This window comes from Agrobacterium tumefaciens (assembly GCA_025560025.1).
Lineage (GTDB): Bacteria > Pseudomonadota > Alphaproteobacteria > Rhizobiales > Rhizobiaceae > Agrobacterium.
Genome location: CP048485.1, coordinates 1,997,760 through 2,227,273 on the forward strand (window position 1 = coordinate 1,997,760; position 229,514 = coordinate 2,227,273).

Sequence of the window (229,514 nt, forward strand, 5' to 3'; positions counted from 1 at the left end):
CCCGATGAAAAAGCTGCAACGTCGCGAAAAGCCGGTGCGGATCGCGGTTGCGACCGATATCGGCGGCGGATCGAGTTATTCCATGCTGCGCACCATGGATGAGGCCTACAAGATCCAGCAATTGCTGGGCGAGCGCCTCAACCCGCTGGAAAGCTGGTATCTGATGACCCGCGGCAATGCCGAAGCGCTTTCCATGGTCGACCGCATCGGCACGCTGGACGCCGGCACGGACGCGGACATCACCGTGCTCAACGCTTCCTCCACCCCCGCCATGGCGCTGAAGATGGAAGTGGTGAACAGCCTGACGGAAGAACTCTTCCTGATGCTGACCATGGGTGATGACCGCACGGTGGTGGAAACCTATGTGGCCGGCAGGGCGATGAAGAGCGTGCTGGCATAGTTCGGCTGGGGCCGAAACATAAAGCTGCGGCCTCATTTATATCGGTCACACATTGGAGTGAGCGGGTGCCGCGTCTTTCTTCTCCCCGCCGGGGAGAAGTCCGCGGCAGCGGGATGAGGGGGCAAGGGTGGTGAGATATGGCAACGTTGCCCCCTCATCCGACCCTTCGGGCCACCTTCTCCCCGGCGGGGAGAAGGAATCCGCCGCACCCACTCGCGTCCTATGATTGCCTGACACCAGTCGGCAAAAACGCGAATGACCTCTGGAGTGCGCCCTTGCCGGATTTAGACACAACCACAATGCTCATGGTCTTCACGACCTTCACCGTCGCGGGCATCGTCAAGGGCGTGACCGGCATGGGACTGCCCACCGTCGCCATGGGTGTGCTCGGCCTGTTCATGCCGCCCGTCCTTGCCGCAGGGCTGCTGATCCTGCCCTCCTTCGTTACCAATATCTGGCAATTGCTGGCCGGGCCGGATTTCAGGGCCATCGTCGCGCGGCTGTGGCCGATGATGATCGCCATCGCCGCCGGCACTCTCATCGGCATCCGGCTGATGACGGCTGGCACCGGCATCTGGACCACCTCGGCACTCGGATTATGCCTTGCTGCTTATGCGGCCTACAGCCTCTTCGCCAAACCCCTCTCCGTTCCGGCACGGCTGGAATCCAGCCTCTCGCCGGCCATAGGGCTGACAACCGGCCTGCTGACCGGCGGCACCGGAATTTTCGTCGTGCCCGCCGTGCCCTATATTCAGTCGCTCGGTTTCAACCGCGACGATCTCGTGCAGGCGCTCGGCCTTTCCTTCACGGTTTCGACCATTGCGCTTGCCGCAGGCCTTACCTCTCAGAACGCCTTCCGCGTCGAGCACCTGTCGGTTTCCGCACTCGCCGTGCTGCCCGCGCTTCTCGGCATGTGGCTCGGCCAGAAGATCCGTAACATCGTCAGCCCGGCCACATTCCGGCGCTGGTTCCTCATCTGCCTGCTTTTATTGGGAGCCGAGCTGTTTTTGCGGGCTTTCTGGTGATCCACCCCGTCGATTTTGATGTTGCAGCCGTCCCATTCATGTTATGTGAAGCCATCATTCAAATGTGAAGGCTTTATCCATGGGCAAAATCCTGACCATAGCGGACCTGAAGCAACAGGCTCAGCGCCGTGTGCCAAAAATGTTTTTCGACTATGCCGATAGCGGCGCGTGGACGGAAAGCACCTACCGCGCCAATGAGGATGATTTTTCCAAGATAAAGCTGCGCCAGCGCGTGCTGGTGGACATGACCGACCGGTCGCTAGCCACCGAAATGATCGGCCAGAAGGTTTCGATGCCGGTGGCGCTCTCCCCCACCGGGCTGACGGGCATGCAGCATGCCGATGGCGAAATGCTGGCCGCCAAAGCAGCCGAAGAATTCGGCGTGCCTTTCACGCTTTCCACCATGAGCATCTGCTCCATCGAGGATGTCGCCTCCGTTACCTCGAAACCCTTCTGGTTCCAGCTCTACGTGATGAAAGACCGGGACTTCGTCAATAACCTGATCGACCGCGCCAAGGCCGCCGGCTGCTCGGCGCTGGTGCTGACGCTCGACCTGCAAATTCTCGGCCAGCGGCACAAGGACCTTCGCAACGGCCTCTCCGCACCGCCGAAATTCACCCCGAAACATATCTGGCAGATGGCGACCCGGCCGAAATGGTGCATGGACATGGCTCGCACCAAGCGCCGCAGCTTCGGCAATATCGTCGGCCACGCCAAAAATGTCTCCGACCTTTCCTCGCTCTCCTCCTGGACGGCGGAGCAGTTCGATCCGCGCCTGTCGTGGAAGGATGTCGAATGGATCAAGGAACGCTGGGGCGGCAAGCTGATCCTCAAGGGCATCCTTGACGAGGAAGACGCCCGCGCCTCGCTCGATACCGGCGCCGACGCCATCATCGTCTCCAACCATGGCGGCCGCCAGCTCGACGGCGCGCACTCCTCCATCGCCATGCTGCCGAAGATCGTCGATGCCGTCGGCGATAAAGTCGAGGTGCACATGGATGGCGGCATTCGCTCCGGTCAGGACGTGCTGAAGGCCGTGGCGCTCGGCGCCAAAGGCACCTATATCGGCCGCCCCTTCCTTTATGGCCTCGGCGCCGATGGAAAGCAGGGCGTGACGACGGCGCTCGAGATCATCCGCAAGGAAATGGATGTCAGCATGGCGCTTTGCGGCAAAAGGCTGATCACGGATGTGGATCGCAGCATTCTGGCTTGATGCTGACGAGGCAGAAGGTGCTCCGGAGGTGCATCGGAGGCCGCTCCATTCTCTGCCGTCATGCCGGACTAGATCCGGCATCCAGCCACGGCGCATCTGCGCCGTGAAAGAGTCTCCTGCGATCAAAGACTTGATCGCGCTGGACCCCGGTATCCAAGTCCGGGGTGACGGCGTGCGGATGTTGTCCTCGCGAACGACCTTAGCAGCCAGTCTCAATGCCCCACCGTCTTCGAAAACACATTCACGATCACCACCCCCGTCACGATAAACCCGAGACCAACCACGGCAGCGAAATCCAGCGTCTGGCGGAACACGAAATAGCCGATGCCGGAAATCAGCACGATGCCGAGCCCGCTCCAGATCGCATAGGCAACGCCGACCGGCATGGCCCGCAGCGTGAACGACAGCAGATAAAAGGCCGCGCCATAAAACAGCGCCATCAGTACTGTCGGCAAAAGCCGGGTGAATTGCTGCGACTGCTGCAGGAATGAGGTCGCGATCACCTCGCAGACAATGGCCGCTACAAGCGCTCCATAGGTAAAGACAGCCGCATTCATCGTTCCATTTCCTTTTTCGTCTGGGCGATCATCTGCGTCTTGAGAGCCGCCCTGTCACCACCTGCCCTGCCATCATCGGCCAGAAGATCGGCAAACCAGATGCCGTCAGCCGCAAGCCGCACCAGTTCCAGTACCACCCGGTCATCCGTTTCTTTATGACGGCTCAGGCGCCCCTCGAACCAGCTGGTCCACATGCGCCGAAGCGACGGTTCACCGACCATAGAAACCGACAGCGCGGCCCATTGTCTGCCCGAATCCCGGCCGCGATCGGCAAAAACCGCGTTCACATAGGCCCGCGTGAAGCATCCGTAAGCTTCACAATCCTGTGAGATGAGCGCATCGATTTCCGCATCCAGCGCCGAAATCAGGTCCGCCATCACCGCTTCCAGCAGCACCTGCTTGGAGGCGAAATGGTGGAACAGCCCGCCCTTGGTCACCCCTGCCGCATTGGCCACCGCCTGCACCGAAAGTGCGGCAACACCCTGATCAGCAGCAAGTTTCGCCGCGCAATCCAGAAGATTGCGACGCACGACCTCGGGCTGCTTTTTACGTTCATGTGCATTTGTCATGCCTTAAACATACCGGATGGTTGGTTTCTTTTCAAGGAAATTGTGGAGGCCGCGTGCGGGTTGAAATTCATTCTTAATTAAGCATGAAAGCGATCTCTAAAGTTTTAGCGGTTTTGTTGCCGGAAAGTGTCAGTAAAACTTCGCTCATTGCGGCGATCGAACAAAAGGGGTGGATTATGTCGGGAACGGTCAAACGGGGAATGGCGGGTGCATGGGTCTTCGCACTCACCTTCTTTTGCGCGATCCTCTCATTGCAGGCATCGCCTGCGCAGGCCGGCTACGCCCACTTCATCATGGATGCCAATACCGGCAAGGTTCTGGCAGCTCGCAATGCCGATGTGCTGAACCACCCCGCTTCGCTGACCAAGATGATGACGCTCTACATGACTTTCGAGGCGCTGCATGCCGGCCGGCTTCGCTGGGACCAGAAGATCACCATGTCCAAGAACGGCGCAGCCACCATCCCCTCGAAGCTTTACGTACGCCAGGGTCAGACCTTCACCGTGCGTGAGGCGGTTTATGGCATGATCGTCAAATCCGCCAACGACATGGCGGAAGGCATGGGCGATCACCTCGGCGGCTCCGAGGCAAGGTTTGCCGAAATGATGACCCGCAAGGCCCGCCAGCTGGGCATGACGAAAACGGTGTTCCGCAACGCTTCCGGCCTGCCCAGCAAATCGCAGGTGACGACGGCGCGTGACATGGCCAAGCTCGGCCTTGCGCTGCAGCGCGACTTTCCCAAGGAATATGGCCTCTTCGCCATGGAATCCTTCAGTTTCCGAGGCAAGCGCATCCGTGGCCACAATAATCTGATGTATCGTTATCAGGGCATGGACGGCATCAAGACCGGCTACACCAATGCCTCCGGCTTCAACCTCGTCAGCGCCATCAATCACAATGGTCGCCGCGTTGTCGGCGTCGTGCTGGGCGGCAAGACGGCGCGTAGCCGCGATGCGCAGATGGCCGCCCTTCTCGACAAGACCGTACCGCAGGCATCGAGAAGCCGCAACACCGAACAGCTTGTCGCCAGCGCCAATGTCAGCCGCACCTTCGATGTGCCGCCCGCTGCCGTACCACTGCCGATGTTCGCCGAACGCCGCTCCGACCCGGTCGCCATGCAGATCGCCACGGCCAATAACCAGATGGCGGATATGATCCAGGTCTCGGCCATTCCGAAACCCGCCCCCGCGGCTGCCATCGGCCAGCCCACGGGCCAGAGAAGCCGCTGGGAAGTGCAGATTGCCGCGACCGACAGCGAAGCCGCCGCCCGCTCGCTGCTCGCCAATGCCCGCTCCAACATCGGCAGCTATGCCGGGATCGCCCCCTATACCGAAGCCGTGCAAAGTGGATCGGCGACGCTCTACCGCGCCCGCTTCACCGGCTTTGAAGACCAGTCTTCGGCGGTTTCCGCCTGCAAGGAACTGAAGGCGCAATCCTATGCCTGTGTGGTGATGACCAGCGAGGGGTGACCTCTACCGCTTCAGCCAACCGCTCGCCAGAGCATCGGCCAGATACGGAATCCCGTTGGCCTTCGCCATCTCGGCCATGGCCAGATTGTCGTAGCGGATATTCCGGAAATAGACCTGCCAGCCGCGCGCTGTCTCTTCCAGCACGGCATAAGTCGCGAGCGGATGGCCCGCCTCGACGTGATGATCGAAAGGCATGTCGTCCTTCCAGCCGGGGCAACCGACGCTGCCGGGATTGACGATCAGCCGGCCGTCGGAAAGCTGTACGGCGCGAGGAATATGCGTGTGACCGCAGAGCATCAGGGGCTGGGTGATGCCGTCAGCGATAGCTTCGATCTCCGCCAGCGGCCGCAGTTTCAGCACTCCTTCCGGCGAAAGCGTCTCCAGCCAATATTCCAGATCGCCGCGCGGCGAACCGTGGCAGCAATAAGCGGCATCCTTGAAGACCATGCTGAATGGCAGGGTACGCAGCCAGTCCAGATGGGCGGCGCTCAGCTGCGCATGCGCCGGTCTTTCCCAGCTTCCCATCTCCTCCGGCGCCTGCTCGAGCAGTTCCCGGTCATGATTGCCGCGAATGCTGGGTATCCAGTTGCCGACCAGCACATCACCCGTGAACCCCGCTTCCAGCGGACCGCTGAAACAATCGCCGAGATTAACGATGTCCTTGATGCCAAGCCTGGCGATATCCTCAAGCACGGCTTCGAGAGCGGCGCAGTTTCCGTGAATATCGGCAATGGCGGCAAAGATCATGGCAATCAGCTTCCTCGATAGGTGGAATAGCTATAGGGCGAAAGCAGGAGCGGCACATGGTAATGGCCGCTCTCATCGGCAATGCCGAAACGGATGGGAATAATGTCGAGAAAGGCCGGCTCCGCCAGTTGGACGCCCCTGTCGCGCAGATAATCGCCGGCGTGGAAAACCAGCTCATATTCCCCGGCCTTGAAACTCTCACCCAAAAGCAGCGGCCCGCCATCCACACGGCCGTCACTATTGGTCTTTACCGTCTTCAGCTTCTCGCGGCGATCACCGGAAAGCCGGTAAAGCTCGATCGTCAGCCCTTCGGCGGGCGTGCCATGGGCGGCGTCGAGGACATGGGTAGTCAAACCGGTCATGGCTTGGGCTCCGCGATCATATAGGGCTTATCGAAAAAATACTCTTCCAGATTGTTACCCGGCCCATCGCGGTCGGCAACCAGAAAATCCGAGACCGCCTGCAATGGCATCAACGGATAATGCCAGACATTGCGGCGGTAGTTCACGCCCTGATCGCCACGCGCCAGAAACACCTGCGGCCGCGCGGGCCGGCCTCCGTCATCTTCCGCAACGACGACGAGGAAAGGCCTGCCGGAAAGCGGCGAAAAACTCTGGCTGCCGAGCGGATGCCGCTCCATCATCTCGATTTCATGCGGGAATACCCGCGCCTGTCCGCGAAAAATATTGAGAATGACACGCGCTCCCTCACCCGCCGCCTCCGGGGCTGCGAGCGCATGATGCCGCTCGGTCTGGCCGCCATTGATATGCCGCATGGAAGAGGATGTCGTTTCGATCACATCGCCGAAGGATGCGAAAGCCTCTTTGGTGAGAGGTTTTATGTCAAGAAAATCAGTCAAATGTCATTCACCTTGGGCATGCCAGTTTTGGAGAAGGGAGAGTCTATCGAGAAGATCCGGTATCGCCGTCTGTGTCGTATCCCAGACCGTTTCCAGATTGATGCTCATATAACCATGCGCGATCCTGTTTCGCATGCCGCGCATCTTAACCCAAGGGATATCGGGAAAATCCGCCACGAAAGCGGGGAACTCTTCCATTATCCTCGCGGTCGTTTCGCCGATAATCAGAAGGTTCATCGCGACTGCCCGTTGGCGGACGAGATCAGCCAAAAATTCATCCTTCGTTTTCAGTCGAACGAAGTCGATGGTTTCCGAAGCAACCTGCCTGATATCCTGAAGATAAACGTGCAGCCGCTCGACGCTCATACAGGCTTCGCTTCCCGCAGAACCTTCACACGGACGCGCTCGGGAAAGTCCCCCGGCGTCAACAGATGAATTTCTGTGCCGCGCATGATGGCCGATAGCTCTTCCAGCAAACCGCCGAGATCGAACAAGGTTGCCCCCGGCAGCGCATCCACCAGAATATCGAGATCGCTGTCCGGCCGGTCCTCGCCGCGGGCGACGGAGCCGAACACGCGCGGGTTTGCCGCGTTGAAGCGTTTCGTCGCTTCGCGGATCGCTTCCCTGTTCTTTTCCAGCACCTCGGAAGGTCTCATGGTATCAATCTCCAGACGGCGCGATTCTAGCAGAACGGCCACCACTCGCCAATTCAGCCTTCCGGCAGCATCGCGGAAAGGCGCAGCCAGGCGATCTTCTCCACCTGCGCCGTCGCCGTCTCAAATTCTTCGGCTGCACCGTTGCCGATGCGCGTTTCGAAGGCGGAAAGAATATCGTGCCTGTTCAGCCCCTTAACCGCAATGATGAAGGGAAAACCGAATTTTTGGGTATAAGCGCCGTTTAATTCGGTAAAACGGGCGTGCTCTTTCGGGGTAAGCCGGTCTAGCCCTGCACCGGCCTGTTCATTGCGACTATCGGCGGTCAACTCCCCCGCGATCGCCAGCTTGCCGGCAAGATCGGGATGCGCCCGCAATACACCAAGCCGTTCGGCCTCTGAAGCGGCGCGGAATTGCGCGGTGAGCGCGGCGTGAACCGCCTTTGCGGTCAAGGCAGCATCGATCCCGCCAGCATCATAAGCCCGTTCGGCGATAAAGCGTGAATGTTCGAACACGCCGCCGAAACGGCTGACAAAGTCCTCACGCGTCATCAAAACGTCTCCGGCTTGTGATGTTCATGCCAGTGACGGGCGATCTCGATGCGCTGCGGGATCCACACTTTCTCGTGGCCCAGCACATATTCGATGAAACGGCGAAGAGCCGCCGCGCGGCCGGGACGGCCGACAAGACGGCAATGCAGGCCAATGCTCATCATCTTCGGCGCACCCTCAGCACCTTCCTGATAAAGCACATCGAAAGCATCCTTCAGATAGGTGAAGAACTGGTCGCCGGAATTGAAGCCCTGCGGCGTGGCAAAACGCATATCGTTGGTTTCAAGCGTATAGGGAATGATCAGGAACGGCTCATCTTTCACGCCCTTCACCCAATAGGGCAGATCGTCGGCATAGGAATCCGACGAATAGAAGAAACCGCCTTCTTCCATGACAAGGCGCAGCGTATTGTCCGAAGGCTTGCCCTGATACATGCCATAGGGACGCTCGCCGGTAACCTCCTTATGCAGACGCACGGCTTCGCTTATGTGCTTGCGCTCTTCCTCCTCGGAAAAATCCTTGTATTCCAGCCAGCGATAGCCGTGGCTGGCGATCTCCCAGCCCGCTTCCTTCATCGCCGCAACGGCTTCCGGATTACGGGCCATGGCGGCGGTCACGCCATAAACGGTGGTGGTGACGCCGAGACCGGTGAACATGCGCCACAGCCGCCAGAAACCGGCGCGCGAACCATATTCATAGATCGATTCCATGTTCAGGTTACGCTGGCCGGGCCAGGGCTGAGCACCGACGATTTCCGACAGCAGCGATTCCGACGCCTTGTCATTGTCGAGAATGCAGCTCTCGCCACCCTCCTCGTAATTGATGACGAATTGCACGGCGATGCGCGCGCCGCCCGGCCATTTCGGGTCGGGAACATTGCGGCCGTAGCCCACCAGATTGCGGGAATAGTTCTCGGAAATCATTCAGCCACCCAAAACATCTCTCCCAAAGCGGAAACCGCTCTCGGGAAGCAAACAAGCCTCTGAAGAGCGCGATCCCGGGAACGGGAAAACTCGACACGCTTCAGACATGCGATGCGGCGACGGTAGCATCCGCATCCGGAATGTCGAGATGAATTTTGCCGACATTCCGATGCTTTTTTGTGTACGATTTCCGTACGGCGTTTGTCAGGCGATCTTGCGGGCGGAAACGCGGCCCATGGGATGAAGCGAGTGTACCCGGAAAGGCGCACCAGGTTCATCCTCGATGAACAGCGCGAGGCTGGAAAACGGCAGCGTCCGCGTCAGGAGCGGCTCGAAAACCTTGCGCACGGCGCGCTCGATCCTCTGGCTGCTGGAGGGCTCGACACCACCCGTCAGCGACATCTGAAAGCGGAACTCATCCATCACATGCGGGCTGCCCCAGCGATGCAGATTGGTCAACTGCGAAGCAGAAAGCCGGTCGGGATCCGCCCGCTCTATTTCCGCTTCGGAAAGCGGCGCGCGGTAACGGTCGAATTCCTGCACCACCCGGGCGGCAAAAAAATGTAGCACTTCGCAGGGACGCTCGGGAACGAGGCTGAAAACATTCTCCTGCCTTGCCACCACGAGTTGTGGCAGCACAAAGGGTTCCTGCTTGCCAGAAAAATACATCAGGTCGCGCAGAAGCGCGGCTTCCGAATGGCCTTCGGCAAGCCGGAAAGGCGCCTTTATCGTGCCATGGAAACCATAACGGCGCGGCAGTGCCGTATGGTAAGAAATCTCCTGCATGCCGAGATCGATCATGCCAGGCGGCTCCACCGCCTGACCGGAATAGGCATCGCGCCCCAACCACGCAGCTGCCGCCTGCGTCAGGGGGTCATTGGGGGAAGGCGTGAAATGAATGGCGTATCGCATGCGCTGTCACCTCGACGCAAAACGGCCAAAACGGCCTCGTTGCAGGCCAGCAGATAAGTGATTTGCGTGACAGATTAACGACGTGGCCGGCCTGATCAGGACTTTCTAAAGTCCGCAACGGCAATACTCACGTGTTCTTGAAGACGGAACCCGGAAGGGATGACAGGTGTGTGACCGCACACGGTTTGCAGCGCCGCATCGGCAAGAAAATGGGCAAGGCCGAAGCTGACCTTGAAGCCGCCCGACAGCGCGACAAGCGTCGGATGGCCGGCAACCGACCCAACCATCGGGTCCCTTCCAATCGCCTTGGGCCGCAGACCGGCCCAGCGCTCCAGCACCGGCGCGCGGGCAAGCGAGGGCACCACCCGACAGGCCTCGGCAAGTAGTTTTTCCAGCTTTTCATCGGTGCTGAAAGGCTCGGAAAAACAATCTTCGCTGGTACTGCCAATGGCGACGGTGCCGTCCTCATGCGGCACGATATAAAGCCCGTTCAGAAACACGACAGGCATGGCCGGATCGGCCGCCGCGTCAAGAAGGGCCGCCTGCCCCTTCACCGCCTGACCAAGCCTGACACCGGCTTCGAGACCCAGCGCATCGCGGATCAGGGGAAAAGAACCATGCCCATTCGCAACGATGACATGGCCGAAGAGCACCTCGTCTCCCGACGACAGCATTGCCCGTCCGCTATGCGGATCGAGCGAAACAACACGGCACTGTTCGACAACGCTGACATGCCGGGCCTTGTGCAGGAAAGCCGAGAGAAGGGCGATCATGGCACGCGGGGCAACCCTCGCCGCCAGCGTATCGAGCACGAAGCCCGCCTCTCCCGCCGCATCATCCACCCATCCGGCAACGGAAGGGCTGTCACCGACATGCCAATGGAACGAGCGCTCCCCCGATATCCAGTTTTCCCCGGCATCCCGCTGGTGCCTTTCAGCGATGGTGCGCAGATGCGGTTTCGGCAGGGGAATGATCCTGCCGCACCGCCGATAACCCGCGGAAAGCCCGGTCTCAGCCTCCAGGTCGGCGATCTCCTTTTCGAGCGCGACAAGGGCATCGAACTGGAACTGCTTCTTGTCCGACCAACGGTCGGGCATATGTGGCATCAGCGCGCCCAGAAGCCCGCCGCTCGCGCCGCCGCCAGTCCGGTCCGCTTCCACCAGCAGCGCATCGATACCGAGCCGTTCCGCCTTGATGGCGGCCCAGAGGCCCATGATACCGCCGCCGACGATAAGCAGCGGCACGGAGCCCTGCAATCTTGGCGATTGACCCTGTTCGAAAGCGGGATTATCGGCTTTAGCCATGAAACATTCCAAAGAAACTATCGCAGAGACCGGCCCGGCTACAGGTTCGGCAACCGGAAAAAGCCAGACGGCCCTCGACTGGCGTGAGGGGGATATGCCCTATTCGCTGGCCTTTGACGATCATTTTTATTGCCAGACGGATGGCAGGCTGGAATGCGGCCATGTCTTCCTCTCCGGAAACGGCCTGCCGCAGCGCTGGCTTGAGCGGGAGGGCGTCTTCCGCATCGGCGAACTCGGCTTCGGCACCGGCCTCAATCTCTGCGAAACCTGGCGCCAATGGAAACAGGCCCGGAAAGAAGCACACAACGGCCGTTCCACACTGCATTTCATGTCCTTCGAACTATACCCCATGAAGGCCGACGAGATCGACCGGGCGCTTTCCCGCTGGCCGGAAGTGGATGCCGAACGCAGGGCGCTGGTTGCCCGCTGGCCCGAGGAACCCAAAGGCGAAGTCGAGATCGAGCTGGACGCAGACACGCGCCTGACGGTGGTGTGCGGCGAAGCGCTCGCCGGCATTGCAAGCCGAACCGAAAGCTTCGACGCCTGGTTTCTGGATGGTTTCGCGCCTGCCCGCAATCCGGACATGTGGTCGCTGGAAATCATGCAGACGCTGTTCGGCAAGACAGCACCGGGAGGCACATTCGCCACCTATGCCGCCGCTGGCTTCGTCCGCCGCAATCTCATCGCCGCCGGTTTTGACCTGGAGCGCCGCAAGGGTTTTGCAGGAAAACGGGAAATGCTCTGCGGCACCAAGCGGTCCGGCTAAGTTGCCCGCTTGGCCGGATCATCAGACGCTCGGTGCGTCGCGGCGCGCGCCGCTGTCTCCCAGCCATTGCGCGATCTTGTCCTCAAGGATTTCAGGACTGATGGGCTTCGACAGATAATCATCCATGCCGGCAGCAAGGCAGAGCTCGCGATCCGCGTCCTGCGTATGGGCGGTAACGCCGATGATCGGAACATGCCGGCCGTCGGCGGCGGCCTGTTCGGCGGCCCGGATCGCCAGTGTCGCCTGATGCCCGTTCATGACAGGCATGGAAACGTCCATGAGGATGACGGCCGGGTTATATTCTTCCCAGGCCTGAACAGCCTTCTTGCCATTGCCGACGATTAGGAACCGTAAACCGGCCTGCTGCAAAATCTGGGTGAAGACGATCTGGTTGACGTCATTGTCCTCGGCAACCAGCACATCGACAAGACAGGGCCGACGCCGGCTGGATGCCGCCGCCGGGACAGCCTTCTGCTTCTTTTCGGCAGGGCCGCTTTCCGGTCGGACAGGAGCAGTGCCGCCCTCTGCCCCGCCCGGTGCGGACGGATGCTGACGGGCGCGCTTCAACCGCACATCCCGCACCACATCGAACAGGGTCGAGCGTAAAAGACGCGCCCGTGCCGGTTTCATGAGATGCGCCTGCACGCTGAGATCCGTAAACAGCGTTTCGTCACCAACAACATCCATGGAGGTCAGGAAAACGATTGCGATGTCGTCGAAACGACGATCCGCCCTGATCCTTTCGACCACATCCAGCCCGTTCATAACGGGCATGTGGTAGTCGAGGATGATGGCATCGATGGCAAAATCGAGGGTGGCGGCCTCCTGCAGCACGGCAAGGCCGGAAGGCCCATCCTCAACCGCATGGCCGTCGATACCCCATGTCCTCAGCTGCTCGGTCAATATGCGGCGATTGACATCATTGTCATCGATGACGAGCACCCGGATATCGTCGATCGCCATGACCGGAAGCGGAACATCGCGCCGTCTTTCGATGAGCTGGAAAGGAATATTGACGTCGAAGGTCGATCCTTTGCCGATCTCGCTCACGACATTGATCACGCCGTCGAAAAGACCGACGAGGCCGACGGTGATCGCCAGTCCCAGCCCCGTTCCCTCATGCCGGCGCGTCGCTGAACCGTCCACCTGGCTGAACTTGTCGAAGATCGTTTCCAGCTTGTCGGCCGGAATGCCGATGCCGCTGTCTTCCACCCGCAACGACAGGATCGCCTCGGACGCCTCCGCCGACTGCGCCGAAAGCTCGATCAGCACGTGCCCCGTTTCCGTGAACTTGACGGCGTTTCCAACAAGGTTGGTGACGATCTGGCGGAACCGTCCGGCGTCACCCATGACCTTGCCGAAAGCCGAAGGATCGATCCGGACGACCAGTTCGATGTCCTTTTCCAGCGCCGCCGAAGACAGCAGGGAAACCACGTCCTCCACCGCCTCGGCAGGATCGAAAGGCACGCTGCGCAGCCGCATCTGCCCTGCCTCGATCTTGGAGAAATCGAGAATGTCGTTGATGATCGTCAGAAGCGCATTGCCGGATTTGACGATAATATCGGTGAAGGTCTTCTGGCGCGTATCGAGATTGGACTTGGCCAGCAGCTCCGCCATGCCGAGCACGCCGTTCATGGGCGTGCGGATTTCGTGGCTCATATTGGCCAGGAACTCCGATTTGGCGCGGTCCGCAGCCTCCGCGCGTGAAAGCAGCCGCTGCAATTCTTCCTCACGCATCTTCATGTCGGTTACGTCGGTGACGATGATGAGCCAGTAATTGCCGGAACTGTTTGTCGCCTCCAGATTGAGCCAGGTCTTGCCGGCGACATGAATGAGCCAGGAGAACGGCCTGTTGGCGGCGATATTCTCCCGCCAGGCGGCGAGCGTCCCGGCCGCCGCCTCGTCGCTGCCGAAATCCCCGCGTCCGGCGCAATGGGCAAAGAAACCAGACCAGTTCCTGCCTTTTTCCAGCAAATGGGGCGGCACGTCGAACATTCGCGCCATGGCCTCGTTGGACATGATGATCGTGCCCTGCTCGACAAGCACAAGCCCCTGCGCCATGGCGCGCGTGGCGCCCTGCATATATTCGCCGACACGCTCCAGCTCGGCTTTCGCCTTGCTGATCTCGGCGTCACGCATGCGCACATCCGTCACATCCGCATAGGTGCTGAGGATTTTCCCGCCATCAAGACGGGTTTTCGAAATGACGGTCACCTTGCCGCTTTTGCTGCGAACCTCGCGCGGTGTGAAAACCTCTTCCTTGAGAAGCCGCTCCGCGCGCTGGTTATAAAGCTCCTCGAAGGGCATGTCGCCATAGTCGTAAAGGCCGCTGTCGAAATTCATCTCCATGAATTCCCGATAGCTTTTGCCGACGAGCGACTTCTCGCCGCCGATTTCGCCCCAGACTTCATGGAAGAACGGATTGACATATTCGATGACGAGATCGGCGTTGAGGAGCAGCACGCCGACAGGCAGGGCGTGGAGAACCGCCTCCAGCTGGCGGTGCAGCGCCTCAGCCTGCGCCTGTGCGGCGATCAGCGCCTTTTCCCGTTCATCAAGCAGGCTGACATCGGTGATGGAGCCGACCAGATAATATTCGTCGTCGGGTGTCGCCACCCGGCCAACCCGGGTTATCACGGGAACGGAGCCGCCATCCGGCAGCGGCAGGGTCTCTGCTTTCTCTATCGCTTCGCCGGTTGCAAGAAGCCGCTCGTTTTCGATCCGGAACCGTTCGCTATCATCCGGAAACATCTCGCTTTCGGTCATGCCGATATAGCGGGTGAGATCGCCTCCAAGGAATTGTTCGTAAGCCGTATTGGCAAAGGTCAGGCGACGCTCATCGTCCCGCAGGAAGACCGCCACCGGCAATTGCTCCAGCGCCGCCCGTAGCAGCCAGGTCTCGCGGATCTGTGTGCTGAGAAGCGCCTCGTGCGCCTTGAACTCCGTCACATCGACGCGCAGCCCCACCAGCATGCCGTTTTCCAGCCGCTTGTTGACCATGCGCACCCAGCGGCCGTCGGCAAACTGCTCTACCCTTTCGAGATAGGGCAGGGAAAAATCCCGCAATTGCTCCCGCATCCACCCTTCGAATGCGGAATCGTCTTTTTTCCCGCTGCTGTAGCCGCTCGAAAAATAGACCGCCTCCATCAACGTCTCAAGCCGCACGCCGGGCTTCAGCTCGACGCCGAAGGCGCTGTAGAATTCCGCAAAGCGCGTGTTGCAATAGATCAGCCGGTTGTCACGGTCATAAATCACGATCCCGGCATCGATGAGATCGATGACGCCGCTGCCGAACAACAGGTCAAAGGCACTGCCGCCGCCGCCCGGAAAACCTTCAACGATTGCGGACGGCATTTCCTCGAACACTTCGAACAGGAACAGATTGCCATCGTCGCCGATGAAGCGCTCGCAGCGAAGCCTGTGAGGACCGGAGGATGCCGCGCCATGGCAGCTGATCACCTCGTCCGTGGCAAAGACCAGCGAGCGGCGCTCCCTGTCCTCGCGCTCGGCGTCGTAAATGTCAGCGGAAAGGGAAAAGCTGGTATGGCCCGGAAACGCCGCAGCCGGTCGCCCCATGACCCGGGCATAGGCTGAATTGACCATGAGATAGCGAAGCTCGCTGTCCTTGATGCACGCGGGCAGGTCCAGAGCCGCAACGGCCCTGTAAGCTTTTTCCAGCAACCCGCTGCCTTCGGTCAATCGATACTCCACACCGTGCAGTTCCATCCCTGTCGAATCAAATATTTCCGGACGTCGTTGCAAAAAACGTTATGTGAGAAAATCGCTCTTTGCTATGTACGAGACGGAACCGTTACCCTTTTTTAACCATAATTATTCCACCCGGCCGCACCATTCCGATCGTAAACGACCGACCTTGCGCATGGCTGCCATGCGCCGCCGGGCAGCGGCGTTACAAAACTATTGCTTGACTTTAACCGACAAAACGCCCACATGCCGGTCAAGCTTTCACCTTCGGCAGCCGCGTGAGCTGCAGCGTATGATCAGGAAGACCTGGCCCGCATGAAGGAAAAGCGCAACGAATACAGAAGACGGCATTTGCCGCACTGATGCGCAGAAAGTTATTCCAACCCACAAGTTCCCAATTCACGCGGGGTTCTTGACGCCGAAACCACCGGACAGCAGCCCTGTTCCGGCTGAGTTTGTTTTGGCGCCCCGAAAGGCACTATATTGACCAGTTTTAGCGAACTCGGCCTCTCCGAAAAGATCGTGGCCAGCGTTACCCAGCTTGGCTACAGCACTCCCACCCCCATTCAGGCAAAGGCCATTCCGCTGCTGCTCGAAGGCCGTGACCTGATCGGCCTCGCACAGACCGGTACGGGCAAGACGGCCGCCTTCGGCCTGCCGATCATCGAAATGCTGATGAAGCAGGCCGAGCGTCCGGCAAACCGCACCGCCCGCACCCTCATCCTTGCCCCGACCCGCGAACTGGTGAACCAGATCGGCGACAACCTGCGCTCCTTCGTGAAGAAGACGCCGCTGCGCATCAACCAGGTTGTCGGCGGCGCGTCGATCAACAAGCAGCAGCTTCAGCTCGAAAAAGGCACGGACATTCTGGTGGCGACCCCCGGCCGCCTGCTGGACCTCATTGCCCGCAACGCCATCTCGCTCTCCAAGGTGACCTATCTGGTGCTTGACGAAGCTGACCAGATGCTCGATCTCGGCTTCATCCACGACCTGCGCAAGATTTCCAGAATGGTCCCGGCCAAGCGCCAGACGCTTCTGTTCTCGGCCACCATGCCGAAGGCGATCGCCGATCTCTCGCACAGCTACCTGACCGATCCGGTCAAGGTGGAAGTGACCCCTCCGGGCAAGGCTGCCGACAAGGTTGAGCAGTACGTGCATTTCGTCGCCGGCAAGAACGACAAGACCGATCTCCTGAAGAAGTCGCTGAACGAGAACCCGGATGGCCGCGCCATCGTTTTCCTGCGCACCAAGCATGGCGCGGAAAAGCTCTACAAGCATCTCGAACATATCGGCTTCAAGGTCGCCTCCATCCATGGCAACAAGAGCCAGGGCCAGCGCGAGCGGGCGCTGAAAGGCTTCAAGGATGGTGACATCAAGGTTCTGGTCGCCACCGACGTCGCAGCCCGCGGCATCGACATTCCGGCCGTTACCCACGTCTTCAACTATGACCTGCCGGAAGTGCCTGATGCTTATGTTCACCGCATCGGCCGTACCGCCCGTGCCGGTCGCGACGGCATCGCCATCGCATTTTGTGCGCCGGACGAAACCCGCCTGCTGCACGACATCGAAAAGCTGATGAAGATCGATATTCCGGTCGCCTCTGGCGAGCGCCCGGCCGGTCTCGCCAGCCCGACGCGCCCGAACAACAACCGCGGCCGCAACAATAATGGCGGCCACCAGCAGCGCGGTCCCCGCGAAGGCGGACGCCACAATGGTGAATCCCGTCCTTCCCGCAACCACGCGCCGCGTGATGCCGATAACGATCTGGAAGTCACGTCAGACTTCAAGCGCGTGAAGCAGGCTGAAGGCGACGCAGGCCGTCCCGCCGGCCCCCGCAAGCACCGCCGCCCCGCCCGCAAGCCCGGCGGCAACGGCGCCAACCGCCACGCGCCTGCTGGCGGCAACGGCCAGGAAAAACGCGCTTCCGGCAACGGCAATCGCGGCCGCAACCGCTAACTTGCCCTGCCTGGGTTGAAGACGCTCGGCGTTGCCGCGCGTTTCTTGTCCCTGCCGGGGAGAAGGCGACAAGACGCAATCGCTCGCTCACCAATCGAACCCCGCTGGCCACCGCCAGCGGGGTTTTTCTTTGCCTTCAACCGCCCTGCACGACAAAGGGCGCAAATCTTTCCGGGCTCGGCGTTGTCGCGCGTTTCTTCTCCCCGCCGGGGAGAAGGTGGCCCGAAGGGTCGGATGAGGGTGTGCCCTCTCGGTATATCTCTACTCTTGCCCCCTCACCCGCCCTGCACGACCGGGCGACGCCGCGATGGCAAGGTCATGGCCAGCACACCGGCGATCACGCAGACGAGCCCCACCCACATGGCGGTCGTCGGCACTTCACCCAGAAACACCATGCCGATGGCGACACCCACCGGGACCCTCAAATAGGCCTGCGAGGTGGTGCCGACCGAACCCAGCGTCTGCATCAGCCGGAAATAGATCATGAAGGCAAGGGCGGTTGAAAAGACGCTGAGGCACACAAGCGCGATAAGCGACGCGGATGAAGGCGACAATGTCCAGGGCCGGTCAACGATCAGGCTCACCGGCAATAGCAGGACCGCACCGCAAATCATCGAGCCGGCAGCCGGCATGATCGGATCGAGCCCCTTGAAGTTCTTGCTGAAAATGGCGGCGCAGGCATAGGAAAAGGCCGCTGTCAGCATCGCAAGCTGGCCCCATAGCGCCTCGCCCGCACCACCAAGCGCATCCAGACCGATGATGAGACACACACCCGTCATGCCCGCAATGGTGCCGAACAGCTTTCGCCCGCTGACCTGTTCGTGGCGGATGACGAGTGCCGTGAGAAGAAAGGTGAAGATCGGCGTTGTCGCATTGAGAATGACGGCAAGACCGGCATCGATGCTCTGTTCCGCCCAGGCGATCAGCGTAAAGGGCAACACGCTGTTGATGCAGGCCTGAATGAAGAAAAGCCGCCAGGTCGCAAAGTCCCGCGGCAAACGCAGCCCGCGCAGTCGGATGACCGCCAGCAGCAAAAGCCCGGCGATCAGGGTTCTTGATGCGATGAAGGTGATCGGCGGTATCGTCTCCACCCCGATCTTGATGAAGGTATAGGAGGCCGCCCACAGCGTGGACAGCAGGGCGAGTAACAACAATTCGCGGGCAATGGGATTTTGAGAGGTCACGGATCGATTTTTCCAACAGCGTTCAGGATGAACCGTTCCTACTCCGAAAACAACCATCTATGCTTCGGCGACGGCCGAAGTTTTCACCCTTTGAAAACATGAAACCCCGCATGGCCATCACCATGCGGGGCTTTGGTAAAAGAGACCGGTGAACAATGGTCGCAGATCAGGCCCGGCGTTCATCCGCCGAGAAAGCGCCCGGACCGGCAAAGACCAGATAAAGGAAGACAAAGCAGAACAGGATGGCAGCGTCACCGCCGTTCAGGGCCGGGAAAAAGCTGCTTGGCGCATGCGCCATGAAATAGGCGACAGCCATCTGGCCGGAAAGAATGAAGGCGACCGGACGCGTGAACAGGCCGATCAGCACGAGAATGCCGCCGACGAGTTCCAGAAGCGCCGCCACCAACAGCATTGTCGGCAGCGAACCCTGCATCTGCGATGCCGGGAAGCCGAAGAGCTTCTGTGTTCCGTGCTCGATGAAAAGCAGCGCCGCGATGATGCGCAGCGCCGCAAGGGCGTAAGGTCGGTAGCGGGAGAGATTGTCGAAAGCTGCCATGTTGATGTGTCCCCGTTGAAGTGATGAAGCGCCTGTCAGAGCGCGCTGGCACGTTTATGGATACACGTCCCGAAGAGCGGAAATCACGTTTCCGATATTGCAGGACTACCTAAAATAAGCAAAAGTCGATTTTCAACAAATAGTTGATTTCACCGTATAAAACTCACATCGATCCGGAAAAATCAACTCAGGGCTTCAGACATTTTTTCGTGTGGCAAAGGCGGAAAAATCCGCCTCTCCCTCAAGCCTGCAACACAACCACCTTAGAGCCGACCGGCACACGGCTGTAGAGATCGATGATGTCGTGGTTGAGCATGCGGATGCAGCCGCTCGACATGGCGTGGCCGATGGATTGCGGCTGGTTGGTGCCGTGCAGACGGAACATCGTGTCGTTGCCGCCGCGATAAAGATAAAGGGCACGCGCGCCGAGCGGATTGTTCGGGCCGCCCGCCATGCCGCCGGCAAATTTCAGGTTGCGCGGATCACGACGCATCATGTTCGCGGTCGGCGTCCAGGAGGGCCATTCCGCCTTGCGGCCGATATAGGCATCGCCCTTCAGCGCTAGACCCTGACGACCGACACCCACGCCGTAACGCATGGCCCGGCCATCCCCCAGCACATAATAGAGCCGCCGCGCCGGCGTATCCACAACCACCGTTCCGGCCGGATGCGCAGTGTCATAGGTGACTTCCTGCCGGCGCAGCTCCGGCTTGACCTTGTCCAGATGCATGGCGGGAAGCGGGAATTTCTCCTCCGGCTTCGCCCCATAATTCAGCCTCTGCTGGCCGATGCCGGTATTGGCGCAGCCGGCCAGAAACAGCGGCAATCCGAACAGAACACCACGACGTGAAATAGACATGTAACCCCCGCCAAATCTCTAGATTAACGAGAGGTATAATTTTATGGTTAACAAACCCCTAATATGAGGTTGTGGTAATTAACGTACCGCAACCGCTGCGGCAGGCTTGCGATTGGCGAGGTAAACCCCCGTCACCGCCAGAACCGTGCCGGCAATCATGGCCGGCGTCAGCGTTTCGCCGAAAAGCAGGGCGGCTTCCACGGCCGCAAGCGGCGGCACCAGATAGATCAACGAGGCGGCCCGCGAGACCTGCCCGCGCCGGATCAGGTAAAGAAGCAGCGCCACCGCGCCGATGGAGATAGCTCCGACAGACCAGGCAAGCGTGGCGGCAAGCCCGAGGCTCCAGTCCACATGCCCATCCTCCAGCAGCAGCGCAAAGGGAACCGTCACCAGAAGCGCGCCGACATATTGCAGTGTGGCCACCGCCATGATGTTTCCGCCATGGACGTATTTCTTCTGGTAGAGCGTGCCATAGGTCACCGACGTCATGCCCAGCACATTCACCGCCACCGCGTAAAGCGGCACCGACAGGCCAAGCGCACCCGTCGCCATGACTTTGGGGAGAACCGCGATAGCGATGCCCGCAAAGCCGATAAGCAGGCCAGCCCTCTGCAGCGGCGAGATTTTTTCGCCGATCATGTAACGGGCGGCCACCGCCGTCATCAACGGCTGCAAACCGGCGATGATGCCGCCAATCGCCGCCGGCACGCCCTGCCCTATCGCCCACCAGATCATGCCGAGATAAAGGCCATGCAGGAAAACGCCGGACAGGATCGCCCGGAAAACGTCGGCCCGCCGCTCCGGCCACGGAATGGAGGAGAGCCGGCAGATCCCCCACAGCAGCGCACCGGCCAGGATGTAACGCAGACAGAGGAACGTCAGCGGTCCGGTATAATAGACGGCATATTTGGCGGTGACCCAGCCGGTCGACCACAGAAAGACGAAGATGGCCGGAGCCAGACGGTCGAGCGACATGGGACATCCCCTGTGCCGCATGACATGGTCACCGGACATGGCCCGGACGATAAGACATGCGGAGAATTGATACTTCTGCGGCTTCGGCAAACCGGAAAATGAGCGGGCCGGGTGCCGGGCAAACACCCCGCGGAGAAACCGGAGCCGTCTCTGCAAGGCGATATCTTCACCTCCGCAAAAGGTCAAAGGCCTTTTCGTGATGCCATCTTTCAGATTTTCTGATGCAGCTCCAGCAAGCCATCAACCGAAAGCGAACGAACAAAATTTATGCATTCGCCCATGGCGCGCACAACGCCACCACCCGGTTACGCCCCGCCACGCCGCGCAACCAATTTGCCGATGCCGCATTTATAGGCTGAAACTCAAAAAACGCTTCTTTTTTAAAACTCTAGGGCGCTGAAAAATCTTCACGACGGCCTCCGCATAGTTCTTGCATTGCATTTGGCGTTGTATTCATATGGTAAAAAAGGGGACATCGAAGTTGGCATTTGACGAAATGATAAATGCGGACGAAACGCCGCGAAGCCCATATGAAAACTATAACGAGTGGTACAGCCGGCAGGACAGGGCACACCTGATCCAGAAATCAAAAGACGCGGAAAACATCTTTCGAAAAACCGGCATTACTTTCGCAGTCTATGGCCATGCCGACAGTTCAGAAAAACTGATCCCCTTCGATATCATCCCGCGCATCATTTCCGGCCGTGAGTGGCGCAAACTGGCCCAGGGTATCGAACAGCGGGTTCTCGCTCTCAACGCTTTCCTCGACGATATCTACCACAAGCAGGAAATTATTCGCGCCGGACGCATTCCCCGCGAAATCATCGAGAAAAACGAAGCCTTCCTGCCGGAAATGATCGGCTTCACCCCACCCGGTGGCGTCTACACCCATATTGTCGGCACGGATATTGTCCGCACCGGCGAAGACCAGTTCTATGTTCTGGAAGACAATGCCCGCACACCGTCCGGTGTCAGCTACATGCTGGAAAACCGCGAAACGATGATGCAGATGTTCCCGGAACTCTTCCACGAAAACCGCGTACGGCGGGTGGAGGACTACCCCTATCTGCTGCGCCAGTCGCTCGCCTCGCTCGCCCCGCCCGGCTGTTCCGGCAAGCCGCGCGTCGCGGTATTGACGCCCGGCATCTATAATTCCGCCTATTACGAACATTCCTTCCTCGCCGACATGATGGGCGTGGAACTGGTGGAAGGCTCCGACCTGCGCGTCATGGACGGCAAGGTCAAGATGCGCACCACCCGCGGTTATGAGGCCATCGACGTGCTTTACCGTCGCGTCGACGACGACTTCCTCGATCCGCTGACCTTCCGTCCGGATTCGGCGCTCGGCGTGCCCGGCATCATGGATGTCTACCGCGCCGGCAACATCACCATCGCCAATGCCCCCGGCACCGGCATTTCCGATGACAAGGCGATCTATTCCTACATGCCCGAAATCGTCGAATTCTATACCGGCCGCAAGCCACTCCTGGAAAACGTGCCGACCTGGCGCTGTTCGGAGCCGGACAGCCTGAAATACGTTCTCGACAACCTTGCCGATCTCGTCGTCAAGGAAGTTCACGGTTCAGGCGGTTACGGCATGCTGGTCGGCCCCACCGCGACGAAAAAGGAACGGGCGCTGTTTGCAGACAAGCTGAAAGCCCGCCCCTCCAACTACATTGCGCAGCCGACGCTTTCGCTTTCCACCGTGCCGATCATGGTGAAGAACGGCATCGCGCCGCGCCATGTCGATCTGCGTCCCTATGTGCTGGTTTCAGACAAGGTGAAGATCATTCCCGGCGGACTGACCCGCGTTGCCCTCAAGCAGGGCTCGCTGGTGGTCAATTCCAGCCAGGGCGGCGGCACCAAGGATACCTGGGTACTGGAGGACTAAGCCATGCTGGGCAGAACGGCAAACGGGCTCTACTGGATGTTCCGGTATATCGAGCGCGCTGAAAACATCGCCCGGCTGATCGATGCGGGCCTGCGCGTTTCACTGACGCGCTCAGGCAGCGGCGATGAGGACTGGGACGGCGTGTTACAAAGTGCGGGCGTCCATGAAGCCTTTCTCGAAACGCGCGAGAAGGTAACGGCGGCCAATGCAATCGATTACCTCCTGCGGGACAAGGCTAACCCTTCCAGCGTCATGTCGTGCATCGAGGCGGGTCGAAACAATGCCCGCATGGTGCGCACGGCGCTGACGCGCGAAACGTGGGAAGCCACCAATGAATTCTGGATCGAGCTGAAGAACATTCTCGGCCGCAAGCTCAACCATGCCGAACTGCCGCAGACCATCGATGTCATCAAGCATCGCGCCGGTCTGGTGCGCGGCGCCTTCCATGGTTCGATGCTGCGCAACGATCTCTATAATTTCTCCCGCATCGGCACCTTCATCGAGCGTGCCGACAATACCGCCCGCATTCTGGACGTGAAATATTACGTGCTGCTGCCGGCGGTGGCCCATGTCGGCTCCTCGCTCGACAATGCGCAGTGGGAATCCATCCTGCGGTCAGTCTCGGCCCACCGCTCCTATGGCTGGGTCTATGATGCGGAATACAAACCGGCCAATATTGCCGATTTCCTTATTCTCAACGGCCGCATGCCGCGCTCGCTCGCCTATTGCTACGAAAAGATCGCCAGCAACCTCAATTACATCGCCGAGGATTACGGCGAAAGGCACAAGGCGCATGAGACGGCCGAAAGCATTCGCGACAGTCTGCGCAAAACGACCATCGGCCGTGTCATGGATGAAGGTCTGCACGAGTTTCTGGAGAGATTTGTCAACCGCAACGGTCAGTTGGGCCAGGAAATCGTGGAAGGCTACCGCTTTTATCAGTAAGCGCGTGGACGGGGACATCTTATGCGTCTGAAAATCACCCATACGACGGAATATGTCTATGACGAGCCGATGCCCTATGCATTGCAGCGGCTGCGCCTGACACCGCAGACCGGCCCGTGCCAGACGGTTGAGGACTGGGATGTCTCGGTCGATGGCGCGACCGTGGAAGTGACCTATGACGATCATTTCGGCAACCGGGTTGCCCTGGTGGAAACGGAAGGCCCGCAACGGAAGGTCAAGGTTCTGGCAAGCGGCCTCGTCATCACCGAGGACAAGGCCGGCGTGTTCGGTACCCATACCGGCAATGCGCCGCTGTGGCTCTTCATGCGCGAGACGCCGCTGACCAAGCCGGGAAAACTGGTGCGCGAAATGGCAAAGACCAGCAACGGTGACAGCGAGCTTGCCCGCCTGCATGACCTCATGGAAAATATTCACCGCAAGGTTCAATATGTGCCGGGCTCGACCGACACTGAAACCACGGCGGAAACGGCACTGGAGGCCGGCAAGGGCGTCTGCCAGGACCACGCCCATATCCTGATTTCGGCCGCACGGCTGATCGGCCTGCCCGCCCGTTATGTCTCCGGTTATCTGATGATGGACGAAGTGGCGCAGCAGACGGCCACCCATGCCTGGGCCGAGGTGCATCTTCAGGGACTTGGCTGGGTCGGTTTCGACGCCGCCAACAACATCTGCCCGGATGATCATTATGTCCGCATCGCCTCCGGCCTCTGCTACCGCGATTGCGCGCCGATATCAGGCATGCGCATCGGTCCGGCCGGCGAAACGCTGAGCGTGTCGGTAACGGTGCAGGAAACGCAAAGCCAGAGCCAGTCGCAGAGTTGAGACAATGACCGCCAGAGACGACGATACCATCGGCTTTTACACCGATAATGCCGGCGCCTATACATCAAGGGGACAGGCGCCGGACCGGCCTCATCTGGATCAGTTTCTGTCGCGCCTGCCGGTTGGCGCAAGTATCCTCGAACTGGGATGCGGCGGCGGACAGGACAGCGAATTCATGCTGGCTTCGGGTTTCGACGTCCACCCGACGGATGGAACACCCGATATCGCCAAGGCTGCGGAAGCCCGGCTTGGCATTCCCGTCAAAACATTGCTGTTCGAGGATATTGGCGACAGGGACCGTTATGACGGTATCTGGGCCAATGCCTGCCTGCTGCACGTGCCCCGCCCCGCCCTCCCCGGCATCATCGGCCGCATCCATGCGGCGCTGAAGCAGGGCGGCGTTTTTTACGCCAGCTTCAAGGCGGGAGAAGCGGAAGGCCGCGACACCTTCGGCCGTTATTACAACTATCCTTCGAAAGCCTGGCTGGAAAACCTGTACGGGCAGCTTGGCTGGACAAGCCTGGAGATAGAAGCCCGGCAGGGCAGCGGGTATGACAAGGTCCCGACCGACTGGCTGCATGTCACGGCAACGAAATCCTGATCCTTTTTTCAGGAACTCGCAGGTTGCGAAAGCGCGTCTCGACCGGTTAAATCACGGCATTGATTTACATGGCATGGTCCGGCTTCAGCCCATGGGCGAGAAGACGGCCGGGAGACAATTTTGTACAGGATTTCCGACTATCGGGACTGCCAGTCCCATGCGCCCATCATCGCTGAACGGGTCTGGACGGCATGGTGGCAGGATAGCGGCCTGCATGTCGGCGATGTTGCGGAACATCTGAAGGACATGACCAATCCTCATGCCCTGCCAACCGGCTTCGTCGCCCATGATGACAACGGCTACGTTGGCTCCGCCTTCCTCATCAATTGCGATCTGGAAGAACGTCCGCAATATCTGCCATGGGTCGCCGCCCTCTGGGTGGAGGAAGACCGCCGGCGCTCGGGCGTCGCCCGGGCGCTGATGCAGGCCGCGACGAAAAGGGCGGCCGAACTCGGTCACCACATCAGCTATCTGTGCTGTGAGCGCGATCTCGAAACCTACTATATCAATTGCGGCTGGACCGTCCTTGAACGCGGTGTCGGCAAACACGATCTGACCGTGCTGACCTACAGCACGAAAACTTGAAGCCGTCTGTCCGCGCCGGACAGCCCATGGACGACCGGAGGAAACCATGCGCCCGCCAGCCGCCATTATGGAAACCGCGATCTACGCGGATGATCTCGACGCCGCCGAGGCCTTTTACCGCGATGTCTTCGGGCTGGAGGTGGTGCGCAGGCTAGCGGGGCAGTTCGTATTCTTCAAATGCGGCCGGCAGATGCTGCTGATCTTCGATCCGCAACAATCACGCAAGGCCACGCCGGACAATCCGATCCCGCGCCATGGCGCAGCCGGGCAAGGCCATTTCTGTTTTTATGCGAAAGACAAGGCGGAAGTGGACGGCTGGAAGGCGCGATTGGAAGAGCTAGGCATCGCCATCGAACACTATCACCATTGGCCGAATGACAGCTATTCCGTCTATATCCGAGACCCGGCGGGTAATTCGGTGGAGGTCGGTGAAGGAAAGCTGTGGGGGGTCTGATCTCTACGTGCCGTCAGGCGGTAACGGGACAATGGAGGAGCTTGAAACCCCTCCTCCGTCATCCTCGGGCTTGACCCGAGGATCCATGGTCACGCCGAGTTGTGGATCCTCGGGTCAAGCCCGAGGATGACGCCGAGGGAGAGAGCAAGGCACCTCCTCGACCAACTTCACCCGACCCGCAGATCAGATCTGCCGAACGGCGATCTCTTCTTCCGCCTGCACCGCAAGCGGGTTCTTCAGCGGCAGGCCGAAACCGGCGGCCTCGATCTCGAACACATCGCCCGCTTCCGGCTTGATACCATCGGCAAAGGAGAGTGTGGCCGTGCCGAACATGTGCACATGCACGTCGCCCGGCGCGCGGAACAGGCCGTATTTGAAGTGGTGATATTCGAGATTCGCAAAGGTGTGGGACATGTTGTCCTCACCCGAAACGAAGGGCTTTTCGAAGATGACCTTGTCGCCGCGACGGATGCGCGACGTGCCGCGAATATCCGACGGCGGGGCGCCGACGCGGATTTCCGGGCCGAAGCTTGCCGGGCGCAGCTTGGAATGGGCGAGGTAGAGGTAATTGATCCGCTCGGTGACGTGATCGGAAAATTCGTTGGAGACGGCAAAGCCGATACGCACCGCTTCGCCCTCGTCGGAGATCACGTAGATGCCGGCCATTTCCGGCTCTTCGCCGCCATCGAGCGCAAAGGACGGAGAGGTGAGCGCGGCACCGGGCGCTGCCGCCACGTGGCCGTTGCCCTTGTAGAACCATTCGGGCTGAACGCCCTTTTCGCCAGCCTTCGGCTTGCCGTTTTCGAGACCCATGCGGAACATCTTCATGGAGTCTGTCAGGCTTTCTTCGGCGGCTTCCGTGGTCTTCTTATGCATGCTGTCGCGGGTCGCGGCGGAGCCCAGATGGGTGAGGCCCGTGCCGGTCAGATGCAGATGCGCCGGATCGGGATGGGTGATCGGCGGCAGGAAACGGCCTTCGGCATAGGCCTTTTCGAGATCGACGGCATCGCCGAGACCATGGGCGGAAATGACATCGGCAAGGCTCTTGCCGCCATTGGCGGCTTCCATGGCGAGGGCGTAAACCGACTGGGCACCCTTGACGGCGCGCGCTTCGCCGCCCTCTTCGCGAACGGCCACGACGATCGCGCCGCTAGAATCCTTGATCTGTGAAATGAGCACGGGATTTCCTTCCTCTGGCGCCACGCGCCTTATCTTCTTCGGCGATTGCGCCTGCACCTTATGAAAGTGGCCGGAAACCGGCCACTTTTTTGACTTGCCATGTGGGTTGGGCGATCAGCCCTTGTTCTTGTTGTAGACGTCGAAGAACACGGCGGCGAGCAGCACGAGGCCCTTGACCATCTGCTGGAAGTCGATGCCGAGGCCGACGATCGACATGCCGTTGTTCATGACGCCCATGATGAAGGCGCCGATGACCGCACCAGTGATCTTGCCCACGCCGCCGGATGCCGAAGCGCCGCCGATGAAGCAGGCCGCGATAACGTCAAGCTCGAAGCCCACACCCGCCTTCGGCGTCGCCGAGTTGAGGCGTGTCGCGATGATCATGCCGGCGAGACCGGCCAGCACGCCCATGTTGACGAAGGTGAGGAAGCTCAGGCGTTCGGTGTTGATACCGGAAAGCTTGGTCGCCTTCTCATTGCCGCCCATGGCGTAAACGCGGCGGCCAATGGTCGTGCGGCGCGTTACGAAGCTGTAGAGCGCGATCAGCACCAGCATCACGATCAGCACGTTGGGCAGGCCGCGATAGGTCGACAGCTGGTAACCGAGGAACAGAATGGCAGCGGCGATCAGAATATTCTGGCCGATGAAGAAGCCGAAGGGCTCGACATCGATGCCGTGCTTCACGTTCACGACGCGACGACGCCATGCGAGATAGAACAGCACGACCGTGATCAGCACCGTCAGGATCATCGACGTGGTGTTGAGACCTTCGATACCGCCGATATCGGGCAGGAAGCCGGTGCTGATGATCTGGAAATCGGTCGGGAACGGACCGATGTTCTTGCCGCCGAGCACGAAGAGTGTCAGGCCGCGGAACACCAGCATACCCGCCAGCGTCACGATGAACGAGGGAATGCGGTGGTAAGCGATCCAGTAACCCTGGGCCGCACCGATGATGCCGCCAATGACGAGACAAATCAGCGCCGCCAGAAACGGGTTCATGCCCCATTGCACGGTCAGTATCGCCGCTATCGCGCCAACGAAGGCGACGATGGAACCGACCGAAAGGTCGATATGGCCTGCCACAATGACGAGCAGCATGCCAAGCGCCATGATGACGATGAACGAGTTCTGCAGGATGAGGTTTGTCAGGTTGACCGGACGGAACAGGATGCCGCCAGTATAGAACTGGAAGAAAACCATGATGGCGACGAGCGCGATCAACATGCCATATTCGCGGATATTGGAGCGAATATAGGACGCGACCGAGATGACGTTACTTTCTTCGCTTGTTGTGTTTGCCGAACTCATGAGTTCTTCTCCCCTGAGCGCATGATAGCGCGCATGATGCTTTCCTGGCTCGCCTCTGCCTTCGGCAATTCAGCGACGATACGGCCTTCGTTCATGACGTAGATGCGGTCGCAATTGCCGAGCAGTTCGGGCATTTCCGATGATATCATCAGAACGCCTTTGCCGTCGGCAGCGAGCTGGTTGATGATGGTGTAGATTTCATATTTCGCGCCGACATCGATACCGCGGGTCGGTTCATCGAGGATCAGCACGTCGGGATTGGAGAACAGCCATTTGGAGAGCACGACCTTCTGCTGGTTGCCGCCCGAGAGGTTGACCGTTTCCTGGAAGATGCCCGAGGAGCGGATGCGAAGGCGTGTGCGAAAATCGCTCGCCACCTTCATTTCCTTGATGTCGTCGATGACGCTGGCATTCGACACGCCGGCCAGATTGGCAAGCGTGGTGTTGTGCAGGATGTTGTCGTTGAGCACGAGACCGAGATGTTTGCGGTCTTCCGTCACATAGGCGAGACCGGCATCGATGGCCTTGCGCACGGTGCTGACATCGACCGGCTTGCCGTCGATCAGCACTTCGCCGCTGATCTTGTGGCCATAGGACTTGCCGAACACGCTCATCGCAAATTCGGTGCGCCCTGCGCCCATCAGCCCGGCGATGCCGACGACTTCGCCCTTGCGGACGGTAACGTTGATATCGTGCAGAACCTGACGGTCACGGTGCTGCTGGTGATAGGCGTTCCAGTTCTTCACTTCGAGAATGGTCTCGCCGATCGGCACGTCGCGCGGCGGATAACGATCCTCGAGATCGCGCCCCACCATGTTGCGGATGATGACATCCTCGCTGATTTCTTCCTGATGACAGTCGAGCGTCTTCACCGTCATGCCGTCGCGCAACACGGTGATCTGGTCGGCCACCTTGCGCACTTCATTGAGCTTGTGGGTGATGATGATCGAGGTCATGCCCTGCTTGCGGAATTCGATCAGCAGGTTGAGCAGCGCCTCGGAATCGCTTTCGTTCAGCGAAGCCGTCGGCTCGTCAAGGATGAGCAGCTTCACGCTCTTCGACAGCGCCTTGGCGATTTCCACCAGCTGCTGCTTGCCGACGCCGATATCGGTAATCAGCGTCTCCGGCGATTCCTTCAGGCCCACCTTCTTTAAAAGTTCGCGGGTTCGGTTGAAGGTCTGCTGCCAGCTGATGACGCCGTTCGAGGCGACCTCGTTGCCGAGGAAGATGTTTTCCGCAATCGACAGGAGCGGCACCAATGCCAGTTCCTGGTGAATGATGATGATACCAATATCTTCGCTATCATTGATGGCGCGAAAATTCCGCACTGCGCCTTCATAGTGGATTTCGCCCTCATAGGTGCCGGCGGGATAAACACCGGAAAGGACCTTCATCAAGGTCGACTTTCCCGCGCCGTTCTCACCGACGAGTGCGTGGATCTCACCCTCTTTAACCTTGAGGTTGACGTTCTCAAGCGCTTTCACGCCCGGAAACGTCTTGGTGATGTTCCGCATTTCGAGAATGGTATTGGCCATATCGCAATCCAGCGCCCGATTAATTTCGGCGTTTTTATTTTTATGGAAAAACGGGGATGACGCCAAGTCATCCCCGCATGTGTCTTCAGGCTTATTTCAGCTGGTCTTCTTTGTAATAACCACCGTCAACGAGAACCTGCTTGTAGTTCTCCTTGGTCACGGCAACCGGCTTCAGCAGGTAGGACGGAACGACCTTGACGCCATTTTCATAGGTCTTGGTGTCGTTTACCTCGGGCTCCTTGCCCTGCAGAACGGCGTTGACCATGCCAACAGTGACCTTCGCGAGTTCGCGGGTGTCCTTGAAGATGGTGGAATACTGTTCGCCGGCAATGATCGACTTGACGGAAGGAACTTCAGCGTCCTGACCGGAAACGACCGGCAGCGGCTGGTCCTTCGTGCCATAACCAACGCCCTTCAGCGAGGAGATGATGCCGATGGACAGACCGTCGTAAGGCGACAGGACGGCGTCAACCTTGGCGTCGGTGTAATAGGCCGACAGCAGGTTATCCATACGGGCCTGGGCCGTTGCCGGATCCCAACGCAGCGTACCGACCTTGTCCATGCCGGTCTGGCCGGACTTTACGACCAGCTTGCCGCTGTCGATGTAAGGCTGGAGAACCGACATCGCGCCGTCATAGAAGAAGAAGGCGTTGTTGTCGTCCGGAGAACCACCGAAGAGTTCGATGTTGAACGGACCCTTGCCGTCCTTCAGGCCAAGCTTGTCGACGATCGAAGTCGCCTGCAGAACGCCAACCTGGAAGTTGTCGAAGGTGGCGTAGTAGCTGACGTCGCCGCTGTTGCGGATCAGGCGGTCATAAGCGATGACCTTGATGCCCTGCTGGCCAGCCTGCTTCAGAACGTCCGACAGCGTCGTGCCGTCGATCGACGCGATCACGAGGACCTTGACGCCCTTGGTGACCATGTTTTCGATCTGGGAAAGCTGGTTCGGAATATCGTCGTCGGCATATTGCAGGTCGGTGGTGTAACCGGCTTCCTGCAGCTGCTTGACGATGTTGTTGCCGTCATCAATCCAGCGAGCGGAAGACTTGGTCGGCATGGCGATGCCGACGGAACCCTTGTCCTGCGCAAAAGCCGGCGCTGCGAAGGAAGCAGCACCGATGGCACAAGCCGCCATCAGCGAAATAATGGACTTCATTAACTCTCTCCCTTGAACCCTTCTCTGGTGCCGCTTGCTGCGGTGCACCATGAAATTCATGCCGTCAGAGGAAGAAGCCGCATTTAGCCCGCTCCAATCTCGCAGATGCGAAATGGAACAGATGCCGCTCCTCCCCGGCATTTCGCAAATTGTTCTGAATCCATATAACTGTCAAATAGAATATATCGGCTTACATATATCAATTGTGATATATTAAATCGATACAATAACCGTAGAGGGGTATGAGGTCGCGCATGAACAACCAGAAAGTGTATGAGCAGCCGCAAACAGCGGACGCGCTTTTTGTCTTTGAAGACAACCCGCTTCTGCGTGCCGGATTGAAGATGAGCCATCTTCGCATGCTTGTCATGATCGAGGAGCACGGACAGGTCAGCGCGGCGGCGGCAGCAATGAACATGACGCAGCCGGCGGCGTCGCGCATGCTCTCGGAAATGGAAGCGATCGTCAAAAGCCCGCTCTGTCAAAGAGCCTCGCGCGGCGTGGTGCTGACGAAATTCGGTGAGGCGCTGGCCCGCCGGGCCCGTACCATATTGCTGGAACTGCGCGAGGCGAGCCGCGAACTCAACCAGATGAAATCCGGCAGCGGCGGATCGGTCTATATTGGCTCCGTCACCGCACCGGCCGTCAGCCTCGTTGTTCCCGCCATAAAACGGGCGATGGACACCTATCCCGGCATCGAGATCAACGTGCAGGTGGAAAGCAGCAACGTGCTGGCCCGTGAACTGCTGGTCGCACGGCATGATTTCATCATTGGCCGCATTCCGGATGATTTCGATCCCGGCCTGTTCTCCGTCCATGAAATCGGCATAGAGCGCGCCTGTCTGGTGGTGCGTGAGGGCCACCCCCTGCTTGGCAGCGAACCCGTTACCCTCAATGACCTTTCCGCCTATGACTGGGTGTTCCAGCCGCCCGGCGCGCTCTTGCGCAGAACGATGGAAGACGTGTTTCTCACCCATGGCGTCGCCATGCCGCGCAACATCATCAACACGCCCTCCATGCTCCTGACGCTCGCCCTCATCTGCAACACCGATGCGATAGCGCCGATCGCCCAGGATATGGCCGAGTTCGTGACGGGCCAGCAGGCCGATATCGGCCGCACGCGCATCCTGCCGACGGACTTCGAACTCGTGGTCAAGCCCTATAGCATCATCACCACCAAAGGCCGCGTTTTGCCGCCCAGCGCCCGCCTGCTTTATGATCTGGTTCTGGATGAAAGCCGTAAACTCACTGGAATCTGACGCGGCAAGCCAGACGCCAACTTCATTCTATATAAGGCCGGATTTATTCAGGCTGATGCAGGGAAAAGCCGCATGCTCTTCGGACAATCCGTCTTCCAGTCGGTCGTCGAAAGACTGAAACAGGAAAAAGAAGACGAAAGCGCGGAGCAGCCGCCGCCCGCCGGCCATCGCATCGCCGGTTTCAGTTCGGGTTTCGTCGCCGACACGCATCCTGAGGCGCCGCCACCCGGAAACGGCAATCTCGACGCCTATCTCGCCTTTCTGCCGGATCCCGCTCCGCCACCGGAGCCGGAAAGCGAGCCTGAGCCCGAGCCGATGCCGGCTTATCTCGAAAAGACGTCGCTCGCCGACGTCTCAGTGGAGCTGGCAATCGATGAAACCGATACGGCAGCAACACTTGCGGAAAAACGCCGCGCTTTTGCCCGGCTCAATCATCCCGATGGGGTGAAGCCGGAATTCCGGCACAATGCGACCTTGCGCATGACCGCGGCAAATCTCCTGATCGACCAGGCGATCCGAATGCTGCGGACGCGGGCGCATTTCCGGTAAAAATATCCCGCGTCAGGCCCCGGAAATGTGCAGGCCAGAGATAAGGAGTGTCTCAGCCGGCATCGTTCCTCTCCGCCGGCGCGCTTTCGGCGGCATCATCCGATGCAGCCTTCCCTGCGTCATCCTTGCTGACATCGCTGCTATTCGCTGGTTTGAACTTCACCAACAGCTCATAGGCCGCATAGGCCGCAACGCCGCCGACGATCGTTCCCCAGAAAAACTCGCGATTGACGAATTCGATGACGGCCCATGCCGCACAAAAGCCGACGATCAGCAGCCTGACCCACAGCGGGCGATAAAGCGGATGGCTCGTATCGATATTCAGCATGGCGTCCCCCGTCCGGGCCTTCCCATCACGTTACATTGCATTGCCATCGTGCGGCGCGTCAGGGCGCAGACAGGCTAGTGCGTCTTGGCCGTTTCACAGGCAAATTGCAATGTAAATCAATCCGCAGCCGATCAGGCTGTCGTGAAAGCTGAAGATTGGCCTGGCGCCGAAAGCCGCAACAGGTCAGAAACGGCCCAAAGACGGCACTGTGCGAGGCACACTCCGTGATTGCCAACTGCGTCGCGTGATCGATGTTTTAGTCCCGCAGGCGTCCGAGCAGCGCCAGCAACTGGTCACGGGCTTTCTTGCCGCCAATCCGGTCGATCAGCTTTTCCTCACGGTCCCGCCATGCGTCAGACAGGCGGTCAAGAAGGCGACCGCCTTCATCTGTCATATCGAGAAAATGAACGCGCCTGTCCTCTTCCGATCTGCGGCGGACAAGCAGCTTCTTCTCTTCCATGCTGTCAACAATCGCGACAAAGTTGGCACGCTGGATGCCAAGCGCTTCGGCGACATCGCTCTGCTTGAGCCCCGGATTGCCGCCAACGATGACGAGAACGGAAAAATCGGCCGGCCGCAATCCCAGTTCCGCCAGCACATCGGAGAACCCGTTTGCCACGGCAAGTTGAGAGTGCCGCAAATGATAACCGATCGCAGTCGTCAGCAACCCATAGTCGATTGCCGCAGGATGCGCCGCCTCCGTGCCACCGCTTTCAGCCTTTTCCGCCCGCGGCCCGTTGCTATGTGCCAATCGCAAAGCCATCCGATCCCCCGCCTGATTCGTTCCTTTACCCTGCCGAAATCATAACCGACAATGTTGCGAAACTGTATCCCAAATAAATGTAGATGATACTAATATTGTATAATAATTTGACAGTTAATCCCCGGATAACCGAACTCTGCCAGCAGATCAACATCTCGCGAATAAGAAAAGTATGACTATTTACCCGCCGATTTTAAGGGGCTGAATGCATTTCACCCGCCTTGTTTCAAAGGCATTGCATCAATTCGGCCACCTGCGCACGACCGCGCCGAAAGCGCCGCCGGATTCGGCGATAACATACTACTTAAAAGGGAAAAAAATTTTCCACAAAAAACGCAATACGTCAGACAACACATCGCCACTTTCTAACAACGACCAATGTCGCCACCACAAAACAGGCCCCGCCCTCACCCTGCAGAAAAACAGGCACCCTTTCGCAAATCTTTGATTTTTAGACATTGATGCAAAAAGAAAGCTGGGGTATGAACCAACCGCTGCACGCGATTCAAGCGTGACCGCTGCACCCGTAGCTCAGCTGGATAGAGTGTTGGATTCCGATTCCAAAGGTCACAGGTTCGAATCCTGTCGGGTGCGCCATTTCAGCCCTTCGCAACATGGGACAATCTGCCCATTGACGCGTTCTACGCTCAATGAAGTCGCGAAAGTGGCCTGCAACCGAATCCAAACGGGCTCATGAGGCGGCCGAAGTCACCGGCTGTGTCGCATCGACGCCGCACGCATCGAAACCAGCCAGTTTGGGCTCCGGACCCTTGTTCCCGCCGTCCATCCAGGCGATTTTTGCGCGCGTATAGGCGATCATCGTGTCGAGCCCGTCCCGCTTGGCCTCCAGTTTGCCGAGTTGGCTGGCCATGATCGCGCGCCCGCGCTCGGGCGTTATATCGCCACGATGATATTCGTCGGCAATGCCGCCGATTTCTTTCAACGAGAAGCCGAGGCTCTGCATCAGGCGAATGACGCGTGCGCCATTGACCTGTTCAGCGTCGAATATCTGATAGGGATTGGCGCCCCCCTTCATACCCGTCTGCGGGTGGAGCAGCCCCTGGCGCACATAAAAGCGGACGGTATCGACACTCATTCCCGCCGCGCGCGCAAATTCCGAAATCAGCATGACGAAATTACCTATTGACCATGGACCATACTCCACCCTTATAGAGTGCGGCTCTATTGAATAGGAGTCAAAAATCGACATGAAAACTGCTCTTGTGACCGGCGCATCGTCGGGAATCGGCGAAGCGACGACCCGTCAGCTCGTCAAAGACGGCTACAAGGTATTCGCCGCCGCCCGGCGACTCGACCGGATGAAACCGCTTGAAGCCTTGGGAGTGACACTTGTTCCGCTCGATCTCACTGACGACGCCTCGATCGTCGCTGCGGTGGCGGACGTCGAACGCGCTGCGGGCGGGCGGCTCGACGTGCTCGTCAACAATGCCGGCTATGGTAGCTATGGCGCGCTTGAGGATGTGCCGATGGGAGAGGGCCGCCGCCAGGTCGAAGTGAACTTGATGGGTCTGGCGCGGCTCAGCCAACTCGTCATTCCGCTCATGCGGGCGCAAAAGTCTGGAACGATCGTCAATGTCACTTCGGTCGGCGGCAAACTCGGCGAGCCGTTCGGCAGCTGGTATCACGCCACCAAGTTCGCGGTGGAAGGGCTCTCCGATTGCATGCGGCTCGAACTCAAACCATTTGGCATTCGCGTGATCGTTATCGAACCCGGCGCAATCCGCAGCGAATGGAACGAAATCGCGCGCGACAGCTTGCTTGCGCGATCAGGAGTCACGGCCTACGGCCCCTATGCTCGACGCCATGCCGCGATGCTGAAAAGCGCCGACGCTTCAAGCATGGCCTCTCCGCCTGAAGTCGTTGCGCGGACGATCGGCAAGGTCGTGGCGGCGCGCAATCCGCGCCCGCGCTATGCTACCGGCGGCGGTGCCAAATTGATTATGTTTCTTACCTGGCTGCTTCCCGATCGACTGATCGACAGCATGTTGTGGCGAATGTCGCAGAGTGCCGGCTAACCGGCTATTCGCCATAGTCCCGGAGGCGGAAAGTCGGCGTGGAGAAAGGCGCGTCAACCAGACAGCACACTATCTCCTCGCCCCGGCCTCCGGCTCAGCGGCTTCGCTTATACGCTTCAGATCGGCGAAAACATGGGCATTTCCCGCCCAGATTGGTCCCGGATCCAAAAGGGTTCCGGTAAATTCCGCCTGCCCTCCAGCCTCCCGGATAAGAAGCAGGCCCGCCATGCAGTCCCAACTGAAAAGACGTGGATCATAATAGCCGCACAAGCGGCTGGCCGCGACATAGGCGAGCATCAATGCACCGGAGCCGACACGGAAAATCACGCCACCCTCACGATAAAGCCTGGTCACGAACTCTCCGGCCTGATCGGCGTCCGCGCGTTCCGTCGCGCCGAAGCCAACGGGGATCGTGGCGATCGTCCAGTCGTCCCGCATAAGGAGCTGCCGGCCATTGAGCCAGGCGCCCTGCCCCCGCATCGCATGGTAGATTTCCTTGAGAACCGGCGCAAAAACGACCCCGGCGACAAGCTCGTCTCCCTCCAGGACGGCGATTGAAACCGTCCAGTTGGGTTGGCCCGTCAGAAAGGCCATCGTTCCATCGATCGGATCGATAACCCATTTGAAAGTGGAGCGGCCGTCAGTCGGGGCGTTTTCCTCGCCGATAATCGCATCATCAGGAAAATGGCTGGAAATCTGGTGCCGGAGATAGGCCTCGACCGACCGGTCCGCCTCGCTGACCAGATCCTGCGGCGAGCTTTTGACCTGGGCGGTCAACCGCCTCGGATGGGAGAAAAGGCGCTTTGCCTTGCTACCGGCGCGCCGGGCGATCTTGCGCGCGAATGCCGCACGAACGCCGATCTCATCTGTGGAATTGCGCTTCGGAAGCATCTTTTACCATTCCTCCCCCTACCGCGCTCTGATGCCATATTTTTACGATCGATGCTATTGCAAATTTTAAAATACAAATGTATCGAATAGTGGAAATGTGAAGAATGCATTTTTATAAACAACTGAAATTCATAAACTATCCGTCTTTTGCGGAGGGCGGAGCTTTGCTCCGCATCAGACGAAACCCAACCATCGACTGCTTTTGAACGGTGCTTCCGCAGGATCAACGCCCTGCAAAAAATGCCGCACAGCATCAGGTTGAACTGACAATTACCGGAGAGAAAGCCAGGCCAGCCCGAAAGCAGCCGGCACGAAGGAGGAAAGAAATGAAAGCAAAATTTAGCACCATTGTGAGCGCTCTGGCGATTGCCGTCGCGTCTTCGAGCCTGCCGTCCGTCGCGTCTGCGGCAGACTGGCTGGAAACGGCGGCGGCCCCGCTCAAGGGCACCGAAATCAGCGGCATTTTCCTGGATCGTCCCGGCTACCGCGCCATCATCAAGCTGCTTCCGGAATTCGAAAAGAAGACCGGCATCAAGGTGAACTACGAGATCGTTCCCTATGAGAACACCCGCGAAAAGCAGGTGCTGAACTTCACCTCGCGCGGGGATTTGACCCTTGCGCTGGTCGACCTCGTATGGATTGGCGAATTTGCCGAAAGCGGCTGGATCGTACCGATTGACGATCTGACCAAGGACAAATCCATCACCGACCCGAACCTCAAGCTCGATGGCTTCTTCCCGCTACTGCTCGACGCCTTCGGTTCATGGGGCGGCACCACCTACGGTCTGCCGTTCGATAACTATTCGGGCCTGCTGTTCTATAATTCGTGCAAGCTGAAGGAGGCGGGTTTCGACAAGCCGCCGGCCACATGGCAGGAACTCAAGGACGTCTACGGCCCCAAGCTGACGGACGCTTCCAAGAACCAGTATGCCTATGCGCTTCAGTCCCGTCGCGGCGAAACGCAATCGGCCGACAGCTTTATGCGCTTCCTGTGGCCATTCGGCGGCTCGCTGCTCACCAAGGAGTTCAAGTCCAATCTTCTAAGCAAGGAAAGCCAGACCGGCCTGACCTTCCGTCAGGATCTGGCCAAGTACATGCCGCCGGGCGTCGTGAGCTGGGATCACGCGGAGGCAGTCAACGCGCTTGCGCAGGGCCAGGTATCGATGATCACCGAATGGTCGGCCTTCTACGGTACCTTGGTCGATCCGGCGACATCGAAGCTCGGCGATTGCCTTGCGGTCGCGCCCGAACCCGCCGGCCCGGCCGGTCGCCTGCCTGCGCTTGGCGGCTTCTCTCTCGCCGTCGCCGAACAGGCCTCCGAAGAGCAGAAGAAGGCAAGCTGGCTGTTCATTCAATGGGCAACGTCGGAAGCCATCGCCAAGGACTATGTTGAAGCTGGCGGCGTTTCCGGCCGCAAGGCTGTCTATGACGACCCGGCAATCAAGGCGAAGTATAAGTTCGTCGACCCGATGGTCGCCTCCTGGCAGGCCGGCGTCCCTGAGTTCCGTCCGCGCTTCCCGGCCTGGCCTGCCATTTCCGAAGTCGTCGCCGAATGGGGCTCAAAGATGCAGCTTGGTGAAGTGACCGTGGAGAACGGCGCCAAGGAAATCGGCACACGCACCGAGGAAATCCTTGGCAAGGATGGTTATTACGACGGCAAGAAGAAGCTGCTGCAGTAATCCCGACCTCCCGGAGGACGGCGGGTCTCATCCCCCGCCGTCCTTTCTTCCTTCTTCACAAGAGTTCCGGTTGACCCGTAATGCTAGAACACTCCCGACAGGCCCTTGAAGAAATCGCCGAAAGCCTCGAACGGATAAATCCCGCCGACTTCGACGCCAGCGTCCGCGAAATTGCCGATGCCCGCAGGATCGCGCTTTACGGCGTCGGTCGCGAAGGACTTCAGATCAGGGGGCTGGCCATGCGGCTGTTCCATCTCGGCCTTGCCGCATCCGTCGTTGGCGACATGACGACGCCGAGCCTCGGCAAGGGTGATCTTCTGGTCGCTTCGGCCGGTCCGGGCGACTTCTCGACAGTTTCCGCCCTGATGGGCGTTGCGCATGAGGCGGGTGCACGTGTCCTGCTCGTCACCGCGCAGGCAGACGGCAAGGCCGCGGGCCGGGCCGACACCGTTCTCACGGTTCCGGCGCAAACCATGGCGAACGACCAGGGCTCCGATATTTCGGTGTTGCCCATGGGCTCGCTCTATGAGGGAGCACTTTATGTGCTCTTCGAACTTCTGATCCTTTCGCTTCGTGCACGCCTCGGCATTTCCGCCGACGCCATGCGGGCGAACCACACCAATCTCGAGTGACTTCACCGATGCGGCCGCACCCGGTGCCTGAGAGGACGTTATGATTCAAACCAAACCAAACCGAGGATATGGACGCTGGACGCCGGCATGGTTTCTGGCGCCCGCGGTTATCGCGCTGTTCCTGATCGGCATCTACCCCACGCTCTTTGCGCTCGTCACCTCGTTCCGGCGATACAACATCGCCCGCCCGCGTGAGGGCTTTCCCTTCATCGGTTTTGAAAACTACGCCTCGGTTCTGACGGACAGCACCTTCTGGGCAAGCCTCTTCCTCACCGCCAAATTCTACGTGACGGTGCTGCCGATCCAGATCGCGCTTGGTATGGGGGTGGCCCTGCTGCTCCACAAGACCGGTCTCGGCCTTCTGAAATCGCTGGCCCGCGTTACGCTCGTCGTGCCGCTTGCCACCACCTATGCCGTCGTCGGCCTTATCGGCCGGTTGATCTTCAACCGCGATTTCGGAGTGGCGAACCAGTTTCTCGGCATGTTCGGTTTTGAAAGCTTCGACTGGCTCGGCTCGCCCGGCGGCGCCTTCGCCGCCATCGTCATCATGGATGTATGGCAGTGGACACCGTTCTGCGCCCTCATCTTCCTGGCCGGCCTTTCCATGGTGCCCGGCGAGATCGAGGAAGCGGCGAGACTTGAGACCTCGTCGAAACTCTCGCTGCTGCGCTACGTGCAGCTGCCCTACCTCATGCCCGGGCTCACCGCCGTGATGATCCTTCGCTCGGCCGACGTCCTCAAACTGTTCGACATGGTGTTCGTGATGACACGCGGCGGACCGGGTTCCGCGACCGATCTCGTGTCCATCTACATCCAGCGCGTCGGCTTCCGCATCTTCGACCTTGGCACGGCCTCGGCGCAGGCGATCCTGCTGCTCATCCTCACCGTGCTGATCAGCCGTCTCTATATTCGCGTATTCTACAAGGAGGTTAACTGATGCGTCTCTCATCCGGCACCATCCTGCATGCCATCGGCCTGACCGCAGTTGTCCTCTTCTCGCTTTTCCCATTCCTCTGGATGGTGGCTGCGAGCTTCAAGACGCAATCGGATATTCTCGCCTCGCCGCCAATGTGGTTTTTCACCCCCACTCTGGAAAATTACGAGGCCATCTTCGCCGATTCCAAGGTGCTCGGCGCGGTGGGGCATTCATTGCTGATCGCCTCCGCCACCACCATTCTTGCGGTCATACTCGGTGCGCCGGCCGCCTTCGCGCTGGCCCGTTATGAATTTCGGGGCAAGTCGGACCTGTGGTTCTGGTTCATCTCGAACCGCATGACGAGCCCGATCGTGCTTGCGCTCCCGGTCTATCTGCTGGCGATGCAGGCCAATCTGCTCGATACCCATATCGTGCTGATCCTGATCTATCTGACCTTCAACCTGCCGATCGTCGTATGGATCTGCACCGACCAGTTCAAGTCGATCCCTTCCGACCTGGAGCAGGCGGCGCGACTGGACGGCGCCGATCAGTTCACCATCTTCCGCAAAATCTACCTGCCGCTCGGTGCGCCGGGGATTGCCGTCTCGGCCATCTTCTCCTTCATCTTCTCCTGGAACGAGCTGCTTTACGCGCTGGTGCTGACCCGCCGTAACGTGCAGACCGCGCCGGTGATCGCGACCAGCTTCATGTCCGGTTACGAGTTGCCCTGGGGCAAGATCATGGCCACCGGAACGGTGATCGTGCTGCCGGTCACGATCTTTGCCCTCATCGTATCGCGCCATATGGTGCGCGGCCTGACCATGGGGGCGACCAAGTGACGGATCCTATCGCCTTCGGCCTCAACCTTTCCTTCTGCGTCAAGCGCTGGGTTACGTCCGGACTTTGGGCTCCGTTGGTGCGCGAGCGCATGGGGGTCGATCTCGTGCAGTTTTCGCTGGATCTCGTCGATCCCATGTGGCCATCCGCCGTGCTGGACCGTCATGCCGATACGATCCGCAGGGATGCATCCGTCACCGGCATCACCATCCATAGCGCCTTCATCGGGCTTGCGCATTACACCTTCAACCAGCTGCTTCATCCGGATCCGGATGTACGCGACTATGCCGAAGCGTGGCTCGGTCGTGCCTATGCCTTTGCCGCCAGGGCCGGAATAAAAAGCGTCGGCGGTCCGCTCGGAGCGACGGCCTCGCGGATAGACGGCAGGGAGGCGGATGCGATCTCCGATGCGGACTATGCCGACCTCATCGCCCGCATGATACGTCTTGCGGATCGGGCAAAAACCGAAGGCCTGACCCGTCTTTATGTCGAACCGACCCCCCTGCGCCGCGAATGGCCGTGGACGGTGGCGCAGGCGCGGCGGATGATGGACGATGTTTCGGAAAGCGCCGTAGCCTGGAACTATTGTCTCGACTGGGGCCACGGAACTGTGGAGCCGCTCTATGGCAAAGCCGGCGCAGACATGGAGCCGTGGTTAAGCGGCCTTCGCGATGTCGTCGGCGCGCTGCACGTCCAGCAGACCGATTTCCAGTTCGATCGCCACTGGGATTTCACCACGCAGGGCCGGGTCGATCCGGCGGAGGTGGCGTCGCTCGTCCGCAGAACAGGGCTGGCGGGTGCGCCCGTCTTCCTCGAAGTGTTCTATCCTTTCGAACAGGATGACGCTTCCATCCTTGACGCCGTCGAAAAATCCGCGTCGCTTCTCCGCAACGCTTTTGCATGAGAACGGAACCAGACATGGACGATGGCAACAATAATTTCGACGCAAACACCGGCACCGTGCGGGACATGGAAGCCGAGCAGCTCAAGGCGCGCGTGGCCTGGTTCTATTTCGTCGGCGGTCTGACACAGCAGGAGATCGCCGACCGGGTGGGCGTGACGCGCCTGCGCGTGAACAAGATCCTCGGTCAGGTTCGCTCCGACGGATCGGTCGTGGTGGATATACGTCTTCCGCTGGTCAATTGTGTCAACCTCGAACAGCAGCTCAAGGCCCGCTTCGGGCTGGATCATGTCACGGTCGTGCCCACCCTGCCCGACGCCGGGGAGCAACAGCGGGTGATTGGCGACGCCGCTGGCACTCTGCTCGACAGCCTTCTCGAAAACGGCATGGGCCTCGGCGTCGGCTGGGGCAAGACGCTTGCCGCCGGACTGCGCCGCATGACGCCCCGTTCGCTGCCCGATAGCTGGGTAACCTCGCTGATGGGCGGCGTGACACGCGGCTCCGGCTCCAGCACCTTCGAAGTGGCGACAGGCTATGCGCGGATCATCGCGGCGGATTGCTATTATCTGGTTGCGCCGCTCTACTTCCCGACCGTCGAAAGCCGCGAAATCCTGCTCTCGCATCACGGTATTCGTGAAACCATGCGGCGGGCCAGGGCAGTTGATGTGGCGCTTCTGTCCTGTGGCGACATGACCGAGCGCTCGCTGCTGATCAAAGTCCCGACGGTGGCCGAAAATGTCGACGCTCTGATCGCGGCCGGTGCAGTCGGCGACCTGCTGGGGGTCTTTCTCGATGCGGATGGCAATCCGGTCGATCACCCCCTGAATGAGCGGGTTCTCTCGCTCAGTCTCCTCGAACTCAAGAACGTGCGGCATTCCATCCTCGCCTCGGGTGGACTGCACAAGGTGCCCGTTATCCATGCCATCATCAAGGCCGGCTACATCAGACGGCTCGTGACTGACGAAGAATGTGCGGCAGCGCTGCTGGAGCGCGCGGGCGAAAACCCGCGCCTTCCCGCCGGCGATATGCCGTAACGCCAAGTGATCCGGAGTTTGAAATCCATGACGTTCCTGCAACTCAATAATATTCAGAAAAAGTTCGGAGAAATCTCCGTCATCAAGGGCGTGAGCTTTTCCGCGACGAAAGGTGAATTCGTCGTTTTCGTCGGCCCGTCCGGTTGTGGCAAGTCAACGCTCCTGCGCATGATCGCGGGGCTGGAGGACGTCAGCGACGGCGTTCTGACCATCGACGGCAAGGACGTCACCTATGAGGAACCCGCCAAACGCGAGGTTTCCATGGTGTTCCAGTCCTATGCGCTCTACCCGCATATGAGCGTGTTCGAGAACATGGCTTTCGGCCTGCGGATGGCAAAGCTGCCGGAAAACGAGATCAAGGCCCGCGTTGCCGAAGCAGCCCGCATCCTCCAGCTCGAACAGCTTCTGGAGCGCAAGCCGCGCGCCCTTTCCGGCGGCCAGCGGCAGCGCGTGGCAATCGGCCGGTCCATCGTTCGCAATCCGAAAATCTTCCTGTTCGACGAGCCGCTTTCGAACCTCGATGCTGACCTGCGCACCCAGATGCGCGTCGAAATCGCCAAGCTGCACCGCAATCTCGGCGCAACCATGGTCTATGTCACACACGATCAGGTGGAAGCGATGACGCTTGCCGACCGTATCGTGGTTCTGCGGGCGGGCCTGGTCGAGCAGATCGGTACGCCGACCGAACTCTATGACCGCCCCGCCAACACCTTTGTCGCAGGTTTCATCGGCTCGCCGAAGATGAATTTCATCGCAGCCAGGGTGTCGGCGGTCACGGATGGCACGCTGACGCTTGCCCACACCGCCTTCATCGGCGGCACGCTGACGGTGCAACGCGCCACGCGCGCCAAAGTCGGCGACACCGTAACCGTCGGCCTGCGCCCCGAACATCTGGTGATCAATGGCGACACGGCGATTCTCGCCCTTGAGGCGGATTTTTCCGAAAACCTCGGTGGCGCTACGCAGATCTATGCCAAGGCGCATGACACGCCGATCATCATCGTCGCCCCCGGCCGGCCCGACCTTGCCGTCGGCACCAGCTTCACCGCCGGCATCGATGCGGGCCACATTTATCTTTTCGACGCCGAAGGCAAGGCGCTCTGATCTCCGGAAGAATGGGCGGATACACCATGATTGCTCTTGTACTCGAACGTAAAGGCGAATTGTCGCTCCGGGACATCGATCTGCCGAGCAGGGTCGGCCCGGATGACGTCAAGATCGCCATCCATACAGTGGGCGTCTGCGGCAGCGACGTGCATTATTACACCCATGGCGCCATCGGCTCCTTCGTGGTGCGCGAACCGATGGTGCTCGGCCATGAGGCGGCCGGCACGGTTACGGCCGTTGGCGACCGGGTGAAAGGATTTGCGATCGGCGACCGCGTCTGCATGGAACCGGGCGTACCCAACCTCTCGTCGCGGGCCGCCAAGCTCGGCATCTACAATGTCGATCCCGACGTGCGTTTCTGGGCAACGCCACCGATCCATGGTGTGCTGACGCCGGAGGTGGTCCATCCCGCCGCCTTCACCTACAAGCTGCCGGACAATGTGTCCTTTGCGGAAGGCGCCATGGTCGAGCCCTTTGCCGTTGGCTTGCAGGCGGCGACCCGCGCCCGCATCACCCCCGGCGATGTGGCTGTCGTCATCGGCTGCGGCCCCATCGGCATCATGACGGCGCTGGCGGCGCTGGCGGGCGGCTGCTCGCGCGTTATCATCTCGGACCTTTCCGTTCCGAAGCTGAAAATCGCCGCGCAATATGATGGCATCGAGACGGTGGATATTACGCGGGCTTCGCTGCCCGAGGCCGTAAAGGCGGCAACAGACGGCTGGGGCGCCGATATCGTGTTCGAGGCCAGCGGTAGCCCAAAGGCGTATAGCGGCATCTTCGATCTGCTTCGTCCGGGCGGTGCCGTGGTACTGGTCGGCTTGCCGGTGGAACAGACGGCCTTCGACGTCGCCGGTGCCATCATCAAGGAAGCACGCGTCGAGACCGTGTTCCGCTACGCCAACAATTTCGATCGCGCTGTCAACCTGATCGCATCCGGCAAGGTGGATTTGAAACCGCTGATTACCGACACCTTCGCATTCAAGGACAGCATCGCCGCATTCGAGCGGGCCGCCAAGGGGCTGCCGGAAGATGTGAAGCTGCAGATCCGTTTCTGAGCGGAAACGACCGGGGGGATATCGAGAAATGGCTGAGATCATGAAAGGCAAGGTCGCCGCAATCACCGGCGCGGCTTCGGGCATCGGGCTGGAATGCGCCAGAACGCTGGCGGCGGCAGGGGCAACCGTCGTCCTGATAGACCGCGCCGGCGAGCGGCTGAAAGCGCTTTGCGACGACATCGGGGAACGGGCGGTGCCGCTGGTCGCGGACCTGCTCGACACCGCGCAGTGCTCGGGACTTCTGCCCCGCATTCTCGACCGTACCGGCCGGCTCGACATTTTCCACGCAAATGCCGGCGCTTATGTCGGAGGACCGGTCACGGAGGGCGATCCGGACGCCTGGGACCGGATGCTGAACCTCAACATCAACGCCGCCTTCCGTTCCGTGCACGCGGTTCTGCCTTACATGGTGGAGCAGAAATCAGGTGACATCCTTTTCACCAGTTCGGTGGCGGGGGTGGTCCCTGTCGTCTGGGAGCCTGTCTATACCGCTTCAAAATTCGCGGTGCAGGCCTTTGTTCACACCACGCGCCGACAGGTCGCGCCGCATGGCGTGCGGGTCGGGGCAATATTGCCGGGCCCAGTTGTAACGGCTCTTCTGGACGACTGGCCGAAGGAAAAAATGGCCGAGGCGTTGGCCAATGGCAGCCTGATGCAGCCCGTAGAAGTCGCGGAGGCCGTGCTGTTCATGCTGTCGCGTCCGCGCAATGTCGTCATCCGCGATCTTGTCATCCTGCCCAATAATGTAGATTTATAGACGAAATGGAGGTTTCGGCGGCTGCGTGCCGCCGTCAAGGCAGGGTCGGGCAGGATTATGGTGACAGGAACGACGGGCAGCGCCACCGGCGCCCCCTGCTTTGTCGGTGTGGATGTGGGTACGGGCAGCGCGCGCGCCGGTATTTTCGATACGGCCGGCGTCCTGCTCGGCACGGCGAAGCACGACATTCCCCTCTATCGCGAGGGCAGCCACATCGTCGAACAATCGAGCGCAAAAATCTGGCATGCCGTGTGCCGATCGGTTCAAGGAGCGTTGCAGGCAGCCGGCCTGAGCGCGGATCATATCGGCGGCATCGGTTTCGACGCCACCTGCTCGCTCGTCGTGCTCGATCAGACAGGCAATCCGCTTCCCGTCGGCCCGTCGGAAGACCCGGACCGCGATGTTATCGTTTGGATGGATCATCGCGCCATTCCACAGGCGGCGCATATCAACAGTCTCAAACATCCGGTGCTCGACTATGTCGGCGGCCATATCTCGCCCGAAATGCAGACGCCCAAACTTCTATGGCTGAAGGAAAATCGACCCGAAATTTTCAAGGGCGCCGGTGCGTTTTTCGACCTCACCGACTTCCTGACCTGGCGCGCAACCGGCAACGACGCGCGCTCCGTCTGCACCGTGACCTGCAAATGGACCTATCTGGCCCATGAGAAGCGCTGGGACGCCAGTTATTTCAGGGCCATCGGCCTCGGTGAACTTGCGGACGAGGATTTCAGCCGCATCGGCACAACGATCCTGGACGCCGGCGCTCCGGTCGGCGACGGGCTAAGCGAAAAGGCCGCAGCAGAACTCGGATTGCGGGCCGGCATCCCCGTGGGCGCTGGATTGATCGACGCCCATGCCGGTGGGATTGGCACCGTTGGGGCGGAGGCCGAGGGCGAGGGTCCGGCCCAACGCATGGCCTATGTCTTTGGCACTTCGGCCTGTACCCTCAGCTCCTCCGTCGAGCCCAGTTTCGTTCCGGGTGTCTGGGGCCCCTATGCCTCCGCAATGGTACCGGGCCTCTGGTTGAATGAAGGCGGCCAGTCTGCCGCCGGTGCGGCGATCGCTCACCTCCTGAAAATGCATCCAATGTCAGCCGAAGCGAATGCCGAGGCCCGCACGGCCGGAAAGTCACTGCCAGCCTGGCTGATCGACCGCATCCTGGAAAGGGTCAATAACCTTTCCGAAGCCCCCCTGCTGGCGGGTGAGATCATGGTGGTGCCCGAGTTCCTGGGCAATCGCGCCCCACATGCCGATCCCGATGCACGGGCGATTATTGCCGGTCTTGACCTCAACGACGGTCTTGAGAGCCTGATCGGCCTTTATGTGGCCGGGCTTTGCGGCCTCGGCTACGGCCTTCGCCAGATTCTCAGGGCACAGGCGGAAGCAGGCCTGACAGTCGATACCATCGTCATCAGCGGCGGCGCCGGGGAAAGCGATCTCGTCCGGCAGGTTCTGGCAGATTCCTGCGGCCTGCGCATCCGCGCTGCGGGCACCGCCGAGCCGGTACTGCTGGGGTCCGCCATCCTCGCCGCCGTTGCAAGCGGCCACCAGCCGGATCTCGTTACCGCAATGCGAAGGATGTCGGTGCTCGGCAACGCCTACAATCCTTCCGCGCCATCCGCCGCCTGGCACGACAGACGCTTCGCCATGTTCGAGGGGTTTCAGAACCTTTACCGTTCCAGCGTACCGTGAATGGGGGGGCCAGCGAGAGAGTAGCGGCTTTGGCGATGGCGGGGACTGCCGGACGTTTCACAAAACGATCTGGAGACGTTGCTCGCCACCCGATGCCAATGTCCGCAACGCCCCTCATCACTTAAGCCTATCGCGAAGCGAACCGTCGTTTGTCTGCGAAGAATAATCGAAAGACAAACACCGCCCACTCTCCTATGCTGCGCATGCGGACGACGTGTCCGTCACATGCTCAATCATCGAATAAAACGTTCAAGACATGCTCCGACCGACGAAATCCCAGATTGAAGCCGAGATCATCGACTGTGCTGCCGGACTGTTTGCCAAGCATGGCTTCGCGCATACTTCGGTTCAACAAATCGCGGACACGGTCGGTTATTCCAAGACGGGGTTATTGCACCATTTTCCCAGCAAGCAGGCGATGTATGACGCCGTTGTCAAAGCGCTTCGGGAACATGCGCAGGAAGTCCGTGACAACGTCGAATCCCTGCCGGTCGGCCGGGAACGCGATCTTGCCGTCGTGGAAGCGGCTGTCGATTTTGCCTTTCGCCAACCGGGAGTGTCGGCACTTTCCAACCGCATAGCGCTGGATCCCAACCCGGAAGACGTACAGATGAACGAAATCGGGTTCATGATGTATGAGGCGCTGGGCATCGATATGGGCAATCTCGACATGGAGCGGTTGATCCGGGTCACCAGCGCATTTTCCGGCCTGGGCGTCTGCGCCAACCTAGCGGTCGGCACGAAGCTGACCCAGGAATGGCGCGGGCTGATCGTCACTGCGGCAATGGATGCCTTGGGCCACCGCGCCGCATAAGCCCAGACCTACCGGCCACCCCGCCAGACCACTGACCACTCCCTGTTTGCAGCAGGTTTCCGCGCGGGCGGAACCACACAGCCTTGCTCTGTGCGGCCGACACTATCCGCCTGTCCCACACCGGTTTTGCGGATGGAATGGCGTTGCCCCTTACCGGAAAAATCCCACCAGAAAGAGAAAACCGCGGCTTTCCTCCCGGAAAAAGCGCCAGCGCGCCAGACTTGACGGGCAAAAAAATCCCATATAGACCAAAATGGTCCATTACAGACCGATATAGTCTGTATGGGCCCTATCATATGGTCGTAACGGCCGATCCGGTCTCTCGCTCGAAAATCAATGGAACCTCCAATGGACGTCTTACATGGTCCCGTCGCCGTCATCAGAAAGCACAGGAGAGCTTTTCTCACACTCAATATAGCTTTTTACGGCCTCTTCGCCGTCTCGATGCTGATGACGATGCTGCTGCCTGAGATACAGGCCTATCTAAAAACCGGTATTGATGAGGCTTACCTGCGCCCAGGTGTCTTCAATACCGTCGCCGAAGCCTATGGCGCCCAGAATCTTCCCAAGGCGATGGGCATGACCTTTATCATCAACCTGTTGGTCGCCTTTGTCATGACGACTTTGCCGTCGCTGATCATCCCCTTCATCGGCATATTGGCGACGTTACATCGCGGTATCCTGTGGGGCATCATGTTCGCACCCCTCGGGGGCCATACGGCAATGCTCATACCCCATTCCATAACCCTTCTGATCGAGGGGCAGGCCTATGTGCTGGCCGCTTTCGGCGCCTATGTGCATGGACGCACATTTCTACGGATAAGCGAATATCGGGTCAGCACCCGCTGGGAAGCCTGGAAAGCCGGGCTTGTTCCCCTTGCCAATATATATTGCCTTATCATCCTCGCCCTTGCGGTTGCCGCGATCTACGAGGTCCTGGAAGCAATATACATCATTCCCCGCATCATCTGAGCGGGCGGCCGTCGCGGCCACATTACCCACTGATCATTCCCCCGATGAAAACGAAGTCGCACTCCCGGTGCGCTGCCGATCACCTGCGCCTTCCGCATCGTCATCGACCTGCGGCGGGGGCCTCAGCAACAATCACAACCAAGGATCAAAAACCAAATGGCCAATCTTGAAATGAAGGCGCTTACCCGGACGACACTCGGCCTGCTCGCCCTCACCCTCGCGCTCACCGGATGCATGTCGCCCGAAGAGCAGCGACGGGCAAATCTGTACCAGGACGGAAACACATGCGCCAATTTCGGTTCGCAATATGGTTCGCAGTCTTATACCCAATGCATGCTCCAGCAGCAGCAGCGCCGGGACCAGCAAGGTTTGATCGCCATGGAAACCATGCGCGCCACGTCGGAGACGTCACTCAACAACATGGAAATGATGCGGAGGCTGCGTGAGGGTAATAAGAGGTGACCTGCGAAGACTGCCATGCCGGCAAGCAATTGCATGCAGCGGTCAGGCTTACCGGAAGGCATGAAAACACCAACATGCCGCACAAGAGATCAGGTCTTGTGCGGCATGTTACCGGTTACCGGCCGGATATCAGCTCCGCCGGCGTCTTATGGTCCTGGCAGACGGTCTTAAAATTCCTGCCAGTCGTCCTTTGACGTATCGACCGCGGCACTGCCCGAGAATGCCGAGGCGATCTTGCGGCCAAGGGCGCGCACGGGCGATGCCACATATTTGTCGGTGCCACCGGCACTGCGAACCGGCGCGGGCTGGCTTCTCTGCTGATAGGCGGTATCGGCAAGCCTGAACTGCGAGAGCAGCTGGTTGAGCGAAGCCACCTCCTTGGCCAGATTGTGGCTTGCGGCATTGGTTTCCTCCACCATCGCCGCATTTTTCTGGGTGTCCTGATCCATCTGGTTGACGGCCGTATTGATCTGCTGGAGACCCGAGGATTGCTCCTGTGCGGATTCCACGATCGAGACGACATGGCGGTTGATTTCCTGCACTTCGAGCACGATGGTTTCCAGCGCCTTGCCGGTATCGCCCACCAGCTGAACGCCCTGCTGCACCTGGTCGTTGGAGGTGGTAATTAGCGCCTTGATTTCCTTTGCCGCATTGGCGGAGCGCTGGGCAAGCTCGCGCACTTCCTGGGCGACGACGGCAAAACCCTTGCCGGCCTCACCGGCGCGGGCAGCTTCCACACCGGCATTCAGCGCCAGAAGGTTGGTCTGGAAGGCGATCTCGTCGATCACGCCGATGATGTTGCTGATCTCATTGGCCGATTTGGAGATCTGCTCCATGGCGACCACGGCGCGGCGCACCACTTCGCCCGACTGTTCGGCGCCCGCTTTTGCACGGCTCACGATCTGGCCGGCCTCCTGCGCGCGTTTGGTGGAATCCCTCACCGTCGTGGTGATCTCCTCCAGGGCGGCGGCAGTTTCTTCCACGGCCGCAGCCTGCTGTTCCGTGCGCTTGGCCAGATCGTCGGCGGCCGACTTGATCTCATTGGCGCCAGCACCAATGCCGCCGGCATTCTGCGCAACCTTGGTCAATGCGGCCTGCAGCTTTTCAGCGGACATGTTGAAATCATTGCGAACGGCATCGAGCGTCGCGGTAAACGGCTGGCCGATGCGGTAGGAAACATCGCCTTCCGAAAGCTTCGAGAGACCGGCGGCCAGATTGTCGACGGCAAATTTGACGTCGGCCGCTTCCCTTGCCTTCTGTTGCTCGCGCTCGATGCGCTCTTTTTCCGACAGGCTGCGATTGGCTTCGGTTTCCTGTTCCAGACGAATGCGCTCGATGGCGCTTTCGCGGAATACCTGAACGGCTTTTGCCATCTGGCCAACTTCGTCCTTGCGGCTGGTGCCGTCGATCTCGGCTGACGTCTCGCCGGCGGCAAGCGACACCATTCGTGCGCGCAGGCGGGCGATGGGCGCGGTAATGCCGCGGGATGCCACGAACAGCGCGAGAATGATGCCGATGGAGAAAACAACCCCAATCACTGCCAGTGACGTCAGGATCGTCGAATTGGTCTTGTCCGTCAGATCGTCACTTCCCTTGATGACGCCCTTGGCCAGCTTGTCCAGAAACGCCGCCATATCATTGGCTGTCGGACGAATGGAGGTATCGGCCTTCAGCATCTCCGCCGCCGCTTCCGCATTGCGGTCAGCCACGCCGAATTCCACAGCCTTGTCGGTGACTGCGACGATCTCCTGCGATTTGGCGATGAAACCGTCAATGGTCGCCGCTTCTTTCGGGAAAGCCGCTTTGACATTGTTCAGACGCATCGCCAAAAGCCGCTTGCTTTCGGTGTAGAATTCCCGGGCAACCTTTATATCCGGGCCGCTCGCATCATAGGCCATCACCTGATAGGCGCCATAAGCCACCGCAGCGAGGTTTCGGTTGGCACGCGAAAGCTCCACCAGACCGGCATTATCATTGGCGATGAAGAACGAATAGGCCGTGTCCGCTTCCTTGAAGCGGCTGGACATGAACGCGGTGGCGCCGAGGCCGACAATACAGAGCGGCAGAATGAGCGACAGGATCTTGGTGCGGATGCTGGCATTTTGAAGAAAAGACACGGAAAACCTCACGTCAATGAAAAACCGCTCCTTCCCCGTGCCGGAGGTGTTCGGCAAGACTTACATTGCACGTCGAACACCTCGATCATCAAGGCTTCGGTAAGCCGCTCATCGGCTTTGGTCGCGGCCGCATCAAACATGCGCCGAAGACACCTGCCCCGCCCTCCAAATAATGGCGGACCACTCTCCCCCGGCCGTGCGGCACTATCGCCAGCAAGCTGAAATGCCGAGCCAAGTTTTCAGGGAAAAGAGTGCAGCGACGGGTTTCCACCCACGCTTCAATTCATTGCCCTGCAAAATCATTATGATTAAAAACTTTATAATTCCTTCATGCCCGGGCGGGCGGAAAAAATATAACCCAGCGAAGTGAAAAACGGAGGCTGTTTGCCCCGTCAGGGCAATTCAAGACATTGCGCGTCCATGCCGCCTTTACCGAGATGGACCTGGCTGGCTGACAGCATCGCGGATCGTCACGGCAGCCATTCCGCAAAGGCTGGCGAAGCCGCGCGCAATGTGCAGGCAGCCCGAAATCCAGCCATGGAAATGAAGCACCGGCTTCAGATGCAGCCGCGCCGTCGGAATATCATCTGGGGTGGATGGCCTGGGATGGCTGGTGCCGAATATGTTCGGGCACCATGTCCGCCCCCGCACCTGTCTTGGCTGGCTCCAGTTCCGCCTCATCCTCGACGAGGCTGGCATTCGCCTGCAAACGCAGACCCATCACGGCAACGACGAGGAAAAACCAGACGAAACCCGTACTGAGGAAAAAAATCGTTTCCAGAAAACCGAAGAGCAGCACATAGAGCCACACACCGACATAAAGCCTCGTCAAAGGACTGTTGCGCGTGGCGTCATCCATTTTGCCGAGATAGTGGAGCGGCAGCAGATAAAGCCACATCAGCACCAGCACCAGGCCCGGCACACCGCCCGCAAGCAGAAGGTCGAAATAGCCATTGTGCGAATCCGGCGCCGTCGTTGCCCAGGTATTGTTCTCGGTGAAACTCGTCATCAGCGCGTCGCTTCGCCAGAAGGCCTGGTAGCCATAACCGATGAGCGGGCTTTGGCGGATATAATCGATGGCGACGGTCCAGATATCGGTTCTGCCGGTGAAGGTTGCGTCGATCTTCATTTTCGTCAGCATCTGCGAAAAGACCGGATCGACCGTGGTGCCGACAATAATCACGGCGAAGACGGCGAGAAGCAGGGTCACGACCGCGTAGCGCCAGCGGGGCCAGCGCATGATGAACCAGCCCGTCGCGATGATGATCGGCAACAGGCCGAGCGCCGTCTTGCCGCCCGACTTGACCAGAAAGACCAGCGACAGCAGCAACAGGGCCAGGCCGCCGACAAAGGACCAGCGCTTGCAGAGATAAATCGCAACGATGATCAGCACCGTCATGACGGAGGCGGCCTCGTTCTTGTGCCGGAAAACCCCGCGCCAGTTACCCGCCAGAAGCGGCTCCAGCGCGTCGCTCGCCTGATGGATAGACCTTGAAGGCAGGACGACAACGCCGAAATAGCACAGGAACAGGATGATGATCGTGCAGACGGCAAGCAGCGTGGCGAAGTGGCGCTCCGTGCGCGGCAGCTGTAAAAAGCAGTCGGCGAGCACGCAGATGATCGCGCACATGAACAGCCGCCGCAGCGAAAACATCGGCGCTTCGCCCACCAGCGAGGTGAAGACATACCAGCCGAAAATCGCCACCATCAGCAGACGCGGCGTGAAGATGATGGAGAAAGAGCGTTCCTTTGCCATGAACGCCACGAAACTGAACAGCAGAATGATGGCGGTGAGCTGATTGAGCAGGTTGGATCCGGCCGCCATTGCGGACCCCATATAGGTCGACGAAAGCGAGACATAGGGCAAAAAGCCGACCGTGAAATACAGGAACGTCACATAAAACAGGACGTCCCGCCAGTAGCCACGCCCCTGCTGTTCGTGCGCTGCATCCATAAGGGGTTTTTCTCTTCCTTTTTCCATGCCTGCCCGCATCGTGACCGATGCGTCATTTCGATAATATGAATATCCCGCCAAAATCCTATTTTTTAGTTATACATAATACACGGAAGAATAGTATTTACGCGATCTGTCTCTGCCCCGAAGGAACGGAGCCGAAGACGATACTTGAAAGTAATCATAGGGAAATACATAGAATTTCCATCATGATCCATCTTCATCTTCCAAATTTAAGTTGCTGATTTCCCTATTGTTTGATAAATACAGACCACCGAAAGAGGTCGCCTGCCTCTGTTTAACGGCGACGACATTTTGCTGTATTACGAATATACTAAAGTAATAATCCGAAACTCTGTTTAGCGTATATTAACAACTAACGATATATCTTTGGCTTGTTGATTTCATAAACGCAAAGGGCTGGAAACCTAAGGTGGACGTTCCGATACACACCAATATGGACGATAGCAACAACGATCAGTCAACACAACGCCCGGTTCAGACGGGTGCAACCGGTGTTCGTCCCATGCTCAGGGAGGACGTTCCGGCCGTCGAGGTCGTGCTCGATAGCGCTTTCAAGAAGACCGGACGTGAAGGAAGCTTCGACTTCCGCTCTTACATCGAAACATTGTTTTTTGGCAGTCCCGCCTTTCACCCCGATCACGGCAGCGTCGTCTACGACGCGGGCGAAAACGGGGTCACAAGCGTCATCCTTGCCATACCCATGCGATTTGTCGCAAACGAGAAAACCATAACGGCAAGATTGCTTTGCGCTTTCGCGTCGAAAGGAAAACTCGGGGCGCTTGGAGCCGCGCGCCTGTCCCGCGGCATGCGGGCGACGAAACACGATATGCTGTTTTCGGACACCGCTTCCCCCGTCAGTGCCGATCATTGGATCGCGATCGGCGGCAATATGCTGCCGATGGAAAGCCTGCAATGGCACAAGGCGCTGAAGCCTTTCTGCGCCATCGCGCTGGGCATGCCCCGCCGTTCGCAGCTGGCCAAATCCAAGCCCGCTCTGATGGTGCTCGGCTTTGCCGACCGCATCCTGCGCTCCTGGAAAAAAGGCATCAGACCGCAGGAGGTCGCCGGCACCAAAGTGAGACCGGTGGATTTCGAAACGTTCCGCTGCACGGCGCTGACGATGATCGAGCGCTTTTCCGTTCGCCCGGAATGGTCCCACGGGGAATTCCACTGGCTGATAGAAATGAGCAAAGCCAACGACACGCTCGGCGAATTGAGCAGCGTCGCGATTGAAAACGCCGAAGGCCAGGCCATCGGCGCTGCCCTGTTCTTCGGACAGGCGGGACGGACCGCCTATGTGCTGAACCTTGTCTGCGACGCCGGCCGCGAAAACGACGTGCTCAACGCCCTGTTCCGGCATTTCGACGATCAGGGCTATGCCCATGTCACGGGCATGTCACAGCCCTTTCTCATGAACGCGCTTTACCGCCAGAACCACATGACGTTCCGTCATCGCGGTTATTTCTGCATGGCCACCCGGGACGAAGCGCTCAGGGAAAAGGCGCTTGCCGGCGATATCTATATTGGCGGGCTGAGTTCGGAGAGCTGGAGCAAGCTCATCACCGACTATTGAGGCCTGCGCCTCCGCGCCGATGATGAAGTGCCCGGTTTAGGCCTTGGTAAAACGCTGCACATTCGCCGAGAACAGGTGGCGCAGCGCCTTCGCATAACGTTTGGAGCGCGTCTTGGCGGCAAGCGCGCTCGTCCAGTCCACCATCGATCCGTTGATGTCGAAATCGCCAAGCTGGCCTTCGGGGATATCACCCTTTTCGATACGCTCGACAATGAAGCCCAGCGCCGCGTAAAATTCAGGCGAGCGATAGGGCGGGTGCAGCGAATACATGCCCTTTGTGGTGCCGAGAAAATCCAGCCGGTGAACGCCGACGCGCATCATATTGGTACTCAGCACCTCTTCGGCGGGCATCGAGACCGGTTGCTGGTTATAGGCATAGGAACGGATACGCCGTTTGACATCCGGCCTCAGCAATTCGAGCGAACCGATACGCTTTGCGAAACGGTCCATGTCGATCATGAAAAGACGGGTGGAAACGGTGGCGAAGCGCCATGTGGGAATGCGTGACGGCAGCTTGCGCGGTTCGGGAATGTTCCGCACCCCCGGCATGCCGACATGGCGGGAAACATCGAGATCGCCGCGCACGGTCGGCGGCCCGGAAAAGGGCGTGATGCAGAGCGCGTCCGGATTGGCTTTCTGAAGCGCAATGGCTTCGTCGAACCAGCTCTGGCTGCCGCCGCCGAACATCATGTCGCTGTCCATATGCATCACATAACGGGCATTGGCGCGTTTCAGCCCGTGGAAATAGACATGGAAAGGGCCGCCGTCGAAGGCCTTGGCGGGATAGGGGATCGGCGAGCGCGAAAAGAACGTCTCCGTCACGGCATGGCGCGCAGCATCGCTGTAGTCGACGACATCCACATGGAGATGCGGATAGTTGGTCTGCATTTCCTCCAGCATGTCGAACAGACGTTTGCTCGCCGCCGCAAAGCCATTGCCCTTGTAACGCCCTGCCCCCACCTGGCCGGTATCGACCGTCAGGAGAATGCGGTCCACCTGCCCGCCCCAGACCCGCAGCTGATGCGGAAGGGTAAGGGCCGCATGCGGCGCATCGAAGGGATGAAGATTGATTTGCAGCGCCTTTTGTACGGGAGGAAGCGGCATTTCAGCACTCATAGTCATGCACCACGGTTCCGGAATTCATTGATGACGGCCATCATCGGCTTTTCGTTGAAGCTCCAGTCCAGCGGCAGCGGCCGGTTCACAGTGCCGTCCCGGCGCGGGTAAGCCCAGCGGATCCAGGTATATTGGTCCGAAATGCCCCATGTGGTGATGGAGGAAAGCGGCCCGCCTTCTGAAGCCGCTTCGAGAAAATCACGGACCTGCTGGTTTATCAGCATGTCACGTTCGGCTTCTGGCGCGGGCAGCGTCTGGTCCATCACATCCAGTTCCGTCACCAGAACGGCAAGACCGTAACTGCGCATTTCCTTGGTAAAGGCGGCAAGCTCGTCCTTGGCGATGGGCCAGCCGCCGCGCAGGTGCCCCTGCAGGCCAACGGCGTTGATGGGCGCGCCCTTCTCGAGCAGTTCGAGAATGAGGTTACGGAAGGCTGCCCGCTTGGCCGGCGATTTTTCGACCGAAAATTCCACATCATATTCGTTGAGGACCAGCTGGGCTTTCGGATCGACGGCATGGGCGATCTCGAAGGCCTTTTTGATCGCGTCCGGACCTGCGCCGTAATACCAGGCGTCGCGCCGCGAACGGACATTGCCGGGCACGTCGGGGATCGGCTCATTGACCACATCCCAGCTATGGATCACATCCTTGTAGCGCTCCATCACCTTGACGATGTGGGTTTCCATCAGCTTCTCGACCTTCGCACCGCGGACGCCGGCAAGCCAGGGCGCATTGGAGGCGTACCAGATGAGCGGATGGCCATGCATGGAAAGATTGTGCTGCCGCGCAAAATTGGCGAGCGCATCGGCGGCGGCAAAATCGAACACCTCTTCGGAAGGTCGCATGACCTCCCATTTCATTTCGGTAACGGGGGTGATGCGTGAGCAATATTTGACCACCGCCTCGCCGACGCGGCTATCGGCGGTGAGGTCAGGAAGATAAACGGCCGCACCATAGGGAGCTGTTTTCACCGGCGCTTTCTTCTGCGCGGCAAATCCCTGGCCGGCCATGCCATGCAACAGGCCGGCACATGCCGCACCACCGAGAAAATTCCGTCGCCCGATCCGCATTTACCCGCCTCCGCAACCCCGGCGCATCGGTCGAAAATCGGAATGGATTCTCGACAGGAACGATACGCAGATCAAAAGTTTCAGAGCGTCCTGATACATCCGGAAGGACGAAGGGCGCTCTAATTCTCAAAACATAACATCTCAATCATGCCAAAAGGATATTAAAGATTTGCAAGGTTAACTGACGCTATACCACGTCATAATTGGCGCAAGCCCGCTTAATCGGGTAGTAACTTCGCTGTGCGAATTCTTGGCCCACGCCCCATGGAGTTTAAAGTCTTGGTTTCCGTCTCGATTGTCATTCCCGTTCGCAACGGTGAGCGTTACATCGTGGAAGCGATCGAAAGCGTGTTGTTCCAGGGCGAAACCGTTTGCGAAGTGCTGGTCGTCGATGACGGCTCCACCGACGCAACGGCGCAGAAGGTGCAAGGTTTCTCCGATCCGCGCGTCAAACTGCTGGCCCGACCCCAGGGAAGGCAGGGCGTTTCCGCCGTGCGCAATTTCGGTCTTTCGCAGGCGCGCGGCGAGTGGACGATGTTTCTCGATGCCGACGACCGCCTGAAAGCGGGCGCCATCGCCGCCCTTGGCGCCGGTGTCTCCGGACCGGATGTCGTTGCGGTTTATGGCGACTACGAGCGTATAGACGAAAATGGCGCCAAGATCGGCCGGCGCAATCTCATCCGCCGGCGGGAGAAGCCTGATGGTTTCATCCTGCAGCCGCTTTTGGGCGGAAACTTCATCGTCAATGGCGGCATCATGCTGGTCCGAACCCGCATCTTTCAGGATTTCGGCGGTTTTGACGAGACGTTGCGCTACGCGGAAGACTGGTATGGCTGGTGCAGGCTGGCCGCCGCCGGCCGCTTCGTCTATCTGCCGGGCCAGCATGTTCTCGACTACCGGGTGCACAGGACAAGCGTGATGATGAACCGTCTCCTGACGTTCCGGGATTGTGAACCGGCGATCGAGGCGGTGTTTTCCGACCCTGCCATCGTCGCCGCCATAGCGCCGCAGGAACTGAGGCGGCTGCGTCGCAAATCCGAAAACCACATGAATGCCTATACGGTGGCGCAGGCCTTTCGCGCCCGCCGTTATCGCGAGGCCGTTTCGGCGCTTGCCGATACATTCCTCAATCGCCCGCGCCAAAGCCTCAGGGCCGTCGTTTTTTCCGCCGCAGCGCTTGCCGGTATTTAGGAGTTTCCATGTCCGAAATCATGCCGGAAGCGGTGGTGTGCATTCCCAGTTTCCGCAGGCCCGAAGGCTTGCGGAAGACATTGGCGTCGCTTTTGGCCCAGAAGGTCGATTTTCCCTTCGCCATCGTCGTGGTCGACAATGATGGCGCAGGCCAGGCGGGCCTTGCCGTTGCGCGCTCCTTCTTTGCCGAAAATGAAGTGACAGGTCAGGCCCTGGTGGAGCCGACACAGGGCAATTGTTACGCCATCAACACCGCATTCCGCACCGCCCGGCAGAGTTATCCTTCCGCTGAGTGGTTCCTGATGATCGACGACGACGAGGCAGCCTCCCCGGTCTGGCTCGCCGAGATGGTCTCGGCTGCAAGGTCTTTCGGCGCTGATATCGTCGGCGGTCCGGTCAACCGCGAATTCGACGCACCCGCATCGAAGGCGGTTCTGTCGCATCCGTTATTCGGCTCCATCGAATCCCCGACCGGCCCGGTCGATCAGATTCACGGATCGGGCAATTGCCTGATCTCCAGACGTGTTTTCGAAACGCTGGCAAAACCGGAATTCGACGTGCAATTCAATTTCCTCGGCGGCGGCGACATGGATTTCTTCACCCGCTGCCGCAAGGCCGGTTTCAAATTCGCCTGGAATGCCCAAGCCCTCATCATCGAATATGTGCCGGAAAACCGCATGGCGCCGCGCTGGATCATGGAGCGCTCGCTCAGGACGGGCATCATCAACTACAGCATTGACCGCGCCCGACGCCCCGGCCTGAAGGGCGGGCTGCTGCTAACCGCCAAAAACGCCGTCAGCCTGTGTCTTTCAGTGGTCCGCGCCGTTTCCGCATTCTTTAAAACCGGGTCGCTGCTGCCCGCCACCCATCCGCCGCTCATGTCCATCGGCCGCGTCCTGGCGAGCCTCGGCATTACGCTGACCCCCTACAAGGCGCCGGCGAAAAAGGCCTGAAACGGACGAGTTCCGTCCGCAGCGCCAATCTCGGCTCGCAAGTCTCAGCTCAGGGTTTTTTCCCTGTGCAGCGAGACAGGATTCAAATGCCGTTTCTGGAAGCCGAATGACGAAAACACAGCCGCGAGAATGAGAAGCGGCACCAGAACCGGCCAGAAGAAGCAAAGGATGATACCGGTCACCCGATAAAGGTCCCAATCCCTGTCACGGCGGGCGCCTTCGATATAGGTCATGGCAAGAGAGGTAACGGTACCAATTCCATATATGAAAAGAGAAACGGACGTAATAACCATCGCTGTCCTCAAATATCTCTGATTCGAATAAATTTCTAATATCCGCCTAATGTAGCGCCGTTGCGCGCAGTTGCAACGAATTTCGGCACGGGGACGCATTCATTCAATAAGTTAGAATGGCCTTAAGTAAGGTTCGGGAGGCGGGAGCAGCGTGAGACCTGCCGCGGCAAGACCCTACCGGTTCTGACCGGAAGCGCTATAGCGATGTTTCAGCAGCGAATAAATGGCGATCGGATTGGTCAGCAGATAACGCTTGCCGAGACGTTTCGGCTCGAGCATGGCCCTGTAGAGCCATTCGAGCCCCATATCCTGCATCCATTGCGGCGCCCTGCTGTTCTTGCCAGCGAGAAAGTCGAACAGGCCACCGCAGGTCTTTATCACCGCGATGCCGGAAAGCCCGTCGAGATTGCGCGAAACGAAACGTTGCTCCAGCGGTATGCCGAAGCCAACCCAGAGAATATCCGTCCGTGATGCGGCGATATCGGCGAGGATCGCCTGCTCTTCATCCCGCTTGAAATAACCGTTGCGCCGACCCGAGAAGACCAGACGCGGATAGAGCCTCTGCATTTCCTCAACGGCGGCGCGGTTCACGTCTTCGGAGCCGCCGAGGAAATAAAACCGCGTACCCGTCTCTTCGGCCCGGCGGGCCACGGCATGAACGAGATCCGTGGTCGCGACGCGTTCCCGTAGCGCCGTGGTGCAGAATTTGCGGGAAAAGATCACCAGCGACATGCCATCGGCATGAATCTGGTCCGCCTGCCGCAGCATGGCGTCGAATTCCTTGTCCTGATGGCAGAGCGCGATCACCTGGCCATTCGCCGAGGTCGAATAGAACGGCCTTGAGCCGGCCGCGCGCTCGCCTTCCGCGCGCAGGATGAAATCCTGTGCCGTCTCGTCGATCGTCGCGTCAGTGATGGGCAAAGCCGCAAGCGGAATGACCGGCCAGATTGTGCCAGGTCCTTCCGAATCCGGGATGTCTCTCCCTGTCATATTCTGTCCGGTGTCCAAGATAGGCATCGTTTCATTGTTATATTCACGCAGATGCTAGGCCATAAGGCTTCAAACACTACGAAGAACTATCATTAATATTTTTATAAATCCTGAGCTTGAGGCAAGCAATTTATACGCCTGAAGGTTGAGTGACCCTTGCCATTCCCTCTCCGTCCTATTCCGGTTTTGCTACCGATGGGTTAAGGGACGACGAAACCAGATCAAAGGAAAGGTCCCGGCCATGGAAACCATATCGATCGACAACCGCGGCGATTTCGGCCTTTGGGCGATAGAGCGGGCGAAAGAAATCGTCGCGAACGAAGCGTCCGATCTTGCCGTCTCCGTCCGTGACGGCGACGAGGCTGGCATCCGTGATGCGGGCAATGCCCTGGGCGCTGCCATCGCCGCTGCCCTGCTCGAGGTTTATGACGGCCTGATTTCCGAGGAATAATCGGACCCGGCCGCTCCCACTGGAGCTAGCGCGCCGCGATGTCCGCATGATCCTTGCGGCGCAGATAACCCAGAAGCCCGAGCGCTATGGCAATGCCAAGACCGAGGAACAGACCGCCCACGCCGCCGGCGATCAGGAAGATCAGCTTGCCCGGCGGCCAGCTTCTGGAATTGGGGGCCACCGGCTGCGAAATCACCCGCACATTGGTGGCATCGATCGTCTGCTGCTCGGCGATCTGCCGCGAGCGGTTGAGATAGGTCTCGTAGATCGCCGCGGCCGAATTGGCGTCGCGTTCCAGATCGCGCAGCCGCACCTGCGCCTCGTTGTCGGTAAAGACATTGGCGCGCTCCGCCACGGCTTTCAGCCTGAGAGCGTCGAGCGAGGAACGGGCCTCGGCGACATTGGTCTTGGCCGCCTGCAAAATGCGCCGCGCCTCGTCCGCCATGCCGCGCTCCAGCATGTCGCGTTCCGCCCCCGCCGTCGCCAGACGGGGATGGCGCGCGCCATAGGTCAGCGTCATCGCGCCGATCTGCTGCTGCAGGGTGCTGTATTGTGCGCGGATGGTGTTCATGGTCTGGCTGTCGAAGATGGCGTCGCTCTGCGTGCGGTTCTGCGCAATCGCCGCCTCCATCTGCTTGAGGCGTGACTCCTCCTGAATGACACGCTGCTGCGCCGCCAGCACCTGCGCATTCAACTCACCGGATGCAAGATTGCTGACCAGCTGGCCGTTATTTTCCTGCAGGCCGTTTTCGCGGCGGAAATCCGCGACGCGCTTTTCGGCCACAGTCACGTTCTCACGCATTTCCTCCAGCCTGGTCCTCAGATCATCGACGATGCGCTGGCTGCTGTCGGACGTCGTCTGGAACAGCTCGCTTTCGAAAGCCTTGACGATGGCTTTCGAGACCATGACGGACTTTTCCGCGTCATTGGTCCAGACCGAAAGCGTCACCACGAAGGAACGTGGATCGCGTTCCGCCGCCACCCGGTCTCCGAGCGAACGAAGCGCGCCGACCCTGTTGTCGCCATCCTCCGGTTTCGATGAAAAAATCGCCTTCAACCGCGCAAGCGGCGGCGGCTTGATGAATTCGGCATCCTGGTCAAGCTTCAGCTCATCCACCACCCGCGCCAGCACATTGCGCGAGGTAATGGTGCGCAGCTTGCTCTCCACCTCGAGAATCTGGGTGTCGCGTTGCTGGTTCGGGGAGAACACCCCGTCGCTGACGACGTTGAGGTTGGAGGGGTTGACGACGATATCCGTATAGGCCGTGTAGCGCGGCGGTGTCATATAGGCATAGGAAAGTGACGCGGCGACGCAGAGAATGATCGCAAGCACGATCCACACAATGCCGTTTCGCAGCCAGATGAGCACATCGTCCAGGCCGATCCTGTCGATATATTTCAGACCTGGCAGCGCATTCGCCAGACTGGCGCTCGGCGAGCTCGCCTTGACGGATTGCGCGGCCGGAGCTGGTTCGGCAATGGCGGCCGCCGGCTTCGGCTCGAGATGCTCTTTCAGCACCGTGCGTTCGAAAACCTCGTCCTCATCCGCCAGATCGTCCAGCAGGGAACCATGGGGTCTGGCGGCGGCCGCCGCTTTTTCATCCAGCGGACGTGCCTGCTTATGTCCCGCCTTTTGAAGCCTGTACATCAGCCAATCCAACTCGAACGAACCACAAAAAGGCCGGCAACGGATTGTTTTCACCATCGCCAAGGCCGCTATCAACGGGCAAGTTTAAATATGACGGGTGAATTTTAGGTTACCCGCCTCATGCCCGCCATCATTGCCTATTCGCGACTACCATGAAAGAGACGATTGACTTGAATGGATCGATACGGTTCTTTCAGGCGTTATATTTTTACATTATCCATTTGAACCTCAAAGATTTTATCGAAACGGAGTTTGGCATGAGCCTGAAATTTGGAACGAGTGGCCTTCGCGGCCTCTCTGTCGATCTGAAAGGAAAAGCCTCTGCCGTCTATGCCACGGCATTTGCAAGACACCTTCTTGCGTCGGGCCAGGCAAAGGCGGGAGACCCCATTCTTGTGGCCCGCGATTTTCGCGATTCGAGCCCGGATGTGTCCGCAACCTGCATCGCCGCGCTGAAAAAGGCCGGCCTGACGCCGCTTGATTGCGGCAAGGTACCGACCCCAGCGCTGGCGCTTTACGGGCTTTCCCTCAAGGCCGGAGCCCTGATGATCACCGGCTCGCATATTCCGGCCGACCGCAACGGCATCAAGTTCTATCGTCCCGACGGCGAAATCGACAAACGGGATGAAACGGCGATTGCCGCACTCGCAGCAAAGGTCGAGGCTGAAGGCATCAGTGACGAGACGGAAACGGCAGAGGATCACTCCGCAATCGCCGCCGAACTTTTCTACGAGCGCAATATCGCGTTGCTGCCGGAAAAGGCGCTGTCGGGCCTGAAGATCGGCGTTTACCAGCACAGCACGGTGGCGCGGGATCTCTTCGTCGACGTTCTCGCCCATTATGGCGCAGATGTCGTGCCGCTCGGCCGCTCCGAGACCTTCATTCCCGTCGATACCGAGGCGGTCTCACCGGAAACGCTGGCGCTTCTCAAAGAATGGGCGCCGCAACACGGTCTGGACGCCATCGTTTCCGCCGACGGCGACGGCGACCGTCCCCTGCTCGCCGATGAAAACGGCGTGCCGCTGCGCGGCGACCTGATCGGGCTTATCACGGCCAATTTTCTCGATGCGGGCGTGGTCGTGACCCCCGTCACCTCCAATTCCGGTATTGAAGCAAGCGGTTCGTTCGAAGTTGTCCGCACCAAGGTCGGCTCACCTTTCGTGATCGCCGGCATGGGTGAAGCGCTTGCCGAGGGAAAGAACGGCGTCATGGGCTTCGAGGCCAATGGCGGCCTGTTGACCGCCTCCGCCTTCACCCTCAACGGCAGGCCGCTTTCGCCGCTGCCGACGCGTGACAGCTTCCTGCCTGTCCTTGCCGTGTTGCTTCTGTCCGCCGAACAGAAAAAACCTTTGTCGCAAATCGCAGCCGCTTACAGGCTGCCGGTTGCCGCCGCCGACCGTCTGGAGAACTTCGCGCAGGAAAAGAGCGCCGCCCTAATGGCGCATCTGCGCGCCTCCCGCAGCAATCTCGAAACCTTCCTCGCCCCGGTCGGCGCGGTGAAGGCGCTCAGCGACATAGACGGCCTGCGTGTGGCGCTGACCGACGGCAGCACCATCCATTTCCGCCCCTCCGGCAACGCTCCCGAAATGCGCTGTTATGTCGAGGCCGCCAATCAGGATGAGGCCGAAACGCTTCTGAACAAGGGGCTCGATCTCATCCGTAATTTTGGGTGAGTGGCTGGCGCATGTGGGATGATATAAGCTGAACGCATGCCATTTCCCATGCGATCCGTAACTTCACATTGAAGCGTCACTGGTTGTCTGAAGCTCTCCTCCGTCATCCTCGGGCTTGACCCGAGGATCCACAACCCGCGCTATGGATCCTCGGGTCAAGCCCGAGGATGACGTCGAGTTTGAAAGCACTCGTCAGCAATCCGAATCGTGTCGGCATTCCAACTTTGAGACAAAAGCCGAGGCGTCGTCGCACAGTGTCGCAAATGTCGCACCCCGCCCGTGCCCTGTTGCTCTTACCGCTCCATGGAGCGATAAGGACCGGAGGGCCACAAGAGGCGGATTATGAGCGGCGAGACCATTACCCTTTATGAAGCGATTGGTGGCGATGCGACCGTCAGGGCGCTGACCCGGCGTTTCTATGAATTGATGGATACGTTGCCCGAAGCGGCGCGCTGCCGCGCCATCCATCCGGCCGATCTTTCCGGCAGCGAGGCGAAGTTTTACGATTATCTGACGGGATATCTTGGCGGACCGCCGGTTTATGTCGAGAAACACGGCCATCCGATGCTCCGCCGCCGCCATTTCGTCGCCCCTATCGGCCCCGCCGAGCGGGATGAATGGCTGCTCTGCTTCCGCCGCGCCATGGACGAGACCATCGAAAACCCGAAGCTGCGCGAGATCATCTGGACGCCGGTCGAGCGGCTAGCCTTTCACATGCAGAACCAGGAGGCGGACAGCCAATGACCATGCAGAGCGCGACCATCGCAAGCCTGCCCCGCGAAAGATTGCGGGCCTTTATTCTGTTGCTGGGCGGCCTCACGGGCGCGGCCGGCGTGATGCTCGCAGCAGCCGCCACCCATACCGGCGAAACCTATATGCTCGGCAATGCTTCGGCCATGGCGCTGGCGCATGCGCCGGTGCTTGTGGCGCTTCATATCGGCGCGGATCGCATCAGAACCGCCATTCCCGCAGGCCTGATCCTCGGCCTCGGCACGGCGGTTTTTGTCGGCGATCTCGTCACCCGCCATTTTTCCGGTCACAGCCTGTTTCCCTACGCAGCACCCACGGGTGGCCTCGGCATGATTGCCGGATGGCTGGTGCTTTGCGCGGGAGCATTTCTAAAGCCGAAGGGCTAAGTTTTAGCCCTTACGCCGCGTCCAGCGAAACGACAGGATATTGCGGCCCTCTTCGGCTGCCGCGCCGATTTCGAAGGATGGTGTTTCACCGGGCTGACGGGTGCGCAGATAGGGAAAGGTCACGACATTGCCGCCGCTTCCGGCAAGGCGGTTGCGTCTTTCGCGTTCACCGATGAATTCATAGATGTCCGGCAAAGCCGGATCGGCGGCCTGTTCGGCCATCTTGTGCAGTTCCACACGGCAGGCTTCCGCCGCCGCTGGCACTCCATCCTTAAAATTATTGCGCTCGTCGCTCATCGTTCGAGGTCCGTTCATTCATGGTCTGCAGCGCCCGCTCCAGACTGGATTTGCTGCCGTTGCGCAGCGGAATGAACGTCTTGCCGAATTTCTTGCAACCGGACTTCACCCGCAGACACGCATCGTGGCTGATACAGTCGATCGGGCAGAAAACGCAGTCGACGGAGGGAAGCACGGTATCGATGCGCGAGACGGCCTCACGCAGGCCGCCATCGTGATGAATGAGCTCCGCGCCGAAATTGCTGGCGATCTGGCGAAGATGCGCAACCTGACAGTCACGGCCGCCGACATAAAGAAAGCTTTTCGGACCGGAAAGCTGCTGTTCGGCCACATCCCGCTCAGTCTGGGGAGCGCCCTTGCCCTGCTTGCCGCCGCGTTCGGCCTTCTTCTTTTCCTTGCGTGCCATTCCCTCACCTGCCGGTTGATTTTTCAATGCCCCGAGGTTGGGGATGCCGGCACCATAATAAAGATGAGTTTTGGAGTAAAGTATAAAGATGATAATTTTCCTCATGTTTTGACATAAAGAATCGATCACATATTCGCGAGAACGGTCCCGTTCAGCCGTTTATCCGCAATCCGCCCATGAAAAGCTGCTCCAAATGCCGGGCCGCATCCTCAAAACGCCCTTCACCGCCATTCTTCTCACCCAGCACCGCCCGCACCTGCACATCGAAATCCGCATAATGCTGCGTGGTTGACCAGATCGAGAAAATCAGGTGATAGGGATCGCATTTGGCCATCCGCCCCGCCTTCACCCAGGCGCGGATGACCTCGGCCTTTTCATCCACCAGTTGTTTCAGCGGCCCCTTCAGCTCGTCCTCGATATGCGGCGCGCCCTGCAGGATTTCATTGGCGAACAGGCGGCTTTCGCGCGGGAAATCGCGCGACATTTCCAGCTTGCGACGAATATAGGAGCGGATCTCGCTTTCGGGATTGCCCTTGGCATCGAAGGCGCGCAGCGGGTCAAGCCATGTGTCCAGCACCCGCTCGATCAGCGCGCGATGCATCGCCTCCTTGGTACGGAAATAATAAAGCACATTCGGCTTCGACATGCCGGCCGCCTCGGCAATCTGGTCGATGGTGGAGCCGCGAAAGCCGTTGATGGAGAATACACTGAGCGCAGCCTCGAGAATCGCCTCCTGCTTTTCTTCCTGAATGCGGGTCCGCTTCTGTGTTTTTGCTGCTCGCGGTATGGCCATTCTCAGCTCTCTGTTTCTTTTCGATGCAATTGCCGTTACAGTATGCTTAAAAAATAATCGCCGCGTACAGTTTAGGCAAAATTTGTGCGATTCGTCACGAAAATCCCTTGCTGACGCCATGGCGAATTTGCAATGTTTACCAGCCGGTCAATTTATCCCCCATCGCCATCACAAGGCAATGGCTGTTATCTTAACCGGCAAAAAAGGGAACGGCACAAGCTTTGCTTCGATAAAAACAAAACAGGTGAGGACGACACTTCATGGCGGCGGGTAAGAACTTGACGGTCAATGGCGACCGTCTGTGGGACAGTCTGATGGATATGGCGAAGATCGGCCCCGGCATTGCCGGCGGCAATAATCGCCGCACGCTGACGGATGAGGATGCGGAAGGCCGCAGCCTGTTCCAGCGCTGGTGTGAAGCGGCCGGGCTGACGATGGGCGTCGACCGCATGGGCACCATGTTCGCCACCCGCCCAGGCGAGGACCCGGACGCGCTTCCCGTTTATATCGGCAGCCACCTCGACACCCAGCCGACCGGCGGCAAATTCGATGGCGTGCTCGGCGTGCTGGCCGGACTGGAAGTGGTGCGCAGCCTGAACGACCTCAATATCAAGACCAAACACCCGATCACCGTCACCAACTGGTCAAACGAGGAAGGCGCGCGCTTTGCCCCGGCCATGCTGGCCTCCGGCGTCTTCGCCGGCATTCACGATCTCGATTATGCCTATAGCCGCACTGATACCGACGGCAAGACCTATGGCGAAGAGCTGAAGCGCATCGGCTGGCTGGGCGAGGAAGAGGTGGGCGCGCGCAAAATGCACGCCTATTTCGAATATCACATCGAACAGGGGCCGATCCTGGAAGCGGAAGGCAAACAGATCGGCGTCGTCACCCATTGCCAGGGCCTGTGGTGGCTGGAAGTGACGCTAACCGGCAAGGAAGCCCATACCGGCTCCACCCCGATGGCCATGCGCGTCAATGCCGGCCTTGCCGCCGCCCGCATTCTCGAAAAGGTGCAGGAGGTGGCCATGGCCCACCAGCCGGGCGCCGTTGCCGGCGTCGGCCAGATGATCTTCACACCCAATTCCCGCAACGTGCTGCCCGGCAAGGTGGTCTTCACCATCGACCTCAGAACCCCCTCACAGGCGAAACTCGACAGCATGCGCGCCATCTTCGAACGCGAGGTGCCACAGATTGCCGAAGAACTCGGCGTCGGCTGCTCGATCGAGGCCATCGGCCATTTCGATCCTGTCACCTTCGACCCCGTTCTGGTCGGCCGCGTGCGCTCTGCCGCCGAAAAACTCGGCTACAGCCACATGGACATCATCTCCGGCGCCGGCCACGATGCCTGCTGGACGGCAAGGGTCGCCCCCTCCACCATGATCTTCTGCCCCTGCGTGGACGGGCTTTCCCACAACGAAGCCGAGGAAATTTCGCCGGAATGGGCCGCCGCCGGCTGCGATGTGCTGCTGCATGCGGTGCTTGAGACTGCGGAGATCGTGGAATGACCGCCACCATCATCAAGAACGGCACCATCGTCACCGCCGACCTCACCTATAAGGCCGATGTGAAGATCGAAGGCGGCAGGATCACTGAGATCGGCCCCGATCTGACGGGCGGCACGGTACTCGATGCCACCGGATGTTATGTCATGCCCGGCGGCATCGATCCGCATGTGCATCTGGAAATGCCCTTCATGGGCACCTATTCCGCCGATGACTTCGAGAGCGGCACGCGCGCGGCGCTTGCCGGCGGCACCACCATGGTGGTGGATTTCTGCCTGCCGGAGCCCGGCCAGTCGCTTCTTGATGCCCTGCAGCGATGGGACAACAAGGCGACGCGCGCCAATTGCGATTATTCCTTCCACATGGCCGTCACCTGGTGGGGCGAGCAGGTCTTCAACGAGATGAAGACGGTGGTTCGGGAAAAGGGCATCAACTCCTTCAAGCACTTCATGGCCTATAAGGGCGCCTTGATGGTGAATGACGACGAGATGTTCGCCTCCTTCTCGCGCTGCGCCGAACTGGGCGCCATTCCCTTCGTGCATGCGGAAAACGGCGATATCGTCGCGCAGATGCAGGAAAAACTGATGGCGGAAGGCAATGTCGGGCCGGAGGCGCATGCCTATTCGCGCCCGCCCTCGGTGGAAGGCGAGGCCACCAACCGCGCCATCATCATCGCCGATATGGCGGGTGCGCCGCTTTACGTCGTCCACACCTCCTGCGAACAGGCGCATGAAGCGATCCGCCGCGCCCGGCAAAACGGCATGCGGGTCTATGGCGAACCGCTGATCCAGCACCTGATCCTCGATGAAAGCGAATATGCCAATGCCGATTGGGATCACGCCGCCCGCCGGGTGATGTCGCCGCCCTTCCGCAACCGGCAGCATCAGGATAGCCTCTGGGCAGGCCTCGCCTCCGGCTCGCTGCAATGCGTGGCGACCGACCATTGCGCCTTCACCACCGAGCAGAAACGTTTCGGCCTTGGCGATTTCCGCAGGATTCCGAACGGCACCGGCGGGCTGGAAGATCGCATGCCGCTGCTCTGGACCCATGGCGTGGCGACCGGCCGCCTGACGATGAACGAATTCGTCGCCGTCACCTCCACCAACATCGCCAAGATCCTCAACATCTATCCCAGAAAGGGCGCGATCCTCGTCGGCAGCGATGCCGATATCGTCGTCTGGGATCCGGCGCTGGAAAAGACCATCAGCGCGGCGAGCCAGCAATCGGCCATCGATTACAACGTGTTCGAAGGCCAGAAGGTCAAAGGCCTGCCGCGCTACACCCTGTCGCGCGGTCTCGTCAGCATCGAGGAGGCAACCATCGAAACGCAGCCGGGTCACGGCCAGTTCATCGCCCGCGATCCCTATCCGGCCGTCAGCCGGGCGCTTTCCACCTGGAAGGAACTCGTCGCGCCGCGCAAGGTGGAGCGCAGCGGCATCCCGGCATCGGGTGTATGACCGTGAGCGCCGGGCCGAAACGCGAAATCGTCATCGCCGCAGCCGTTCTTCTCAATGAGCGACGGCAGATGCTGGTCGTGCGCAAGCGCGGCACCACACAATTCATGCAGCCGGGCGGCAAGATCGATCCGGGCGAAACGCCGGAACAGGCGCTTCACCGCGAACTTGCCGAGGAAATCGGCCTGACGCTGCCCGAAAATGCCGCCCGTTATGAAGGCGTCTTTCGCGAGGAGGCCGCCAATGAGACGGGGGCCGACGTCGTCGCCCATACATTCATCGCCAGACTTCAGACAGAGGTCGCCCCGCAGGCGGAAATAGAGGAAGTGCGCTGGCTCGATCTCGACCGCCACCCCGGCGTAACGATCGCAAGGCTTACGGAAACCCAAATGCTGCCGCTGGCGCGCGCGGCCCTGACGGAAAGCGAAACCAAGCCCAGATGAACCAGGCCTCCCCCTATTCCGTCGTTTCCGCCAGAAATCTCGGCCTCACCTTCGAAACGGGTGATGGCCCGGTGCACGCACTCTCCAATGTCGACCTAGAGGTCGGCAAGGGCGATTTCGTCTCCTTCATCGGCCCTTCCGGCTGCGGCAAGACCACCTTTCTGCGGGTCATCGCCGATCTGGAAAAACACACGTCCGGCGACATCACCGTCAACGGCACGACGCCGGAAAACGCCCGCCGGGACCGCTCTTACGGTTACGTTTTCCAGGCCGCCGCCCTTTATCCCTGGCGCAGCATCGAAAAGAACATCGCCCTGCCGCTCGAAATCATGGGCTATACCAAGGCCGAGCAGCGCGAGCGCATCGAGCGCACGCTCGATCTCGTCAACCTCAATGGGTTCGGCAAGAAATATCCATGGCAGCTTTCCGGCGGCATGCAGCAGCGCGCCTCCATCGCCCGCGCACTCGCCTTCGATGCCGACCTGCTGTTGATGGACGAACCCTTCGGCGCGCTGGACGAGATCGTTCGCGATCACCTCAACGAACAGCTGCTGAAACTCTGGGATACGACCGGCAAGACCATCTGCTTCGTCACCCATTCCATTCCCGAAGCGGTCTATCTCTCGACCAAGATCGTCGTCATGTCGCCGCGGCCGGGCCGGGTGACGGATGTGATCACATCCACCCTTCCACGGGAAAGGCCGCTCGAGATTCGCGAGACACCGGAATTTCTGGCGATTGCGCATCGGGTACGTGAGGGGCTGAAGGCGGGGCATAGCTATGAGGGGTGAGGTCATCGCAAGCTTCACCCCCCTCTGCCCTGCCGGGCATCTCCCCCTCAAGGGGGGAGATCGGCAGGAGGCCCTAACATCGCTCCATTCGCAAACGTTGAGATGGGCGAGACCCAACCACGAGTCGATCTCCCCCCTTGAGGGGGAGATGTCCGGCAGGACAGAGGGGGGTAAGCCGCACCCTCGGAGTGAGCGGCGGAGCGAAAACCCATGACCCTCCTCCGCCACCGCATCCTCCCCATCCTCACCGTCCTCCTCGCCATCCTCATCCTCTGGCACCTCGCGGTCGTCTACCTCAACATGCCCTTCGCCCGCGATCAGGCCACCCGCGCCGGTCAAACGCCGGGCTTCTTCGAACTCCTGCCGCAAACCTTCGCGCAGGAGCGGCCGGTTCTCCCCGCCCCGCACCAGATTGCCGCCGAACTGTGGGACACCACGGTCAACAAGGCCATCACCTCCAAGCGCAGCCTCATCTATCACGCCGGCGTCACGCTCTCGGCCACCCTGCTCGGTTTCGCCATCGGTGCTGCGCTCGGCATCCTGCTTGCCGTCGCCATCGTGCATAACCGCGCCATGGACCGCTCCGTCATGCCGTGGATCATCGCCAGCCAGACGATCCCGATCCTCGCCGTCGCACCGATGATCATCGTCGTCCTGAACTCCATCGGCATTTCCGGGCTGCTGCCGAAGGCGCTGATCTCCACCTATCTTTCCTTCTTCCCCATTGTCGTCGGCATGGTGAAGGGTCTCAGAAGCCCGGAGACGATCCAGCTGGACCTGATGCACACCTATAATGCCTCACCCGGCCAGATATTCTGGAAGCTGCGCTGGCCTTCGGCTCTGCCCTATCTCTTCACCTCGCTGAAGATCGCCGTCGCCATCGCATTGGTCGGCGCCATCGTCGGTGAATTGCCGACGGGTGCCGTTGCCGGGCTCGGCGCGCGCCTGCTTTCCGGTTCCTATTACGGCCAGACGGTGCAGATATGGGCGGCGCTGTTCATGGCCGCCGGTGTGGCTGCCCTTCTCGTATCCATCATCGGCATCGCCCATGCCGCCGTCCTCAAGAGAATGGGAGCCCGGCCATGACCCATCCCGGCTGGTTTTTCGGCGCGATCCTGTTCTGGCTTGCCGCCTGGGCCTTCAACGAATGGCTGGTGCGCCGCCACGTCTCCACGCCAGCGGCAAAGCGTATTGGCCGCATCGCCGTGCCTTTTCTCTTCGGACTGGCGATCCTCGCGCTTTGGGAAGGCGTGGTGCGCGGTTTTTCCGTGCCGCCCATCCTGCTGCCGGCCCCAAGCGCCATCCTCGCACGGCTCGCCAGCTCCCTGCCGATCCTCTGGGCGGATTTCCGCCAGACCTTCATCAAATCGGTACTGACGGGTTATGTGCTCGGCTGCGGCCTCGGCTTTGCCGTCGCCATTCTCATCGACCGCTCGCCTTTCCTCCAGCGCGGGCTGCTACCCATCGGCAATTTCGTCTCGGCTCTGCCTGTTGTCGGCATCGCGCCGATCATGGTCATGTGGTTCGGCTTTGACTGGCAGTCGAAAGTCGCCGTCGTCGTCATCATGACCTTCTTCCCCATGCTGGTGAACACGGTGCAGGGGCTTGCCGCTTCCAGCCACATGGAACGCGACCTGATGCGCACCTATGCCGCCGGCTGGTGGCAGACATTGCTGAAACTGCGCCTGCCCGCCGCCTGGCCTTTCATCTTCAACGCGCTGAAGATCAATTCCACGCTGGCGCTGATCGGCGCCATCGTCGCGGAATTCTTCGGCACACCCATCGTCGGCATGGGTTTCCGCATCTCGGCGGAAATGGGCCGCAGCAATGTCGATATGGTCTGGGCCGAAATCGCGGTCGCCGCGCTCGCCGGCTCCGGCTTTTATGGTCTCGTGGCGCTCGCAGAGCGGGCCGTCACTTTCTGGCATCCGTCCGTCCGTGGGGGACGAACGTAATAACGAAAAAGGGAACAGCGATGAAAATGAAACTTGCATCCATGCTTCTTGCCGGCGCGTCACTCCTGACCGCATTCGGAGCGCAGGCCGCCGACAAGATTACCCTTCAACTCAAATGGGTCACCCAGGCGCAGTTCGCCGGATATTACGTCGCCAAGGACAAGGGTTTCTATGAAGCCGAAGGCCTCGATGTCGATATCAAGCCCGGCGGCCCGGACATTGCGCCCGCGCAGGTTCTGGCCGGCGGCGGCGCTGACGTCATCGTCGACTGGATGCCATCCGCACTCGCCACCCGCGAAAAGGGCGTGCCGCTGGTCAATATCGCCCAGCCGTTCAAATCGTCAGGCATGATGCTGACCTGCCTGAAAGAAACCGGCATCACCAAGCCGGAAGATTTCAAGGGCAAGACGCTGGGCGTCTGGTTCTTCGGCAATGAATATCCGTTCCTGTCCTGGATGGCGCATCTGAAAATCCCGACCACCGGCGGCGCCGATGGCGTGACTGTTCTCAAACAGGGCTTCAATGTCGATCCGCTGCTGCAGAAACAGGCCGCCTGCATTTCCACCATGACCTATAATGAATATTGGCAGGTCATCGATGCCGGCATCAAGCCGGAGGAACTCGTCACCTTCAAATACGAGGCGGAAGGCGTGGCGACGCTGGAAGACGGGCTTTACGTTCTGGAAGACAAGCTGAAGGACGCCAAGTTCAAGGAAGACATGGTCAAATTCGTCCGCGCTTCCATGAAGGGCTGGAAATGGGCGGAAGAAAACCCTGATGATGCCGCCGGCATCGTGCTGGAAAACGACGCCTCCGGCGCCCAGACCGAAAAACACCAGAAGCGCATGATGGGCGAAGTGGCAAAACTGACCGCCGGCTCGAAGGGCGCGCTCGACAAGGCGGACTATGACCGTACCGTCAAGACGCTGCTGGGCGGCGGTTCCGATCCGGTCATCACCAAGGAACCCTCCGGCGCCTTCACCACCGAAATTACCGATGCGGCGCTGAAATAGTAAAATCGAACCCGAACGCATGGAACGCGCGGGGCCGTCCGCGCGTTTCTTTTTTTCGCTGGTGACGTATTTGACGAATTACAATATCCCGACCTATACAAAAATGTATATCAAGCATCGCGGCTATGCGGATTGATTTGTACGACAACAACAATTAGAGTCCCGCCCACAAGACTGCCAAATTTGATCTTGTAAGAAAAGCACGACGGCAAAGTGCTGAAGATTCGCGTTGAGGGGCGTTCGAATCGGGAGGATCGAAAAGGAAGTATTGTGATCCCTTGTTTCACATTCGTTTCAGCATGACCTTCTAATATACGCCGAGAGGCTGCAGGACATGCGATCGAATATTGCGCGAGCCAAGACACATGCAGCATAAAGTCACGTTTAACCGCTTTGTATTCCTTCTTCTTTCCGCAACGGCCCTGCCCTTTTCGGCAGCAGCCGAAGGGGAGACGCAGGCACCGGTCAAACAGCAGAACCTCCCCTCGATCATCGTCGCACATGCCGCAAAACGCGATCTTGTGGACCGCATCATCGCCACCGGCACGATCCGCCCCGTGGACGAGATTTACGTCCAGCCGCTGGTTGACGGCCTGTCGATCGACACGCTGAACGCCGATATCGGCGACCGGGTGGAGGCGAATGCCGTTCTGGCCGTGCTGTCCTCCGATAGTCTTGTCCTGCAAAAGAGCCAGCTAGAAGCCAACAAGGCCAAGGCCGAAGCCTCCGTCACCCAGTCCAAGGCGCAGGTGCTGGAAGCGCAGGCCAATCTGGCCGACGCCCTTCGCCAGCGCGACCGCGCCGCAAAGCTCGGCCAGAGCGGTTCGGGTTCCGTCTCCGAGACGGAAAAAACCGAAGCCGCCGCTCAAGTTGCGCAGGCCCGCCTCGATGCGGCCAAGCAGGCCGTTTCCGCCGGCGAAGCCGACATCAAGGTCGTTGACGCGCAGATCGACGACATCGATCTGAAGCTGACGCGGACGGGTGTTAAAACCCCCGTCACCGGCATCGTATCGGCCAAGAACGCCAAGGTTGGCGCCATTGCCAGCGGCGCGGGCAACCCGCTTTTCACCGTCATCAAGGATGGCGCGATCGAACTCGTCGCCGATCTTTCCGAGACGGATATCCTCAAGGTCAAGACCGGTCAGAAAGCCTATTTGACGGTTGCCGGCGGAGCTGAGAAAATAGAGGGCAAGGTGCGCCTCGTTTCACCCACCGTCGATCCGACGACGCGCCTCGGCTCCGTACATGTGGTGCTGCCGGAAAACAGCCCGGCGCGATCAGGCATGTATGCCAGCGCGGAAATAGTCGTCGAGCAGACGAACGCGCTCGCATTGCCGCTATCGGCCGTCACCTCCGGACGCGAAGGCTCGACCACCCGCAAGGTGGAAGGCGACGTCGTCAAGCAGGTGAAGATCGAGACCGGCATAGAGGACGGCGGTTTTATCGAGATTGTCAGCGGGCTTGCCGCTGGTGACAAGGTTGTCGAGAAAGCTGGAGCATTCGTGCGTGATGGCGACCGGATAAGACCGGTTGAAGCCCAGACGGCTGCGTCCAACTGACTGAGGGAATGAGATGAACTTTTCCGCATGGTCAATCCGTAACCCGATTGCGCCGCTGCTTGGCTTCGCGCTTTTGATGGTCCTTGGCATGCAGGCCTTCAACGCCCTGCCAATCACCCGCTTTCCCAATATCGACGTCCCCGTCGTCGCCGTCACCGTGACCCAGAGCGGCGCTTCGCCCTCCGAGCTCGAGATGCAGGTGACGAAGGAGATCGAGGACGCCGTCGCCGCCATCAGTGGCGTCGACGAAATCCAGTCGACCGTCACCGACGGACAATCGCTTACCACCGTCGTCTTCCGCATCGAGAAGCCGACGGAAGAGGCCGTTCAGGACACCAAGGACGCCATCGACAAGATCCGTAGCGATCTGCCCGCCGATATCGAGGTGCCTGTTGTCAGCAAGATCGACGTCGAAGGACAGGCAATCCAGACATTTGCCGTCTCCTCGCCGAACATGACGCTGGAAGAGCTGTCCTGGTTCGTGGATGACACGATCAAGCGCTCGCTCCAGGGCCAGTCCGGCATCGGCAAGGTCGACCGTTACGGCGGCGCGGACCGCGAGGTGCGCGTTTCGCTCAGCCCCGAAAAGCTCGACGCTTACGGCATCACCGCCACCGAGGTGAACAGCCAGCTGCGCGGCACCAACATCGATCTCGGTTCCGGCCGTGGCCAGGTTGGCGGCAACGAGCAGACGATCCGCACGCTCGGCGATACGCGTGACGTGATGCAGCTCGCAAACACCACCATCGCGCTCTCCAACGGCCGCTTCGTGAAGCTCTCCGAGCTTGGCACGGTCAAGGACACCTATGAGGAGCAGAAGTCCTTCTCGCGCTTCAACGGCAACCCCGCCGTCACCTTCGCGGTATTCCGCTCCAAGGGTGCAAGCGAGGTTTCGGTGGCCGAAACCGTGGCGGAAAGCCTGGATCAGGTCCGCAAGGATCATCCCGACGTGTCGATAGAAATGGTCGACGACGCCGTCTATTTCACCTATGGCAACTATAAGGCGGCGCTCGATACGCTGATCGAAGGCGCGATCCTCGCCGTCATCGTGGTCCTGCTCTTCCTCAGGAACTGGCGCGCGACCCTGATCGCCGCCGTCGCCCTGCCGCTCTCCGCGATCCCGACCTTCTGGATCATGGACCTGATGGGGTTCTCGCTCAACCTCGTCAGTTTCCTGGCGCTGACGCTCGCCACGGGTATTCTCGTGGATGACGCCATCGTGGAAATCGAGAACATCGCCCGCCATATCAAGATGGGCAAGACGCCCTATCGGGCGGCACTCGAAGCGGCGGATGAAATCGGCCTCGCCGTCATCGCCACCAGCTTCACCATCATCGCCGTCTTTGTGCCTGTCTCGTTCATGCCCGGCATTCCCGGCCAATACTTCATCCAGTTCGGCCTGACGGTCGCCTTCTCGGTGTTCTTCTCGCTGGCGGTGGCCCGCCTCATCACACCGCTGATGGCGGCCTATCTGATGCGCGCCGAAGACGCGATGGACGACCACGCCGACAATGACGGCTGGCTGATGAAATCCTATACACGCATGGTTTCCGCCACCACCCGCAAGTGGTGGGCGCGATACCTGACGCTCATCGGCGCCATCGGCTTTCTGGTCGCATCCGTCTATCTTCTGAGCCAGGTGCCGGGCAGCTTCCTGCCGCCGGACGATGCTTCCCGCGTAACGCTTTCGGTGGAACTGCCGCCCAATGCGACGCTGGACGAAACCGACCGCACGACGACCGAAATCTTCCATGCCATCCGCGATATTGACGGTGTGGAAAGTGTCTTCATCCTCGGCGGCGCTTCGCCCAAGGGCGATCTGGAGCTTCGCCGCGCCACGGTCAACGTCATCCTTCAGCATATCGATCACTCGCTGCTGAAGACATTGGTCAACAAGGGTCTCGGCTCCCTTCCGCTCATCGGCCAATATCTGCCGAAAGTGGAAGAAAAGGGCCGCCTCCGTCCGCAATGGGATGTGGAGCGAGATATTTTCGCCAAGGTCCGCACCATCCCGGATGTGCGCATCATCAAGCTGAATGACCGCGCGGAGCGTGAACTGAGCTTCAACTTCCTCTCGTCGAACGAAAAGGATCTGAACGACGCCGTCGGTGTGCTCGAAAGCCGCCTGCGCGCTTCGCCGATCCTTGCCAATGTCAGCTCGGAAGGCGCCCTGCCCCGTCCGGAACTGCAGATCCGCCCGCGTAAGGATGAAATCGCCCGCCTCGGCATTACGCCACAGCAGATTTCGCAGACCGTGCGTGTCGCCACCATCGGCGATATCGACGCGCAGCTGACGAAGATTTCGCTGGATGACCGGCAGATCCCGATCCGCGTGCAGGCATCGCTCGATACCCGCCGCGACCTCGCCACCATCCGCGCGCTGAAGATCAAGACCGCCTCCGGGTCGCTGGTGCCGCTCTATAGCGTCGCCGATATCGACTATTCGGAAGGTCCAAGCTCGATCAAGCGCAACGACCGCAACCGCGTCGTCTCCATCGGCTCCGACGTGCCCTTCGGCACGGCGCTCGATACATCGACGGCCGAGTTCAAGCGCATCGTGGCGGAAACCGATCTGCCGGCAAGCGTTCGCCTTGCCGAAAGCGGCGACGCCAAGGTGCAGGGCGAAATGCAGCAGGGCTTCGTCAACGCCATGCTGCTTGGGCTGATGCTGGTGCTGGTGGTGCTCATCCTGCTGTTCAAGGATGTCATCCAGCCCTTCACCATCCTGTTCTCGCTGCCGCTTGCCATCGGCGGCGTGGCAGTCGCGCTCATCATCACACAGAACGCGCTGTCGATGCCCGTTCTCATCGGCATCCTGATGCTGATGGGCATCGTGACGAAGAACGCCATCCTGCTCGTGGACTTCGCCATCGAAATGCGCCGCCACGGCATGGAACGGGTGCATGCCATGGTCGAGGCCGGCCGCAAGCGCGCCCGCCCGATCATCATGACCTCCATCGCCATGTCGGCGGGCATGTTGCCCTCCGCGCTCGGCGTCGGCGAAGGCGGTTCGTTCCGCGCGCCGATGGCGATTGCGGTGATCGGCGGCATCATCGTCTCGACGGTGCTGTCGCTCATCGTGGTGCCCGCCTTCTTCCTGATCATGGACGACTTTTCGCGCCTGCTTGCCCACCTCTTCGGCCGCTTCTTCGGCAAGAAGGAAGAGGAGGAAGAGGCCCTCTCCAACGAGAAACTCTCGGAGATCGCCCGCGAAAACAGCCTGGCGCTCTCCTCGCTCGAGGCCCGGGTCGCCAGCATGGAAAAGGGCACCGGCGACAAGACCGCAGACAAGGGCAGCAACATATTGCGGCTGCCGCCGCTCGCTGCGGAGTGAAGCTTGCAGAATAACGATTGAGACGCCGGGCCCTGTGCCCGGCGTTTTCTTTTGGGGAGTTTAAAGGGCAAAACGTCGCCGCTTGTTTCTTCTCCCCGCCGGGGAGAAGGTGGCCCGAAGGGTCGGATGAGGGGGTTAGCTCTCCGCATATCTCTACCCTCGCCCCCTCATCCCGCTGCCGCGACCTTCTCCCCCTCGGGGAGAAGAAATATGTGGCGCTCACCCGCTCCATATTTTCCCCTGTGCATCGAAGCACGAATAGCCCAGTCATTTCCCCCTTAACGACTGCAAACCCATTTGATCGAAATCAATTCGCTTTTCAGGTGAACTGCTAATCTCCTTCGCATCGGGAGTTGCCGGTCGAAGGATAATGCGATGAGCTCTTTTCAGATAGGCGTGAGGGAAAAGGAACATCCCCGGTTTCGTATCGCTTCGGACAGCCCGGCAAAAGGTTTGAGCGGGAGCCGGATGGACGTGAACAAGACCGTGAAGCTGAGCAACAGGGACAGGAACATTCTGCTGCGCGCCCCCCTGATCGGGATAGCGGATGACGCGGCTGCATTGAAGCTGATGGAGGCGGCCAGCGTCATCAATGTGAACGCCCGCCACGTACTCTTCAAGGAAGGCGAGACGGCGCAATATTTCTACTGCGTTCTATCAGGTTATGTCAGGCTCTACCGGCTGGACCGGCACGGGCGCGAGGCGGATGTGCGTGTCAGCGGCCCGGGCGAAACCTTCAATGAATGCCTGATCTTCGGCAGCGACAGCTATCGTTACAGCGCGCAGGCGGCGGAAAACTGCACCGTGGCGCGTTTCGAACTGACAAGAATCCGCAGCCTGATCGATCAGGAGCCGGCAATCGCCAAGGCCGTCATGCGCTGCCTGTCCAACAGCCTGCTCGGAACCATGGATTGCATCGCCAATGACCGGCTGCAGACAGCGCCGCAGCGTGTCGCCCATTACCTCATCAATCAGGGCCCACGCGACGCGACATCCTTTTCACTGCGGTTGCCGTTTCAGAAAAGCCTGCTCGCCGGCAAGCTCGGCCTTGCGCCGGAAGCCCTCTCGCGCGCCTTCTCGACCTTGAAAAAAGCCGGGGTCACCGTGCGCGGCCGCATCGTCCAGGTCAATGATGTCGCGGCGCTGAAACAGATATGAAGCCAATACCGGGGGAAGGACGAGGACGGGACACCTGCCGGTATCCCGTCCTCGAATTTTCCTGCACCCGGATATCAGATCGGCTGTGGCACGAAGCGAAAACGATCGCCCTCTCGCTCAACACGGAAAAATCCGCCAAGATGGCCGCCGGAAACCAGCCAGTCATTATCGGCAACTTCGCCAAGCGCCTTTAAACGCGTCGAATAGGCAAGTTCGGAATCGATATCATAAACGAAGCCGATACCCGGATCCTGTGCCTGCAACGCGCTCACATGCAGCACATCGCCCCATAATAACAGCCGTTCACCACCCTTGCCGATGAGATAGCCCGTATGTCCGGGCGTGTGGCCCGGCATGGCGATGGCCTCCACATCATCCGCTATCTTTCCCGTCGGGATCGGCCGCAGCATGGCGCCGCAAATATCGAGCAGGCGCGCGGCGAGATCGAACCCGCCCTGCCGGGCGGGCGGCAGGGTCTTTCGTGCCACCTCGCTGGTGAAGAAGCCGAGATCGGCCTCGGGAACCCATATCTCCGCATTGGGAAAATAAGGCCGGTCGCCGTCGATGAGGCCAAGCGCATGGTCGCCGTGAATATGGGTGAGGATAACGCGATTGACAGCCGCCGGCTGAATTCCGGCGGCGATCATCGCCGCGCGAGCATGACCATAGGCTGCACCCCAGGCCGTGCCGCAACCGGCATCGATCAGCCAGATGCCTTCAGGCCCGGACAGCGCAAAGCAGTTGACATCCATATCCACCGTTTCACCCTCATGCCCGGCAAGAGCCGCCGCCAGCGCTTCGGCACCCTGGCGATGGATGAGATGGCCAACCGGCGCCTTGTAGACACCGTCGACAAAACGGGAAACCTCGTAAGCGCCGAAACGGCGGGAGATAGCCATATTTCAGAGACCGCCCTGTTCTTTCAGGAAACCGACGATGCGCTCCACGCCATCGCCCCGTTTCATATCGGTGAACACGAAGGGCATGGCGTTGCGCATGCGCGTCGCATCGCTGTCCATGACGGTGAGGTCAGCGCCGACATAGGGGGCGAGGTCCTTCTTGTTGATGACCAGCAGATCGGAGCGGGTAATGCCCGGCCCGCCCTTGCGCGGAATTTCCTCACCCTGGCAGACGGAAATGACATAGATGGTGATATCGGCAAGATCGGGCGAAAAGGTCGCGGCGAGATTGTCGCCGCCGGATTCGATGAAGACCAAGTCGAGATCGGGAAACCGCGCATTAAGCCCGGCAATCGCCTGTAGATTGATCGTCGCATCCTCGCGAATGGCCGTATGAGGGCAACCACCCGTCTCGACTCCGACGATACGTTCGGACGGCAGCGCCTGCATGCGCACCAGCGCCTCGGCATCTTCCTTGGTGTAGATATCATTGGTGACGACCGCGACCGAATAATCGGCGCTCATCGCCTTGCAGAGCTTTTCCGTCAACGCCGTCTTGCCAGAACCGACCGGCCCACCAATGCCGACGCGCAGCGGCCCATTACCCGATTTCATCACTCTGTTCCCTTCGATATGCTTTGGTCTTGTTTCACCATAGTCCCTCAACGGGACGCTTCAATATATGCAAGGATCGTGCCGCGCGTTTCTTCTCCCCGCCGGGGAGAAGGTGGCCCGAAGGGTCGGATGAGGGGCACCCTCTTCGAATATCGCTACCCTCGCCCCCTCATCCCGCTGCCGCGACCTTCTCCCCGGCGGGGAGAAGAAAAAAGCGGCATACGCTCGTTCAATACGATCGTCATGCAGCGCGATCAGGACCGGAAAAGCCGGGTGCCCTGCGTTTCATGGCGCATGGCTGCCGTGTCGGCGATGATCGTCGCGCTGCCGAGATCGTCGAGCGTGGATTGCATTGCCCGCGCCGCCATCTCCGCGATGATCGCCTCGCTTGCGGCCAGAATGGTAACGCCATCCTTCTGTCCCGCAACCCCGAGGCGGATGCCCGCCGAAACGAGCTGCGAAACCCCGGCATGCAAAAAGGCGGCAATCGTTTCCCTGAGCGGCACCGCATGACCGGCAGCCACCGCGCCGACAGCGATGGGATAGGGAACATCCTTCGGCAACAACGCGAGAACCGCGTGCGGCCAGGCACCGGCGGCGGCAACGAAAGCATCACCAAGAAGCACCGTCTCGCGATAGCGCTCCGCCGAACCGGCCAGCACCCGCGCCAGATCGGCCGTTTCGCTTAAGACAGCGGCGTCCTCACCGTTGCGCCAGGCTTCCGCCAGAAATAGCACGTCGTTCCAGAGACTGCCGTGACGCAGAAGCGTCTCCACCCAGCCGTGAAGCGCGGCGGCATCGCGCACACGCCGGTCTTCCACCGCCTTTTCAAGCCCGCCGGAATAGGAAAAACCACCGACGGGAAAGGCCGGCGACAGCCAGGCCATCAGCCGCAGCAGCGCGGCGACGCCGCGATCTTCACTCACGGCTCAGCCGTGATCGTGATGGTGATGCCCGTGGTCATGACCATGGGAATGGCCGCCATGGGCGTGGTAAGCGCCGCGCGCCGGCTGGAATGGCTCTTCCACCTCACGCACGGTGGCGCCCAGACCTTCCAGCATGGCGCGAATGACATGATCGCGCAGAATGAGAATGCGCTCCTCCTCGATCTGCGCGGAAAGGTGGCGGTTGCCCAGATGCCAGGCAAGCTCGATCAGGTGAAGACGGTCCTTCGCCTTGATTTCGAACAGCTTTTCATCCGCTGCACGGACCTCGATCAGGTCGCCGTTCTCCACCACCAGAAGATCGCCATGGGCAAACAGCACGGCTTCCTTCAGGTCCAGCATCACCATCTCGTCATTTTGCAGATGCAGCAGCTTGCGGCGCAGATGCCGCTGGTCATGCGCCAGGGTAACATAACCGGAAGCTTCGTCGGCGGGGGTTCCGGCCGGATGATAGGAGGTGACGCGCAGCATGGAATGATCCGTTTCAGAAACTGTCTTGGGGGTCTGATTTTTGCCGGATAGGCGGGGTGATTTCAAGGTGAATGAATGCAGGGCATGAAAAAGGTCGGCCTTGCCGGCGTAAAGACTTGAGGCGTCCGGCAACTTCTCCTCCGTCATGCCGGACTGGATCCGGCATCCAGCCACGGCGCGTCTGCGCCGTGAGAGGAGTCTTTCGCGATCAGGGACTTGATCGCGCTGGACCCCGGATCTAGTCAGGGGTGACGGTGTGCGGATGAGACAGCATCGCGAAAGACAATCGCGTCCCAGAAAACGAAAAAAGCCCGGCATTGCCGCCGGGCCTTCGCAAAAATCTTGAAACCAAAATCAGGCCGCAGCGCGTGCCTTCAGGTTTTCGAGAATGTTCTGCGGCGCGGAAACGCCGTAAGGATCGGATTCGCAATTGTCCGAATAACCCTCTTCCTCGAACCACTGCTCCACCAGACCGTCGTTGATGACGGCGGCGTAACGCCAGGAGCGCATGCCGAAGCCGAGATTGTCCTTGGCGACCAGCATGCCCATCTTGCGGGTGAACTCACCCGAACCATCCGGAATGACCTTGACGTTTTCGAGGTTCTGGCCCTTTGCCCAGGCATTCATGACGAAGGCGTCATTGACCGACAGGCAATAAATGTCATCCACGCCGAGCGCGCGGAATTCACCCGCCAGCTTTTCGAAATCGGGCAGCTGGTAGGTCGAGCAGGTCGGCGTGAAGGCGCCGGGCAGCGAGAAGAGAACGACCTTCTTGCCCTTGAAATAATCGTCGGAGGTCATGTCCTGCCAGCGGAACGGGTTGGGGCCGCCAACGGCCTCGTCGCGAACGCGCGTGCGGAAGGTTACGGCGGGCACTTTTTTGCCGAGCATGTCTTTTCTCCTGATCAGGTGTTTTATGCGTATCGCTTGGGATCGATCCGCACGGAATTCTTTTGCCGTTTCCATAACGCAAGATGCGCTGCGGTGCAGCATAAAAATCGGATTGAGGCGTTGAATGTATGAAATGCCGCATCGGCGGAGGATCAATTGTGGAGATCGACCGACCAGCGCAGCAATGGGGGCAAGGGCGTCCACCAGCCGGTGCGAATTCCGGCTTGCCGCAGCATGGCGGCCGACCATGTGTTACAGCCGGCAAACGCATTGAACCAGCCATTCGCCTCAAAAAACGCGTCATTGAGACCATAGGCGACACCGGGGATAAGCTGAACCTTGCCGTCTTTCCTGACAAAGCTCGCCCCGATACCGGCGAGAAGGCGCTGATACCCCGCTTCGGAAATGCGCAGGCGTTTCACCCCGGCCAGATCGGCGGGAAAATCCCCGGTCACATCCACATGCATCACCGACTGATCCAGCGTAAACGAACGCAGGACCGGCATGGGTTTCAGATCGGCCCAGGTAGGCGTCTCGGTATAAAACGACCGGCCGCCCCAGCCGAACACCAGATAGGCCGCCGCCGGATGGTTGACCGCAATACCGTCTTCCTGCAATTCGGCAAATGCCCGCCGCAGATCGTCGTCAACCGGCACGGCGATATCGGTGTGAATCGGGTTGGATAACAGCAGGATTTCGCGGCCCGCCACGCCGCCGCTCACATCCCCTGCGAAAAACGGGCGCGGCACGACAGTGCCGAGCAGAAGCAACAGGAGGATCAGCAGCATGCAGCCGCCGATCCGCCTTGTGAGAAGCCTCAACACGAAATGCCGTCAGAACAGGAAATAACGCTGTGCCATCGGCAGCACCGTTGCCGGTTCGCAGGTCAGAAGCTCGCCATCGGCGCGCACTTCGTAGGTTTCGGGATCGACCTCGATATGGGGGGTCAGCGAATTGTGGATCATCGACGCCTTGGAAATACCACCGCGCACATTCTTTACCGGCAGCAGTTTCTTGGCGACGCCGAGGCGCTGGGCAAGGCCGGCATCCAGCGACGCCTGCGACACGAAAGTGACCGAGGAATTGGTGCGCAGCTTGCCATAGGCGGCAAACATCGGCCGGTAATGCATCGGCTGCGGCGTGGGAATGGAGGCATTCGGATCGCCCATCGGTGCGGCGGCAATCGAGCCGCCAAGCAGCACCATCTCCGGCTTCACGCCGAAAAAGGCCGGGTTCCACAAGACGAGATCGGCGCGCTTGCCGACTTCGATGGAGCCGATCTCGTGGCTGACGCCCTGGGCGATGGCCGGGTTGATGGTATATTTGGCGATGTAACGGCGGACACGGAAATTGTCGTTTTCGCCGGTCTCTTCCTTCAGGCGGCCGCGCTGGCGCTTCATCTTGTCGGCCGTCTGCCAGGTGCGGATCGCCACTTCGCCGACGCGGCCCATGGCCTGGCTGTCGGAAGAGATGATCGAAAACGCGCCGATATCGTGAAGAATATCCTCCGCCGCGATGGTTTCCTTGCGAATGCGGCTTTCGGCAAAGGCGATATCTTCGGGAATGGACGGCGACAGGTGGTGGCACACCATCAGCATGTCCAGATGTTCGGCGAGCGTATTGACGGTATAGGGCCGTGTCGGGTTGGTGGAAGACGGAATGACGTTGGGATTGCCGCAGACCTTGATGATATCGGGCGCATGCCCGCCACCCGCCCCTTCGGTGTGGAAGGCATGGATGGTGCGGCCCTTGATGGCGGCGACCGTATCTTCCACGAAGCCGCTTTCGTTCAGCGTGTCGGTGTGGATCATCACCTGCACATCGTATTGATCGGCCACCGTCAGGCAATTGTCGATGGCGGCCGGCGTCGTGCCCCAGTCCTCATGCAGCTTCAGCGAAGAGGCGCCGGCAAGGATCATCTCTTCCAGCGGTGCGGGCAGCGATGCATTGCCCTTGCCGGCCAGCGCCAGATTCATCGGAAAAGCATCAAAGCTTTCGATCATCCGCTCGATATGCCAGGCGCCGGTGCAGGTGGTGGCGAGCGTGCCATGCGCCGGGCCGGAGCCGCCGCCCAGCATGCAGGTCACGCCACTCATCAGCGCTTCCTCGATCTGCTGCGGGCAGATGTAATGGATATGCGCGTCCATGCCGCCAGCCGTCAGTATCTTGCCTTCCCCAGCAATCGCCTCCGTCGAAGGGCCGACGATGATCGTCACGCCGGGCTGCGTATCCGGGTTGCCCGCCTTGCCGATGGCGTGGATGCGGCCGTTCTTCAGGCCAACATCGGCCTTGTAGATACCGCTATGGTCAACGATCACCACATTGGTGATGACGGTATCGACAGCGCCTTCCGCCCGTGTCGCCTGGCTCTGGCCCATGCCGTCGCGAATGACCTTGCCGCCGCCGAATTTCACTTCCTCGCCATAGGTCGTGTGGTCCTTCTCGATCTCGATGAAGAGTTCGGTATCGGCAAGACGTACCTTGTCGCCGACGGTCGGGCCGAACATGCCGGCATAGGCGGCGCGGGAAATCTTGTAAGGCATAGGCTCAGGCTCCTTCGGACGCGGAGAAAATCGATGTGGAAGAAATTCGTGTCAGCCTGCCCTGAGACGCCAGGGCCTCGACCAGCTGTTGTTCGGCGGCAAACGGATGCCCGCTCCAGCCCTGATGGCCGAAACCGGCAATCGCCACCTCGTCACCATCGTCGCTCACGCTCTCGAGGACATGGGCGATGGCGAAAAGGCCGGTGCTGGGGCAGACATAGGGCGCGGGCGCATAGGCTTCGAGCGCAGCATCAAGCCTTTCATGCACACCGCGCGGAATGACGATGTGAGCCTTGCCGGCTCCTCGTGCGATGGCGGCAAAGCCGGCGGTATAATCGGCGCAGAAATCGGTCAGTTCCGGCCAGCGCGCGCGGATATCCGGCTCCATTTCGGCAAATTTCGCCGGATCGCGCACAGACCAGATGGCGGAGGCCTGCCGCACACCGTCACTCTCGCGCCATTCGCTCCCCTCAGTCATCTCAAGGCCCGGCCGCCCGGTATTGCACACCGCCACCACATCGGTGCGTGTGCCGCCTGGCCCGAGCGACCGGCAATCATTGAAGCGGATGACGATATCGGAACAATCGATGAAATCAGCAGCACCCGGCGGCAGTTCCCCGTTTCCAACGATCGTGATGCGCCGCCCCATGCGTTCAGAAACCTTCCGACAGCTGGCGCAGCTCTTCCGCCCGCTTGCCGCTCATCTCGGCAAGGCAGGAGGAAATCAGCATCGGCTCCATCGAACCGCCGCGCGCCTGAAAGCCTGAAAGCGCGCAATTGGCGTCACGAAACGCCACCCAGGCGCGCTGGGCAGTCACCAGCGCGTCGGTCGCACCCTTGCCATCTGCATCCGCCGCCTTGTCGCGCTCGGTGAGCAGCTTGCGCAGCTTCTGATATTCGGCGTTCAACTGCTTGTCGGCCTTTTCGTAATCCTTGCCGGCGCAGATGGTCATGTCCGCCTGCGTCTGCGGGGCCTTGCAATCCGGCTCGCCCTGCGCAGCGGCCGGCATGGACAGGCCGGCCGTCGCACAAAGAAACACCGCCGCCAGAAGGACGTTTTTTCGGCTCATCTCCATCGCTCAGGCCGCCGCGCCATCGAAAGCCTGCGGCTTCAGCGCCCGGGGATCGACACCATCGAGACAATTGGCATTGACCGCCACCATCGGCGTTCCGTCCGGCCCATCGGCATAAGCAAAGCTCTCGATGCCGCAGGTGGAGCAGAAAAGATGATGGATCTTGTGTTTGTTGAAGAGATATTCCGCCAGCTTGTCCTCGCCGGAAAGCAGCGTGAATTTCTCACGCGGCGCAAAGGCCAGCGTGGAACCCAGGCGCTTGCAGCGCGAACAATTGCAGATGACGGTATGGTCGAGATCGGCATCGACCTCGAAGCTCACATCGCCACACTGGCAGCTTCCATGATAATGCGCCGTCGCCATTTCATAACCTCCCCATGACCTGTTGACGGAAACCGTAAACCTCGCGCTTGCCGGAAAGCGGCACCAGCGTCACTTCCCGCTTCTGGCCGGGTTCGAAACGAACCGCCGTGCCGGCGGGAATATCGAGGCGCATGCCGCGTGCCTTGTCGCGGTCAAAGAGAAGACCCGCATTGGTCTCATAGAAATGATAGTGGCTGCCCACCTGCACCGGCCGGTCGCCCGAATTGGCGACTTCGATGGTCACGGTCGGCTGGCCGGCATTGAGTTCGATGCTGCCCTCTGCGGCAATGATTTCGCCGGGTTTCATGGTGCTCTCCCTTATCTGTTTCAGGCGGCGGTCGCGGCCGCGCAGCCTTCGGCCTTCAGCACGCGCTTCGTGGACGCCGGATTATTGACGAGTTTCGCCGCCGGGCGAACGGGCCTGCGAACCAGCTCACCGCCGCAATTCGGGCAGGCGCCGTGAAGCACATCCGTCACGCAATCGATGCAGAAGGTGCATTCGAACGAGCAGATCATCGCATCCCGGCTGTCGGGAGCAAGATCGCGGTCGCAGCATTCGCAATTTGGTCGAAGCTCCAGCGCCATATTCGCCCCTTTACCGTATCGGTTCGTGAACGGTCACCAGCTTGGTGCCATCGGGAAACGTCGCTTCCACCTGCACATCATGGATCATTTCGGCGATGCCTTCCATCACCTGGTCGCGGGAAATGACATGCGCGCCGGCTTCCATCAGCTCGGCAACGGCACGGCCGTCGCGGGCGCCCTCGACCACGAAATCGGTAATCAGCGCAATCGCTTCGGGATAGTTCAGCTTCACGCCGCGTTCCAGCCGGCGGCGTGCCACCATGGCGGCCATGGAAATCAGCAGCTTGTCTTTTTCTCTTGGGCTAAGGTTCATCGTGGTCCCGCAGCTTTCGCACCTGCCCCGCAAATCAAAGCGTTTCCGGGGCCAAATTCGACTTGTTTGACAGACCCCGAAGGACGCCGGTTGCCGACGATCCGAAGGGTTTACAGATTCCAGACTTTCGGCACTGGCGCGCCGTTTCGCAAGAGCGAAATGATCGGAAAAAGTAATTTTCTCAAGGAGAAACCATCTTCGGCAGAGACGCGAACAACAAGCTTGCCCTGCCATTCGCTGGCGCCGCCGCTTTCCCCGGCAATAGCCCGGATTTTAGGCAGAAGCGCCTCGGCCAGAGGCCCGATATAAAGCAGCGTCGCAAAGGCGACCTGACCGGCCAGAACCGCCGGTTTCGCGGTCAGCGCCGCTACCTCGCCTTGCAGCAGAAGCTCTTCGGCATGCACCAGCTTACCCCCGTGGTGAATACGCCAGCGGTCGCGGAAAAGGCCATGCGCCATCGCCTCGCCCATGGCCTGGCGACCGAGCAGCACGGCTTCGACGGCGATGAATTCGGAAGATTGGTCGAGATCGGCTTCCAGCCGGCGGGTCAGCGACGCCCGGTCGAAGAGAATGGTTTCCTGCGGCAGCCAGTGCAATCGGGCGTTCGGCCCGGCGGAAACCCGGGCGGTAACGGTGGCGGTTCCGGAGGATGCCTTGTAAACCTTCTCGCAGGCCTGCGTGGTCACCACCAGCGATGTGCCGGCGCCGGCCACCGCCTGCCATTCAAGTTCGTCTCCGCCGGTCAGGCCGCCGGAGGAATTGATGAGAATGGCTTCGGCTTCGTTCGAAAAGGTTTCCGGCAGGCGGATTTTGGCGCAGCCTTCCTGGAACAATTCCTCCAGCCGGCTGCGCCCTTCAACCGCTTTGGTTACAATGCGTCCTCTGCCACGGGCGCGCTGCTGCCGGACAGGTTGAGCGTCTTGGCGACCGGAAGGGCCGATGGCTTGCTGTTCTGGCTGCACGCGGTCTCCGAAGCGGTTGCGGAAGCGGACGAGGCCTTTGCGCCGCAATCCTTCTTGACGACGGCATCCACGACCAGCTGCCCTTCCGTATTGCGGAAGAAATCCCACATTCTTTCCGCCGCATCAACCGTGCGCGTCACTTCGCCTGTGGGCATCTTGCGCTCCACGGCCGGTTCCGCCTTCGGCGTCTGTTCGCCGCCCGGCTTGCGGGTGACGACGGCGCTCGCCGCCAGCACTTCCGCCTTCATGGTGGCGCGCGGCCAGGCGTGGTCCCAATCGTTGATGACATAGGACTGAATGCGTGCGCCGGCCTTGCAGACGTCATAAGAATTGACGGTGAAACTTTCGCCCACCTTGCTTTTGGCAGCGCCCTTGCAGCCGTCCATCTCGGCCCAGCGCTTCAGCGCCGTCTCGCCGCCATATTGCCAATAGGATTTGCCGCCGCCCTGATAGGGGTTGGCGGGATCCTTCAGCCCGGCAAAGGCGATGATGGACATCGGCCGCGCCGGCGTGCAGCTTGCCGCATCCGGTGCCCATTTGCCCTCGGTCTCCAGCGGATAACCCGCGCGCAGCGAGGCGACGAAACCGGCAGCGGTGAAATCCGCGCTGCCATTGCAGATGAATTGCGACAGCATGCGCCCGCCGCCGGAATAACCGGAACCGTAAAAACGCTCCTCATCGACGCAGAACTTGCCCTTCACCATGGTGATGGCATCGCGAATGAAGCCGACCTCGTCCAGCCCGCCCGGACGCTTGGTGACGCCGGGAACATTCCAGGCATGGGTGCCGGGCAATTCGCCATTCAGGCTGCCGGCCAGCGCCACGACCACCAGACCGTCACGCTCGGCCAGCTTGTCCCAGCCGCTGCGGTTCAGCTGGCCATGCGGATTGCTGTTGGAGCCATGGAAATCGAACACGACAGGCAGCGGCTTTTTTCCGTCATAGGCCGAGGGAACAAAATAGACGCCGTCGCGTTTTTCACCGTTGGAGAGAATGGAAAAATCATGCCTGCCCGGTTCCATGCCGGGTCCGGGCAACTGACCGCAGGTCGATGCCGACGCTGCGACACCGGCGCTCGCGCACATCGCAAGACCCAGAAAGAGGGTGCGGGCGGAGCGGAACAGCCGGGCGGCCCGGCCAATGGCAAAGTCTTGATTCATTGACACGCCTTTATTGGGCACGGTTTCCCCGACGATACGTCGGACGTGCGTGGAATGTAAGGGATCAACTGTCGCGGCGTGCGAATAGACTTTTCCTGTGTCTCGCATGCAGCATTTGCGCTGCCAATATCACAGGCTTTTATTCAATGAAATGCTAAAATTACGCATGAAAGCCATGTCGAGACGCATAGGCTTTCAAAATATTAATCGGCCGTTTGCACGCCGTGATCGGCGCACAGGGGTTTTAGTCTCGATTTATACTGTCAGGTGACGCCGCGCTTCCGGCGTATCCAGCGTTTCGGCCAGCCCCTGATGCACGATTTCACCCCGGTCCATGATGTAGACGTAATCGGCAAGCTCGCGGCAGAAATCCAGATATTGCTCGACCAGCAGGATCGCCATGCCGGTAGAATCGCGCAGATATTTGATCGCCCGGCCGATATCCTTGATGATCGACGGCTGAATGCCCTCGGTCGGCTCGTCGAGAACGAGAATTTTCGGCCGCGTCACCAAAGCCCGGCCGATGGCGAGCTGCTGCTGCTGTCCGCCAGAGAGATCGCCGCCGCGCCTTCCCAGCATGGATTGCAGCACCGGAAACAGGCTGAAAATATCGTCGGGAATGAACCGTTCCTTACGCGGCAGCGGCGCATAGCCGCTTTCGAGATTCTCCTGCACGCTGAGCAGCGGAAAGATTTCCCGCCCCTGCGGCACGTAACCGACACCGCGCTTGGCCCGGTGGTAAGGCGCCAGCCCATCCAGCGACGCCCCTTCAAAGCTGATCGTCCCGGCACTAATGGCGTGCTGCCCGGTAACGGCCCGCAGCAGCGAGCTTTTGCCCACCCCGTTGCGGCCGAGGACGCAGGTGATCTTGCCCATCTCCGCCGTCAGCGAAACGCCACGGAGCGCTTGGGCTGCGCCGTAATGGAGGTTGATGTTGTCGACGTTCAGCATGGTGAGACTCCATTGGCGCATTGGTGGGAGGCGTTACCCCCCTCTGCCCTGCCGGGCATCTCCCCCTCAAGGGGGGAGATCGGCAAGCGGCGAAAACTCTGCCCATGGAACGGGCGGGTGCGGCATCTGATCTCCCCCCTTGAGGGGGAGATGCCCGGCAGGGCAGAGGGGGGTATCACGAGCGCAAACACCACCATCACCGCCCCAGATAATTCTCGATCACCTTCGGATCGTTCGACACGAAATCAATCGACCCTTCGGCCAGCACCGAGCCTTCGGCAAGGCACGTCACCTTCACCCCTAGTTCGCGGATGAAACCCATGTCATGCTCCACCACCACAACCGAACGGGTCTTGGCGATTTCCTTCAAAAGCACGGCGGTTTCGGCGGTTTCCGCATCCGTCATGCCGGCCACCGGCTCGTCCACCAGCAAGAGCTTCGGCTCCTGCGCCAAGAGCATGCCGATTTCCAGCCATTGTTTCTGGCCGTGCGAGAGGTTGGCGGCGAGATCGCCGCGGCGGTGGCTCAAGCGCACGGTGGCGAGGATTTCCTCGATGCGGGCCTTGTCTTCCTCCGTCAGCCGGTAAAACAGCGTCGCGAACACGCCGCGCTTGCGGTTGAGCGCCAGTTCCAGATTGTCCCAGACGGTATGGCTTTCAAAGACCGTCGGTTTCTGGAACTTTCGTCCGATGCCGAGCTGGGCGATATCCGCCTCGTCCTTTTTGGTGAGGTCGATGCTGTCTTCGAACAGCACCGTGCCGGTATCCGGCCGCGTCTTGCCGGTGATGATATCCATCATCGTCGTCTTGCCAGCACCGTTCGGGCCGATAATGGCGCGCAGCTCGCCCGGTTCCACCACGAAGGAGAGGGAATTGAGCGCCCTGAACCCATCGAAGGACACCGAGACGCCGTCGAGATAAAGCAGGCTTTTCGTTCTGTTTTCGGAAATCGTGTTCATATCCGTCTCACTCCGCCGCCTGTTGCGCCACTGTTGCGGCGCTGTCATTGCCCGGCTGTGTGCCGCCTGCCGCAAGCGCGACCCGCTTTTCGCGCCGCCGGACCAGATAGTGTTGCAGCGTGCCGACGATGCCCTTGGGGAAGAACAGCGTCACCGCGATGAACAGCCCGCCCAGCGCAAACAGCCAGAATTCGGGGAAAGCGCCGGTGAAATAGCTCTTGCCGCCATTGACCAGGACAGCGCCGATAATCGGCCCGATCAGCGTGCCGCGCCCGCCCACCGCCGTCCACACCACCACTTCGATGGAGTTGGCGGGCGAAAATTCGCCGGGATTGATGATGCCCACCTGCGGCACGAACAGCGCGCCGGCAATGCCCGCCATCATGGCCGAAACGACGAAGGTGAAGAGCTTGATGTTTTCCACCCGGAAACCGAGGAAACGCACCCGGCTTTCGGCATCGCGCACGCCCACCAGCACCTTGCCGAATTTGGAATTGACGATGCCGGAGGCGATCAGCAGCGAGAGCGCCAGCATCACCGCCGTCATGGCGAACAGCACAGCGCGCGTACCATCCGCCTGCACCGAGAAGCCGAGAATATCCTTAAAATCGGTCAGCCCATTATTGCCGCCGAAACCCATGTCGTTGCGGAAGAAGGCGAGCAGCAGGGCATAGGTCATGGCCTGGGTGATGATGGAGAGATAAACACCGTTGACACGCGAGCGGAAAGCGAACCAGCCGAACACGAAGGCCAGCAGCCCCGGCACCACCAGCACCATCAGCGCCGCAAACCAGAACATGTCGAAGCCCTGCCAGAACCACGGCAGTTCCTTCCAGTTGAGGAACACCATGAAATCAGGCAGCACCGGATGACCATAAACCCCGCGCGTGCCGATCTGCCGCATCAGATACATGCCCATGGCATAACCGCCGAGCGCGAAGAAGGCGGCATGGCCGAGCGAGAGAATGCCGCAATAACCCCAGACGAGATCGAGCGCGAGCGCCAGCAGCGCATAGGCCAGATATTTGCCGAGCATCGACATGATATAGGTCGGAATGCGGAGTGCGCTATCGGCCGGCAGCAGCAGGTTGGAGGCCGGCACCAGCACGGCAATGGCCAGAATGATGCCGATGGCGATGGAGATGCGGCGGTCGAGCGCGCGCAGGAGGAAGCCGGTAATCATGCTTCGATCGCCCTTCCCTTGAGTGCGAAGAGACCGCGCGGCCGCTTCTGGATGAACAGGATGATGAGAACGAGCACGAGGATCTTGCCGAGCACGGCGCCGACCGTCGGCTCAAGGAACTTGTTGAGCACGCCGAGAGACAGGGCGCCAACCAGCGTTCCCCAGAGATTGCCGACGCCGCCGAACACCACCACCATGAAACTGTCGATGATGTAGCTCTGGCCGAGATTGGGCGAGACATTGTCGATCTGCGACAGCGCCACGCCGGCAAGACCGGCAACGCCCGAACCAAGCGCGAAGGTAAAGGCATCCACCCACGGCGTGCGAATGCCCATGGAAGAGGCCATGCGGCGGTTCTGCGTCACGGCGCGCATCTGCAACCCGAAGGCGGAGCGCTTCAGGAGAACCAGCAGCGCGAAGAAGACCGAAAGCGAGAAGCAGACGATCCACACCCGGTTCCAGGTGAAGTTGAGATAACCGACGCTGAAGGAGCCGGACATCCAGCTCGGGCTGCCGACCTCACGATTGGTAGGCCCGAAGATGGAGCGCACGCCCTGTTGCAGGATGAGCGAGATGCCCCAGGTGGCGAGAAGCGTTTCGAGCGGCCGCCCGTAAAGAAAGCGAATGACGCCGCGCTCCATCACGAGGCCGACGAAGGCCGTCACCAGAAAGGCGGCGGGCAGAGCGATGGCGAGCGACCAGTCGAACAGGCCGGGGAAATGCGTGCGGATCACCTCCTGCACCATGAAGGTGGAGTAAGCGCCGATCATCACCATCTCGCCATGCGCCATGTTGATGATGCCCATCACGCCGAAGGTGATGGCAAGGCCGATGGCGGCGAGCAGCAACACGGAACCGAGCGACAGGCCGTACCAGACATTCTGCGCATAATCCCAGAAGGCAAGGGAGCTTTCGATGCTCGATATGGCGCTGTCGATATCCGGTTTCAGGCTCTGATCCACCGACGAGGAAGCCGCCATCAGAATGCCGATGGCATCGCGCCCGCCAAGGCTCTTGATGGTGGCGATTGCCTCTTTCTTCTGTTCGAGCGACCGTTCGGAGGAGAGCAGCGAGACAGCCCGCGCCTCCTCCATCCGGGTCCGCACCTCAGTATCGGCCTCCTTGGCGATGGCCGCTTCCAGCAATTCGAGATTTTCCGCGCTCGGCGCTTTCAGAACGGCGTCCGCCGCGGAAAGCCGCACGGATTTTTCCGGGCTCAGCAGGGTCAGGCCACCGAGTGCGGCGCGGATGACGCGGCGCAGATTATTGTTGACCTTGATCTTGCTGACGGCCGCCTTCGGCGCTTCACCCGCACTTTCGCCCGTCAGCGGATCGATCAGCGTAAAATTGGAACCTGCCGGTTTCGTCATGAACACCAGATTGTCGGCCTTGCGCACGTAAAGATCGCCCGCCGCAAAAGCCTCGAGCGCCGGCACGACACGCGCATCGCCCGTGGCGGCGATCTGCCCGATCAGCACTTCGGCCTGCTTGAAATCCGCCGTGCCGAGCTGGTCGATCAGCGCCTTCGGCTCGCTTTGCGCGAAGGATTGGGCTGCGATCCCCAGGGTGAGCCAGAGGAAGATGGCTCCAAGAAAAGATCGGATCGTCATGTCGGGTTCCTTGGGCGTTTTAATTTTGTGCGACCTGAATATGCCGCTTACCCCCCTCTGCCCTGCCGGGCATCTCCCCCTCAAGGGGAGAGATCGACCTGTGGCGAGGTCTCGCCCATCTCGATGTTTGAGAATGAAGTGGCGAGAAAGCGTCTTCCCGATCTCCCCCCTTGAGGGGGAGATGCCCGGCAGGGCAGAGGGGGGTAATTCTTGTTCAGTTTCCAATGAGAAAACCGCCCCCAGCAAGGGGAGCGGCACCCACCTCGCTAATCAGCTACCCTTGCCGCCGCACTTCCCACTGGCCACATTGAAGTTGCCGCAAGACATCGGCTTCCTCCAGTCCGAGATCAGATCCTTCGAGTCCGGCAGATAATCCGACCACTCGTCACCCACGACCTGCGGCGTCTGCTGCACGATTTCGAACTGGCCATCGGCCTGGATTTCGCCGATCAGCACCGGCTTGGTGATGTGGTGGTTCGGCATGACGGTGGAGTAGCCGCCCGAAAGGTTCGGCACGGAAACGCCGATGATCGAGTCGAGAACCTTGTCCGTATCCGTCGTGCCGGCGGATTCGACGGCCTTTACCCAGGCGTTGAAGCCGATATAGGCGGCTTCCATCGGGTCGTTGGTCACGCGCTTGTCGTTCTTGGTAAAGGCATGCCAGGTCTTGATGAATTCGGCATTGACCGGCGCATCGACGGACTGGAAGTAGTTCCAGGCGGCAAGGTGGCCGACCAGCGGTGCGGTATCGAGACCGGCAAGCTCTTCTTCACCAACCGAGAAGGCGACGACGGGAATGTCTTCAGCCTTGATGCCCTGGTTCGCCAGTTCCTTGTAGAAAGGCACGTTGGCATCGCCGTTGATGGTGGAGACCACGGCGGTCTTCTTGCCGGCCGAGCCGAATTTCTTGATGTCGGACACGATCGTCTGCCAGTCGGAATGACCGAACGGCGTGTAGTTGATCATGATGTCCTCTTCCTTGACGCCCTTCGACATCAGGTAGGCCTTCAGGATCTTGTTGGTGGTCTGCGGATAGACATAGTCCGTGCCGGCCAGAACCCAGCGCTCAACGCCTTCGGTATTGGCGAGGTAGTCTACGGCCGGAATGGCCTGCTGGTTGGGTGCAGCACCCGTGTAGAAGATGTTGCGCGAGGATTCTTCACCCTCGTACTGAACCGGATAGAACAGGATCGAATTCAGTTCCTCGAAAACAGGCAGAACAGACTTGCGCGACGAAGACGTCCAGCAGCCGAAAACGGCGGCAACCTTGTCCTGCGAAATCAGCTGGCGGGCCTTTTCGGCGAAAAGCGGCCAGTCGGAAGCCGGATCGACCACCACGGCTTCGAGTTTCTTGCCGAGCACGCCGCCCTTCTTGTTCTGCTCGTCGATGAGCATCAGCATGGCGTCCTTCAGCGTCGTTTCTGAAATCGCCATCGTACCGGACAGCGAATGCAGCACGCCGACCTTGATGGTGTCGTCAGCGGCAAAAGCGCCGTGGAAGGCGGTGGTGGACAGGATCGCGCCAAGCAGCGCGGCACTAAGCGTCTTGCGGAATATCATCGGAAGAACCCCTCTCCTTGTTGGCCTCTCGTGGAGGCTCAGCGGCATCTGCGGCCGCTGCTGGAAGGACTATCGATCTCGTGAGAGCGAAACCGTATACGTCAATTGACGTAGGCGGGGTGGCGAAAGATGCAGGGGGGGAATAAGCTGAACCTGAAGGTGCCTGTCTGTGAAGCAGGAGGCCTCGGCTTGTTTCTTCTCCCCGCCGGGGAGAAGTCCGCGGCAGCGGGATGAGGGGGGCGAGCGCCGCGATATACGGAGGGGTTGCCCCCTCATCCGACCCTTCGAGCCACCTTCTCCCCACGGGGAGAAGAAATGCGCGGCGCGGTCTCACATCAGGAATGCGACCATCAGGAATGCGGCTTGTCGTTCCGCTCTTCGTCGCGGATCGCATCGTCGTGATACCACGAACCGAAATCGATATGCGGCTCCTGCGCCTGACGCTCGAGGTCGCTGAGGCTGCTGTTGCGGAACTTGGAAAGACCCGCGCGCCCGCCGACCGGGAATTGATAGATCGTTGCCGTCTCGCGATGAATGCCAGTTGCCATTTCGATCATCTCACTTTGTTTGCATCGAAGCACTTTATGTCTGGAGCTAACCCGCAAAGGCCAGATTCGCTCCGTTTGATTAAAAAAAAATCACCTTGCGAAAAATATAGGCATTAATCGGCTCATCTACAAGAAAAACCATTCCGAAAGCGCCGGTTTTTGGGGCAAATGCCAATCCCTCGCGCGCAACCGAAATCATTGCACCGCAGCAGGGCATTCCGCCGGGAGACGCCAGCTATCTATCAGGATTCAATGATGAAACATGAGGGGTGAATTTGCCTGCCGCAGTGCAGCAGAACCAGCCACGCGTGATATCCAGGCTCCTGCACGACAGGGGGCCTGAAAGATTTTTCGAAAAAATCGCCTGATATCGCCAATCTGGCACGCGGCATGCATCTAAGGGGTCAGCCCTTGAACGCGAATGCGCTTCGGTGGCCAAAGCCACGGGAGGCCTCAAGGCTTCGCATTGTTACCTATGAGAGGTTCGTAATGACTAAGTTCAAACTCGAGTACATCTGGCTGGACGGATACAAGCCGGTCCCCAACCTGCGCGGCAAGACCCAGATCAAGGAATTCGACGAATTCCCCACACTCGAGCAGCTGCCGCTTTGGGGCTTTGATGGCTCGTCCACGCAGCAGGCCGAAGGCCACTCGTCGGATTGCGTGCTGAAGCCCGTCGCGATCTATCCCGACCCGGCCCGCTCCAACGGTGCACTCGTCATGTGCGAAGTCATGATGCCCGATGGCGTCACCCCGCATGCTTCGAACAGCCGCGCAACCATCCTCGACGACGAGGACGCATGGTTCGGCTTCGAACAGGAATATTTCTTCTACCAGGACGGCCGCCCGCTCGGCTTCCCGGAACAGGGTTACCCGGCTCCGCAGGGTCCTTATTACACCGGCGTCGGCTTCAAGAATGTCGGTTCGGTTGCCCGCGAAATCGTTGAAGAGCACCTCGACCTCTGCCTCGAAGCCGGCATCAACCACGAAGGCATCAACGCCGAAGTGGCCAAGGGCCAGTGGGAATTCCAGGTATTCGGCAAGGGCTCCAAGCGCGCCGCCGACCAGATCTGGATCGCCCGTTACCTGCTCCTTCGTCTTTGCGAACAGTACGGCATCGACGTCGAATTCCATTGCAAGCCGCTCGGCGACACCGACTGGAACGGTTCGGGCATGCACTGCAACTTCTCCACCAAGTTCATGCGCGAAGTTGGCGGCAAGGACTATTTCGAAGCCCTCATGGCCGCTTTCGCCAAGAACTGGAAAGAGCATATCGACGTTTACGGTCCGGACAACCATCTGCGCCTGACCGGCAAGCACGAAACCGCTCCGTGGAACAAGTTCTCCTACGGCGTTGCCGACCGTGGCGCCTCGATCCGCGTTCCGCATTCCTTCGTCAACAACGGTTACAAGGGTTACCTTGAAGACCGTCGTCCGAATTCGCAGGGCTGCCCTTACCAGATCGCTTCCGTCGTTCTGAAGACGATTGCAGAAGTGCCGCTCGCAAAGTCGGCTGCTGCCTGATAAGCTAAGACATGGCGTCGCCCGCAACCGGGCGACGCCATTTTTCTGTCCACCGAACGGCCGGGCCGGTCAGGCGACCTTTCGCCGAGCGCCGCACACGGCATAGTCTTCCCATACGCAAGCTCAAATAAGCGGCGTGGCTTTGACCAACAGCCTCGGGTTTTCCGAAAACCGCACCGTCGTTTTCGGTCCGACGCTCTAAAGCAAGAAGGTGAGCGATGGGCATTCTCCAGAAATTCTCTCTCGAAAACCGCACGGCCATCATCACCGGCAGCGGCCGCGGCCTCGGTTTTGAAATTGCCAGCGCCTTTGCCGAAGCGGGCGCGCATGTGTGGCTGACCGGCCGCAATGCCGAAACGCTGGAACAGGCGGTCGACACGTTGCGCAAGGCTGGCGGCAAGGCCGATTACGCCGCCTTCGATATTGCCGATACCGCCGCCGGCAGCGCCCTTGTTCGCCGTATCATGGACGAGTTCGGCCACCTCGATATCCTCGTCAACAATGTCGGCGCGCGCGACCGCCGCCCGCTTGCCGAATTCAGCGACGAGGACGTGCTGGAGCTGATCCGCACCGACCTCACCTCCTCCATCTCACTGTCGCGGGATGCCGCGGAGGCCATGAACGCCAATGGTTACGGCCGCATCATCACCATCACCTCCATTCTCGGCCACATCGTCCGGCCGGGGGATGCGATCTATCCCGTCGCCAAACAGGGGCTGACCGGCCTGATGCGGGCGATTGCCGTGGAATATGGCGCACGCGGCATCACCAGCAACGCCATCGCGCCCGGCATGTTCGCCACCGAAACCAATGCCGCCCTTGCCGAAAATCCTGAAATGGTGGCCTTCGCCAAGCTGCGGGTGCCGCTGGAGCGCTGGGGCCGGCCGGATGAAATCGCCGGTGCTGCCCTGTTTCTGGCGAGCGACGCGGCCTCCTTCGTCAACGGCCATGTGCTGACGGTGGATGGCGGCATGTCGGTGCGGCTGTGAGAGGCCCGTTGCGGAAAGGCGCTAGATAGGCATGGCCGCACGGCAACGCATCATCCCCGTCAGGCGCGAATATAACCGCTGGGTCGCCAACCAGACGCTGGAAGATTATGCGCTGCGCTTCACCGCCAAGAGCGCCCGGCAATTTTCCTCCAACCGCATTTCCCACACCGCCATCGGCGCGATTTCCTTTCTGGCGCTGGAAGCCATCGGCGGGGCGATCACGCTCTCCTACGGCACCACCAACGCCTTTTACGCCATCCTCGTCGCCGCCATCGCCATGCTCGCCGTCGGCCTGCCGATCAGCCGTTATGCCATCCGCCACGGCGTCGATATTGATCTTCTGACGCGCGGCGCGAGCTTCGGTTATATCGGCTCCACCATCACCTCGCTGATCTATGCCGCCTTCACCTTCATGCTCTTCGCCATCGAAGCGTCGATCATGTCCGGCGCGCTGGAACTGGCGCTCGGCATTCCCCTGTGGATCGGCTACATCATCTCGGCCGTCATGGTCATTCCGCTGGTCACCCATGGTGTGCGCCTCATCAGCCGTTTTCAGATCATCACCCAGCCCTTCTGGATCATCCTCAACGTCCTGCCTTTCGTGTTCATCGCTTTGTTGGACTGGGAAAAATACGATCTCTGGCGGGCCTTTGCCGGCATCCACCACGCCTCCGGCCCGCCGGGAACGGTCGCGGATTTCAATCTCGTGGAATTCGGCGCGGCCTCGGCCGTCATTCTGGCGCTGATGTCGCAGATCGGCGAACAGGTGGACTTCCTGCGCTTCCTGCCGGCCGAAGGCCAGAGCCGCCTGCGCCACCGCATTGCGGTTTTCCTGGCGGGCTCCGGCTGGGTCGTCGTCGGCGTGCCGAAGCTGCTCGCCGGCTCCTTCCTCGTGGTGCTTACCTTCAGTTCCGGCGTCTCGGTGGATCGCGCCGCCGATCCGGCGCAGATGTATCTCACCGCCTTCGGTTACATGATCCCCAACGAAACCGCCGCCATGCTGCTGATGGTCGCCTTCGTGGTCGTCTCGCAGCTGAAGATCAACGTCATGAATGCCTATGCGGGTTCGCTCGCCTGGTCGAATTTCTTCTCGCGCCTCACCCACAGCCACCCCGGCCGCGTCGTCTGGCTGGTCTTCAATGTCGCGATCGCGCTGCTTCTGATGGAACTCGGCATTTACCGGCTGCTGGAAGAAACCCTCGGCATCTTCTCCATCATCGCCATGGCGTGGCTCTGCACCATCTCGGCCGATCTCTTCATCAACAAGCCGCTCGGCCTTGCCCCGCCCGGCATCGAATTCAAACGCGCCCATCTTTACGACATCAATCCCGTCGGCGTCGGCTCCATGGCGCTTTCGGCCACCATTGCGCTGATGGCGCATTTCGGGGCCTTCGGACCGCTCGCCGCATCGCTCGCGCCCTATCTGACGCTGATCGTCGCCTTCATCGCCTCACCGCTGATTGCCTGGGGCACGAAGGGCAAATTTTATCTCGCCCGCAAGCCGCGTCAGAAATGGCGCGAAGAGAGCAGCATCACCTGCTCCATCTGCGAACACCCTTTCGAGCCGGAGGACATGGCCTGGTGTCCGGCCTATGCCGCGCCGATCTGTTCGCTCTGCTGCTCGCTGGACAGCCGCTGCCACGACATGTGCAAGCCGAAGGCCAAGCTGAACTATCAGGTCGCGACCGTCGCGAAATCCTTCCTGCCGGATCAGCTGGTGGCGAAGCTTGCCACCCGGCTCGGACGCTACGGCATGGCGGCGGCGATTGCCGTCACCGCCATCGGCGGCATTCTCGCGATGATCGCCCATCAGGTCGGCACCGCTTCGCCGGAAACGGCCGATGTGGTGAACCGCACCATCCTCATCGTGTTTTTCGTCTTCGCCGTCATTGCCGGCATCGTCTGCTGGTTCCTCGTGCTTGCCCATGACAGCCGGGTGGTGGCGGAAGAGGAATCCTCGCGCCAGAACACGCTACTGCTCAAGGAAATCGCCGCCCATAAAAAGACCGACGCCGCGCTTCAGGACGCCAAGGAAACCGCTGAGGCCGCCAACCGCGCCAAGAGCCGTTATGTCGTCGGCCTCAGCCATGAATTGCGCACGCCGCTCAATGCCGTCCTAGGTTATGCCCAGATCCTCGAGCGCGACGATACCATTCCCCCGCCACGGCAATCAGCAATCAAGGTCATCCGCCGCTCGGCCGATCACCTGTCGGGCCTGATCGACGGGCTTCTCGATATTTCCAAGATCGAGGCCGGGCGGCTTCAGGTCTATTCCAACGAGATCAATATTCAGGATTTCCTCGACCAGATCGTCGATATGTTCCGCCCGCAGGCGCAGGCCAAGGGGCTGGAATTTCGCCACGACCGGTCGCGGGCCCTGCCGCAATATGTCCGCACCGATGAAAAGCGGCTGCGCCAGATCCTCGTCAACCTCATCTCCAACGCCATCAAATTCACCGATGAGGGCGCCGTCACCTTCGATGTCGGTTATCGCAGCCAGGTGGCGAGCTTCACGGTCTCCGATACCGGCCGCGGCATTGCGGAAAAAGACCTCGCCCGCATCTACGAACCCTTCCAGCGCGGCGAGGCAGACAGCGTGCGCCCCATGCCGGGCCTCGGCCTCGGCCTGACCATCACAAGGCTCCTCACCAATACGCTCGGCGGCGAAATTTCCGTTTCCAGCGCAAAGGATGAGGGCTCCACCTTCCGCGTGCGCCTCATGCTGTCAGCCGTGCACCGGCCAAGCACGGCGCCGGCGGCGGAAAAAACCATTCGCTCCTATTCCGGGCCGCGCCGCACCATCGTCGTGGTCGATGACAACGAGGATCATCGCGAGCTGATGCGGCAGGTGCTCTCGCCGCTCGATTTCGTGGTGTTGACCGCCCAGAGCGGGCCGGAATGCCTGACGCTGATCGAAGGCGTGAAGCCCGACCTCTTCCTCATCGATATTTCCATGCCCGGCATGACCGGCTGGCAGCTTGTGACGAAACTGCGTGAAGCCGGCCAGACCGCCCCGCTCATCATGCTCTCGGCCAATATCGGCGACGGGACAGTGGCGGGCGCTGGAGAAGACAACCACAATGACGCCATCGCCAAGCCTGTCGATATCCGCCAGCTTTGCGACAGGCTTGCCGTGCATCTCGGCCTGAAATGGATCTACGAGGCAGATATGCCGCCCCCGCCATCGCCGCCGCCCGTGGCGCAGATCGTCCATCCCGGTGCAATTCACATTCAGGATTTGCAGCGGCTCGGCGAAATAGGCTACATACGCGGCATCGAGGCGAAACTCGCCGATCTTGCCCGCAACACGGAAAACCTGCCCTTCACGCAGGAGCTCGGCACCTATGTGCAGGCCTTCGATCTGGCCGGTTACGCGCATTTTCTCAAACGGTTTGCAGATAGCGACACGGGAGACGGCAAGGCATGAGCGGTCAGGCGGCGGCAGCCCCGAGAGACATCGTATTGCTGGTGGATGACAGCCCGGAAGCACTGGGGTTCCTCACCGACGCGCTGGAACAGTCCGGCTTTTCCGCCCTCATCGCCACCTCGGGACAGGCCGCGCTCAACATTGCCGAACGCATCACGCCCGATATCATCCTGCTCGACGCCGTCATGCCGGCCATGGACGGTTTCGAGACCTGCCGCCGCCTGAAGGCCAATGCGGCGGTGGCGCAGGTGCCCGTCATCTTCATGACCGGGCTGACCGAGACCGAACATGTGGTGCGGGCGCTCGAATCCGGCGGCGTCGATTATCTGACCAAGCCGATCAACATCGACGAGCTGCGCGCCCGCATCCGCGTGCACCTTTCCAATGCCCGCTCGGCGCAAAGCGCCCGCGTCGCGCTCGACGCCGCCGGCCGCCACCTGCTTGCCGTGCGCGCCAATGGCGCCATCCACTGGTCGACGCCACAGGCGACGCGCCTCGTCAACGCCGCCACCGGCCGCGACGACGGCATGGAAATCGTCACCAGCCATATTGGCCGCTGGCTCGCAGAACGTGCGGCGGCGGAAACCGGCCGCGACGTGCCGCTGACGATCACCGAGGCCGGGCGGCCTGCCCTGCAGCTGTCCTTCCTCGGCGCCATGGGGCCGGATGAATTCCTCTTCCGCCTCACGGCCGCCAATGAGAAATCCGGCGATCACCTGCTGCGCGAGCATTTTTCCCTCACCGCCCGGGAATCGGAAGTGCTGCTGTGGATCGCGAAGGGTAAGTCCAACCGCGATATCGGCGACATCCTCGGCCTCTCCGCGCGAACCGTGAACAAGCATCTGGAGCAGATTTATGTGAAGCTCGGGGTGGAAAACCGGGCATCGGCGGCTGTGAAGGCGGCGCATATTCTGCATCAGGGGTGACGACAGCGCTGAGTGTGGTAAGGTTCGTCCAACATATATTTTCCGCTTGAGCGCAGCGTCCGCTCATTGGTCGAGCGGCGATCCCTTGTTTCTTCTCCCCAAGGGGGAGAAGTCCGCGGCAGCGGGATGAGGGGGCAAGCTCTCCGAGATCCGGCAACGTTTCCCCCTCATCCGACCCTTCGGGCCACCTTCTCCCCCTCGGGGAGAAGAAACAAGTGGCATCCCCCACCCCAAAATCACCACCCAAGCCCATCTGAACCCTGTCACAGGATAGAAATCCCATGGACCGCTTCATCATCCTTTCCGGCTGCTCCGGCGGCGGAAAATCCACGCTTCTCGCCGAGCTTGCCCGACGCGGTTTCGCCACCGTGGAAGAGCCCGGCCGCCGCATCGTCATCGCAGAAACCCGCAATGGCGGCACGACCCTGCCGTGGATCGACATCGAAGCCTTCGCCCGCCGCGCCATCGCCATGGCGCTCGAAGACCGGCAAAAGGCCCCGCCGGAAGGCCCGGTCTTCTTCGATCGAGGCCTGATCGACGCCGCCTCGGCACTTCGCTATGTCAACGGTGACAGCTTTATCGATACGCTGCAAAACACGCACCGCTATAACCGGCTCGTTTTCCTCACCCCACCCTGGCCGGAGATTTACCGGGGAGACAGCGAACGCAAACACGGTTTGGATGCGGCGGTGGAGGAGTATGAACGCCTGCTGCGTGATTACGCCCGGCTGGATTATGAGACTGTGGTGCTGCCGAAAGCTCCGGTTTCGGAGCGCGCCGATATCGTGCTGGAGAGGGTGGCGGAGAAAGCCGGCTGAAAAGATGTGATCGCAGCCAGGTGTCTTTGGCCAACCAGCGCCACCGGCAAATGTTTTCAGGAGCAAGCCTTGTTGCTTCAGGCTGCATGCCTCTCACACTCGACGTCATCCTCGGGTCAAGCCCGAGAATGACAAGACCATAAAGGTCTAAGCAGGTCACTTGACCCTAAAACAAAAAAGCCCGGCATCGCTGCCGGGCTTCGATAGGCAATTATCCAGTAAGACTCACGTCCCCTGCTGGAAGTAGCTGAACTTGCCGTCCGGGCCCTTCTTCCACTCGTACATGACGTAACCGGGAAGCTTCGGGTCGCCCTTCTCGTCGAAGGAGATGTCGCCGAGCGCGGTCGGGAAGGTGCCCTTCTTCAGAGCTTCGGCAACCTTTTCCGGCTCAACCGAGCCGGCAGCCTTGGCAGCGCCGGCAATCGCCTGCAGGGCGGCGTAGGAGTAGAGGGTGTAGGCTTCCGGGTTGAAGCCGGCGGCCTTGAACTTCTCTACCAGTTCCTTGTTTTCAGGACGCAGCGTCGGATCGGGACCGAAGGTGTTGAGCGTGCCTTCGACAGCGTCGCCGGCGATGGAAGCGAGTTCGTTCGAGACGATGCCGTCACCCGAGATGAGCTTCGCCTTCAGGCCCTGATCGGCCGCCTGGCGGATGATCAGACCGGCTTCCGTGTGCAGGCCGCCCCAATAGATAACCGTGACGCCGGCTTCCTTCATCTTCGAGATCAGCGCGGAGAAGTCCTTGTCGCCGACATTGACGCCTTCATACATGGCTTCCGTCAGGCCGGCCGCATTGGCTGCCTTCTTGGTTTCGTCGGCAAGGCCCTGACCATAGGGGGTCTTGTCGTGAATGATGGCGATCTTGGCGTCCTTGTAGTGGTCGGCCAGATACTTGCCGGCGATGCCGCCCTGCTGGTCGTCACGACCGCAGGTGCGGAAGGTGTTCCACAGGCCGCGCTCGGTGAAGACAGGGTTGGTCGCGGCAGGCGTTACTTCGAGAATGCCGTTTTCGGCATAAACTTCGGAAGCAGGAATGGAAACGCCGGAGTTGAAGTGGCCGACGACGAATTTCACGCCATCAGCAACGAATTTGTTGGCAACCGAGATACCCTGCTTGGGGTCGGAAACGTCATCGCCCAGCACGATCTTGATCTGTTCGCCGTTGATACCGCCGGCAGCGTTGATGTCTTTCGCAGCCTGCTCGGCACCCTTCTGAAGCTGAGCACCGAAAGCAGCGTTCGGGCCGGTCAGCGGGCCGCCGACAGCGATCAGGACATCGGCCCAGGCCGAACCGCTGAAGGCGACCATGGCGGTCAGCGCAACGGCGGAAAGAAGAGACTTCTTCATTACTTTACTCCCAGTTCCTTTGGATGGGTTGGTTACTAGGGCCTGTTCAGTACCCACCTTCACTGAACAGGAAACTGTTCCACTCTGACGAGCATTGTGCAGCCGGACGAATCCGACTGTCAATCCTTCTTCTTATAGGAGAATGCCGACGTGCGATCGTAAAGCCAATAGTAGTTATTGACCATCTGGTTCGTCCGGCGCATGCGGAAACCGATGCTGGAAAAGACCAGAAGAAGAACGACGTCAAACACATAGTAAAAACCGTTTATGAACGGTCCGTTGAAGAGCGCGTGATGCAGAAACCGCATGACGAGCCCCAATGCCAGCGTGTAGATGACCACACGCGGGTAACCACCCCAGCCATCGGCGACGGATTTTCCCGCGCGCCAGGCGGTCCAGAAACCCAGAAGAACAACCAATGCGCGCAGAATATAACGCACGCCGCTATCGGTCTCGAAAAAAAGGCCCTGCATCTCTTTCCCCATCAGTGCCGGGCGCGATGCGCCAGCCCTGCCTTGTCTGTCGTCCCGCCGTTTTCCCGGAGGGCATTTTATTGTTTACATCCCGCCGTTTGCCCGAGGGCCCGGCGGGATGCTGTTTGCAATCTTGCGCCGCAAAATTTTCGGCGCAAGTAAAATCTTTCAGTGCCGGCCGCCTTCCAGATAGGCGGCGCGCACCTGCGGATCGGCAAGCAGCTCCCTGCCCGAACCGCTCATCGTCACCTTGCCGTTGACCATCACATAGGCGCGGTCGGAAAGCTTGAGCGCGGCAAAGGCGTTCTGCTCCACGAGGAAGACCGTCAGCCCCTCCTCCTGGTTGAGTTTTTTGATCGCTTCGAAGATGCCCTTGACGATCAGCGGCGCGAGACCCAGCGACGGTTCGTCGAGAAGCAGAAGCTTCGGCCTTGCCATCAGCGCGCGACCGATGGAGAGCATCTGCTGCTCGCCGCCGGAAAGCGTGCCGCCGCGCTGGCTCTGGCGCTCTTTCAATCGCGGGAACATGACGAAGATTTTCTCGACGTCCTCTTTGAAATATTTGAGGTTGTCGAGATTGGCGCCCATCTGCAGGTTTTCCAGCACCGTCATGCGCGGGAAAATCCGGCGGCCTTCAGGCGACTGGGCAATGCGTTTGCGGGCGATCAGATGGGTGGGCAGACGGGTAATATCCTCACCGTCGAAAGTCACCTGGCCGACACGCGCCTGCGGGCTGCCGCAGATGGTCATCATCAGCGTCGACTTGCCGGCGCCATTGGCGCCGATCAGGCTGACGATCTCACCCTTGTTGACTTCGACATCGACACCCGCCAGAGCACGGATATTGCCATAATAGGTTTCGACACCCTGAACTTTAAGAAGCGGTTCACCGGACATCAGGCCGCTCCTCCGTCGAGTTCTTCCGCAATCACGTCTTCCACTTCATCATCCTCGACACCCAGATAGGCGGCGATGACCTTGGGGTCGTTCTTCACATGGTCAGGCGAACCGTCGGAAATCTTCTGGCCATATTCGAGAACCACGACATGGTCCGAAATCTGCATCACCACCGACATGTCGTGCTCGATCAGAAGCAGAGACGTCCCCTCGTCGCGGATACCGCGCAGCAGCGCGTTGAGCGCCAGCGATTCCTTCGGGTTGAGACCCGCCGCCGGTTCATCGAGGCAGAGAAGTTCCGGCCCCGTGCACATGGCGCGGGCGATTTCCAGACGGCGCTGTGCGCCATAGGGCAGGTCGCCGGCCGGATCATCGGCGCGGTCGGTCAGATCGGCCTTGTCCAGCCAGTATTTGGCTTTCTCGATCGAGTTGTTGACCGCCTTTTTGTAAGCCGGCAGGCCAAGAAGGCCGAGAATGGTGTAACCCGACGCCTTCATCAGCGCATTGTGCTGCGCCACGAGCAGATTTTCCAGAACCGTCAGACCCGAGAACAAGCGGATGTTCTGGAAGGTGCGTGCCACCTTCGCCTTCTTGGTGATTTCGAAATCCGGCAGCCGCTCCAGAAGATGCGCCTCGCCATTTTGCTGACGCATGGTGATCATGCCCATCGTCGGCTTGTAGAAGCCGGTGATGCAGTTGAAAACCGTGGTCTTTCCCGCACCGTTCGGGCCGATAAGCGCCGTGATCTCTCCGCGCTTCGCCTCGAAGGAGAAGTCGTTGATGGCCATCAGGCCGCCGAAGCGCATCGAGAGATGTTCGACCTTGAGGATCGTATCATTTGCCATTGTTGTCGTTCCGGAAGCCATCAACCGTGACCTTCCTTGGTAAAGCTGCCGGAGACGGCCTTGCGTTCTTTGAGGAAGGCCGTGGGTTCACGCGAGCCGACGAAACCGCGCGGTTTGAACAGCATGACGATGACCATGGCGAGACCGAACAGCAGCATGCGGTAAAGTTCCGGCGTGAAATCGGGCCCGAAGACATGCTTCAGGAATTCCATTTCACGCAGCGCCTCGGTGCCGCCAACCATGACCAGCGCCGCAATGGCGATGCCCGTGAGCGACCCCATGCCGCCGAGAACGACGATGGCGAGGATGACAGCCGATTCCAGGAAGACGAAGCTTTCCGGCGACACGAAACCCTGACGCGCGGCGAAGAACGAGCCGGCGAAACCGCCGAACATGGCGCCCGTCGCAAAGGCGGTGAGCTTGGTGATGACGGTATCGATACCGAGCGAACGGCAGGCGATTTCGTCCTCACGCAGCGCCTCCCAGGCGCGGCCGATCGGCATGCGGCGCAGCTTGATGGTGACATAAGCCGTCAGCATGCACAGAAGCAGGATCACGTAGAACAGGAATATCTTGTAATAGGCGGACGACATCGACAGGCCGAAGGCCTTGGCGAAATTGTTCGACGCGCCGACATCGAAGGACCAGATGCCGAAGACGGACGCCTTGGCGATGCCGGAAATGCCGAAGGTGCCCTTGGTCACTTCCGTCCAGTTGAGCAAGACAAGGCGGATGATCTCACCAAAGGCGAGCGTGACGATGGCCAGATAGTCGCCGCGAAGCCGCAGGACCGGGAAACCGAGAATGATGCCCCAGAAACCCGCAAGAATGCCGGCAACCGGCAAAAGCACCCAGAAGGACAGGCCGAAATGGCTTGAGAGCAGCGCATAGGAATAGGCGCCGACGGCATAGAAGGCCACGTAACCGAGATCGAGCAGGCCAGCGAGGCCGACGACGATGTTGAGGCCCCAGGCCAGCATCACGTAGATGAGGATCTGGATGCCGAAATTGTCAACGAATTTCAGCGAACCCTGAAAGCCGAACAATTGCACGGCGATCACGGGATAAAGCAGCAGCAGAACCAGCGCCAGCTTCAGGAAGTGCTTGTGGAAAAAGCCTTTTTCCTCGGAAATTTCCAGAATGCCGCTTTTGGCCTTGGCAAGCTTGCGGCGATCCAGCGACGGCTTGATGAAGCCCACCATCAGGAAACGGCCGACGGCGGCAACGCCCACGAAGACCGCCAGCAGGCCCCAGCGGGTGCCCCAGATGAGCTGGTTGTTGATGTCCTGATAGGTGACGATGCCGACGTAGAGAATGAACATGCCGAGCGAGACGATGCCCGCAAAGATGCCTTCCTTCACCGCCGTTGCCATCAGGCTCGGGTTGGAAGTGTCGTGTTCGGAAGCGATATTGGTCATGGTTTCAAACCTTCTCGACTTCCGGACGACCGAGAATGCCGGTCGGCTTGAAGATCAGCACGAAAGCCAGGATGCCGAATGCCGCGACGTCCTTGTAGGCAATGGAGAAATAGGCCGACCAGAGCGACTCGATGAGCCCGATCAGCAGACCGCCGAGAACAGCGCCCGGAAGCGAGCCGATACCACCGAGAACGGCCGCCGTGAACGCCTTGACGCCCGGAATGAAGCCGTCATTGAACGAGGCGACGCCGTAATACATCAGATACATCGTGCCTGCGACCGAAGCGAGCGCCGCACCCATGATGAAGGTGATGGAGATCGTCTTGTCGACATCAACACCCAGAAGCGCCGCCATCTTGCGGTCCTGTTCGGTGGCGCGCTGCGCCCGTCCGAGCGGTGTCTTGTTGACGATGTACCAGAAGGCGAAGAGCAGCACGGATGTCACCACCATGATGATGAGCTGCTTCAGCGAAACGGTGATCGCACCGAGATGGTAGCTTTCCGTCACCAGCGACGGGATCGGCTTGTTGCGCGGACCCTGCGTGACCTGGATGAAGTTGGACAGCGCGATCGACATGCCGATGGCGGTTATCAGCGGCGCCAGGCGGAACGAGCCGCGCAGAGGCCGGTAGGCGACGCGCTCGATGACCCAGTTCCACAATCCGGTCATCAGCATGGCGATGACCATCATCAAAAGCAGAAGAAGCGCCACCGGAATGCCGGCGACAAAAGATGTCACGACCAGAAAAACAATCAGCGCGGCGAAACCGCCAAGCATGAAAATATCGCCATGGGCGAAGTTGATCATGCCGATGATGCCGTAGACCATCGTATAGCCAATTGCGATGAGGCCGTAGATCGATCCAAGAGTCAGCCCGTTGATGAGCTGCTGGATAAAATACTCCATGTCTTTCCCCTGGGCATGACCTCTGATGAGCCACGCCTCGTTATGTTAATTATAGGGGAGCCCTCGCAAGCTTACCCCCAACACCAAAATGCATATCGTGTTCGTTAAAAATGTGAAGTCAAAAACGGGCGATCCTGCACAAAATTTGGAATTTCCACACCAGTTGCCCGTTTCCCGATCAAAAGAGCCATGATTTCGGCAGGAAGTGCTAAAAAAATAGCGACTGAATGCCTATTTTAGCCCTGTCGGCCGCCATTGTTTGACGGATGACGGCCAAAGGAGTAGCCAGGTTGTATAGCAAGGTCCCGCCACGGGGTGGCGATGGGATGGCAACGGCAAAGAGATGATCGACATATTGACGAAAGCGGCGCTGGACGCCGGGCAGGCGATCATGGCGGTCCATCGCGCCGGCCCGAATGTGTCCTATAAGGATGACTGCTCGCCGGTAACCGAGGCCGACCAGCGCGCCGAGACGATCATTCTTCAGGCGCTGGCCGCCAATTTTCCCGAAATTCCCGTTGTCGCCGAAGAGGCGGTCTCGAACGGCATCCTGCCGGAGACGGGCAAGGAATTTTTTCTGGTCGACCCGCTGGATGGAACCAAGGAATTCATTTCCGGCAAGGACGACTTCACCGTCAATATCGCCCTGATCAGAAACGGCGTTCCGGTGGCAGGCGTCGTCTACGCCCCCTGCCGCGGCCAGGCATGGACCGGCAAGGACGACAGTGCCGAAAAACTCGCAATATCAGGCGAAGGTGCGATCCTGGCGCGCCATCCCATCCGGGCCCGCCAGCGCGGCGCATCGCCCGTAGCGCTGATCAGCCGCTCGCACTGTACGGCAAAAACGGAAGCCTTCGTCGCCGAACACGGGCTGAAAGACTGCATTTCCGTCGGCTCCTCGCTGAAATTCTGCATGCTGGCGGAAGGGGCGGCCGATATCTACCCCCGCTTCAGCCGCACCATGATGTGGGATACGGCCGCCGGCGATGCCGTGCTGCGCGCCGCCGGCGGCAGAACGCTGGATTGCGACGGCCAGCCGCTTGCCTATGAGGTGAGAGGCGACGGCGAGGATGCGCTGGCCAATCCGGATTTCATCGCCGAAGGGGCGATGGCGGGGTAACCCCGAGAATACTTCATCTCTGGGAACTGCCGCGACGCGCGGTATCAGATTTCTGTTTTGGTAAGCTTCGCGTATGGGGCTTCACCCCCCTCTGCCCTGCCGGGCATCTCCCCCTCAAGGGGGGAGATCGGCAAGGAGCTTTACCACCATTTTAGCCTCGAACGTCGAGATGGGCGAAACGTCGCCGCGAGTCGATCTCCCCCCCTTGAGGGGGAGATGCCCGGCAGGGCAGAGGGGGGTAAGCCCCATACGCCGAAGCCAGAACATCGCCTCTCCGTCCGATGCCGTTCCCGCAAACACAGAAACCACCCCAGCTCCCATCAAACCGAAATAATCTCATCCCCGTTCATCCCCGCCCTGCCCTGCCGCATCAAAATCACGGCAGACGACACGAGCACGGAAAAACCACCATGACGGAACAGACGGCGAGACTTCGGCTTCCCTACATCCTGCCCTCCCAGGCGCAAAAACACGTGACCCACAATGAGGCGCTGCAACGGCTGGACGCGATCGTCCAGCTGGTCGTCAGGGGCGTGGTCGCCGCACCGCCCGAAACTGCGCCGGAGGGGAGCTGCTTCCTGCTGTCCCCGGACGCCACGGGAGACTGGGCGGGCAAGGGCGGAAGGCTCGCCTTCCGGCAGGATGACGCCTGGCTCTCGATAATGCCGCAGCCAGGCTGGACGGCATGGTTTATCGACGAGGGAAAATATCGTGTGTTGCGGGAGGGCGCATGGCAGGACATGCCGCTGCCCGCAACCGGCACGTTCCAAAGGCTGGGCATAGGCACCGAGGCCGATGCCAGCAACCGCCTGGCGCTCGCCGCCCCTGCCAGCCTTTTCACCCACGGCCAGGAGAATGGCAGCCATCGCATGGCGATCAACAAGGCAGCGAAAGCCGATACCGCATCGCTGCTGTTCCAGTCCGGCTGGAGCGGCCGGGCGGAAATGGGCCTTGCCGGCAGTGACGGCTTTGCAATCAAGACCAGCGCCGATGGCACCACTTGGCATATAGCGCTTTCATGCAGCGCCGACGGCCGCGTCTCGCTGCCCAACCGGGCCGTGGTTCTGGCAGGACTGCCGGCGGGCACGACAAAACCGGCCAACGGTTCGGCAGCGGGTTTTTCGCTGCTCATCATCGATGAGGGCGGTTTTGCGCTCGGCGACCCGGTTGGCACGGGCGGAGGAAGGGAATTGATCGTTCCTGCAAAGGGTCTTTATCTCGCCATTCTGTCGCTTGCCGTGGCCTCCTCCTCCGGCCACCGGGTTTCGCTGTCGGTCAACGGCGCGGCAGGCAATTGCAGCATTGCCGGAAACGCCTCCAGCGCCGGCGCTTCACAATCGGCCACCTTCATTCTTCCCCTCAATGCCGGGGACCGCCTGCGGCTGCAGCATGAGGGATCGGCGGAATTTACCCATGGCAGCGGAAAAACGTGCCTTTCGCTTGCGGCGCTGTGAGGGAAACAACCGATGGACGATAAAAAATGCGATTTCTGGAAAAATTTTTCCCCCGCAAAATAAGGCGACTCGAACAAATCAGGCGAAACCGTTCAAATTCTTAATAAATTGTCTAGAGCTGCTTAGGCAATTTTTAAAGGTACGGGGCTAAAGTTCCCGTCATATGGTCTTGAGTTTGTATAGAGTGTCCAATGACCGAAATGATACGCCCACGAGTTAAATATGTCATCGGCCCCGATGGCAGCCCTCTGACGATTGCGGATCTTCCGCCTGCCAATACCCGTCGCTGGGTCATTCGCAGAAAGGCGGAGGTGGTTGCAGCGGTTCGCGGAGGACTTTTGAGCCTCGAGGAAGCCTGCGAGCGTTATACGCTTACCGTTGAAGAATTCCTGTCCTGGCAGTCCTCGATCGCCGATCATGGCCTTGCAGGCCTGCGCACCACGCGCATTCAGCAATATCGCCACTGATATTGCGCCCGCGCGGCAACGCGCCAAAGCCGAATTCTCAAAAACGCCCCGCCGGATTATCGACGGGGTTTTCGGTTTGATTTCGGATTTCTCCCCGCAAGGCCTGTCCTGGTTCGGTGAACCCCTCCTTCGGTAAAACCATTGTCGCCGGTTTGTGTCCGCTGCGTTCTCTTTCCCGCTGTTTCAATTCGGGCGCGAGCCGTTACAGTGGAAACAACGAACGCAACAAGGAGGCGAAAACCATGGACATTCTCAGCACCGAAACCGGATCGCACGGCGAATATTCGGCAACCGTCGAAGGCCACAAGGCCGAGATGACCTATTCCCGCACCTCCCCTTCGCTGATCATTATCGACCATACCGGCGTGCCCGATGCCCTGCGCGGCAAGGGCGTCGGCCAGGCGCTCGCGGCCCACGCCATCGACGAGGCCCGCAAGGGCGGCTGGAAAATCATTCCGCTCTGCCCGTTCTTCAAGGCCCAGACGCTGCGCCATCCTGAATGGGCGGATGTTATAAACGGGTAAGGGCGCTTAATTCTGTAAAAGGGCAGAATATTCGCAAACGTCGCGGCATATTTCTTCTCCCCGAGGGGGAGAAGGTGGCCCGAAGGGTCGGGTGAGGGGGCAACGTTGCCGGATATCTCTACCCTCGCCCCCTCATCCCGCTGCCGCGGACTTCTCCCCGGCGGGGAGAAGAAGCAAGCGGCATACGCCCCGGTCTCTCGCAACCCCTTCCCATCTTGCGTCATTCATAAGTACGCGTCGGTCCTCCCGTCACGCCACCTTCAGCGGCGGCATTCCGGCATGCATGCTCCTGCGGATTTCCTCGCGGAATTCAGCCGTGTCCTCGGCACCGTGCACTGCCACGGCATGCTGAACGGCCGCTTCCATCAGCTCCTCCGGCGTATCGGCGGAGATGGCGATGGTGCATTTGCTGTCACTGGGGAATTCGCGGCAATCGATATATTGGCGAGCCATTTCTTCCTCCCTGCTGTTACCGCCCGTGCCCACCCGCGCGGGGATATTCGGGACGCGCGCGTAAAACCTCCGGTTCATGATCGGAACCCCGTTAAATTACGCCTTTCCCCCATCCCGGACAATTGAAAACACCGAAATGCCCGCCCAGGGCCCCCGGAGGAAACCTGACCGGAAAAACCAGGCGCAGGAAAAACAAAAGGCCGCCTCAAAGGGCGGCCTTTTGTTAAAAAAATGCATGGCGTCCCGTCATTGAAAGCCGCCTCCTGATCCACCGGCAGCCGTCAATGAGGACGATCGTTCATCGAATTTGCGCCGGTCGTCAGGCGCGGGCGCGGATCGCTCCGTCGCGGTTTTCCAGTGCCGCGGCCTTTTCATATTCGGCCTGCACCTCTTCCAGCGAAGCTTCGGCGGCTTCCTGCTGGGCCTTCAGCTCGCGGATCGAGACCTGAAGATTATCGGCCCGCTGGCGCGCGGCCTTGGCGAAGGTCGGATAGGCGAAATGCGTCGGATCGGTAATGCCCGACTTGCTCTCTTCCAGAGATATCTGATGCACCAGTTCCTTTGCCATCCGCTCGAACTCGGACATCATCTGCTGCAGCTGGTTAAGCTGCCGGCGTTTTTCATTAACCTGAAATTCCTTCAGGCGAACCAGGCTGTCACGCGACTTCATACGCAATACTCCATGGATAGCGAGACCCGGATCAAAAAGGCACTATGCCCCCCTGATCGGCCCGTTTAACCCGCCCGTTCAACCGGCCGGGTTAACCCGTTGTGCCGGAATGATTCCCAAAAGTTACCCGGCGTTAATAAAAAACCGCCGCCGTTAACCTTTCGTTTACGGGCATCGTTAATGATAAACACGATCATTTAAGGGTCGGTAAATGCCAGGTCCAAAAAAACGGGCCAGACGATGTAAGAGTCGATTGAATCACTTAGCGGGAAATCCTCACGTTGAGCTTCAATTTTGGCGATGGTGGATTCACGTGCAAAAACAGCGAAATGCCTACTTTGCTTAATAAATTCGATACACCTTGCCAAAGGCAATTAGAATTTGTTAACCATTTGGTGGCAGCCTGCAAATCAGGCAACGTCTGGATCCGCATCGCGCGAGGCAATGTTTTACCGGTTCGCGGGCGGCAAAGGGGATAATTATGCGGGTTCTACTTATTGAAGACGACAGCGCGACAGCGCAGAGCATTGAACTGATGCTCAAGTCGGAGAGCTTTAACGTCTATACGACCGACCTCGGTGAGGAAGGCGTGGACCTTGGCAAGCTCTATGATTACGACATTATTCTTCTCGATCTCAACCTGCCCGACATGTCGGGTTACGAGGTCCTGAGAACCTTGCGCCTTTCCAAGGTCAAGACGCCTATCCTCATTCTCTCCGGCATGGCCGGCATCGAGGACAAGGTTCGCGGTCTCGGCTTCGGCGCTGACGATTACATGACAAAGCCCTTCCACAAGGATGAGCTTGTTGCCCGCATTCACGCAATCGTCCGCCGTTCCAAGGGCCACGCGCAATCGGTCATCGCCACCGGCGAGCTGATCGTCAATCTCGATGCCAAGACGGTTGAAGTGGGCGGCCAGCGCGTTCACCTGACCGGCAAGGAATATCAGATGCTCGAGCTGCTTTCGCTGCGCAAGGGCACGACGCTGACCAAGGAAATGTTCCTGAACCACCTCTATGGAGGCATGGACGAACCGGAACTGAAGATCATCGACGTCTTCATCTGCAAGCTGCGCAAGAAGCTCGCAAATGCCGCAGGCGGCGCAAACTACATCGAAACCGTCTGGGGCCGCGGCTATGTTCTGCGCGAGCCGGATGGCGCCACGGAATTCCTTGAAACCGCCTGACCCCTCAAGGACAGGACAGTTTTTAAAAGACCCGCTGGCGACAGCGGGTTTTTTGTTGTGATTTCAAGGGAGAAGCAACAGCGTCATCCGAATGTAATGACAAGGGCCTAGCTACGCTCCCAAAAAGGACGAAGGCACATGAACCACCCTATCCCCACGCTTAAGACTGAACGCCTGACGCTGCGCCCATTGGTCATGGAAGACTTTCCCGCCTATCAGGACTTCATGGCGTCGCCGCGCTCCATTGGCGTCGGCGGGCCATATGACCTCTGGAAGACATGGGGCGTATTCTGCCACGATCTGGCCAACTGGTACTTTTTCGGCCACGGCGCGCTGATGATCGACCGTGGTGACACGGGTGAATGCATCGGCCAGATCGGCATCAATCACGGCCCGCTCTTTCCCGAAAAGGAACTCGGCTGGCTGCTTTACGATGGCCACGAAGGGCGCGGTTATGCTGCGGAAGCCGCTGTGGCAATGCGCGACTGGGCCTTCAAGACCCTGAACCTGCCAACCCTCGTCAGCTACGTCTCGCCGCAAAACAGCAAATCAGCGGCTGTCGCCGAGCGCATCGGTGGCGCCCTCGATCCGTTGGCACCACGCTCCGATCCCGAAGACCTCGTTTATCGCTATCATCCGGCCAACGCAGCTTGAAAGATCGGGACGTCTCACGACCATCACGCCGCGTGGAGACGTCCCGGACACCATTGTTAACGCATTTCGACTTTCAGGAAGCCGGTAATTGCTTCCGCCATTTGCACATGGATGGCTGTGCGGTCCCGGCCTCCCCCGTCGCGGCAGACGAAACCTTCACCCGGCGAAAGCTCCTCCACGATTTTTTCGCCATTCGGTTTGCAAATCTGCATGAAGCTGAAATGGCTGGCGTCCGGTATTTCCCGATAGAGGGTCGTCGCCTTCGGCAAATAGCGGGCGATATAGTCGGAATCGGCCTTGATGGCGGCAATCTCGGGTGTCTCGACACCCGCAGCCAGAACCAGAACCGGAACGTCCACACCTTGCAGCGACTCCGGCAGAAAACCGGAAGCCGGCCCGAGATCGAGCGCGATGGCCGCCCGGATACGAACATCGCTCAAATCCATCGAAAGGCGTGGATCTGCCTTGCCATCGCCGACGATCCCCACCTTGGCCAAAAGCCGGGGCGCCTTGCATTGCGGCGGCGCTTTCTCTCCATGGCAGTCCCTTAAGGCAAGTTCCGCGCTATAGCGGGCCCCGACCAGCTCCATCGCGGTCCAGCCTCCGAGAGAATGCCCGATCACGGCAATACGCTTGCTGTCGATCTTGCCCGCAAGCTGATCACTGTCGAGCAGCGCCGTCAGCGTCCTGCTGATGTCGCGCGGCCGCTCCCAGAGGGGAACGATCTCCGTCGCATTCTCTTCGGTAAATGATTCGCCGTTATGATCCGGCGCGGCCACGACATAACCCTGCTGAACAAGTTCGCCGGCAATCCAGTTCAGATTGCGCCAGCTGCCGCCAAACCCGTGCGACAGCAGCACGAGAGGACGCGCGCCGGCCAGGAGAGGGGCGGACGGCTGAACGTCGAGACCGTAAAAGGCCGCGTTCTCGCCCACGACCTCGCTTTTGCCCGAAGGCGCCGCCGGATACCAAAATGAGACGGCAAGCGCTCTCGCGCCGGCCCCGTCAGGCAATTCTATCTGCCTGAAACCGATGGCGCTTTGCGCCACTGCCGCCGGAGCGGTGAAAAAAATGACGATTGCTGCCAGAAGAGAGTGACGCATGGGATGCTCCAGAAGTTGATCTGGGCCAACCCCTGCCGCAAAACGCCTCCGCCTGAGACCTCAAACAGGTTTCAGGACGCCCTCAAACGCGATCGAGACAGCATCTTCACCGGACCGCCTCAGGAGTAAGAGCGCTAGGCCGCAGACAACCGCTCGAAAAGCCGCACGGGACTGTTCCGAAACATCGTATCGCGAAACGGCTGAAAGCCGAATCGGGCGGCAATGGCCAGGGAGGGGCTGTTCAGCGGATCGATCATGCAAACAGTCCGCTGCGAAATCCCGCGACTGTCGAACCATCCGGTTGCAGCCGCCACCGCTTCAGTCGCGGCACCCTTGCCGGCCAGTTCCCTGTCGATTTTCCACATCGCCTCCGGCACGCCGTCAAAATCCGCCCCGTTTCCGCGGCGCATATGGGCAAAACCCACCTCGCCCACGATGCGCCCCGTCTTTGCCTCCTCCACGACAAAGGGACCGAAGCCGAAGGCGGACCAATGGCCGATGAAGCGCAGGAGACGGGCAAAAGCGAGTTCCGCATCCAGCGGAGTAATCGATTTGACACCATCGATAGGCAGGACATCCGCGCCCCAGAAGGCGCAATAAAGCGCTTCATCCCCGATGGCATGCGGCCGCAGGATGAGGCGGGCGGTTGTCAGGCGTGTCATGAACGTGCTCCCCAAAACGGAAAAAAGGCCGGTGCGTCGGCAGACGCAGCCCGGCCCTTTCCTGAAAAATCATGCCCGCAATTGAACGGTCACTCGGCAATCGTTTTCGCGGTGAAGACGATGCGATCCTCATGCACCTTGTATTCCACCGCCATATTGGCCTCTTCGGCCAGAAGCAGCGTGTAATAGGGCTGCACGGAATGGGCGTCGACGGCCTCTTCCAGCCTGCCTTCGTAAATCTCGGAGAATTTGGCCGGAACGCGCATCATCCGGCCCTTGACGGTGATTTCGAACTTGGCGTCACCGTCGGGGCTTTCCAGCAGCACATCCACATTGCCGCCGCGTGGGATCGCGCCATAAGCGACGAGGAAGAGGTTGAGCAAGAGTTTGACACGATTCTTCGCAACGATCGCGCGTGGACCGTTCCAGCTGACTTCGGCCTTCTTTTCGGCGGCGGCGAAATCCTTGGCGGCTTTTTCGGCCTCGCCCGTATCGATCGAAGCGCCGGCGGAACCCGACGCACCGAAAGCAAGGCGGGCGAACTTCAGCCGCACGGATGCGTTAAGGGCTGACGTGCGGATGAGATCGAGCGCATCGTCATCCGTGCCGCCCTCGTCCAGCAGTTCGAGGCCGTTATTGATGGCGCCAACAGGAGAAATCACATCATGGCACACACGGCTGCACAGAAGAGCCGCCAGATCGGGACCGGACAGCGTGATATTGAGTTTGCTCGTCATAAAATTCTCTCCTGCGCAAGGGAGGCGCGGACGGTGTGGAAATTGTTAAGCCATAATGACACCATATTTGGTAAACCGATTGTTAATAGGATGGTTTCAAAATGCCAAATGCCTTAACAGGCCACATTGGAGCCCCGTGTATCCGCTAGGACGCACGACAGATGCTGTAGAACTTTGACTCTACGCGCCGGCCCCTGCGAAAACCGATTCGGTTTTTCGGGCTGATGCGTTAACAAAACAGACGGACGGACATGACGATGCGCCTTACGAAAACCCGCACCATTGCACGCCTCGGACTGGGAAAGATTGTCGCGCTCCTTGCGAGCCTCCTGATGTGGGTCGCACCGGCAGCGGCCCAGAACAGCGATCAATATTCCATGCAGGAAGTCGTGGATGCAGGCCACGGATTCTTCGGTGAAACCACCGGCGGCCTTGCCAAGGTGGTGGAGCGCGCCTTCCAGCAATACGGCCTTCCGAACGGTTACATTCTCGGCCAGGAAGGCTCCGGCGCCTTCGTTGCCGGCCTCACCTATGGCGAAGGCACGCTTTACACCAAGAATGCCGGCCAGCACCCCGTCTTCTGGCAGGGTCCGTCGCTCGGGCTTGATTATGGCGGCCAGGGCACCCGCGCCATGATGCTGGTCTACAACCTGCCCTCGGTCGACGCGCTTTACCGCCGTTTCGGCGGCGTCAGCGGCTCGGCCTTCATCGTCGCCGGCGTCGGCATGACCTATCTGAAAAGCAGCGACGTGACGCTCGCCCCCATCCGCACCGGCATCGGCGCGCGCCTCGGCATCAATGTGGGTTATCTGAAGCTCACCCAGCAGCCGACTTGGAACCCCTTCTGATAAGACGGGACGGTGCGGCATCTTTCTTCTCCCCGAGGGGGAGAAGGTGGCCCGAAGGGTCGGATGAGGGGGCAACCTTGCCGTATCCCTCTACCCTTGCCCCCTCATCCCGCTGCCGCGGACTTCTCCCCCCCTAGGGGAGAAGAAACAAGCGGTGCCGACACCGCCTGTGCAATTGCCGGGAGCCCCCTCCCCACGGTTGCAATAATAGCGTAACGTGCTTTCGCGCCCCTCTTTCCGAATGCGCGCGTATCTGAGTTTCGGAGACTGTCCCGCGTGATCGAATATGCCATTCTTTTCGGATTGGGTTTTCTCACCGCAACCCTGCTGGCCCTGTTGATCGCACCCGCGATCCATCGCCGCATCGTCGCCTATACGGAAAACCGCCTGCGCGCGACCATGCCCATAAGCCCGCAGGAAGTGCGCGCCCAGAAAGACATGGCACGCGCGCTGTATGCGGCCGAAAACGCCAAGGTCCGCCAGGAACTGGACACCGAACGGGAGAAAAACACCTCGCTGCGCCTCGCCAACGAGGCTGCCTCCAGCGATGCCTACCGCCTTGGCGAGCAGAATCGCGGCTTTTCCCTGAAAATCGAGGAACTGACGCTGGAGATCGGCGAATTGCGCGCCGCCCTCGATGCCAGCGAAGAACGCGCCGGCACCATACAATCGAACCTTCTGCAGCAGGAACAGGCCGCAAACGAGCGCGCCACGCAGATGTCGGACCTCACCGCCCGCCTGACCAACCTGACGCGCGAACTGGATGATTCGAAAATCACCGCCGCGACCCGCGACCTTGAGGCGGAACAGGCCAAGCAGAGCGCCACGCGGTTCCGCAAGGAAGGCGAGACCGCGACCCGCGAATTGCAGGACGTGGCGGCGCGCAACAAGGAAGCCATGACGGCGGTTGCCCGCGAAAGCCGCAAGGTCACCCGGCTGGAAGAACAGGTCGCGACCGTCATGGCGAAAAACGCCGATCTCGATACGATGCTGACGCTGCGCAACCAGGAGGTCGCCCGCCTCAAGGAACAGCTGGCCGCAACCGGCGGCCGCAGCAACGACATGATCATCCGCCTGCCGAACCCGGCCGTGCCGGTTGAGAAAACGGTTAACCCGCCGCAACCGGCGGCCCCGGCCCCAGTCGCCGCGCTTGAAACCGCACCCGCCGCCGAAGAAGAGGCGGCACCGGCAATGGCCGCAGAGGAACCAGCCCCCCCGGTCGTGACGGAGCCAGCGGCGTCGCAAGGTCTGGAGCAGGAAATCGAGGATATCCGCAATCAGGGAACGGCGCTCACCGAACGCCTGCTGAACGTGCGCGGCACCGGCAATGACGAACCGATCCGCCGCGAAATCGCAAGGATTGCCGCCGAGATGATCGCGCTCACCGCCGCGCAGGAGGGCGAAAAATCGCCCATTCCGGCGCTGCTCGCCAAGGCCTCTGGCTCATCGGGGCGGGAGAGCCTTGCGACGCGGGCGAAGGTGGTGATGGAAAAGCGGAAACACTAGGCCCCCGGCGGGTGTGGTTTACCCCGCTCTGCCCTGCCGGGCATCTCCCCCTCAAGGGGGGAGATCAGCTGGGAGCTAACCCTCGCTCATTCGCAACGTTAGAGATGGTCTGAAGAGTGCCGCATATCGATCTCCCCCCTTGAGGGGGAGATGCCCGGCAGGGCAGAGGGGGGTAAGCCGCATACGCCTCGGCATCACACCCGCCCTATCGCCCCCGCCATCTGATAAAGCGCCAGCCCCGAAGCCGTCCCCGCATTCAGGCTGTCCAGCTGCGGCGACTGGGCAATCCGCGCCGTGTGAAAACGCGAGAGCACCGATTGCGGCAACCCCTCGCCTTCCGTGCCGATCACCAGCGCCATGCGCTCGGATCGGGGAATGTTGCGAATCTCGGTCTTGCCATTGGGCGAAAGGCTCCAGATCGCAAAACCGGCCTCCGAGAGCCGCTCCAGCATCTCCACCGCGCCGCCGCCGCGATGATAAGGAACCGACAGAACCGAACCGACGGACACCCTGAGTGCCTTGCGATAGAGCGGATCGCAGCACGTCTCGTCCAGAAATACCGCATCGGCATAAAACGCCGCCGCGTTACGGAACATCGCACCGAGATTATCGTGGTTGGAAATGCCGCAGCCCACGAGCACCAGCGACGAGGCGGGAAGCGCCGCCGTCATCTCCTCCAGCCCGCGATCCTGAACCCGCCGCCCGAGCGCCAGAATGCCGCGATGCAGGTGGAACCCAACAATGCCATCCAGCACGGGCGCTTCGGCCACATAAACAGGAACATCATCAGGGAAATCGGCAAGGATATCGGCGACACCGGCAAGCCGGTTGCGAAGGATGAGGATGCTTTCCGCCGCAAAGGCGCCGCCCGCTTTATGGGCGGCGGCCAGCATGCGCAGCACCACCGTGCCTTCGGCAATGAAGCGACCCTGACGCCCGGTCAGGTCGCGCTCGCGAATATCGCGAAAGGCGGCGATGCGCGGATCGGCCGGGTCATCGACCGGGATCAGCGCCCGGCCGTCCGGCAGGTTATTGGCCTCACTGGCCATCGACCGTTACATCGGCGAGGAACCGGCCGGCCGCGACGTTGAAGACCAGCGCCTTGCGGGTGCCATTGGCCAGCCTGCCATAAAACAGCATGTCGCCGCCGGAATAGCTGACATTGTCGATCACAAAGCCCTGCGGCAGGCTGGCGGTGACGGCCAGCGGCCCATTGCCGGTGGGAACCGCGAGGTTCGGCGCTTCGCTCTGCGTCTGGACGGCCTTCGACGGCCCCATCGCCTTGTAGACAACCGCACCGAAGACGGCCATAAGGCTGATAAACATCACGGAGCCCGACACGATCTGCAAACGGATCATCTTGCGGCGAACTTTTTCCATGGCCGGATCAAGCGGCTTGTCTTCCTGTTCGTCTTGCTCGATCTGCGTCATCGGGTTCCCTGAAATGCTGATGGATCGGAAAAATAAGAATGAACGACCCCTTTAAACAAGGCGGAGACGCAAGGAAAGTCCTGATTGCCGGGGAAGACGCCGAAGGCCGCCTGGATTCCTGGCTGGCGGGCGAAGTCGGCGGCGATCTGTCACGCAGCCGCATCAAGGCGCTGATCGAGCAGGGCGCGGTTCTCGTCAACGACAAGCCGGTGACGGAGCCGAAAAAGAAGGTGCATCCGAAAGACCGCATCGAGATCGTCATGCCGGAGCCGGAAGACCCCGAGCCGCAGGGCGAGGATATTCCGCTCGACGTTGAATATGAAGATGAAGACCTGATCGTGCTCGTCAAGCCGGCCGGTCTCGTCGTGCATCCGGGTGCCGGCAACTGGACCGGAACGCTGGTCAATGCCCTCATCCATCATTGCGGCGACAGCCTTTCCGGCATTGGCGGCGTCAAGCGGCCGGGCATCGTGCACCGGCTGGACAAGGAAACCTCCGGTGTCATGGTCGTGGCGAAAAACGACAATGCCCATCGCCATCTCGCTGCGCAATTTGCCGATCACGGCCGCACCGGACCGCTGGAGCGGGCCTACAAGGCCGTCGTCTGGGGTCGCCCGCGCACCCTGCGCGGCACCATCGACGCCGCACTCGGCCGCGGCGCAGACCGCACCAAACGCGCCGTCAAGCGTGAGGATGCCGATGATGCCCGCGAGGCGATCACCCATTACGAGGTGATGGAACGTTTTCACGAACGGTCCGACGCTTCCTGCCTCGCCTCCATGGTGGAATGCCGGCTGGAGACGGGCCGCACGCACCAGATCCGCGTGCATATGGCCCATATCGGCCATCCGCTGATCGGCGATCCCGAATATGGCGCGGCCTTCCGCACCAAGGCGAACCTGCTTGAAGAGCCGGCCAGAAGCACCGTCAACCGCTTCCCGCGACAGGCGCTGCATGCCTATCTTCTGGCCTTCGAACACCCCCGCACCGGCGAAGTGATGGAGTTCGAAACCGACATGCCGGATGACATGCAGGAGTTGCTTACCGCCCTGCGCAGCTGAAAACCTGCATGGCGCGGTCAAAAAAACCGCGCCTCCCATCTCGCCGGAAGCCTCGGATAATAAAAAAAGATTAGCGGATAGCGATATTCCGCAGTCGGTCCTTTTTATAGACCGCCCCAATTTCGCTTCAATCATCGCACCTCCTCGGCCCCCGCAAGGCTTGAAACCTGCCAAGCAACAGACGCCGCAGGGGGACGCCTTTCGTTCGATCCGCCTCCCCTCGAACGGAACCGGCATGATGACGGGAATCTATCGCGCATGAACATCGATGAACGCCGGTTTATATTTCAGGATTTGCGCAGCGTCGAAGGCTATATCGATCCGCCCGATGCGCTTGTCTTCAAGGCGCTGCTGCAGGCGCAGACCAGAAACCACCTTGAAGGCGGCATGGCGGAAATCGGTGTTTATTATGGCCGCTCCTATTTCCTGCTGCGCAAATTCGCGCAGGGGCAGGAGAAGGTTCTGGGTGTCGACCTGTTCGAAATGGACCCGCCAGAGGATGGCAGCCTCGACCAATATGACCGCCTGATGGAAAACGGCCGGCGGCTGGGCTTTGCGATGGATGAGGACCTGATCATCAAGGGTGACAGCACCCGGCTCGCACCGGCCGACATCACCTCGCGGATCGGGCCCGTGCGCTTCTTCAGCATTGATGGCGGACACCACCTGCACCATGTTCTGGCGGATGCGAAGCTGGCGATGGAGGTGATCGCCCCGCATGGCGTCATCGTCTTCGATGACACTTTCAATCCCGCATGGCCGGAAGTGACGGTGGGGGTTGCCGATTTCCTGCGCACCCATGGCCACAGCCTCGCCTGCTTCGCCATGACCAAATATAAAACCTATGTCTGCCGCCGCGAGTTTCACGCGGTTTACGCAGGTGCAATTGCCGAGGAACCCGATTTGCGGGCGCTTGGCCATGCCGAAACGCAGTTTCTCGGCTCTGCCGTCGTGCGTCTGCATAACCCCATGCGCAGGCGGGTGATGTATGAGCTGATGATACGCTCTGGCCTCGGCGGATTTTCGGAACGAATCTACCGCTCGAAAGTTAAACAGGTCAGAGACAGTTTCGCCGGAACATAACGTATGTGTGAACGCAGCGTTCGCTTGAAACGCGGCGGGTGCATACATATCTGTCACATGGGTTCGTGCGGGGTCGGTAACGACCCGCAGCTTACGGTGTGCCTCGGGCGGGCGATTTGCCAGGCCAAAGAGGGTACCGTTCCAGACCATAGATAAGGGGGTGCTTTATGGCCCGCAATAGTTTGCCTACGATTACCGCCGGCGAAGCCGGTCTCAATAGATATCTCGACGAAATCCGTAAATTTCCGATGCTGGAGCCGCAGGAAGAATACATGCTTGGCAAGCGTTACGCCGAGCATGGTGACCGCGACGCCGCCCACAGGCTTGTTACCAGCCATCTTCGTCTCGTCGCCAAGATCGCCATGGGTTACCGCGGTTACGGCCTGCCGATCGGCGAAGTCGTGTCCGAAGGCAATGTCGGCCTGATGCAGGCGGTGAAGAAGTTCGACCCAGAACGCGGTTTCCGTCTGGCCACCTACGCCATGTGGTGGATCAAGGCCTCGATCCAGGAATATATCCTGCGCTCCTGGTCGCTGGTGAAGATGGGTACCACCGCCAACCAGAAACGCCTGTTCTTCAACCTGCGCCGGCTGAAAGGCCGTATCCAGGCAATCGACGATGGCGATCTGAAGCCGGAACACGTCAAGGAAATCGCCACCAAGCTGCAGGTGTCGGAAGAAGAAGTCATCTCGATGAACCGCCGCCTGCATGGCGACGCCTCGCTGAATGCGCCGATCAAGGCATCCGAAGGCGAATCCGGCCAGTGGCAGGATTGGCTGGTGGACGACCATGACAGCCAGGAAGCCGTGCTGATCGAGCAGGACGAGCTGGAAACCCGCCGCCGCATGCTGGCGAAAGCCATGGGCGTGCTGAACGACCGTGAACGCCGCATCTTCGAGGCCCGCCGCCTCGCGGAAGACCCGGTAACGCTGGAAGAACTCTCATCCGAGTTCGACATCAGCCGCGAACGCGTGCGCCAGATCGAGGTTCGCGCCTTCGAAAAGGTGCAGGAAGCGGTGCAGAAGGAAGCGTTGGAAGCTGCGCGCGCATTGCGCGTGGTGGATGCGTAAAGCATATCCAGCAAAAGTGCGGAGCGGTTTTGCGTCCGTGCCATGGATCATCCTCGGCCCTCGGCCGGGGATTTTTTGTTGGTAAAAGGCTGACGACTGGAAATGGCCTGCCATCCGAGACCGGCGATTGCGCTGGAGGAAAACCGGCAGGAAAAATATCCATGCTTCGGGGGATGCCGCTTACCCCCCTCTGCCCTGTCGGGCATCTCCCCCACAAGGAGGGAGATCGGCAAGACGCTCTACCTCCGCTTCATCCTCGTCCGTTGAGTTGGTCGAGACCTCGCGGCATATAGATCTCCCCCCTTGTGGGGGAGATGCCCGGCAGGGCAGAGGGGGGTGGGCCACACCCACCGGCACCAACTAACCCACCAATCACCCGACAAACGCAAAGACACCGCCGTAGCCATATAACGAAAAAGGGCGACCCGAGCCGCCCTTTCAATCCTTATTGACCGCCGGCAGCCGGCGTTGCAGCGGCCCATTCGCTGAGCGCCTTGTCGAAGGCGGCGATGCCGTCATTGCCCTTTTGCAGGGTCAGCAGTGCGCGCCGGCCGTTGCGATAGGAAACCGGAATATCGATCCAGTTGCGGCTCTTCAAAAGCTCCAGATTGGTCTTCATCGCATCCGGGAAGTCGTTGAGCGCGATCATGTGGAAATCGTCGGTGATCTTGGCCGGAACCGCGATCAGGGCGTTGCCACGATCCTGCTCCGTGCTCTTCATCGCGATGCGCTGGACGCTGTCGATCGCACCGCCCTCGAAGCCGGGCGAAACCGAGAAGACGATCTCGATCAGATGGCTTGCGGGCAGAGACGGGTCGGTGTTGCGCTTGAAGGTAATCAGCGCGCTGAGACCACGGCCGGGAACGGTGATCTGGCCCTGCACGGTCGGCGAAGGCTTGCCGTCCGCGTCGTTTTCCTGCTGCAACGACCAGGAAACGCTGCCCTGAATGGCGGTCGGAACCGTCTGGCCCAGCACTTCCTCGTAAAGGAACATGCGGTCGCCGGTGGCGGCAGCGGCGGGCTGCTGCGCCGGCGGCGTGCCGGCAGGCGTTCCCGCGGGCGCGCCCGCAGTATTGGCCGGAGCCTCACCCGCAGGCGGCGGCGCGACGTTCTGTTCATAGACCGACTGGCCTTCCGCCGTCACCGGCTGGCCATTGGCGCCCGGAGCAGGCCCTTCGTCACGCTCTGTCCCGTCGGCCAGAAGCCGCTGGGTGAATTTCGTGCCGGTGACGGAACCGTCGTCGCCATGTGGCTGCGCCTGGTGGTTGGTCGGATTTGTCGCGGGTTGCTGCCCGGTCGCCGGCGGCTGCTGGCCGGCCGGCGGCGTGGATGTCTGCGTCTGCGCCGTATCGGGCGAAGGTGTCTGGGTTTCCCCGCCCTTCTGTGCCGATTGCACCAGGCCGCCAACCATGTCGTTCAGCGCGTCACGGTTTTGCCAGAGCGCATAACCGCCACCGGCAAGAAGCCCGACACCGACAAGGGCAAGCACCAGCGACGCATAGTTGCGGCGCGGCTTCTTCTTGACCATGTAGGCCGGTGTTGTGGCCCCTGCGCCCAAAGCGGGCGTTTCATCCGCAGTCGCCCGGTTGGAGGAGGACGCGCCGTCGTAACCGATCAGCTCATCCAGATCGTCCCAGGGGGTGCGCTCCTTGTTTTCCTTGGCCGCGGCCCGGTCATCGAAGGGATCATTATCGGCGCGCGGCAGCGCCGGCGCGTCCTTCGCGGGAATGGCAATATCCGTGTCCTGGAAATAGGACGAGAAATCCTCGACGACGGCCGCTTTTTTCGGAGCCGTGTCTTCCGTCTGACGGGGTTCGGAAAAATCGCCCTGTCCGCCGAAAATGGGATCGTGATCAATACCGGCACGATGGCCGGCATGCTCTTCCTCATTGCGCCTTTCAGGCTCGAAGCTCACATCCGGGGCCTGATAATGTTGCGCGGCATAACCGGCGACGACGGGACGTTCATCCCGCTCGTTGCGGACTTCGGAATAGTCCTCAGCGGCCGGGCGGACTTCCTCATCCTCGGCTTGATCAAGCTTGCGCCAATCATCTTCGTCAACCGGCTGCGCCCAATGGGGCGGCACGGAATCGTCGGCATGGACAGGCGTTGTTTCAGGCGCGATATCGCGCTCGGCTTCCGGCTGATAAGCCGGTTCCTCTTCCGCGCGGGTAAAATAGGTGCCGACCTCTTCATGGGAAACGGCAGCATGAGCCGGCGCCACATGAACGGGTTCCGGCGCGTCGTAAAGCTCTTCCGGCTCGCGCTCCGCGTAACGTTCCTCGTCATGCGAAGCAGCGGTGGAAACGGGCGTCTCGTGGAGAGGCTCTTCCTCACGGGCGGGTTCTTCATAAACCGGCTCGGGCTGCGCGGCCACAACCGGGGCAGGCTCTTCCTCAACCGGCTCGTACCGTTCCTCCTGCCGCTCAGCGGCATGGTCCGGTTCTGCGGCGTGGGCTGCGGGTTCGTCGGCAACATCCTGTTGATAATAGGATGTTGCCGTCTCTTCGGCCACCGGCTGGAGGGCGTCATCGTCCTCCAGCGCCGGAAGCGCCTCGGCATATTCGCTGTCCACCTCGGCAATGGCGGCGTCCAGCTTGGCGATCTGCCGGCGCAACAATTCTTCCGGCGGACGTGGCTTCATATTCTCGAGTTGGCGCACAACCGCACTGCGCGCCTTGTCGTAAACCTTCGCCCGGTTTTCGGGAGTATTGTTCGCCAAGCCATCCACGGCCTTGCGAATGACTGCTACAAAATCCGCCATAAGCACTTTCTCGTCGTGACCGGCGACGTACCGGCCCGATATGGTTTATGAATCTAGATCGCCGAGGACATTAATCCTCAAACGGATCAGTCACAAGTATGGTGTCGTCACGCTCCGGACTTGTCGACAGAAGCGCGACAGGCGCCCCGATCAATTCCTCGACCTGACGGACATATTTGATTGCCTGAGCAGGCAAATCCGCCCATTTTCGGGCACCGACGGTGGATTCTTTCCAGCCTTCCAGTGTGACGTAGATCGGCTCGACCCGCGCCTGCGCGCCCTGGCTTGCCGGAAGATGGTCGATTTCCTGCCCGTCAAGCTTGTAGCCGACGCAGATTTTCAGTTCGTCGAGACCGTCAAGAACGTCGAGCTTGGTGAGCGCAATGCCGGTGATGCCATTGGTGGCGACCGACTGGCGCACCAGTGCCGCATCAAACCAGCCGCAACGGCGCTTGCGGCCGGTGACGGTGCCGAATTCATGACCCTTTTCGCCCAGGAACTGGCCGATCTCGTCATTCAGCTCGGTCGGGAACGGACCTTCGCCGACGCGGGTGGTGTAAGCCTTGGTGATGCCGAGAATATAACCCAGCGAACCCGGACCCATGCCCGAACCGGCAGCGGCCTGGCCGGCGACCGTGTTGGACGAGGTCACATAGGGATAAGTGCCGTGGTCGATATCGAGCAGCGAGCCCTGCGCACCTTCGAACAGGATGCGCGCACCGGCGCGGCGCTTCTTGTCGAGCAGCAGCCAGACGGTTTCGCTGAAGGGCAGGATGCGCTCGGCAATCGAGCCCAGCTCTTCCATGATCGTCTCATGCGAGACTTCGGCCGCGCCGAAACCGCGGCGAAGCGCATTATGATGCGTCAGGATGCGATCAACCTTGACCGAAAGCGCTTCCATGTCGGCGAGATCCATCACACGGATGGCGCGACGACCGACCTTGTCTTCGTAAGCCGGGCCGATGCCGCGACGCGTGGTGCCGATCTTGGTGCCGCTGTTGGAGGCAGCGTCTTCGCGCATACCGTCCAGCTCGCGGTGGAGCGAAAGAATGAGCGTGGCATTATCGGCAATACGCAGGTTTTCCGGCGTGACCTTGACGCCCTGAACTTCCAGACGGCCGATTTCGGCGATCAGCGCATGCGGATCGACCACGACGCCATTGCCGATGACGGCGAGCTTGCCGGGACGCACAACGCCGGACGGCAGAAGCGAAAGCTTGTAGCTGACACCGTCGATGACAAGCGTATGGCCGGCATTATGGCCGCCCTGATACCGCACGACGACATCTGCCCGCTCGGACAGCCAGTCGACAATCTTGCCTTTGCCTTCGTCGCCCCACTGCGAGCCGACCACCACAACATTCGTCATTTCTTGCTTTCCTGCTCATGGCGCTCGCGCGCCCGATAACCCGATGGGAAACCCAAACCCGCGAATGTATACTGTGTTGTTTTACGGAAAGCGACCCTGTTTCTTATGGTGAATTTTGCTTTTTCCGTGACAAAACACCGAATTCCGCATTATCTCGCCCCGTGGGGGGACAAGCGCAAGCGCAAGGCCCCGTTCACCCGCCTTCATTTTCCCGCCCCTTGAAGAAGCGAAACATCAGCGTGCCTTCGAAAGCCTACATCGCCCTCATCATCGCCACGCTCTGCTGGGGCGGCAACACCGTTGCCGGAAAGCTGGCCGTCGGCCACATCAGCCCCATGGCCTTCACCTTCCTGCGCTGGGTTTTGGCCGTCGCCATCATCTTCGCCATTTCCGTGCCGCAGCTGATCAGGGACTGGCCGGTGGTGAAAAAGCGCCTGCCCTATTTCTTCGTGCTCGGCAGCGTTGGTTACACCGCCTTCAACGTCTTTCTCTACACGGCCCTGCAACACACCTCCGCCATCAATGCCGCCGTCATCCAGGCCGGCATTCCCATGGTCATCTTCGTGCTGAACTTCATCCTGTTCCGCACCCGCGTGCTGTTCGGCCAGATCGCCGGTTTCTGCCTCACCATCGCCGGTGTAGCGCTTCTCGCCTCCCATGGCGATCCGGTTTCGCTACTGCAGCTGGAAATGAACGCCGGCGACGCCATCATGCTTCTGGCCGTGCTGGTCTATGCCATCTACACCGTCATCCTGCGCTGGAAACCCGCCGTCGACTGGCGCACGCTGATGGCGATACCCGCCTTTTTCGCGCTCCTCACCTCGGTGCCGCTGGTCTTCTGGGAAATGTCGCGAAACAGCGTTGTCTGGCCGGATCAGAAGGGCTGGGTGCTGGTGGTCTATGCCGCCATTTTTGCGTCGCTCATCGCGCAGATCCTGTACATCAAGGGCGTGGAACAGATCGGCGCCAACCGCGCCGGCCTCTTCATCAACCTCGTGCCCGTTTTCGGCACGCTTTTGTCCGTTGTGGTGCTCAGCGAAACCCTGCACACCTACCAGATCGCAGCGCTGGTCATGGCGCTGGCGGGCATTGCCGTTGCCGAACGAAAAAAATCGCCGGCTCCCTGATCCCACAAAGGATCAGGAGAAACCGGCGCAGTCTGGCAGGCATGAAAAGATGGGCTTAAAGCGCGGTTTCGCGCTCAGCCGGAGAAAAGACGGCGTTGCCAAGCACGATATCGCCCTTGTCGGTGGTGACGATCAGCACTTTTTCGAGCGATCCGTCATCATTCAGGGCGAAGGCAAGGCGCAGCGCTGCGGAAGACCAGCCGGCACCGGCAAGGGCCGTGCGCTTGATGGCGGCGCAATCGCCACAATCCTCAGCGCTCAGCGACGGCGTTGCCGGGACACCGGCTCCGAAACCGGAGAAATAATCATCAAGCGCGCCCATGGTGGCGTTTACATCGCGGTTGACGCGCAGCAGTTCTTCACGGCGCTCGCCGGTCAGCGGCGCGGCGATCGTCGACACACATTGGCCGGCGGAAAGAACGCAGCCATCAAAACCGCCCGGAGCCGAAACACCGATCTGCGTCACCGCGCTCTTCTCGACAGCGGCAAAACCACGGGCAAAACCGGCGGCACCGGCCGCATCGGCATGGGTGGACATGGAAGCAATGGCAATTCCGCAGATGGCGGCAGCAATAATCTTCTTCAGCATTTCATACCCCGTTTGGCGATCCGCCGGCTTGTGCCGGTCTCGATTTCTGTTTTGTGGAGCCCCTGTCTGCGCAGGATGTCCGCTCCTTGTCTGTGATCCCACAATGGCACAGCACTGTTTTCAGCCGCTTTAAGCCGATTGCTACAATTTTATCTGTTTTCATTTTTGTACAGCGGACGCTTTTTTTTCGAATATGCGCCGATATCACCGCGCCGAATTCCGGCGCAGCGTTGAGAGACGATAAATGGGCCGCATCGCTGCGGGGGTATCAAAGGGTAGTGCAGGGTCTTGCAGACGATGCGGCCCCGGTTTCAACATATGATCCGCCCGCCAAACCGGTTCCTGTTTGGAGGATGGACATATGCCGGCCGCCTTGACCGTGACATTGGGAAACTCCCCGGTTTCGGCTGCCTGCCCCACCCACCTTGCGCCGCGCGCACGCTCGATGACCGGGATGGAGCGAGTGTAGCGGACCCGGCTGGGCCGGGGACGCGCGGGGATAAATGCATTTCAAAAAAGGCGCGCAGGAGAGGCGCGGCACACGCTTTCGCCCCATCCCGGACACAGGAATTTTCAGCGGGTTAACAAGCCCTTGATCGGCGGCATTTGAATTAACCTTGTCTTAAAACCCGACGTTAATGGTTAGCAATTTAAGAATAGCGGAACGAAAGGGTTCCGTTATGCGTGGCGTATTTGCCGTAGTTTTTCTGATGCTCGTTCTGGCTGGTTGTGCCACCGCACCGTCACAGGTCACCAATGCCTGTGCGATTTTCGAGCAGCGGAACGGCATCTTCAACAACTGGCGGCGCGATGCGAAAGCGGCCGAGCGCGAGTTCGGCGTGCCCGTGCCTGTCATGATGGCGACGATCTATACCGAATCCGCCTTCCGCCCCTATGCGCGGCCGCCGCGCACCAAGCTTCTCGGCTTCATTCCGTGGAAACGCCAGTCCACCGCTTACGGTTATGCTCAGGCGCTGGACGGCACATGGGGTGTTTACCAGCGCGAAACCGGCCGCTGGTCGGCAAGCCGCACCGATTTCACCGATGCGATTCATTTCGTCGGCTGGTATCACGCCAAGAGCCGCCGCGAAAACGGCATTTCACTGAACGACCCCTATAATCTCTACCTCGCTTATTATTCCGGCCATGCCGGTTACGCGAAGGGCAGCTGGCGCAACAATTCCGGCGTCCAGAGGGCCGCCCGCCGCTCCGCCAACATGGCGCTGCGTTACGAGGCACAGTTGCAGCAATGCGGATATCGCTGAGGCTGTCGCGGGGAGAGCCTCGTCTCAGCAACGCACCCAGACCTTGCCGAGGTCATCCTCGGGCTTGACCCGAGGATCCACAGCCCGCTGAACGATGGATCCTCGGGTCTAGCCCGAGGATGACGTCGAGTTTGATGGGCTCTTTGTCAACACTCCAAGACGGGCCGCGACAGTCCCACCACACACTGAACGCCGGCAAAGGCGGCACGGTTTATTTCCCATAAGCCGCCAGAAACCCCCTGACCGCATCGATCTCGCCCGAGCGGATTTCATGCCCGCCCGGATGCCACACGGTTTCCACCGTGCCGCCCTGCGCCTGAAGGCTCGTTTCCAGCGCCTTCGTCAGCGGCACCGGGCAGATCGGATCGCGCTCACCCGCCGTGATAAGCACCCGGCGCGTTGAATTGGCGGGGGAGATCTTCGGCTCGAACGGGATGAGCGGATGCATCAGCACCGCGGCATCGAAAAGCTCGGGCTGTTCGATCAGCACATTGGCGAGAATATTCGCACCATTGGAAAAGCCGAGACCGATGATCGGGCCGGCCTGATAATGGTCCCGGTTCGCCCTGATGAAATCCGCCATCTTGCCGGTTGCCCGTTGAAGGTCGGCCATGTCGTAGACGCCCTCGCCCGTACGCCGGAAAAACCGCGCCGCGCCATGTTCGGAAACATCGCCAACGGGCGAGAGAATGGTAGCCTCAGGCAGCAGGCGGGAGCCGAAATCGAAAAACTGGTTCTCATCGCCGCCGGTGCCGTGCAGCAAAACGAAAAGCGGAGCACCGGCAGAACCGGCGCGGGATTTGTGGAAATAGCTGTCCTTGGTCATGGAAGAATCCTTTCTGGAAGGAAGATGGTCAAAGGCTTCCGCAAGGCCTCTTCGGCCAAGCGGAGCAATCATATGGAGTGAGGGGCTTCCGCTGGTTTCTTCTCCCCGCCGGGGAGAAGAAACGTGGCCAAGCCCGGATGATCAAACCGCCTTCTCATCCCCCAGCGGCTCCAGCTGCTTTTCCAGCACGGAGCGCAGATGCGCATGCTGGGTCGGCAGCTTCAGCGCTTCGCCGAGATGGGCGGTGTCCTCGTCCCGGTCGAAACCGGGCTCGTTGGTCGCCACCTCGAACAGCACGCCGCCCGGCGTGCGGAAATAGATCGCCCAGAAATAATCGCGGTCGATCACCGGCGTCACCTGATAGCCCGTATCCATCAGCGCCTTGCGCACTTCTAGCTGCTTTTCACGGTTTTCGACCGCAAAGGCGATGTGGTGCACGGACCCCGCACCCAGGCGTGCGCCGGAAATATTCGGCATGGTTTCGATGTCGATAAAGTCAGCACCGTTGCCGCCGGGAATACCGAGGCGCAGAACGCCGTGCTGACGATCCACTTCCTGATAGCCCATGAATTTCAAAAGCTCGGCCGTTGCTCCTTCATCGCGAAGTCGCAGCGAGGCCCCCTGAAAACCATGGATCGCCTGATCCGCACCGACGCCATTGCCGATCCATTGCGCACGGCTGTCGTCCCTGACTTCGACCAGCGCAAAACCGTCTCCATCCGGGCCGGCAAAATGCAGGCGCTTGTCGCCGAAGGCCTCATCGGCCTTCAGGCCATCCACGCCGGCCTTCGAAAGACGCTCCTGCCAGTAGCCGAGCGATCCTTCCGGGACGGAAAACAGCGTGGTGCCCACTTCACCGGTGCCGGGACGGCCACGGGCGATGTGCGGGAACGGGAAATAGGTCATGACGGAGCCGGGCGTGCCGAGCTCATCGCCATAATAAAGATGATAGACGTCAGGCGCGTCGAAATTGACGGTCTTCTTCACCCGGCGCAGCCCGAGCGTATCGGTGAAGAAGCCATTGTTCTGCCTTGCGCTCGCCGCCATGGAGGTGACGTGGTGCAGGCCCTTGATCTGGTTCAGCATGGTAAACCCCTTTTCGCACTGGCAGGCCTCGCAATCGGGCCCGCCCTGTTCATGGCGTAAAGATGGGGTAAGAGGCGCGGCACGCATAGACCGGCAACAGGAACGGATTGTTCCCGATTGGTGAACGATCAAACCTACTGTTCAACCAAGCCTAAAGGCACGTCTCAATGATCGTCGGCAAGGCCCATGGTCCAGTAGCCGACCGCGCGCAGCGATGCCTTGGGAAAGGCGATCTCGTCGGTGAGGAAGGATTTCGCCGCCCTCGCCTCGGATTTCTCGCAGGCGACGAAGACATGCAGGCCTTCGTGTTCACCCGTCCATGCATGGCTGCGCAGCGCCTGTTCGATCAGGCCGGCGGTGCCGGCGGACTTGCCGCGACGGTAAAGCCATGTCCATTCGACATCGGCGGCTGAGACGATCTCCTGCCGTTCCGCCTCATCGTCGATTTCAGCGTAAACGCTGAGCTTTTTGCCGGCCGGCATTTCCGCCGCCATGCGCAGCATCACCGGCAGCGCTGTCTCGTCACCGGCAAAGACATAACGGTCCGCCTCCGGGCAAGTGCCGCTCGGGCCGATGATGCCGAGAACGTCGCCCGGCTTTGCCGTGGCGCCGAAATTTGCGCCCGGCATGTCATCGCCCTCATGCATGACGAAATCGATATCCACCTCGCCGCGACCGACGTCTCCGGAGCGAATGGTATAGACGCGCCGTGTCAGCAGATCGTCACCCGCCGGCCAGACGATGGCGCCGGTGGGGGCGAGATAAGGCCAGACCGGTGCACGGGCCTGATCCGGCACCAGCAGCAGGCGGACATGCATGCCGCCGGTGACGAGCCTTTCAATGCCGCTTTCAACGGAAACCACGAGCCGGCGCATATGCGGCGTCAGATTATAGGCACGGGCAACCTTGCCGACGAAAAGATTGGGCAGCTCGCGCTGATAGGCGCCGTGGCCGCTCCAGCGGAAATCGAGCCCCGTCTTGCCGGAAAATTCGACAATATGCTCGGCCACCATGGCCTTCACCGACATCAATATATGTTCGGAAACGCAGCTGACCCGGGCGGCAAACCGGCCGCCTTCGGCACTGAAGCTGCCATGGCCGTATTCCGCCTTGAAACGCACCGTCGTCCCTTCCCGCTCCATCTCCATATGTTCGGAGAAATGATCCTCGAAAGCATCGACGATCGACGCGGGATCGGGCAGCGAGACAGAAGTTTCGGCAGACAGAAGAGACACGGGCATAAATCCTTCACTTTGTAGTCGAGTATTCTTAAACCGGACGCGACTACGCTGTAAAGATGTTTGCTGCACTCCCCGTCATTCCGGCCTTGAGCCGGAATCCAGCCAGCCCAAGTCCTTGGGCTGAAAGGACTCTTCCCGGCGCGCGGACGCGCGCAACCTGGATTCCGGCTCAAGGCCGGAATGACGGAGGGGCTGGTAAAATCGCTTAAGCCGTTTCCGGCAATTGCCAGTCGATCGGCTGACGGCCATTGGAGACGAGAAAGGCGTTTGCCTTGGAAAAATGGCCGTTGCCGAAAAAGCCGTTATGGGCCGAAAGCGGTGACGGGTGCGGCGAGCGCAGCACGAGATGCTTGCGCTGATCCACGAAGGCCGCCTTCTTCTGGGCATAGGAACCCCAGAGCAGGAACACCACATGGTCGCATTCGTCGTTGACGGCGCGGATGACGGCATCGGTGAATTTTTCCCAGCCCTGCCCCTGATGCGAGGCAGCGCGTGATTCTTCCACCGTCAGCACGCTGTTGAGCAGCAGCACGCCCTGTTTCGCCCAGCTTTCCAGAAAGCCGTGATTGACCGGCCGGATGCCAAGGTCGGCCTGCAATTCCTTGTAGATATTGACGAGCGAGGGCGGAATGCGCACGCCGGGCTGGACGGAAAAACACAAGCCATGCGCCTGCCCGTGCCCGTGATAGGGGTCCTGCCCCAGAATGACGACCTTGACCTGGTCCAGCGGCGTCAGATCCAGCGCCCGGAAATATTCCGCGCCCTTGGGAAAGATGCGCTTGCCGGCGGTTTTTTCGGCAAGCAGGAAATCTTTCAGCTTGAGCATGTAGGGGCTGGCGAATTCGGTGGAAAGAACGCGTTTCCAGCTATCTTCGAGTTTGACGCCTGCCTCTGCCATGATGTGCCTCTTTTTATTTGAACCGGTTGCCGCGCTGCAGCACTTCGATCTTGTAGCCGTCGGGATCGCAAATGAAGAAATATTTCGCGAAAGGCTGGCCCTTATAATCGGCTTCGATGATCTTGCCGGGAGACAGGCCAAGCTCGATGAAACGCTGATGCTCACCATCCACATCGGCAACGCTGACAGCGAGATGGCCATAGCCGTCGCCCAGCGCATAGGGCACTTCGCGACCACGGTTGACGGTCAGTTCCAGCTCGAAATCGCCTTCGGCATTGCTGAGATAGATCAGCGTGAAGTTTTCGAACTCGGCGCGTTCCGCAACCTCGAGCCCAAAAGCCTGCGTGTAAAATTCCACCGAACGCTTTTCGTCCAGCACCCGGACCATCGAGTGGATCAACTTGGCCATGGTGTTTCCTTCTGCTTCTTACCTCGTCGTGGCCCGGTTATCTTCCGGGCATGCGGACCAAGGGGATAAAGACAGAGCGCCGCGCTTTCAACCCTAAAGGCGCCCTGCCACGGCGGGCAACGGTTCGATCACGGCAAATGTGATGGTGAAAGCCGCCGGTTTTCCCTTACGGCCAAGGGCCTGCGGCAACACGGCACAGAGTTTTCGCCGCGTCGCTCTATCATGAGTAGAGAACTCATGATACCGGCATATCCATGCGCCTTCTTTACCTCTGTCTTGGCTGGCTTATGGTCGCGACCGGCATCGTCGGCGCGTTTCTTCCCGTTTTGCCAACCACGCCGTTCCTGCTTCTGGCGCTCTGGTGCTTTTCCCGCTCTTCGCCGAAACTGGAGGCATGGCTTCTGGCCCATCCCAGATTTGGCCCCTCGCTTCGCCGCTGGCGCGAGCGCGGCGCAATCGCCCGCAAGGCGAAGATCGCCGCACTCTCGGCAATGTCGGTGAGTTATGCCGCCTTCTGGTTCCTGAGCGACCCGCCGCTTCTGCGCGCAGCCATCGTTGCCGCCGTCATGCTGGGTTCCGCACTCTTCATCGTCACCCGGCCGGAAAGCTGACAACGACCCCGCCTCAGCGGTGTCGCGATTGCGGCAGCACGTAAGGAATATGCCGTGCCGGCAGCCGGCCAACGACGCCGCCAATGCCATAGACCCTTGCGATCGTCTCGTCGCTGATCGTTTCCAGCGACGGCCCACTCGCCGTCACCCGGCCGCCATGCATGACGATAAGTTGATCGGCAAATTCCGCCGCAAGGTTGAGATCGTGCAGGATGGCAAGCACCAAACCGCCGCCAGCGGCGAAATCGCGCGCCGTTTCCAGCACCGCTATCTGGTGGCCAATATCGAGACTGGCCGTCGGCTCATCCAGAAACAGCGCTCTCACCTCGCCGTTTTCCACGGGATGCGGCACCTGCGCCAGCGCCCGGGCAAATTGCACCCGCTGCTGCTCGCCGCCCGACAGCATGTTATAGGAACGCTGCTCGAACCCGCGAAGCCCGGCCTTGGTGAGCGCCCGGCGGGCCTGCTCTTCCGGCGCACGCGACCCTTGTGCAACAGCGCCCATGCGCACGATTTCGAGCGCGGTGAAGGGAAAGGCAAGCTGGGTATTCTGCGGCAGCACGGCCCTGAGGCGCGCAAGCTGAACCGGTGTGAACAAGGGAAGGGCGATGTCATTATAGGTCACCGACCCGGCCTCGGCCCGCATCTCGCCTGAGAGAACCTTCATCAGCGTCGATTTTCCGGCGCCGTTCGGACCGATGATGACATTGACCTTGCCTGGCTTCAGATCGACGTTAACAGCGTCGAGCAGGCGGCGGCCGGAACGGATGAGGGTGAGGTTTTCGGCCCGGATCATGGCATGTTCCGCATGGAAAAGCTGCCGCGGCCAAGCAGCAGGAACAGGAAGACCGGCGCCCCGATGAGCGCCGTGACGACGCCGATGGGCAATTCCGCTGGTGACGCGACGGTGCGGGCGAAACTATCGGCCAGAAGCAGAAGTGCCGCACCGCCAAGTGCGGAGGCGGGCAGCAGGAATCGATGCGACGGGCCGATGGCGAGCCGCAGCAGATGCGGCACGACGATGCCGACAAAACCGATGGAACCGGCAGCCGCCACGCTTGCCCCGCAGGCGGCGGCAACGGCCAGAATGACGACCCGCTTCAGCCGCTGCACGGGAATGCCCATGTGAAAGGCGGCGGCATCGCCCAGGATCAGCGCATCCAGCCCCCTGGCGACGAAGGGAATGATGGCGAGCACGACGACGATGAACGGCAGGGTGGCAAGCACCTTGGCGGGTGTGGCCCCGCCGAGCGAACCGAGCGACCAGAAGGTGATGTCGCGCAGCGCCCGGTCGTCGGCCACGAAGATCATCAGGCCAGTCAGCGCACCGCTGATTGCCGCCACCGCGATACCAGCCAGAATGAGCGTGGTGGTGGAGGTCGCCCCGTCCTTCGTGGCGATGAGATAAAGCACCCAGGTGTTCAAAAGCCCGCCGAGAAACGCCATCAGCGGCAGGAAATGCGGTCCGAAAAACACGGCGACCGTGGCAAGCGCGCCTTCCCCGAGAGAAATGGCCGCAACCGCAAACAGCGCGGCACCCGAAGTGACGCCGACAATGCCGGGATCGGCAAGCGGATTGCGGAACAGCCCCTGCATCATCGCGCCCGAGACGCCAAGCCCCGCGCCGATCAACATGCCGAGCGCCGTGCGCGGCAGGCGCACCGCCTCGAGAATGACCCTGTCGCGCGCATCGAGTTCCGCAGCACCGCCGGTAAGATAAGCCCAGAGTTCAGAAATGCCGACACCCGTGGGGCCGCTGACAAGCGACACACCACAGGCAAACAGCAGGATGCCGACAAGCACCGCGAGGGTGATGGCACCCTGACGGGACCTGTCACCCGGTGCGGCGCCTTCGGTGGAACTCAAGACGGCGAGGCTCACGGCTTCACCGCCTCCGGGTAGAGCTTGTTTGCCAGTTCACGGCCGGCGGCCGGGGTGCGTGGGCCGAAACCGATGAGATAAAGCCCGTCCATGCTGATGAGTGCCTTGCTTGCAGCAGCCGGCGTGGACTGGAAGGCGGGAAGTGCGAAAATCTCGGCCGCCTTGGCGGCATGGTCGCCACGCGCCATGGTCAACACCACATCCGGTGCTGAGGCAATGACTGCCTCATCCGTGAGCGGCTTGTAACCGCTGATTTCCTGCGCGGCATTGATGCCACCGGCCATCTCGATGATTGCGGCTGCTTCGGTGTCCTTGCCCGCCGCCATGATGCGGCCGCCGGCGCTGGAGAGCACGAAGAGCACACGCTTCCTGTTCTTTTCAGGCACGGCCGACACATCCTTGGCCAGCGCGTCCAGCCCGGCTTTGGTCTCGGCGGCCAGCGCCTTCGCCTTGTCGGAAAGACCGACCGCCAGACCTACATCCTCGATCTTCTTCGCAATAGCCTCGCCGCTCGGCGGGGTATCAACGGTGACGAAAGGCACCGCGCTGGCCTTGAGGATGGCGATGACATCCGCCGGGCCGGAACCGTCTTCCGACAGGATGAGATCGGGCTTCTGCGACAGAATGCCCTCCGACGACAGCGCCCGCATATAGCCGATATCCGGCTTCGAAAGCGCATCCGCCGGATAGCTGCTGGTGCTGTCGCGCGCAACGATGCGGTCTTCAGCGCCGAGAGCATAGAGAATTTCCGTCACCGTGCCACCGACGGCAACGATGCGTTTCGCCTCCGGATTGCCCTTGTCGGAGGCCTGCGCACCGGGCGCGGCAACCGCGATCACGGCAGGCACGAGGGCGGCGAAAACGAACGGACGAAGGCGAAAGTTCAACATGGCGCTATCCTGAAACACAAGCTGGCACGGGCAGATATGGGCCTGCCCATCTTATTTAACTTGAGTTATTTGCACATGTTTATAGAAGGCGCAATCGATAAGTGGAGTAATTTTGTTCGCTTTGCCGTGAGCCTCTTTCCAACTTGGCCACGGCTGGATATCCTGACTGAAACTGGAAACTTAAAGGGAGAATTTCATGTTTATCGCAATGAACCGTTTTCGTGTCGTGCCGGGTTACGAGGAAACCTTCGAATCCATCTGGCGCGAGCGCAAATCGCACCTCAGCGAATTGCAGGGCTATATTGAATTCCACATGCTGAAAGGCCCGAAGGCGGATGACCACACGCTTTATGCCTCGCACACCGTCTGGGCCACCAAGGACGATTTCCTCGCCTGGACGAAATCCGAACAGTTCCGCGCCGCCCACGCCAAGGCCGGCGAAAACCGCGGCAAGGTGGAATATCTCTCCGGTCCACATTTTGAAGGCTTTGACGTCATCATCCACGAAGACAAGAATGGCGAACGCCGTTCGATTGCCGCCTGAGGCCGCCCGATGAGCATCGCAGCCCAAAAGAACGATGATGACAGGCAGGCCCGCGCCGCTGCGGCGCTCGCCGAAAAGCCTGATGGTATCGTGGAAGCCATCGCCGCCAAGGCCGAGGTGACGCCTGCCGAGATTCTGGCGATCCTGCCCGAGGGTGCGGCCGTTTCCGCGCCCGCCGACCGCTTCGACGCGATCTGGAACGAGATGCGCGGTTGGGGCGAAGTCCTGATGATCGTCCAGACCGGCGATATCGTGCTGGAAGTGCCGGGCGACCTGCCGGAAGGCAGCGAAAGCCACGGCTGGTTCAACATCCATGGCGACAGCCCCATCGGCGGTCACATCAAGAAGGACAATTGCGCCGGCATTACCTTCGTCGATCGCGGTTTCCACGGCCGGCGCTCCTGTTCCGTCTGGTTCATGAATGCCGCGGGCGGCGCCATGTTCAAGATTTTCGTCCGCCGTGACGAGAACAAGGAATTGCGGGTCGAACAGCTGGCGAAGTTCGAAGCGCTGCGGGACGGTTTGCGCGGCTGAGGCCAGCGAAAGTAAAAAACCGCCACCTCTGGCGGCGGTGCCGCTGTTGATGAAGAACCTTTCCTCCGTCATCCTCGGGTCAAGCCCGAGGATGACGTCGAGGATATGGAAAGCTTCCTCAACACCCCGCCCGCGAGAAAAAAATTTGTCGTGAGTGGAAACATCTCCCTGACGCCCCCTCCACCGGTTCATCGCCCGTTCAGTGCCGTTTTTTATGATCCGCTGAAATTCGACCCGCACCAGCACGGAGCAAGCATCATGAACGACCGCCAGCCACTTCTTTCGCGCCGCAGTTTCGCCGGGCTTGTCGCGCTTGCACCGCTTTTTGCAGCGGGCGGCGCAGCTGCCGCACCAGCAAGCCTGCGCGGCAGCGTATCCTATCGCGAGCGGATCGCCCTGCCCCCGGGCGTGACCGTCACCGTGCGCCTTATCGATGTGTCGCTCGCGGACGCGCCTTCGCAGACGATCGCCGAAACGACCATCCGCCCGCGCGGGCAGGTGCCCGTGCCCTTCGTGCTGCGTTATGACGACCGCGATATCCGCGCCCGCCGCTCCTATGCGCTGAGCGCCGAAATCCGCGACCGCGACCGGCTGCTTTTCACCACCACCCGCCGTTATTCGGTGCTGACCGGCGGTCGCGACGATACCGACCTCGTGCTTGAGCGCGTTGGGGCAGGCCCGGGCAGGCCGGAGCCGGAAGCCGTTATCGACGGACGCTGGCTGGTGCAGGACATTCGCGGCGAACGGGTTCGCGGCCGCCGTGAGGCGACGCTCGAAATTTCCCGCGAGGGCCGCGTTTCCGGCAATGCCGGCTGCAACGGCATCGGCGGTGAAGTGAAGATCAGCCGCAACCGCGTCAATTTCGGCCGGATGATTTCCACACAGATGGCCTGCGCACCCGATATCATGCGCCAGGAACGGCAATTCATCGAAGCGCTGGAAGGCGCCCGTTCCTTCCGGCTGGAGCCGCGCCGGGGCACGCTGGAGTTGATCGACGGCCGCGGCCGTGCGGTCATGCGGCTGCGCCGCGCCTGAGGCGGCCGCGGCTCGCCGCCACACCGCACACCGCCGTGCTGGCAGTGGAACATTCCATGTCGCTTCCGGCACGGCGCGCACCCATTTCCCGTCCTATGACTTTGGCTGCATTCTTCTTGGCGCTTTGCTCCGCCGCAGAGCTGCGCTATGGAACGCGCCAATTACGCCGGCTCATCCGGTGCAAAGTCTTTGAGGGAAAACGATGACATCCTATGTTCTGACAGTAGCCTGCAAATCGACCCGCGGCATCGTCGCCGCGATTTCCGGTTATCTGGCGGAAAAGGGCTGCAATATCATCGATAGTTCGCAGTTCGACGATCTTGAGACCGGCAAGTTCTTCATGCGCGTCTCCTTCATTTCCGAGGAAGGCGCAACGCTGCAGGCAATCACCGAGGGCTTTCAGCCGGTGGCCGAAAAATTCGGCATGGAGGCCCGCATTTACGGCGACGGCCAGCGCATGAAGACAATGTTGATGGTGTCGCGCTTCGGCCATTGCCTCAACGACCTGCTCTACCGCTGGAAGATCGGCGCACTGCCCATCGATATCGTCGGCGTCGTCTCCAACCATTTCGAATATCAAAAAGTGGTGGTCAACCACGACATTCCCTTCCACCACATCAAGGTGACGAAGGAGAACAAGCCCAGGGCCGAAGCGCAGCTGATGGACCTGATCGAGACGAGCGGCACCGAACTGGTGGTGCTCGCCCGTTACATGCAGGTGCTCTCCGACGACTTGTGCCGCAAGATGTCGGGCCAGATCATCAACATCCACCACTCCTTCCTCCCCTCCTTCAAGGGCGCCAACCCTTACAAGCAGGCGTATGAGCGCGGCGTGAAGCTGATCGGTGCCACGGCCCATTACGTCACCGCCGATCTCGACGAAGGCCCGATCATCGAGCAGGACACGGTGCGCATCACCCACGCACAATCGGCCGACGATTATGTCTCGCTTGGCCGCGATGTGGAAAGCCAGGTGCTGGCCCGCGCCATCCACGCCCATATCCACCACCGCACCTTCATCAACGGCAACCGCACCGTCGTCTTCCCGCCAAGCCCGGGAAGTTATGCTTCCGAGCGGATGGGGTGAAACCTTCGTCATTGACGAAATGACAACCACAGTTTACATTGCGCCATGCTCACGATCCGGGAAACAAGCGAGTTTGCCGACTGGCTGGCGGGTCTGCGCGATGTGCAGGCGCGCGCCCGCATCGCACGCCGCATTTACCGGCTGGCGGACGGCAATCCCGGAGACGTGAAACCGGTTGGCGAAGGCGTCAGCGAACTCAGGATCGACCTTGGACCGGGATATCGGGTCTATTTTGTCCAGCACGGCGATGTCGTCATCATATTGCTGTGTGGCGGCGACAAGGCGTCACAGTCCCGCGACATCGCCAGAGCCAAGAAACTGGCCAGAGCGCTCAAGGAGTGAGACCATGCCACTTGTGACACGCGATTACGATGCTGCCCGTTATCTTGATAGTGACGAAGCGCTTGCCGCTTACATCGCCGACGCCACAGAGAGCGGCGACGCACAGGAACTTGCGCATGCGCTGGGGGTCGTGGCGCGGGCCAAGGGTATGACCGACCTTTCGAGACAAACCGGCCTTCCCCGCCAGACCTTGTACAAGGCATTGAGCGGTGAGGGAAATCCGGAACTGGCGACGATTGCCAAGGTCGCGGACGCGCTGGGCTACAGGCTCTCGCTGGTGGCGAAATCGCCTGCAGACACGGCCGCCTGATAAACCGACGGGTTATGGCGCCTTTTCCACGCCACCGAACACCACCCGCGCCCTCAGCCCACGCCCCTCCGCGCCATCCTCCAGTGTCAGCCGCCCGCCGAACAGCCCGGCGATCTCTTCGATGATGGCAAGGCCGAGGCCGGCGCCGGGGGCGGCGTTGGCTTCGCCGCGGGCGAAGCGCTGGCGCACCATGGCGCGTTTTTCCGGGGGGATGCCGGGGCCGTTATCCTCGACTTCCAGCCAGACGGCGCTCGTCTCCCTGCCGACACGCACGGTGACTTCCGCACCGCGACCGGCATAGTTGATGGCATTGGAAACGAGATTGCCGATCAGCTCCCCGATGAGGAGCGGTTCGGCGAGAATGGTCGCTTCGCCCTCACCTTCAAAACCGAGATCGATGCCGGCCTCCGACGCGCGCGGCACGAAATCGGCTGTCACATTCTGCGCAACGGCCACGAGATCGATTGCGGAAAAATCATGCTTTTCGCTCGAACCGGCGGCATCGATATTGGCCATGCGCAGCAGCTGGGCGAGGATATGTTCGGCATGGGCCACGGACGCCCCGCCCTTCAGTGCCGCCGCCTGCGCTTCCTCTAAACTTCCCGCACGGGCTGAAAGCGCAAGCTGGGTGCTGATGATGGCGAGCGGCGTGCGCAGCTGGTGGCTGGCATTGCCGGTGAAATGGCGGAGGGCATCGAGCGCCGATTGCAGCCGCACCATGAAGGAATTGACCGTTTCCACCAGGTTTTCCACCTCCACCGGCACGGATTGGCGGATGGGGTGCAGGTCGTTCGGGCTGCGCTCGGCAATCGCTTCGCTGAGCCGGTAAAGCGGGCGCAGCGAAATCGTCACCGCGATCCAGACGATGATCGCCGCCCCGACGATCATCAACAGCAGGCGCAGCGCAGAGCGCAGGATGATCGCCTGCGCCAGCTGGCTGCGGGCAATGGTGGTTTCGGCAACCGTTACGGAAAAGGGCACGGAATTGATGCCGGTGGAAGCGAAACGCCTGATCGCAGCGATGCGGATCGGTTCATCGCGGAACACGGCATCGCGATAGGCGGGGGTATCACCCGCCGGGTTCTCCACCGTCGGCAGGTTCTGGTAACCGGTGAGGAATTGCCCGTTCGGCCCGTCGACACGGTAGAACACCCGGTCCTGTGCAGCCGATGTCAGCATTTCCAGCGCGACATAGGGAATATCGACTTCCAGCGAGCCGTCCTCGGCCACCACCACCCGCTCGGCGATGGCAAGTGCGGAACCGGAAAGCACCCGGTCCGAAACGACATTGGCGGTATTGACCGCCTCGCGCCATGTATCGGTCAGCGCAACGCAGCCGATGATGGCGGTGGAAATGAGAAGCCAGCCTAAAAGTCGCCGCCTGAGCGAATAGGCGGCCTGTCTCATTCAGCCATCTCCGGCAGCTTTTCGAGATAATAACCGATGCCGCGCGCCGTCTTCACCGTCAACCCGTGGGGCGCGAGCCGCTTGCGCAGGCGGCTGACATATTGCTCGATGGCATTGGCGGAAATATCGTCGTCGAAGCCGGTGAGCGACTGCACGATGGCTTCCTTGGCAACGACCTTGCCTGCCCGCATGAACAGCACTTCGAGCAACGCCACCTCGCGCGCCGGAATATCGAGCGGACGTCCATCCGCCGAAAAAGTGCGGGAATTGAGATCGAAAAACACCTTGCCGAAACTCAGCGCCGAGGAGCGCAGACCGGCATTGCGGCGCAGCAGCACCCGCACCCTTGCCTCGAATTCGGTGATGTCGAAAGGCTTGATCATGTAGTCGTCAGCGCCAAGATCGAGCCCCTTGACCTTTTCCTCCGGCGTGCCGCGCGCCGTCAGGATCAGCACCGCCGCCTTGTCCTGGCGCGAGCGCATGGAGCGCAGCACCTCGATACCGTCCATTTCCGGCAGGTTGAGATCGAGAATGACCAGATCGAAGCTTTCCGCCGCAATCGCCGCATCGGCGGAAGCGCCATCGGACACCACATCCACCGCATAACCGCTGCCGCGCAGAAGCGCCGACAGCCCCTCCGACAGCACCTGATTGTCCTCGACCAGCAAAATACGCAAATCTTCCCTCCCACAGCATTGCCGAGTTTAACCAGACCCTTACCGCTTGTGAATGGCCAGCGCCTGCTGCATGATCTTTTCCATGCGTATCTGCCTTCTCCTCTGTCTCTGTCTTTGCATGGCCTCGCCCGCCCTTGCGCAAGTCGCCATCTTTCCGGCACCCTCCGGCAAGGCGGATGCCGAGACGCTGGTGGTCTATTCCTCGCTGGACGAACCGCTGGCGACGCCGATGATCGAGGGTTTCCAGAAGGCCAATCCCGATATCGCCGTCCATTACGAGGATATGCTGACGGGCGAGATTTACGACCGCATCGTCAAAGAAACCGACGCCGGCAAAAAGACCGCCGATTTCGCGTTTTCCTCCGCCATGGATCTGCAGGTGAAGCTGAGCAATGACGGTTATGCCCAGCGTTCTGACCTCGCCATGAGCGCCCGCTGGCCCGCCTGGGCCAACTGGCGCAATACCGCCTATGCGCTGACCTTCGAACCCGCAGTCTTCGTTTATCACAAGCCGAGCTTCACCACCGAAAAACCGCCCGCCACCCGTGCCGAATTCGTGGATTATCTCGAACGTCATGCAAAGGAAATCCACGGCCGCATCGCCACTTACGACATCGAACGCTCCGGTGTCGGCTTCCTGTTCATGTCTCGGGATCAGGAACAGTTCGGCGATATATGGAGCGTCATCAAGGCCATGGGCGCAGCAGGCGTGAAGGTCTATTCCACCTCCTCGGCCATTCTGGAACGCGTTTCCGACGGCCGTTTCGTGCTGGGCTACAATATTCTCGGCTCCTATGCGGCGGACTGGGCCTCGCGCCACCCCGATGTCGGCATCGTGCTGCCGAAAGACTATACCGTCGTCATGTCGCGCATCGGCCTGGTGCCGGAAGCCGCCGCCAACCCGGCGCTCGGCCGCCGTTATCTGGAATTCTTCATGTCGAAGGAGGGCCAGACGATCATGGCCCGGCAGTTGCAGATCCCCGCCGTCAGCCCGGAAGTGGCGGGCGAAAACACCGCCAACACCATGCAGGCCATCCACGGCGCGCAATTGCGCCCGGTCCCGGTCAGCCCCGGTCTGATGGTGTATCTGGATCAGGTCAAACGCAGCCGTCTGATCGAGCGCTGGAACGAAGCGTTGCGGTCGCAGTAGGTTCCCCCTCATTCCAGTGCTCGTCACAGGAATGAGGGTGTGGACCAAGCTTCAAAGGCGCAAAACAAAGCCATCCCACACGCCACAGTAGACGTCCGATACAAATTAATAGAGAGTAAATGCGCAAGGACTTGCGTAGCGTCAGTTAGATGACAGCTTTTTGTGATGCTCTGCAATCCTTCTTCATTCCGTGGAGGCGGAAGAAGATGCGGGAGGAAATCCAGGACGGTTGCAAGGCCCCACGCTGAGCATTCAGCGCCGGTACAGACGCGTCCGAAAAGCCCCCCGCATAAACGAAAAACGACGCCCAAAAGGGCATCCTGAGGAGGGTTTTCCAAGTGAAGCATTTTCTTATCGGCACATTTCTGGCGGGCGTGATCGCTCTTCCGGCGGTTGCAGCGGATTACACCATCATCGCGCCGGCCAATCCCGGCGGCGGCTGGGACCAGACCGCGCGCTCCCTGCAGAGCGTGCTGCAGGAAGAAGGCATTTCCAAGAGCGTTCAGGTGCAGAACGTACCGGGCGCCGGCGGCACCATCGGTCTTGCACAATTCGCCAGCCAGCAGAAGGGCAACCCGAACGCCCTCATCGTCGGCGGTTACGTGATGGTCGGCGCGATCCTCACCAACAACGCGCCCGTCACGCTTAAGGAAGTAACACCGATCGCCCGTCTGACCGGCGAATATGAAGCCATCGTCGTTCCGGCATCCTCGCCGCTGAAGACCATCGGCGACCTCGTCGACCAGCTCAAGAAGGATCCGGGCAGCGTTTCCTGGGGCGGCGGCTCTGCTGGCGGCACCGACCACATCGCGGTTGGCCTGATCGCCAAGGCGGCCGGCGTCGATCCGACCAAGATCAACTACATCGCTTATTCCGGCGGCGGCGAAGCGCTTGCCTCGATCCTCGGCTCGCAGGTAACCGCCGGTATTTCGAGCTACGGCGAATTCGAAAGCCAGGTAAAGGCCGGCACGCTGCGCCTGCTCGCGGTTTCCAGTGAAGAGAAGCTGGAAGGCGTTGATGCGCCGACGCTGAAGGAAAGCGGCCTTGATGTCGTCGTCCAGAACTGGCGCATGGTCGCCGCTCCTCCCGGCCTGACGCCGGAACAGGAAAAGGCCGTCAATGCCGACATCGAAAAGCTGGTGAAGTCCGCCAAGTGGCAGGAAACCCTGAAGACCAAGAGCTGGATGGACACCTATCTCGCCGGTGACGAATTCAAGGCGCAGCTCGCCAAGGATACTGACGCCACCGCCGCCATCCTCAAAGACATCGGACTGGTAAAATGAGCCAGGGTTCTAACCCTTCGCAGCATCAAAAGCGCCGCCCTGACTGGGCGGCGCTGGCGATCGCCATCTTCCTCGTCATCATCGCCTCGGTGATCTTCTGGGACAGCGCGCGTCTCGCCAGCGTCACCGGTTATTCGCCGGTCGGCCCGGCAACGGTGCCTTACGCTATCGGCTTCTGTCTTATCGGCCTGGCGCTGTGGACAGCCATCGAAGCCTGGCGCGGTGATTTTCCCGAACGCGACAAACAGGAAATCGCCCCGGTTATCTGGGTCGTCGCCGGCCTTGCCGCACAGATGCTGCTGCTGAACATTGCCGGTTTCTCCATCGCCACCGGCCTGCTCTTCGCCTTTACGGCGCGCGCCTTCGGCAAACGCAAGCTCTGGTATTCGATCCCCATCGGCATCGCCCTGAGCTTCTTCATCTGGTTCATCTTCGCGCGGCTGCTGCAGCTTTCACTGCCCGCCGGGCCTCTGGAACGGCTGCTCTTCTAACAGCCATTCCGACCAAAATTCGAGATCACAGGAACAATTGGCGCGCGATGACGCAAAAGCCAGCCGTTCCGCCCGACAGGGGGACATCTGTCCATGAGTACCTTTGAATTCCTGCTGCACGGTCTTGAGGTTGCCGCCCAACCCATGAACCTGCTCTATGCGCTGATCGGCGTCACGCTCGGCACCGCCGTCGGCGTTCTGCCCGGTATCGGCCCTGCGCTGACCGTGGCGCTGCTTCTGCCCGTTACCTACCGGCTCGATCCCGCCGGTTCGCTCATCATGTTCGCCGGCATCTATTATGGCGGCATGTATGGCGGCTCGACCACCTCGATCCTGCTCAACACGCCGGGCGAAAGCGCCTCGATCGTGACCGCGCTCGAAGGCAACAAGATGGCCCGCAAGGGCAGAGGCGGCCCGGCGCTGGCCACCGCCGCCATCGGCTCCTTCGTCGCCGGCCTCATCGCCACCATCGCGCTGGCCTTCGTTGCGCCCTTTATCGTCAAGCTGGCGCTGGTTTTCGGCCCGCGCGAATATTTCGCGCTGATGGTGCTGGCTTTCGTCACCGTTTCCTCCGCCTTCGGGGATTCGGCGCTGCGCGGCCTCACCTCGCTGTTCATCGGCTTTGCGCTCGCCATCGTCGGCATCGACCAGCTGACGGGCCAGACCCGCATGAGCTTCGGCATTCCCGACCTGCTTGACGGCGTCGAAGTGACGACGCTTGCGGTCGCCATGTTCGCAATCGGCGAAACGCTTTTCATTGTCGCGCAGGGCCAGACTGGCGACGACAAGGTCGAGGCCGTCAAGGGTTCGGTCTGGATGAGTGCGCAGGACTGGGCGCGTTCCTGGAAAGCCTGGCTGCGCGGCACCCTGATCGGCTTCCCCATCGGCGCCATGCCGGCGGGCGGCGCTGAAATCGGCACCTTCCTATCCTATGCCACTGAAAAGAAGCTGACCAAATATCCGGAAGAATTCGGCCATGGCGCCATTGAAGGTGTTGCCGGTCCTGAAGCGGCCAACAATGCGTCCGCCGCCGGTACGCTCGTGCCGCTCCTGACACTCGGCCTGCCGACGACGGCGACCGCCGCCATCATGCTCGCCGGCTTCCAGCAGTTCGGCCTGCAGCCCGGCCCGCTGCTGTTCGCCACCAATCCGCAGCTCGTCTGGGGTCTGATCGCCAGCCTGTTCATCGCAAACCTGATGCTGCTGGTTCTGAACCTGCCGCTCGTCGGCCTGTGGGTGAAACTGCTGACCATTCCGAAGCCCTGGCTTTATGCGGGTATTCTGCTGTTCGCGACGCTCGGCACCATTGGCGCCAACCCCTCGGTATTCGAACTCGGCATGCTGCTCGCCTTCGGTATCCTCGGCTACGTCATGCGCATCTTCGGTTATCCGATTGCGCCTGCGGTCGTCGGCCTGATCCTCGGCCCGCTTGCGGAACAGCAGCTTCGCCGCGCACTGGCCATCGGCCAGGGCGATCCGACGGTGCTGTTTACCTCACCGATCGCCGTCGGCCTCTTCGCTGTCGCGGCAGCCGCCTTCATCATCCCGCTTATCATGCGTATCCGCGGCCGTGGCGAGGTGCTGACGCAGCTTGCCGCCAACGAGGACTGAGAAACCAGGAACCTCCCAAGGCAACTGGCCCCGTATCTTCGGATGCGGGGCCTTTTTTATTCACGCCAACGGGATGTGTGGCGCAGTCGCGGCCATGATATGATTCCGCCCCAACGCAGGAGAAAAATATGCGCACGATCGCGATCATGATGGTTCTGGCGCTTACCGGCTGCACCACCGCCCCCGATGTCGAACCCATTCCCGGCAGCATCACCTATGGCGGGCAGCCGCGCACCAAACTGACCAAATCCCCCATCGGCAGCACGCTCAGCAATGAATTCGTCATGGGCGACGGGCGGCTGGCTATCGAAACCTACCGCGTGCAACCGGACCGCTCCCTGAAACTGGAGAGACGCGAAATCGTCGGCGACTGGCCACCGGAGTGAGGGGAACCTGCTTACCTGTTGCTGCTATTGAGACCCCGTCATGCCGGACTTGATCCGGCATCCAGCCAGCCCAAGTCCTTGGGCTGAAAGAACCCTCATCGCCGCGCAGACGCGCGTCGGCTGGATGCCGGATCAAGTCCGACATGACGGATGTCGTGGCTAGGCTGCGTCCTACGTCCGGCGATCACAACGAGTCTTGCTCCACCCTCTCCCCCTTTCCCGCTCACGGCAATTCAGAACCGTTCTAAAACATAATTTTGATTTCCGCTGACCTTGCCAATAAAGCTGATCGCCAACATCAAGTTAACCCGGCGGGATCACGTCCGCCAGCTCGGAACCATATTGCAAGGGACATATCAGTGGCCATCAACTTCACCTTCCCCCTTCGGCTGCTGACGGCAGCGGCCTTCAGCCTCGGCGCGATGACGGCAAGTGCCGAAGAAATGACGATCAAGCACGCGCAGGGCGAAACCGTGCTGAAGGCGGCGCCGAAGAAGGTTCTGGTTCTCGATATTCCCTCGCTCGACAATCTCGATGCGCTCGGTGTCGAGCCCACAGGTGTGGTCAGCTCCAATCTGCCGACCTATCTGCAGAAATATGCCGATGGCAAATATCTGAAGGTCGGCACGCTGTTTGAGCCCGATTATGAGGCGATCAATGCGGCCGAGGCCGATCTCGTCATCGTCGGCGGCCGTTCGCGGGCGAAATATCCTGACGTTGCGAAGATCACGCCCGCCATCGACATGTCGGTGGATTCCAAGGAATTCATCGGCAGCGTGAAAGCAAACATCACCAAGCTCGGCGATATCTTCGGCAAGCAGGAAGAAGCCAGGAAGCTCGACGCCGCCATCGATGAAAAAGTGGCCAAGCTGAAGGAAATCGCACCCAATTCCGGCACGGCGATGATCCTCCTCACCAATGCCGGCAAGGTCGGCGTTTATGGCCCGAGTTCGCGCACCGGCTGGCTGCACACCGAAATCGGCTTCAAGCCGGTCGCAGCCGACATCGACGACCGCTTCGACCGCGGCGATGTCGTCTCCTTCGAATATCTCGCCGAGGTCAATCCCGAATGGCTGTTCGTGATCGACCGCGACGCCGGCATCGGCCGCGCCACCGACCCCGGTAAGGCAGCCGCGCAGGTGCTGGACAACGAGCTGGTGCACCAGACCAATGCCTGGAAGAAAAAGCAGATCGTTTATCTCGACCCGCAGGCGGCCTATATCGTCAGCAGCGGTTATACGGCGCTCTCCACCCTGCTCGATCAGGTCTACAAGGCCGTCTCCGAGAAGAAGTCGTAAAGACTGCCGGGCATCCGATCCTGAAGGCTGCTCCACACCCGACGTCATCCTCGGGCTTGACCCGAGGATGACAAAGGAGAGGTCGAACAACTGTTTCGACAGCCTGCGAAGCCACCGGGAGCTTTCACCATTTTCGAAAAACCGCCGAAGTGAAATCCCTGTCTCTCATCCTTGCCCTTCTTCTGGCTCTGGTGCTCGCCATTACCAGCCTGTTCGTCGGCGTCAGCAATGTCTCGCTCGCGACGCTCTTTTCGCCTGATACCAGCGCAGACGCGCTGCGCGTTCTGCTCGTCAGCCGCATTCCGCGCACGCTGGCGCTGATACTGGCCGGAAGCTCAATGGCGATTGCCGGTCTCATCATGCAGATGCTGGTGCGCAACCGCTTCGTGGAGCCTTCGACGGCGGGCACCACCGAATCCGCCGGCCTTGGCCTGCTCACCGTCACCCTGCTGGCGCCGGACACGCCGATCTTCGGCAAGATGCTGGTGGCCGCCGTTTTCGCGCTCGCCGGCACCGCGCTGTTCCTGCGTATCCTGAGGCAGGTGCCGCTGCGCGACGTGCTGCTGGTGCCGCTGATCGGCATCATGCTGGGCGGCGTCATCTCCGCCGTCACCACCTTCTTCGCTTATCGTTTTGATCTGCTGCAATCGCTGGGCGCATGGATGACGGGGGATTTTTCCGGCGTGCTGCGCGGCCGTTATGAATTGCTGTGGATCGGCTTCCTTTTCGCCATCGCCGCCTATCTCGCCGCCGACCGCTTCACCGTCGCCGGCATGGGCCGCGATTTCACCACCAATCTCGGCCTCAACTATCGCCGGGTGATGGCGCTCGGCCTCACCATCGTCTCGCTGGTGAGCGCCGTCGTCGTCGTCACCGTCGGCATGATTCCCTTTCTCGGGCTGATCGTGCCGAATGTCGTCAGCCTGATGATCGGCGACAATATGCGCCGCTCGGTACCCTGGGTGGCGACGCTGGGCGCTGTCTTTGTGCTTTCCTGCGACATCATCGGCCGGACCGTGCGTGCGCCTTACGAAATACCCATCGGAACCGTGGTCGGCGTCATCGGCAGCGCGCTGTTCCTCTATCTCCTGCTGCGGAAACGCCACCATGCGTGAGAGACATCCCGACCGGCGTGCAAAAACCGTTCTGCTCGTGCTCGCGGCATTTGCACTCATCTCCATGGCCGCCTTCATGACGCTCGGCGCCAAGGGAAGCTGGAGTTTCGTGCTGCCGTTTCGCGGCGTCAAGCTTCTGTCACTGCTGCTGGTGGCCTATGCCATCGCGGTCTCCACCGTGCTGTTCCAGACGGTCACCAACAACCGCATCCTCACCCCCTCGGTGATGGGTTTCGATTCGCTTTATGTGCTGATGCAGACCGGGCTGATCTTCGTCTTCGGCTCGGCAACCGTCGTCATGATCGATCCGCAGCTGAAATTTCTCGCCGAAACCAGCCTGCTCGTCGCCTTTTCCGCCCTGCTCTATCGCTGGCTTTTCGTCGGCGCGGAACGCAGCCTGCATCTTCTGGTGCTGGTCGGCATCGTCTTCGGCGTCTTCTTCCGCAGCCTCTCGGGCTTCATGCAGCGCGTGCTCGACCCCAATGAATATACGGTGCTGCAGGATGTGCTCTTCGCCAGCTTCAATTCCATCGATCCGACGCTTCTTGCCGTCTCCGCCATCATCATCGGCGCGGTGACCATCATCGGGCTCAGGCTCATGCACACGCTCGACGTCCTCTCGCTCGGCCGCGCGACAGCCATCAGCCTCGGCGTCGAATATAAACGCACGGTCACCATGATCCTCGTGCTGGTTTCGGTGCTGGTCGCCGTCTCCACCGCTCTCGTTGGCCCGGTCATGTTCTTCGGCCTGCTGGTCGCAGCCCTTGCCCATTATCTCACCGGCAATGGCAAACACGCCTATGTGCTGCCGGCGGCGATCCTCATCGCCGTGATCTGCCTCGTTGGTGGCCAGGTGGTGCTGGAGCGAGTCTTCGCCTTCGATACGGCGCTCTCGATCATCATCGAATTTCTGGGCGGCATCGTCTTTATCGGTCTTATTTTGAAGCGGGGTGCGCGATGATCGTCGCCAGTCAGATCAGCAAATCCTATGGCGATAACCTCGTCGTCGATGGTGTCTCCGTCTCCATTCCGGCAGGCGGGGTCACCTCGATCATCGGCCCGAACGGGGCGGGAAAATCAACGCTGCTCTCCATCGTCGCACGGCTTATGTCCATGGACACAGGCACGGTGACGGTCGACGGGCTGGATGTGAGCAAGACCGCTTCCGATACGCTGGCAAAGCGGCTCTCCATCCTGCGACAGGACAACCACATCTCCTCACGCCTGACAGTGCGCGACCTCGTCGGTTTCGGCCGTTACCCCTATTCCAAGGGCCGCCCCACCATCGAGGACAAGGTCCATATCGACCGGGCGCTGGAATATCTCAATCTCGAAGCCCTTGCCGGCCGGTTTCTGGACGAGCTTTCCGGCGGCCAGCGCCAGCGCGCCTTCGTGGCCATGGTGCTGTGCCAGGATACCGATTACGTGCTGCTCGACGAACCGCTCAACAATCTCGACATGAAACACGCCTCCAGCATGATGAAGATCATGCGCAATGCCGCCGATGAGCTGAAGAAGACCGTGGTTCTGGTGCTGCACGACATCAACTTCGCCTCTTGGTATTCAGACACCATCATCGCCATGCGCGAAGGCCGCATCTGCCATCAGGGGCCGGCGGAAGAGATCATCCGTCCGGACATCCTCAACGACATCTATGACATGCCGATCCGCGTCAATGAGATAGACGGCCGGCGCATCTGCCTGTTTTACGAATGACATGATGATTGTGCAGGATTTTTGTCGTCGCGTTCCCTAACATGGAACAGGGCCTCAGGCCCGGACGTTAAACGACGGACTTTTCCAAAGCGGCATTCCGTCCGCAACTTCAGGAGACATCGATGAAGACGCACAAGACGAAGAACGACCTGCCTTCCAACGCCAAGTCGACCGTGATCGGCATTCTCAACGAATCCTTGGCCTCGGTGATCGACCTTGCACTCATCACCAAGCAGGCGCACTGGAACCTCAAGGGCCCGCAATTCATCGCCGTGCATGAACTTCTCGACACCTTCCGCACCCAGCTCGACAATCACGGCGACACCATCGCCGAACGTGTGGTCCAGCTTGGCGGCACGGCGCTCGGCAGCCTGCAATCGGTTTCCTCGACGACGAAGCTCAAGGCCTATCCGACCGATATCTACAAGATCCACGACCATCTTGACGAATTGATCGAACGTTATGGCGAGGTCGCGAACATGATCCGCAAGGCGATCGACGATTCCGACGAGGCCGGCGACCCGACGACGGCTGATATCTTCACCGCCGCCTCGCGCGATCTCGACAAGTCGCTGTGGTTCCTTGAAGCGCATGTTCAGGAAAAGAGCTGAGCCGGAAGCGGCCGCCACAACACACACGAAAGCGCCCGAGATGCTCGGGCGCTTTTTTATTGTGATATGGCGCAATCAGTGCCGACGTAAAACCGCAAGACCGATATCGCGCAACATCTCGTGGTCGAGAATGCCGCGCTGGGCGCTGCGGATCAAAACCGCCGCGCACTCATTGGCAACGTGGCTGCTGCGGTCTTGAAAGCATTCGAAACATACGCCATCGAAAATAGTCTGCAGATCGGTGATCTGCTCTGGCGACAATTGTGCGCCAACCCGTTCAAAAGCTGCGTACGACAAGGCTCATCCTCCCGATGATGATATGCCAAGTATCGTTCCCAATATCGTTTCGATTTTTCTTGTGGACAGGGAATTTGTACACCCGAACGAATCACTTGTCGAATCAGATTTTAACCAAATGTAAATAGGTGATTTTTTCTGTTACACGACATGTGCCAGCCAAAGACAAAGCTGCAAAGATCAATTTTAACAATGGCTTCACCGGCAAGCCCGGTATTTCGGACGGCTTCGCTCACCATGCCCCGATAAGGATGTGCGACAAAGGAATTTCCGGCAAAACCGCAAAGAAGCTATTGCATTCCAAAATCGATTGAGCGATATAGCACCCGTCGCCGCTTCGGCGGCCCGCAGTCCAGCGAACTACCCCGGACCAGCGGTTTTTGAGCGGGTGTAGCTCAGGGGTAGAGCACAACCTTGCCAAGGTTGGGGTCGAGGGTTCAAATCCCTTCGCCCGCTCCAGTCTTCCAGATCAGACGGACAATTTCTATCCAAATGTCTCAAGTGATGTGTGGTCTGCAAGCACTCGCATGCCGTTTTCGCCTGCAATGAACACATGGCCGTGCAGGTTCGCGCGCTGTCATCAATTTTGTCGCCGCAAGAACCGGGCGGCAGCTGATCTCAAACCATGCCGTGAACCAGCTTTGCCAGCCAGTCGACAAAGACCCGGACCTTATTGGTGACGTGCCGTGTCTGCGGATAGACCACATAAATCGGCATCGGTTCGCGCCGCCATTCCGGCAGAACCGGCACCAGTTCGCCGCGCGCCAAGGCATCCTTGACCATGAAAACGGGCAATTGCACGATGCCCATACCCGCCAGCGCCGCATTGAGATAGGTGCGGCTATCATTCACCGACACGACGTAATTGGGCGTAAGCTCAACGCTTCGAACCCCATTATCGAAGGAGATCGGCATGATCTGGCCCGTCGTGGCATTGAGGTAGCCCACGGAATAGTGGCCGTTCTCCAAATCCTCCGGTTTCTCGGGCATGCCGAAATTTTCGATGTAAAAAGGGGCTGCGAATGTCTCGAAGCTGAGCTCGCCGACTTTGCGGGCAATCAGCGACTGATCGCGCAGCACACCGACCCGGAGCGCGCAATCGACATTTTCCGCGATATAATCGACCAGACGATCGCCGACACCCAGGTCGAGACGGATCTGCGGATAACGCTGGTAAAATTCGCAGAGATGTGGGATAACCACCAAGTCCGCGAAGACACCGGCCATTTCCACCCGCAACCGGCCGGAGGGTTGAACCTGAGCGCTGGACATGCTGCCATCAAGTTCTTCGATTTCCGACAAAATCTGCGATGCCCGCTCATAATAGAGAGCGCCGTCCGTCGTCAGCATCACCCGCCGCGTGGTGCGGTTGAGAAGCGTTGTTTGCAGATGCGCCTCCAGCGCCTGCACCATGTTGGTGACGGTTGTTTTGGGCATGTTCAGCGCGGTGGCGGCACGGCTGAAATTGCCGGTTTCGACGACACGTGTGAAGACCCGCATGGCGGAAAGCTGATCCATGAAGCTATTATCCGTTAATTTGGAATAGTGAATTCATTTTGACATACTTGATCGTTTTCGTCCGAACAATAATATGCATTTCAGATTTTGCAAATATGGTGAGCTGCCAACGGCGGCTGACGGGACCGGATCAGATGAAAGCGCATTGGGAAAATATCGAAAGCTGCGGAGGCTCCGCATCGGGGCTTTCGGTGCGCCGATATGAAAGCGCCGGCCTGTGCAGCCACCCGCCCGTCGTCCTTTATTTGCGGGGCGGCTCGTTTCTGGAGAAGGGCGGCAATTGCCCGGAGCTTCCGGTAGCGCGCGCCCTGGCGGAATGTGGTGCGATCGTTGTCGAGGCTGACTATAGCAAGCCTTCCGGCAATGAATTTCCGATGGTGATCGATTGCGCCTATGAGGCGCTCGATCATCTGAGCCGGGACCGCAAGCATTATGGCGGCGCGAAATCGCTGCTGTTCGTGGCCGGTGAAGAGGCAGGCGGCAATGTGGCGGCGGGACTTGCGCTCAAGGCCCGGGACCGCATGCCGGGCAAGCTTGCCGGTCAAATACTTCTGTCGCCCATGATCGACCCGATGATGACGACGGAATCCTTCCGCGACGCGGACAGGATCGGCATGCGCCAAAGGTGGGCCGATGGCTGGAGCCATTACCTTGCCAAGGCCTGCGGGTTTTTCCACCCCTATGCCGCGCCCTGCCAGTGCACGCGGCTGAACCGGGTGGCGCCGGCGCTGATCTTTACCGCCGAGGACGACCCTCTGCGCGACGAAACGGTCGGTTATGCCGACAGGCTCATCGCCTCCGGTGTCAGCGTCCGGCAGCATGTTTTCCCCGCCGGCATCGGCTGGACGGGGCTTTATCAAGGAGAGGGCGGCGGATGGGTCTCATCCGTCTGTTCGGAGTTCAAGACCTTCGTTGACCAGATAAAACACTAAATACCGCATTTATTGAGAAACTGATCGGCTCCTGATCGGAGCCAAGGAGAAACCCATGACGCTGACCACAAAGCGCCGGGCCCTGACGGGCGCCGGTATCGGGCTTGCTATGTCCGTTGCAGCCGCAGCACTCATTTTCGACCTCCCCGCCAGCCGCGATGCGACCGCTGCCTCCACGCCTGCCGAAACGCCCGCAATCCCCGTTACCGTCGCCAAGGTGGAAAGCCGTGACGTCATGCGCTGGGAAGAGTTTTCCGGCCGTCTCGAAGCCGTTGATCGGGTGCAGATCCGTTCCCGCGTCGCCGGCCAGATACAGGCCGTGCATTTCCGCGAAGGCGCGCTGGTGAAGGAAGGCGACGCCCTCTTCACCATCGATCCGGCCCCCTATCAGGCTGCCGTCGCCGGCGCCGAAGCGCAGGTCGCCTCGGCCGAAGCCAAGGTCAGCCTTGCAAAGACCGAACTAGACCGTGGCCGCAGGCTTTCCGACAATCGCACAATCTCCCAGAGCGATCTCGACCAGCGGCAAAGCTCGTTTGCGGATGCCGAAGCCCAGCTTCGCGCCGCCCGCGCCGCTTTGACGACGGCTGAGCTCGATCTCGGTTATACCGAAATCCGCGCCCCGGTTTCCGGCAAGGTTGGCCGCATCGAAATCACCGCCGGCAACCTCGTCGCCGCCGGCTCCACCTCGCCTGCCCTGACGACGCTGGTTTCGGTCAACCCGATCTATGCCAGCTTCAACGCCAGCGAAGGCGTCGTGGCCAAGGCGCTTGCCGAACTGCCGCAGACGGACGGCGCGCTGCCCGCCCTCGAACAGATCCCGGTGGAAATCGGCACGCTTTCGGATGAAGGCACGCCGATCAAGGGCACGCTGCACCTGATCGACAACCAGGTGGATTCGGCAAGCGGCACCATCGGTGTCCGCGCCGTCTTCGAAAATCCTGATGGCAGGCTCATTCCGGGTCAGTTCGTGCGGGTACGCATGGGTGAACCCAAGCCGGAAAACCGCATCGTCATCAGTGATCGCGCCATCGGCACGGATCAGGACAAGCGCTTCGTCTTCGTGGTCGATGCCGAAAACAAGGTGAGCTACCGCCAGATCAAGCCCGGTGCACCGGCCGATGGCCAGCGTATCATCGATAGCGGTCTAGCCGCCGGCGACACGATCGTCGTCAACGGCCTGCAGCGCATTCGCCCCGGCGCCACCATTGCCCCGCAGGCGGAAGACAAGGTCGCCGCCTCGCAGTAATCCCGTCCCGCTCCCCCGCGAGACGCACTCTACACAGAACCGGCCAGAACCGGCGGCAGAAAAGCCGCCGGAACGGCCTTTGCATTTCCAAAATATACCCGGAGAGGGACTGGATATGAATATTTCCAGATTTTTTGTCGACAGGCCGGTATTCGCCGGCGTGCTGTCGATCCTGATCGTGGTGGCAGGCCTTCTTGGCATGCGCGCCCTGCCGATTTCCGAATATCCGGAAGTTGTTCCGCCATCCGTCGTCGTCCGCGCCACCTATCCCGGCGCGAACCCGGCCGTTATCGCCGAAACAGTCGCGACACCGCTTGAAGAACAGATCAACGGCGTCGAGGACATGCTCTATATGGGCAGCCAGGCAACCTCCGACGGCGTGCTGACGCTGACCGTCACCTTCAAGCTCGGCACCGATCCCGACAAGGCGCAGCAGCTGGTGCAGAACCGCGTGTCGCAGGCCGAACCGCGCCTGCCGGCGGAAGTCCGCGCTCTTGGCATCACCACCGTCAAGAGCTCGCCCGACTTCATCATGGTCGTCAACCTCGTCTCGAAGACAGATGCCTATGACATCACCTATCTGCGCAACTATGCGACGCTGAACGTCAAGGACCGGCTTGCCCGTATCGAAGGCGTAGGCCAGGTTCAGGTCTTCGGCGCAGGCGACTATTCCATGCGCGTCTGGCTCGACCCGCAAAAGGTGGCCGAGCATGATCTCGCCGCAAGCGACGTTTCCGACGCCATCCGCCAGCAGAACGTGCAGGCCGCAGCCGGCGTTATCGGCGCCTCCCCGAGCCCGAACGGCGTCGATCTGCAGCTCAACGTCAATGCCCAGGGCCGTCTGACGACGCCGGAAGAATTCGGCAACATCATCGTCAAGAGCGGCGCCAACGGTGAGATTACCCGCCTGCGCGATGTCGCCCGCATCGAGCTCGGCGCTGCCGACTATACGCTGCGCTCGCTGCTCGACGGCGAACCCGCCGTGGCTGTCGCGGTGCTTCAGGCCCCCGGCTCCAACGCCATCGAAATCGCCGACAATGTCCGCGCCACGATGGACAATCTGCAGCTGGCAATGCCTGACGGTGTGAAATACGAGATCGTCTACGATACGACGAAATTCGTACGTTCTTCCATCGAGAAGGTTGTCGATACACTCCTCGAGGCCGTTGGCCTCGTGGTGCTTGTCGTCATCCTCTTCCTGCAAACCTGGCGCGCCTCGATCATTCCGCTGATCGCCGTTCCGGTCTCGATCATCGGCACCTTCGCCGTCATGTATGCCTTCGGTTTTTCCATCAACGCGTTGACGCTGTTCGGGCTCGTGCTCGCCATCGGCATCGTGGTGGATGACGCCATCGTGGTCGTTGAAAACGTCGAGCGAAACATCGAAAACGGCCTCTCGCCACGTGACGCCACCTATAAGGCGATGCGCGAAGTGTCCGGCCCGATCATCGCCATTGCGCTGGTTCTGGTCGCCGTCTTCGTGCCGCTCGCCTTTATTTCAGGCCTTTCCGGCCAGTTCTACCGGCAGTTCGCGCTGACCATCGCCATCTCCACCGTCATTTCAGCGATCAACTCGCTGACGCTGTCGCCCGCTCTTGCAGCCCTGCTGCTGAAGGAACACGGTGCACCGAAAGACTGGCTGACCCGCGTCATGGACCGGCTTTTCGGCTGGTTCTTCCGTGGCTTCAACCGCGCCTTCGGCGCCGCCTCGAATGGCTACGGCAAAACCGTGGGCGGGCTGGTGACGCGCAAGAGCCTGGTGATGATCGTCTATATGGCGCTGGTCGCAGCCACCTACAGCATGTTCAGCACCGTTCCGAGCGGCTTCGTGCCGGCGCAGGACAAGCAATACCTGATCGGCTTCGCACAGCTTCCTGATGGAGCAACGCTTGACCGCACGGAAAGCGTCATCAAGCGGATGAGCGACATCGCCATGGAACAGCCGGGCGTCAGCCACGCCATCGCCTTCCCGGGCCTGTCGATCAACGGCTTCACCATCGGCTCCAATTCCGGCATCGTCTTTGCTGTTCTCGATGACTTCGAAAACCGCAAGACGCCGGAACTCTCCGGTGGCGCCATCGCCATGCAGCTGAACCAGAAGTTCGCAGGCATTCAGGATGCCTTCATCGCCATGTTCCCGCCGCCGCCGGTCAACGGCCTCGGCCAGACGGGCGGCTTCAAGCTGCAGATCGAGGACCGCGCCGGCTACGGCTATCAGGCGCTCGATGAAGCAACCAAGGCGGTCATCGCCAAGGCCTATCAGACGCCGGAGCTGGCTGGCATCTTCTCCAGCTACCAGATCAACGTGCCGCAACTCTTCGCCGATCTCGACCGCGCCAAGGCCGAGCAGCTGGGCGTGTCGGTCAGCGATGTCTTCCAGACGCTGCAGATCTATCTGGGTTCGCTCTATGTCAACGACTTCAACGCCTTCGGACGGACATACAGCGTGCGTGTGCAGGCAGACGCGCAATTCCGCGCCCATGCGGAAGATATTGGCCGCCTGAAGGTGCGTTCGGCAACGGGTCAGATGATCCCGCTTTCCACGCTGCTGAAGGTGGATGCAACGACGGGACCGGAGCGCACCAACCGTTATAACGGCTTCCTCGCAGCCGATATCAACGGCGGCCCGGCACCGGGTTACTCCTCGGGACAGGCGCAGGCGGCGATTGAAAAAATCCTCGCTGAAACCCTGCCTGCCGGCATTGACTACGAGTGGACGGACCTGACCTACCAGCAGATTCTGGCCGGTAACTCCAGCATCGTGGTCTTCCCGCTGGCGTTGCTGTTGGTCTATCTGGTTCTGGCCGCGCAATATGAAAGCCTCACATTGCCGATCGCGATCATCCTGATCGTGCCTCTCGGTGTGCTTGCGGCCCTGACGGGCGTCTGGCTGACGGGAGGGGATAACAACATCTTTACGCAGATCGGCCTTGTCGTCCTTGTCGGTCTCTCGGCGAAAAACGCGATCCTGATCGTGGAATTCGCCCGCGAGCTGGAATTCGAGGGACGAACGCCGCTTCAGGCGGCCATCGAGGCAAGCCGGCTTCGCCTGCGCCCGATCCTGATGACCTCGCTCGCCTTCATCATGGGCGTGGTGCCACTGGTCGTCTCCACCGGTGCGGGTGCGGAAATGCGCGCCGCCATGGGTGTCGCGGTCTTCTCCGGCATGATCGGCGTGACGTTCTTCGGTATCTTCATGACACCGGTATTCTATGTGCTGGTACGCAAGCTGGCGGGCAACCGTCCGCTCATCCAGCACAAGCAGGAAGAACCGGCCAATTCGGACTACAAGCTCGAAAAGGCCGGCTGAAACCACACTCCCATCCACCGCAACCTTCGACGCAAGCCCGCCGCGCATCCCCCGATGCGCGGCGTTTTTCATGACACAAAACGTTCATGCGATTTTTCTGAAATAGAATCTGTTTCAAATACTTAAGCGACAACAATCGGGACATTGCATCTCACTAGAAGCTCCGGAAACTTAATATATTCGGCCGCATTGACGAACATCAAAAGAAACAATGCTATTTTATGCTTTGTATTTTGTGGTAATTTCCAAGAACAGGGTGATTCGGACTAAATGATTTAGTTCAGGGGCTACATGATGGAGCAGGATTACGAATCCTGGGCAACAACCGTTGCCTATTCAATAGTGATGCATGAAGGTCTGGACCTGGCGCTTTCCGCGCAGAATCTGGACAGGGGCAAGACCAGAAACAACCGCGAGCGGCTGATGGAGGCCATTCGCACATCGTTGCTGGAAGCCCGTTCGCGCAGCCACCTCACAGCAGCGCACAGGCTCTGAACGCTTTACCTGATATTGCGGGAACTTAGGTCGGAAGAAGGTCGGTCCGGATCGCCGCTTTCAGTGGCAGGTGGTCCGAGGCGACACGCGCCAGCGCGCTGTCATGCGCTTCCACCTGCTCGATCAGTCCCTCGCGATTGGCGATGATCCTGTCGAGCGCCAGCACCGGCAGGTTGGATGGAAAACTCGGCACCGCGGGCGGCAGGCCGCCGAAGGCGTCCCTGAAAGTATTGAGCGATGAGCCATTGCCAAGCCGCCATTCATTCAGGTCTCCCATCAGAATGGTCGCGCATTCGTTGCGCGCTTCCAGAAGGCCGATAAGCGCCTTGGCCTGCTGGGCGCGGGAATGTCTCAGAAGACCGAAATGCGCGGCGATGATGCGCAGCGTGCCGCCGCTCTTCAGGTCGAGTTCCACGACAAGCGCACCGCGCGGCTCCAGCCCCGGCAATTTCAATGTATGCACGTCCCGGACCGCGCCTTCCCGGAACAGCACGACATTGCCGTGCCATCCATGCGCCTTGACGCCTGCCTGTATCGGCACGGGAACGAGCCCGCTTTCCCGCTCCAGCCGGGCAAGATCGAGCAGGCCCGTTCGCTCGCCGAAACGGCTGTCGGCTTCCTGCAACGCGATGATGTCTGCACCGATTTCCTGAATGACGCGGCTGGTACGATCCGGATCGAACTTGCGGTCGCGGCCCACACATTTATGCACATTATAGGAAGCGATGACGGGGAAGGAATGATCTTTTCCCGCCTGCACCGCATTCTGCCGTTGGCGACGGTCGCGAAGCGACTGCATGACGAAGGCGGGCAAACTGCTATTCGCCGCCAGAGCCGTTTTTTCGCTGTTCAGCAAACCGTTTTTCTTCACGCTGCAATGCCTCCGACTAAAGATAGGGCGAAGCGAGCCAAAGGACACGCTCCACTAAACGGACAACGAATGGCCGCGCATTCAGTTCGCTCAGCCGGACAGGTAAAGCGGTTGCCCGCGCATCGCGAATGCGGTTTCCGATCGCCGCGGCGAATTCCTTATCCATGACTTCGAGATCGATCTCGAAGTTCAGCCGCAGGGAACGCGGATCGAGATTGGAGGAACCGATATAGGTCCAGCACCCGTCGATCACCAGAAGCTTGGAATGGTTGAAAGCTCCCGTTGCCCGCCAGATGCGGCAGTAATTCTTCAGCATCTGGTCGAACTGCGCCGTCATCGCCCTGTCCACCAGCACCAGATTGTTGCTTTGCGGCACGATGATATCCACCACGACCCCCCGCCTCGCTGCGGTAATGAGTGCCGAAATAAGCTCCCGATCGGGGAGAAAATAGGGCGACATGATGAGAATGGAGGAGCGGGCGACGGAAAACGCACCCATCAGCATCTTGTGACTGGTCTCGATGCTCCTGTCCGGCCCGGAGGATGATACCCGGGCGACGATCTGCGATCCTGGCACGCCATCGGGAATGGCAATGTCCCAGACGGGCGTATCAAGAAGCTCCCCCGTGGTGAACCGCCAGTCCTCCGCCGCGATGGAGAAAAAATCCGATACCACCGGGCCGCTGATCCTGAAATGGGTGTCGTGCGACTGTTTTTCGCCACCGAATTCCAGTGTGAAACCCTCGCGGATATTCATGCCGCCGCTAAAGGCAATGCGTCCGTCCACCACGAGAATCTTGCGGTGGGTCCGCAGATTGGCATAGGGCAGCCGAAGCCCCATGATGACATTGCCGTTGAAGACATCGGCGACGATGCCCTTTTCCCTGAGCGTCGGCAGAATGCTCGGTACGGAATAACGCGCACCCACGGCATCGATGAGAACCCTGACTTCAACACCGCGAAACTTCGCCCTTTCCAGCGCCGCCACAAAGCGCGCACCGATCCTGTCATTGTCGAAAATATATGTTTCGAGAATGATCGACCGCTTCGCCTCCCCGATCGCTTCCAGCATGGCGGCATAAGCGATATCACCGGTCACAAGCGGCTCGATGCTGTTTCCCGTTGTCAGCGCATGGCGCGTCACCCGGTCACCCAGCGTCTTCATCGCCTCGAAACGGCGTCCGAACCGCGCAGCGATGAGTTCGCCGCTCGCGTCGAGACGCGCCACGCGATCCATGATCTCGTCCAGCATGAAGGATCGCTGCTGGGTGATGTTGGACCGGCGAATGCGGTTGATACCGGCAATGGCATAGATGACGGCACCGACAATCGGCGACAGGACGATGACGCCGACCCAGCCAAGCGCCGAGCGGACCTCCTCCTTCGTCATGGTTGCATGCACGGCTGCCACTGTTCCCATCAAAATGGAGAGAACGGCAAGGATATGCGGCCAATAGGCGATGACGAGATCGAGCATGATGCAACTATAGGGCATCGGGCCGAAAAGTGTATCGCGGTTTTCGAAAAACCCGATGCCTAAACGGAATGGTTGAGCGGTTTGCCTGTCCAGCGATCACAACCCGGCGATGCAGACGCGGTCGGTGAGCGGACTACAGGCTTCCCGCCCATCCTTTTGCGGGACAGACCCTTGCGGGATTAACGGTGGAAACCGGCCTTGCGATATGTCATGAGAGCGCATCTTGATCTTTAGGCAGGGGTTCTTGCGGGCTTTCTGCGATGTTTGAAAGCAAGAAGGCCGTGATGCAGGAAAATACCCAAGGCGCCGTCATCGTCATTTCCAGCCACGTCATGCGTGGTTCCGTCGGCAATCGCGCAGCGGTTTTTGCGCTGGAGACGCTGGGTTATCCGGTCTGGGCGGTGCCCACCATCGTCATGCCCTGGCACCCCGGCCACGGCCCCTCCACGCGGATGCGCTTTCAGGACGACGACTTCGACAAGGCCATGACCGATCTTGAAAACGCCAAATGGATTGGCGAGGTCAAAGCCGTTCTGACCGGTTATTTCGGAAGCGCCGCACAGGTCCGCGCCGTCGCAAGGCTGATCCGCAATCTGAAGGAAAAGAACCCGGCGCTGATTTATGCCTGCGACCCGGTCATGGGCGATCTGGGCGGGCTTTACATTCCCCTTGAGACCGCCGAAGCCATCCGCGATCACCTCATCCCGCTTGCGACCGTCGCGACACCGAACCGCTACGAACTGGCCTGGATGAGCGGCGCCGAGCTTGAAACCAACAATGCCATCATGGATGCGGCGCTCGCACTCGGGCCGCCGAAAATGCTGGTCACCTCGGCCGTGCCGATGATGGCGGGCGGCACCGGCAATCTTTATCTCAGCGGCCGGCACGCCCTGCTTGCCGAACACCGCGCCATAGAGAATGCGCCGAACGGGCTTGGCGACCTCATGTCCGCGCTGTTCCTCGCCCGCCTGCTCGAAGGCCTGGACGATGAAAAGGCGCTGCAGCTGGCCACCGCCAGCGTGTTTGAAATTCTGGCCCGCACGAAAAAACGCGAGATGAACGAACTGACGCTTGAGACCGATTCTTCAAGTCTTTCCACACCCATGGCCATGGTGCAGATGCGTCATCTCTTGCATCCTTCACGCAGCAAGCGCAAATAGCGCTTCAGGAATTGGTCTTCAACGCACCAGGTTCGCCCCGTGATCTTGGTCCAAGCATAACGGTACTGCGATAGATGAAAGATTTTCCGGAAACCCTTCTCAACGGCTACAAGAACTTCATGAGCGGTCGCTATGTCGATGAACGCGAAAGATACCGCGTTCTGGCCGACACCGGACAGAAACCGCAGACTCTGTTCATTGCCTGTTGTGACTCCCGCTCGGCGCCGGAAACCATTTTCGACTGCGGGCCGGGAGAGCTTTTCGTCGTCCGCAACGTCGCCAACATGGTGCCGCCCTTCGAGCCGGACGGGCAGTACCACGCCACTTCGGCGGCCATCGAATATGCCGTTCAGGTTCTGAAGGTGAAGGATATCGTTGTCATGGGCCACGGCCGCTGCGGCGGCATTCAGGCCGCGCTCGATCCCAATCTCGAACCCCTGTCGCCGGGCGACTTCATCGGCAAGTGGATGAACATGGTCAAGTCGGCCGCCGAGCAGATCCAGAGCAACGATGTCATGACCGCGTCGGAGCGACAAACCGCGCTGGAACGGGTTTCCATCCGCAACTCCATCGCCAATCTGCGCGGCTTCCCCTTCGTCAAGGCGCAGGAAACCGCCGGCAAGGTCAAGCTGCATGGCGCTTGGTTCGATATTTCGACCGGCGAATTGTGGGTAATGGACGGCAAGACGGGCGATTTTCGTCGCCCGGATCTGTGATTTAGACGCGTAGTCGCCACCAATAACATTCAACTTCGTCACCCCGGACTTGATCCGGGGTCCAGCGCGATTAAGTCCTTGATCGCTAAAAGACTCTATTCACGGCGCAGACGCGCCGTGGCTGGATGCCGGATCTAGTCCGGCATGACGAAAGTGGGTCTTAGTCCGTAGAAAACGGCCTTATTGGCCGTCGATAGCCTTGCCGATGAAGGCGATGGCCTGCTGATAGACGCTTGCAGCATTCCAGCCCTGGATGGCCGCATAATTTGCCTGTCCCTGCTGATAGCCAGCGCCGCGCTGCCAGCCGTGGCCGACAAGGAAGTTGGCCGTGGAAGCCAGCGCATCGGCGCGCGAACCCACGAGATCGATCCTTCCGTCGCGGTCGAAATCGACGCCGTAACGGACGACGTTCAACGGCAGGAACTGCGTCTGGCCGATCTCACCATGGGCTGCACCCTTGGCATTGACGTTCAGCGAGCCGCTGCCGACCAGCTTCAGGGCCGCATAGAGCTGCTCGGTGAAATAGTCCGAACGGCGGCAGTCGAAGGAAAGCGTCGCCACGGCGGAAAGCGTGTGCTGGTTACCCATGAAGCTGCCAAAACCGGTTTCCATGCCCCAGATGGCGAGCAGCGGACCGGCCGGAACGCCGTAAGTCCTTTCGATAGAGGCGAAGAGAGAGGCATTGTTCTTCTTCATGGTCTTGCCGCGCGAAATGATCGTCTGACCCCCGCGCTTCTGCATGAACTGTTCGAAGGACAGCTTGAAGCTGTGCTGACCGCGGTCCGCACTGATGGTAGCCCGGTTGTAGGAAACACCGGAGAAGGCGCGATCAAGCACCGAAGCGCTGACGCCGCGGCCCGCCGCTTCCTGTTTGAAAGCGCCGACCCAGGCCTCGAACCCCGCCGAAGTATTGCCGCATTGCGCAGCCAGAACCGGCGTCGCTGCCAAAACCGAGACCATGGCCACACCAGCCAGAATTGCCTTCATTGCCCGCATCAAAATCTGCCTTCGATATACTTTCGGGAACTCATCCCGAGAACAAAACGTCACCGCTGTATGAATTCAGGTGCCAAATTGCCTTTTGGCGGCCTAAATTGCCTTTCGGCAGCTAGGCCTGCAAATAAACTGGCCGTGATCATCGCCAATCAGGAAACCCGCCTGCCCCACACAGAACAGACGGGTTATACTTAACGAACCTTAAAAAATCGTATCAGGCTGCCGCCTTGCGGGGCTTGATGAGACCACGATTGACCAGGAGTTCGGCGATCTGGACGGCGTTGAGAGCCGCGCCCTTGCGCAGATTGTCGGAAACCACCCACAGGTTGAGACCGTTTTCGACCGTCGCATCCTCACGGATACGCGAAATATAGGTCGCATCCTCACCGGCGGATTCGACCGGGGTGATGTAACCGCCATTTTCACGCTTGTCGATGACAAGGCAACCCGGCGCTTCACGCAGGATGTCGCGCGCCTGATCGGCGGTGATCTCGTTTTCGAACTCGATATTGACCGATTCCGAATGGCCGATGAAGACCGGAACGCGCACGGCCGTGCAGGTTACCTTGATCTTCGGATCGAGCATCTTCTTGGTTTCAGCCAGAACCTTCCACTCTTCCTTGGTGTAGCCGTCTTCCATGAAGACGTCGATGTGCGGAATGACGTTGAAGGCGATGCGCTTGGTGAACTTCTTGGTTTCGACCGGATCGGCAACAAAGACGGCGCGGGTCTGCTGGAACAGCTCGTCCATGCCTTCCTTGCCGGCGCCGGAAACCGACTGATAGGTGGAGACGACGACGCGCTTGATCTTGGCGAAGTCATGCAGCGGCTTCAGCGCGACGACCAGCTGGGCCGTGGAGCAATTCGGGTTGGCGATGATGTTCTTGCGGGTGAAGCCCTCGACCGCATCGGCATTGACTTCCGGAACGATCAGCGGAACGTCCTGATCGTAGCGCCATGCGGACGAGTTATCGATGACAACGCAGCCCTGCTGGCCGATCTTCGGCGACCACTTCTTGGAAACGTCGCCGCCAGCCGACATCAGGCAAATATCCGTGTCGGAAAAATCGTAGTTTTCGAGGTTGGAAACCTTCAGCGTGCGATCGCCATAGGAGACTTCCGTGCCCTGCGAACGGGCGGAAGCGAGCGGCACGATCTCATCTGCGGGAAAACCGCGTTCGGCCAGGATATTGAGCATTTCGCGACCGACGTTGCCGGTGGCGCCTGCAATTGCAACTTTGAAACCCATGATCAAGCTCTCTTTCTGTCTCTCCTCTTTTGGGTGAGGTGGGAACCCGCATCGCATTGCGGCTTCCTCGATCCCCAGCCAAACCGGGGAGAGAGCGGTGGCCAGAGACGTTAGACGGTTTTAATCGTCGTTTTGGCCGTAATTCGGATAGAATAAGAAAGACGCGGATCATCGCCGGCGGATTGTGCCGGTCCTTCCATGACAATCATGTCTGCAACATGCCTGCGCAAGGTGATGCTCCTTCTTCGCGAGAAGCTATTAGAAGGTTTCTCTGTTGTGTCAAGAAAAAAGGCATGTCCCGGGCCACCCGGCGCGAAGATGCAAAAACCGCCCTGCGACATTTTTGCACATTATACATTAGACTAAAGTCATAATCCGAAAGCATCGCTCTTATTGGGGTTAATTTTCTGTCACTCTGATGTCATGCGCATTGCACCCTCAAGGGGGAGTCCGGAGGAGAGACAGGGCTCCGCAATGCGCTCATTTGACATCTGTGGAGGACAGACAATGGCAAACGTTGCAGCCGTGAGCGGCGCCGCCCGTCCCATGACGGGTGAGGAGAAGAAGGTGATTTTCGCCTCTTCTCTCGGAACAGTCTTCGAATGGTACGATTTCTATCTGTACGGCTCGCTCGCGATCTATATCGGCGCGAACTTCTTCAGCCAGTATCCGGAAACGACACGTAATATCTTCGCGCTTCTGGCCTTTGCCGCAGGCTTCCTCGTGCGCCCCTTCGGCGCGCTGGTGTTCGGCCGTCTGGGCGACATTGTCGGCCGTAAATATACCTTCCTGATCACCATTCTCATCATGGGCGTTTCGACCTTCCTCGTCGGCGTCCTGCCCGGTGCATCCCAGATCGGCATCGCAGCCCCGATCATCCTGATCGTCCTGCGCATGCTGCAGGGTCTGGCGCTCGGCGGTGAATATGGCGGTGCCGCAACTTACGTGGCCGAACACGCCCCGAATGGCCGCAGGGGTTATTACACCTCCTGGATCCAGACGACGGCGACGCTCGGCCTGTTCCTGTCCCTGGTGGTCATTCTCGGCGTGCAGTTCGCACTCGGCAAGGAAGCCTTCGCCGCCTGGGGCTGGCGCATTCCCTTCCTCGTCTCGGTTCTGCTGCTCGGCGTATCGGTCTGGATTCGTCTGAAAATGAACGAATCCCCCGCCTTCAAGAAGATGAAGGAAGAGGGCAAGACCTCGAAGGCCCCCCTCAGCGAAGCCTTCGGCCAGTGGAAAAATGCCAAGATCGCCCTGCTTGCCCTCGTCGGCGCCGTCATCGGTCAGGCCGTCGTCTGGTACACAGGCCAGTTCTACGCGCTGTTCTTCCTGCAGAGCATTCTGAAAGTGGACGGCCAGTCCGCCAACATCATGGTCGCAGCAGCGCTCATCCTCGGCACGGGCTTCTTCGTGCTCTTCGGCTGGCTTTCCGACAAGATCGGCCGCAAGCCGATCATCATGGCCGGCCTCGTTCTCGCCATGCTGACCTACTTCCCGCTGTTCAAGGCGCTCACCTGGGCGGGCAACCCGGCACTTGCGCAAGCACAGGCCAGCGTTCGCGCCACCGTGACTGCCGCTCCGGGTGACTGCAAGTTCCAGTTCAACCCGACAGGCACGGCAAAATTCACCACATCCTGCGATATCGCCACCTCGTTCCTGACACGCAACTCCGTTCCCTATGACGTCGTTGCGGGAGCGGCCGGTGAGCCGGCGAGCGTCAAGATCGGCGACGCCACCATCGCCAGCTACGACGCCATCGCAGCCGGCGCGGATGCTTCCGCGAAGGACAAGGCCTTCCAGAAGCAGGTCAACATCGCATTGCATGACGGCGGCTACCCGCTGGTGCGCGGCGCAGCACAGGTGCCGGATGCGAAACTGGATGCCTTCATCGCCGCCAACCCGGAACTCAACCTCAATGCGGTAGCCGTTCGTGCCGCCGACAAGAAGATGGTTGCGACCGACAAGCTGGTGGCGGACAAGCTGCTGACGCCGGCCGAGACCGCCGGAGCGGCGGAAATGGCCGTCTACACGATTGCCGGCGGAGGCACCTTCGCCATGGTCGCCGATCCGGCCGCCGTGAACTGGATCGTCATCATCGCCGTTTTGACCGTCCTCGTCATCTATGTGACGATGGTCTACGGCCCGATCGCGGCGCTGCTGGTCGAGCTGTTCCCGACCCGCATCCGCTATTCCGGCATGTCGCTGCCCTATCACATCGGCAACGGCTGGTTCGGCGGCCTTCTGCCCGCCACCGCCTTTGCGATGAGCGCGGCGAAGGGCGATATTTACTATGGTCTCTGGTATCCGATCGTTTTTGCAGGCATCACGCTGGTCGTCGGCCTGCTGTTCCTGCCGGAAACCAAGGATCGCGACATCCACACCATGGATTGAGCCACGTCCTGACGGACATTTTCGGAACCCGGCGCGCAGGCGCCGGGTTCTTTTATTGCGCCACGCGCCGCAATATCGAACGAACTGTCGCAGGGGGCTGTCATTGCGTCGCAGGCAAGACAAAATCAATATGGAGACAAAGCCCCCCTGAATAGGTTATGACCCCCCTGTATTTTCAGGCAGAGGGAGAGCCATTTTGAAGATCGGGACGCCTAAGGAATTATATGAGGGCGAAGCGCGCGTCGGTATGACGCCCGACAGCGCCCAGGCATTGCAGAAACTCGGATATGATTGCATCCTCGAAACCGGAGCAGGCAAGGCGGCGGGATTTTCCGACGACGCCTATCGCGCCGCCGGTGTAACAATCGTCGATAGCGCCGATGCGCTTTACGCCGGTTCCGACATCATCGCCAAGGTTCGTCCGCCGGAAACGTCGGAGATTGATCGCCTGTCTTCGGACAAGACGCTGATCTCGTTCTTCTACCCAGCCCAGAACAAGGACCTTCTGGAACAGGCGAAGGAAAAGGGCGCAAATGTCATCGCCATGGACATGGTGCCGCGCATTTCCCGCGCCCAGAAGATGGACGCGCTGTCCTCCATGGCCAATATCGCCGGTTATCGCGCGGTCATCGAGGCCGGCAATAATTTCGGCCGCTTCTTCACCGGTCAGGTCACCGCCGCCGGCAAGGTGCCGCCCGCCAAGGTGCTCGTCATCGGCGCAGGTGTTGCCGGTCTCGCCGCCATCGGCACGGCCACCTCGCTCGGCGCCATCACCTATGCCTTCGACGTTCGCCCTGAAGTGGCCGAACAGATCGAATCCATGGGCGCCGAATTCGTCTATCTCGATTTCGCCGACCAGCAGCAGGATGGCGCCGCCACCGGCGGTTACGCCGCCCCCTCCTCGCCGGAATTCCGCGAGAAGCAGCTCGAAAAATTCCGCGAGCTTGCACCGCAGATCGATATCGTCATTACCACGGCGCTGATCCCGGGCCGCGACGCCCCGAAACTGTGGCTCGCCGACATGGTGGCGATGATGAAGCCGGGTTCGGTCATCATCGACCTCGCCGCCGAGCGCGGCGGCAATTGCGACCTCACGGTTCCCGACCAGCGTGTCGTTTCCGACAATGGCGTCATCGTCATCGGCTACACGGATTTCCCGAGCCGCATGGCGACGCAGGCCTCGACGCTCTATTCCACCAACATCCGTCACATGATGACCGATCTGACGCCCGCCAAGGACGGCAAGCCGGTTCACAACATGGAAGACGATGTCATCCGTGGCGCGACGGTCACCTATCAGGGTGAAATTACTTATCCCCCGCCGCCGCCGAAGATCCAGGCCATTGCCGCGCAGAAACCAAAGGAAAAAGCAAAGGAGCTGACGCCGGAGGAAAAGCACGCCAAGGAACGCGCCGAGTTCAAGGCGCAGACGAAAAGCCAGGTCGGTCTGCTCGTCGCCGGCACGGCGGTCCTGCTTCTCGTCGGCCTTTATGCGCCGGCAAGTTTCATGAGCCATTTCATCGTCTTCGTGCTCGCCTGCTTTGTCGGCTTCCAGGTCATCTGGAACGTCAGCCACTCGCTGCATACACCGCTGATGGCGGTGACGAACGCGATTTCCGGCATCGTCATCATCGGCGCTCTGCTGCAGATCGGTTCCGGCAACTGGCTGGTGGTGATCCTCGCCTCGCTTTCCGTCCTGATCGCGACGATCAACATCGTCGGCGGTTTCCTCGTGACACGGCGCATGCTCGCCATGTTCCAGAAGTCCTGAGCCGTGTAGGGGACAGTTTATGACCATTGGTATCGTTTCCGCGGCCTATGTTGCCGCAGCCGTTCTTTTCATCCTTTCTCTTGGCGGCCTTTCCGGACAGGAAAGCGCCAAACGCGCCGTCTGGTACGGCATAACCGGCATGGGCCTCGCCATTGTCGCCACCGTCTTCGGCCCTGAGATCAGCAAGGGCGTCGGACAATGGCTCGTCGTGCTGCTGATGCTGGCGGGCGGCTCCGTTCTCGGTTATTTCGTCGCAAGCCGCGTGCAGATGACCGAGATGCCGCAGCTTGTTGCAGCTCTTCACTCCTTCGTCGGCCTCGCCGCCGTCTTCATCGGCTTCAACGCCCATATCGAGGAAGCGCATGTCGCCTCGCTCGATGAGACCGCGCGTTCGTTGCTGACCGGCTTTTCCGCCATCCTCGCCCACAAGACGCCAGTTGAACTGGCGATCATGAAGGTCGAGGTCTTCCTCGGCGTCTTCATCGGAGCGGTCACCTTCACCGGCTCCGTCGTCGCCTTCGGCAAGCTTGCCGGCAAGGTGGACGGCAAGGCGAAGAAACTGCCCGGCGGACATCTGCTCAATGCCGGCGCTGCGATCCTGTCGCTCGTGCTGCTCATCATGTATTGCAACGGCGCGGGCGCTTGGACGCTGGTGCTGATGACACTGGCCGCCTTCTTCATCGGTTATCACCTGATCATGGGTATCGGCGGCGCCGACATGCCTGTCGTCGTTTCGATGCTGAACAGCTATTCCGGCTGGGCGGCGGCCGCCATCGGCTTCACGCTCGGCAACGATCTGCTGATCGTGACAGGCGCGCTGGTCGGCTCCTCGGGTGCGATCCTCTCCTACATCATGTGCAAGGCCATGAACCGCTCCTTCATCTCGGTCATCCTCGGCGGCTTCGGCGGCACGACGGGTCCGGCGATGGAAATCGAGGGCGAGCAGGTGGCGATCGACGCCGAAGGCGTTGCGGCCGCGCTGAATGACGCCGACAGCGTCATCATCGTTCCCGGCTACGGCATGGCGGTGGCGCAGGCGCAGGCCGCGGTCTCCGAACTGACCCGCAAGCTGCGCGCCGACGGCAAGACCGTGCGCTTCGCCATCCACCCGGTCGCAGGCCGTCTTCCCGGCCACATGAACGTGCTGCTGGCCGAAGCCAAGGTGCCCTACGACATCGTACTGGAAATGGACGAGATCAACGACGACTTCCCCAATACCGACGTCGTCATCGTCATCGGCTCCAACGACATCGTCAATCCGGCCGCCCAGGACGATCCGAACTCGCCGATTGCCGGCATGCCGGTTCTGGAAGTGTGGAAGTCCAAACTGGTCATCGTCTCCAAGCGTGGCCAGGGCACGGGTTATTCCGGCATCGAGAACCCGCTGTTCTACAAGGACAATACCCGCATGTTCTATGGTGACGCCAAGAAGTCGATCAACGATCTTCTGCCGCTGATCAAGTAAATGAAAAGGGCGTTTCCGGGAGGCCGGAAACGCCCTTTTTTGATTTCACTGAACGTCATCCTCGGGCTTGACCCGAGGATCCATCGCGCGTCTGGTTGTGGATCCTCGGGTCAAGCCCGAGGATGACGACGGTGAGGTTCGAGCTGGTGCTCGGCCAAAACGGTCGCCTCAAAGCACCCGGTAACGCCGGTTGAAATACATCAGCGCCTCATCACCTTCATTGATCTTCATATCCACAACCTCGCAGATCAGAATATCATGCGTGCCGCCGTCATGCGCCTCGCGGATGCGGCAATCGAAGGAAACGAGCGCGTCCTCCAGAACCGGAGCGCCGGTTTCAAGCACACCCCAGCTCCCGGCGGCGAAACGCTCTTCCGCCGGCGTCTTGCCGCCGAAGAGGGTGCTCAGCACCTCGTGTTTTGAAGCAAGCGTATTGATGCAGATGACGCCGTTGGCCTTCACCACCTTGTACGCGGAGGCATTGCGGTTGAGGCAGACGAGAAGCGTGGGCGGATTGTCGGAAACGCTGCAAACCGCCGTCGCCGCAAAACCCGCCCGGCCTGCCGCACCATCCGTGGTGACGATATTGACCGCCGCACCGAGCCGCGCCATGGCGTTTCTGTATTCGAGGCTGCGCTGCTGTGCAGTCTTCGTCTCCATATCCGCTTCCTTTTCAAGAGACATCATCTGCATCTAAACTACCCTTCCTTAACAGGCCCTCAAGCCAGGACACAGGCCTCTTCAAAGCCGAGGCGCGGCAGGCGACCGAAGAGTTTCGACGGATCGCCATAGCCGAGATTGATCAGGAAATTGGACTTCCACGTCGTGCCTGCGAAAAACGCCGTATCCACCTTGCCTTTGTCGAAACCGGACATTGCCCCGGTATCCAGTCCCAAGGAGCGGGCTGCAAGGATGAGATAACCCGCCTGCAGCGTGGCATTGCGGAAGGCCGTTTCCTCGGCCACATCCGGGCTGGACGTGAACCACGAACGGGCATCGGCATGCGGAAACAGCATCGGCAGTTTCTCGTAAAATTCACGGTCGATGGCGGCAATCACGGTGACGGGTGCTGCCATGGTCTTTTCGAGATTGCCCGACGAAAGCGCCGGCCGTAGTTTTTCTTTCGCTTCCTGGCTGCGGACGAATACGAAACGCCCCGGCGAGCAATTGGCCGAGGTCGGACCCATCTTCGTCAGATCGTAAAGCTCTCTCAGCGTCTCGTCGCCGACCGGCCTGTCAGCCCAGCCATTATGGGTGCGTGCCGCGGTGAAAAGTGCTGCAAGTGCCTTGTCGTCAAGTGCTGTCGTCATTGTTTAGAAATCCCGTCAGAATGTTCATGTTGCCGGTAGCAGAAACTGCAAAAGCCGAGCGTTGAAAAGGTCAGCTTCGGTAATATTGACCGCATGCGCCCCAAAATCGAGAAGGCAGAGTTCGCCCTGCGGCAAACCCTCAGCGAGACGCATGGAGCGGGTGTAGGGCACCAGAAGATCGTCTTTCGTGCCCACCACCAGAACTGGGTTGCCGATCTCGCCAAGGCGGCCATCGACATCAAAAGCCCTCAGCGCCGCGATGCGCCGAAGCACATTCGCCCTGCCCTGAAAATGCGCGACGCCATGGGCATCGTCCCGCGCCAGCCGCTCCTGATGGTCCGACATCCAGGCGGCCGGATAGAGAAACAGCGGCTGGGCTTTGACGAAAGCCTCGACGCCGGATTTTTCCAGAAGCTCGATCCGCACATCGAAGCAGCGCCCGGAATGCGGATCGGCCTTGCTCCAGGCATTGATAAGAACGAGCCTGTCGATGAGACCGGGTTGGCGCAGCGCGATATCGAGTCCGATCAGACCGCCAAGCGCATGGCCCATGAAGTGGAATTTCTCGAGGTTCAGCGCCGAGACGATTTCCAGCACATCATCCGCCATCGCCGATATGCTCCCCTCCAGCGGCACCTCGCCGCCGGTCCTGCCGGTTCCGCGATGGTCATAGGTGACGATCCGGAAATGATCGGAAAGGGCTTCGATCTGCGGTGCCCAATACGAGCCCGATCCGCCCAGTCCCGATGACAGCAGGATTGTGGGCGCCTCAGGATCAGTCCGGCCATGAACCTCGAAATGCATCATCTGCCGTTTCGCCTTATTTGCCGATATGGGCGACGGTAGCGATTTCCACCAGCGCGTCGGGCTTCACGAGACCGCACTGGATGCAATAACGCGCCGGCTTGTCGCCGGGGAAATATTCGGCATAGACCGTGTTGACGGCCTGGTAGTTGGCCCAGTCGGTGATGAAGATATGGTTCATCGTCACGTCCTCCATCGTGCCGCCAGCGGTTTCGATGACGGACTTGATGGTCTCCAAAACATGACGGGTCTGCGCGCTGGCGTCGCCCACATGCACGACATTATTGTCCTTGTCGAAAGGCAGCGTACCGGAAACGTAAACCACGCCATCGGCAAGGGTTCCCGGCGAAAAGGGAGCGATGGGTTTGCTGGTGCCGGCGGGCACAACGATCTTCTTCGGCATTTCGTTCTCCTCTTGTGGTTGGATATCAAGCGCTAGCGGGTGCGGCCTGCGAGATGACGCCGCAGAAATCATTGACGGTGGCGACCCAGCCGAAAAATTTCTCGACATTGTAGACCGTCGCCTGCTGGATATAGTCCGGCCCGAGATGATGCGTGGCATCCTCCAGCATCACCCCGAAATATTCGAGATGGAAGGCGTCGCGCAGCGAGCTTTCCACGCAGACATTGGTGGCGATGCCGACAAAGACCAGATTGCGGATGCCACGGGCGCGCAGTACGCTGTCCATATTGGTGTTGAAGAAACCGCTGTAACGCGTCTTCGGCACCAGAATATCGCCGGGCTGCGGCTGCAGCTCGTCGACAATGGCATAGTCCCACGTGCCCTTGGCCAAGAGCTGGCCCTGCAGCTCCGGCCTCTTGCGCATCGTCTTCAGGGCGTTGGACTTATGCCAGTTGGGCGAACCCGGCCCGCCCGCCTCGACATAGTCCTTGTCCCAGCCATTCTGGAAATAAATGACCTGAACGCCCGCCGCGCGCGCGGCATCCAGCGTCTTCTTGATGTTGGCGATGGTGCCCTTGGCCCCGGAAATATCGAAACCGGCAAGATCGACATAACCGCCCTCGGTCGAATAGGCGTTCTGCATGTCGACCACGACAACGGCGGTCTCGCTGGGTTTCAGGGTGATCGGCTCCGGCCGGGCGGGAAGCGTCACGCTTTCCGAACGGCTTTCCGGGCCCTTGTAACCCGCCACGACGGCTTCACTCATTCCGCAGCCTCCAGTGCAGCCTGAACATGCGCGCGGCTCTTCATCAGCGGCTGCACATATTTGCCGAATTTCTCGACGCCTTCGAGGAAGTCGTCGAAGGTCAGCATCACACCGCCCGTTCCCGGCACTTCACTCATCTCGTCCAGCATGGCCGCCACTTCCTCATAAGAACCGATCAGCGTTCCCATGTTGATGTTGACCGCCGAGACGGGATTGGACATGTGCCGCACATTGGTGTCGGAGCCGGATTTGGTGTCGACGGCGCTCTGCAGGCCGAGCCACTTGATCGCGTCCTCATCCGCACCCGCCTTGTAATGCTCCCACTTCGCCCAGGCGTCTTCGGATTTTTCCTCGGCAAGCACCATCGTCAGCACGACGGATTTAACCTCGCGGCCGGTCTTCTCCGTTGCCGCCAGCAGCCGCTCATTGGTGGGGGCGAAAGCTTTCGGCGTATTGACGCCGACACCGAAGCAGAAGCTGTAATCGGCGAACTTGGCCGAAAACGCCATGCCGGAATTGGAAGAGCCGGCGCAGATGAGTTTGACGTCGCCCTGCGGCACCGGCTTCATGCGGCAATCGTCCATCTGGAAGAACTTGCCCTTGTAGTCCGACTGGCCCTCCGTCAGCAGCTCTTTCAAGATGGAGGTATATTCGCCGAGATATTCGTAGCGGTCGCCGAAATAGTCGTCGCCCGGCCAAAGCCCCATCTGGCTATATTCCGGCCGCTGCCAGCCGGTAATCAGGTTGATGCCGAAACGGCCGCCGGAAATGGAATCGATGGTTGTCGCCATGCGCGCGACAATGGCCGGTGGCATGACCAGCGTTGCGGCCGTGCCGAACAGCTTGATCTTGGAGGTGACGGCGGCAAGGCCCGCCATCAGCGTGAAGGATTCCAGATTATAATCCCAGAACTCGGTCTTGCCGCCAAAACCGCGCAGCTTGATCATCGACAGCGCGAAGTCGAAACCATATTGCTCCGCCTTGAGCGTGATCGCCTTGTTCAGGTCGAAGCTCGGTTTGTATTGCGGCGCGTTTTCGGAAAGAAGCCACCCATTGTTCCCGATCGGGATAAAAACACCAACTTCCATTTTACTGTTCCCTTTTTAGCGTCAGGTGTCTCCTGACTTGACAAAAGAGTAGCAGGTTCTGTGCCAGACCAAATAAAATAATTTTATCAAATGGATAAAATTTTGAGGCGCATCAAGCCTTGACCAAAAGATAAAATTTTTATCATTTGGTAAAAATATTTGCCTGTTTATTCAGCAAATACCGAACACAATCTGCGGGAAATGGGAGACCCTCTAAACGGTCGCAGAGCGTGGCACGGCATCCGAAATGCTCACCTCCGTCACCCCGGACTTGATCCGGCATCCAGCCACGGCGCGTCTGCGCCGTGAGAGGAGTCTTTCGCGATCAAGGACTTGATCGCACTGGACCCCGGATCAAGTCCGGGGTGACGCCGCAAGGATTTTACGACTCAATCGAACACACCCGCGCAACGGGGCACGTCTGCGCGATGAGGACAACAATCGCAAAGCTATGCCAAAACCTCAGACGAGGCGCTGCTGCGCATAAGCATGCACAGCCCGGAAGGCAGCCTCGGCGCCCGCGACAACCCGCTCTTCCTCTTCAACCGTCAGCGAAATTTCATCGAGCGCGGCGGTGAAGGTGCGCCAGTGCAGGCCGCGTCCTTCCGGAGCGCCGGCCAGATGGCGCGCGCCGAATTCTTCGCCAAGCCCAAGCTTCGCCGCATCCTTCAGCAGGAAAGCAGCGCCCAGATTGGAGCCTTCGACCACATAAAGCCAGCCCATGGCCTCGGGCAGATCGAACGGCGTTTCACCGGTGAAGCGCGGTTCGGCCGTTTCGGGAATGGCAAGACCGAGATCGGCGAGGTCCTGCTCGATCATGGAGAGGCGGCGGCGGCCCTTGAGATCGGGAAGCAGGCCGTCAAGCGTCGCATTGGAGAAGAAGACATCGAGGTCACGATGGAAAAGATACTGCGTTTCCACGAATTTGCCGAAGTTCTCCCGGCTCTCGAACGGCTTGGACGCCATGATAAAGGCATCGAGACCGCCATGGGCGCCGCGCGTTGCCGCCTTGAGGCGCTTGACACGGCTCTGCTCGATCTCTGCTACAGGCGCTGACGGCTCCGCAATGGTCATGATGATAGTCCCTTTATCCCTATATTCAGACTGCCTGATAAAAATCTTTACTCCAACAGTCAAATTTTATTTTCGCATTTATCCGCTTGCCTCCGCAAAGAGGATAGACCAACCGACCGTCTGATAGAACAGCACCCACTTCGACCGATGGCGCGGTTCCATCCCCAACCTCGCAGGCTTGCTCCTCAACCGGATTTCAAGGCGAGTTCCGTCATCGCCACCCCTCGATCAATCAAACTGCAATCACCTCTTTACAACTAACATGTCAGTGCGCTATCAATTCGCGGTCACCTTGGAGGAGCATCTTAATTGACCCAGAAATTCGGCCTTTCGGCAGCCTTGACAACCCCTTTCAAAACGGACGGAACGGTCGATATCGACGCCATGATCGCCCATGCTCGCCGCTGCCTTGAAAATGGCTGCGACAGCGTAACGCTCTTCGGTACCACGGGCGAAGGTTGCTCGGTCGGCAGCCGTGAACGGCAGGACATTCTCTCCCGCTTCATCGCGGCAGGCATTGCGCCCTCCCGTCTGGTCACCGGCGTTCTGGTGGATTCCATCGAGGACGCGGCCGAGCAATCGGCCGAAGCCCTGAAGGCAGGCGCCCGCAATATTCTTCTCGCCCCGCCCTCCTATTTCAAGAATGTCAGCGATGACGGCCTGTTTGCATGGTTCTCGGCGGTCTTCGAAAAGATCGGCAAGGGCGCGCGCGATATTCTCGTCTACAACATCCCCTCCGTGACCATGGTGACACTGTCGGTCGAGCTGGTGGGACGGCTGAAAAAGGCATTCCCCGGCATCGTCACCGGCGTGAAGGACTCCTCCGGCAACTGGAGCCATACCGAGCGTCTGCTGAAGGACCATGGCGATCTCGCCATCCTGATTGGCGATGAACGCGATCTGGCAAGGGGCGTCCGCCTCGGCGGCCAGGGCGCCATTTCCGGCGTCGCCAATTTCCTGACGCAGGAAGTCCGCGCCATGGCCGTCGACGGCAAGGACGACAAGCGCATCGTCGATCTTGTTGTGGAACTTCTGAAATTCCCGGTTACGCCCGCCGTCAAGGTGCTGGTATCACACACGACAGGCGAAAATATCTGGGCGGACGTGCGCGCGCCGCTCGTCGCCATTTCACCGGAGGACCGGCGGCAGATCGAAGGCGCTTTCGATGCGCTGTTTCGCAAACAGGCCGCCTGAACAGACCTTGAAAGGTTGAGCATGGAAGATACCGGCGAACAGACATTGCGGGAACGGGCGTATGAAAGCTTTACGCATCACCTTCTCTCGCGCGACGTTCGCCCGGGGCAATTCATCTCGCAGCGCCGCCTCGTGGAATTGACGGGTCTGCCGCTCGGCGCGATCCGGGAGGCAATTCCACGGCTGGAGGCGGAGGGCCTGATCAAGACCGTGCCGCAGCGAGGGTTGCAGGTCGCCCATATCGACCTCAACCTCATCCGTGAGGCATTCCAGTTCCGTATCTTTCTCGAAAAGGAGGCCGTGGCGCTCTTTACCCGTTCGGCCTCCGACGAGACCATCGCGAAGCTCCTGAAACAGCATCGCGATATTGCCGAAGCGGCTGAAAACGGTGGGGAATCGCCGGAACTGGACCAGCATGCGCAACAGGTGGACTGGGGCATGCACGATGCCTTCATCGATGCGCTCGGCAATTCGATCATCTCGAACGCCTATCGGGTCAATTCCATCAAGATGCGCCTCATCAATCAGGAGCGCTTCCGCATTGCCGGCCATGTGAAATCGGTGATGAAGGAACATCTCGCCATTCTCGAAGCCATCGAGAGGCGATCCGTCGAAGACGCCGTGGAGCGGCTGACCGCCCATATCCGCAACGCAAGGGACAGGGCGCTGGCGGTTTAGGGCAATTCCGGCAGGGACTGAAGAGGGTTCTGCGCCGGGATTGCAGGAAAATAAGCAACAAGCCGGGGTGAGGAGAATTTCCGGCTAATCTGGAGGAGAACTGACATGACGCATTCATTGCTCAACCCCACGCGTCGCGCCTTTCTGGCAGGCACGGCGGCGCTTGGCGGCGGCGCGATGCTCGGCATTCGCCCGGCATCGGCAGCGGTGAACTGGAAAAAACACGCCGGCACCACGCTTGAAGTCAACCTCGTCAAAAGCCCGCGCAGCGAAACGCTGATCAAATATCTCGGCGAATTCGAAGAACTGACCGGCATCAAGGTCAATGCCGAAGCAACCCCCGAACAGCAGCAACGCCAGAAAGTCGTCATCGAGCTTTCCTCCGGCAAGCCGAGCTTCGACGTTGTGCATCTGAGCTATCACGTCCAGAAGCGTCAGTTCGAAAAGGGCAAGTGGCTGGCCGATATCAGCGGCTTCCTCAAGGACCCGTCGCTGACCGATCCGTCGCTCGTCGAAAAGGATTTCGCCGAAGCCGGCATGTTGTTTGCCAAGGATAGCGACGGCGTGCTGCGCTCGCTGCCCTTCTCGGTGGACTACTGGATCGTCTACTGGAACAAGGAACTCTTCGAAGCCAAGGGCCTGAAATACCCTGAGACCTTCGAGGAACTGGTGACCGCTGCGGAAAAGATCACCGATCCTTCCACCAACACCTATGGTTTCGTCGCCCGTGGCCTGAAGAACGCCAATACTCCAGTCTGGACCTCGCTGATGCTGGGTTACGGCGCAAAGCCGATCGGTGCTGACGGAAAAATCGACACCGAATCCAAGGAAGCGGTGGAAGCGGCAGCGCTTTACCAGCGCCTGATGACCAAAGCCGCCCCTCCCGGCGTCTCCGGCTTCAACTGGGCGGAAGCGCAATCGGCCTTCCTGCAGGGCAAGATCGGCATGTGGTTCGATGGCGTCGGTTTTGCACCGCCAATCGAGAACCCGGAAAAATCCCGCGTCGTCGGTAAGGTCGGTTACGGCGTCATGCCGAAAGGCCCGGCAGTTCAGGCCGCCGGCACCTTTGGCGATGGTCTCGGCGTTGTCGAAGCCAGCAGCAAGAAGGAAGCTGCCTATCTCTTCTGCCAATGGGCGATTTCGCATGAAATGGGCGCGCGTCTCCTGCAGGCCGGTGCCGGCGTTCCGTTCCGCCAGTCCATCCTCGAAGACCAGAAGGTGCGTGAAGGCGTGAAGATGCCGGCTGCGTGGCTGGATGCGGTCGTTGGTTCCGGCAAGGTCTCGCAGCTTGCGCTGCCCGTCATCATTCCGGTGACGGAGTTCCGCGACATCTACGGCGTCGGTCTCACCAACATGATCGGCGGCGCAGACCCGGCGGCCGAGCTGAAAAAGGCGACGGAACAGTTCGCACCCGTTCTGGCGCGTAGCGAGGGATAATGGCCTCCGTGAGCATCGAAAACACCAAAACAGGCGTCAATCGTAAAGAAGGGAGCAGGCCGGCAAGGCTTGCTCCCAACTACTGGCCCTTTGTCATACCGGCACTTGTCGTCATTTCGGCGGTAATCGTTTTTCCGTGGGTGTTCACCCTCTGGATGAGCGCACATCGCTGGACGCTCGGACAGGAGCAGAGCTTTATCGGTTTCGAGAACTACATCCGGCTCGCCAGTGACGGACGGTTCTGGGAATCGCTCTGGCACACGCTCATCTATACCGTGCTGTCGGTCGTCGCCCCGCTGTTCCTCGGAACATTGGCGGCACTGGTTTTCGATGCGCAGTTTCCGCTGCGCGGTTTCCTGCGCGGCGTCTTCGTCATGCCGATGATGGCGACCCCGGTCGCCATCGCGCTCGTCTGGACCATGATGTTCCACCCGCAGCTTGGCGTCCTGAACTATCTGCTCTCCTTCGTCGGCATCGGCCCGCTGGAATGGATTTACAACCAGTCCACCGTCATCCCCTCGCTGGTGCTGGTGGAGACCTGGCAATGGACGCCGCTCGTCATGCTGATCGTGCTTGGTGGTCTCGCTGCCGTGCCGCGCGAGCCCTATGAGAGCGCCGAAATCGACGGCGCCAATGCCTGGCAGAAGTTCCGTTATCTCACCATGCCGATGATCGCCCCGTTCCTGATGATCGCCGTCATCATCCGCTCCATCGATGCCGTCAAAAGCTTCGACATCATCTATGCGATGACTCAAGGCGGACCCGGCACGGCGTCGGAAACCATCAACATCTATCTCTACAACACGGCCTTTGCCTATTACGACATCGGTTACGGCTCGGCCATGGCCGTCGTCTTCTTCATCATTATCGTGGCGCTCTCCTTCGTGCTTCTGATGGTGCGCCAGCGCTCGCAATGGAACGAGATGGAGGATCGCTGATGTCTGCCAAAATCCTGAAACGCAAGACGCTTGATCGCATCGGCCTTTTCTTCGTGGCGCTGGTGATGATCTCGCCGGTCATCCTGTTCTTCATGTGGATGATCTCGCTGTCGCTGAAATATGAAATCGACAACGGTGCCTATCCGCCGATCCTCATTCCCGAACGGTTCGCCTGGTCGAACTATGTGAAGGTGTTCGAGGAGAATAATTTCTTCCTCTATTTCTGGAATTCGGTGCTCGTCACCGGTGCCGCCACCATTCTGGCGCTCGTCATCGGCGTACCCGCCGGTTACGGCATCGCCCGGCTGAAGGCGGAAAAATCCGCCGTCGTCATCATGATCGCCCGCATGACGCCCGGCCTCTCCTTCCTCATTCCGCTGTTCCTGCTGTTCCAATGGCTGAACCTCTTGGGCACACTCTGGCCGCAGATCATCATCCATCTGGTGGTGACGGTTCCGATCGTTGTCTGGATCATGATCGGTTATTTCGAGACCACACCGAAGGAGCTGGAAGAAGCGGCAAGCATCGACGGCGCATCCTCCTGGCAAGTGTTCCGGCTGGTGGCGCTGCCGATCGCCAAGCCCGGCATCGTCGTCTCCTTCATCCTCGCCGTCATCTTCTCGTGGAACAACTTCGTCTTCGGCATCGTCTTGGCCAGCCGTGAAACGCGCACCCTGCCGGTCGCGGTCTACAACATGCTGTCCTTTGAACAGGTGAGCTGGGGACCGCTTGCCGCAGCCGCGCTGATCGTCACGCTGCCCGTGCTGCTGCTCACAATGTTCGCACAGAAACAGATCGTGGCGGGCCTGACCGCCGGCGCCGTCAAGGGCGGCTGAACCAAACAAATTATAACGGGAACCTTTACAATGGCACCGGTCAATATTCTAAACGTCCAGAAGCGCTTCGGCGCGGTCAACATCATCCACGGCATCGATATCGATATCAAGGATGGCGAATTCGTCGTGCTCGTCGGCCCTTCCGGCTGCGGCAAATCCACCCTGCTGCGCATGATCGCCGGGCTGGAGGAACTGAGCGATGGCGAAATCCACATCGGCGCGCGCGAGGTGAGCCACCTGCCCGCCCGTGACCGCGATATCGCCATGGTGTTCCAGAACTACGCCCTTTATCCGCACATGACGGTGAAGGATAATATGGGCTTCGCGCTGAAGCTGAAGAAGGTCAGCGCCGAGGAAACCAAGGCGAAGGTCGACAGGGCCGCCGCCATTCTGGGGTTGGAAAAGCTGCTGGACCGTTATCCGCGCCAGCTTTCCGGCGGCCAGCGCCAGCGTGTCGCCATGGGCCGTGCGCTGGTGCGCGACCCGCAGGTTTTCCTGTTCGACGAGCCGCTTTCCAACCTCGATGCCAAGCTGCGCGTGCAGATGCGCGGCGAGATCAAGGCCATGCACCAGCGCATCGGCACCACCACCATCTATGTTACCCACGATCAGGTGGAAGCCATGACCATGGCCGACAAGATCGTGGTGCTGCATGATGGCGTCATCGAGCAGATCGGCGCGCCGCTGGAGCTTTACGACAATCCCGCCAATCTCTTCGTCGCCGGCTTCATCGGCTCGCCCGCCATGAATTTCATTCGCGGTCGGGTGGAAGAAGGTGTGTTCCGCACCGCAAAGGGCCTCAGCCTGCCGCTGCCCGCCAATGCCGATATCGGCACGCTTGGCGGCCGCGATCTCGTTTATGGCGTGCGGCCGGAACATATCCGCGCCGCTGAGACCGGCATTGAAGGCCGGGTCGAACTGGTCGAAGGCACCGGCTCGGAAATCTACGCCAAGCTCAATTGCAAGGGCGACGAAATCGCCTGCCTGTTCCGCGAACGCCTCAATGTCCGCTTCGGCGATACGATCCACATTGCCATCGATCCGGCAACCGTGCATCTGTTCGACAAGGACAGCGGCAAGCGTATCTGACAGGTGACAGGAGTGAACAGCATGGCAGACAAACAGGGCGGCAAGCATGTGCTCTGCGTGGGTGCCGCCGTGCTGGACACCCTGTTTCGTGTGCATGACATGCCGAAGGGCGAAGGCAAGGTCCTGCCCTACGAGATGTTGCAGATCGCCGAAGGCATGGCGTCGAGCGCCGCCTATGCCGTGCATCGCATGGGCGGCCGCGCCAGCCTCTGGGGCGCGGTGGGCGATGACGAAACCGGCACCCGCATCCTGCGCGATCTCGCCGAAAGCGGCATCGATGTTGCCGGCATGACCATCGCCGCCGGCGCGCGCTCGGCACTATCGACGATCATCATCGACGACCGCGGCGAGCGGCTGATCGTGCCTTTTTACGATCATCGCCTGCATGAGAAAAAACGCTCCTGTACGCCGGAAGATATTGCCCCCTTTGATGCCGTTCTGGTTGATGTGCGCTGGCCGGAACTGGCGCTCGATGTGCTGACGGTAGCACGCACTCTGGGCAAACCAGCCATTCTGGATGGCGACGTTGCACCCGTCGAAACACTTGAGAAGCTGGCCCCCGCAGCAACCCATATCGTCTTTTCCGAACCCGCCGCCGCCCGGCTGACGGGCGTCGAAACTGTAAAAGACATGCTACCAGTGCTACACGCCCGCTACCCGCAAACCTTCATCGCCGTCACCGCCGGTCCGCAAGGCTGCTGGTGGACGGAGGCCGGCGATCCGACAGTGCATTTCCAGACGACGATGCAGATTAAGGCTGTGGATACGCTGGCGGCGGGCGACATCTTTCACGGCACCTTTGCGCTTGCGATGGCTGAGGGCATGCAAAGCCGTGCGGCCATCCAGCTCTCCTCCGTTGCCGCCGCGCTGAAATGCACCGTCTTCGGCGGCCGCATCGGCGCACCCTCGCGCGAAGAGACCGAGGAAGCCATGCGGCTATGGCTGGAGCGTGAAGGCGAAGCTACGCTGCGCGCCTCCTGAGCGCATCCATTGCCCGCATAAAACTATTCCATTTTTGCGATGCCGTTTCGCGGAGAACTAGGCTAACGTTCGGACAGGCAAAGCTTTTCGCAAGCCGCGCCCGCTCTAATTTCAGCCTGCATTCCGCAAAAGTGATCGCCCGATGCATCAGACGACCCGCCCGAGACTGCGCGATATCGGTTTCCGGCCCGGCCATTTCGAGACCGGCCCGCTCAACGCCATCACCGATGTCGAAGGCGTGACCATCGGCCATTCGACCGTCATCGAAGGCGACACGATCCGCACCGGCGCAACCGCGATCCTTCCGCATGGCGGCAATCTCTTTCAGGACAAGGTGCCCGCCGCCTTCGCCGTCTATAACGGCTTCGGCAAATTTGCCGGCTCCACCCAGGTCGAGGAACTCGGCGAACTCGAAACACCTGTCATCCTCACCAATACGCTGGCGACAGGCCGGGCAATCGAAGCGATCAACCGCCATACGCTGGCGCAGCCGGGCAATGAAAAAGTGGTGTCGATCAACTCGGTCGTCGGCGAAACCAACGATTCCCGCCTGAACGACATCCGCGCCGGCCGCCCGACGGTCGATGAGATATCAGCCGCGCTGCAAAACGCGGCCACAGGCCCTGTGACCGAGGGCGGTGTGGGTGCCGGAACCGGCACGGTGGCTTTCGGCATGAAGGGCGGCATAGGCACCGCATCCCGCATCGTCACCATCGCCGGAACGGCCTATACGCTCGGCGTTCTCGTCCAGTCCAATTATGGCGGCCATCTGCTGCTCTGTGGCACGCCCTATGTCAGCCCTGACCATAAGGACAAGGACGGCTCGATCGTCATCATTGTCGCAACCGACGCGCCGCTCTCCTCCCGCAATCTGAAACGCCTGGCGGCCAGAAGCTTTGGTGGACTGGCGCGCACGGGTGCCGCACTCAGCAATGGTTCCGGCGACTATGCGCTGGCCTTTTCCACCGATGAGCGCCTGCGCCGCACGCCTGCGCGTCGCAAGGCAGTCGCAGACTATCCAGAACTTTCCAACGATGCGATTTCGCCGCTCTTCGAAGCCGCGATAGAGGCGACGGAGGAGGCGATCCTCAATTCGCTCTGCGCGGCCAATACGACAACCGGCTTTAATGCCGGCACCGGCAAGGTCTCCACGGTCGAGGCCATTTCCATCGACGCCCTTAAAACCCTTCTTTCAGCCTGACTTTTCCAGACGGAGTTTTCATGACTAGCCCATCCGGTCGCATCGTTTACGTCAACGGCGAATTCCTGCCCGAAGCGGACGCCCGCCTCTCCATCTTCGACCGCGGTTTCCTGTTTGGCGACGGTATTTATGAAGTCACCTCGGTTCTGGAAGGCAAGCTGATCGACAGCGACCTGCACATGGCCCGGCTGGAACGCAGCGCCCGCGAAATCGACGTGCCGCTGCCGGTCACGACCAAGGAAATCGTCGAGGCTGAACGCCGCCTGATCGCAGACAACAACCTCGTCGAAGGCATGATCTACCTGCAGCTGACGCGTGGTGCCGAAGACCGTAATTTCCTGTTCTCCGCCGATCTGAAGCCAACGCTGGTCATGTTCACCCAGGCCAAGAAACTGATCGGCACCCCGGTCGAGGAAGCCGGCATCGCCGTCAAATCCGTTCCCGACCAGCGCTGGGAACGCCGCGACATCAAGACCGTCTGCCTGCTGCCGCAGGTCATGGCAAAGCGCATCGCCAAGGCCGAAGGCTGCGACGAAGCCTGGATGATCGAGGATGGTTTCGTCACCGAAGGCGCTTCCTCAACCGCCTATATCATTACCGGCGACAAGAAGATCATCACCCGCGGCAACAGCAACAAGACCCTGCCCGGCTGCACCCGTCTTGCCGCCCTGCAACTGGCCAAGGAAGCCGGATTCACGCTGGAAGAGCGGCCCTTCACGCTGGAAGAGGCGCTGAATGCCGATGAGGCCTGCCTGACCAGCGCCTCCAACTTCGTGGTCTCGGTGACGAAGATCGACGGCAAGCCAGTGGGCAACGGCAAGCCCGGCCCGCTCGTCAGCCGTCTGCGCGCGCTCTATCTGGAAAACGCCCGCCGCACAGCGATTTAAGCAAACATCAGCCTTCGAGAACCGCCCATATACGCTCGACAACGGGCCGGCGGTTCTCCTTCGAACGATAAAGCCGGATATCGACGGCAATATCGAAACTGTCATCGGCGGCACGCACCAGCGCGCCGCTGTCCAGTTCCTGCCGCATCAGGCTTTCCGGCACCCAGGCGACACCCCAGCCGGCCATCGCCATGGCTTTCAGCCCCACCGACATGCTGCCCTCATGCACCCGCTCGAATTGCGGCAGGCGCGCGCTCAGGAGATCGCGCAGCAACGGCCCGAAGAAAGAGGCCTTTTCATAATCCAGATAGGCGAAGGGTTTTCGCGCATTTTCCACGAGTTCATGCAGCGGTGAACCATCTTTCGCCGGCGCGGAAACGGGAATGATGTTTTCCGCACCCAGCACGCGGAACTCAAAGGTCTGCGCATCGAGCAGCATCGGCACTTCGGGATGGGCATAGGTCAGAAGGAAATCGCTCTGCCCGTCCACCAGCGAATTGAGGTTTTCCTCCATGCTGCCGGAATCAGGCCTCAACACTGAAAACAGCGGTCCCGCCTTTTCGTTCACCCGCTTCAGCCAGTCGGGAAAGAAGGTGAAAGACAGGGTATGCAGCGCCGTCAGCCGCACCGTTCTGGCATCGGCCCCCTCTTCCTGAAGAAGCGTGCGCCGGGCATGATAAAGCTGCTTCAGCGTTTCCTGCGCCACCGGCACGAATTTCACACCCGCTTCGGTCAGCCGGGAAGGATAGGAAGCGCGATCAACCAGCGTGGCACCCACCCAGGCCTCCAGCTGCTTGATACGCCGGCTGAATGCGGATTGCGTCACATGCCGCTCATCCGCCGCCTTCGAGAAATTGAGCGTTCCGGCCAGCGCCAGGAAATCCTCGAGCCATTTGACTTCCAAGGGCCTGTTCTCCCACAAAGATGTCGTCCCGGCCTTCAACCGGAACATGGGGTCTTTATTAGGAGCAATAAGGGCTGATTGAAACCCTTTAGAAAGCTTCGGGCCGTTTAGGAAACTGACGAGGGGCCGCTTGCGTCATCCTCGGGCTTGACCCGAGGATCCACAACCACGCGCGACAATGGATCCTCGGGTCGAGCCCGAGGATGACGTCGCGTTTGCGGGACGCGATGGGATCGGTTTCAGACCGTTAGCAGCTTCGCGAATATTCGATCATCCGCGCCCGGCTGGAAACCAGCTCGATCCGGTCATCGCCCAGACGATTGAGGCAAACGCGCTTCGTCCATGGCCCGTCAATGAGCGTGAAGAGGAAACGGCCATCGCCGAGCGCCTTCAGAGGCATGCTGCGACGCGTCGGGCCGATGCCCATCGTCAGCAACGAGCCGCTGATCGAAAATTCGGCGCCCTCATCGGAGCGCCATGATCCTGAAAGATCACCCGGCACAGCATGATCGCCGACCGGCAGGAAACGGCGGGCGGCGTGACCGGCCTCGCCGACAATGGCGTCACCGTCTAACCTGAGACGCATCGGAGAAGATGCGGAGCGGGAAGAGACCCAGCCATCGACATCTTCATAAAGCGTGTCGTCACCATCGATAAAGGTGGATGTGCTGCCATTGATTTCCAGCCACCACGGCCCGCTTTCGGTCACGTAAAGGCCTTCCGGCAGGCTGGCGGCGGGCTTGGGCAAAGGCAGGTTGGTGAGAGCCGCCATGCTTTCCAGCGCGATCTTGAAGCCGTTGGTGTCCTCTCGGTTCGACACCACGACAAAACCCGTGCCGTTTTCCGGATCGAGCAGGAAATAGGTCTTGTATCCCGGATGCGAGCCGCCATGACCGACGAAGCGCCTGTCACCGAGATGCGACCAGCGCAGGCCGAGGCCATATTCGCTCATCCGCCCATCCGCGAGCGGCCGCTCGGCCGAAAGCGCGTCAAGAACACCCGCGAAGCTGCCCTCGCCGCGCATCAGACCCTGCAACCAACGGGTAAGTGCTTCGGCACTGCCCGCAAGGCTGCCGGAAGCGGAAATATGCAGGCCGGCCGCCGAAAGCTGCCAGTTGTCTTCAGCCTTCCAGTAACCCGGCACCAGCCCGTCGACAGGATCGTTCCAGACATCCGGCGCCTTGAGAAACACGCCGAACGGCCCGGCGATCTGCGTCTGCACGAAATCGTCGAAACGGAAACCCCGGCGCTCGAGCGCCGCTTCCACCAGACGATAACCGGTATTGGAATAGGACACCTCGCTGCCGGCAGGGAAATTCAGGCGGGTGAGCCGCGACAGATAATCGAGAAGCGGTCCGGCCTTCGTCTCGGTATAAACGGAAAGGCCAAGCAGCGAGAGGCATTCACGCGTATCCGGCAGGCCACCGCTCATATCCAGCGCCTGCCCCACCGTCACCTCGCGGAGCGGTGATTGCAGCTCCGGCAGATGTTTGCCGAGTGGGTCGTCAAGTCCGATCAGATCGGAATGGGCAAGCACCATGGCGCAGAAGGCATGTTTGGTGACGGAGGCATAACGCACCACGCTCTGCGGCGTGAAAGGTGCGAATGTCGAAAGGCTCTCGACACCGCCCGCATGGGCGAAACGGATGCCGTTGAGATCGAAACCGATGACCGCTCCACCCGGCTCGTTGCTCGCCCATTGTGAGACGAAGGTCTCGGCAAGCGTTGAAGCGGCGTTCCAGTCGAATGGCTGTGGCATGGTTCGGTCTCGTGTCTTTTCGTCTTTACAGAAAGCCTCGGCATCGCCGCTTGTTTCTTCTCTCCGCCGGGGGAGAAGGTGGCCCGAAGGGTCGGATGAGGGGGGCAACGTCAGCGATAGACCGCACCCTTGCCCCCTCATCCCGCTGCCGCGGACTTCTCCCCGGCGGGGAGAAGAAGCGGGCGGCACCCGCTCGATTCATGCGCAACGTCGATTAGGCGGTCAACCTCAGGCCGGCTCTTCCAGCCGGATACTCAGGCTACGCAGCTCTTCCGTATGCGGATGTTTGGTCCGGCCCTCGCGCAGATCGCCGGCACTCAGCTGCTCCACCATGTCGCCATTCAGCATCACGCCAACCTGAGGGCACAGATGCGCGATAACAGCCAGATTGTGACTGACGAGAATATAGGTGAGGTTGCGTGCCGCACGCAGGTCCTGCAACAGGTTCAGGATTTCCGCCTGCACCGACACATCAAGCGCCGAAGTCGGCTCATCGAGCAGCAGCACCTGCGGATCGGCGATCAGTGCGCGGGCAATCGCCACGCGCTGGCGCTGGCCGCCGGAAAGCTGGTGCGGGAACCGGAAACGCACGGCCTGCGGCAGCGCCACATCCGAGAGCGCCTGCTGGATGCGTTTTTCGATATTGTCCATGCCGTGCACCAGCGGCAATTCGCTGAGAATGCGGTCGATGGTCTGGCGCGGATGCAGCGATCCATAGGGGTCCTGAAACACCATCTGCACCTGCCGGAAGAACTCCGGCGTGCGCTTCAGCGGTGCATCCTTGCCGGCAAAGGCAATGCGGCCTTCCCAGCTTTCGTTGAGGCCGGCCATGGCGCGCAGGATGGTGGACTTGCCGGAGCCGCTTTCGCCGACGATGCCGAAGCTGCCGCCCTTTTCCACCGAAAAGGACACGCCCTTCACCACTTCGCGGTCGCCGAACTTGATACGGAGATTATCGACGTCGATCATTGGCTGGACCACGCTGCATCACGGTTAAGGACGGGAAGACGCTCGCGCGGATGCGTCAGCGAGGGAATGCAGTTCAGAAGTCCCTTTGTATAGGGATGTTCGGCTTTCAGAAGTTCGGACGCCTTCAGTTCCTCCATCACCCGGCCCGAATACATCACGGCGACGCGGTCACAGAAATGCGAGACGAGCGGCAGATCATGGCTGATGAGGATGAGGCCCATGCCGCGTTCAGATACCAGCTCCTCGATCAGCCGCAGGATTTCCGCCTGCACCGTCGCATCAAGCGCGCTGGTCGGCTCGTCGGCGATCAGAAGTTCAGGATCGGGCGCGAGCATCATGGCGATCATCACGCGCTGGCCCATGCCGCCGGACACCTCATGCGCATAGGATGAGGCAACCTGGCGCGGATTGCGGATCTTCACCTGATCGAGCAGCGCGATGGCCGCTTCCATGGCCGCGCGCTTGCTGCCGCCCTTGTGGGTGCGCCACGCTTCGGCGATCTGCGCACCCATGGTCTTCACCGGGTTCAGCGAATATTTCGGATCCTGCAGAATGAAACCCGCCCGCTTGCCGCGGATCTGGCGCATCTGCCTTTCGCTTGCGGACAGCACGTCGATGCCGTCGAAGGCGAGCTTGTCGGCGCGGATATCCGCATTGGAGGGCAGAAGCTTCATCAGCGCCCGCGCCGTCAGGCTCTTGCCCGAACCGGATTCGCCGACAATACCGAGCTTTTCAGTGCCAAGCTTCATGGAAACACCGCGCACCGCCTCGAAACGGCTGGTACGGGTCTGGAATGCGATCTTCAGATTTTCGATTTCGACCAGCATGGCTCAATGTCCCTTCGGGTCGAGAACGTCGCGCAGACCATCGCCAAGGAAGTTGAAGGCAAGCGAAACGAGGAAGATGGCGATACCGGGAATGGTGGCGACCCACCATTGTTCGAAGATGAAGCGCTTGGCGGTGGCAATCATCGCACCCCATTCCGGCGACGGCGGCTGCGCGCCCATGCCGAGGAAGCCGAGGCTTGCAGCCGTGATGATGATCGAGCTCATGTCGAGCGTGATGCGCACGATAAGGCTCGGCACGCAGAGCGGCGCGATATGGCGGGCGATGATGCGCCAGGCGGAAGCACCCGTCAGCCGGTAGGCCGCGACGAAGTCGCTGCCGCGCACCGTCATGGTTTCGGCGCGGGCAAGACGCGCATAGGGCGGCCATGCGGTGAGCGCGATGGCGAGAATGGCGCTTTCAACGCCGGGCTTCAGCGCCGCGACGAAGGCGAGCGCGAGGATGAGGCGCGGGAAGGCCAGGAATACGTCCGTCACCCGCATCAGCACCGTATCGACGATACCGCCGAAATAACCGGCGATGCAGCCGATGGCGAGGCCGATCGGCGCGACCAGAACGACGACGGCTATGACCATGCCGAGCGTGACGCGGCCCCCGTAAAGGATGCGCGAGAGAATATCGCGGCCAAGCTCATCCGTGCCGAACCAGTGCTCGGCACTCGGGAAGGCAAGGCGGTTGCCGAGGTTCTGCGCGGCCGGATCGTAAGGCGCGATGAACGGCGCCAGCAGCGACAGCGCGATGAAGACGACGATGATGGTCAGACCGATCACCGCCAGCGGGTTGGACTTGAGGTTCAGCCAGATGCGGTACCGGTTTCCCCAGGCAGCCTGTGTGCGGGAATGCGGCGTCTCATCCAGAGCCCAGTTTCTGAAATTAGCTAACATCATCGAACGCGGGGATCCATTACTCGGTAAAGCACGTCTGCGAGCAGGTTGAGGCCGACATAGATCAGGCCGATCAACAGGGTTGCTCCGACGACGGGGTTCATGTCCGCGTTCATGAGCGAGACGGTGAGGTATTGGCCAAGGCCCGGCCAGCTGAAGACGGTTTCCGTCACCACGGCGCCTTCGAGAAGGCCGGCATAGGTGAGTGCGAGAACCGTGACGAGCTGCACGGCGACCGTCGGGAAGGCGTGTCCCCAGATGACGGTCATGGCGGACAGGCCCTTGGCGCGGGCGGTGATGACATATTCACCCTTCAACGCGTCGATCATGAAGGCGCGCGTCATGCGGGTGATATAGGCCATGCTGAAATAGGCGAGAATGCAGACGGGCTGCACCATATGGGCGATGGCGTCGTAAAAGGCGTCCCAGTCGCCCGCAAGCAGAGTGTCGACCGTCATCAGGCCGGTAACCTGCGTGATCATGCCGTCATAGATGATGTCCTGCCGGCCCGGTCCGGGTGCGACGCCGAGGGTGGCATAAAAGACGAGCAGCGAAATCAGCGCCAGCATGAAGACCGGCACGGAATGGCCGGCAAGGCAGACGACGCGGATGATCTGGTCCGTCAGCTTGCCCTGCTTCACCGCGGCCCAGACGCCGAGCGGAATGCCGATCAGGGCTGCAAGAATGAGCGCTGCCGTGGCAAGTTCGAACGTGGCGGGGAACACACGGGTAATATCCACCCAGACCGGATTGCGGGTCAGGATGGAATTGCCGAAATCACCGTGCAGGACCTGCGAGACATAATGGAAGAACTGCACGACCAGCGGCTGGTCGAGACCCATTTCGGCCCGCACGCGCACGATGACGTCTTCAGGCGCGTTGTCGCCGACCGCCGCGATGACGGGATCGACAGGCATGACGCGCCCGATCATGAAGGTGATGACCATCAAACCGAACAGCGTCAGAATGACGCTGCCCAGTATCGACGATATGCTTTTGACGCGCTTGTTCAATGTCACGCTTTCTTCGCATCGTGGTAGGAATTGCCTTCGGAGAGAACACCGAGTTCGAAACCGGATACGCCCTTGCGGAAGGCAGCCGTCTTCGTGGTCTGGAACATGAACACGAACGGGCTGTTCTGCATGTGCTCGCGCTGCAGGGCTTCATAAAGCTCCACGCGCTTTGCCGGGTCCTTCTCGTCACGGGCGGCTTCCGCCTTGGCGGCAAAGTCGTCGTTCTTGAAACGCGAACGCCACAGGAAGGGCTTCGACTTGGCGTCGTCGCCATTGTCCTTGTTGATGTTGAAGACATCGGCGTTGGAGTGCGGATCGAAATAATCCGTGCCCCATGCCGAAAGCGCCATCTGGTGTTCGCGGGCGCGCATCTTGGTCAGAACCTGACGGTTTTCAGCCGATTGCAGACGAACCTTGATGCCGATATCGGCAAGGTTTGCCTGGATGGCCTGCGCCAGATCCGGGTAAGGCTGGGCGGAATAGTGATCCATGCTGATTTCGAAACCGTCGGCAAGACCAGCCTCGGCCATCAGTGCCTTGGCCTTTTCAACATCGCGCTGGAACGGAATGTCGTTGACGGCGCCCGGGAAGCCTTCCGGCTCAAAGCTCTGGTGGACTTCGTGGGTCAGCGGCACGATATTTTCCTGCATGCCCTTGTAGTCCAGCGCCCACTTGATCGCCTGCCAGACCTGCGGCTTGGCGAGGTTCTCATTGCCCTGGTTGAGCGAGATCAGAACCAGCGAAGCGATGCTCTTGCGCTCGAGTTCGATGTTCTCGTCGTTCTTGACGGTACGCAGCTGCTCCGAGGTGAGGTCGCGGGCAATGTCGATATCGCCCTTCTGCAGCATCAGCAGCTGGGAAGACGGATCGGTGACGTGGCGCAGCACGATGCGCTTGATATTGCCCTTGTAGGGGCCGTTCGGGTTGACTGTCAGCGCGACGCTTTCGCTCGGCTTCCAGGCCTGCAGGACGAAATCGCCGGAACCGGCGCTGTTCTTCTGCAGCCAGCCATTGCCAAGGTCTTCGCCGGAAGCATTGGCGAGAACCGCCTTCTTTTCGACGATCGCGCCGATATTGGCGGAGAGGCAATACAGCAGGAAGGAGATGGCGGTCGGCTTTGCCGTCGTCAGCTTCACCGTCTTGTCGTCGGCGGCAACGATGGTTGTTTCGGCATTGTCGGGCGTGAAGCCGAACTGGCTGATGATGAAGGCCGGGCTCTTGTTCATCTTGATGGCGCGCTGCAGCGAGAAGGCCACGTCTTCCGCAGTCACTTTCGCGCCGCTGGAGAACGTCGCTTCGTCACCGATCACAAAGGTGAAGACCTTGCTGTCCGCATCGGCTTCCCAGGATTTCGCGATCACCGGATCTACCTTGGTGGAATCTTCGCGATTGGCGCGCACCAGCTTCTGATACATGTTGGAGATGATTTCACCGCCGACGGCTTCGAAACCTTCATGCGGGTCAAGGCTCGTCATATTGTCCAGCTGCTGGGCCACCACCAGAATATCCTTGGGTGTCGCGGCAAATGCCGGAATACGCGCATAGGACAGGAACGGTACGGCTGCGCCGGCAATCAACAGGTTGCGTCTTGAAATCATCGAAAATCCCCTTTCGGACCTTATTTTTCGGAAAACGGTATGGGTCTGCCCCAATCCAGTCATTTTTTTTATGTTTCCCCGCGATTACCATGAGCAAACGAGGCGCGACCAATTCCAAATTTGGCAGAGCCTATGCACGGATTGCATTTGCTCCCGCCTTGACCTTTCCTCTACCAATTCCCACAAAGTCTGACGGACGCGCGCCCGCGCGGCTCCGCATATCCAAAGGTGAATGACCATGACCGATGAAAAAACCGTACCCGTCTTCGACGGCCACAACGACGTGCTTCTGCGGTTATGGCGATCGGGCAATGCTTCTCCCGAAACGCTTCTCATCGAAGGGGATACGGTCGGCCACATCGACCTGCCGCGCGCCAAGAAGGGCGGCCTGGCCGGCGGCCTCTGCGCCGCCTATGTGCCCTCGCCCAGCATGGACAAGGACGCCAATGGCGATTACTCGACACCCAACGAGGCGGATGCGCTGAAGGCGACGCTTGCCATGGCCGCCCTTTTGTTCCGGGCCGAGAAGCAGTCGAAGGGCGCTCTGAAGGTCTGCCGCACGGCCGCCGATATCCGCAACGCGATAGCCGAGGGCGCTTTCGCTTCCGTCTTCCATATCGAAGGTGCGGAAGCGATCGGTGCCGATCTGGATGCGCTCCACGTTCTCTACGAAGCGGGCCTACGCACGCTCGGGCCGGTCTGGAGCCGCCCGAACATCTTCGCTTACGGTGTGCCTTTCCGTTTCCCCTCAACCCCGGATATCGGCCCTGGCCTCACGGACGCCGGCAAGCGGCTGGTGAAGACCTGCAACGAACTGAAGATCATGGTCGACCTGTCGCACATGAACGAGCAGGGTTTCTGGGATATCGCCAAGATTTCCGATGCGCCGCTGGTGGCATCGCATTCCAACGCCTATGCGCTGTGCAATCACAGCCGCAACCTGACGGACCGCCAGCTGGACGCCATCCGCGACACGGGCGGCCTTGCCGGCATCAATTTCGGCGTTCTGTTCCTGCGTCAGGATGGCGTGAAGAACCCGAATACGGACCTGAACGAACTGGTCCGCCACGTGGACTATATCGTCAACCGCATCGGCATCGATCACGTCGCCCTCGGTTCGGATTTCGACGGCACCACCATTCCCGCCGCCATGAAGGATGCGGCCGACCTGCAATTGCTGGTCGAGGCTCTGCGCAAGGGCGGTTATGACGACGAGGCGCTTGCCAAGATCTGCCACGGCAACTGGATCCGTGTGCTGGAAAAGACCTGGGGCGCATGAGGCATAAATTGAGATTCATCTCCGGCGCAGAAACGCCGGAGACATGAAGCGGCAGGCCTTAAGCCTTCGCCGCTTTTTTCTTGCCCGTCGCCCGGAAGGCAAGAAGGCCTGCGACCAGAGCAAACATCGCCCATTTCATCGGCAGCACATCCGCCGTTTCACTGCGGATCGGGCGAACGGTCACGGTACCCGGACGCGATTCATAACCGGCCTGCCCGCTGGCCCTGGCGTCGTCGATCTGCTGCGGCGAAACGACCCATTCGGCACCCCGCATCTTGTCATAGGTCATGAAGCCGCCGCCCGCCACGATGGCGGCGACGAGCGAAAGCACTATTCTTGTGGGCATGTTCATTTGCATTCTCCTTCAATTAAAAGGAGCGTGTAGTCGCATCAAACCTCACCACCAAGCAACCGTAACGGTCAATTGGCCGCCTTTAGGAACAATCCTGCAAATCATGCATTCCATAGTTGCATTTTTACCTTTAGACTTGGCGCAATTCAGGGATAATCGGTCACAAACTTCACATCGACACTTCATGCTTTTCTGCTAATCACATTTCCTCAACCGAAACGAATTAGCGACACATTCCTGTGGTTCGCCAACCTTGGGAACGGGCGCTGGATAAAGCACATGGCAGACAAGAGCGAAATCACACAGACCGACCTCGCAGAATCCGCGGTTGAAAGCTTCTTTGCCAGAAACCGACCCTATCTGACCGCGATCGCCATCACACTGGTCTTCGTGATGATGACCTTCGCCATTTATCACCTGACGTCGGAAGTCCGCTATGACGATGTCATCGACGCGCTGACGCAGACCTCGACCTCCGCGGTCCTGCTCGCCATCGTCTTCACGGCGCTCAGCTTTTTCGCGCTGATACTCTACGACGCCAATGCCATCGAATATATCGGTCGCAAGCTGCCGTTTCCGCCCATGGCGGCAACCGCCTTTGCTGCCTACGCCATCGGCAATACCGCCGGTTTCGGACCCTTGAGCGGCGGCGCAATCCGCTTTCGCGCCTATTCGCGGCTTGGGCTTTCACCCGGCGAAATCGCCCGCGTCATCGCCTTCGTCACCCTGTCCTTCGGGCTTGGTCTGCTTTCGGTCAGCGCCATCTCCACCTTCATCGTCGCACCGCGCATCGCCTCCATCATCGGCGTCGATGCCCTGATCCTCAGAGGGGCCGCGCTGGCCGTCATCGCGGCGCTTGTCATTGCGGCCTATATCGGACGCAACGGCCACACGATCAAGCTTGGCGCCTGGCGTCTGCGCCTCCCGGACAGCCGCACCTCTTCCCGCCAGTTCCTCGTCTCGGCCTTTGATATCGCCGCCTCCGCCTCCGTGCTTTACGTGCTCCTGCCCGACACCCATCTCGGCTGGCCGACATTTTTCGCGATCTACGCCACCGCCGTCGGCCTCGGCGTCCTCAGCCATGTGCCGGCCGGTCTCGGCGTCTTCGAAACCGTAATGGTCGCAGGGCTCGGCAACGCCATCAGCGTTGACCAGCTGCTCGGAAGCCTCGTGCTTTACCGCGTGATCTATCACGTCCTGCCGCTGGTGGTCGCCATTCTGGTGATGCTCGTTTCGGAGATGAAGCAGTTTGCGGCAAAGCCTGTTGTCTCCGACATCAGCCAGCTTGCCGTGCGCCTTGCCCCGCCGCTGCTATCAACCTTCGCGATGATCCTCGGCACCATGCTGATCTTCTCGAGCGTGACGCCAACGCCGGACAGCAATCTGGATTTCCTGTCCAATTTCGTGCCGCTGCCGATCATCGAGGCGGCGCATTTTCTCACCAGCATTCTCGGCCTCGTGCTCGTCGTCGCCTCGCGCGGCCTCGGACAGCGGCTGGACGGCGCCTGGTGGATCGCGCTGGTCGCCGCGTCGCTGGCGCTGGTTCTCTCCCTCCTCAAGGCCATCGCGGTTTTCGAAGCTGCCATTCTCGGTGTCTTCATCGCCGCCCTTGCCGCCAACATGCGCAGCTTCAATCGCCATGCCTCGCTGGTGAAACAGGCGCTGGGGCCAAGCTGGCTTGCGGCCATGGCGGTCATCGTCGCGGGCGCGGCAACCATTCTGCTCTTCGTCTATCGCGATACGGATTACAGTCAGACATTGTGGTGGCAGTTCGAATTCTCCGAGGAAGCGCCGCGCGGATTGCGCGCCCTTCTCGGCCTCGTGCTCGCCTCCTCCACAATCGCCATCTTCAGTCTCATGCGGCCGGTGGCCTACAGGCCGGACGCAATCGAGGCCGACGACGTGGCAAGCGCCACCGACATCGTGCTGAAACAGGACGCGGCCGACGCCAATCTGGTGCGTATGGGCGACAAGCACGTGATGTTCTCGGAAAGCGGCAATGCCTTCATCATGTATGGTATTCAGGGCCGCTCCTGGATCGCCTTCGCCGATCCCGTCGGCGACGAGGAGGATTTCCCCGATCTGGTCTGGCAGTTCGTCGAAGCCGCGCGTTCGGCGGGCGCACGCGCCGCCTTTTACCAGATTTCGCCTTTCCTGCTCTCCCATTGCGCCGATGCGGGCCTGCGCGCCTTCAAGCTTGGGGAACTGGCGCTGGTCGATCTCACCGCCTTCGAGCTGAAGGGCGGCAAGCTTGCGACCCTTCGCCAGTCGCTGAGCCGCGGTGCCCGGGACGGGCTGAGCTTCGAGGTCGTCGAAAAGGCGCATGTGGCGGATATTCTGGACGAGCTGAAACAGGTCTCCGACAGCTGGCTTGCGCATCACAACACACGGGAAAAGCGCTTTTCGCTTGGCGCTTTCGAGCCGGATTACATCCTGTCGCAGCCCGTCGCCGTATTGCGCAAGGATGGAAAAATCACCGCTTTCGCCAATCTGATGGTAACGGACACGAAAAAGGAAGCCACCGTCGATCTCATGCGTTTTTCGCCGGATGCGCCGCGCGGCGCGATGGATTTTCTCTTCGTCAGCATCATGCAGCATCTGCGCGAGGCTGGATATGAAAGCTTCAACCTCGGCATGGCGCCCATGTCCGGCATGTCGAAGCGTGATGCGGCGCCGGTCTGGGACCGCATCGGCAGCACGCTGTTCGAACACGGCGACCGTTTTTACAACTTCAAAGGCCTTCGCGCCTTCAAGGCGAAGTTCCACCCGAAATGGGAACCCCGTTACCTCGCCGTGCAAAACGGTGCGGACGCCGCTCTGGCGTTGATGGATGCGACGGTTCTGATCAGCGGCGGCGTCAGAGGAGTGATCGGAAAATGAGAAAACCCACCATCTTGAAGGCCGCGCTTGCCGCTTCCGCCCTGTTCGCTTCCTCGCTGTTCATGTCCAGCGCCGCCTTTGCGCAGGATAAGCCGGCCTATGAGACCGGCATGATCCCCTCCGAGCATATAATGGTGCCGGATGGCGAAATTCTCGCCAGCGTCTTCCTGATTTCCGATGCTGACGGATGGACGCCTGCCGATGAGACCCGCGCCAAGGCGCTGGTGGAAAAAGGTGCCGCCGTGGTCGGTATCGATTTCAAGGAGTATCTGAAGGCGCTCGAGGCCGATGAGGACGAGTGCATCTATATGATCTCAGACATCGAGTCGCTCTCGCAGCAGATCCAGCGCACCGCCGGCACCAGCAGCTACCGCCAGCCCATCCTCACCGGCATCGGCAAGGGCGGAACGCTGGCGCTGGCAATGATTGCACAGAGCCCGGTCTCCACCGTGCGGGAAGCCATCGCCGTCGACCCCAAAGCGGGCCTGCCGCTTGAAAAGATACTTTGCACTCCCGCCACCAAGGACAAGGTGGATGGTGAAACGGTCTATGGCCTGACCGACGGCCCGCTGCCTGCGCCCGTCAGCGTGCTGTTCACGCCCGCTGCGGACCAGAAGGGCCGCGATCACGTCAACGCGCTTGTGAAGCTGCATCCCGATATCGACGTGACGGATGTGACCGACAAGGCGGACGAGGTCCTGACCCAGACCCTGTCCGATCAGGTCGACGCCGCCGGCGATACCGACAGCCCGCTTGGCCTGCCGATCAAGGTTCTGGAAACAAGCCCTGTGATGGACACCATGGCGGTGATCTATTCCGGTGACGGCGGCTGGCGCGATCTCGATGAAGAAGTGGGCGGCGCATTGCAGAAGCAGGGCATACCCGTGATCGGTGTCGATGCCCTGCGTTATTTCTGGAAAGAAAAACAGCCACAGGAAGTCGCAGGCGACCTCGCACGCATCATCGACACCTACCGCAAGGAATGGAAGGTTCGAAACGTTGTGCTGATCGGCTATTCCTTCGGTGCCGATATCATTCCGGCGACCTTCAACCTGCTGCCGGAACGCGCGAAATCGCATGTCGTACAGCTCACGCTCATGGGGCTGTCCACGGAGGTGGATTTCGAGATTTCCGTTCAGGGCTGGCTCGGCGTGGCCGGCGAAGGCAAGGGCGGCAAGACGGTTGACGACATCGCCAAGATCGATCCGAAACTGGTGCAGTGCATTTACGGCACGGAGGAAGAGGATGAAGACCCCTGCCCCGGCCTGAAGGCGAAGGGCGTGGAAACGCTCGGCATTGAAGGCGGCCACCATTTCGACGAGGATTACGAAGCGCTTGCCAACAGGATCGTGACATCGCTGAAGACCAGGCTTCCCAAATAAACTGACCAGACTGACTGCCCAGACTGGGGGCTTTCAGGCATCGCCGAATGGCCGATGCGGTTCCAATACCTTGCCTGATGGTCCCCGCTTCGCGGCCATGCTTGCGGAATCGCTTAAAGTATTATTCAAAAGAAACCGGCCGGCGCTGGATGTTCATGGTATTCCCGCAACCATGCTTCTGTTGATTGCCAACCATAGATTTATATTTCCCGACCGGTTCAGGGAGCCGCCGCATGTCCACGTCAAAAAGAAAGACAAAAACACCAGTTCTCGTGGAACGGATCGATCAATTCGTCGGCCGGGTCAGGGAGGCGATGAAAAGCGACGACACCTTGCGAAACCGGAAAATCCGCGATCTGTGGGATGCCGAGGTTCGCTACCATTTCGACAATGGCCGCACGGAAAAAACGCTTGAACTTTACATCATGAAATATCGCTATGCCCTGAAGGCTGAATTCGGCCCAAAGAGCACGCCGCTTGCCATCTGCAACATGAAAAAGCTGCGCGAGCGGCTGAACGCCTATATCGAGCGGGCGGACTATCCGAAAACCGGCGTGGCGACATCCATTGTCGAAAAAATCGAACGGGCGGAATTCAACACCGCCGGTCGCAAGCCGACCGTTCTTCTACGCATCGCCGATTTCATTTCGGCGATGAACGGCATGGGTGCCAAAGAAGAGATGCAGGCTTTGTGGAACGCCGAAATCGACACCATGAAGGGCCGGGCGCAGACGACGATCATTTCCTACATCACGAAATATCGCAACGCCATCCGCGAAGCCTTCGGCGACGACCATCCGATGCTGAAGATCGCCACCGGCGATGCCGCCATGTATGAAGACGCCCGCCGGGTGAAGATGGAGAAGATCGCCAACAAGCATGGCGCACTGATCACCTTCGACAATTACCAGCAGGTTCTGAAGATTTGCGCCGATAAACTCCTGTCCGCCGATCCCCTCATGATCGGCATCGGCCTGATCGGCATGACGGGGCGACGCCCCTATGAGATTTTTACCCAGGCCGAGTTTTTCCCGGCGCCCTATGGCAAGGGCGTTTCCAAATGGAGCATCCTTTTCAACGGCCAGGCCAAGACGAAACAGGGCGAAGGAACGAAGTTCGGGATTACCTACGAAATTCCGGTTCTTGCCCGCTCCGCCACCATTCTGTCCGCCTATGAGCGCCTGCGCACGAGCGGGCAGGGAAAACTGTGGCACGGCATGTCGATCGACGATTTTTCGTCCGAAACCCGCCTGCTGCTGCGGGACACGGTCTTTAATCTGTTCGAGGATCTCTGGCCGCGGCAAGAACTTCCCAAGCCCTATGGCCTCAGACACCTATACGCCGAGGTGGCCTATCATAATTTCGCGCCGCCCCACGTCACCAAGAACAGCTATTTCGCCGCCATTCTCGGCCACAACAACAACGACCTCGAAACATCGCTATCCTATATGACCTACACGCTGCCGGAAGATCGCGACGACGCGCTGGCACGGGCAAAGCGCACGAATGAACGGACATTGCAGCAAATGGCTGCCATCGCGCCCGTCTCCAGGTAAAATCCCGTAGCGCGGCAGCCGGTCATCGGTAATGCGCGCTTGAGGCACTGTTTTCGCCCCTGCTGGCCGCAGGTTTCATCCCGCGGCCAGCAGGGTCTCCATTAAGCTCGTCCGTCGTTGGACGTCCGGTAAAGCAGGGTCAGGACGGTCAGCGCCAGCCCCAGCAGCGCCACCGAGCCGAAAATGTAGAAGTTCCACTCAGGCGCCAGCCCCCGTTGCAGGACGAGGCCACCGATCATGGGACCGGCAATGCCGCCCAGCCGCCCGACTGCCAGCGAAAAGCCGAGACCCGTGCCACGAATATGGACGGGGTAAAGCCGTCCAACCAGAACATTGGCAAGAATCTGGGTTCCAATCGTTCCGGCACCGGCAAGGGCGACGAAGAAATAGAGAAGCGGCCCCTTGTTGACTGTCAGGGCCCAGATGGAGGCGGCACCGATGGCGAAGAGAACCGCCACGACCACCTTGACGTTCCCCTTGTCGGCAAAGCGTCCGCCCACGAGAATGCCGATCGCGGCCCCGACATTGAGCATGATCGAGAAGCTGAGTGCCGAGCTGATATCGTAGCCCATCTTGTTCATGATGGTGGGCAGCCAGTTGACCATGCCGAAGGTCAAGAGCAGCGAGCAAAAGTGAATGCCCCAGGCATTCAGTGTCGAAAGCAGCCGGCCTTCCGAGAACAGCGCACCAACGCCGCCCTTTTGAATTTTGGCATGTGGCACGATGCGTTGCAGGCCGTAGGTGTCGCAAATTCCGTCAGCTTCCGCCTGCCGGCCCTTGCTCGCCAGCCATTCCGGCGATTCAGGCAGGAACCGCATGAACAGCGGCAGAAGAATGAGCGGCAGGCCGCCGATCAGCATCAGCGGACGCCAGCCATAGCTTTCCAGAAGAAGGATGCCCATGAGGCCGGAAATGATGCCGCCGATAAGGTAGCCGAGGAACGACAGGGAATTTGCCTGCGCCCTGCGTTTGGGCGGCGAGAATTCCAGCACCAGTGCCGTCACCGTCGGCAGGAGAGCGCCGAGCCCCAGACCGGCGAGAAACCGCGTGATTTCAAAAGCGAGGAAGTTCGGCGTCATGGCCGAGGCGATCATCATTGCTGAAAATCCGGCGAGGCTGATGAGAACGACCTTCCGGCGGCCGATGCGGTCCGCCATGGTGCCGGCGAATAATGCGCCGAGCAGCATGCCGAACAGCGTCAGCGCCGCAGCCCGCCCAACCATGGCGGGATTGAGCGCCCATGCGCCTTCTTTCAGCAATGCCGGTGCAACCGCGCCGTAAACGACCAGATCGTACCCATCGAACATGATCATCAGACCGCATGTCGCGATGACGCCGGCCGGGTTCTTCGTCCGCACTGAAGCGGCGCTCATATAATTCGTGGACATATTCCTCCCTTTCACGCATGACCGCGCCATCCGGAATGGATCGGCGTCTTCCCGTTCTTGCGATTGCTCCGTGGGTACCCGGCTTGCTCCACCCTGATGTGTGTCCCGCTCCTGTCAAGACACCTATCGCCGATATCACCCGTCTTCGATTAAATGTTGCGTTTGCAAAAATTGCAATTGAAATATTAACGCCCATTAGCTGCCATGACTGACGTGGGTTTCAGTCGCGCTGGAGCCCTGAAATCCTCGATAGCGTCGGCGTCCAGTTCAAAATACGGATGCGGTTATAGACGCCGTGGATGACAAAAGGATCGGCGTCGCTGAAAGCAATCACATCCTCGATGCAGAGAGCTTCGGCAATGATGAGGGCGGCTGCAGAACCGCCGCTCTCAGCCTGCATCGGCCCGGATGCAAGAATTCTGAACCCTTGCGGCAAACCGACCTCGTTACGCAAATGAGCCTTGTGGGCATCCATCTGCGTCGCCCGTTGCTCCACGGCAGCGGGATCGCTTTCGGCAAAACGTACGTAAAACCTCGGACGATCACTCGCGCCGGTCATCTGGCGAGCACGAAATCGTGGTTCACCGACCAGAACCAGTCGCCGGTGAAACCCAGATCCCCAGCCTTTTCCGCATCTTCCACTCGCTGGAAATCGGCCAGCAAGCTTTCCTTCACGCCGAAAACCGCGTCCGAACGGATATAGGGATCATCGGGGTCGAAAATATGGGTGACAAGCGTGGTGAAGCCCTGCGCCGAAACGATATAGTGCAGATGCGCCGGCCGGTAGGGATGACGCCCCATGGCCCGTAGCAACTGCCCGACAGGGCCGTCATCCGGTATCGGGTAATATTTCGGTTTGGTGGCGCGGAACCAGTAGCGCCCGTCCTCGCCGGTGATGAAGACGCCGCGCAGGTTGAAATCGGGCTGAATGCCCTTTTGCTGCACGTCGTAGAAACCTTCATCATTGGCCTGCCAGACATCGATGCGCGCACCTGCGACCGGCGCCCCGTCAGTATCCAGAATGAGGCCGGTCACCACCATATCCTCGCCCTTGCCATCAAGGCAGATATTGGCACCCATCGGCATTTCCGGCGCATCGGCCACATGAAAAGGCCCAAGAACGGTGGATTCGGACGCGCCGCTGGGCTTGCGGTGATTGATGGCGTCGACCAGCATGGAAACGCCGAGAATATCGGAGAACAGGATCCACTCCTGCCGCCATTCATTGCAGATCTGGCCAACCTCGGTCAGAAAATGGATGGCCTTCATCCACTCTTCCTCGGTCGGTTCGATCTCTTTCACCGCCTCATGAAGCTTTCGGGTGACAACCGCCATGATCTCCTTGAGACGCGGATCGTCACAGTCCCGCATACGGGCAATCACGGTCTCGGCCGACCGTTCCTCGACGAAATAACCGTCGTCACCGGTCGTTTTCATATCCATAATCTTCTCCTCCCATCATTGCCGCGCCCTGTTTGCCGGATCACTCCGGCCGCGCACCATCGAAGGCGCGTTGCAACAGGGTGCGGATCGCGGTTCTTTCGATTGGCCGCGGGCACCAGTAAGGATTGGCCGTTGCAAGCTCGGCCATGGGGTCGAGATCGTCCGGCCGCACGCCAAGGGCTGCGAGGCTGGCCGGCGCGCCGAGCCGGGCGGCGAAGTCGTAAAGCCCCGCTCCCGCCCTGCCACCAACCAGTGCCGCCAGCGGCGCCAGGAGATCCGGCACCGCCTCTTCCACATAGGCGATGGTGTGCGGCAGCAGCACCGCATGGGTTTCCGCATGCGGCAGATCGAGACTGCCGCCAAGCGTGTGGCAAAGCTTGTGATGCAGCGACATGCCGACGGCACCCAGCACCGTGCCGCATAGCCATGCCCCATAAAGCGCGCCTTCACGCGAACCGATATCCTGCGGCGCAGCCTTCACACCGGGAAGCGCCTCGACCATCGCCCGCAGCCCTTCCACCGCCATCAGGCTGGCGATGGGATTGCGATCCCGAGCATAAAGGGCCTCGGCCGCATGGGCCATGGCGTTCAGCCCGCTCGTCATGCTGATGGCAACCGGAAGGCCTAGTGTCAGTTCCGCATCGTAAATCACCACTTCCGGCAGGATTTCCGGCCCGCGCATGGTGGTCTTCACGCCATTTTCCGTCTGGCCGAGAATGGGCGTCACCTCCGAGCCGGCATAGGTCGTCGGAATGACGATCTGTGCCGCATCGGTGCGCAAGGCGATCGCCTTGCCAAGGCCAGTGGTAGAGCCGCCGCCGAGCGACAGGACACAATCCGCACCGGCGGCGCGATAAGCATCGACCGCCCTTTTCGTCACCTCGACCGGCGTGTGCATCGCCGCATCGGAGAAGACGCCGGCGGCAAGCCGGCCAAGCCGGGCCGCCAAAGCCTCCGCATCCCCCTTCTGCTGCGGCGTGGAAAGCACCAGCGCCCGAGACAGGCCAAGGCGGCGGATTTCCTCCGCCACGCCCACCGAACTACCCGCGCCGAAGACGATGCGGGCCGGGGCCGCCATATAGACGAAGGGCTGCATGGCTCAGGTCCCGTCGAGCTTGAACAGGCGGCGCGCATTGGTGCGGCCGATCTTCACCCGGTCGGCCTCGGCAATGCTCGTCGCGTTGAACCAGTCAGAGGCGTGGTCGATATTCTCGAAGGGCCAGTCGGTGGAAAACAGGATGCGGTCAGCGCCGATTTCCAGAATGGCGTCGATCAGCGTCTGGGTGCGAAAATTGCCCGAGGTGGTGATGTGGAAATTCTCGTTGAAATAATCCACGAAACGGCGCTTAGCCGGATAGCGCGGCGGCAGCTTCACCCAGGCATTGCGGTGGTCTATGCGCCACATCATGTAGGGCAGGCCCTCGCCCATATGGCCGAGAATGATGTTGAGGCGCGGATGCTCGTCGAACAGGCCGGACGCCATGAGGCGCAGCGCATGGACCGCCGTTTCCTGCGCGAAGGCCCAGGTGGGACCAAGCAGCCAGGGGTGGCCGTCATAGATGCGCGAATCCTGCGGCAGCGGGTTACGGGGGTGCAGGTAGAAAGGCACGTCGAGCTTTTCGACCTCGCCCCAGAACGGACGATATTGCGGCAGGTCGTAATAAAGCGGCGTCTGGCCGTCACCTTCCTGGCTGAAACCGTTGACGAGCGCACCGACGAAACCCAGATCGTTGATACAACGCTGCAATTCCTCGGTCGCCGCATCCGGGTCCTGCAAAGGCAGCGCTGCGAAGGCGAGGAAGCGATCCGGCCGCTTGGCGCATTCCTCGGCCAGAACATCATTGGCGCGCCGTGCGATCTCGATCGCCTTTTTCGTGTCGGGAATGGCCTGCACCGCCGGCGCGTTCAGCGACAGGATCATGGTTTCGATGCCATGCGCATCCATCAGCTTCAGGCGCGTATCCTGAATGTCGAGCAGGCGATGCTGCAATTCCTTCCAGTAATCGCCGGGCACGAACCCGGCCGAATCCTGAAGTGTTTCCGGGATTGCGAAATGCTCCTCGAGAGCGACCTTGCCTTGCATGTTGTTTCCTCCGAAATCGCTGTTCATGTGCCGCCAGATAAGCGGTCAATATTGGCCTTTGGGTTCGAGACCCAGCATGCTCTGGCCGATCATGGTGCCCACGGCATCCCAGTTCATGCTGATGTGACGGCCGACCGCATTCGCATCCCGCCAGGCGCGCTGCACCGGATTGGAAAGATCGAGCCCGACGCCGCCGGTGGAATCGTTGAGCGCCTGCACGGCGCGCAGCGCCAGCGACACCGAAAAGGACTGGCCACGACGGCTGAGAAGGCGGTCATCCACCGTGAATTCCGCCCGGCCCTCGACCCTCGCCTGCGAAAGCGCCTGTGCCCGGGCAACATCGCGCAGCAGGATTTCGCAGGCCGCGTCCACACTCGCCGCCGCTTCCGCAACACGCAGCTGGATGGTGGGAAATTCAGCCATGCGGTTATTGCCGCCGGCCACTGCACCGCGCGTCACCCGGCCGCCGACATGGTCAACATAGGCGGTGAGAGCGCCCTTGGCCGCGCCGACGCCGGCCGCCGCGAGACAGGAGGGGATGCCGGTCAGAAGCGGCATGTTGAAGAGACCTTCCTCGGCATAATAATGTCCGCCGGGCGTATGGCCGCTCGTCGCATCCGGAAAGGTCAGAACCCGGTGTTTGGGAACGAAGACATCATCGAGAACCAGCGTCTTGGAACCCGTGCCGGCCAGTCCCACCACATGCCAGGTATCTTCAATCACATATTGGCTGGCGGGAACCAGAAGAAAAGCGGGAACCGGCTTGCCCTCGCCCTGCGGCGGCAGGATGGCGGCACAGAGAGACCATTGGGCATTCTCGCAGCCCGAGGCGAAGGCCCATTTGCCGCTCAGGCGATAACCGCCATCGGCTGCCTCCGCCATCTTTACCGGCGCATAGGAACCGCACAGAAGCGCGTCAGGATTTTTACCCCACACATCTGCCTGCGCCTCCGCAGGAAACATTGCCAACAGCCATTGATGGGCGGAAAGCAGGCCGGCCACCCAGCCGGTCGACGCACAGGCAGCCGAAAGCTCGATATTGGCTTCGACAAGCTCGGCGAAGTCACCGCCCTTGCCACCGAAAGCCCGGGGCTTGACGATATCGAAATAGCCAATGTCACGCAGAGCCTCGATATGTGCGGGGGGAACGCGCCGCGCTTCCTCTGTCTGTCTGGCGCTGGACCGGAAAAGATCGGCTATGCCGGCAACGCGGCTGGCGAGGCGAACACGCGGGTTCGTTTGCGCCGGCTGCGGCGCATGGCTCATATCGTTCATGATTGTCTCCTTCCGGAATGACTGGGCCGGGAATTATGCGGCCGAAAAATATCAGGCGGGCACGTGTGCCGGGCTTGCGGCGCAATATTGCGCGTTTTCGTAAAGCAGTGGCCTCGTCGTCTCGCTGACATCGGCCGAAACCACCTGCCCGATGAAGACCGTATGCGTTCCATATGGCATTGCCGCGACACGGCGGCAGGCAATGGCGGCATGGGCCTGGGGCAGATAGAGAACGCCGTTGTCATGGCGCTGCCAGTTGCCATCGCGAAAACGCTCCTCCGGCGAAACCTTGCCGCTGAAAGCATCAGACAGCGCGATTTGATCCTGCGTCAGCACATTGACGATGAAATCCGGCCGGCAGAGCAGCAATTCGTGCAGCAGCGTGCGGTTGTTCAGGCAAACCAGAAGAGAAGGCGGCTCCATCGAGACGGAGGTGACGGCCGTGACCGTCATGCCGTGATCGCGCTGATCACCCGAGGCACAGGCGGTGATGACCGTCACGGTCGCCGGAAAACGGCGCATCGTTGTACGGAAATTCTGGCCGACACCTTCAGGCGCAAGATTGTTCAGGCCAAACAATGCTGATGTCATGAGATCCTCCCAAATCCTGCATTCTTAGTTATTTTCATTTGCAACATTTGTCAATGCAAATGTTTTTCCACCATTAAATGCCGCGAATTTGCCTCGCATCCCCCTATCTTCTGGAGCGAAGCTATTGAAACTGATGGATTATGCCGGTACAGCCGATGGGTGCGCCACATCATCTGCGCACGTGGTTCTCAAACGGGGTTTTGCTTGTGTCCTATCAGTTCACTGACTCGGTACCCTACCTGCTCAACTGGGTGGGCGTTCGGCTTGGAGAGCGCTTCTCCGTGAGGCTGGCATCCTACGACATGACCCTGCCGATGTACCGTGTGCTGGCGGCGTTGAGACAGGATGAGAGCAAAACGCTGACGGAGCTTTCCGACATGGTGTCGGTGGAGATTTCCACGCTCTCACGGCTCGTTGGCCTGCTCGTCAGGCGCAACCTCGTCAGCCGCGTCAGGCCGGCCGATAATGCCCGCATCGTGCGTATCACGCTGACGCCAAAGGGCGAGGAACTTGCCGACGAACTCATGCCCATCGCCGCCATGTTCGAAAAAACCGCAATCGAGGGCCTCGACCCTGCAGAAGTGAAACTTTTCAAAAGCATCCTGCGCCATATCGGCCGCAACATCGCCAGTCTCTGATCACCCGGAAACTCACTGCCCGCATCGCGGTCTTCACGTGCAATGTACTTGTAATGGCTGGTTCCTATCCCTGTGGAAACTTACCGCAGCGGAGGAGAATTACCCATGCCCGACAGATCGTCACCCGCCTTCCCGGCGGCGATCGCCATCGTCACCGCGTCGATCCTGCTTTCGGCCTGTGCCTCGACAGTCATGAAAAGCTACATCGGCGCTCCCATCAGCAGCGTGATGCTGGATTACGGGCCGCCGGACAATATTTACAGCCTCGGCGCAGGACAGCAGGCCTATCAGTGGCGAAAAAACAAGACGCAGGCGGTCGCGGGATCGTCGAGTGGTGAGGTACGGACAACACGGCGTGGCGAGCGTTACGAAGTGTCCGAGACGCCGGGTTATGTGGAGCGCATAGAGTGCTTCTACACGTTCTTCACACGCAATTCCGGTGGAGAATGGTATGTCACGAGTTTCCGGCAGCCTTCGCTAGAATGCGAATGATCGTTTCGGGATTTCAAACTCCAGCCTGTTTGACCGCCGCTTTGATGTTTAAAGCGGCGGCGTTCTTTTGAACATTCTCCCTGAAACCTGTCATCGGATGAACCGGTCAGAAGCGATAGTTCAGGCCGGCCTTGATGACATGATCACTCACATCGGTCTTCGACCTGCCGCTGGCGGTCGTTGTCGACACATTTCCGGTGCTGACATAATTATATTCAAACTTGGCCGACAGGCCGCCGCCGAAGCTCTGTTCGACACCCGCGCCAACCAGATAGCCCTGCTTCCAGCCATCGGGACCCGTGACGCCGTTTCCATCCTTGAACTTCGTGGTGGTCAGGCCGGCGGTGCCGTAAACAAGCGTGCGGTCAAGCGCCACGCCGGCCTTCATCTTCGCCGCACCACGGAAACGCTCCCTCAACCGGCCGTTCGGCACGCGCGCGTCGTTACCAAGGTAAGAACCTTCGATTTCAGCGCCGACAACGCCGGAGCCGAACTGGAAATTATAACCGGCCTGCACGCCCCCTGTCAGTCCACGGCCGCTGGCCAATGGGTTCAACCTCGGGGAGGCGACGCCGCCATGCGCACCGACATAGGCGCCGCCCCATGAGAAGGCCGGCTGATTGCCGTAATCAAAAGATTGCTGCGTATTGTAATTCGTAAGATCGGCGGAATAGGCGCCTGTTGCAGCCGCAATGGCGATGGTCACGGCGACAAGCGATTTTTTGATGATCGACATGAATGACTCCAGGGGAAACCGATGCGCCATAGGCGCTTGCAGGGTTTCAGTTCGCGTTGAAGAACCGGAAACCGGCTCCCGTTAGCCTGCTGCGCAAATCAGCACGAGATGCGGATGAGCTCAGCAGATAAGGGCATTTTCCCCGCGAGAGTTACGCCTGCATTGCACGCCGTAAATTTTCTTCAAAATAAGTGATTTATTTAATATACTTAGAAGAATTTCTTTAACTAAATCGTAAGGAATTTCATTGTCACGGACGCGATTCATCGCGCCGTGTGCAGCCTATTCGCTTCCAACTGCAACATTTTTCGATGAGACGGATTGAATTTCCAGCCGCACACAAAAACCGGGATCGAGATCGACAAACAGGACACGCCCGCCATGAAGCTCGGCCGCCTTCTGGACGAGGTTCAAGCCGAGGCCTGCTCCCGGCGAATTCGTGTTGATGCGGTGAAACGGCTCGAACACCTGCTCGCGCTCGGAGACGGGAATGCCCGGCCCTTCGTCGCAAACATCAATGAAGCCCGCAGCACCGACCCGGATCATGATAGCGCCCTTGCCGCCGCCATGATCGATGGCGTTGCGGACGAGGTTGACGACCGCCATCTCGACAATCGACGTCTGCATCGTCAACACGACATGGCTTTCGCTCGGTTCGAAATCGAACTCGTAACCGGCATCCATCGCGATCGGGGCAAGATCGGTCGCGATGCGCTCGACAAGTGTGTTCAGATCCTGCTGCACGGCAGGCAATTCCACCGCGCCGACCGCCTGCATCTCCAGCAGCTGATGGGCGACGCGTGTGAGACGGTCAATATCGGCCCGGAGCTGCCGGCTCAGCGCGTCGTCGGGCAAAAGGTCGGCCCGGACACGCGCAATTGCAATCGGCGTTCGCAACTCATGCGCGGCATCGGCAAGAAAGCGGTTACGGCGATTATATCCCTCATCCAGCTTGGAGAGCGCCACGTTGAAGGCGTCCACCAGCGGAATGATTTCACTGGGCACCTTGGAACGGTCGATACGGGCGGAACGGTTCTCGAAATTGATCGACTTCGCCTGTTTGACCGTTTCAATCAGACCACTCAGTGAACGGCCGACTGCTCTCGGAGTCACGAGCAACGTCGCGATGCCGGTCAGGATCAGCATTGGCACGACGACGATAAGGATGATGAAGCCTACACCTGGCAGCACGGTAAGCCAGCGTATGTCGCCATTGGCATCTTTTTCCAGATCCAGCTGGATGTTGATCCAGAGACTGAGGCCGTCATTCGGGAAGCCTTTCTCCGTCCCGGCAATGAATTGCAGCCGCCCGGCCGGCGTATCGCGGTTCTCCATGGTGGCCCGGACTGTTTCCCCGGCTTCCACGCGCGCCCTTTCAATGCTCCGGGGGAATGCCGCCGCCAGGGCAGGTGCCGGGACTTCTCCATATTGCAGGACAATTTCATCGGCATCCCGCACCACGAACCACAGATTTGGATAACGCTGTTTCAGCTCCATCAATCCGGGCGTGGCCGACACCTGCGCCCGGCCCTGCGCATCCTTTGTCACACTTTCCGCAATGATGCGGGCAGCCTCTTCATTGGCGCCCTCCAGCCGTGGATCGATGATCCAGATCCAGCCGACGAGGAGAATGACAAAAAGAACGAGCAGGAACGCCTGCAAGGCGAAAAGGCGCTTCATAAGCGCCCATCGCAGGGACCGGTTGCGTTTTTCCTTCATGTCGTCGACCGGATGAGATAGCCGATGTTGCGCACGGCCCTTATCTCGACCGTGGCTTCGGCCTGTGCAAGCTTCTTCCTGATCCGGGAGATATGGGCGTCGAGAGCATTCGACTCGATCTCGTCGTCCAGGGTGTAAACCGCCTCGATCAGATTGGATCGTGTCACGATGCGGTTCGGCCGTCGCATCAGGGCTTCAAGCACCAGATACTCCCGACGCCGAAACTCGATGATGGAACCGGCAATACTGATTTCGTTGCTTTTCGGATCGATGCTCAGATTCCCAAAACTCACATATTTGTCGGAAAGCGAAGGGCCGCGCCTGTGCAGCGCGCGAAGGCGAGCCAGCAATTCCTCGATTGCAAAGGGCTTGGCAAGATAATCATCCGCGCCGGCATCGAGCCCATCAACGCGGTGATCGACGCTGCCAAGCGCCGTCAGCACAAGGATCGGCACGGAATGTTTGCGTCGACGAAGCGACGACACGAGGTTCAGCCCCTCACCATCAGGAAGGCGGCGATCCAGAACGAGCACATCATAGGCCCCGTCGCGGGCAAGAGCATCGGCATCGCTGATGGTGCTGACGTGATCCGCAAGCACATCGCGCCGGCGCAGGGCCTCGAGCAGCGCTCGCGCCATTTCGGGTTCATCCTCAAGAAGCAGGATTCGCAACGACTTTTCCTCAAAGGTGAGTTCTTGCAGCCCACCACTGGTCGGTGAATATTGCAGTTACATTGCAGGCGGGAGCCGGACTCTTCTTTAGCACCTTGCCAGACACAAGCCGACCGCCATCGCGCGACTTCTCAGAAAACGTCCGCCGAACACATGCTAGGTATTTGCCCCAGACCTGTATCCATGCCTTGCATAAAATCGGTCAAGCTCGCGCTGTTGCGGCACCTCGCCGGTATAAATCGCAATATAGTCCGGGATCCTTTTCATCCGCACGGCCACATCCTCCTCCGATTGCATGGAGATATAGCCGATCTGGACGAGATAGGTGGTCCGGGCGCGCACATCCGCCATGGTTTCGGAATGGCCAAAACGCATGAACATGCGCGAAAGCGCATCCATCCTCGTCTGGTCGGCTTTGCGCACCTCGGCAAGAATATCATCCGACTGAAGCGCCCAGCTGCGAACCGCGAATTCGAACTTGCTGTCGAAAAGGCCGGGATCCAGCCAGCAATCGAAAACATTCAGCATCGCTTCCGCCAATGTTTCCGCATAGGCCTCCGACTGCCTGACGATGCTCCCGGTATTCTTCTCGCGCCAGCGGGAGACAAGTGCTGCCAGCAATTCCTCCCGGTCCCGGAAGAACCAGTAGAAACTGGTACGCGACAGGCTCAGCTTTTTCGCCAGCGGCAGGATTTTGACGGAGTCCACACCGGACTCGAGCAGAGCCTGATAGGCAGCCTCCAGCCACCCCTCCTGCGATCCGCGCCAACCGGTTTCGTTCAATGTCGCTTCCATGGTGATTTCCTATCAAATCGGCCTGGTTGCGACAAGCCGAATGTCCACCCCTGTCGAAAGCATAAACACATGTGTTTTATTAATTGACACTTATGTACATTTCCACCTAGCCTTCTCTCATCAGCACCATCCGGAGAACGGCAATGTCGAATGATCCCCTTCTTCAGCCCTACCGGCTAAAGCATCTCACCCTGCGCAACCGCATCATCGTCACCTCGCATGAACCCGCCTATCCGGAAGACGGCATGCCGAAGGAGCGTTACCGCGCCTATACGGTCGAGCGGGCGAAAGGCGGGGTGGCGATGACGATGACGGCCGGTTCCGCCGCCGTCTCGAAGGACAGCCCGCCCGTCTTCAACAATCTGCTGGCCTATAAGGATGAAATCGTTCCGTGGATCAGGGAAATGACCGACGCCGTGCATGAAGAAGGCGCGGCAATCATGATCCAGCTGACCCATCTTGGCCGCCGCACCCGCTGGGACAAGGGCGACTGGCTGCCCATCCTCGCGCCCTCCCATCACCGCGAAGCCGCCCACCGGGCTTTCCCGAAGAAGATCGAGGACTGGGATATCGAGCGCATCATCAAGGATTTTGCCGATGCCGCAGAACGCATGAAAGCAGGCGGCATGGACGGCATCGAACTGGAGGCCTATGGCCATCTCATCGACCAGTTCGTCTCACCGCTGACAAACGAGCTGGACAGTCCCTATGGCGGTTCGCTGGAAAACCGCATGCGCTTCTGTCTCGACGTCTTCAAGGCGATGCGCGAACGCGTCGGCGACGATTTCATCCTCGGCGTGCGCTATACAGCCGACGAATGCCTCGAGGGCGGCACCGGAAAGGCAGAGGGCCTGGAAATCTCCAGACGGCTGAAGGAGAGCGGCCTGATCGACTATCTGAACGTCATTCGCGGCCATATCGACACCGATCCCGGTCTGACCGACGTCATTCCCATTCAGGGCATGGCCAATGCCCCGCATCTGGACTTTGCCGGTGAAATCCGCGCCGCGACCAGCTTCCCCACCTTTCACGCCGCCAAGATCCAGGATGTGGCCACCGCCCGATATGCGATCGCCTCCGGCAAGGTCGATATGGTCGGCATGACGCGCGCTCACATGACCGACCCGCATATTGTGCGAAAGATCATGGACAAGCGGGAGGACGACATTCGCCCCTGCGTTGGCGCCAATTACTGTCTCGACCGCATCTATCAGGGCGGCCTCGCTTTCTGCATTCACAATGCGGCAACCGGCCGCGAGGAAACCATGCCGCATGAGATAACCAGGGCAGCCCAACGGCGGAAGATAGTCATCGTCGGCGCCGGCCCGGCTGGCCTCGAGGCCGCGCGTGTCAGTGCCGAGCGTGGCCATGAGGTCATCGTCTTCGAGGCCGCAAACAATCCCGGTGGCCAGATCCGCCTGACCGCGCAAAGCGAACGCCGCCGCGAAATGATTGGCATCATCGACTGGCGCATGAGCCAGTGCGAAAGGCTCGGCGTCACCTTCCATTTCAACACATGGGCGGAAGCGGACACGGTTCTTTCGGAAAATCCCGACGTGGTGATCATCGCCACCGGCGGGCTGCCGCATACAGACGTACTTTCAAAAGGCAACGATCTCATCGTCTCGGCATGGGATATCATTTCCGGCGACGTGAAGCCGGGCACCAATGTGCTGGTTTTCGACGATGCCGGCGACCATGCGGGCCTGCAGGCCGCCGAATGTCTCGCGAAGACAGGCGCGAAAGTGGAGATCATGACGCCGGACCGCGCCTTTGCCCCTGAGGTCATGGCGATGAACCTTGTTCCCTACATGCGCTCGCTGCAAAAACGCGACGTCACCTTCACCGTCACCTACCGTCTGGAGGCCGCGGAAAGAAGCGGCAACCAGCTCATCGCCCACATCGGCAGCGATTATGGCGGCGTGACGAAATCGAGAACCGTGGACCAGATCGTCGTCAATCACGGCACGATCCCGCTGGATGATCTCTATTTCGAACTCAAGCCGGGCTCGAAGAACCTCGGCGAAATATCCTATGACGCCTTGCTTGCGGGCGCTGCCCAGACCGTCGAGCGCAATCCTGCCGGAACCTATCGGCTGTTCCGCATCGGCGACGCGGTTGCGGCGCGCAACACCCATGCGGCGATCTACGATGCGCTACGTCTCGCAAAGGACCTTTGAGACAAACGGGAGCCGCAGCATTGCGACCCTCGTTTCAAACCTCCAGAGACACCGCAAACCGTTGATCGAATCTCAAGAACTGCAATCGCCCTCCCAGACGGTCGATGGCCATCTTGACGATCGCAAGCCCGAGGCCGCTTCCACCCGGTTCCGATCGCGGCGAACGGTAGAAACGCTGCAGCACACGCTCCTGCTCCTCCACGGCGATCCCCGCCCCTTCATCGATGACAACGACGTTGACCTTGCCGCCGATCAATTCGGCGCGGCATTCGACTGTCGAGCCCTTCGGCGAGTGCTGCACGGCATTCTCCATGACATTCCTGATGGCAAGCCGAAGGAGCGAGCGGTCCGCCTCGACGAGGATCGTATCCGCCTCTTCCGGGAGCTGGCAGGCAATATCCACCTCCCGCAGTCGTCTCAGCGGCTCAAGTTCCTGAATGACATCCAGAATGAGCCGGGGAACATCCACCCCGGTTTTCGCCGTCCGCGTTTCGGTGGCATCGACGGCGGCCAGATCGATAAGCTGCTTGGCCATCCGGCTTGTCCGGTCGACGCTCTGCTCGATACGCCTGAGCGCCTGTTGCTGAACCTCCGGATCGGTCGAGCGCATCGCCACCTGCGCCTGCGTTTTCAGGCCGGCAAGCGGTGTCTTCAATTCATGGGCGGCATAGGTCGTGAATTCACGCTCCCTTTCCCGCGTCGCCTGAACGCGCGCAAGAAGGCTGTTCAAGGCGTGGATCATCGGCCGAAGCTCCGATGGCGTTCCCCTGTCGGCGAAGGCATGAAGCTCGGTTGCATCGCGTGCTTTCAGACCGTTCGCGAGCTTCTGCAGGGGAGCAAGGCCCCGCGAAACACAGAACCAGATGAGGCCGGCCATCAACGGCATGATGAAAAGCGCCGGATAAAGAAGTCCCTTGATCACATCATCGACAAGACGGTCGCGGACCTGAATGCTGTCTCCCACCAGAACCCTGACGCCGAGATCGGGCTTGACCACGGCATAAACGCGCCATTCGACACCATTGATGACCGTATTCTGAAAACCCGAGACATGTTCAGACAGGGAAGCGGTGGGCGCACTGTCCGATTTGCTCAGGAGACGACCGTTGACCGACCAGATCTGGCAGGCAAGCTGGCGTTCATAAGAAGGTATCGACGCGACCGCATCGTCATCCGCATGACCATCCGTGGCGGGCATGTGGCTGACAACGCCAATATCGACCGGACGGTGGCCGACGAGAGAAGCGACCATGCTTGCCGATTCCATCAGACGCGCATCCAGAACATGCTCCAGCCGCGCCTTTGTGCTGGTGTAGATCCACACGCAGCCGGACAGCCAGACGACGCCCGTCATCAACAGCAGCACGGTGAACAATCTTGCCCGAATGGACATCACGCAGCCCTCCCGACACGGTAGCCCACACCCCGCACCGTTTCGATGAAACCGGCACCCAGCTTCGAGCGAAGCTTGTGGATGTGAACCTCGATGGTGTTGCTTTCCACATCCTCCTGCCAGCCATAAAGCTTTTCCTCCAGAACCGGCTTGGAGAAGATCATGCCGGGATTTTGCATGAGGGCATGGATGATCGCGAATTCACGGCGCGACAGGGGAATGATGCTGTCGGCCCTCTTCGCCACCATCTTCGCCGGATCGAGCGTCACGCCCAATGCGGACAGCGTCCCCTCCGAACGGCCTTCGCCGCGGCGGATGATGGCCCGCAGGCGGGCGGCAACTTCGTCCAGATCGAAGGGCTTGCCCAGATAATCGTCGGCACCGGCATCGAGGCCGCAAATCTTGTCCGTGGTCGCGTCCTTCGCCGTCAGCAGCAGGATCGGCACCCGATTGCGCTCATTGCGGGTGTGACGCAGAAGATCGAGGCCGGAACCGTCGGGGAGCATCAGGTCGAGAACGACGGCGTCGAAACGGCAACTGTCGATGGCCGTTTTTGCATCTTCAAGGGTCGTGACGGCGTCGACGGTGAAGCCGGCAAGCTGCAGCCCGACACGAAGACCATCCAGCAGGACATCATCGTCCTCGACCACTAACAGACGCATAAACTACTCCATCATTCCGGTGCACGGATGTTTTGACGTGCGGGAACCTGAAAAACGAACCTTAAGGCTGGCTTAAGCTTGCCACCGGAAGCCTGCGCCACTCATGGACTATCCCATAGGCCTCTCCTAAAAGGCCTATCCCATAAGGAAAAAGAATGCGTCTCAATTTTTCGTTCGTGCTCCTCGTCTTCTTCACCGTCTGCGGACCCGCCTTCGCGCTCAATCCCCCGATGGACATGGCAGACGCGTTCAAGCTCTCGATCGACCGCACGGGAACAGCCGCCACCTTCCGCTGGCAAATAGCAGAGGGATATTATCTCTATCGAGACGCCCTCAACGCCACTGACAGTGACGGAAAACAGCTCGATCTTCAGACATCGCCCGGCGAGATGAAGGACGATCCCGGCTTCGGTAATACGGAGGTCTATTTCGGGCAGGCGGCCGCCACGCTCGCCGATGCGCCCCAGACGATGAAAATGACATTTCAGGGATGCCAGGATGGCGGCATCTGCTATCCGGTGCGAACCGTCACCATCACCGGATCGCAGATCGAGGTGGATGCGCCGTTCGGGATGAACCCGTCACCGCCGCCGGCATTCCAGTCCTTCATCCCCATGTCCCCCGCCGCACAGTCGGAAAAAATAGACCGGCCTGCGCCCGCCGCCGAGCCGGGAATGGTGGAGGGGATGCTGGATCAGGGCGGCACAGCGCTTCTGCTCGTCTCCTTCATGGGCCTTGGCGTGCTGCTCGCCTTCACGCCCTGCGTCTTTCCCATGTACCCGATCCTTGCGGCCACGCTGGGTCGTCAGGGAGCCTCCCTGTCACCTGGACGCAGCTTCATGCTGTCCTCAACCTATGTCGTTGCCCTTGCCGGCGCCTTCAGCCTGTTCGGCATCCTTGCCGCATGGTTCGGCCAGAGCTTCCAGATTGCCCTTCAATCGCCGGTGGCCATCCTCATCACCGCCGCTGTCTTCATCCTCCTTGCCATCGCCAGTTTTGGCGTGGTCGAGGTACAGCTTCCATCGGGGCTACGGGATCGGCTGGCGCGGTCGCAACGCTCGCTCGGCGGATCCTTCGGCTCGACCGCCATTCTCGGTTTCAGTTCGGCGCTACTGATCGGCCCCTGCGTGACGGCGCCGCTTGCAGGCGCGTTGCTCTATATCGCCAAGACCGGAAACATGCTGCTCGGCGCGGCGGCGCTCTTTGCCCTGGGCATCGGCAAAGGCATTCCGCTCATCCTCATCGGCACCTCCGGCGCAGCACTCCTGCCTCGTGCGGGCGCCTGGATGGCGCAGGTCCGCTGGCTGTTCGGCTTCATCTTTCTCGGCACGGCCATCTGGTATCTGGACCGGCTCATTCCCGCACCCGCAACACTTGCGCTTTCCGCAGCACTGCTCGTGACCCTTGGTGTCTTCTTCGGCGCTTTCGATAGGCTGTCACCACAGGCGGGTGTCGGTCGCCGGCTCATGAAATCCGCAAGTCTTCTTTCCGTGCTCTATGGTGCGTTCCTCGCTCTCGGCGCGGCAAGCGGCGGCACGAACATGCTTCAGCCGCTCCAGGGCTCCCCAAATTCTGTCATTGCCTCCTCCCCGACCGGCCTGACAAAGGCAAGCTTCAGCACCGTCGCTTCGGACAATGAACTGAGAGCAGCGGTAAGTGAGGCGGGAAAACCAAGCCTCGTCTATTTCACCGCGGACTGGTGCGTTTCCTGCCGGGTCATAGAGCGCTCAGTCCTTGCCGATCCGCAGGTCGCTCAAAGCCTTGCGGATACGAACCTCGTCTCCGTCGATCTTTCAGACCTCACGCCCGAAAAACAGCAACTGATGAAAGACAACAACGTTATCGGCCCGCCGACCATGCTGTTCTTCGACAGAAGCGGGACGGAACTCTCCTCTGCCCGCATGGTGGGCGAGATTTCGGTGCGATCCGTCATCGATGCGGCCACGCAGATGCAGCAAGCCTCCGTGAAACCGGCAATTACCAACATCTCAGGAATTCGCCAATGACCCTCACACGCCGAAACCTCGTCGCAATGGCCGGCCTTGCGGCCATCGCGCCGTCATTCGCTGCCGCCAAAAGCGACCCGACCAGCCGGGAAATGGTGCTGCACGATCCGCAGGCGCCGGTGCTCGGCAATCCGAAGGGTGACGTGACGGTCGTGGAATATTTCGATTACCAGTGCCCCTACTGCAAAACCTCCTACGAGATGGTCCGCGACGTGGTGGAGAAAGACGGCAAGGTCAAGCTCGTACTGAAAGACTGGCCTGTCTTCGGCGGTGCATCGGTCATGGCGGCGCAGGCGGTGCTTGCTAGCGCCAAGCTCGGCAAATACGAAAAAACACTTGATGCGATGTTTCATACGCCGAACAATTTGCAGCAGGACGATGTCGAAAAAGCCCTCGCAAAGGCAGGACTCACCTTCGAGGACGTCGGCAAGGCCGTCGTCCAGCATCAGGCATGGATTTCCGGCCTGCTGGATCGGAACTGGATCCAGGCCGCCGCCTTTAAATTCGTCGGCACACCCTCATTTGTCGTGGGATCAACAAGCTTTGCCGGCGTCCTCGACCGCAAGGGCCTGACGGAGGCAATCGCAAAGGCGCGAGGCTAGCGAGAAACGCAGATGCCAGATTGGCAGAATGGTGGCTTCCTGTCCGACCGGACCTGAAACCATCATTCTCCGGCAAAACTAAACCTGCTCGCGTGCCTTTTCGAAAAGGCTGGTGAATTCCTCTGCGCTCCGAATAGCGCCGGGAACGAGAAACTTGCCGATGATGAAGGCCGGTGTTCCGGTCAGCTGCAACGACATTGCCTGTTCATGATTGCGCTCAATCAGCGCGTTGATCTCCGTCGCCCTGGATTTGAGATCACTCTCAAGGCGGACAAAATCAATGCCTGTCGCGCGCACGGCAGCGCGCATCTCTTCCGCTTCCGCCCTGCGGGCTTTGATCGCCATCAGCGCATGATGCACGATCTCGTAACCGCCCTGATAATTTGCCGCCAGCGCCAGACGGGCGCCCTCGACGGAATCTTTCGTAATGATCGGCCAGTCCTTGTAGACCACCCTGATATCCCCGTCCTTCAAGACAGCATCGCGCATGGGAACGGCCGTCTTCTTGCACCACGGGCAATTATAATCGAGGAAGGTGACCATGGTGAGTTTGCCGGTGGGATTGCCGGAAACGGGTGCCGCGGGATCACGCAGGATCATCTCAAGCCTGAGGCTGTTTGCGGACGCGGCAGCCGGAAAAGCGGCGGCGGAAACAGCCGAAAGCGAGCCAAGGAGAAAGGCGCGGCGTCTGAGGCCGGCAAAGCCTGCCTCATCCGCGCGTTTTCGAATGTCGTTCATGGTGATGGGTCTTTCGTTCATATGCCGGCAGTCAGACGCCGAGTTGCGAGCGCTTCGAGGGATCGGGGATAACCACGATGGGGCTGCCATCCCTGACATTGTTGAAGAGATCGATGACGTCCTGATTCAGCAGGCGAATACAGCCCGAGGATACCGCCTTGCCGATGGAGAAGGCCTCCGGCGTTCCATGCAGGCGATAAAGCGTGTCCCTGCCGCCCTGATGAATATAAAGCGCACGCGCCCCCAGAGGGTTTTTAAGACCGGGGGGCATGCCGCCATTCGCGATGCTATAGGGCTGGAGTGCGGGTTGCCGCGCCACCATCTCGTCCGGCGGCGTCCATTTCGGCCACGCACGCTTGTAGGCGACCGTCGCCCGACCGGACCACGAAAAGCCGTCACGCCCGACGCCGATCCCGTAACGCCTCGCCTTGCCGCCGGGAAGCACGTGGTAGAGAAACTTGTTCGGCGTATCGACGATCAGCGTGCCGGGCTTCTCTTCGGTCGGATAATCGACGACCTGCCGCCAGTATTTCGGGTCCACCTGCTTGATGTTTACGGCCGGGATCGGGAAGGTCTCGTCCGGCATCGCCGCATACATCGCCGGGGTCACCGGCGTTGCGGCCTCTGGCAAAGGTTCGTCGCTCTTTACCGGCGTTGCCGTCATCGGCGGCTGGCCGGATGTGGCGCAGCTTGCCAGAAGACTTGCGGCTCCCAGAGCGAGAAGATTTCTGCGGCTGATGAATATTGGTCTGTCGTGCATTCTGCGGCATGTCTCCTGTTTAGCGACACACAGTCAGCCGGCACCTTAAGCCAGTCTTAAGGCGACCCGGTGAGACATTTATTTGACATGACCGGACGGAAAAATGCCGGGGGCAGAACCACGTCTGCCCCTCCCTGGGTGAGATCGGTGAAAAACTCAGGCCTGAATCAAGGCAATGCCACGGTTCCTGAAACCGAGCGTGACATCGCTTGCCGGCGGCAGACTGGTCTCAACCGCATGGTCGACGATGAAGAGCGTGCCGATATCGGTCTCGACCTCATATTCGACATGACC

At 60.2% G+C, this 229,514-nt stretch carries 228 protein-coding genes and 2 tRNA genes (2 of these 230 cut by a window edge); 111 read left to right on the forward strand and 119 right to left on the reverse strand.

All coding sequences use genetic code 11. The features are described 5' to 3' along the window. From guaD to FY152_09800, 3 genes are all read left to right on the forward strand, one after another. Positions 1-400, forward strand: the 3' end of a protein-coding gene (gene guaD, locus FY152_09790; GenBank protein ID UXS32365.1) for a guanine deaminase. Its footprint begins 911 nt before the window's first position; only the last 400 of its 1,311 coding nucleotides appear in the window; the start codon falls outside the window, past its left edge; it ends in the stop codon at positions 398-400. Between the two features lie 275 nt (positions 401-675). Beyond that, a complete protein-coding gene (locus FY152_09795) occupies positions 676-1,425 on the forward strand; it encodes a sulfite exporter TauE/SafE family protein (GenBank protein UXS32366.1) in 750 nt (249 codons plus the stop codon). 79 nt (positions 1,426-1,504) lie between these two features. Next, complete coding sequence (locus FY152_09800; protein ID UXS32367.1) at positions 1,505-2,638, forward strand: alpha-hydroxy-acid oxidizing protein; 1,134 nt, start codon at positions 1,505-1,507, stop codon at positions 2,636-2,638. Positions 2,639-2,850: 212 nt separating this feature from the next. Here the strand turns inward: FY152_09800 and FY152_09805 are convergent, their stop codons facing one another. Further along, positions 2,851-3,195, reverse strand: coding sequence for a multidrug efflux SMR transporter (locus FY152_09805; GenBank protein UXS32368.1), 345 nt, complete (start codon positions 3,193-3,195; stop codon positions 2,851-2,853). Further along, positions 3,192-3,764: a TetR/AcrR family transcriptional regulator gene (locus FY152_09810; GenBank protein ID UXS32369.1), complete on the reverse strand. Its 573-nt coding sequence runs from the start codon at positions 3,762-3,764 to the stop codon at positions 3,192-3,194. The genes FY152_09805 and FY152_09810 overlap by 4 nt, the downstream gene beginning before the upstream one ends. Before the next feature lie 200 nt (positions 3,765-3,964). Here FY152_09810 and FY152_09815 point away from each other — a divergent pair, with 200 nt between their 5' ends. Continuing rightward, positions 3,965-5,233, forward strand: a complete 1,269-nt coding sequence (locus tag FY152_09815) for a D-alanyl-D-alanine carboxypeptidase (protein ID UXS33260.1) — start codon at positions 3,965-3,967, stop codon at positions 5,231-5,233. A 3-nt stretch (positions 5,234-5,236) separates the two neighbouring features. Here the strand turns inward: FY152_09815 and FY152_09820 are convergent, their stop codons facing one another. The 9 genes from FY152_09820 to FY152_09860 all read right to left on the reverse strand — a co-directional run bounded on the left by FY152_09820 (position 5,237) and on the right by FY152_09860 (position 11,182). After that, on the reverse strand, positions 5,237-5,980 hold the full coding sequence (locus FY152_09820) for a metallophosphoesterase family protein (GenBank protein ID UXS32370.1): 744 nt from the start codon (positions 5,978-5,980) through the stop codon (positions 5,237-5,239). A gap of 5 nt (positions 5,981-5,985) precedes the next feature. Further along, positions 5,986-6,342, reverse strand: coding sequence for a hydroxyisourate hydrolase (gene uraH / locus FY152_09825; GenBank protein ID UXS32371.1), 357 nt, complete (start codon positions 6,340-6,342; stop codon positions 5,986-5,988). Next, entirely contained in the window at positions 6,339-6,839 is a 501-nt protein-coding gene (locus FY152_09830; GenBank protein UXS32372.1) for an ureidoglycolate lyase, read from the reverse strand. The genes uraH and FY152_09830 overlap by 4 nt, the downstream gene beginning before the upstream one ends. 3 nt (positions 6,840-6,842) lie before the next feature. Next, the gene (locus tag FY152_09835; GenBank protein ID UXS32373.1) at positions 6,843-7,205 is read right to left on the reverse strand and encodes a DUF86 domain-containing protein; all 363 of its coding nucleotides are present in this window, start codon (positions 7,203-7,205) and stop codon (positions 6,843-6,845) included. Next, complete coding sequence (locus FY152_09840; protein ID UXS32374.1) at positions 7,202-7,495, reverse strand: nucleotidyltransferase family protein; 294 nt, start codon at positions 7,493-7,495, stop codon at positions 7,202-7,204. The genes FY152_09835 and FY152_09840 overlap by 4 nt, the downstream gene beginning before the upstream one ends. 53 nt (positions 7,496-7,548) lie before the next feature. Further along, positions 7,549-8,046, reverse strand: a complete 498-nt coding sequence (gene uraD / locus FY152_09845) for a 2-oxo-4-hydroxy-4-carboxy-5-ureidoimidazoline decarboxylase (protein ID UXS32375.1) — start codon at positions 8,044-8,046, stop codon at positions 7,549-7,551. Beyond that, positions 8,043-8,966: an allantoinase PuuE gene (gene puuE, locus FY152_09850; protein ID UXS32376.1), complete on the reverse strand. Its 924-nt coding sequence runs from the start codon at positions 8,964-8,966 to the stop codon at positions 8,043-8,045. The genes uraD and puuE overlap by 4 nt, the downstream gene beginning before the upstream one ends. A gap of 204 nt (positions 8,967-9,170) precedes the next feature. Next, entirely contained in the window at positions 9,171-9,878 is a 708-nt protein-coding gene (locus tag FY152_09855) for a DUF1045 domain-containing protein (GenBank protein UXS32377.1), read from the reverse strand. Between the two features lie 95 nt (positions 9,879-9,973). Then, positions 9,974-11,182 carry an FAD-binding oxidoreductase gene (locus FY152_09860; protein UXS32378.1) on the reverse strand — a complete coding sequence of 403 codons (1,209 nt, stop codon included), beginning with the start codon at positions 11,180-11,182 and terminating at the stop codon, positions 9,974-9,976. Between the two features lie 19 nt (positions 11,183-11,201). Here FY152_09860 and mnmD point away from each other — a divergent pair, with 19 nt between their 5' ends. Continuing rightward, entirely contained in the window at positions 11,202-11,948 is a 747-nt protein-coding gene (mnmD, locus tag FY152_09865; protein ID UXS33261.1) for a tRNA (5-methylaminomethyl-2-thiouridine)(34)-methyltransferase MnmD, read from the forward strand. Between the two features lie 21 nt (positions 11,949-11,969). Here the strand turns inward: mnmD and FY152_09870 are convergent, their stop codons facing one another. Then, a complete protein-coding gene (locus FY152_09870) occupies positions 11,970-15,674 on the reverse strand; it encodes a response regulator (protein ID UXS32379.1) in 3,705 nt (1,234 codons plus the stop codon). A gap of 462 nt (positions 15,675-16,136) precedes the next feature. Between FY152_09870 and FY152_09875 the strand changes: the two genes are divergently transcribed. Next, positions 16,137-17,609 carry a DEAD/DEAH box helicase gene (locus FY152_09875; GenBank protein UXS32380.1) on the forward strand — a complete coding sequence of 491 codons (1,473 nt, stop codon included), beginning with the start codon at positions 16,137-16,139 and terminating at the stop codon, positions 17,607-17,609. 275 nt (positions 17,610-17,884) lie between these two features. On the opposite strand, the gene FY152_09880 is transcribed toward FY152_09875, so the two are convergent. The 4 genes from FY152_09880 to FY152_09895 form a co-directional block, all read right to left on the reverse strand. Further along, complete coding sequence (locus tag FY152_09880) at positions 17,885-18,793, reverse strand: EamA family transporter (GenBank protein UXS32381.1); 909 nt, start codon at positions 18,791-18,793, stop codon at positions 17,885-17,887. Positions 18,794-18,959: 166 nt separating this feature from the next. Next, complete coding sequence (locus tag FY152_09885) at positions 18,960-19,349, reverse strand: DoxX family protein (GenBank protein ID UXS32382.1); 390 nt, start codon at positions 19,347-19,349, stop codon at positions 18,960-18,962. Between the two features lie 241 nt (positions 19,350-19,590). Then, a complete protein-coding gene (locus FY152_09890; protein ID UXS32383.1) occupies positions 19,591-20,208 on the reverse strand; it encodes a L,D-transpeptidase in 618 nt (205 codons plus the stop codon). A gap of 78 nt (positions 20,209-20,286) precedes the next feature. Continuing rightward, the gene (locus FY152_09895) at positions 20,287-21,183 is read right to left on the reverse strand and encodes a DMT family transporter (protein ID UXS32384.1); all 897 of its coding nucleotides are present in this window, start codon (positions 21,181-21,183) and stop codon (positions 20,287-20,289) included. 481 nt (positions 21,184-21,664) lie between these two features. Between FY152_09895 and FY152_09900 the strand changes: the two genes are divergently transcribed. The 6 genes from FY152_09900 to FY152_09925 all read left to right on the forward strand — a co-directional run bounded on the left by FY152_09900 (position 21,665) and on the right by FY152_09925 (position 26,502). Beyond that, positions 21,665-23,074, forward strand: coding sequence for a circularly permuted type 2 ATP-grasp protein (locus FY152_09900; GenBank protein UXS32385.1), 1,410 nt, complete (start codon positions 21,665-21,667; stop codon positions 23,072-23,074). A 3-nt stretch (positions 23,075-23,077) separates the two neighbouring features. Next, the gene (locus FY152_09905; GenBank protein UXS32386.1) at positions 23,078-24,019 is read left to right on the forward strand and encodes an alpha-E domain-containing protein; all 942 of its coding nucleotides are present in this window, start codon (positions 23,078-23,080) and stop codon (positions 24,017-24,019) included. 21 nt (positions 24,020-24,040) lie between these two features. Continuing rightward, positions 24,041-24,862 (forward strand): transglutaminase family protein, encoded by an 822-nt coding sequence (locus FY152_09910; GenBank protein UXS32387.1) that lies wholly within the window; start codon positions 24,041-24,043, stop codon positions 24,860-24,862. Positions 24,863-24,866: 4 nt separating this feature from the next. Further along, a complete protein-coding gene (locus FY152_09915) occupies positions 24,867-25,463 on the forward strand; it encodes a class I SAM-dependent methyltransferase (GenBank protein UXS32388.1) in 597 nt (198 codons plus the stop codon). A gap of 120 nt (positions 25,464-25,583) precedes the next feature. After that, the gene (locus FY152_09920; protein ID UXS32389.1) at positions 25,584-26,048 is read left to right on the forward strand and encodes a GNAT family N-acetyltransferase; all 465 of its coding nucleotides are present in this window, start codon (positions 25,584-25,586) and stop codon (positions 26,046-26,048) included. Positions 26,049-26,094: 46 nt separating this feature from the next. Continuing rightward, positions 26,095-26,502 (forward strand): lactoylglutathione lyase, encoded by a 408-nt coding sequence (locus FY152_09925; protein UXS32390.1) that lies wholly within the window; start codon positions 26,095-26,097, stop codon positions 26,500-26,502. Positions 26,503-26,685: 183 nt separating this feature from the next. On the opposite strand, the gene FY152_09930 is transcribed toward FY152_09925, so the two are convergent. The 4 genes from FY152_09930 to FY152_09945 all read right to left on the reverse strand — a co-directional run bounded on the left by FY152_09930 (position 26,686) and on the right by FY152_09945 (position 31,683). Then, positions 26,686-27,681 carry a GguC protein gene (locus tag FY152_09930; protein ID UXS32391.1) on the reverse strand — a complete coding sequence of 332 codons (996 nt, stop codon included), beginning with the start codon at positions 27,679-27,681 and terminating at the stop codon, positions 26,686-26,688. Positions 27,682-27,795: 114 nt separating this feature from the next. Beyond that, positions 27,796-28,992, reverse strand: coding sequence for a sugar ABC transporter permease (locus tag FY152_09935; GenBank protein UXS32392.1), 1,197 nt, complete (start codon positions 28,990-28,992; stop codon positions 27,796-27,798). After that, positions 28,989-30,527, reverse strand: coding sequence for a sugar ABC transporter ATP-binding protein (locus FY152_09940; GenBank protein UXS32393.1), 1,539 nt, complete (start codon positions 30,525-30,527; stop codon positions 28,989-28,991). Before FY152_09940 ends, FY152_09935 begins: the two co-directional genes overlap by 4 nt. Before the next feature lie 91 nt (positions 30,528-30,618). Beyond that, positions 30,619-31,683 carry a sugar ABC transporter substrate-binding protein gene (locus FY152_09945; GenBank protein UXS32394.1) on the reverse strand — a complete coding sequence of 355 codons (1,065 nt, stop codon included), beginning with the start codon at positions 31,681-31,683 and terminating at the stop codon, positions 30,619-30,621. 254 nt (positions 31,684-31,937) lie between these two features. Here FY152_09945 and FY152_09950 point away from each other — a divergent pair, with 254 nt between their 5' ends. Both FY152_09950 and FY152_09955 read left to right on the forward strand, forming a co-directional pair. Continuing rightward, positions 31,938-32,942, forward strand: coding sequence for a LysR family transcriptional regulator (locus FY152_09950; GenBank protein ID UXS32395.1), 1,005 nt, complete (start codon positions 31,938-31,940; stop codon positions 32,940-32,942). 72 nt (positions 32,943-33,014) lie between these two features. Next, positions 33,015-33,491, forward strand: a complete 477-nt coding sequence (locus FY152_09955; GenBank protein UXS32396.1) for a hypothetical protein — start codon at positions 33,015-33,017, stop codon at positions 33,489-33,491. A 52-nt stretch (positions 33,492-33,543) separates the two neighbouring features. On the opposite strand, the gene FY152_09960 is transcribed toward FY152_09955, so the two are convergent. Together FY152_09960 and FY152_09965 are read right to left on the reverse strand one after the other, a co-directional pair. Beyond that, positions 33,544-33,819 carry a hypothetical protein gene (locus tag FY152_09960; GenBank protein ID UXS32397.1) on the reverse strand — a complete coding sequence of 92 codons (276 nt, stop codon included), beginning with the start codon at positions 33,817-33,819 and terminating at the stop codon, positions 33,544-33,546. A 256-nt stretch (positions 33,820-34,075) separates the two neighbouring features. Then, positions 34,076-34,582, reverse strand: coding sequence for a winged helix-turn-helix transcriptional regulator (locus FY152_09965; protein ID UXS32398.1), 507 nt, complete (start codon positions 34,580-34,582; stop codon positions 34,076-34,078). Between the two features lie 205 nt (positions 34,583-34,787). Here FY152_09965 and FY152_09970 point away from each other — a divergent pair, with 205 nt between their 5' ends. Together FY152_09970 and FY152_09975 are read left to right on the forward strand one after the other, a co-directional pair. Further along, positions 34,788-35,030 carry a hypothetical protein gene (locus FY152_09970; protein UXS32399.1) on the forward strand — a complete coding sequence of 81 codons (243 nt, stop codon included), beginning with the start codon at positions 34,788-34,790 and terminating at the stop codon, positions 35,028-35,030. A gap of 72 nt (positions 35,031-35,102) precedes the next feature. Continuing rightward, positions 35,103-35,179: transfer RNA gene (locus FY152_09975), tRNA-Arg, on the forward strand. Between the two features lie 94 nt (positions 35,180-35,273). Here FY152_09975 and FY152_09980 read toward each other — a convergent pair. After that, a complete protein-coding gene (locus tag FY152_09980) occupies positions 35,274-35,711 on the reverse strand; it encodes a MerR family transcriptional regulator (protein ID UXS32400.1) in 438 nt (145 codons plus the stop codon). A gap of 79 nt (positions 35,712-35,790) precedes the next feature. On the opposite strand from FY152_09980, the gene FY152_09985 reads away from it, so the two are divergent. Further along, entirely contained in the window at positions 35,791-36,618 is an 828-nt protein-coding gene (locus FY152_09985; GenBank protein UXS32401.1) for an SDR family NAD(P)-dependent oxidoreductase, read from the forward strand. Positions 36,619-36,687: 69 nt separating this feature from the next. Here the strand turns inward: FY152_09985 and FY152_09990 are convergent, their stop codons facing one another. Next, positions 36,688-37,509 (reverse strand): inositol monophosphatase, encoded by an 822-nt coding sequence (locus FY152_09990; protein ID UXS32402.1) that lies wholly within the window; start codon positions 37,507-37,509, stop codon positions 36,688-36,690. 326 nt (positions 37,510-37,835) lie between these two features. Here FY152_09990 and FY152_09995 point away from each other — a divergent pair, with 326 nt between their 5' ends. From FY152_09995 to FY152_10055, 13 genes are all read left to right on the forward strand, one after another. Next, the gene (locus tag FY152_09995) at positions 37,836-39,188 is read left to right on the forward strand and encodes a sugar ABC transporter substrate-binding protein (GenBank protein UXS32403.1); all 1,353 of its coding nucleotides are present in this window, start codon (positions 37,836-37,838) and stop codon (positions 39,186-39,188) included. A gap of 80 nt (positions 39,189-39,268) precedes the next feature. After that, on the forward strand, positions 39,269-39,820 hold the full coding sequence (locus FY152_10000; protein UXS32404.1) for an SIS domain-containing protein: 552 nt from the start codon (positions 39,269-39,271) through the stop codon (positions 39,818-39,820). 40 nt (positions 39,821-39,860) lie between these two features. Next, positions 39,861-40,757 (forward strand): sugar ABC transporter permease, encoded by an 897-nt coding sequence (locus tag FY152_10005; GenBank protein UXS32405.1) that lies wholly within the window; start codon positions 39,861-39,863, stop codon positions 40,755-40,757. After that, positions 40,757-41,575 carry a carbohydrate ABC transporter permease gene (locus FY152_10010; protein ID UXS32406.1) on the forward strand — a complete coding sequence of 273 codons (819 nt, stop codon included), beginning with the start codon at positions 40,757-40,759 and terminating at the stop codon, positions 41,573-41,575. The genes FY152_10005 and FY152_10010 overlap by 1 nt, the downstream gene beginning before the upstream one ends. Further along, complete coding sequence (locus FY152_10015) at positions 41,572-42,477, forward strand: sugar phosphate isomerase/epimerase (GenBank protein UXS32407.1); 906 nt, start codon at positions 41,572-41,574, stop codon at positions 42,475-42,477. The genes FY152_10010 and FY152_10015 overlap by 4 nt, the downstream gene beginning before the upstream one ends. A gap of 14 nt (positions 42,478-42,491) precedes the next feature. Then, the gene (locus FY152_10020) at positions 42,492-43,508 is read left to right on the forward strand and encodes a sugar-binding transcriptional regulator (protein ID UXS32408.1); all 1,017 of its coding nucleotides are present in this window, start codon (positions 42,492-42,494) and stop codon (positions 43,506-43,508) included. A gap of 27 nt (positions 43,509-43,535) precedes the next feature. Next, positions 43,536-44,612: a sn-glycerol-3-phosphate ABC transporter ATP-binding protein UgpC gene (ugpC, locus tag FY152_10025; protein UXS32409.1), complete on the forward strand. Its 1,077-nt coding sequence runs from the start codon at positions 43,536-43,538 to the stop codon at positions 44,610-44,612. A 26-nt stretch (positions 44,613-44,638) separates the two neighbouring features. After that, entirely contained in the window at positions 44,639-45,670 is a 1,032-nt protein-coding gene (locus tag FY152_10030; GenBank protein UXS32410.1) for an NAD(P)-dependent alcohol dehydrogenase, read from the forward strand. Positions 45,671-45,698: 28 nt separating this feature from the next. Next, complete coding sequence (locus FY152_10035; protein UXS32411.1) at positions 45,699-46,427, forward strand: SDR family oxidoreductase; 729 nt, start codon at positions 45,699-45,701, stop codon at positions 46,425-46,427. A 57-nt stretch (positions 46,428-46,484) separates the two neighbouring features. Then, positions 46,485-48,122: an FGGY-family carbohydrate kinase gene (locus FY152_10040; protein UXS32412.1), complete on the forward strand. Its 1,638-nt coding sequence runs from the start codon at positions 46,485-46,487 to the stop codon at positions 48,120-48,122. 256 nt (positions 48,123-48,378) lie between these two features. After that, positions 48,379-48,936 (forward strand): TetR/AcrR family transcriptional regulator, encoded by a 558-nt coding sequence (locus FY152_10045; GenBank protein ID UXS32413.1) that lies wholly within the window; start codon positions 48,379-48,381, stop codon positions 48,934-48,936. A 348-nt stretch (positions 48,937-49,284) separates the two neighbouring features. Further along, positions 49,285-49,908 (forward strand): hypothetical protein, encoded by a 624-nt coding sequence (locus FY152_10050; GenBank protein UXS32414.1) that lies wholly within the window; start codon positions 49,285-49,287, stop codon positions 49,906-49,908. A 156-nt stretch (positions 49,909-50,064) separates the two neighbouring features. Beyond that, positions 50,065-50,370: a hypothetical protein gene (locus FY152_10055; protein UXS32415.1), complete on the forward strand. Its 306-nt coding sequence runs from the start codon at positions 50,065-50,067 to the stop codon at positions 50,368-50,370. 167 nt (positions 50,371-50,537) lie between these two features. Here the strand turns inward: FY152_10055 and FY152_10060 are convergent, their stop codons facing one another. After that, on the reverse strand, positions 50,538-52,487 hold the full coding sequence (locus FY152_10060; protein UXS32416.1) for a methyl-accepting chemotaxis protein: 1,950 nt from the start codon (positions 52,485-52,487) through the stop codon (positions 50,538-50,540). A 583-nt stretch (positions 52,488-53,070) separates the two neighbouring features. Further along, complete coding sequence (locus FY152_10065; protein ID UXS32417.1) at positions 53,071-54,441, reverse strand: O-antigen ligase family protein; 1,371 nt, start codon at positions 54,439-54,441, stop codon at positions 53,071-53,073. 526 nt (positions 54,442-54,967) lie between these two features. Here FY152_10065 and FY152_10070 point away from each other — a divergent pair. Continuing rightward, positions 54,968-56,038, forward strand: a complete 1,071-nt coding sequence (locus FY152_10070; protein ID UXS33262.1) for a GNAT family N-acetyltransferase — start codon at positions 54,968-54,970, stop codon at positions 56,036-56,038. 36 nt (positions 56,039-56,074) lie between these two features. On the opposite strand, the gene FY152_10075 is transcribed toward FY152_10070, so the two are convergent. Together FY152_10075 and FY152_10080 are read right to left on the reverse strand one after the other, a co-directional pair. Further along, positions 56,075-57,154 carry a glycosyltransferase family 2 protein gene (locus FY152_10075; GenBank protein UXS33263.1) on the reverse strand — a complete coding sequence of 360 codons (1,080 nt, stop codon included), beginning with the start codon at positions 57,152-57,154 and terminating at the stop codon, positions 56,075-56,077. A 2-nt stretch (positions 57,155-57,156) separates the two neighbouring features. Next, positions 57,157-58,224 carry an endo-1,4-beta-xylanase gene (locus FY152_10080; protein ID UXS32418.1) on the reverse strand — a complete coding sequence of 356 codons (1,068 nt, stop codon included), beginning with the start codon at positions 58,222-58,224 and terminating at the stop codon, positions 57,157-57,159. 264 nt (positions 58,225-58,488) lie between these two features. On the opposite strand from FY152_10080, the gene FY152_10085 reads away from it, so the two are divergent. Together FY152_10085 and FY152_10090 are read left to right on the forward strand one after the other, a co-directional pair. Next, on the forward strand, positions 58,489-59,415 hold the full coding sequence (locus FY152_10085) for a glycosyltransferase (GenBank protein UXS32419.1): 927 nt from the start codon (positions 58,489-58,491) through the stop codon (positions 59,413-59,415). Between the two features lie 8 nt (positions 59,416-59,423). Continuing rightward, positions 59,424-60,368, forward strand: a complete 945-nt coding sequence (locus tag FY152_10090; GenBank protein ID UXS32420.1) for a glycosyltransferase family 2 protein — start codon at positions 59,424-59,426, stop codon at positions 60,366-60,368. A gap of 44 nt (positions 60,369-60,412) precedes the next feature. Here FY152_10090 and FY152_10095 read toward each other — a convergent pair whose 3' ends face one another. Together FY152_10095 and FY152_10100 are read right to left on the reverse strand one after the other, a co-directional pair. Continuing rightward, the gene (locus FY152_10095) at positions 60,413-60,661 is read right to left on the reverse strand and encodes a hypothetical protein (GenBank protein UXS32421.1); all 249 of its coding nucleotides are present in this window, start codon (positions 60,659-60,661) and stop codon (positions 60,413-60,415) included. Positions 60,662-60,835: 174 nt separating this feature from the next. Further along, positions 60,836-61,636, reverse strand: coding sequence for a WecB/TagA/CpsF family glycosyltransferase (locus tag FY152_10100; GenBank protein UXS33264.1), 801 nt, complete (start codon positions 61,634-61,636; stop codon positions 60,836-60,838). A gap of 256 nt (positions 61,637-61,892) precedes the next feature. On the opposite strand from FY152_10100, the gene FY152_10105 reads away from it, so the two are divergent. After that, complete coding sequence (locus FY152_10105) at positions 61,893-62,102, forward strand: hypothetical protein (protein UXS32422.1); 210 nt, start codon at positions 61,893-61,895, stop codon at positions 62,100-62,102. 25 nt (positions 62,103-62,127) lie between these two features. Here the strand turns inward: FY152_10105 and FY152_10110 are convergent, their stop codons facing one another. Beyond that, positions 62,128-63,750: a GumC family protein gene (locus FY152_10110; GenBank protein ID UXS32423.1), complete on the reverse strand. Its 1,623-nt coding sequence runs from the start codon at positions 63,748-63,750 to the stop codon at positions 62,128-62,130. A 257-nt stretch (positions 63,751-64,007) separates the two neighbouring features. On the opposite strand from FY152_10110, the gene FY152_10115 reads away from it, so the two are divergent. The 3 genes from FY152_10115 to FY152_10125 all read left to right on the forward strand — a co-directional run bounded on the left by FY152_10115 (position 64,008) and on the right by FY152_10125 (position 66,559). Further along, complete coding sequence (locus FY152_10115; GenBank protein UXS32424.1) at positions 64,008-65,423, forward strand: phosphomannomutase; 1,416 nt, start codon at positions 64,008-64,010, stop codon at positions 65,421-65,423. Between the two features lie 342 nt (positions 65,424-65,765). Then, positions 65,766-66,167, forward strand: coding sequence for a globin (locus tag FY152_10120; protein UXS32425.1), 402 nt, complete (start codon positions 65,766-65,768; stop codon positions 66,165-66,167). Further along, a complete protein-coding gene (locus tag FY152_10125; protein UXS32426.1) occupies positions 66,164-66,559 on the forward strand; it encodes a DUF423 domain-containing protein in 396 nt (131 codons plus the stop codon). The genes FY152_10120 and FY152_10125 overlap by 4 nt, the downstream gene beginning before the upstream one ends. Before the next feature lie 3 nt (positions 66,560-66,562). Here FY152_10125 and FY152_10130 read toward each other — a convergent pair whose 3' ends face one another. The 3 genes from FY152_10130 to FY152_10140 all read right to left on the reverse strand — a co-directional run bounded on the left by FY152_10130 (position 66,563) and on the right by FY152_10140 (position 68,055). Next, positions 66,563-66,856: a hypothetical protein gene (locus FY152_10130; protein ID UXS32427.1), complete on the reverse strand. Its 294-nt coding sequence runs from the start codon at positions 66,854-66,856 to the stop codon at positions 66,563-66,565. Continuing rightward, positions 66,837-67,262, reverse strand: coding sequence for a DUF2325 domain-containing protein (locus FY152_10135; GenBank protein ID UXS32428.1), 426 nt, complete (start codon positions 67,260-67,262; stop codon positions 66,837-66,839). The genes FY152_10130 and FY152_10135 overlap by 20 nt, the downstream gene beginning before the upstream one ends. A gap of 151 nt (positions 67,263-67,413) precedes the next feature. Next, positions 67,414-68,055, reverse strand: coding sequence for a TetR/AcrR family transcriptional regulator (locus tag FY152_10140; protein UXS32429.1), 642 nt, complete (start codon positions 68,053-68,055; stop codon positions 67,414-67,416). On the opposite strand from FY152_10140, the gene FY152_10145 reads away from it, so the two are divergent. The 11 genes from FY152_10145 (at position 68,048) to FY152_10195 (ending at position 81,267) form a co-directional block, all read left to right on the forward strand. Further along, a complete protein-coding gene (locus FY152_10145) occupies positions 68,048-68,329 on the forward strand; it encodes a hypothetical protein (protein ID UXS32430.1) in 282 nt (93 codons plus the stop codon). The two genes, FY152_10140 and FY152_10145, sit on opposite strands and share 8 nt — an antisense overlap. Next, entirely contained in the window at positions 68,316-69,563 is a 1,248-nt protein-coding gene (locus FY152_10150) for a Zn-dependent hydrolase (GenBank protein ID UXS32431.1), read from the forward strand. The genes FY152_10145 and FY152_10150 overlap by 14 nt, the downstream gene beginning before the upstream one ends. Next, positions 69,560-71,017: a dihydropyrimidinase gene (gene hydA, locus FY152_10155; protein ID UXS32432.1), complete on the forward strand. Its 1,458-nt coding sequence runs from the start codon at positions 69,560-69,562 to the stop codon at positions 71,015-71,017. Before FY152_10150 ends, hydA begins: the two co-directional genes overlap by 4 nt. After that, positions 71,014-71,457 (forward strand): NUDIX domain-containing protein, encoded by a 444-nt coding sequence (locus tag FY152_10160; GenBank protein ID UXS32433.1) that lies wholly within the window; start codon positions 71,014-71,016, stop codon positions 71,455-71,457. The genes hydA and FY152_10160 overlap by 4 nt, the downstream gene beginning before the upstream one ends. Continuing rightward, positions 71,454-72,248 (forward strand): ABC transporter ATP-binding protein, encoded by a 795-nt coding sequence (locus FY152_10165; GenBank protein UXS32434.1) that lies wholly within the window; start codon positions 71,454-71,456, stop codon positions 72,246-72,248. The genes FY152_10160 and FY152_10165 overlap by 4 nt, the downstream gene beginning before the upstream one ends. Positions 72,249-72,458: 210 nt before the next feature. Continuing rightward, on the forward strand, positions 72,459-73,334 hold the full coding sequence (locus FY152_10170; GenBank protein UXS32435.1) for an ABC transporter permease: 876 nt from the start codon (positions 72,459-72,461) through the stop codon (positions 73,332-73,334). After that, positions 73,331-74,203 carry an ABC transporter permease gene (locus FY152_10175; protein UXS32436.1) on the forward strand — a complete coding sequence of 291 codons (873 nt, stop codon included), beginning with the start codon at positions 73,331-73,333 and terminating at the stop codon, positions 74,201-74,203. The genes FY152_10170 and FY152_10175 overlap by 4 nt, the downstream gene beginning before the upstream one ends. Before the next feature lie 20 nt (positions 74,204-74,223). Continuing rightward, entirely contained in the window at positions 74,224-75,216 is a 993-nt protein-coding gene (locus FY152_10180) for an ABC transporter substrate-binding protein (protein UXS32437.1), read from the forward strand. A 365-nt stretch (positions 75,217-75,581) separates the two neighbouring features. Next, positions 75,582-76,775 (forward strand): efflux RND transporter periplasmic adaptor subunit, encoded by a 1,194-nt coding sequence (locus FY152_10185; GenBank protein ID UXS32438.1) that lies wholly within the window; start codon positions 75,582-75,584, stop codon positions 76,773-76,775. Between the two features lie 13 nt (positions 76,776-76,788). Further along, the gene (locus FY152_10190; protein UXS32439.1) at positions 76,789-80,109 is read left to right on the forward strand and encodes an efflux RND transporter permease subunit; all 3,321 of its coding nucleotides are present in this window, start codon (positions 76,789-76,791) and stop codon (positions 80,107-80,109) included. A 468-nt stretch (positions 80,110-80,577) separates the two neighbouring features. Then, positions 80,578-81,267 carry a Crp/Fnr family transcriptional regulator gene (locus tag FY152_10195; GenBank protein UXS33265.1) on the forward strand — a complete coding sequence of 230 codons (690 nt, stop codon included), beginning with the start codon at positions 80,578-80,580 and terminating at the stop codon, positions 81,265-81,267. Positions 81,268-81,341: 74 nt separating this feature from the next. On the opposite strand, the gene FY152_10200 is transcribed toward FY152_10195, so the two are convergent. The 21 genes from FY152_10200 to FY152_10300 all read right to left on the reverse strand — a co-directional run bounded on the left by FY152_10200 (position 81,342) and on the right by FY152_10300 (position 98,905). Then, on the reverse strand, positions 81,342-82,166 hold the full coding sequence (locus tag FY152_10200) for an MBL fold metallo-hydrolase (protein ID UXS32440.1): 825 nt from the start codon (positions 82,164-82,166) through the stop codon (positions 81,342-81,344). A gap of 3 nt (positions 82,167-82,169) precedes the next feature. Then, positions 82,170-82,781, reverse strand: coding sequence for an urease accessory protein UreG (ureG, locus tag FY152_10205; GenBank protein UXS32441.1), 612 nt, complete (start codon positions 82,779-82,781; stop codon positions 82,170-82,172). Between the two features lie 254 nt (positions 82,782-83,035). Beyond that, positions 83,036-83,707 (reverse strand): urease accessory protein UreF, encoded by a 672-nt coding sequence (locus FY152_10210; protein UXS32442.1) that lies wholly within the window; start codon positions 83,705-83,707, stop codon positions 83,036-83,038. Positions 83,708-83,710: 3 nt separating this feature from the next. Then, a complete protein-coding gene (gene ureE / locus FY152_10215; GenBank protein ID UXS32443.1) occupies positions 83,711-84,196 on the reverse strand; it encodes an urease accessory protein UreE in 486 nt (161 codons plus the stop codon). Positions 84,197-84,550: 354 nt separating this feature from the next. After that, a complete protein-coding gene (locus FY152_10220; GenBank protein UXS32444.1) occupies positions 84,551-85,087 on the reverse strand; it encodes a peroxiredoxin in 537 nt (178 codons plus the stop codon). Positions 85,088-85,239: 152 nt separating this feature from the next. Next, the gene (locus FY152_10225) at positions 85,240-85,911 is read right to left on the reverse strand and encodes a TIGR02117 family protein (protein UXS32445.1); all 672 of its coding nucleotides are present in this window, start codon (positions 85,909-85,911) and stop codon (positions 85,240-85,242) included. Between the two features lie 9 nt (positions 85,912-85,920). Beyond that, entirely contained in the window at positions 85,921-87,630 is a 1,710-nt protein-coding gene (gene ureC / locus FY152_10230; GenBank protein UXS32446.1) for an urease subunit alpha, read from the reverse strand. A 4-nt stretch (positions 87,631-87,634) separates the two neighbouring features. After that, on the reverse strand, positions 87,635-88,279 hold the full coding sequence (locus tag FY152_10235) for a Urease operon accessory protein (GenBank protein UXS32447.1): 645 nt from the start codon (positions 88,277-88,279) through the stop codon (positions 87,635-87,637). Between the two features lie 4 nt (positions 88,280-88,283). Further along, positions 88,284-88,706, reverse strand: a complete 423-nt coding sequence (locus FY152_10240; protein ID UXS32448.1) for a lysozyme inhibitor LprI family protein — start codon at positions 88,704-88,706, stop codon at positions 88,284-88,286. 3 nt (positions 88,707-88,709) lie between these two features. Continuing rightward, positions 88,710-89,066: a GFA family protein gene (locus tag FY152_10245; protein ID UXS32449.1), complete on the reverse strand. Its 357-nt coding sequence runs from the start codon at positions 89,064-89,066 to the stop codon at positions 88,710-88,712. A 1-nt stretch (position 89,067) separates the two neighbouring features. Further along, positions 89,068-89,373: an urease subunit beta gene (locus tag FY152_10250; GenBank protein UXS32450.1), complete on the reverse strand. Its 306-nt coding sequence runs from the start codon at positions 89,371-89,373 to the stop codon at positions 89,068-89,070. 20 nt (positions 89,374-89,393) lie between these two features. Beyond that, a complete protein-coding gene (locus FY152_10255) occupies positions 89,394-89,651 on the reverse strand; it encodes a DUF1272 domain-containing protein (GenBank protein UXS32451.1) in 258 nt (85 codons plus the stop codon). Between the two features lie 10 nt (positions 89,652-89,661). Next, positions 89,662-89,964: an urease subunit gamma gene (locus FY152_10260; GenBank protein ID UXS32452.1), complete on the reverse strand. Its 303-nt coding sequence runs from the start codon at positions 89,962-89,964 to the stop codon at positions 89,662-89,664. Between the two features lie 110 nt (positions 89,965-90,074). Continuing rightward, positions 90,075-90,926 (reverse strand): urease accessory protein UreD, encoded by an 852-nt coding sequence (locus FY152_10265; GenBank protein UXS32453.1) that lies wholly within the window; start codon positions 90,924-90,926, stop codon positions 90,075-90,077. After that, positions 90,833-92,086 (reverse strand): polyhydroxybutyrate depolymerase, encoded by a 1,254-nt coding sequence (locus FY152_10270; GenBank protein UXS32454.1) that lies wholly within the window; start codon positions 92,084-92,086, stop codon positions 90,833-90,835. The genes FY152_10265 and FY152_10270 overlap by 94 nt, the downstream gene beginning before the upstream one ends. Before the next feature lie 255 nt (positions 92,087-92,341). Further along, positions 92,342-93,037 (reverse strand): urea ABC transporter ATP-binding subunit UrtE, encoded by a 696-nt coding sequence (gene urtE / locus FY152_10275; protein ID UXS32455.1) that lies wholly within the window; start codon positions 93,035-93,037, stop codon positions 92,342-92,344. A 196-nt stretch (positions 93,038-93,233) separates the two neighbouring features. Then, positions 93,234-93,995, reverse strand: coding sequence for an urea ABC transporter ATP-binding protein UrtD (gene urtD / locus FY152_10280; protein UXS32456.1), 762 nt, complete (start codon positions 93,993-93,995; stop codon positions 93,234-93,236). Positions 93,996-94,002: 7 nt separating this feature from the next. Beyond that, positions 94,003-95,178: an urea ABC transporter permease subunit UrtC gene (gene urtC / locus FY152_10285; protein UXS32457.1), complete on the reverse strand. Its 1,176-nt coding sequence runs from the start codon at positions 95,176-95,178 to the stop codon at positions 94,003-94,005. Further along, complete coding sequence (urtB, locus tag FY152_10290; protein ID UXS32458.1) at positions 95,175-96,788, reverse strand: urea ABC transporter permease subunit UrtB; 1,614 nt, start codon at positions 96,786-96,788, stop codon at positions 95,175-95,177. The genes urtC and urtB overlap by 4 nt, the downstream gene beginning before the upstream one ends. A gap of 270 nt (positions 96,789-97,058) precedes the next feature. Next, complete coding sequence (gene urtA / locus FY152_10295) at positions 97,059-98,348, reverse strand: urea ABC transporter substrate-binding protein (protein UXS32459.1); 1,290 nt, start codon at positions 98,346-98,348, stop codon at positions 97,059-97,061. Between the two features lie 350 nt (positions 98,349-98,698). Next, positions 98,699-98,905, reverse strand: a complete 207-nt coding sequence (locus FY152_10300) for a DUF2735 domain-containing protein (GenBank protein UXS32460.1) — start codon at positions 98,903-98,905, stop codon at positions 98,699-98,701. A 480-nt stretch (positions 98,906-99,385) separates the two neighbouring features. Between FY152_10300 and FY152_10305 the strand changes: the two genes are divergently transcribed. The 5 genes from FY152_10305 to FY152_10325 all read left to right on the forward strand — a co-directional run bounded on the left by FY152_10305 (position 99,386) and on the right by FY152_10325 (position 106,580). After that, positions 99,386-100,420: a glutamine synthetase gene (locus FY152_10305; protein ID UXS32461.1), complete on the forward strand. Its 1,035-nt coding sequence runs from the start codon at positions 99,386-99,388 to the stop codon at positions 100,418-100,420. A gap of 218 nt (positions 100,421-100,638) precedes the next feature. After that, a complete protein-coding gene (locus FY152_10310) occupies positions 100,639-101,409 on the forward strand; it encodes an SDR family oxidoreductase (protein ID UXS32462.1) in 771 nt (256 codons plus the stop codon). A gap of 31 nt (positions 101,410-101,440) precedes the next feature. Then, entirely contained in the window at positions 101,441-104,836 is a 3,396-nt protein-coding gene (locus FY152_10315; protein ID UXS32463.1) for a response regulator, read from the forward strand. Beyond that, positions 104,833-105,762, forward strand: coding sequence for a response regulator transcription factor (locus FY152_10320; protein UXS32464.1), 930 nt, complete (start codon positions 104,833-104,835; stop codon positions 105,760-105,762). Before FY152_10315 ends, FY152_10320 begins: the two co-directional genes overlap by 4 nt. Positions 105,763-106,043: 281 nt before the next feature. Continuing rightward, complete coding sequence (locus tag FY152_10325; GenBank protein ID UXS32465.1) at positions 106,044-106,580, forward strand: AAA family ATPase; 537 nt, start codon at positions 106,044-106,046, stop codon at positions 106,578-106,580. A gap of 225 nt (positions 106,581-106,805) precedes the next feature. Here the strand turns inward: FY152_10325 and FY152_10330 are convergent, their stop codons facing one another. From FY152_10330 to FY152_10355, 6 genes are all read right to left on the reverse strand, one after another. Further along, positions 106,806-107,924 (reverse strand): branched-chain amino acid ABC transporter substrate-binding protein, encoded by a 1,119-nt coding sequence (locus FY152_10330; GenBank protein UXS32466.1) that lies wholly within the window; start codon positions 107,922-107,924, stop codon positions 106,806-106,808. A gap of 119 nt (positions 107,925-108,043) precedes the next feature. Beyond that, positions 108,044-108,397 (reverse strand): hypothetical protein, encoded by a 354-nt coding sequence (locus FY152_10335; GenBank protein ID UXS32467.1) that lies wholly within the window; start codon positions 108,395-108,397, stop codon positions 108,044-108,046. Positions 108,398-108,565: 168 nt separating this feature from the next. Continuing rightward, complete coding sequence (locus tag FY152_10340; protein UXS32468.1) at positions 108,566-109,294, reverse strand: ABC transporter ATP-binding protein; 729 nt, start codon at positions 109,292-109,294, stop codon at positions 108,566-108,568. Beyond that, positions 109,294-110,160, reverse strand: coding sequence for an ABC transporter ATP-binding protein (locus tag FY152_10345; protein ID UXS32469.1), 867 nt, complete (start codon positions 110,158-110,160; stop codon positions 109,294-109,296). The genes FY152_10340 and FY152_10345 overlap by 1 nt, the downstream gene beginning before the upstream one ends. Beyond that, a complete protein-coding gene (gene livM / locus FY152_10350; GenBank protein UXS32470.1) occupies positions 110,160-111,557 on the reverse strand; it encodes a high-affinity branched-chain amino acid ABC transporter permease LivM in 1,398 nt (465 codons plus the stop codon). The genes FY152_10345 and livM overlap by 1 nt, the downstream gene beginning before the upstream one ends. A gap of 4 nt (positions 111,558-111,561) precedes the next feature. Continuing rightward, positions 111,562-112,464, reverse strand: coding sequence for a branched-chain amino acid ABC transporter permease (locus FY152_10355; protein UXS32471.1), 903 nt, complete (start codon positions 112,462-112,464; stop codon positions 111,562-111,564). A gap of 343 nt (positions 112,465-112,807) precedes the next feature. Between FY152_10355 and cysQ the strand changes: the two genes are divergently transcribed. The 4 genes from cysQ to FY152_10375 all read left to right on the forward strand — a co-directional run bounded on the left by cysQ (position 112,808) and on the right by FY152_10375 (position 116,029). Next, positions 112,808-113,584 (forward strand): 3'(2'),5'-bisphosphate nucleotidase CysQ, encoded by a 777-nt coding sequence (gene cysQ, locus FY152_10360; protein UXS32472.1) that lies wholly within the window; start codon positions 112,808-112,810, stop codon positions 113,582-113,584. 410 nt (positions 113,585-113,994) lie between these two features. Beyond that, the gene (locus FY152_10365; protein UXS32473.1) at positions 113,995-115,038 is read left to right on the forward strand and encodes a DUF2793 domain-containing protein; all 1,044 of its coding nucleotides are present in this window, start codon (positions 113,995-113,997) and stop codon (positions 115,036-115,038) included. Between the two features lie 191 nt (positions 115,039-115,229). After that, a complete protein-coding gene (locus FY152_10370; GenBank protein UXS32474.1) occupies positions 115,230-115,505 on the forward strand; it encodes a DUF1153 domain-containing protein in 276 nt (91 codons plus the stop codon). A gap of 242 nt (positions 115,506-115,747) precedes the next feature. Then, a complete protein-coding gene (locus FY152_10375) occupies positions 115,748-116,029 on the forward strand; it encodes an N-acetyltransferase (GenBank protein ID UXS32475.1) in 282 nt (93 codons plus the stop codon). A gap of 249 nt (positions 116,030-116,278) precedes the next feature. Here the strand turns inward: FY152_10375 and FY152_10380 are convergent, their stop codons facing one another. After that, a complete protein-coding gene (locus FY152_10380) occupies positions 116,279-116,482 on the reverse strand; it encodes a DUF1059 domain-containing protein (protein UXS32476.1) in 204 nt (67 codons plus the stop codon). 319 nt (positions 116,483-116,801) lie between these two features. Then, a complete protein-coding gene (locus FY152_10385; protein UXS32477.1) occupies positions 116,802-117,152 on the reverse strand; it encodes a flagellar export protein FliJ in 351 nt (116 codons plus the stop codon). 481 nt (positions 117,153-117,633) lie between these two features. Here FY152_10385 and FY152_10390 point away from each other — a divergent pair, with 481 nt between their 5' ends. Together FY152_10390 and FY152_10395 are read left to right on the forward strand one after the other, a co-directional pair. After that, positions 117,634-118,338, forward strand: a complete 705-nt coding sequence (locus tag FY152_10390) for a response regulator transcription factor (protein UXS32478.1) — start codon at positions 117,634-117,636, stop codon at positions 118,336-118,338. A gap of 138 nt (positions 118,339-118,476) precedes the next feature. Continuing rightward, entirely contained in the window at positions 118,477-118,992 is a 516-nt protein-coding gene (locus FY152_10395) for a GNAT family N-acetyltransferase (protein ID UXS32479.1), read from the forward strand. Between the two features lie 56 nt (positions 118,993-119,048). Here the strand turns inward: FY152_10395 and FY152_10400 are convergent, their stop codons facing one another. The 3 genes from FY152_10400 to FY152_10410 all read right to left on the reverse strand — a co-directional run bounded on the left by FY152_10400 (position 119,049) and on the right by FY152_10410 (position 121,494). After that, positions 119,049-120,095 carry an alpha/beta fold hydrolase gene (locus FY152_10400; GenBank protein ID UXS32480.1) on the reverse strand — a complete coding sequence of 349 codons (1,047 nt, stop codon included), beginning with the start codon at positions 120,093-120,095 and terminating at the stop codon, positions 119,049-119,051. Between the two features lie 134 nt (positions 120,096-120,229). Beyond that, the gene (locus tag FY152_10405) at positions 120,230-120,757 is read right to left on the reverse strand and encodes a GNAT family N-acetyltransferase (protein UXS32481.1); all 528 of its coding nucleotides are present in this window, start codon (positions 120,755-120,757) and stop codon (positions 120,230-120,232) included. 89 nt (positions 120,758-120,846) lie between these two features. After that, positions 120,847-121,494 carry a histidine phosphotransferase gene (locus FY152_10410; protein ID UXS32482.1) on the reverse strand — a complete coding sequence of 216 codons (648 nt, stop codon included), beginning with the start codon at positions 121,492-121,494 and terminating at the stop codon, positions 120,847-120,849. 251 nt (positions 121,495-121,745) lie between these two features. Here FY152_10410 and FY152_10415 point away from each other — a divergent pair, with 251 nt between their 5' ends. Beyond that, positions 121,746-122,342 (forward strand): DUF1134 domain-containing protein, encoded by a 597-nt coding sequence (locus tag FY152_10415; GenBank protein ID UXS32483.1) that lies wholly within the window; start codon positions 121,746-121,748, stop codon positions 122,340-122,342. 276 nt (positions 122,343-122,618) lie between these two features. After that, positions 122,619-123,848, forward strand: coding sequence for a hypothetical protein (locus FY152_10420; GenBank protein ID UXS32484.1), 1,230 nt, complete (start codon positions 122,619-122,621; stop codon positions 123,846-123,848). Between the two features lie 194 nt (positions 123,849-124,042). Here the strand turns inward: FY152_10420 and FY152_10425 are convergent, their stop codons facing one another. Together FY152_10425 and FY152_10430 are read right to left on the reverse strand one after the other, a co-directional pair. After that, a complete protein-coding gene (locus tag FY152_10425) occupies positions 124,043-124,897 on the reverse strand; it encodes an RNA methyltransferase (protein UXS32485.1) in 855 nt (284 codons plus the stop codon). Then, entirely contained in the window at positions 124,887-125,279 is a 393-nt protein-coding gene (locus FY152_10430) for a hypothetical protein (GenBank protein UXS32486.1), read from the reverse strand. Before FY152_10430 ends, FY152_10425 begins: the two co-directional genes overlap by 11 nt. A gap of 38 nt (positions 125,280-125,317) precedes the next feature. On the opposite strand from FY152_10430, the gene FY152_10435 reads away from it, so the two are divergent. From FY152_10435 to rpoH, 3 genes are all read left to right on the forward strand, one after another. Then, on the forward strand, positions 125,318-126,340 hold the full coding sequence (locus FY152_10435; GenBank protein ID UXS32487.1) for an RluA family pseudouridine synthase: 1,023 nt from the start codon (positions 125,318-125,320) through the stop codon (positions 126,338-126,340). 258 nt (positions 126,341-126,598) lie between these two features. Then, complete coding sequence (locus FY152_10440; GenBank protein ID UXS32488.1) at positions 126,599-127,423, forward strand: class I SAM-dependent methyltransferase; 825 nt, start codon at positions 126,599-126,601, stop codon at positions 127,421-127,423. 167 nt (positions 127,424-127,590) lie between these two features. Continuing rightward, a complete protein-coding gene (gene rpoH / locus FY152_10445) occupies positions 127,591-128,493 on the forward strand; it encodes an RNA polymerase sigma factor RpoH (GenBank protein ID UXS32489.1) in 903 nt (300 codons plus the stop codon). 445 nt (positions 128,494-128,938) lie between these two features. On the opposite strand, the gene FY152_10450 is transcribed toward rpoH, so the two are convergent. Further along, positions 128,939-131,257, reverse strand: coding sequence for a hypothetical protein (locus FY152_10450; protein ID UXS32490.1), 2,319 nt, complete (start codon positions 131,255-131,257; stop codon positions 128,939-128,941). 70 nt (positions 131,258-131,327) lie between these two features. Then, positions 131,328-132,626 (reverse strand): adenylosuccinate synthase, encoded by a 1,299-nt coding sequence (locus tag FY152_10455; GenBank protein ID UXS32491.1) that lies wholly within the window; start codon positions 132,624-132,626, stop codon positions 131,328-131,330. A gap of 239 nt (positions 132,627-132,865) precedes the next feature. Here FY152_10455 and FY152_10460 point away from each other — a divergent pair, with 239 nt between their 5' ends. Beyond that, positions 132,866-133,753, forward strand: coding sequence for a DMT family transporter (locus tag FY152_10460; protein UXS32492.1), 888 nt, complete (start codon positions 132,866-132,868; stop codon positions 133,751-133,753). 55 nt (positions 133,754-133,808) lie between these two features. Here the strand turns inward: FY152_10460 and FY152_10465 are convergent, their stop codons facing one another. Further along, the gene (locus FY152_10465; GenBank protein UXS32493.1) at positions 133,809-134,342 is read right to left on the reverse strand and encodes a transglutaminase; all 534 of its coding nucleotides are present in this window, start codon (positions 134,340-134,342) and stop codon (positions 133,809-133,811) included. 680 nt (positions 134,343-135,022) lie between these two features. Here FY152_10465 and FY152_10470 point away from each other — a divergent pair. Continuing rightward, positions 135,023-135,607 carry a hypothetical protein gene (locus FY152_10470; GenBank protein UXS32494.1) on the forward strand — a complete coding sequence of 195 codons (585 nt, stop codon included), beginning with the start codon at positions 135,023-135,025 and terminating at the stop codon, positions 135,605-135,607. A 211-nt stretch (positions 135,608-135,818) separates the two neighbouring features. Here FY152_10470 and FY152_10475 read toward each other — a convergent pair whose 3' ends face one another. The 5 genes from FY152_10475 to FY152_10495 form a co-directional block, all read right to left on the reverse strand. Continuing rightward, positions 135,819-136,433, reverse strand: a complete 615-nt coding sequence (locus tag FY152_10475) for an alpha/beta hydrolase (protein ID UXS32495.1) — start codon at positions 136,431-136,433, stop codon at positions 135,819-135,821. A 141-nt stretch (positions 136,434-136,574) separates the two neighbouring features. After that, complete coding sequence (locus FY152_10480; GenBank protein UXS32496.1) at positions 136,575-137,519, reverse strand: ring-cleaving dioxygenase; 945 nt, start codon at positions 137,517-137,519, stop codon at positions 136,575-136,577. Positions 137,520-137,683: 164 nt separating this feature from the next. Next, entirely contained in the window at positions 137,684-138,760 is a 1,077-nt protein-coding gene (locus FY152_10485) for a siderophore-interacting protein (protein UXS32497.1), read from the reverse strand. A gap of 205 nt (positions 138,761-138,965) precedes the next feature. Beyond that, complete coding sequence (gene ung / locus FY152_10490; GenBank protein UXS32498.1) at positions 138,966-139,658, reverse strand: uracil-DNA glycosylase; 693 nt, start codon at positions 139,656-139,658, stop codon at positions 138,966-138,968. A 13-nt stretch (positions 139,659-139,671) separates the two neighbouring features. Further along, positions 139,672-140,067: a lactoylglutathione lyase gene (locus tag FY152_10495; GenBank protein UXS32499.1), complete on the reverse strand. Its 396-nt coding sequence runs from the start codon at positions 140,065-140,067 to the stop codon at positions 139,672-139,674. A 254-nt stretch (positions 140,068-140,321) separates the two neighbouring features. Here FY152_10495 and FY152_10500 point away from each other — a divergent pair, with 254 nt between their 5' ends. Continuing rightward, the gene (locus tag FY152_10500; protein UXS32500.1) at positions 140,322-140,678 is read left to right on the forward strand and encodes a DUF454 domain-containing protein; all 357 of its coding nucleotides are present in this window, start codon (positions 140,322-140,324) and stop codon (positions 140,676-140,678) included. A gap of 13 nt (positions 140,679-140,691) precedes the next feature. Here the strand turns inward: FY152_10500 and FY152_10505 are convergent, their stop codons facing one another. From FY152_10505 to FY152_10515, 3 genes are read right to left on the reverse strand one after another with little or no spacing between them, the layout of a single operon-like run. Continuing rightward, positions 140,692-141,474: a heme ABC transporter ATP-binding protein gene (locus FY152_10505; GenBank protein ID UXS32501.1), complete on the reverse strand. Its 783-nt coding sequence runs from the start codon at positions 141,472-141,474 to the stop codon at positions 140,692-140,694. Further along, complete coding sequence (locus FY152_10510) at positions 141,471-142,559, reverse strand: iron ABC transporter permease (GenBank protein UXS32502.1); 1,089 nt, start codon at positions 142,557-142,559, stop codon at positions 141,471-141,473. The genes FY152_10505 and FY152_10510 overlap by 4 nt, the downstream gene beginning before the upstream one ends. Beyond that, on the reverse strand, positions 142,556-143,449 hold the full coding sequence (locus FY152_10515; GenBank protein ID UXS32503.1) for a hemin ABC transporter substrate-binding protein: 894 nt from the start codon (positions 143,447-143,449) through the stop codon (positions 142,556-142,558). Before FY152_10515 ends, FY152_10510 begins: the two co-directional genes overlap by 4 nt. 196 nt (positions 143,450-143,645) lie before the next feature. Here FY152_10515 and FY152_10520 point away from each other — a divergent pair, with 196 nt between their 5' ends. The 6 genes from FY152_10520 (at position 143,646) to FY152_10545 (ending at position 147,301) form a co-directional block, all read left to right on the forward strand. Next, on the forward strand, positions 143,646-143,993 hold the full coding sequence (locus FY152_10520) for an antibiotic biosynthesis monooxygenase (protein UXS32504.1): 348 nt from the start codon (positions 143,646-143,648) through the stop codon (positions 143,991-143,993). A 9-nt stretch (positions 143,994-144,002) separates the two neighbouring features. Further along, entirely contained in the window at positions 144,003-144,527 is a 525-nt protein-coding gene (gene hutX / locus FY152_10525) for a heme utilization cystosolic carrier protein HutX (GenBank protein UXS32505.1), read from the forward strand. Between the two features lie 258 nt (positions 144,528-144,785). Beyond that, on the forward strand, positions 144,786-145,562 hold the full coding sequence (locus FY152_10530) for an META domain-containing protein (GenBank protein UXS32506.1): 777 nt from the start codon (positions 144,786-144,788) through the stop codon (positions 145,560-145,562). A 202-nt stretch (positions 145,563-145,764) separates the two neighbouring features. Next, the gene (gene purU, locus FY152_10535) at positions 145,765-146,649 is read left to right on the forward strand and encodes a formyltetrahydrofolate deformylase (protein UXS32507.1); all 885 of its coding nucleotides are present in this window, start codon (positions 145,765-145,767) and stop codon (positions 146,647-146,649) included. Positions 146,650-146,694: 45 nt separating this feature from the next. Further along, a complete protein-coding gene (locus FY152_10540; GenBank protein ID UXS32508.1) occupies positions 146,695-146,991 on the forward strand; it encodes a type II toxin-antitoxin system RelE/ParE family toxin in 297 nt (98 codons plus the stop codon). A gap of 4 nt (positions 146,992-146,995) precedes the next feature. Further along, complete coding sequence (locus FY152_10545; GenBank protein ID UXS32509.1) at positions 146,996-147,301, forward strand: putative addiction module antidote protein; 306 nt, start codon at positions 146,996-146,998, stop codon at positions 147,299-147,301. 12 nt (positions 147,302-147,313) lie between these two features. Here FY152_10545 and FY152_10550 read toward each other — a convergent pair whose 3' ends face one another. Then, the gene (locus FY152_10550; GenBank protein ID UXS32510.1) at positions 147,314-148,708 is read right to left on the reverse strand and encodes a sensor histidine kinase; all 1,395 of its coding nucleotides are present in this window, start codon (positions 148,706-148,708) and stop codon (positions 147,314-147,316) included. Beyond that, positions 148,705-149,385, reverse strand: a complete 681-nt coding sequence (locus FY152_10555; protein ID UXS32511.1) for a response regulator transcription factor — start codon at positions 149,383-149,385, stop codon at positions 148,705-148,707. Before FY152_10555 ends, FY152_10550 begins: the two co-directional genes overlap by 4 nt. Positions 149,386-149,455: 70 nt before the next feature. Here FY152_10555 and FY152_10560 point away from each other — a divergent pair, with 70 nt between their 5' ends. From FY152_10560 to dps, 10 genes are all read left to right on the forward strand, one after another. Further along, positions 149,456-150,535, forward strand: coding sequence for an ABC transporter substrate-binding protein (locus tag FY152_10560; protein ID UXS32512.1), 1,080 nt, complete (start codon positions 149,456-149,458; stop codon positions 150,533-150,535). Positions 150,536-150,873: 338 nt separating this feature from the next. Beyond that, positions 150,874-151,818: a tripartite tricarboxylate transporter substrate binding protein gene (locus tag FY152_10565; GenBank protein UXS32513.1), complete on the forward strand. Its 945-nt coding sequence runs from the start codon at positions 150,874-150,876 to the stop codon at positions 151,816-151,818. Further along, positions 151,815-152,309, forward strand: coding sequence for a tripartite tricarboxylate transporter TctB family protein (locus FY152_10570; GenBank protein ID UXS32514.1), 495 nt, complete (start codon positions 151,815-151,817; stop codon positions 152,307-152,309). The genes FY152_10565 and FY152_10570 overlap by 4 nt, the downstream gene beginning before the upstream one ends. A gap of 93 nt (positions 152,310-152,402) precedes the next feature. After that, a complete protein-coding gene (locus tag FY152_10575) occupies positions 152,403-153,920 on the forward strand; it encodes a tripartite tricarboxylate transporter permease (protein UXS32515.1) in 1,518 nt (505 codons plus the stop codon). Positions 153,921-154,048: 128 nt separating this feature from the next. Further along, the gene (locus FY152_10580) at positions 154,049-154,306 is read left to right on the forward strand and encodes a hypothetical protein (GenBank protein UXS32516.1); all 258 of its coding nucleotides are present in this window, start codon (positions 154,049-154,051) and stop codon (positions 154,304-154,306) included. Positions 154,307-154,665: 359 nt separating this feature from the next. Then, on the forward strand, positions 154,666-155,604 hold the full coding sequence (locus FY152_10585; GenBank protein UXS32517.1) for a siderophore ABC transporter substrate-binding protein: 939 nt from the start codon (positions 154,666-154,668) through the stop codon (positions 155,602-155,604). Positions 155,605-155,753: 149 nt separating this feature from the next. After that, positions 155,754-156,719 (forward strand): ABC transporter permease, encoded by a 966-nt coding sequence (locus FY152_10590; GenBank protein UXS32518.1) that lies wholly within the window; start codon positions 155,754-155,756, stop codon positions 156,717-156,719. Then, positions 156,712-157,680, forward strand: a complete 969-nt coding sequence (locus FY152_10595) for an iron chelate uptake ABC transporter family permease subunit (GenBank protein ID UXS32519.1) — start codon at positions 156,712-156,714, stop codon at positions 157,678-157,680. The genes FY152_10590 and FY152_10595 overlap by 8 nt, the downstream gene beginning before the upstream one ends. Continuing rightward, the gene (locus FY152_10600; protein UXS32520.1) at positions 157,677-158,435 is read left to right on the forward strand and encodes an ABC transporter ATP-binding protein; all 759 of its coding nucleotides are present in this window, start codon (positions 157,677-157,679) and stop codon (positions 158,433-158,435) included. The genes FY152_10595 and FY152_10600 overlap by 4 nt, the downstream gene beginning before the upstream one ends. A 122-nt stretch (positions 158,436-158,557) precedes the next feature. Next, positions 158,558-159,046 carry a DNA starvation/stationary phase protection protein Dps gene (gene dps / locus FY152_10605; protein ID UXS32521.1) on the forward strand — a complete coding sequence of 163 codons (489 nt, stop codon included), beginning with the start codon at positions 158,558-158,560 and terminating at the stop codon, positions 159,044-159,046. 75 nt (positions 159,047-159,121) lie between these two features. Here dps and FY152_10610 read toward each other — a convergent pair whose 3' ends face one another. Next, positions 159,122-159,343 carry a hypothetical protein gene (locus FY152_10610; GenBank protein UXS32522.1) on the reverse strand — a complete coding sequence of 74 codons (222 nt, stop codon included), beginning with the start codon at positions 159,341-159,343 and terminating at the stop codon, positions 159,122-159,124. A 384-nt stretch (positions 159,344-159,727) separates the two neighbouring features. Here FY152_10610 and FY152_10615 point away from each other — a divergent pair. After that, positions 159,728-159,802 (forward strand) — tRNA-Gly (locus tag FY152_10615). A gap of 159 nt (positions 159,803-159,961) precedes the next feature. Here the strand turns inward: FY152_10615 and FY152_10620 are convergent. After that, the gene (locus FY152_10620; protein ID UXS32523.1) at positions 159,962-160,861 is read right to left on the reverse strand and encodes a LysR family transcriptional regulator; all 900 of its coding nucleotides are present in this window, start codon (positions 160,859-160,861) and stop codon (positions 159,962-159,964) included. A 134-nt stretch (positions 160,862-160,995) separates the two neighbouring features. On the opposite strand from FY152_10620, the gene FY152_10625 reads away from it, so the two are divergent. The 4 genes from FY152_10625 (at position 160,996) to FY152_10640 (ending at position 166,844) form a co-directional block, all read left to right on the forward strand. Continuing rightward, positions 160,996-161,793, forward strand: coding sequence for an alpha/beta hydrolase (locus tag FY152_10625; protein ID UXS32524.1), 798 nt, complete (start codon positions 160,996-160,998; stop codon positions 161,791-161,793). Positions 161,794-161,848: 55 nt separating this feature from the next. Continuing rightward, a complete protein-coding gene (locus tag FY152_10630; GenBank protein ID UXS32525.1) occupies positions 161,849-163,039 on the forward strand; it encodes an efflux RND transporter periplasmic adaptor subunit in 1,191 nt (396 codons plus the stop codon). Between the two features lie 115 nt (positions 163,040-163,154). Beyond that, positions 163,155-166,349 carry an efflux RND transporter permease subunit gene (locus tag FY152_10635; protein UXS32526.1) on the forward strand — a complete coding sequence of 1,065 codons (3,195 nt, stop codon included), beginning with the start codon at positions 163,155-163,157 and terminating at the stop codon, positions 166,347-166,349. A gap of 291 nt (positions 166,350-166,640) precedes the next feature. Beyond that, positions 166,641-166,844: a hypothetical protein gene (locus FY152_10640; GenBank protein ID UXS32527.1), complete on the forward strand. Its 204-nt coding sequence runs from the start codon at positions 166,641-166,643 to the stop codon at positions 166,842-166,844. Positions 166,845-166,869: 25 nt separating this feature from the next. On the opposite strand, the gene FY152_10645 is transcribed toward FY152_10640, so the two are convergent. Next, positions 166,870-167,715, reverse strand: a complete 846-nt coding sequence (locus FY152_10645) for an endonuclease/exonuclease/phosphatase family protein (GenBank protein UXS32528.1) — start codon at positions 167,713-167,715, stop codon at positions 166,870-166,872. A 16-nt stretch (positions 167,716-167,731) separates the two neighbouring features. Next, a complete protein-coding gene (locus FY152_10650; protein UXS33266.1) occupies positions 167,732-169,192 on the reverse strand; it encodes a phosphatidylserine/phosphatidylglycerophosphate/cardiolipin synthase family protein in 1,461 nt (486 codons plus the stop codon). A gap of 284 nt (positions 169,193-169,476) precedes the next feature. Here FY152_10650 and pdxY point away from each other — a divergent pair, with 284 nt between their 5' ends. Together pdxY and FY152_10660 are read left to right on the forward strand one after the other, a co-directional pair. Then, complete coding sequence (pdxY, locus tag FY152_10655) at positions 169,477-170,352, forward strand: pyridoxal kinase PdxY (protein ID UXS32529.1); 876 nt, start codon at positions 169,477-169,479, stop codon at positions 170,350-170,352. Positions 170,353-170,426: 74 nt separating this feature from the next. Further along, on the forward strand, positions 170,427-171,068 hold the full coding sequence (locus FY152_10660) for a carbonic anhydrase (protein UXS32530.1): 642 nt from the start codon (positions 170,427-170,429) through the stop codon (positions 171,066-171,068). A gap of 180 nt (positions 171,069-171,248) precedes the next feature. Here FY152_10660 and FY152_10665 read toward each other — a convergent pair whose 3' ends face one another. The 3 genes from FY152_10665 to FY152_10675 all read right to left on the reverse strand — a co-directional run bounded on the left by FY152_10665 (position 171,249) and on the right by FY152_10675 (position 173,654). After that, a complete protein-coding gene (locus tag FY152_10665) occupies positions 171,249-172,064 on the reverse strand; it encodes a lytic transglycosylase (protein ID UXS32531.1) in 816 nt (271 codons plus the stop codon). A 214-nt stretch (positions 172,065-172,278) separates the two neighbouring features. Further along, positions 172,279-173,313, reverse strand: a complete 1,035-nt coding sequence (locus FY152_10670; GenBank protein ID UXS32532.1) for an aspartate-semialdehyde dehydrogenase — start codon at positions 173,311-173,313, stop codon at positions 172,279-172,281. A 110-nt stretch (positions 173,314-173,423) separates the two neighbouring features. Further along, the gene (locus FY152_10675) at positions 173,424-173,654 is read right to left on the reverse strand and encodes a hypothetical protein (GenBank protein ID UXS32533.1); all 231 of its coding nucleotides are present in this window, start codon (positions 173,652-173,654) and stop codon (positions 173,424-173,426) included. Positions 173,655-173,820: 166 nt separating this feature from the next. Between FY152_10675 and FY152_10680 the strand changes: the two genes are divergently transcribed. The 3 genes from FY152_10680 to FY152_10690 all read left to right on the forward strand — a co-directional run bounded on the left by FY152_10680 (position 173,821) and on the right by FY152_10690 (position 178,940). Continuing rightward, a complete protein-coding gene (locus tag FY152_10680; protein ID UXS32534.1) occupies positions 173,821-175,704 on the forward strand; it encodes an MHS family MFS transporter in 1,884 nt (627 codons plus the stop codon). A gap of 196 nt (positions 175,705-175,900) precedes the next feature. Further along, entirely contained in the window at positions 175,901-177,475 is a 1,575-nt protein-coding gene (locus tag FY152_10685) for a Re/Si-specific NAD(P)(+) transhydrogenase subunit alpha (protein UXS32535.1), read from the forward strand. Between the two features lie 19 nt (positions 177,476-177,494). Next, positions 177,495-178,940 carry an NAD(P)(+) transhydrogenase (Re/Si-specific) subunit beta gene (locus FY152_10690; GenBank protein ID UXS32536.1) on the forward strand — a complete coding sequence of 482 codons (1,446 nt, stop codon included), beginning with the start codon at positions 177,495-177,497 and terminating at the stop codon, positions 178,938-178,940. A gap of 168 nt (positions 178,941-179,108) precedes the next feature. Here FY152_10690 and rutF read toward each other — a convergent pair whose 3' ends face one another. From rutF to FY152_10725, 7 genes are all read right to left on the reverse strand, one after another. Continuing rightward, entirely contained in the window at positions 179,109-179,633 is a 525-nt protein-coding gene (gene rutF / locus FY152_10695; protein UXS32537.1) for a pyrimidine utilization flavin reductase protein F, read from the reverse strand. A gap of 26 nt (positions 179,634-179,659) precedes the next feature. After that, positions 179,660-180,250, reverse strand: a complete 591-nt coding sequence (locus tag FY152_10700; GenBank protein ID UXS32538.1) for a malonic semialdehyde reductase — start codon at positions 180,248-180,250, stop codon at positions 179,660-179,662. A gap of 24 nt (positions 180,251-180,274) precedes the next feature. Then, positions 180,275-181,057 carry a pyrimidine utilization protein D gene (rutD, locus tag FY152_10705; GenBank protein ID UXS32539.1) on the reverse strand — a complete coding sequence of 261 codons (783 nt, stop codon included), beginning with the start codon at positions 181,055-181,057 and terminating at the stop codon, positions 180,275-180,277. Positions 181,058-181,070: 13 nt separating this feature from the next. After that, complete coding sequence (gene rutC / locus FY152_10710) at positions 181,071-181,457, reverse strand: pyrimidine utilization protein C (protein UXS32540.1); 387 nt, start codon at positions 181,455-181,457, stop codon at positions 181,071-181,073. Between the two features lie 25 nt (positions 181,458-181,482). Then, the gene (gene rutB / locus FY152_10715) at positions 181,483-182,223 is read right to left on the reverse strand and encodes a pyrimidine utilization protein B (GenBank protein ID UXS32541.1); all 741 of its coding nucleotides are present in this window, start codon (positions 182,221-182,223) and stop codon (positions 181,483-181,485) included. Next, a complete protein-coding gene (gene rutA / locus FY152_10720) occupies positions 182,220-183,311 on the reverse strand; it encodes a pyrimidine utilization protein A (GenBank protein ID UXS32542.1) in 1,092 nt (363 codons plus the stop codon). Before rutA ends, rutB begins: the two co-directional genes overlap by 4 nt. Positions 183,312-183,773: 462 nt before the next feature. Then, positions 183,774-184,385 carry a biliverdin-producing heme oxygenase gene (locus FY152_10725; GenBank protein ID UXS32543.1) on the reverse strand — a complete coding sequence of 204 codons (612 nt, stop codon included), beginning with the start codon at positions 184,383-184,385 and terminating at the stop codon, positions 183,774-183,776. 309 nt (positions 184,386-184,694) lie between these two features. Between FY152_10725 and FY152_10730 the strand changes: the two genes are divergently transcribed. From FY152_10730 to FY152_10770, 9 genes are all read left to right on the forward strand, one after another. Then, positions 184,695-185,579 (forward strand): dihydrodipicolinate synthase family protein, encoded by an 885-nt coding sequence (locus tag FY152_10730; protein UXS32544.1) that lies wholly within the window; start codon positions 184,695-184,697, stop codon positions 185,577-185,579. Between the two features lie 21 nt (positions 185,580-185,600). Then, complete coding sequence (locus FY152_10735) at positions 185,601-186,257, forward strand: GntR family transcriptional regulator (protein ID UXS32545.1); 657 nt, start codon at positions 185,601-185,603, stop codon at positions 186,255-186,257. Positions 186,258-186,362: 105 nt separating this feature from the next. Next, the gene (locus FY152_10740; protein ID UXS32546.1) at positions 186,363-187,694 is read left to right on the forward strand and encodes a sugar ABC transporter substrate-binding protein; all 1,332 of its coding nucleotides are present in this window, start codon (positions 186,363-186,365) and stop codon (positions 187,692-187,694) included. After that, complete coding sequence (locus FY152_10745; GenBank protein UXS32547.1) at positions 187,694-188,632, forward strand: sugar ABC transporter permease; 939 nt, start codon at positions 187,694-187,696, stop codon at positions 188,630-188,632. Before FY152_10740 ends, FY152_10745 begins: the two co-directional genes overlap by 1 nt. Then, positions 188,632-189,468 (forward strand): carbohydrate ABC transporter permease, encoded by an 837-nt coding sequence (locus FY152_10750; protein UXS32548.1) that lies wholly within the window; start codon positions 188,632-188,634, stop codon positions 189,466-189,468. The genes FY152_10745 and FY152_10750 overlap by 1 nt, the downstream gene beginning before the upstream one ends. A 30-nt stretch (positions 189,469-189,498) precedes the next feature. Next, positions 189,499-190,557 (forward strand): sn-glycerol-3-phosphate ABC transporter ATP-binding protein UgpC, encoded by a 1,059-nt coding sequence (ugpC, locus tag FY152_10755; GenBank protein ID UXS32549.1) that lies wholly within the window; start codon positions 189,499-189,501, stop codon positions 190,555-190,557. Between the two features lie 21 nt (positions 190,558-190,578). Further along, positions 190,579-191,538 (forward strand): sugar kinase, encoded by a 960-nt coding sequence (locus tag FY152_10760; protein UXS32550.1) that lies wholly within the window; start codon positions 190,579-190,581, stop codon positions 191,536-191,538. Between the two features lie 142 nt (positions 191,539-191,680). Then, positions 191,681-192,739 (forward strand): S58 family peptidase, encoded by a 1,059-nt coding sequence (locus FY152_10765; protein UXS32551.1) that lies wholly within the window; start codon positions 191,681-191,683, stop codon positions 192,737-192,739. 20 nt (positions 192,740-192,759) lie between these two features. Beyond that, positions 192,760-193,626: a D-amino-acid transaminase gene (locus FY152_10770; protein UXS32552.1), complete on the forward strand. Its 867-nt coding sequence runs from the start codon at positions 192,760-192,762 to the stop codon at positions 193,624-193,626. Between the two features lie 7 nt (positions 193,627-193,633). On the opposite strand, the gene FY152_10775 is transcribed toward FY152_10770, so the two are convergent. The 7 genes from FY152_10775 to FY152_10805 form a co-directional block, all read right to left on the reverse strand. Then, entirely contained in the window at positions 193,634-194,530 is an 897-nt protein-coding gene (locus FY152_10775; GenBank protein UXS32553.1) for a LysR family transcriptional regulator, read from the reverse strand. Positions 194,531-194,777: 247 nt separating this feature from the next. After that, positions 194,778-196,289, reverse strand: coding sequence for a beta-lactamase family protein (locus FY152_10780; protein UXS32554.1), 1,512 nt, complete (start codon positions 196,287-196,289; stop codon positions 194,778-194,780). A gap of 228 nt (positions 196,290-196,517) precedes the next feature. Then, positions 196,518-197,258, reverse strand: coding sequence for an ABC transporter ATP-binding protein (locus tag FY152_10785; protein UXS32555.1), 741 nt, complete (start codon positions 197,256-197,258; stop codon positions 196,518-196,520). Beyond that, entirely contained in the window at positions 197,255-198,085 is an 831-nt protein-coding gene (locus FY152_10790) for an ABC transporter ATP-binding protein (GenBank protein UXS32556.1), read from the reverse strand. The genes FY152_10785 and FY152_10790 overlap by 4 nt, the downstream gene beginning before the upstream one ends. A 3-nt stretch (positions 198,086-198,088) precedes the next feature. Next, positions 198,089-198,991, reverse strand: coding sequence for an ABC transporter permease (locus tag FY152_10795; protein ID UXS32557.1), 903 nt, complete (start codon positions 198,989-198,991; stop codon positions 198,089-198,091). After that, positions 198,988-200,001 (reverse strand): ABC transporter permease, encoded by a 1,014-nt coding sequence (locus tag FY152_10800; GenBank protein UXS33267.1) that lies wholly within the window; start codon positions 199,999-200,001, stop codon positions 198,988-198,990. The genes FY152_10795 and FY152_10800 overlap by 4 nt, the downstream gene beginning before the upstream one ends. Positions 200,002-200,003: 2 nt before the next feature. After that, complete coding sequence (locus FY152_10805) at positions 200,004-201,599, reverse strand: ABC transporter substrate-binding protein (GenBank protein UXS32558.1); 1,596 nt, start codon at positions 201,597-201,599, stop codon at positions 200,004-200,006. 238 nt (positions 201,600-201,837) lie between these two features. On the opposite strand from FY152_10805, the gene FY152_10810 reads away from it, so the two are divergent. Continuing rightward, the gene (locus FY152_10810) at positions 201,838-202,878 is read left to right on the forward strand and encodes a membrane dipeptidase (GenBank protein UXS32559.1); all 1,041 of its coding nucleotides are present in this window, start codon (positions 201,838-201,840) and stop codon (positions 202,876-202,878) included. A 58-nt stretch (positions 202,879-202,936) separates the two neighbouring features. Here the strand turns inward: FY152_10810 and FY152_10815 are convergent, their stop codons facing one another. Beyond that, positions 202,937-203,230, reverse strand: coding sequence for a hypothetical protein (locus FY152_10815; protein UXS32560.1), 294 nt, complete (start codon positions 203,228-203,230; stop codon positions 202,937-202,939). A 279-nt stretch (positions 203,231-203,509) separates the two neighbouring features. Here FY152_10815 and mprF point away from each other — a divergent pair, with 279 nt between their 5' ends. From mprF to FY152_10830, 3 genes are all read left to right on the forward strand, one after another. After that, the gene (mprF, locus tag FY152_10820; protein ID UXS32561.1) at positions 203,510-206,110 is read left to right on the forward strand and encodes a bifunctional lysylphosphatidylglycerol flippase/synthetase MprF; all 2,601 of its coding nucleotides are present in this window, start codon (positions 203,510-203,512) and stop codon (positions 206,108-206,110) included. Beyond that, positions 206,107-207,492 (forward strand): virulence factor family protein, encoded by a 1,386-nt coding sequence (locus FY152_10825; protein UXS32562.1) that lies wholly within the window; start codon positions 206,107-206,109, stop codon positions 207,490-207,492. The genes mprF and FY152_10825 overlap by 4 nt, the downstream gene beginning before the upstream one ends. Before the next feature lie 233 nt (positions 207,493-207,725). Next, complete coding sequence (locus FY152_10830; GenBank protein UXS32563.1) at positions 207,726-209,048, forward strand: protelomerase; 1,323 nt, start codon at positions 207,726-207,728, stop codon at positions 209,046-209,048. A 101-nt stretch (positions 209,049-209,149) separates the two neighbouring features. On the opposite strand, the gene FY152_10835 is transcribed toward FY152_10830, so the two are convergent. The 7 genes from FY152_10835 to FY152_10865 form a co-directional block, all read right to left on the reverse strand. Further along, positions 209,150-210,436 carry an aromatic acid/H+ symport family MFS transporter gene (locus tag FY152_10835; protein ID UXS32564.1) on the reverse strand — a complete coding sequence of 429 codons (1,287 nt, stop codon included), beginning with the start codon at positions 210,434-210,436 and terminating at the stop codon, positions 209,150-209,152. Positions 210,437-210,656: 220 nt separating this feature from the next. Beyond that, positions 210,657-210,995 carry a hypothetical protein gene (locus FY152_10840; protein UXS32565.1) on the reverse strand — a complete coding sequence of 113 codons (339 nt, stop codon included), beginning with the start codon at positions 210,993-210,995 and terminating at the stop codon, positions 210,657-210,659. Further along, a complete protein-coding gene (locus tag FY152_10845; protein ID UXS32566.1) occupies positions 210,992-211,879 on the reverse strand; it encodes an intradiol ring-cleavage dioxygenase in 888 nt (295 codons plus the stop codon). The genes FY152_10840 and FY152_10845 overlap by 4 nt, the downstream gene beginning before the upstream one ends. A gap of 40 nt (positions 211,880-211,919) precedes the next feature. Continuing rightward, complete coding sequence (locus tag FY152_10850; GenBank protein UXS32567.1) at positions 211,920-212,975, reverse strand: maleylacetate reductase; 1,056 nt, start codon at positions 212,973-212,975, stop codon at positions 211,920-211,922. 3 nt (positions 212,976-212,978) lie between these two features. Continuing rightward, entirely contained in the window at positions 212,979-213,962 is a 984-nt protein-coding gene (gene tsdA / locus FY152_10855; protein ID UXS32568.1) for a gamma-resorcylate decarboxylase, read from the reverse strand. A 45-nt stretch (positions 213,963-214,007) separates the two neighbouring features. Beyond that, a complete protein-coding gene (locus FY152_10860; GenBank protein ID UXS32569.1) occupies positions 214,008-215,237 on the reverse strand; it encodes a flavin-dependent monooxygenase in 1,230 nt (409 codons plus the stop codon). A 51-nt stretch (positions 215,238-215,288) separates the two neighbouring features. Beyond that, on the reverse strand, positions 215,289-215,828 hold the full coding sequence (locus FY152_10865) for a flavin reductase family protein (GenBank protein UXS32570.1): 540 nt from the start codon (positions 215,826-215,828) through the stop codon (positions 215,289-215,291). Between the two features lie 206 nt (positions 215,829-216,034). On the opposite strand from FY152_10865, the gene FY152_10870 reads away from it, so the two are divergent. Both FY152_10870 and FY152_10875 read left to right on the forward strand, forming a co-directional pair. Then, positions 216,035-216,466, forward strand: coding sequence for a MarR family transcriptional regulator (locus FY152_10870; protein UXS32571.1), 432 nt, complete (start codon positions 216,035-216,037; stop codon positions 216,464-216,466). A 105-nt stretch (positions 216,467-216,571) separates the two neighbouring features. Then, the gene (locus FY152_10875; GenBank protein UXS32572.1) at positions 216,572-216,958 is read left to right on the forward strand and encodes a hypothetical protein; all 387 of its coding nucleotides are present in this window, start codon (positions 216,572-216,574) and stop codon (positions 216,956-216,958) included. 106 nt (positions 216,959-217,064) lie between these two features. Here FY152_10875 and FY152_10880 read toward each other — a convergent pair whose 3' ends face one another. The 4 genes from FY152_10880 to FY152_10895 all read right to left on the reverse strand — a co-directional run bounded on the left by FY152_10880 (position 217,065) and on the right by FY152_10895 (position 220,879). Continuing rightward, the gene (locus tag FY152_10880; protein UXS32573.1) at positions 217,065-217,694 is read right to left on the reverse strand and encodes a porin family protein; all 630 of its coding nucleotides are present in this window, start codon (positions 217,692-217,694) and stop codon (positions 217,065-217,067) included. A 282-nt stretch (positions 217,695-217,976) separates the two neighbouring features. Then, on the reverse strand, positions 217,977-219,413 hold the full coding sequence (locus tag FY152_10885) for a HAMP domain-containing histidine kinase (protein UXS32574.1): 1,437 nt from the start codon (positions 219,411-219,413) through the stop codon (positions 217,977-217,979). Beyond that, a complete protein-coding gene (locus FY152_10890; GenBank protein UXS32575.1) occupies positions 219,410-220,084 on the reverse strand; it encodes a response regulator transcription factor in 675 nt (224 codons plus the stop codon). Before FY152_10890 ends, FY152_10885 begins: the two co-directional genes overlap by 4 nt. Before the next feature lie 156 nt (positions 220,085-220,240). Then, positions 220,241-220,879, reverse strand: a complete 639-nt coding sequence (locus FY152_10895) for a TetR/AcrR family transcriptional regulator (GenBank protein ID UXS32576.1) — start codon at positions 220,877-220,879, stop codon at positions 220,241-220,243. 143 nt (positions 220,880-221,022) lie between these two features. Here FY152_10895 and FY152_10900 point away from each other — a divergent pair, with 143 nt between their 5' ends. Beyond that, on the forward strand, positions 221,023-223,059 hold the full coding sequence (locus tag FY152_10900; protein ID UXS32577.1) for an NADH:flavin oxidoreductase: 2,037 nt from the start codon (positions 221,023-221,025) through the stop codon (positions 223,057-223,059). 34 nt (positions 223,060-223,093) lie between these two features. On the opposite strand, the gene FY152_10905 is transcribed toward FY152_10900, so the two are convergent. Together FY152_10905 and FY152_10910 are read right to left on the reverse strand one after the other, a co-directional pair. Beyond that, complete coding sequence (locus tag FY152_10905; protein ID UXS32578.1) at positions 223,094-224,452, reverse strand: two-component sensor histidine kinase; 1,359 nt, start codon at positions 224,450-224,452, stop codon at positions 223,094-223,096. Continuing rightward, entirely contained in the window at positions 224,452-225,114 is a 663-nt protein-coding gene (locus FY152_10910; GenBank protein ID UXS32579.1) for a response regulator transcription factor, read from the reverse strand. The genes FY152_10905 and FY152_10910 overlap by 1 nt, the downstream gene beginning before the upstream one ends. Positions 225,115-225,269: 155 nt before the next feature. On the opposite strand from FY152_10910, the gene dsbD reads away from it, so the two are divergent. Together dsbD and FY152_10920 are read left to right on the forward strand one after the other, a co-directional pair. Then, entirely contained in the window at positions 225,270-227,120 is a 1,851-nt protein-coding gene (dsbD, locus tag FY152_10915) for a protein-disulfide reductase DsbD (protein ID UXS32580.1), read from the forward strand. 26 nt (positions 227,121-227,146) lie between these two features. After that, positions 227,147-227,722, forward strand: a complete 576-nt coding sequence (locus FY152_10920) for a DsbA family protein (protein UXS33268.1) — start codon at positions 227,147-227,149, stop codon at positions 227,720-227,722. 78 nt (positions 227,723-227,800) lie between these two features. Here FY152_10920 and FY152_10925 read toward each other — a convergent pair whose 3' ends face one another. The 3 genes from FY152_10925 to FY152_10935 form a co-directional block, all read right to left on the reverse strand. Then, positions 227,801-228,481 carry a DsbA family protein gene (locus tag FY152_10925; protein UXS32581.1) on the reverse strand — a complete coding sequence of 227 codons (681 nt, stop codon included), beginning with the start codon at positions 228,479-228,481 and terminating at the stop codon, positions 227,801-227,803. A 10-nt stretch (positions 228,482-228,491) separates the two neighbouring features. Further along, complete coding sequence (locus FY152_10930) at positions 228,492-229,220, reverse strand: L,D-transpeptidase (protein ID UXS32582.1); 729 nt, start codon at positions 229,218-229,220, stop codon at positions 228,492-228,494. Positions 229,221-229,376: 156 nt separating this feature from the next. Continuing rightward, on the reverse strand, positions 229,377-229,514 hold the 3' portion of the coding sequence (locus FY152_10935; protein UXS32583.1) for an ABC transporter ATP-binding protein. The gene runs 924 nt beyond the window's last position; the window shows 138 of its 1,062 coding nt (coding positions 925-1,062); the start codon falls outside the window, past its right edge; the stop codon is at positions 229,377-229,379.

Bases quoted from the DNA above. Each gene is read 5' to 3' on its own strand.
- FY152_10080 (UXS32418.1), bottom strand. From the start codon at position 58,224: ATGCGGATCGGGCGACGGAATTTTCTCGGTGGTGCGGCATGTGCCGGC.
- FY152_10190 (UXS32439.1), top strand. From the start codon at position 76,789: ATGAACTTTTCCGCATGGTCAATCCGTAACCCGATTGCGCCGCTGCTT.
- FY152_09925 (UXS32390.1), top strand. From the start codon at position 26,095: ATGCGCCCGCCAGCCGCCATTATGGAAACCGCGATCTACGCGGATGAT.
- FY152_10470 (UXS32494.1), top strand. From the start codon at position 135,023: ATGCGTGGCGTATTTGCCGTAGTTTTTCTGATGCTCGTTCTGGCTGGT.
- FY152_10530 (UXS32506.1), top strand. From the start codon at position 144,786: ATGAACGACCGCCAGCCACTTCTTTCGCGCCGCAGTTTCGCCGGGCTT.
- FY152_10125 (UXS32426.1), top strand. From the start codon at position 66,164: ATGACCATGCAGAGCGCGACCATCGCAAGCCTGCCCCGCGAAAGATTG.
- FY152_10365 (UXS32473.1), top strand. From the start codon at position 113,995: ATGACGGAACAGACGGCGAGACTTCGGCTTCCCTACATCCTGCCCTCC.
- FY152_10885 (UXS32574.1), bottom strand. From the start codon at position 219,413: ATGAAGGAAAAACGCAACCGGTCCCTGCGATGGGCGCTTATGAAGCGC.
- FY152_10630 (UXS32525.1), top strand. From the start codon at position 161,849: ATGACGCTGACCACAAAGCGCCGGGCCCTGACGGGCGCCGGTATCGGG.
- FY152_09955 (UXS32396.1), top strand. From the start codon at position 33,015: ATGCTCTTCGGACAATCCGTCTTCCAGTCGGTCGTCGAAAGACTGAAA.
- FY152_10465 (UXS32493.1), bottom strand. From the start codon at position 134,342: ATGCTGAAGAAGATTATTGCTGCCGCCATCTGCGGAATTGCCATTGCT.
- ugpC (UXS32549.1), top strand. From the start codon at position 189,499: ATGGCACCGGTCAATATTCTAAACGTCCAGAAGCGCTTCGGCGCGGTC.
- FY152_10875 (UXS32572.1), top strand. From the start codon at position 216,572: ATGCCCGACAGATCGTCACCCGCCTTCCCGGCGGCGATCGCCATCGTC.
- FY152_10120 (UXS32425.1), top strand. From the start codon at position 65,766: ATGAGCGGCGAGACCATTACCCTTTATGAAGCGATTGGTGGCGATGCG.
- FY152_10415 (UXS32483.1), top strand. From the start codon at position 121,746: ATGACGATGCGCCTTACGAAAACCCGCACCATTGCACGCCTCGGACTG.
- FY152_10480 (UXS32496.1), bottom strand. From the start codon at position 137,519: ATGCTGAACCAGATCAAGGGCCTGCACCACGTCACCTCCATGGCGGCG.
- FY152_10065 (UXS32417.1), bottom strand. From the start codon at position 54,441: ATGGATGCAGCGCACGAACAGCAGGGGCGTGGCTACTGGCGGGACGTC.
- urtD (UXS32456.1), bottom strand. From the start codon at position 93,995: ATGAACACGATTTCCGAAAACAGAACGAAAAGCCTGCTTTATCTCGAC.
- FY152_10045 (UXS32413.1), top strand. From the start codon at position 48,379: ATGCTCCGACCGACGAAATCCCAGATTGAAGCCGAGATCATCGACTGT.
- FY152_10690 (UXS32536.1), top strand. From the start codon at position 177,495: ATGACCATTGGTATCGTTTCCGCGGCCTATGTTGCCGCAGCCGTTCTT.
- FY152_10700 (UXS32538.1), bottom strand. From the start codon at position 180,250: ATGACGACAGCACTTGACGACAAGGCACTTGCAGCACTTTTCACCGCG.
- FY152_10795 (UXS32557.1), bottom strand. From the start codon at position 198,991: ATGATGTTAGCTAATTTCAGAAACTGGGCTCTGGATGAGACGCCGCAT.
- FY152_10220 (UXS32444.1), bottom strand. From the start codon at position 85,087: ATGCTCGGCAAAAAAGTGCCCGCCGTAACCTTCCGCACGCGCGTTCGC.
- ugpC (UXS32409.1), top strand. From the start codon at position 43,536: ATGACGTTCCTGCAACTCAATAATATTCAGAAAAAGTTCGGAGAAATC.
- rutB (UXS32541.1), bottom strand. From the start codon at position 182,223: ATGAGTGAAGCCGTCGTGGCGGGTTACAAGGGCCCGGAAAGCCGTTCG.
- FY152_10455 (UXS32491.1), bottom strand. From the start codon at position 132,626: ATGACGAATGTTGTGGTGGTCGGCTCGCAGTGGGGCGACGAAGGCAAA.
- FY152_10925 (UXS32581.1), bottom strand. From the start codon at position 228,481: ATGAACGAAAGACCCATCACCATGAACGACATTCGAAAACGCGCGGAT.
- FY152_10750 (UXS32548.1), top strand. From the start codon at position 188,632: ATGTCTGCCAAAATCCTGAAACGCAAGACGCTTGATCGCATCGGCCTT.
- FY152_10410 (UXS32482.1), bottom strand. From the start codon at position 121,494: ATGACGAGCAAACTCAATATCACGCTGTCCGGTCCCGATCTGGCGGCT.
- FY152_10315 (UXS32463.1), top strand. From the start codon at position 101,441: ATGGCCGCACGGCAACGCATCATCCCCGTCAGGCGCGAATATAACCGC.
- rutC (UXS32540.1), bottom strand. From the start codon at position 181,457: ATGCCGAAGAAGATCGTTGTGCCCGCCGGCACCAGCAAACCCATCGCT.
- FY152_09835 (UXS32373.1), bottom strand. From the start codon at position 7,205: ATGAGCGTCGAGCGGCTGCACGTTTATCTTCAGGATATCAGGCAGGTT.
- FY152_10785 (UXS32555.1), bottom strand. From the start codon at position 197,258: ATGATCGACGTCGATAATCTCCGTATCAAGTTCGGCGACCGCGAAGTG.
- FY152_09965 (UXS32398.1), bottom strand. From the start codon at position 34,582: ATGGCTTTGCGATTGGCACATAGCAACGGGCCGCGGGCGGAAAAGGCT.
- FY152_09960 (UXS32397.1), bottom strand. From the start codon at position 33,819: ATGCTGAATATCGATACGAGCCATCCGCTTTATCGCCCGCTGTGGGTC.
- FY152_10110 (UXS32423.1), bottom strand. From the start codon at position 63,750: ATGTACAGGCTTCAAAAGGCGGGACATAAGCAGGCACGTCCGCTGGAT.
- FY152_10905 (UXS32578.1), bottom strand. From the start codon at position 224,452: ATGTCCATTCGGGCAAGATTGTTCACCGTGCTGCTGTTGATGACGGGC.
- FY152_09820 (UXS32370.1), bottom strand. From the start codon at position 5,980: ATGATCTTTGCCGCCATTGCCGATATTCACGGAAACTGCGCCGCTCTC.
- FY152_10575 (UXS32515.1), top strand. From the start codon at position 152,403: ATGAGTACCTTTGAATTCCTGCTGCACGGTCTTGAGGTTGCCGCCCAA.
- FY152_10450 (UXS32490.1), bottom strand. From the start codon at position 131,257: ATGGCGGATTTTGTAGCAGTCATTCGCAAGGCCGTGGATGGCTTGGCG.
- FY152_09895 (UXS32384.1), bottom strand. From the start codon at position 21,183: ATGTCGCTCGACCGTCTGGCTCCGGCCATCTTCGTCTTTCTGTGGTCG.
- FY152_10140 (UXS32429.1), bottom strand. From the start codon at position 68,055: ATGGCCATACCGCGAGCAGCAAAAACACAGAAGCGGACCCGCATTCAG.
- FY152_10475 (UXS32495.1), bottom strand. From the start codon at position 136,433: ATGACCAAGGACAGCTATTTCCACAAATCCCGCGCCGGTTCTGCCGGT.
- FY152_10665 (UXS32531.1), bottom strand. From the start codon at position 172,064: ATGCGGGCAATGAAGGCAATTCTGGCTGGTGTGGCCATGGTCTCGGTT.
- FY152_10765 (UXS32551.1), top strand. From the start codon at position 191,681: ATGCATCAGACGACCCGCCCGAGACTGCGCGATATCGGTTTCCGGCCC.
- FY152_10255 (UXS32451.1), bottom strand. From the start codon at position 89,651: ATGGCGCTGGAGCTTCGACCAAATTGCGAATGCTGCGACCGCGATCTT.
- FY152_10435 (UXS32487.1), top strand. From the start codon at position 125,318: ATGAACGACCCCTTTAAACAAGGCGGAGACGCAAGGAAAGTCCTGATT.
- FY152_09935 (UXS32392.1), bottom strand. From the start codon at position 28,992: ATGAGTTCGGCAAACACAACAAGCGAAGAAAGTAACGTCATCTCGGTC.
- tsdA (UXS32568.1), bottom strand. From the start codon at position 213,962: ATGCAAGGCAAGGTCGCTCTCGAGGAGCATTTCGCAATCCCGGAAACA.
- uraH (UXS32371.1), bottom strand. From the start codon at position 6,342: ATGACCGGTTTGACTACCCATGTCCTCGACGCCGCCCATGGCACGCCC.
- rpoH (UXS32489.1), top strand. From the start codon at position 127,591: ATGGCCCGCAATAGTTTGCCTACGATTACCGCCGGCGAAGCCGGTCTC.
- urtB (UXS32458.1), bottom strand. From the start codon at position 96,788: ATGACGATCCGATCTTTTCTTGGAGCCATCTTCCTCTGGCTCACCCTG.
- FY152_10305 (UXS32461.1), top strand. From the start codon at position 99,386: ATGACTAAGTTCAAACTCGAGTACATCTGGCTGGACGGATACAAGCCG.
- FY152_09870 (UXS32379.1), bottom strand. From the start codon at position 15,674: ATGGAACTGCACGGTGTGGAGTATCGATTGACCGAAGGCAGCGGGTTG.
- cysQ (UXS32472.1), top strand. From the start codon at position 112,808: ATGATCGACATATTGACGAAAGCGGCGCTGGACGCCGGGCAGGCGATC.
- FY152_10650 (UXS33266.1), bottom strand. From the start codon at position 169,192: ATGCTCGATCTCGTCATCGCCTATTGGCCGCATATCCTTGCCGTTCTC.
- FY152_10325 (UXS32465.1), top strand. From the start codon at position 106,044: ATGGACCGCTTCATCATCCTTTCCGGCTGCTCCGGCGGCGGAAAATCC.
- urtE (UXS32455.1), bottom strand. From the start codon at position 93,037: ATGCTGAACGTCGACAACATCAACCTCCATTACGGCGCAGCCCAAGCG.
- FY152_10500 (UXS32500.1), top strand. From the start codon at position 140,322: ATGCGCCTTCTTTACCTCTGTCTTGGCTGGCTTATGGTCGCGACCGGC.
- urtC (UXS32457.1), bottom strand. From the start codon at position 95,178: ATGATTACCGGCTTCCTCCTGCGCGCGCTCGACCGCCGCATCTCCATC.
- dps (UXS32521.1), top strand. From the start codon at position 158,558: ATGAAGACGCACAAGACGAAGAACGACCTGCCTTCCAACGCCAAGTCG.
- FY152_10000 (UXS32404.1), top strand. From the start codon at position 39,269: ATGCTAGAACACTCCCGACAGGCCCTTGAAGAAATCGCCGAAAGCCTC.
- FY152_10735 (UXS32545.1), top strand. From the start codon at position 185,601: ATGGAAGATACCGGCGAACAGACATTGCGGGAACGGGCGTATGAAAGC.
- FY152_10760 (UXS32550.1), top strand. From the start codon at position 190,579: ATGGCAGACAAACAGGGCGGCAAGCATGTGCTCTGCGTGGGTGCCGCC.
- pdxY (UXS32529.1), top strand. From the start codon at position 169,477: ATGCAGGAAAATACCCAAGGCGCCGTCATCGTCATTTCCAGCCACGTC.
- FY152_10345 (UXS32469.1), bottom strand. From the start codon at position 110,160: ATGGCTTCCGGAACGACAACAATGGCAAATGATACGATCCTCAAGGTC.
- hydA (UXS32432.1), top strand. From the start codon at position 69,560: ATGACCGCCACCATCATCAAGAACGGCACCATCGTCACCGCCGACCTC.
- FY152_10135 (UXS32428.1), bottom strand. From the start codon at position 67,262: ATGGCACGCAAGGAAAAGAAGAAGGCCGAACGCGGCGGCAAGCAGGGC.
- hutX (UXS32505.1), top strand. From the start codon at position 144,003: ATGAGCATCGCAGCCCAAAAGAACGATGATGACAGGCAGGCCCGCGCC.
- FY152_09860 (UXS32378.1), bottom strand. From the start codon at position 11,182: ATGGCTAAAGCCGATAATCCCGCTTTCGAACAGGGTCAATCGCCAAGA.
- FY152_10260 (UXS32452.1), bottom strand. From the start codon at position 89,964: ATGAACCTTAGCCCAAGAGAAAAAGACAAGCTGCTGATTTCCATGGCC.
- FY152_10005 (UXS32405.1), top strand. From the start codon at position 39,861: ATGATTCAAACCAAACCAAACCGAGGATATGGACGCTGGACGCCGGCA.
- FY152_10395 (UXS32479.1), top strand. From the start codon at position 118,477: ATGAACCACCCTATCCCCACGCTTAAGACTGAACGCCTGACGCTGCGC.
- FY152_09995 (UXS32403.1), top strand. From the start codon at position 37,836: ATGAAAGCAAAATTTAGCACCATTGTGAGCGCTCTGGCGATTGCCGTC.
- FY152_10095 (UXS32421.1), bottom strand. From the start codon at position 60,661: ATGGTTATTACGTCCGTTTCTCTTTTCATATATGGAATTGGTACCGTT.
- FY152_10640 (UXS32527.1), top strand. From the start codon at position 166,641: ATGATGGAGCAGGATTACGAATCCTGGGCAACAACCGTTGCCTATTCA.
- FY152_09915 (UXS32388.1), top strand. From the start codon at position 24,867: ATGACCGCCAGAGACGACGATACCATCGGCTTTTACACCGATAATGCC.
- FY152_10145 (UXS32430.1), top strand. From the start codon at position 68,048: ATGGCCATTCTCAGCTCTCTGTTTCTTTTCGATGCAATTGCCGTTACA.
- FY152_10105 (UXS32422.1), top strand. From the start codon at position 61,893: ATGGAAACCATATCGATCGACAACCGCGGCGATTTCGGCCTTTGGGCG.
- FY152_10900 (UXS32577.1), top strand. From the start codon at position 221,023: ATGTCGAATGATCCCCTTCTTCAGCCCTACCGGCTAAAGCATCTCACC.
- ureE (UXS32443.1), bottom strand. From the start codon at position 84,196: ATGCTGCGCGTCACCTCCTATCATCCGGCCGGAACCCCCGCCGACGAA.
- FY152_09990 (UXS32402.1), bottom strand. From the start codon at position 37,509: ATGCTTCCGAAGCGCAATTCCACAGATGAGATCGGCGTTCGTGCGGCA.
- urtA (UXS32459.1), bottom strand. From the start codon at position 98,348: ATGATATTCCGCAAGACGCTTAGTGCCGCGCTGCTTGGCGCGATCCTG.
- FY152_10160 (UXS32433.1), top strand. From the start codon at position 71,014: ATGACCGTGAGCGCCGGGCCGAAACGCGAAATCGTCATCGCCGCAGCC.
- FY152_10150 (UXS32431.1), top strand. From the start codon at position 68,316: ATGGCGGCGGGTAAGAACTTGACGGTCAATGGCGACCGTCTGTGGGAC.
- FY152_10175 (UXS32436.1), top strand. From the start codon at position 73,331: ATGACCCATCCCGGCTGGTTTTTCGGCGCGATCCTGTTCTGGCTTGCC.
- FY152_10400 (UXS32480.1), bottom strand. From the start codon at position 120,095: ATGCGTCACTCTCTTCTGGCAGCAATCGTCATTTTTTTCACCGCTCCG.
- FY152_10805 (UXS32558.1), bottom strand. From the start codon at position 201,599: ATGATTTCAAGACGCAACCTGTTGATTGCCGGCGCAGCCGTACCGTTC.
- FY152_10840 (UXS32565.1), bottom strand. From the start codon at position 210,995: ATGACCGGCGCGAGTGATCGTCCGAGGTTTTACGTACGTTTTGCCGAA.
- FY152_10250 (UXS32450.1), bottom strand. From the start codon at position 89,373: ATGAAACCCGGCGAAATCATTGCCGCAGAGGGCAGCATCGAACTCAAT.
- FY152_10670 (UXS32532.1), bottom strand. From the start codon at position 173,313: ATGGGTTTCAAAGTTGCAATTGCAGGCGCCACCGGCAACGTCGGTCGC.
- purU (UXS32507.1), top strand. From the start codon at position 145,765: ATGACATCCTATGTTCTGACAGTAGCCTGCAAATCGACCCGCGGCATC.
- FY152_10845 (UXS32566.1), bottom strand. From the start codon at position 211,879: ATGGATATGAAAACGACCGGTGACGACGGTTATTTCGTCGAGGAACGG.
- FY152_10635 (UXS32526.1), top strand. From the start codon at position 163,155: ATGAATATTTCCAGATTTTTTGTCGACAGGCCGGTATTCGCCGGCGTG.
- ung (UXS32498.1), bottom strand. From the start codon at position 139,658: ATGGCAGAGGCAGGCGTCAAACTCGAAGATAGCTGGAAACGCGTTCTT.
- FY152_10485 (UXS32497.1), bottom strand. From the start codon at position 138,760: ATGCCCGTGTCTCTTCTGTCTGCCGAAACTTCTGTCTCGCTGCCCGAT.
- rutD (UXS32539.1), bottom strand. From the start codon at position 181,057: ATGATGCATTTCGAGGTTCATGGCCGGACTGATCCTGAGGCGCCCACA.
- FY152_10745 (UXS32547.1), top strand. From the start codon at position 187,694: ATGGCCTCCGTGAGCATCGAAAACACCAAAACAGGCGTCAATCGTAAA.
- FY152_10180 (UXS32437.1), top strand. From the start codon at position 74,224: ATGAAAATGAAACTTGCATCCATGCTTCTTGCCGGCGCGTCACTCCTG.
- FY152_10930 (UXS32582.1), bottom strand. From the start codon at position 229,220: ATGCACGACAGACCAATATTCATCAGCCGCAGAAATCTTCTCGCTCTG.
- FY152_09800 (UXS32367.1), top strand. From the start codon at position 1,505: ATGGGCAAAATCCTGACCATAGCGGACCTGAAGCAACAGGCTCAGCGC.
- FY152_09840 (UXS32374.1), bottom strand. From the start codon at position 7,495: ATGAGACCTTCCGAGGTGCTGGAAAAGAACAGGGAAGCGATCCGCGAA.
- FY152_10540 (UXS32508.1), top strand. From the start codon at position 146,695: ATGCTCACGATCCGGGAAACAAGCGAGTTTGCCGACTGGCTGGCGGGT.
- livM (UXS32470.1), bottom strand. From the start codon at position 111,557: ATGACCAATATCGCTTCCGAACACGACACTTCCAACCCGAGCCTGATG.
- FY152_10235 (UXS32447.1), bottom strand. From the start codon at position 88,279: ATGGGGCGGCGCATCACGATCGTTGGAAACGGGGAACTGCCGCCGGGT.
- FY152_10880 (UXS32573.1), bottom strand. From the start codon at position 217,694: ATGTCGATCATCAAAAAATCGCTTGTCGCCGTGACCATCGCCATTGCG.
- FY152_10515 (UXS32503.1), bottom strand. From the start codon at position 143,449: ATGTTGAACTTTCGCCTTCGTCCGTTCGTTTTCGCCGCCCTCGTGCCT.
- FY152_09985 (UXS32401.1), top strand. From the start codon at position 35,791: ATGAAAACTGCTCTTGTGACCGGCGCATCGTCGGGAATCGGCGAAGCG.
- FY152_10385 (UXS32477.1), bottom strand. From the start codon at position 117,152: ATGAAGTCGCGTGACAGCCTGGTTCGCCTGAAGGAATTTCAGGTTAAT.
- ureG (UXS32441.1), bottom strand. From the start codon at position 82,781: ATGAAATCGGGTAATGGGCCGCTGCGCGTCGGCATTGGTGGGCCGGTC.
- FY152_10810 (UXS32559.1), top strand. From the start codon at position 201,838: ATGACCGATGAAAAAACCGTACCCGTCTTCGACGGCCACAACGACGTG.
- FY152_10740 (UXS32546.1), top strand. From the start codon at position 186,363: ATGACGCATTCATTGCTCAACCCCACGCGTCGCGCCTTTCTGGCAGGC.
- dsbD (UXS32580.1), top strand. From the start codon at position 225,270: ATGCGTCTCAATTTTTCGTTCGTGCTCCTCGTCTTCTTCACCGTCTGC.
- FY152_10020 (UXS32408.1), top strand. From the start codon at position 42,492: ATGGACGATGGCAACAATAATTTCGACGCAAACACCGGCACCGTGCGG.
- FY152_10075 (UXS33263.1), bottom strand. From the start codon at position 57,154: ATGAGTGCTGAAATGCCGCTTCCTCCCGTACAAAAGGCGCTGCAAATC.
- mprF (UXS32561.1), top strand. From the start codon at position 203,510: ATGGCAGACAAGAGCGAAATCACACAGACCGACCTCGCAGAATCCGCG.
- FY152_09810 (UXS32369.1), bottom strand. From the start codon at position 3,764: ATGACAAATGCACATGAACGTAAAAAGCAGCCCGAGGTCGTGCGTCGC.
- FY152_09905 (UXS32386.1), top strand. From the start codon at position 23,078: ATGCTGGGCAGAACGGCAAACGGGCTCTACTGGATGTTCCGGTATATC.
- FY152_10545 (UXS32509.1), top strand. From the start codon at position 146,996: ATGCCACTTGTGACACGCGATTACGATGCTGCCCGTTATCTTGATAGT.
- FY152_10085 (UXS32419.1), top strand. From the start codon at position 58,489: ATGGAGTTTAAAGTCTTGGTTTCCGTCTCGATTGTCATTCCCGTTCGC.
- FY152_10425 (UXS32485.1), bottom strand. From the start codon at position 124,897: ATGGCCAGTGAGGCCAATAACCTGCCGGACGGCCGGGCGCTGATCCCG.
- FY152_10035 (UXS32411.1), top strand. From the start codon at position 45,699: ATGGCTGAGATCATGAAAGGCAAGGTCGCCGCAATCACCGGCGCGGCT.
- FY152_10725 (UXS32543.1), bottom strand. From the start codon at position 184,385: ATGACCATTGCGGAGCCGTCAGCGCCTGTAGCAGAGATCGAGCAGAGC.
- FY152_10680 (UXS32534.1), top strand. From the start codon at position 173,821: ATGGCAAACGTTGCAGCCGTGAGCGGCGCCGCCCGTCCCATGACGGGT.
- FY152_09970 (UXS32399.1), top strand. From the start codon at position 34,788: ATGCATTTCACCCGCCTTGTTTCAAAGGCATTGCATCAATTCGGCCAC.
- FY152_10330 (UXS32466.1), bottom strand. From the start codon at position 107,924: ATGAAGAAGTCTCTTCTTTCCGCCGTTGCGCTGACCGCCATGGTCGCC.
- FY152_10245 (UXS32449.1), bottom strand. From the start codon at position 89,066: ATGGCGACGGCGCATTATCATGGAAGCTGCCAGTGTGGCGATGTGAGC.
- FY152_10055 (UXS32415.1), top strand. From the start codon at position 50,065: ATGGCCAATCTTGAAATGAAGGCGCTTACCCGGACGACACTCGGCCTG.
- FY152_10830 (UXS32563.1), top strand. From the start codon at position 207,726: ATGTCCACGTCAAAAAGAAAGACAAAAACACCAGTTCTCGTGGAACGG.
- FY152_10010 (UXS32406.1), top strand. From the start codon at position 40,757: ATGCGTCTCTCATCCGGCACCATCCTGCATGCCATCGGCCTGACCGCA.
- FY152_10195 (UXS33265.1), top strand. From the start codon at position 80,578: ATGGACGTGAACAAGACCGTGAAGCTGAGCAACAGGGACAGGAACATT.
- FY152_10625 (UXS32524.1), top strand. From the start codon at position 160,996: ATGAAAGCGCATTGGGAAAATATCGAAAGCTGCGGAGGCTCCGCATCG.
- FY152_10850 (UXS32567.1), bottom strand. From the start codon at position 212,975: ATGCAGCCCTTCGTCTATATGGCGGCCCCGGCCCGCATCGTCTTCGGC.
- FY152_10040 (UXS32412.1), top strand. From the start codon at position 46,485: ATGGTGACAGGAACGACGGGCAGCGCCACCGGCGCCCCCTGCTTTGTC.
- FY152_10770 (UXS32552.1), top strand. From the start codon at position 192,760: ATGACTAGCCCATCCGGTCGCATCGTTTACGTCAACGGCGAATTCCTG.
- FY152_10570 (UXS32514.1), top strand. From the start codon at position 151,815: ATGAGCCAGGGTTCTAACCCTTCGCAGCATCAAAAGCGCCGCCCTGAC.
- FY152_10090 (UXS32420.1), top strand. From the start codon at position 59,424: ATGTCCGAAATCATGCCGGAAGCGGTGGTGTGCATTCCCAGTTTCCGC.
- FY152_10780 (UXS32554.1), bottom strand. From the start codon at position 196,289: ATGCCACAGCCATTCGACTGGAACGCCGCTTCAACGCTTGCCGAGACC.
- puuE (UXS32376.1), bottom strand. From the start codon at position 8,966: ATGATTTCCGAGAACTATTCCCGCAATCTGGTGGGCTACGGCCGCAAT.
- FY152_10130 (UXS32427.1), bottom strand. From the start codon at position 66,856: ATGAGCGACGAGCGCAATAATTTTAAGGATGGAGTGCCAGCGGCGGCG.
- FY152_10815 (UXS32560.1), bottom strand. From the start codon at position 203,230: ATGAACATGCCCACAAGAATAGTGCTTTCGCTCGTCGCCGCCATCGTG.
- FY152_10185 (UXS32438.1), top strand. From the start codon at position 75,582: ATGCAGCATAAAGTCACGTTTAACCGCTTTGTATTCCTTCTTCTTTCC.
- FY152_10340 (UXS32468.1), bottom strand. From the start codon at position 109,294: ATGTCCGGTGAACCGCTTCTTAAAGTTCAGGGTGTCGAAACCTATTAT.
- FY152_10170 (UXS32435.1), top strand. From the start codon at position 72,459: ATGACCCTCCTCCGCCACCGCATCCTCCCCATCCTCACCGTCCTCCTC.
- FY152_10550 (UXS32510.1), bottom strand. From the start codon at position 148,708: ATGAGACAGGCCGCCTATTCGCTCAGGCGGCGACTTTTAGGCTGGCTT.
- FY152_10600 (UXS32520.1), top strand. From the start codon at position 157,677: ATGATCGTCGCCAGTCAGATCAGCAAATCCTATGGCGATAACCTCGTC.
- FY152_09855 (UXS32377.1), bottom strand. From the start codon at position 9,878: ATGCGATACGCCATTCATTTCACGCCTTCCCCCAATGACCCCCTGACG.
- FY152_10520 (UXS32504.1), top strand. From the start codon at position 143,646: ATGTTTATCGCAATGAACCGTTTTCGTGTCGTGCCGGGTTACGAGGAA.
- FY152_10300 (UXS32460.1), bottom strand. From the start codon at position 98,905: ATGATCGAAATGGCAACTGGCATTCATCGCGAGACGGCAACGATCTAT.
- FY152_09910 (UXS32387.1), top strand. From the start codon at position 24,041: ATGCGTCTGAAAATCACCCATACGACGGAATATGTCTATGACGAGCCG.
- FY152_09885 (UXS32382.1), bottom strand. From the start codon at position 19,349: ATGGCAGCTTTCGACAATCTCTCCCGCTACCGACCTTACGCCCTTGCG.
- FY152_10270 (UXS32454.1), bottom strand. From the start codon at position 92,086: ATGAATCAAGACTTTGCCATTGGCCGGGCCGCCCGGCTGTTCCGCTCC.
- FY152_10860 (UXS32569.1), bottom strand. From the start codon at position 215,237: ATGAACGATATGAGCCATGCGCCGCAGCCGGCGCAAACGAACCCGCGT.
- FY152_10375 (UXS32475.1), top strand. From the start codon at position 115,748: ATGGACATTCTCAGCACCGAAACCGGATCGCACGGCGAATATTCGGCA.
- FY152_09945 (UXS32394.1), bottom strand. From the start codon at position 31,683: ATGAAGTCCATTATTTCGCTGATGGCGGCTTGTGCCATCGGTGCTGCT.
- FY152_09950 (UXS32395.1), top strand. From the start codon at position 31,938: ATGAACAACCAGAAAGTGTATGAGCAGCCGCAAACAGCGGACGCGCTT.
- FY152_10070 (UXS33262.1), top strand. From the start codon at position 54,968: ATGCTCAGGGAGGACGTTCCGGCCGTCGAGGTCGTGCTCGATAGCGCT.
- FY152_09805 (UXS32368.1), bottom strand. From the start codon at position 3,195: ATGAATGCGGCTGTCTTTACCTATGGAGCGCTTGTAGCGGCCATTGTC.
- FY152_10895 (UXS32576.1), bottom strand. From the start codon at position 220,879: ATGGAAGCGACATTGAACGAAACCGGTTGGCGCGGATCGCAGGAGGGG.
- rutF (UXS32537.1), bottom strand. From the start codon at position 179,633: ATGCAGATGATGTCTCTTGAAAAGGAAGCGGATATGGAGACGAAGACT.
- FY152_10405 (UXS32481.1), bottom strand. From the start codon at position 120,757: ATGACACGCCTGACAACCGCCCGCCTCATCCTGCGGCCGCATGCCATC.
- FY152_10495 (UXS32499.1), bottom strand. From the start codon at position 140,067: ATGGCCAAGTTGATCCACTCGATGGTCCGGGTGCTGGACGAAAAGCGT.
- FY152_10200 (UXS32440.1), bottom strand. From the start codon at position 82,166: ATGGCTATCTCCCGCCGTTTCGGCGCTTACGAGGTTTCCCGTTTTGTC.
- FY152_10310 (UXS32462.1), top strand. From the start codon at position 100,639: ATGGGCATTCTCCAGAAATTCTCTCTCGAAAACCGCACGGCCATCATC.
- FY152_09940 (UXS32393.1), bottom strand. From the start codon at position 30,527: ATGGCCAATACCATTCTCGAAATGCGGAACATCACCAAGACGTTTCCG.
- FY152_10620 (UXS32523.1), bottom strand. From the start codon at position 160,861: ATGGATCAGCTTTCCGCCATGCGGGTCTTCACACGTGTCGTCGAAACC.
- FY152_09890 (UXS32383.1), bottom strand. From the start codon at position 20,208: ATGTCTATTTCACGTCGTGGTGTTCTGTTCGGATTGCCGCTGTTTCTG.
- FY152_10560 (UXS32512.1), top strand. From the start codon at position 149,456: ATGATCTTTTCCATGCGTATCTGCCTTCTCCTCTGTCTCTGTCTTTGC.
- FY152_10320 (UXS32464.1), top strand. From the start codon at position 104,833: ATGAGCGGTCAGGCGGCGGCAGCCCCGAGAGACATCGTATTGCTGGTG.
- FY152_10165 (UXS32434.1), top strand. From the start codon at position 71,454: ATGAACCAGGCCTCCCCCTATTCCGTCGTTTCCGCCAGAAATCTCGGC.
- FY152_10390 (UXS32478.1), top strand. From the start codon at position 117,634: ATGCGGGTTCTACTTATTGAAGACGACAGCGCGACAGCGCAGAGCATT.
- FY152_10370 (UXS32474.1), top strand. From the start codon at position 115,230: ATGACCGAAATGATACGCCCACGAGTTAAATATGTCATCGGCCCCGAT.
- FY152_10910 (UXS32579.1), bottom strand. From the start codon at position 225,114: ATGCGTCTGTTAGTGGTCGAGGACGATGATGTCCTGCTGGATGGTCTT.
- FY152_10790 (UXS32556.1), bottom strand. From the start codon at position 198,085: ATGCTGGTCGAAATCGAAAATCTGAAGATCGCATTCCAGACCCGTACC.
- FY152_10240 (UXS32448.1), bottom strand. From the start codon at position 88,706: ATGGAGATGAGCCGAAAAAACGTCCTTCTGGCGGCGGTGTTTCTTTGT.
- FY152_10380 (UXS32476.1), bottom strand. From the start codon at position 116,482: ATGGCTCGCCAATATATCGATTGCCGCGAATTCCCCAGTGACAGCAAA.
- FY152_10595 (UXS32519.1), top strand. From the start codon at position 156,712: ATGCGTGAGAGACATCCCGACCGGCGTGCAAAAACCGTTCTGCTCGTG.
- FY152_10835 (UXS32564.1), bottom strand. From the start codon at position 210,436: ATGTCCACGAATTATATGAGCGCCGCTTCAGTGCGGACGAAGAACCCG.
- FY152_10580 (UXS32516.1), top strand. From the start codon at position 154,049: ATGCGCACGATCGCGATCATGATGGTTCTGGCGCTTACCGGCTGCACC.
- FY152_09980 (UXS32400.1), bottom strand. From the start codon at position 35,711: ATGCTGATTTCGGAATTTGCGCGCGCGGCGGGAATGAGTGTCGATACC.
- FY152_10865 (UXS32570.1), bottom strand. From the start codon at position 215,828: ATGACATCAGCATTGTTTGGCCTGAACAATCTTGCGCCTGAAGGTGTC.
- FY152_10335 (UXS32467.1), bottom strand. From the start codon at position 108,397: ATGCAGGGCCTTTTTTTCGAGACCGATAGCGGCGTGCGTTATATTCTG.
- FY152_10675 (UXS32533.1), bottom strand. From the start codon at position 173,654: ATGTCGCAGGGCGGTTTTTGCATCTTCGCGCCGGGTGGCCCGGGACAT.
- FY152_10430 (UXS32486.1), bottom strand. From the start codon at position 125,279: ATGACGCAGATCGAGCAAGACGAACAGGAAGACAAGCCGCTTGATCCG.
- FY152_10920 (UXS33268.1), top strand. From the start codon at position 227,147: ATGGCCGGCCTTGCGGCCATCGCGCCGTCATTCGCTGCCGCCAAAAGC.
- FY152_09815 (UXS33260.1), top strand. From the start codon at position 3,965: ATGGCGGGTGCATGGGTCTTCGCACTCACCTTCTTTTGCGCGATCCTC.
- FY152_10660 (UXS32530.1), top strand. From the start codon at position 170,427: ATGAAAGATTTTCCGGAAACCCTTCTCAACGGCTACAAGAACTTCATG.
- FY152_10030 (UXS32410.1), top strand. From the start codon at position 44,639: ATGATTGCTCTTGTACTCGAACGTAAAGGCGAATTGTCGCTCCGGGAC.
- FY152_10505 (UXS32501.1), bottom strand. From the start codon at position 141,474: ATGATCCGGGCCGAAAACCTCACCCTCATCCGTTCCGGCCGCCGCCTG.
- FY152_10440 (UXS32488.1), top strand. From the start codon at position 126,599: ATGAACATCGATGAACGCCGGTTTATATTTCAGGATTTGCGCAGCGTC.
- FY152_10825 (UXS32562.1), top strand. From the start codon at position 206,107: ATGAGAAAACCCACCATCTTGAAGGCCGCGCTTGCCGCTTCCGCCCTG.
- FY152_10050 (UXS32414.1), top strand. From the start codon at position 49,285: ATGGACGTCTTACATGGTCCCGTCGCCGTCATCAGAAAGCACAGGAGA.
- ureC (UXS32446.1), bottom strand. From the start codon at position 87,630: ATGCCTTACAAGATTTCCCGCGCCGCCTATGCCGGCATGTTCGGCCCG.
- FY152_10115 (UXS32424.1), top strand. From the start codon at position 64,008: ATGAGCCTGAAATTTGGAACGAGTGGCCTTCGCGGCCTCTCTGTCGAT.
- rutA (UXS32542.1), bottom strand. From the start codon at position 183,311: ATGGAAGTTGGTGTTTTTATCCCGATCGGGAACAATGGGTGGCTTCTT.
- FY152_10355 (UXS32471.1), bottom strand. From the start codon at position 112,464: ATGGAGTATTTTATCCAGCAGCTCATCAACGGGCTGACTCTTGGATCG.